Source organism: Streptomyces sp. A5-4 (assembly GCF_051131715.1).
In the GTDB taxonomy this organism is placed as follows: Bacteria; Actinomycetota; Actinomycetes; order Streptomycetales; family Streptomycetaceae; genus Streptomyces.
The window spans coordinates 337,934-564,391 of the sequence record NZ_CP178591.1 but is presented as its reverse complement, the minus strand read 5'-3'; the positions used below and the strand labels follow the sequence as shown (position 1 = coordinate 564,391).

Below are 226,458 nucleotides of genomic sequence, written 5' to 3'. Positions count from 1 at the left end.
GCGCTGCGGCGAACGCCTCATGGACGTCTACACGCACGCCCTCGCCACCACCCCTTCCACCAGGAGATGACGCTCATGACCGAGAAGCCCGAACAGCGGCCCGCAGACCACGGACGCATCAGTCGGCTCGTCGCGAAGATCACCCCGCTGCCCGTCTGGTGGCCCCTCCCGGCCTGCGCGCTCCTCGGCACCCTGTGCGCGGGCTCGTACGCCATGCTCACGGCGCCCGAGTACACCGCCACCAGCTACGTCGTCGCCGCCCCCGTCAAGGACGGCGACCCGGGCGCCGCTCTCGGCTACGCCCAGGCCTACGGCCGGATCGCCACCAGTGACTCCACCCTCGCGTACGCGCGCGTGGCCGCCGGAATCCCGACGCAGACCCTGCGCACCCACGTCAAGACGGAGACCTCCCCCGACTCACCGATGATCGCGATCACCGGCACCTCCACCAGGCCGAGCCAGGCGGCGGACATCGCCAATGCCGTCGCCGACGCCGTCTTCGTGAGCAGCAACGGGGTGTCGAAGAACACCGGCGTCAAGCTCCTGCACTTCTCCCAGGCCATCACACCGACCCAGCAGGTCTCGCCGTCCGTCCCGATCAGCGTGGCCGTGGGTGCCTGCGCGGGGGGTCTCATCGGCGGTCTTGTGCTCCTCGTGCGCCCCCGGCGTCATCAGTGGACCCCGTCGACCTCGGTGCCGGCCCCTGCCCACGCGGCCGGGTCCGCCACCGCAGAGCGGGAGCGGGTGTGATGGGCGGGGAGCAGCGGGGCCTCGCCGTCACGCTGTGCCGCGACCCGCGCCGGTTCGCCGAGCTGCGCGAGGAGTGGGACGGACTCCACCGCCGCTGCGCCGCCTCCACCCCCTTCCAGAGCCACGCCTGGCTCCACTCGTGGTGGCTGTCGTACGGCGGGAACAGGCGCCTCCGGGTCGTGCTGGCCCGCCGTGACGGGCGTCTGATCGGCGCGGCGCCCCTGATGCTCGCGCACCGCCCGATGCCGCTGCTGGTGCCCATGGGAGGCGGGATCTCCGACTTCTTCGACGTCCTTGTCGACGACGAGGACGCGAAGAACGCCGTCGTCGCACTGGAACGTGGACTTGACCGCGCCGCCCGGCACGCGGTGATCGACCTGCGGGAAGTACGCCCCGGGGCGGCCGTCGAGCAGCTGTACGACATGTGGGCCGGGCCCCGGTGCCGGCTCACCGACTCGACCTGCATGGAGCTTCCCGCCGAGCCCATCGAAGACCTCGTCAAGCGCATGTCGACGAGCCGGGCCCAGCGCGTGCGGGCCAAGCTGCGCAAGATCGACGCGCTGAAGATCGAGGACCGCGTGGTCGCCGAGCACGAAGTGCCGGACGCGGTCGGGCGTCTGCTGCGACTGCACGAGCTGCAGTGGCAGGGCCGCGGCGTCAACGTCGAGCACCTCAAGCCGCGCTTCGCGCAGCACCTGGTGCGTGCCACCCGGCGCATGGTGCGCGACGGCGAGGCCGCGGTCACGGAGTTCCGGCTGGACGGCGAGGTGGTGGCCGCGAAGATGACCCTCCACTCGGGGCATTTGACCGGCGGCTACCTGTACGGTGCCCATCCGGCTCTGCGGGACAAGAAGGTGGACGTGGCGACGATGCTGCTGCGCCACGACGCGCACCTGGCCACCAGCACGGGCCGCAGCGTTCTGAGTCTGCTGCGGGGCTCGGAGTCGTACAAGAGCCACTGGCGCCCGGAGACGGTCACCAACCAACGGTTGTTGCTGTCCCGGCGCGATCTGGAGCCGCTGCTGCGTCTGCGTGAGTCGCAGGTGACGGCCCGGGACTGGGCCGCCGCGACCGTGAACGGCCGCTTTCCCGTCGTGCGTGAGTGGCGTGAACGGCTGAACAGCCTGCGGGCGGACGGTACGAGGCGCTGACACACACGCCCCGGACCGCCCGCCGGAACTCTAGAACTGCCAGCTCTTCGGCCAGCGGTACTTCGTGCAGATCTTGGTGTCCGCCACCCACTGGTTGACCCAGTCACCCAGGTCCATGGGCACGCACCACTCGTCGGAGTTGGGTACGGGAGTCGGCTCGGTCGGTTTCGGCGTCGGGACCGGTGGTGTGGGAACCGCCGGTGTGGGAACGGCCGGAGTCGGGACCGGTACGGGCTCGACGGGCGCCGGTTGCGCGAACAGCTTCGAGCGGAACACCTGGGACGACTTCGGGTTCTCGTCGCACTGCCAGACACCGTGCGGACAGTAGTCCGTGATGGTCTGGTAGAGCGGCTTGTGCTGGGCGATCCAGTCGAGCATGCGGCGCATGTACTCGGGATTGTCGCCGTTCCTGAAGAGGCCCCACTCCGGATACGAGATCGCCTTGTTGTGGGCGGCCGCGAAGTCGACCTGCTTCTGCAGGCCGTACTCGGCGTTCACCTGGTCGTCGAACGTCCCGCCGGGAGGCTGGTCGTACGAGTCCATTCCGACGATGTCGACGACATCGTCACCGGGATAGCACTCCGTCCACGGGACCGCGTCCCGGCCGCGGTTCGGGGCGAAGTCGAAGCGGAATTTCTGACCGGGAACGGAACGCATCGTGGTGACGATGCGCTTCCAGTACGTTTTCCAGGATTCCGGATCGGGACCGCAGCGGTGCGTATACGTGGTGCCGTTCATCTCCCAGCCGAGGACGACCACCGTGTCCGACGCACCGGCATCGACCAGGTTCGCGGCCAGCTTCCGGAAGTGGTGGTCGAACGCGCCCTGCGCACCGGACCGCAGCATACGGCGGACCTCGGCGTCGGAGACATGGTCCTCGTTCCGCTCCAGCATGGGCACATTGAGCACGAGCATCCGGTCGTCCGCGCCACGTCGCCAGTTCGCCCAGGGACGCAGGAACTCCGGCCGGCCCTCGATGTTCACCCAGAGGTCGCCCGGCAGGTAGGTATGACCGACCTTCAGTTCCGTACCGCCCAGCCAGCGCGACAGCTCGGTCATTCGCTGCACGCCGGCGGACCCGTAGTGCAGATAGGCGCCGACGGCGACGGAGGACTTCGCGGGTGGAATCGTCGCCGGCGGAGTCGGCGCGGCGGGGGTCGGGACTGCGGGGCTCGGAACGGCCGGAGTTGGAGTGTCCGTCCCCGTCGGCGTGGGACCTGACGTCTCGTCTCCGGAAGCACTGCTGCCACCGGCGACGAGGAGACCGGCGACGACTGTCCCGATGCAGGTGCCGGTGATAAGGCGCCGTAGGGGCATGGGACCCTCCTTGTCTGTTGTTCGTACCGACGATTCCGACAGTAGGTGGAAAGTCCTATTAAGGGGCTGCCTGAGTGCTCGTCAGTAGGCCATTGGCGACGCGGCGGGGCTCAATCAGGGCCACCCGGGTGACAGATGGAATTCAAATACCGGATGAGGAGAGCGTGACGAAGTGCCGCCATGATCGTTAACCTTGTTGTCGCATGGGAGTGAGCCTTCCCAACGGTGCAGCCCGATGCCAGCCAGGTGTCGGGCTGCGTCGTTTCGCGGACCTCGGCGACATGGTGCAGACACCTGCCCGCCCCCCCCGGACGAGAACCGTTTCCTTGTCGCCTCGTTGTCAATATCGAGACACGAACGTGTCGGGAGAGCGGACCAACGGGAGGGACGTACGTCATGGGCCGGATCACCAGAACCAGCGCCACACTCGCGCGAGGGGGCCGGTTGACTCGCCGCGTCGTGCTGCGCGCGGCCTTCGCCGTGGGTGTGATCGCGGGTACCGCCGGGGTGCTGGCGCCGATCCTCAGCAGGGGCCCCCGGCCGGGCGCACCGGCGAACAGCGGCCCTGAGGGGCAGTCGGAGCGCTCCACCGAGATGTACCGCGGCAGGCACATCCAGTGGACCGACAGAAGTGCGGTCGCGGGAAAGAACGCGGTGGCCACAAGAACCTCCGGCAGGGCCCAAGGCTCCGGACGGCCCGGTGAGGCCATGACCGCCGTGGCCGACCCGGCCGTCGAAGTGCTCATCGACGGCCGGCCGCTGCACCTCATGAGGCGCGCGGACGGCAGCTATCTGAGCCTGGTGAACCACTACGAGTCGTTTCCGACGCTGCTGGACGTGGCCCGCGCCGCAGTCGACGAGCTGGGGTCCGCCCAGCTGTCGAAGTCTCCTCCGCACAGAATCTGAGCCAGGAGGGCCAGCACCGGTGTACACGCGAAAGAATCAGCGCAACCTGACCAGTACGGAGAAGAAGCGCCTGGTCAACGCGTTCCTGGAAGTCAAGCGCTCAGGGCGGTACGACGACTTCGTCTCCATGCACGGTCAGTACTACGTCTCCGACGGCGAGGACGGGCCGAGGGTTGGGCACATGACCCCCTCCTTCTTCCCGTGGCACCGCAGGTTCCTCCTGGAGTTCGAGCGGGCCCTGCGGGCCGTCGACTCGTCGGTGTCGGTTCCCTACTGGGACTGGACGACGGACAACACTCCCGCCGCGTCGCTGTGGGCGAAGGACTTCCTCGGGGGCAACGGCAGGTCCGGCGACCGGCAGGTGATGACAGGGCCGTTCGCCTACGCCCGCGGGCAGTGGAAAATCAACTCACGGGTCACCGACGGAAAATTCCTCACCCGAAACTTCGGCAGGCCCGCCAACCCGGTCAAGCTGCCCACGAAGAGGGACGTGGCCAAGGCGCTGAGCGATCCCGTCTATGACGCGGCCCCGTGGGACAGCACCGTGGCCAGGGGGTTCCGCAACAAGATCGAGGGGTGGGGAGCCGGGGGAGCCGACAAATGGCTCAACCACAACCGGGTCCACCGCTGGGTCGGAGGCCAGATGTTGGGCGCCACCTCGCCCAACGATCCGGTCTTCTGGTTCCACCACTCCTTCATGGACCTGCTCTGGACGCGCTGGCAGAAGGCGCACCCACGCGCCGGATATCTGCCGCGCAAGAAGCTGCCGGATTCCGACGAGCAGCAGGGGAGAGTCTTCAGCCTCCAGGAACCGATGCCGCCGTGGGACGTGACCCCCGCGCAACTGCTCGACCACAGGAGGTACTACCGGTACGTCTAGCGATGGTACGGCTTGCCGCTCCGGACCCGCGGCACCGCACAGCACTGCGGCCCCCCCCGGGCGTGTGAGGGAGGCCGCAGTACTTGTGCGGTGGGAGGATCAGCCGCCGTAGCCGTCGTGGTGCTTGTCGTAGTGCTTGTCGTGGCTCGAGCTGTTCACACAGGTGTTGCCGAACGCGGGGTTGAGCAGGCCGATCACGTTGACGGTGTTGCCACAGACGTTGACCGGGATGTGGATGGGCACCTGGACGAGGTTGCCCGAAAGGACACCGGGTGAGTGTGCGGCAACACCCTGCGCTTCGGCGTCAGCGGTAGCCATACCGGCTCCACCGGCCATGATGGCACCAGTGCCGGCGATGACGACGGCTGCCTTCGCGATACGCGACATCAGTTCTCCTTATACGATGAAAAGTCGGCCGCAGAGCTTGCGGCCTTCACGGTCCTTCAACGCGGAAACGGACTCGCGGTAACGGATCTCCGGCAAAGTCGTCGATCTGGGCGTATCCGACCGGCTCCGGCCCCGCTCGGCCGCCACGAATGCGCTAGAGCCGCGCGGACAATCCGACGAGCGTTCAGTCGTGGAATCGCCGTATCGCCTCAGAGGTCCTGCAGCGCGGCGCCGATGGTGGCGATGCCATCGGCGATGTCGGTCGGGGCGCTCGCGGCGTAACCCAGGACGAGCCCGGGAGCGTACGGGCGACGGCAGTGCCACGACAGCGGTTGCACCTTGACGCCGCGCCCGAGCACGGCCGTCGCGAGGTCGGTGTCGGCGAACGTCGCGTCAAAGGTGATCGTCAGATGCAGGCCCGCCGCGGCGCCCCGCACAGCCGCGCCGGGCAGGTGCTCCTCGATCGCCTTCATCATCACGTCGCGGCGCATGCGGTGGCGTCTGCGCATGTGACGCAGCCTGCGTTCCATCTCGCCCGATTCCATCAGCCGTGCCAGGGCCAGTTGCGGCAGCACGGCGTTGCCGAGGTCGGTGAACCTCTTGGCCTCGACGAGAGCCCGGTGATACCTCGGGGGAGCGACCACCCAACCCACCCTGAGGGCAGGGGCGAGGAGCTTGGAGATGCTCCCGGCGTAGCAGACTCGCTCGGCGAGCAGCGAGCGCAGGGCGGCGACCGGCGGCCGGTCGTAGCGGTGCTCGGCGTCGTAGTCGTCCTCGATGACGAGCCCGCCCCCGGCGGCCCAGCGCATCAGCTCCCTGCGCCTCTCGCCGTCGAGCACCACGCCGGTGGGGAACTGGTGGGCGGGCGTCACCAGGACGGCCGGGGCGCCGCACGCATGCAGCTCATCGACGCTGATCCCCCGGGAGTCGACCGCGACGGGAGGGGTCCGCAGCTGCCAGTGCTGGAGGTGCTGGCGGGCACCCAGCGACCCGGGATCCTCGACCGCCACCTCCGAGATGCCCTCCTGCCGGAGCACCTGGGCGAGCAGGCCCAACGTCTGCGCGGTGCCGGCGACGACGAGTACCTGATCCGGGTGCACCATGACGCCGCGGTTGCGGGCCAGCCAGTTCGCGACGGCCAGTCGCAGCGCGGGCGCCCCGCGGGGGTCTCCGTAGCCCAACTCGGGCGCCGACGCGCTGCTGAGGACGGAGCGTTCCGCGCGCAGCCATGCGGCGCGCGGGAACGAGGCCAGGTCGGGGACGCCGGGGCTCAGATCGATCCTGGCCGGCGCCGCCCGCACGGCGTCGAAGACGTCCGATCCCGGCTCTCGGGTGAACGGCGTGGCCTGCGGTGACCCGGGTGCGTGAGGTGCGCGTGACGGGCGCGGTGTCGGCGTCGTTACGGGCGCGGCGACGACGGTCGTCCCTGCCCGGCCGCGCCCGGTGATGTGGCCGTCCTCGGTCAGGCGCCGGTACGCCTCGGTGACCACGCCGCGTGACACCCGCAGCTCCGCCGCGAGCGTGCGGGTGGCGGGGAGGCTGCTTCCCACCGGAAGGCGGCCGTCGGAGATGGCGAGCCGCAGGCGGCGGGCCAGCCAGGCGGACAGCTCGCCCGCCGGAGCGTCGTCAACGGTCAGTTGGAGAAAGTCCGTTCCCGGGGCCGGTGTTATGGACCGGTCGATAGTAGATTCTTTGGACCTGTACATCGGACCATTGTGGCGCCATGGTGGAGGCATGGACAGAGCGACAAGATCACCCGCCGACGGCCGCCAAGCGGTGCACGACCTCGCCCCGGACACAGACGACGCTTTCCCGGCCCCGGTCGTCGGCGGGTACGTACATGGGTACTCGGCCCACGAGGCGCGACGGTTGGGCGACCAGGCATCCACGCTGGCGGCGCTGTTGCACGCCGGCACCGCGTACCCCGCCGGAAGCCGGGTGCTTGAGGTGGGCTGCGGGGTGGGGGCCCAGACTTCGCACCTCGTCGAGTCCAGTCCCGGGGCCCACATCACCGCGATCGATGCCTCCGCGGTGTCCCTCGCCGAGGCACGCGCCCGCTTCCGTGACCACCCGCGCCGGGAGCAAGTGACGTGGCGGCAGGCCGACTTGCTCCAACTGCCCTACGCCGATGGGTCCTTCGACCACCTGTTCATCTGCTTCGTGCTGGAGCACCTGCCCGACCCCCGGCGCGCGTTGATCTCGCTGCGGCGCGTGCTGAGGCCGGGGGGCACCGTCACCGTGATCGAGGGAGATCACGGGTCGGCGTTCTTCCACCCCGACAGCGCCGACGCGCGGGCCGTGATCGGTCACCAGATAGCGCTCCAGGCGGCAGCCGGTGGCAACGCGCTGGTCGGGCGGCAGCTGCATCCGCTGCTGACCGCCGCCGGCTACGACGACGTCGCCGTCCGGGCCCGTACTGTCTACGCCGACTCGACCCGGCCGGCCCTGGTCGAGGGCTTCACCCGCAACACCTTCATCGCGATGATCGAAGCCGTCCGGGACGACGCACTGGCCGCGGGATTCACCGACGTGGCGGGCTGGGACCGGGGCGTCGCCGACCTGCGCCGGAGCGCGCAGGACGGCGGCACGTTCCACTACACGTTCGCCAAGGGCCACGCCGTGAACCCCGGCCCCGCCCCGCGGGAGCCCTAGCTAGGGGGCGTCCGTCGGGGGCTGGTGCAGGCCGAAGGCGGAGCCCTGGTCGTCGTGGCAGAGCTGGAAGCGGCCGAACCGGGCGACCGACGCCTCGTCGCCGCCCAGGTCGATGTCGACCGTCCCGCCGAGCTCGCGGACCCGTTCGACCGCGGTCCTCATGTCGTCGACCTTGAAGAACAGGTACGGGTTCGCCCCCGCGTCCCCGCCGTGCAGGCCGCCGGGGACCGTGGGGGTCCGGATCGCGAACCCGCCGCCGTCGGACGGGCCCGGATCGAAGGCCCAGCCGAACAGGCCCGCGTAGAATGTGCGGGCCTGTTCGGCGTCGCCGACGCCCAGTTCGAAGAAGGAGATCTCGCCGGCCATCACTGGCTCCCGCCATCCGTACGGAGGCTGTGCTGTCCCTCCACCGTAAGACCGGCCGCGCCCCGCCGCATTGAGGGCGCACTCGGCCAAGTTGGTCTAGACGATTGACATGCTACGCTCACCGCGCAACTCTGAGAGCGCTCTCAAGGGAGCTCTGGAGTACCTCCCCCCGCCCCACGCGACCACCGAACGCGACTGGCTCGCGTGCGGCGCCGGTACTTCGCACTCTGCTCCAACGGGAATTGCCTCGAGGAGGAAGAACGTGCTTGCCAGATGGAAAACACTGAGATCGTTCGTGGCGGCTGTGCTCTTTGCCGCAGGGTTCACGGCTGTCGCCGCCGCGGCCCCCGCCCAAGCTGTCCCCGCGACCGTCCCGCTCCAGATCACCAACAACTCCGGCCGCAGTGACCCGATCTACATCTACAACCTGGGGACGCAGCTTTCCACGGGCCGGCAGGGCTGGGCCGACGCGAACGGAACGTTCCACCCCTGGCCCGCCGGTGGCAATCCGCCCACGCCGGCGCCCGACGCCTCGATCGCCGGACCGGCCAACGGCCAGACCAGGACGATCCAGATGCCGAAATTCTCCGGCCGGGTCTACTTCTCGTACGGTCAGAAGCTGGTGTTCAAGGTGACCACCGGCGGCCTCGTGCAGCCGGCGGTGCAGAACCCGTCCGACCCGAACAGGAACATCCTGTTCAACTGGTCGGAGTACACCCTCAATGACTCCGGGCTGTGGCTGAACAGCACACAGGTCGACATGTTCTCCGCGCCGTACTCGGTCGGTGTCAGGCCGGTCGGTGGAGCCGTGAAGACCACGGGGCGCCTCAAGCCGGGCGGCTACAACGCGTTCTTCTCCGCCCTCAGGGGTCAGCCGGGCGGCTGGGGCGGTCTGATTCAGACGCGCCCCGACGGCACTGTGCTGCGCGCGCTCGCCCCCGGTCACGGCATCGAGTCCGGCGCCCTGCCCACCTCGGTCATGGACGACTACATCAACCGCGTGTGGAGCAGGTACAGCTCCTCGACCCTGACCGTGACGCCCTTCGCGAACCAGCCGAACACCAAGTACTTCGGCAGGGTCTCAGGGAACGTCATGAACTTCACCAACGGCTCCGGAGCGGTCGTCACCTCGTTCCAGCGGCCCGACGCGGACAGCATCTTCGGCTGCTACAAGCGGCTGGACGCGCCCAACGACCTGGTGCGCGGCCCCATTTCACGCACTCTGTGCGCGGGATTCAACCGCTCCACGCTTCTGACCAACCCCAACCAGCCCGACGCGAGCAGCGCCAACTTCTACCAGGACGTGGTGACCAACCATTACGCCCGGAAGATTCACCAGCAGATGGTCGACGGCAAGGCGTACGGCTTCGCCTTCGACGACGTCGGCGCGCACGAGTCACTGGTGCACGACGGCAATCCGCAGCAGGCACTCATCTCGCTCGACCCGTTCAACTAGGGGTGTCCGGCCGATCTCCCCGGCAGCGGCCCCCCTGCTGCCGGGGAGTTGCCCTGTCGGCGGGGAGGTTCCTCACGCGGGACGGGCTTGGCGGTCCTCCGGCCGGCGCCGCACCCACACCAGCAGGACGACGGAGGACACCGCGGCCACCGCGCACCAGGTGGAGACGAACTCCAGCCGCCACAGCAGCGCGCACACCACCGCCCCGGCCGCGGTCAGCGCGCCGAGCAGCCGCAGCAGCGGATCGCCGGCGAGCAACAGGGAGCCCACGGTGGCGAGGAGGTAGCCCGCGATGAGCAGGGGAGCGTTCGGCAGATCGAGGACGTAGCCCATGGTGTGGCCCCGCACTTCCGCCGAGACCGGCCGGCCGATGAGGCAGTACGTGAGCACTGCCCCGGTGACCAGCCCGACCGCCGCCGGGGCCGGCAGACGGCGCCGGCGGCGCGCGGGCGCGGCCGTCAGGACGCCCAGCGGCACCCACCACGCCAGCAGCGGCAGGGCGATGACGGCCCAGGCCGTGGTCGCGGGGCCCGCGCCGCCGCCGGAGCGCCAGACGACGGCCTCGACCAGCTGGTGGACGCCGAGGAGCAGCGGCAGCGCGGCCAGCGGAAGGTCGCGCACCCGACGCAGCCGCGCCACACAGGCCACCCCTACCCCGGCGATGCCCGCGCCCGCCACGAGGTCGGCCGTCGCGCTCCAGCACATCACTTCACCCGAGTTCCGGAATCATGCTAAGGCGTAGCATTACGGTGCTTACCGTACGACTTCGTGATCGCCTGCGGCGGTGACACCGGCGCTCCGCACCGAACGAAGCCCCGGCTCGACTGAGGTACGGTGCCTGACATGGGAACGACGTACGAGAACCACCGCGCAGGGGAGCTCCGCCACAGCGGTCCCCGCGGTGAGTGCGCCCCCCGCGGTCACAGCTTCCTGCGCCGCCGCGGCCGGGTGGGATCCCCGCCGCTCCGTTCCTGTCGCTGAGCACCGCCGCCCCGCACCAACGCCGGGCCCCGCTGCCTCTTCGACGTCGTAACTCTTCGCCTTCTTCGCGCGCCCCCGCACATCTGCCGTCGGCCCGCTTTCCAGAGGAGACCCATGACCATCACGTCCGCAGCATCCGCCATTTCTGTCTCCGCCCCCGTCGCCCTGCGGGACCACCGCATCCCCGCCGACGGTCTCTACGAAGGTCCGCGTGAGCTGCGCCGCCTCCCGGAGGGGGCGCAGGACCGTCCCTACGAACTCTTCGAGGTGGTCCCGCAGGGACGCACCATCGGCGCCGAGATCCGGGGCCTGGACCTGTCGGAGCCGCAGCCCGCCGCCGTGCGCGAGGAGATCAATCGCGCCCTGCTGGAGTGGAAGGTGCTGTTCTTCCGGGGGCAGCACCTGTCCTCCGACGCGCAGCGCGCCTTCGCCGGCAACTGGGGCGAGCTGGAGACCAATCCGCTGCTCGCCTCCGGTGACTCCCCGGACGTGGTCCGCTTCGACCGCACCGCGGTGCCCACCTTCGAGAACGTCTGGCACACCGACGTGACGTTCCGCGAGCGTCCCGCGATGGGCGCTGTGCTTCAGCTGCGTGAGGTGCCGCCGGTGGGTGGCGACACGATGTGGGCCGACATGGCGGCGGCGTACGACAATCTGCCGCAGGAGGTGAAGGACCGCATCGACGGCGCCCGCGCCGTCCACGATTTCCTCCCGGGCTTCGCCCGCTTCTTGCCGACCGCTCAACTCGCCACGTTCCAGGACCTGTTCCCGCCGGTCGAGCATCCCGTGGTGCGACGCCACCCGGAGACGGGGCGTCGGATGTTGTTCGTCAACGCCTCCTTCACCACCCGGATCGTCGGGTTCGAGCAGGCGGAGAGCGACCGGGTGCTCCGGCTGCTGTTCCAGCAGGCCCATGTGCCCGAGTTCCAGGTGCGGTTCCACTGGCAGGCGGGCGACATCGCCTTCTGGGACAACCGCGCCACCCAGCACTACGCGGTCAACGACTACGGTCCGCACCGCCGGGTCGCCGAGCGCGTCGCCATCTCCGGCGACCGGCCGTTCTGACCGAGGGGCGATGCGGCCGGGAGCCGGGTCACGCCGCCGGACGGCGGCCGATGCCAGGGCCGGGGTTGTGCCGGAGCAGGGACTCCACCAGGCCCGAGCGGGTGTTGGGGAAGTCCATCGGCACCACTCCGAGCCCCGTCCATCCCGCGGCCTCCGACCCGTCGATGAAGCTGTGCACCCTGGGGTTGAGCCGGTCGGAGTTCCAGCGGGGCGGCAACAGCGCCGATGTACTCGCGTAGTTGAGGAACAGCTTCCCGGGCTGCTGGGCGGCCCGGCGGAACTGTGTCTCGATCTTGGGGTACTTGGCGCCGGGCTCGGCCATGTAGTCGTCCTGGACGTCGAAGAGGGCCGAGTCGCCGTACCGGACACCGGGCAGCCCGCCGTTGTCGGCGAGCAGAACGACCTTCCCCCTGGCCTGACTCAGTGTCGGCAGGCCGGAGTCGATCCGGAACAGCGGTCGCCAGCCCTTCTGGTCGAGGTAGAGGTCGAAGACCCGGCGGAACTCCGCGTCGGCCACCTCCGAGTACTCCTGCTTGACGCGCATCAGGACCGTCTCCGAAGGGCGGGCCCGCAGGAAGTCCTGGCAGGCGATGAGGACATCGCCGAACATCAGGTTCTGATAGTACGCGCCGTGGTGGATGGCGAAGGAGTCGCCGGTGGCCCGGCAGCGTACATCCAGGAAGCGGACACCGCTGTTCAACTGCTCGGCCACGGACGTGTTCTGACAGGCCACCCAGGGGCCTCCGACGCGCGCGCCCGAGTCGTGGGTACCGGGGATCGTCAGTCGCTGCAAGGGGGTGGCGTCACCGATGCCCGCCATCCAGTCCCGCACGGAGAGGAGCCGTGGCGCCGCGAGCGCGCCCGGTGCTCCGAGCAGTGCGGTCGCGGAAAGGGCCATGGCACCCGCACCCACGAGAAAGCTCCGGCGGTCCATGCTCATGTACGTGTCCCCTCGGTCGGTCATCGGCCCCCGGAGTATGACGTGGACAGATCACTCCCGGTAGGGCCCTGCCTGCGCGGACCGGTCTCGACAGGGCCGGCCGGAACTGTTGGAACGGGCAATGAATCCAGGACACTTGGGCGCATGACTGTCAGAAACTCACGCGTGACGCAGCCACTCGCCGTCGCCGCCACCGCGCTCGTCGCCACGGTCGCGCTCTACATGGCGCTCGTCGCCTTCGGCAACATCACCGACTTCGGTACCAACCAGGAGTTCGTACGGCACGTCCTGGCCATGGACACCACGTTCAAGGACGAGGACCTGATGTGGCGGTCCATCGAATCGACCATGGTGCAGGACATCGCGTACATCGCCGTCATCGTGTGGGAGACGGTCACCGCACTCGTGCTGATCGTGGCGGCCGGCCACTGGGTGGGGGCCCTGCGCGGGGGCGACCCGGGGCGCGCCAGGCGGCTGGGGACGTACGGCCTGCTCATGGTCCTGCTGCTGTTCGGCGCGGGGTTCATCGCCATCGGCGGCGAGTGGTTCGCCATGTGGCAGTCGGAGACGTGGAACGGACTCGACGCCGCCGCCCGAAACTTCGTAGTCGCGGGTGTGGCCCTGGTGGTCGTGCTGCTGCCGGGCGACGACAGGCAATCGCGCTGAGAACCGGGGGAGCGCTACAACTGGGCGAAGCGCAGTACGAAGCGGCGCTGCCAGGGGGTCTCGACGGCGCGTGTGTCGTAGTTGAGGCGTACGAAGTCGACCGCATGGTCGGCCGGTACGCCGTCGAGCACCGCGACGCAGGCAAGGGCCGTGCCGGTGCGTCCACGGCCACCGCCGCAGGCGATCTCGACGCGTGCGGACCCGGAGCGCTCCCATGCCTCACCGAGTACGGCGCGGGCCTCGGTGTGGCTGCTGGGCAGTCGGAAGTCGGGCCAGCGCAACCACCGCGTCTCCCAGGGGACTTCCGGGGGACGCTTGCCCAGCAGATGGACGGCGAACCCGGGCGTCGGTCCGGGCGGCAGTGGCCGGCGGAGTGCGCGTCCCCTGACCAGGCGGCCGGAGGGAAGCTGTAGGACGCCGGTGGCGGTGGGCTCCCAGGTGTCGGTCATGGGCCCACCGTAGAGGAGCGCCGGGCGGAGACGGGAAGGGGCGGGCCTCGCGCCGTGCCGCCGTCGGACGCGTGGTCGCGGCCGACGGCGGTTGTGCGTGAGCGTTGGTTAATCGCAGAACTCGGCCTCGACCACCGCTCCGGAGTCACCGGACCAGTCGCCGTTGAAGTTGAAGGCGAGGGAGTGGTCGGCGTCCCGGGTGACGAGCGCCTCCGACGACGAGCCATGGATGCCACCGCCGTGACCCCACACCTCCTTGCCGCACTTCAGCTTGAGCTGCATCAGCCCCAGCCCGTACCCGCCCTCGGGCATCTCGTCACCGAGGGCCACCGTGGTCATCATCTCCTTGAGCTGGCGCTCGGGAAGGAGCCTGCCCTTGAGCAGCGCACGGTAGAAGCGCTGCAGGTCGGAGGAGTTGGAGATCATCTCGCCGGCCGCCCCGGCGGCGGACGGGTTCAGTTCGGTGACGTCGTGGACCTTGGCGTTCGGGTCGATGGACAGTGTCGAATAGGCCCGCCCGCTCGGTCCGGGCATCCGCGCGTCGGTACCGGGGACGGTGGTCGCCCGCAGCCCGAGCGGCTTGATGATGCGCCGCTCGATCTCCTTCCCGTACGAGCGGCCCGTCACCTCCTTGATGACCATTCCGGCGACGGTGAAGTTGGTGTTGGAGTATTTCCAGCTCGTGCCGGGGGCGAAGTCGGGCTTGTGCCGCATCGCCGTCCGCACCAGTTGCCGAGGTGTCCAAGTGTCGTAGCGGTGCTCGAAGAAGCCGTCGCCGAAGACGCTCTTCACGAAGTCGGGGTCCTCGGTGTAGCTGTATATCCCGCTGGTGTGGTTGAGGAGTTGACGGACGGTGATCCGGCGGCCGTCGTTGCCGTTGCCGCGTATGACGCCGGGCAGCCACCGGTCCACGGTGTCGTCTAGGTCGAGTCTGCCCTCGGCCTGGAGCTGCAACAGGACGGTGGCGACGAAGGTCTTGGTGATCGAACCGACGCGGTAGCGGTCCGGTGCCTCCCGCTCCCGCCCGGTGTTCAGGTTCGCCACTCCGGCGGTCCCGGTCCAACTGCCGTCCTCGTCCCGGGCCTGGGCCACCACCCCGGGCACTCCGGCCTTCACCGCGGCCTCGATCGCTTCCTGGGTGCGGTCGTGTCCCGTGTTCTCCCGGGCCGCGGCGGGCGTCACGAAAGCGGTGGCGACGACCGCTGCCGCCACCACCGCTCCGGTCAGCCCGGTCCGGATTCTGCGTACCGACATGTGAACTCCCCTGTGTCCGGATGGTGTTGCCGGGCAGGACACAGGGGGGAACGACCGAGTTGCTCGGGGTGCGCGAGGTTGAGCGTAAATGAGCCCTTTCGGCACTGCCCGCTCGCGGGGCCGGTGCACAGGGGCTGAGCTGGCCCTCTTCGCGCCGGGGGGGCGCCGGGAGGGGAGCGCGTTTGGTGATCCGGCGGAGACGCCCACAGGAATGACCGGAAGTGGCGCCTGCGCCTTCCGGGCTCTTGCTTTCCGGGCCCGCCCACAGGCGAGGGCCCGGTGCGGTGCGGCTCCAAGGCCGCCGCACCGGGCCCTCGGCCCGCGCGTGGTCAGGAAGGGGGCGTGGGCGGCTTGTCCTGGTCCGGGTTGGTGCCGAACTGATCCTTGAGCTTGTCCTGGGCGGTGTCGACCTGGCCGCTGTACTTGCCCTGGGTTCGCCCGTCGGCGAAGTCACCGGCCTTGTCGATGCCCTGCCCGGCCTTGTCCTCGTGGCCCTTCAGCATTCCCTTGAGCTTGTCCATCATGGACATGGGTGTTCCTCCTCGCCGCTTCGCCCCCGCATCTACAGGGTCCGCGCACCTCGCGGGTTCCGCATCCGGGCGGCGCCCGGCGCGGCGCTATCGGGCCCGCTGTCCAGCCTCCATCAGGGTGATCATTCGCTGGAGCCGCGCGGTCCTGGCGCCCGGAGTCCGTGCCGTCAGCAGGCGCAGGATCACCGTGTACTTCTCCGTCTTGCCGAGCCGCTCGAAGGTGTCCCGGGCCGCCTGGTTCCCCTCCAGCGCGGCCGCGAGATCGGGGGGAGTGGTGGAGTCGCGCTGCGACTCGTACGCGGTGTCCCAGCGGCCGTCCGCCTTGGCGGCGAGGATCTCGGCGAAGCCGGGCTCCCGCATACGGCCGGCGGCCACCAGCCCCTCGGCCTTGCGGACGTTCACCTGCGACCAGAGGCTCCTCGCACGCCGGGGCGTGAATTTCTGCAGGTAGTACGTCTCGTCGCAGGCCTTGCGCTGACCATCGATCCAGCCGTGGCACAGGGCGATGTCCAGTGCCTCGGGACAGGTCACCGAGGTGACACCCGAATTCTTTTTGGCGATCTTCACCCAGATGCCGCACCGCACCCCGTAGTGGCCGGCCAGCCAGGCCTCCAGCGCGGCGGCGTCCTCGAAACGGATGATCTGGGGAGTCGGCCGGTCGGACATGGCTGCCGCCTTCGGGTGAGAACCTCAGTGGAGTGACCACGCTAGATCCCCAGTAGGTCGGATCAGGGCCTAGTTCTCCCCGGATCCCGGAGCTCCGGATCACGCGTCCCAGTCGTCCAGCCAGCCCCGTGCGCGCAGCCGCGCGACGAACCGCCCGTACGACTCGTCCAGCGCCGCCCGTTCCCCTTCCACCGGGTCGACCACGCGTCCTGGGCTCGTCATCGCGGCAGCGCTCGCGGACAGGTCGGCGTGCAGGGTGCCGGCCGCTGCCAGCAGGGCCGCGCCGAACGCCGTCTCGGCCCGTTCGGCGACGCGCAGCTGCCGGCCGAGGACGGTGGCGCGGATACGGGTCCACAGGGCGCTGCGGCTGCCGCCACCCGCCGCGTGCAGGGGGCCCGTCACTTCGACGCCGAGCGCCTGTACGCGCTCCAGCGCCAGGCGCTCCAGGAAGGCCACGCCCTCCAGCGCGGCCCGGTGCTCGTCGGCCTCGTCCCGCGGTGCGCCGACGACGAAGCCGCGCGCGTCACCACGGACGAAGGGGAACCGCTCGCCCTCGCGACGCAGCGGGTAGTTCAGGTACGAGGCCGGACCGCGCGCGTCGGCCGCCGCGTCCAGGCCGGGCAGACGCGCCGGATCGATGTCGGCGAGCGCCTCGCCGCCGGTGTTGGACGCGCCGCCCGGCAGCCACCAGCCGTCGGGGTGGCGATGGCTGTAGAGGGCGCCGGCCGGGTCGGTGACCAGCTCGCGGGTGACGCCCTTGAGGACGTACGTCGTGCCCAGCACGCCGACGAACTGGCCCGGCCGCACCGCCCCGGTCGCGATCTGGCCCGCGCACCCGTCCGTCATGCCGAGACGGACCCGGCAGCCGACGGGCAGACCGGTCTCGGCCGAGGCCGCCGCCGACACCGTGCCGACCTTCGTCCCGGGCGCCTGCACGGCGGGGAGCAGGCGCCCGGGGACATCGAAGGCGTCGAAGACCTCGGTGGCCCACTCACCCGCGAGCGGGTCGTAGCCGGTCTTCAGCGCGTGGCTCCAGTCGGTGGCGACCGGGTGTCCGGTGAGCCGCAGGCCGAGCAGATCCGGGGTGTGCAGGACGAGCCGACCGGGCAGAGCACGGGACGCGCACAGGACGAGCTTGCCCAGCGCGGCGGTCGGCCCGACCGTCAGGCCCAGCGCCCGCCACCGCCGCGCGCCGAGCTCCTGCGCCTTGGCGTTGAGGTCGGCGGCCCGCCGGTCGTCGTACATCAGCGCCGGCCCCACGGGCTCACCGTCCGTGTCCGTCACCACCAGGGTGCCGGAGGTGGCGGAGACGGCGACCGCCACCACCTCCCGGCCGCCGCCCGGCAGTTCCGCGGTGGCCTGGCGCAGCGCCGTGGCGGCGGCGGGCCACCAGGCACGGGCGTCCTGCTCGCTGTGGCCACCGGCGCCGCGCACCGGCTGGGGGAGCGGCGCCCGGCCCTGAGCGAGAACCCGCCCGCGGGCGTCGGCGCACACCACTCTCACCGCGGCGGTGGCCACATCGATGCCGGCCACGACGGGGACGGGGGAGCGGGGTACGTCGGCGGTGGTGCTCATGCGCGGGACGGGTCCTTTCGCGTACGGATGGTTCCGGGGCGGTCAGGTGGTGCGGACGGTGAGCGGTTCGGCAGCCTCGTGGAGCGACTTGCCCTGCTCGATGGCTTCCTCCGACGCCCGTGGCAGCTTCAGGAAGAGCGTGAGCACGGCGGCGAGGACATACAGACCGGCGAAGATGATGACGACGCCGTCCCGGCCCAGCGGGCCGAGGAAGACGGACACGATGGCGGGCCCGACGAAGGCCGCGCCGCCCGCGCCCAGGTTGAGCAGCGCCATCGCGCCGCCCTTGTTCTCGGGGGCCAGCGACGGCATCAGCGCGGAGATCGGGACGAACCCCGCGAGCGTGGCGCCGTAGATCATGCCGACGCCGACAGCCACCCAGTAGTTGTCGGTCATCAGCTTGGGCACGAAGTACAGGGCGAGCACGCTCACCGCGCAGCCGACCGCACCGAACCAGCCGATGGTCGTCCGCCAGCCGATCCGGTCGCTGACCACACCGAAGAGCAGGTTGAAGAAGATATTGGTCGCGAACATGATCGACAGCAGCCGCAGCCAGTCGCCGTCGGTGAAGCCCATCTCGTCGGTGAAGAAGGCCGGGAGGATCACCCACAGGCCGAACTGCGGGGCGGTATTGATGATCCGTACGACGCAGCCGATCGCGACCTTCGGGTTGGTCCAGGCGATGGACAGGCTGCGGGTCAGGGACTGGACCGGCTTGACGCCGGGCGGTGCGAGCCGTGCGTACCCGGTGCGTTCACGCACGCCCAGCAGACAGAAGGCGCCGCCGATCGCGATCAGGGCCAGGGCGACCCAGAGCGTGCCGAACTTGCCGAACAGCGGGTTCGTGACGGAGGCGGTGAGGGAGCCGAGGGTGGGCAGCCCCCCGGTGAAGGCGAAGTAGAACCAGCCGACCGCCGCACCGAGCCTGGCCACCGGTGCGGTCGCGGTGACCCATACGAGGAAGGAAAAGGCGAAGAGGGGGTAGCCGAAGCCGCGCAGGCCGTAGAAGAGCAGCATGAGGGTGTAGTTGTCCTGGGCGGCGCCCAGGGTGAGGAACAGGATGTCGAAGACGATCCAGACGGCGAGGCCGATCTGCATCACCCGACGCGGTCCCCACAGTTCGGACAGCGCGCCCGACAGCCAGGACGCGATCATGACCGTGACGCCGTACGCCGTGATCACATAGCTCGCTCGGACCTCGCTCCCGGCGCCGTTGCCCTCGATGAACGGCGCGATGAAGCCGGACTCGACCCCGTCGCCGATCATGAAGATCAGGACGCCGATGAAACCGAAGAGGAGCGGTCGGGGAATGCCCAGACGGTCCCAGACCGTCCCCGTTCCCGTCCCTATCCCCATTCCCGTGCGCGCGGCGGGTGCGGCGGTGCTGCTCATTGCTCGTGCCTCCACAGTGAGGTGCCATGGGCCCGCGGACGTACAGCCGCGACGAGAACGCATCATGGTCTCTGTGGAATTAACACGCCAGAGTTTAAGAAATCTTGTTGTCAGCCGGTGGCCGCCACTCGGACATCCGTGCGCTCCTTGAGTGCCGCGAGCAGTTCCCCGCCCACCCGGTCGTCCACCACCAGGTGGTCGAAGTCCTCGACCGGGCCGAGCCGGTGGAGCGCCGTCCTGGCCGTCTTGGTGCGGTCCATCAGCAGCACCTTGCGGGTGCCGGACGCCAGCATCGCCCGTTTGACCAGCACCACGTCCTGCTCCTGGTGATACGTCATGCGGGCGTCCATCGCCGAGGTCGAGACCAGCACCATGTCCACCGAGAGGGCCTCGATGGCCTCCAGACAGGGGACGCCGAGGAAGGAGTCGTGGGGCTGCGAGTACTCGCCGCCCAGCGAGATGAGCCGGATGCCGTCCCGGCCGACGAACAGGTCCATGACCCGTCGAGCATTGGTCACCACCGTCAGCGGCGCCTGGTCGACCAGCAGCCGGGCCAGCGCGAGCGCGGTCGTGGAGTCGTCCAGCATCACCGACATGCCCGGCTCGACCAGGTCGGCCGCGGCCTTCGCGATCGCCTCCTTCTCGACGGTGTTGACCCCCAGCCGGTAGTCGAGATTGGACTCGAAGACGGTCGACGGCAGGGCGGAGACCCCGCCCCGGAAGCGGCGCAGCACCCCCCGCCTGGCCAGTTCGTCCAGGTCCCGGTGCACCGTCATCAGGCTCACCCCGGTGAGCTCCGCGAGCTCGGCGCCGGTCGCCGTCCCGTGCTCCAGGACATGCTCGGTGATGATCTGCCTGCGGGCCTGCGCGCCGTTCGTCGTCATGCGCCCAAGTTTCGCGCACCACCCTGGGCGGACGCCCAGGTGGGGACGTTGAGGGAGCGCAGGGCGGTGTGGTCGCCGGCCACCTCGATCTCGGTCACGGCCACGTTGTCCAGCCGGGGGAACACCAGCCGGTAGCGGCCCACGGGAATGCCGAGCAGCGCGCACAGCGCGATGCGCAGCAGGGTGTTGTGCGCCACCACCAGGACCGTGGCACCCGGGTGAACCTCCGCCAGACCGCGCAGCGCCGCCGAAGCGCGGGCCGCCGCGGCGGACGGCGGCTCCGAACCGGGGAAGGCGCCGCTCTCCGCGTCCGTGCGAAAGCGCCGTACGGCCTCGGGGTCCTCGGCGGACATCTCCGCGACGGTACGGCCCTCACCCCAGCCGAAGTCGACCTCGCGCAGCGCCTCCAGGACCTCGGGCTCCATGCCCAGGGCGCGGGCCGCGGGCGCGGCGGTGAGCCGGGCCCGGCTCACCGGGGAGCAGGCCACCGCGTCCACGCCACGCTGCTCCGCCCAGGCCGCGAGCCCGTCGGCCTGCCGGAGCCCCTTCACGGTCAGCGGCACGTCGGAGACGCCCGCGTACCGGTTCTCCGCGTGCCATTGGGTCTCGCCGTGCCGGACCAGCAGCAGCCGGGATGCCATCAAAACTCTCTCCGCCCGATCGACTCTCATTGATTCTTCAAAACAATGATGTTAAATCTATCAGCGCCAGTGATAGTGGTGCTGCGGTGACGCCCCCGCGCAGTGCCGTGCGACCCGAAGAAGGGCCCCGCTCCATGCGCATCCTCGCCGCCGGCGATCACTTCGTCCGCCCCGATCTCCTGCGCGCAGCCGTGCGCGAGGAGCTCGGCACCGCCCCCGAGATCACCGAACTCACCCTGCCCTGGCCGCACGAGCCATTCGGTCCGGTCGGCGACGTCCACGAGGCGAGCGGTACGCAGGACGAGATCATCGCGGCGCTGGACGGCGCCGAGATCTGCGTGACCCAGATGGCGCCCTTCACCGAGAAGGTCTTCGCTGCCTGCCCGGACCTGCGCATGGTCGCCGTCTCCCGGGGCGGCCCGGTCAATGTCGACCTCGCCGCCGCCACCCGGCACGGCGTCGCCGTCTCCTTCGCGCCGGGCCGCAACGCCCCGGCCGCCGCCGAGTTCGCCATCGGCCTCATGCTCACCGGGATGCGGCGCATCACCACCGCCGACGCCGAGCTCAAGCGCGGCAAGTGGCGCGGTGACTTCTACGCCTACGAGGAGGGCGGCATCGAACTCGACGGCGCCACCGTAGGGCTCGTCGGCTACGGGGCCATCGGCCGCATCGTCGCCCGCGTACTGCGCGCCTTCGGCTCCCACGTCCTGGTCGCCGACCCCTACACCGACGCCGAGGCCGCCCGCGCCGACGGGGTGGAGCCGGTCGCTCTCGACGAACTCCTGCGCCGCAGCAGCGTGGTGAGTCTGCACGCCCGCCTCACCCCCGAGACCCACCACCTCATCGACGCGGAGAAACTGGCGCTGCTCCCCAAGGGCGCGGTGCTGGTCAACTCCGCCCGCGGCGGCCTCCTCGACTACGCCCCGCTGCCCGAACTGCTGCGCAGCGGCCGTCTCGGAGCGCTCGCCCTCGACGTGTACGACATCGAACCGCCGCCCGCCGACTGGCCGTTGCACCAGGCCCCGAACGTGGTCACCGCACCGCACCTGGCCGGCGCCACCCAGCAGACCGCGCACCGCGCCGCCGCCATCACCGCCGCGGAGGCGGGCCGCTTCGTACGCGGAGAGAAGCTCGCACACCCCGCCAACCCCGAGGTCCAGGAGGCCTCACGGCCATGAGCGTGATCATCGGCGTCGACATCGGCACCTCCGTAACCAAGGCCGTCGCCTTCGACAGCGAAGGGACCCCGCTCGCCTCGGCCGCCCGCCGTAGCCGGCTGGACCGGCTGTCCGGCAGCCGCGTCGAGCAGGACATCGACGACGTCGTCCGCACGGTCGCGGAGGTCGTACGGGAGACCACGGCCGCACTGTCCGAACCACCCGTCGCGCTGGCCCTGACCGGCCAGGGCGACGGCCTGTGGCTGCGCGACGCGGACGGCCGCGCGGTCCGCCCCGCCATCTCCTGGATGGACGGCCGGGCCTCCGACCGTGTAGCGGACTGGCTGCGCGACGGCACCATCCAGCAGGTGTACGGGCACACCGGCTCCGGCATGTTCCCCGGCTGCCACGCGCCGCTCCTCGCCCACCTCCAGGAACACGAACCACAGACTCTGCGGCGCGCGGTCACCGCGGGCTACTGCGTGGACGCGGTCGCGCAGCGCCTCACCGGCCGGGTCAGTGTGGACGCCTCCGACGCGACCCTGCCCTTCCTCGACCCGGTGAGCCGTACGTACTCGCGCGAGGCACTCGCCGCCTGCGGGATCGAGGACCTCGCCCATCTGCTGCCGGCCCCCGCCGAGCCCGGCGCCCTGCTGCCGCTCGACGCCATCGGCGCGGGACTCCTCGGCCTGCCCGAAGGGCTCCCGCTCACCGCCGGCCCCTACGACCTGCCGGCCTGCGCCGTGGGCAGCGGCGTACGCGAGGTGGGCGACGGGCTGCTGATCGTCGGCACCACCCTGGCCTGCCAGGTCCTCACCGACGAGGTACGCGGCGACCCCTCCGCCGAACCGGCCGGGATGTGGCTGTGCACCCCCGATCCCGGCCGTTGGCTGCGCTCCATGCCCGCCATGGTCGGCACCGCCGCCCTCGAATGGGTGCTGACCCTCACCGGTACGACCACGGCTGACCTCGATCAACTGCTCGCCGACAGCCCGCCGGGCGCGCACGGCGTCACCGCGCTGCCCTTCCTGTCCGACGCGGGGGAGCGCGCGCCCTTCGTCGACCCGGCGGCCCGGGGCCGCCTCGACGGACTCAACCTGGCCCACACTCGCGCCGACGCGGTACGCGCGATGTGCGAGGCCATCGGCTACGCCGCCCGCCACTGTCTGGAGACCGCCGGTCTCACCGGGACCCTGGCGGCCTGCGGCGGCGGGACCCGGTCGGGGCCGTGGGCCCAGCTGTTCGCCGACATCCTGGGCCGCCCGGTGCGCATCCCGCAGGAGAGCGAGGTGGGGGCGCTCGGCGCGGTGCGGGTGGCGCGTCGCTTCCTCGGTGAACCGCCGGAGACGAAGGCGCAGTTGTTCCACACGGTGGAGCCGCGCGAGGCGTCGCGCGCCGTGTACGAGGCCGGTTGCGCGGCGTACCGCTCGGCGCTCGACGGGGCGCGGGCGCAGTGGGGCGACGCGACTTCCCGATAGCGCGCAGTCCTCGATCGCCGGGCCGGCCTGGAAACAGCCGGCCCGGCGATCGTCGTGTGCGGCCGGTCCACGCAAGCCGCTTGCGGCATTTGCGGTGCGTTTGCAATGTCGCTCGCAAGCCTTGTAGGTACCGCAGCTCGGGGCACGGGTGGCACCGGAACCGAGCCTTCCCGAAGCGTGAAGCGCTGTCGAATCTGTAGACGCATTGGCAAAACTCTGCAACTCTCCTACCGCAAAACGCAAAAGACTCCGTTCTGCCGTGCAGAAACGCTTATTCGCTGAGCACTCACACAGAGCCGCGCCTCGCTGCCTCGTGCGCCGGGCCGAAGATCGGGGACCAATGAGAAGCCAACGCTGGAGAAGCCGCGCACTGGCGGCGCTCGTCACCACAAGCCTGTTACTGATCGGCTGGCCGTCGACGACCGCTACGGCGGCCGGCGGTCCCAACCTCGCCGCGGGCAGGACAGCGGCATCGAGCAGCGCCGACACGGGATACGGCGCACCCAACCTGACCGACGGCAGCCAGGGGACGTACTGGCAGAGCGCCGGCAGCAGCCTTCCGCAATGGGCCCAGGCCGACCTCGGCGCCGCCACCCGCGTCGACGAGGTCGTCCTGAAACTCCCCGCGGCGTGGGAGAGCCGCCGCCAGACCCTGTCCGTACAGGGCAGCGCCGACGGCACCAGCTTCACGACGCTGGTCACCTCCGCCGCGTACACCTTCAGTCCGGGCGAGGGCAACGTCGTGACCATCGCCTTCCCGGCCGCCCAGGCCCGCTTCGTGCGGGTGAACATCACGGCCAACACGGGCTGGTCGGCAGCCCAGTTGTCCGAACTGGAAGTGCGCGCGCCGGGCGAGAGCTCCGACAACCTCGCCCAGGGCAAGCAGCTGACGGCGAGCAGCCACACCGAGGTGTACGCCGCGGACCGGGCCAACGACGGTAACCGGTCCAGCTACTGGGAGAGCAGGAACAACGCTCTGCCGCAGTGGATCCAGGCCGACCTCGGGGCCTCCGTCCGGGTCGACCGTGTGGTGCTGCGGCTACCGGACGGCTGGAGCACCCGGACCCAGACCCTGAAGCTCCAGGGCAGCGCCAACGGCTCGGACTTCACGGATCTGACGGCGTCCAAGGGGTACGAGTTCAGCGCGGCCAACAGCCGGTCGGCGACGATCACCTTCGACCCGGCGACGACCCGCCATGTGCGGGTGCTGATCACGGCCAACACCGGCCAGCCCGCGGGGCAACTCTCCGAGCTGGAGATCTACGGTCCGACGACCGGTGACAGCCAGGCGCCCAGCACCCCCCAGGACCTGGCGCTCACCGAACCGGCCACCGGCCAAATCAAGCTGACCTGGAAGGCGTCGACGGACAACACCGCCGTCACCGGCTACGACGTCTACGCCAACAACGCCCTGCTCACCAGCGTCGCGGGCAATGTCACGACGCTCACGGACACCCAGCCGGTGAATGCCACGGTGTCGTACTTCGTGCGGGCCAAGGACGCGGCGGGCAACCAGTCCGGCAACAGCGACACCGTCACCCGCAAGGGAGACACGGGCGACACCCAGGCACCCACCGCCCCCGCCAACCTGACCCTCAGCGAGCCGGCCGCCGGTCAGCTGAAACTCAACTGGCAGGCCTCGTCGGACAACACCGGCGTGAGCGGCTACGACGTGTACGCCAACAACGCGCTGCGCAAGAGCGTGGCGGGTGACGTGACGACGTTCACGGACACCCAGCCGGTGAATGCCACGGTGTCGTACTTCGTGCGGGCCAAGGACGCGGCGGGCAACCAGTCCGGCAACAGCAACACCGTCACCCGCAACGGGTCCGGTGAGGAGGGCTCCAACCTCGCCGTCAACAAGCCGATCAGCGCGTCGTCCGTGATCCACACCTTCGTCGCGGAGAACGCCAACGACAACAAGCCGACCACCTACTGGGAGGGGGCCGCGGACAGCTATCCGAACACCCTGACGGTCAAGCTCGGCGCCAACGCCGACGTCGGCTCGGTGGTGCTCAGAATCAACCCCGACAGCGGCTGGTCCACCAGGACCCAGCGCATCGAGGTGCTCGGCCGTGAGCAGAGCGCGACCTCCTTCACCAGCCTGGCGGCGGCGAAGGACTACACGTTCGACCCGGCGTCCGGCAACGCGGTCACCGTCCCGGTCACCGGGCGGGTCGCCGACGTCCAGCTGAAGTTCACCGCGAACTCCGGCGCCACGGCAGGGCAGATCGCGGAGTTCCAGGTGCTGGGTGTCCCGGCGCCCAACCCGGATCTGGAGATCACCGGCCTGACCGCGTCCCCGGCCTCCCCAGTGGAGTCGGACGACGTCAAGCTGACCGCCACTGTCCGCAACAGCGGACCGGCCGCCGCACCGGCGACCGGCGTCAACTTCAAGCTCGGCGGCTCCAAGGTGGGTACGGCCGCCGTGCCGGCCCTGGCCGCCGGCGCCTCGACGAGCGTGACAGCCGCCATCGGACCGCGGGACGCGGGTACGTACCCGCTCAGCGCGGTCGTCGACGAGGCGAACACGGTCATCGAGCAGAACGACAGCAACAACACCTACACGAGCGGCAGCCCGCTGGTCGTGAAGCCCGTCGCCAGCTCCGACCTGGTCGCCTCCCCGGTGAGCTGGTCGCCCAGCGCCCCGGGGGACGGGGACAACGTCACCTTCTCCGTGGCGATCAAGAACCTGGGCACCCAGGCGTCCGCGGCCGGCAGCCACGGTGTGACGCTCACGCTCGTCGACTCCAAGGGGGCCGCTGTACGCACGTTCACCGGAGCCCACAGCGGAGTCGTCGCGCCCGGCGCCACCACGGCGCCGGTGGGTCTCGGCAGTTGGACGGCCGCCAACGGCACGTACACCGTCAAGGTGGTGATCGCGGACGACGCCAACGAACTGCCGGTCAAGCGGGAGAACAACAGCAGCACCCAGCCGTTCTTCATCGGCCGCGGCGCCAACATGCCGTTCGACATGTACGAGGCCGAGGAGGGCAACGCCGGTGGCGGTGCCCAGGTCGTTGGGCCCAACCGGACCGTGGGCGACATCGCGGGTGAGGCGTCGGGCCGCAAGGCCGTCACCCTCAACGACACCGGGAACTACGTGGAGTTCACCACCAAGGCGAGCACGAACACCCTGGTGACCCGGTTCTCCATCCCGGACTCGGCGGGCGGCGGAGGCACCGATGCCACGCTCAACGTCTACGTCAACGGCACCTTCCGCAAGGCGATCGACCTCACGTCCAAGTACGCCTGGCTGTATGGCGCGGAGGCGGGCCCCGGCAATGCGCCGGGAGCCGGCTCGCCGCGCCACATCTACGACGAGGCGAACATCACGCTGGGCGAGACCGTCCCGGCGGGCAGCAAGATCAAGCTGCAGAAGGACTCGGCCAACACCTCCAAGTACGCGATCGACTTCGTGAACCTGGAGCAGGTCGGTCAGGTCGCCAACCCGGACCCGGCGACCTACACGGTGCCGGCCGGCTTCACCCAACAGGACGTGCAGAACGCCCTGGACAAGGTGCGGATGGACACCACCGGGAAGCTGGTCGGCGTATACCTGCCGGCTGGTGACTACCAGACGGCCAGCAAGTTCCAGGTCTACGGCAAGGCCGTCAAGGTGGTGGGCGCCGGGCCCTGGTACACCCGGTTCCACGCGCCGACGACGCAGGACAACACCGACATCGGCTTCCGGGCCGAGAACACGGCCAAGGGTTCCTCGTTCGCGAACTTCGCGTATTTCGGCAACTACACCTCGCGCATCGACGGCCCGGGGAAGGTGTTCGACTTCTCGAATGTCTCCGACATCGTGATCGACAACGTCTGGAACGAGCACATGGTGTGCCTCTACTGGGGCGCCAACACCGACAACGTGACCATCAAGAACTCGCGCATCCGCAATATGTTCGCCGACGGCATCAACATGACCAACGGCAGCACGGACAACCTCGTGACCAACAACGAGGCGCGGGCCACGGGTGACGACAGCTTCGCGCTGTTCTCGGCGATCGACGCCGGCGGCGCGGACATGAAGAACAACGTCTACGAGAATCTGACCTCGATCCTGACCTGGCGTGCCGCCGGTGTCGCCGTCTACGGCGGGTACAACAACACCTTCCGCAACATCCACATCGCGGACACGCTGGTGTACGCCGGGATCACGATCAGCTCGCTGGACTTCGGCTATCCGATGAACGGCTTCGGCACCGATCCGACCAGGTTCGAGAACATCTCGATCGTGCGGGCCGGCGGGCACTTCTGGGGCGGGCAGACCTTCCCGGGCATCTGGGTGTTCTCGGCGTCGAAGGTGTTCCAGGGCATCCGGGTCAGCGACGTCGACATCGTCGATCCGACGTACAGCGGCGTCATGTTCCAGACGAACTACGTGGGAGGACAGCCACAGTTCCCGATCAAGGACACGGTCTTCACCGACGTCTCGATCTCCGGAGCCCGCAAGAGCGGGGACGCCTATGACGCCAAGTCCGGCTTCGGACTGTGGGCGAACGAGATGCCGGAGACGGGCCAGGGGCCTGCGGTGGGTGAGGTGACCTTCAACAACCTGAGGCTCAGCGACAACGCCCAGGACATCAGGAACACCACCTCCACCTTCAAGATCAACATCAACCCGTAGGCGCGTAACCGCGGTCGTTCACCGAAGATCACAGGGAGGCGCTCAGGGGGGAGGGGAGTGTCGCGCGGTGTCGTCCGGAGGCTCTGGCTCCGGGCGGCACCGCGTGCGGCCGAATTTGCGCGGATCAGTAAGCCACTTGCGGTGCTTGCGTTAGTCTTGCGTCCATGACGCGACGACTTGCTCAGGTTGCCAAGAAGGTAGGGGTCAGCGAGGCCACGGTCAGCCGGGTGCTGAACGGTAAACCGGGGGTCTCCGAGACCACCCGGCGGTCGGTGCTGACGGCCCTGGACGTGCTCGGCTACGAGAGGCCGACGCAGCTGCGCGGCGAGCGCGCACGGCTGGTCGGCCTCGTCCTGCCGGAGCTGCAGAACCCGATCTTCCCGGCCTTCGCCGAGGTGATCGGCGGCGCACTGGCGCAGCAGGGGCTGACGCCCGTCCTGTGCACCCAGACCAAGGGCGGGGTGTCCGAGGCCGACTACGTCGAGCTGCTCCTCCAGCAGCAGGTCTCCGGAGTGGTCTTCGCCGGCGGACTGTTCGCGCAGGCGGACGCGCCGCACGAGCACTACAGGCAGCTGTCCGACCGCAAGGTCCCCGTCGTGCTCATCAACGCCTCCATCGACCGCCTCGACTTCCCCTGCGTCTCCTGTGACGACGCCGTCGCGGTCGAGCAGGCCTGGCGCCACCTGAAGTCCCTGGGGCACGAGCGGATCGGCCTGGTGCTCGGCCCGCCCGACCACATTCCCTCCCGCCGCAAGCTGGCCGCCGCTCATGTCGCGGCGCGGGCGGCGGGCGCCACGCTGCCCGAAGAGCACATCGAGCGCACTCTGTTCTCCCTGGAGGGCGGCCACGCCGCCGCCTCCCGGCTGCTGGAGCGCGGAGTCACCGGCATCATCTGCGCGAGCGACCCGCTGGCCCTCGGCGCGGTACGGGCCGCCCGCCGGCGCGGACTGGACGTGCCCGGCGACGTGTCGGTCGTCGGCTACGACGACTCCGCCTTCATGAACTGCACCGAGCCGCCGCTGACCACCGTGCGCCAGCCCATCGAGGCCATGGGGCGGGCCGCGGTCGAGCTGCTGTCCGCGCAGATCCAGGGCGGCGCGGTGCAGCCGGGCGAGCTGCTGTTCGAGCCCGAGCTGGTGGTGCGGGGCTCCACGGCCCAGGCGCCGCGTTAGGCGTCCGCCGGCCTGCAATCGTCTGTCAATCATTTACGAAATCAGCGCGACATATTGCGGTCGTCTGTTCTCGGTGGTTGAGTGTGCCGCGCCCCCGCTGTGTGTCAGCCGGGGGACTTCCACGCTCATGCCCGAAGGGGACCACCGATGAGAAGCACTTGGTTCCGCCCTGCCTCCCGCACCCGCCGAACCGCGGCCGCGATCGTCTCCGCGCTCACGCTGACCGCTCTCGCGGCCTGTGGCACCAGTAGCAGCGACACCGACAACGACGGTGGTGGGGGCGGCGGATCGGCGGATCCGGCCGCGCCGCTCGACCCGAAGACCAAGGTCACGCTCACCATGGACTGCATGCCGCCGGCGGCGAAGGCCGCGGAGCTGAGGCAGTGGAAAGAGGACGTCAAGACGTTCAACAAGAAGTATCCGAACGTCAAGATCGACGGCAAGTCGACCCCCGGCCAGTGCGAGGAGCCCGCGCGCTTCACCGCGGCCCTCAAGGGCAAGTCGCAACCGGACGTCTTCTACACCTACTTCACCGACCTGCAGCAGGTGCTGGACAACGACGGCGCCGCGGACATCACGGCCTACGTGAACGAGAAGACCGTGCCCGCGCTGGGCACCATCGACCCCGACGTGCTGAACGTCCTGAAGAAGGACGGCAAGCTCTACGGTCTGCCCACCAGCAACTACACCATGGGTCTGCTGATCAACCGCAAGCTCTTCAAGGAGGCCGGACTCGACCCGAACGCGCCGCCCACCACCTGGGAAGAGGTCCGCACGGCCGCCAAGGCCATCGCGAAGCTCGGCGGCGGCACCGCGGGCTACGGCGAGTACAGCGCCGGCAACACCGGCGGCTGGCACTTCACCGCCACCATGTACGGCCTCGGCGGCGACATCGTCACCCCGGACGGCAAGGTCGCGTTCAACAGCGACCTCGGCAGGGAGATCGCGCGGAACCTGCACGACATGCGCTGGGAAGACGACAGCATGGGCAAGACCCAGCTGCTCAAGTGGGGCGACCTGCAGAAGCAGATAGCCACCGACAAGCTCGGCATGTTCCTCGCGGCCCCGGACGACCTGACGTACATGGTCCAGCAACTCGGCGCCAAGTACGAGGACTTCGGCATGGGGCCGATCCCCGGCGGCAAGGCCACGCTGTTCGGCGGCAACGACTACATGTTCAAGAAGGGCAACTCGCCCGACGAGCTCAAGGCCGCCATCGCCTGGGTGAACTTCAAGACGCTCACCCCGGGCAAGGGCCAGTTCGACTGGGCCCGCTCCAAGGGGGACGAGCTGCCCGTGGGACTGCCGCAGCCGAACTTCTGGACCGGCGAGACCAAGACCAAGGACGCCGCGCAGCGGGCTTCGAACGCGACCATGCCGGTCGAGAACTTCAAGCCCTTCATGGACCAGCCGGTGCCGGGCAAGGCGGAGCCGGGCAAGGCGCAGGAGATCTACAAGGTCCTGGACAACGTGATGTCCGGTGTCCTCACCAACAAGAACGCGGACATCGACAAGCTCCTGTCCAGCGCCGAGACCCAGGTCAACCAGGTGCTGGCGAAGCGGTAGCAGGCGAGCGGGGGCCGGGACCAGCCTCCCGGACCCGGCCCCCGCGCCGTCCGCGCGTCCGCAACGCCGTGCGCCGTCCATAACGACGTACACCTCGAAGACCCCGCGCCTCCGGCACCAAGGAGAGACGATGTCGGCCCCCACCCTGGCCAAGAACAAGACGGCCGAGCCCCGCCCCAAGAGCCCCGGCGACCAAGGTGCGCCGCGCACCCGCGAGGATTTCGTGCGCTCGCTGCGGCGCAACGTGTCCGCGCACGGCTTCCTGATCGGCGCGGTTCTGTGCTTCTCGTTCTTCTCCTGGTACCCGATGGTCCGGGAATTCCTGCTGGCCTTCCAGAAGACCGAGGGCGGACGGACCACCTGGGCCGGCTGGTCGAACCTGACGTACATCTTCAACGACCCGGCGTTCTGGCAGGCCTGGCGCAACACCCTGCAGTTCACCGGCCTCGCGCTGGTGCTGGGCTTCGCCGTGCCGTTCCTCATCGCCGTCCTGCTCAATGAATTCCGGCACGGACAGGGCTTCTTGAGGCTGCTGGTGTATCTCCCGGTCATGCTACCGCCGGTCGCCTCGGTGCTGCTCTTCAAGTACTTCTACGATCCCGGGTACGGCCTGTTCAACCGCATCCTGGAACTGCTCCACCTGCCTCCACAGGACTGGCTCCAGTCCACCGACACCGCCATGTTCTCCGTGGTGATCGCGGCCACCTGGATGAACATGGGCGGCGCGACCCTGATCTACCTGGCCGCACTCCAGGGAATACCCGGCGAGCTGTACGAGGCGGCCGAGCTGGACGGCGCCGGCATCCTGCGCAAAATCTGGCATGTGACGATCCCTCAGACCCGGCTGATCCTCTCGCTGATGTTCCTGATGCAGATCATCGCGACCATGCAGGTCTTCACCGAGCCGTTCCTGCTCACCAACGGCGCCGGCCCCGAGGGCTCCACGACGACCGTGGTCTATCTGATCTACCAGTACGCCTTCAACTTCAACAACTACGGCAGCGCGGCGGCGCTAGGCCTGGTCCTGCTCGTACTGCTGGCCGTCTTCTCCGCGGCGTACGTACGACTGAGCCGCGACAGCGACGACTAGGGAGTCCGACGATGGCAGCGAGCACTCTCACATCCCGCCGGAAGGCGACCCGTAACCCTCCCCGGTCCAAGGCGCCCGTCGAACGCACCCGGACCCTCATCTCCCCGGCGCAACTCGGCCGAACCCGCGGGCAGGTCGTCTACTGGGCCGTTCTCGCGCTGGTGGTGCTGGTCTTCGTGCTGGTCTTCCTCGGCCCGCTGTACTGGATGGTCAGCGGCGGTCTGAAGACGACGCAGGAGTTCGCGCAGAGCCCGCCCACACTGATCCCCGAGTCGGTCCACCCGGAGAACTACTCCAGCGCCTGGAACGTGATGGAGCTGGCGCGGCTGCTGTTCAACACGCTGTACTACGCGTTCGGCGCGCTCGCCTTCCAGTTGGTGTTCGACGTCGCCGCCGCGTACTCGCTGTCCAAGCTCAGGCCGCTCTTCGGCAAGGCCATCCTCGGGATGATGCTGGCCACTTTGATGATCCCGGCGACGGTACTCGTCGTACCGCAGTACCTCACAGTGCTCGACGTGCCGTTCTTCGAACGCAATCTGCTCAACTCGCCCTGGGTGATCTGGCTTCCGTCCGTCACCAACGCCTTCAACATCTTCCTGCTGAAGCGGTTCTTCGACTCGATCCCGCGCGAACTGCTCGACGCCGCGTCGATCGACGGAGCCTCACCGGTACGCACCCTGCGCTCCGTGGTCCTGCCGATCTCGCGGCCGATCCTGGGCGTCGTGTCGATCTTCGCGGTGGTCGGGGTCTGGAAGGACTTCCTCTGGCCGATGCTCACCCTCCCCGACCCGGCCATGCAGACACTCAATGTCGGGATCTACTCACTCGCCCAGGGCGTCCCCGAGAACTGGCTGATCGCCGCGCTCGCCATCGCCTCCGCCCCGACGCTGCTCATCTTCCTGATCTTCCAGCGGAACATCATGGGCGGTCTCACGGCGGGCGGCCTGAAGGGCTGACCGAAGCCGCCGTCCCGCTCCCTCAAGCACTCCGCCGTCGGCCCCTTCATAGTGGCGCCCCGCTGTCCGGGGCCGGCGGCGGAGTCCCACCTGCCCGAAAGGACCGTCACGTGGCAGCCATCCTCCCGTCCGAGGCCACCGCCGACTGGTGGCGCTCCGCCGCCATCTATCAGGTGTACGTACGCAGCTTTGCCGACGGCGACGGAGATGGCACCGGCGATCTCGCGGGCGTCCGCGGCAAGCTGGGCTACCTCGCCGAACTGGGCGTCGAGGCACTCTGGTTCACCCCCTGGTATCTCTCACCGCTCGCCGACGGCGGCTACGACGTCGCCGACTACCGCACCATCGATCCCGCCTTCGGCAGTCTCGTCGAGGCGGAGAAGCTGATCGCGGAAGCCCTCGGTCTGGGCATCCGCACCATCGTCGACATCGTGCCCAACCATGTCTCGGACCAGCACGCCTGGTTCAAGGCTGCACTGGCCGCCGAGCCCGGCAGCCCGGAGCGCGAGCTGTTCCACTTCCGGTCGGGACGCGGTGAGCACGGTGAACTGCCGCCCAACGACTGGCCGTCGCAGTTCGCCGGCACCACCTGGACCCGGGTGCCCGACGGCGAGTGGTACCTGCATCTCTTCGCCCCCGAACAGCCCGACCTCAACTGGGCGCACCCCGCGGTGCGTCAGGAACACGAGGACGTCCTGCGGTTCTGGTTCGAACGGGGCGTCGCGGGAGTCCGTATCGACTCGGCCGCGCTGCTCGCCAAGGCGCCCGGGCTGCCCGACTTCGTCGAGGGCCAGGACCCGCATCCCTACATCGACCTCGACGAACTCCACGACATCTACCGGTCCTGGCGGTCGATCGCCGACGAGTTCGGCGGAATCTTCGTCGGCGAGGTGTGGCTGCCCGACTCCGAACGCTTCGCCCGCTACCTGCGCCCCGATGAGCTGCACACGGCCTTCAACTTCAACTTCCTGTCCTGCCCGTGGGACGCCGCCCTGCTACGTACGTCGATCGAGGAAACACTCGCCGAGCACGCGCCCGTCGGGGCGCCCGCGACCTGGGTGCTGTGCAACCACGACGTGACGCGGACCGTCACCCGGTACGGGCGGGAGGCCACCGGATTCGACTTCGCGGCCAAGGCCTTCGGCACCCCCACCGACCTCGGACTCGGCACCAGGCGGGCACGCGCCGCAGCCCTTCTCTCGCTGGCGCTGCCAGGGGCCGTCTACCTCTACCAGGGCGAGGAGCTGGGCCTGCCCGAGGCGGAGATCCCGCTGGAGCGCATCCAGGACCCCATGCACTTCCGCTCCGACGGCAGCGACCCGGGGCGCGACGGCTGTCGGGTCCCGCTGCCCTGGACCGCGCACGCCCCGCACTATGGATTCGGCTCCGCGCGACTGCCCTGGCTGCCTCAGCCCGAGGGCTGGGAGGCGTACGCCGCGGACCGCCAGGAGGGCGACCCGGCCTCGATGCTCAGCCTGTATCGGACGGCACTGCGTCTGCGCCGCACCGAATCCGGCTTCGGCGACGGCCCGCTCCGCTGGCTGCCCGCCCCGGAGGGCGCTCTGGCGTTCGCCCGCGACGGCGGCCTGATGTGCGTGGTCAACCTCGCCGCAGACAGCGCCGAACTCCCCGGCCACACCGGCATTCTGCTCGTGAGCGGCCCTCTGGACGAGGCCGGCCGGCTCCCGCAGGACACGGCGGTGTGGCTGCGGGCCTAGCGAGTGTGTGGCGGATTCGGCCGGGTCCGCGACGCCCGACACGGCACCCTGCGATGCACCGCACCTGACGCCGCGGCCTGTCCGACCCTGATCCGCCGGACAGGCCCTGGCTTCCCCACTCTGCTCGACCTCCTCGCCCCCGATCCCCACGGAAAGGTATGAGTGTCATGAGCGCAACAAGCGCTGCCCCCGAGGTCCCGCCCCGCCGTACCCCGCTTCCACCCGCCCCGCGCTCCCGCGCCGGACGGCTGACCGCTGTGGTCGCCGCACTTGCCTGCACCATCGGGCTCGGCGTGGCCGCCACCGTTTCCTCCTCGCCCGCCGCCGCGGCCCAGCCCGCCGAACTGTCCGCCCTCGCCGTCGAGGGGCGGGGCGCGCAGGTGCCCTTCACGGAACTGGAGGCCGAGACCGCGACGACCAACGGCACGGCCATCGGCCCCGACCGCACGTACACGACCCTGCCCGCCGAGGCGTCGGGCCGCCGCGCCGTCAGACTTGACGCGCCGGGGAAGTACGTCGAGTTCACCCTCACCGCACCCGCCAACGCCATGACCGTGCGATACGCCGTACCGGACAGCGCGGCCGGTACGGGCCGCACCGCGCCCGTGGACCTCAGCCTGGACGGCGTAAAGCTCAAGGAGCTGTCGTTCACCTCGAAGTACAGCTGGTTCTACGGGAGTTACCCGTTCACCAACACCCCGGGCAGCGACCCGCACCACTTCTACGACGAGACCCGCACGATGTTCGGCCGGACCCTGCCCGCCGGAGCCAAGGTGCGCGTCACCCTGCCGTCGACCACCGAGACCCCCTGGGCGGTGGTCGACCTCGCCGACTTCGAGCAGGTCGCCGCACCCGTCACCCGCCCCGCCGGTTCCCTGTCCGTGACGGACTATGGCGCCGACGCGAGCGGCGGGGGCGACTCGACCGGCGCGTTCCAGCGGGCGGTCGACGCCGGAAAGGCGCAGGGCAAGGAGGTCTGGATCCCGCAGGGCACTTTCAACCTCTACGACCATGTGGTGGCCGACCAGGTGACCCTGCGGGGCGCGGGGCCCTGGTACAGCGTACTGACGGGGCGTCACCCCACTGAGCGCAACCGGGCCGTCGGCATCTACGGCAAGTACGTCGCGGGCGGCGGCTACACCGGCCAGGTCCGGCCCCACGAGGCGGGCGGCCCCAGCAGGAACGTCACGCTCAAGGACTTCGCGATCATCGGTGAGGTCGCCGAACGGGTCGACGACGACCAGGTCAACGCGATCGGCGGCGCCATGAGCGACTCGGTCGTCGACAACGTGTGGATGCAGCACACCAAGGTCGGGGCCTGGATGGACGGCCCCATGGACAACTTCCACATCCGCGACAGCCGGATCCTCGACCAGACCGCCGACGGCGTCAACTTCCACTGGGGCGTCACCAACTCCTCGGTGGACAACACCTTCGTGCGCAACTCCGGGGACGACGGCCTCGCGATGTGGGCCGACACCAAGAACAACGTCGGCAACGCGTTCACCGACAACACCGTGGTGCTGCCCATCCTCGCGAACAGCATCGCGATCTACGGCGGCAAGGACATCTCCGTCACCGGCAACGTGGTCGCCGACTCACTGACCAACGGCGGCGGCCTGCACGTGGGCAACCGTTACCCGGGCGTCACCCCCGGCCAGGGCACCGATGTGTCGGGCACCTTCACCCTGGCCCGCAACACCACCATCAGGGCCGGCAACGGCGACTACGGCTGGCCGTTCCCGATCGGCGCGATCTGGTTCGACTCCCGCAACAGCACGATGGACAAAGCGACGATCAACGTCACCGACACCGACATACTCGACAGCTCGTACGCCGCGATCCACTTCGTCTCCGGCACCACGAAGGGCGTCCACTTCAACCGCGTCAACATCGACGGCACCGGCACATTCGCCCTGCAGTTCAACGACCCCGCCGTCACCACGTTCAGCAATGTCACGGCGAAGAACATCGGATTCACCGACCCCGTCTACAGCTGCCTGGGCAGCCAGCTCGGCCTCACCCAGGGCGCGGGCAACTCCGGCTGGAACGAGAAGCTGCCCGCCACCTACTGCGGCCCCTGGCCGGAGCCGGACCACGACGGTGGCCCGGGGCCGGGCCCCGACCCGACGCCCACGCCGACCCCCACCCCCACGCCTCCCGACCCGGACCGCAACCTCGCCAAGGCCCGTCCCGCCACCGCGTCCGGCCAGGTGGACGGCTACCCCGCCGGCAAGGCCGTCGACGGTGACGCCGGCTCGTACTGGGAGAGCGCCAATCACGCCTTCCCACAGTCGCTGTCCGTCGACCTCGGAGCCTCGCAGGCCGTCGGCCGCGTGGTGCTGAAGCTGCCGCCGTCCGCCGCCTGGGCCGCCAGGACCCAGACCCTGACCGTCCTGGGCAGCGCGGACGGATCCGCGTTCAGCACGATCGCCGCGGCGAAGGGCTACCGCTTCGACCCGGCGACGGGCAACACCGTCACCCTCACGCTGCCGGCCGGCACCGAGACGCGGCACCTGCGCCTGACGGGCACGGCCAACACGGGCTGGCCCGCGGTCCAGCTCAGTGAAGTGGAGGCCTACCGGTCCTGAGCCCGCCCCGAAGGCCGCCCGCCCGCTCGAGGCAATGGCCCGAGCGGGCGGGCGCGCCCGTGCCTGCCACCTGGCGGTTGACAGGTGGGGACAATGCCGGCGATGGGGGAAGGCTCGTAGGGACGGCGCACCGGACCCGCGCACCCACGGAAACCCAGGGAAGGACACCGGGATGGACCGCCCCACCGGCAGCGACACGGACGGCACCAACATGGACGGCACCAGCACGAGCAGCGAAGACACCAACGGCAGTACGGACAGCAAGGGCGCCGAGGGCCACGGAAAGAAGCCCTTCAAGCGCTCCAAGAGCCACTTCGCGGACCGCATCACGGTCGACGGCCGGGACGGCTGGCCGGTAGCGGCCGACCGCTACCGGCTGGTGGCCAGCCGCGCCTGCCCATGGGCGAGCCGCGCCCTCGTCTCGCGGCGCCTCCTCGGCCTGGAGGACGCGCTCTCGCTGGCCGTGACCGACCCCATCCAGGACGACCGCAGCTGGCGCTTCAACCTCGACCCCGACGACCGCGACCCCGTACTGGGCATCCGCTACCTCGCCGAGGCCTACGAGGCCCGGGAGAAGGACTACACCGGCGGCGTCAGTGTGCCCGCGATCGTGGACGTACCCAGCGGCAGGCTGGTCAGCAACGACTTCCAGCAGATGACCCTGGACCTCGCGACCGAGTGGACGGACCTGCACAGGGCGGGTGCGCCCGACCTCTACCCCGAGCCGCTGCGCGAGGAGATCGACGAGGTCATGGAGGGCGTCTACCGCGACGTCAACAACGGCGTGTACCGGGCCGGTTTCGCGACGGGCCAGAGCGAGTACGAACAGGCCTGGCACGATGTGTTCCGGCGGCTCGACCTGGTGTCCGAGCGGCTCGCCGACCGGCGGTACCTGGTGGGGGAGACCATCACCGAGGCCGACATCCGACTGTTCACCACGCTGGTGCGCTTCGACCCCGTCTACCACGGCCACTTCAAGTGCAACCGGTCGAAGCTCGCGGAGGACCCGGTGCTGTGGGCGTACGCCAGGGATCTCTACCAGACCCCCGGCTTCGGCGACACCGTCGACTTCGATCACATCAAGCGGCACTACTACCAGGTGCACTCCGGCATCAACCCGACCGGGATCGTGCCGCTGGGCCCCGACCTGGCCAACTGGCTGAGCCCGCACCACCGCGAGCAGTTGGGCGGGCGGCCGTTCGGCGACGGTACGCCTCCCGGCCCGGTGCCCGCGGCCGAGGAAGTGCCCCCGGCCGGGCGGCCCTGACCGGACACGGCCGGTCAGGCGGCGGCGCGGGACTCCCGGATCGGTGCCCCGGCGTGATGGAGACTGGCCAGCGCCTGCTTGTACGAGGTGAGCAGGCTGGTCTCCAGGTAGCTGATGCCCAGCTCCTCACAGTGCCGCCGCACGATGACCTGCGCCTTGCGCAGATGCACACTGGGCATGCTGGGGAACAGGTGATGCTCGATCTGGTAGTTCAGCCCGCCTAGCGCGACGTCGATGAACCAGCCGCCGCGCACATTGCGCGAGGTGAGCACCTGGCGGCGCAGGAAGTCCGGGCGGTCCTTGCCGGTCAGGATCGGCATGCCCTTGTGGTTCGGGGCGAAGATGGAGCCGAGATATACCCCGAAGAGGCACTGGTGGACGGCCAGGAAGGCGATCGCCATGCCGGGCGGCAGCACCAGGAACAGCGCGGCCAGGTACACCGCGAAATGACCGAAGAGCAGCGTGCCTTCGATCCTGCGGTTCTTCAGGGCCGGGTTGGCGAGTCCGCGCACGCCCGCCACATGCAGGCTGAAGCCCTCCAACGTGAGCAGGGGGAAGAAGAGGAAGGCCTGCGAGCGGCCGAGCAGCCTGGGCAGGCCCTTGGCGGCGCGGGCCTGGTCCTGGGACCAGACCAGCACGTCGGGGAGGACGTCCGGGTCCAGATCCTCGTGGTTCGGGTTGGCGTGGTGGCGGGTGTGCTTGTCCTGCCACCAGCCGTAGCCCATCCCGATGCCGGCGTTGCCGGCGATCCACCCCGACCGCTCGCTGGCTTTGCGCAGCCGGAAGACCTGGCGGTGGGCCATGTCATGGGTGAGCAGCGCGACCTGGCCGAAGACCACGGCGAGGAATCCGGCGACCGCCAGAGTCCACCAGCTGTCGCCGACGAGGACGAAGGCTGCCCAGCCACCGACGTAGAGCGTGGCGACCGCGGCGATGCGGGCCGTGTAGTAGCCGGGACGGCGGCTCATCAGTCCGGCCGCGATGACCTTCTTCGAAAGCCGCGCGAAGTCGCTGCCGGTCTGACTCGGCGGCGGGGGCGGAGGGCGGACGGAAGTCTGCACGGTCATGAGGTTGGACCCTTCTCTGGTGGGCACAGGAGGCGTCGTGACAACGTGCCGTGGTGGGGCAGGGCGCAGCGGCGGGGCCGCGTGGACGGGGATGGGGCGCGGGCGGGCGTGCCCGGTCTACAGCGCGATGTACTCGCGGATCTTGCCCCGCACCATGGGTCTGGGGGCACCGATGTTCAGCGGAAAGGCGGGGAATCGTGCGGCCAGGGCGTCGGGGCTGAGCGGTCGGCCGAGTGGCAGCGCGACCTTGCCCTCCGGATTCTCCTGCCAGGCGCCGCCCTCGATCTCACGGACCCGGGTGACTCTGCCGTCGGCCACATAGGCGACGGCACGCAGGAGCGGGCGTTTGCCCTTGGCCACGGTAAACCACATACGGTCGGCATCCCGCTGGGCCGGGCTGTCCTCGCCCTGCCCGGTCTCGCCGTAAGGCCGCCCGTCCGCATCGATCTTCGCGGTGTGCGTTCCGCGATAGACCACCATGACCATACCCGCCGCGCGCTCACGGGCCCGGACCGTTTTGGGGTCAAGACCCAGCAGAGAGGCGGCCTGACTGACCCCGCCGGCTTTCGCCACTATCGCGCGGATCACCGCCGCCTGCTCCTCGCGAAGCTCCTTCTGTCGGGTTTCGATGGTGCGGAGTCGATCAAGGAGATCGCGGATGCCGGTCCTTCGTCGCATGAGCCGGAGGCCCTTACCTTTCATTTGTCCCCTGTTTGCCCGCCGATGTCAATGAAGGGGAATGGCACGGAGGCCTTTATGAATCACTTATCCGCCCCGGAATGTCGGCCTCGCGAACTTCTGCCGGGTGGTGGAATTCGATGATCTACTGCCTGGGGAGGACGGCGTCCTCGCCGGAGAACCGCTGCAGGAAGGGGGCGTACCGTGCTGATTGATCTCATCGGTAAGAACGCTCTGGTCACCGGATCGACCCAGGGCATCGGAGCGGCCATCGCGACCGGGCTGGCACGGTCAGGGGCCCGGGTCACCATCAACGGACGTACGGAGAAATCCGTCGACGCGGCGCTGGAGCGGCTGCGCGGCGAGATGCCCGGGGCCCAGTTCCTGGCCGCGCCGGGCGACATCTCCACCGAGGACGGCTCCCGGCAGGTCCTCGAAGCGGTCCCGGAGGCCGACATCCTCGTCAACAACCTCGGCATCTTCGGTGCCGAGCCCGCCCTCGACATCAGCGACCAGGAGTGGCGGCGCTACTTCGACGTGAACGTACTGACAGCCGTGCGGATGACCCGCGGGTACCTGCCCGGCATGACGGCGAGGTCCTGGGGACGCATCCTGAACATCGCCAGCGACTCCGCGGTCGTCATCCCCGCCGAAATGATCCACTACGGCATGTCTGAGACCGCGCTTCTCGCGGTCTCCCGGGGCTTCGCGAAGGAAGCGGCCGGCACCGGGGGGCACCGTCAACCCGGTGATCGCGGGCATCACGCACACCGGCGGAGTCGAGGGCTTCGTGTACGAACTGGTGGACAGCGCGCTCCCCTGGGACGAGGCGCAGCGCGAGTTCATGCGGTCGCACCGCCCCCAGTCGTTGATTCAGCGCCTGATCGAGCCCGAGGAGATCGCCAACGTGGTGGTCTACCTCAGCTCGACGCTCGCTTCGGCCACCACCGGCGGCGCCGTCCGCGTGGACGGCGGATACGTCGACTCGATCCTTCCCTGACCCTCACACCCCGCACGACATGTTTCCTCCCCGGGCGCCGGCGCACCGCCGCCCGGGGAGTCCGGTGCGCCACGGCGGAACCGGGGCCGCCCGGCTGGCCGTACACTCCACTTATGGGTCGCACATGTGGAGTAAGGGAGTGCCTGCCGCAGGTCCCTCATGCCCTGTGCCCGATCGCGCCCGGCGCGACGGCCCAAGGCCCGGCGAATGAGCCGCAGTGCGGCTGCCGGGCCCTGCACGGCCACGGCTAGCGATCCTCGCCCGCTCCTCAGAGGCCCCCGGCGGTTCCCGCCCCGTTCGTGACACCCTTTTCCGCACGGTCCGCTCCTCTTCCCGGGGCGCCGTAGTCCGTCCGTAACACGTCTGCCTCCGGGCCGGTCCGCTGTCGCGGCCCCCGTACGCACGAGCGCGTCGCACCCCCCGCACGACCTTCTTCGGCGCCCCCCCCGGCGCCGCCCTTGACGACCGCCGGACGGCCGGCTGTCGTCCGTTCCCTCCGAGAGGACCCCTGTGAAGTTGAGCGAGTTGCTGGCCGGCCACGACCACGAGGTGCTCCAGGGCGATCCGGAGACGATGATCACCGCGGGAACCTGTTTCGACGCCCACCGGGTGTCGCCGGGGTCCCTGTTCGTCGCCGTTCCCGGACACCGCGAGGGCGGCCCGGAGGCTGTTGGGCCCGCTCTCGCGCGTGGAGCGGCGGCCGTACTCGTCGAAGGCGCGTCGGACCACCCCGCGCCGTCGTGGGCGTCGGACACCGGCGTCTGTGTCGTCCGGGTGCCGGACACCAGGACAGCGGCCGCGGCCGTCGCCTCCCGCTACTACGGCGAGCCAGGACGGCAGTTGGACATGGTGGCCGTGACCGGCACCAACGGGAAGACCTCCGTCTCGTACATGGTCGAGTCGGTCCTGCGGATCGCCGAGTCCGCCGTGGTCGGCGTCATCGGCACGGCAGGCAGCCGGATCGGGGACGACGTGATCCCGATGCCCAGGTCGGTGCTGAGCACCCCCGAATCACCCGACTTCCAGTACCTGCTGGGGCACATGCGCGACCGCAGGGCGAGCACCGTCGTGCTCGAAGCCACGTCGATGGGCCTGCTGAACCACCGCATCGACCACTCGTTCATCGACGTGGGCATCTTCACCAACCTGACCCAGGACCACCTGGACGACCACGGCACCATGGAGAACTACCGGGACGCCAAACTGCGCCTGTTCGACGGCCTTTGTGAGCGTGCCGTGGTCAACGCGGACGACGAGGTGGGCGCCGGGATCGCCGCGATGATGCCCGGTCGGGTGACCACCTACGGCCTCGACTCGCCCGCCGACTACCGCGCGACCGACCTCGACATGGACGGGTTCGGCACGCGCTTCACCCTCCACCACGACGGCCGCAAGTACCCGGCGGCGATTCCGGTCCCGGGCCGCTTCTCGGTCGCCAACGCGCTGGCCACCGTGGCGGCCTGTCATCTCCTGGGACACGACCTCCCCGGGCTCGTCGCCGCGCTCGACCGGATGCCGCCGGTCCCCGGGCGCCTGGAGCGCTACGAGACCCCGGCGGGCACCTCGGTGATCGTGGACTACGCGCACTCCCCGGACTCCCTGGAGAAGGTCCTGACCGCCATCCGCGGCTTCGCCAAGGGCCGGGTCGTCACGGTCTTCGGCTGCGGCGGGGACCGGGACGTCACCAAGCGCGCCCAGATGGGCGAGATCGCCGGGACCCACTCCGACCTGTGCGTGCTCACCTCGGACAACCCCCGCGACGAGGACCCCGAGGCGATCCTGGACCAGATCGTCCCGGGCCTCACGGTGACCGGCACCCGCTTCGAACGGTTCGCCGACCGCCGCGAGGCGATCGCGTTCGCACTGTCCGCGGCCGGGCCCGAGGACACCGTGCTGATCGCGGGCAAGGGCAGCGAGCCGTACCAGATCGTCGGGGAGCAGCTGATCCCGTTCAGCGACATGGCGACGGCACGCGAACTCTCCGGTTCGTAAAGGCCGTTACCGGTCCTCCCCGGTTTTCAGGTGAACCACGTTGGACTGCTTTCCGTAGGTGATCGCGCGGACCCGATAGGAAGCGTTCTTTTCGTTCGGCAGTGTGATCAGCCCGAACGAATCGATGTCGGGGTCCAGGACGGCGGTCGGCCGGAATGTCCGGCTGCCCGCCGGTCTGGTCTCCAACAGATAGCCCGCTTCGTCGTCGGCGTGGTCGGTCCAGGTGAACCTGATGCCGCTGGCGTGCTCGACGGTCGCTTTGAGACCGTCCGGTGCGGAGCCCGCGCTCCGCACCGGACGCGCGCGCACGTTCTCGCCCCGGACCGTGTGCGGAGGCGCCCACTCGTGGTCGTCCTGCTGGTCCATCTCCGTCAGTTCCCCCCGGGGGCAGTGCGACTTCGACCGGGCGCGAGGCCGGGCCAGAGTAGGGACGAAGCCGGTAGTAGAACAGGGTCAGGGGCATGAGATCGGGATGCCGGTAGGTCCGGCTCCCCGGCGGCAGGTACTCCAGAATCGTGTACGGGCCCGCCGGATCCGTCGCGAACTCGACGATGCGGCCGGTCGCGCCCCGGTCCTCGCCCGTCCACTTCAGGGTGATGTCGACGGGCGGGACGAGCTCGGCCGTGAGCCGGGCGCCGGTGCCCGCGACGTCGGCCGACGTCGGCCGGCCGGCCGCCCCCTCGTTCGAAGCCGCCGAAGCCGCCGAAGCCGCCGAAGGCTTCGAAGTCGTCGTATTCCGCGACTCGTTCGGCGAGGGTGTGCAGCCGGCCAGCCCGATGACGAGCGCCGCCGTCACCGCGGCGCGCAGTCGGTTCCTCATGCGGCCACCGGCTATTTGCGCCAGAACTTCACGTCGCTCCACACCACGGTGGCCGGACCGTTGCCACTGCCGGTGCGGTAGGCGCCGAACTTGTCGTAGAAGCTGCCGCGGGGACTGCTGTAGGTGTGCTTCAAGGACCCGTTGATGTAGGTGCGGTGCTCATTGCCCACCTGGTGCACGGTGTTCACGCGAACATTCGCCCCGACCGTGCCCGCGCCGGAGAGGGTGGCGCCGCCGTGTACCGCGTACAGCCGTCCGCCGCGTTCGGCGGCCAGCATGAAGAACGGTCCCGCGGCCGATTCGTTGAAGGTCTGCTTCAGGCTGATCCGGGTTCCGCCCATGCTGCTTATCCTGAAGTACCCCTCGAACTGGCGGGTTCCCCCGGTGTACGTCGCGTAGCGCCGCTCGGCCCGCTGGTCGCCGCTCGCAGTGGAACAGGTCAGTCGGAACGTCAGGTTGTCGACCTGACCGCAGCCCCTTTCCTGCACGTTGAAGGTGGGGGCGACCGAGGTCCAGCTGCCGGGCTCGACCTCCGCGTGGGCGGTGGGCGCCAGGAGCAGTCCGCAGGCCGCGGTCAGTCCGGCGGTGGCAAGGACCTTGATACCCATGGCTCACTACCCTTTGATCGAGTCGAGTTGTTCGGCTGCGGGCCGCAGTGCCCAGAGGTCGCCGCCCGGTGGTGTCCCGACATGCGGTACGGCCGCCCGCGCGCGGGCGTCGGCCGCCGCGTGCACGATGTCGCTCGCCGCGTACGCGCGGAAATCGAGCTCGGGGTGGGGCCAGGGGACGGCCGAGGTGGCTGTGGGGATGAGCTGGTGCACGGCCTTGAACAGGCTTCCGCCACCGGGCCCCTGATAGCTCCACAGGTTGACGCCGACGTGCTTGCCGATGTCCGCGAGGCGGGTCAGCGCGACCAGGTTGAAGGTCGAGTAGTGCCAGCTGCGGGTGCGGCTGATCTCACCGGGCTGGCTGCCGTCGGCCGCGATCTGGGTGTCGATGCGCTTCTTTCGCGCGTCGAGGACCGTCCTGCGCGCGAGCTTGTCGTCGCCGACCGCGACGGCCAGCGCGGCGACCTGCATGTCGTGGAAGTTGCCGTGGTTGTTCGCGGCGGCGGCCTCCTCCTTGCCGAACGGGCTTTTCGCCAGCCAGTCCAGGAAGCCCCGGTACCAGGTACGCTTACCGGCCCGGTCGGCCGTTTTCCAGCCGGGCGCCCCGGTGTCCAGGATCGCGGTGGCGTCGAGCACACCGGTGAAGGCCTGCGAGAAGTCGATGATGCCGATCGCCCGGCCGTCGTACTTGCAGGGGATGAACTGCGCGTGGTTCAGGTTCGGGTTCATCCGGGTGTCCTGATCGGTGAACCAGGTGCGCAGGATCTCGCCGGCGTGCTCGGCGTACTGCTTCCGTCCGGTGTAGTACCAGGCGAGGCTCAGGGTGTACGCGGAGTCGAGCACTTTGGCCCGGTCGGGATGGTCCGTGCCGGTGTCGACCTCCGGGTTGCGCTCACCGTCGCGCTGGACGTACGGGCAGCCCCAGGGGTTCTCGTTGGTCGCGGGCTTCGGTCACCAGTAGGGGGCCTGGCTGAGGTAGTCGTGCGGGTCCCCGCTCGGGGCGGGCTTCGGCTTGTCGACGACGGTCCACGGCCCCTGGCCGAGCCAGCCGTCGGCCCGTACGACAAGGTCCTTCAGGGCCTCGCGCAGAGCGGGATCGCCCCGGTCGAGGCGGGCGGTACGAGGACTGAGGCGAAGGCGGCCGCGGCGACGATCAGGGTTGCCAGACGGCGCGGTGGGCGTCCGTTCATTCAACGCTTCCACCATATATGTGAACGCCGTCCATGAGTAGGACCGTATGAGCGTGGAACTACCCATGGCTGCGGGGCAATGGTGGGAGCGAAATTCGCGGACAGGAACTGCGTACGGTCCCTCGAAAGCCCGCGCAAGTCTCCTGAAAGGCTCCTGAATCCGGAATTCGGCGGCTAGTTGTTCCGGATGAACTGCTTCGCCAGCGCCTCGCCGCGCGCGATCGCGGCGCTGCCGCTCTCGATGGGGGAGACCTTCGAGTTCTTGAAGAGGATGTACGTGACCCCCGACGCGGTGCCGCCGTTCGCCGGGTGGGGGTCGATGCCCAGGGACCGCGCCGCCGCGTACGACGCCTCACCGATGATGCGGCTGGGGCCGGTGTCGCCGACGACGGCGTACCGCACCCGGCCGCGGTAGACGACGGCGGCGACCGCGCCGCCGCGGATTCCCGAGGCCCGGTGATTCCAGATGCCGCTCACTCCCGGCACGACGACGAACGGCAGCTTCTCCGAGTTCAGCGGCTTGCCGTCGGACTGCTGGAAGGCGGTCGTGTCCTGGAACCAGCGGTCGGTCTTCTTGTTGCACCGCGCGGTGACCTGACCGTCGCAGTCGATGTCCATGTCGGCCTTGAAGAACACCGCGCCGTTCTTGCCGCACACGGGAACATCGGCCTTGGCCCCCTCGTCGGACCGGTATCTGCCCTTCGAGATCTGCGAGCAGCTCCTGACCTTGGCGAGCAACGCGTCCGCACCGACGGATCTCGCCTCGGCGGGCCGGGTGGCGGACGGCAGCGCGGTGGCGGGCAGTGCGGCGGTCGCGAGCAATGTGGTGCCGAGGACAGCGAGGAGCTGTGTTCGGGGGGGCACTCAAGATTCCTTTCAGCCGTGGTTCATGGGACCGGTGGTGAGGACGGTGGGGGAGGGCTGTCCCGTAGGTGGGCGTCGAGCCGGTCGAGGAACACGCGCTGGCCGGTCACGAGCAGGCCCTGGGCGCTTCGCGTTGTGCACCACGCGACCCGGTCGAGCTCCGGGAACTCACGCAGCACCCCCGAGCCCCGCGGCCACTCCATGCTGAACGTCCCGAAGACGGCCCGGCCGGTGTCGAGATCAGCCTCCAGCGCCCAGGCGGTGACGGTCTTGCCGCCCGACTGACGGGACTCGCCGAGCGCGATCGGCTCCCCGTCGGGCACCGGCAGACCGAGCTCCTCCGTGAACTCCCGGCGGGCAGCCGCCTCGGCCTCCTCCTCGGGCCCGTACTCACCTTTGGGGATCGACCAGGCACCGGCGTCGCGGCCGGCCCAGAACGGACCGCCCATGTGACCGATGAGCACCTCGGTATCCCCCTCCGAGATCCGGAAGAGGAGGAGCCCCGCGCTTCGTTTGCCCGACATGCCGTCAAGTCTGTGCGCGGGAACAGCTCGTCGCCATCGCAGGGAGCCGGGCAGCGAGGGGCCCCGGCACTGCGATCTGCCGTGCTGTCAGGGGCCCGGACCGACCGCCCCGGAAACTGCGGCTCATTGCGCCGACCGGGTTCCGCGACCGGAGGGGTGAACAGGAAGAGGCGAACATGCGCGGCCTCGACGACCGGATCCAGCTCGTCCGTTCATAACCCGCAGCAGCCGCGCCCGGGGAGCCGCCCACGAGGCGTCGGATGTCTCGGCATCGGTGGCGACCGCGGCGGCGGAGAACACGGCGAAGGCTTACCTGCCCGAGCAGTGAGGCCGAGGCCGGTACCGGCCCCGGCCTCACCTGACGTCAGGCCAGGGAATTTCGTGCGCGCAAACGGTGAACACAACTCTGGCACCGCCCGTACCAGGGGGCGGACGCGTCCCCCCGGTTTCCGTCGGCAACCGGGCGCCATATCCCCGTAGGAGGCGACGAGTTGAGTCACAGGCGAATACCCAAGCGAAAGGCCATTCTCGCAGGAGCCGGGGCGGTGGGCATCGCTGCGGCGGCCATCCTGCTGCCCAACGCCAACGCCTCGCAGACCGAGGACGACGCGACGTCGGCGCCGGCCCCCAGGACGATGAGCGCCACCTCGGTGGCGGACCTCATCGAGAAGTTGGCCCCGCAACTCGGCGAGGCATACGGCGGTGCGTACTACGACGCCGAGAAGCAGCAGGTCATCGTCAACGTCGTGGGCAACGACAACGACGTGAACGTCGACGTCAAGAAGGCCGGAGCGGTCGCGCGGAGCGTGCAGAACAGCACCAGCCGCCTGACGTCCGCCACCCGCACCCTGACCAGCAGGGCCACCATCCCGGGGACGGCATGGGCCGTCGACCCCAGGACCAACCAGGTCCTGGTCACGGCGGACCGTACGGTCACCGGCGAACGCTGGAACAGACTGGAGACGGCCGTCGAGTCACTGGGCGCGGGCACGGCCCGCATCCAGAAGTCCACGGGGGAGTTCAAGCCCTTCCTTGAGGGCGGGGACGCCATTTTCGGCGGCGGCGCGCGCTGCTCCCTCGGATTCAACGTCACCACGCAGGACGGTCAGCCCGGCTTCCTGACCGCGGGACACTGCGGTGTCGCCGCCGACCAGTGGTCGGATGCCCAGGACGGCGCGCCGATCGGTACGGTCCAGGCCGCCACCTTCCCGGGCGACGGCGACTTTGCGCTCGTGACGTACGACGACCCGGCTGTCGAAGCGCCGAGCACGGTCGACGTGGGCGGCGGACAGACCGTGGAGATCACCCAGGCGGCGGAGGCCGCGGTCGGCCAGCAGGTGTCCCGCATGGGCAGCACCACGGGGCTGAACGACGGCGCGGTCACCGGGCTGAACGCCACGGTGAACTACCCCGAAGGCACCGTCACCGGCCTGGTCCAGACCGATGTCTGCGCCGAACCGGGCGACAGCGGCGGTGCGCTCTTCACCCAGGACGGCAGCGCCATCGGCCTCACCTCGGGTGGCAGCGGTGACTGCACCGCCGGCGGCGAGACGTTCTTCCAGCCCGTGACAACGGCGCTGGCCGCGGTCGGCGCCGAGATCGGCGCGGGCGCGGGCGGCAACGGGGACGCCGGGGATGTCGGCGCCGCGAACGCGGGTGCCGGTGACGAGGGTGCCGCGAACGCCGGTGCGGGTGACGAGGGTGCCGGAAACGCGGGTGCCGGTGACGCCGGTAATGGCGATGCGGGTGACGCCGGCGCCGCCAATGCCGGGGCAGAGGGTGCCGGGGACGCCGATGACGCGGGGGCGGGCATCGCGGGCGTCGGAATCCCCGGAGGCGGAGAGATCGGCGTCGGCCGGAACGGCTGACGCGCACCAGCCCCCGGGCATCGGCGGGTGTCCGGGGGCTCGATGGTCCTGAGGACCCTCACGAGGACGGCCCCCGCCCGATGCGGCCCGTCGCGTCACTGGCCGGAGGGGCCGGGCAGGACGTAATGCGCTCCGGCCCCGGTGGAGTCGACATGCACGATGTGACGGCCCACCCGCACGGACTGCGACCGCACGGACTGCGACCGCACGGACTGCGACCGCACGGACCGGGCCTGTACGGGTGGGGCCTGCACGGACCGGGACCGCGCGGGCGGCGCTTCCCCCGCACACCAGGACCCGTCCTGCCCGTCGCTCCCGGGCAGAGGGGTCCAGACTTCGAGGAATGTGCTGCCGTCGGTGTTGGTCCCCGTCTCGATCAGCCCCTCGCCCTCGGCGCGCAGTACCCCGACGTCATCGCCCGGCGCGCCGACATCGTGATGGAAGCGGACCTGCCCGTCCTCGTACGAGGTGGTACCGGCGAAGCCGCGGCTGTCCGCGTAGTAGTCGCCGCTCTGCAGCCACACCACGTGCTCGGTCTCCACGACAGGCCCGCCGTCACGACTGATTCCGGCGCGCAACCAGGCGCCGCGAGTAGGTGCGTTCATGGGGCCAGCGTGCCAGAGGCGCCCGGGGAGCTCGTCGTTCCGGCCACGGTGGCCGCGCCCCGGTCGGGCAACGCCGAACCAGGTCGATGGCGGCGGAGGGAGGGCGCCGTCAGCAGGCCCGGGCAGTTCCCGCAGGTACGGGGAAGGTCCATCCCGGCGCGTGAACCCGGTGTGTGGCAAAGGGCGTTGCGGCGCCTGCAACATGATCGGGACAGGAGGGCGGGTGCCACCGGGAGGCAATGGCATGTCGGCCGGGGAGGCGCAAGCTCGACGCGCGCACCCGGCCGAACGGGCCGGGCCGGATCACGCGCCCTCGTAGGCGTACCCGGCGATCCAGGTGATGTCGAGCTGCGCCGAGGAACCGGGCTCGGCAGGCGGACCGTACAGCGCGCTCTCGTTCTGCAGGATCCAGGACAGTGGCTCCGAGGGGAGGCCGCGGGTGCTGGAGCCGACGAGTTCACCGTCGAGGTAGTACCTGACCTCCTCTGGCGTCCACTCCACGGATGTGGTGTGCCAGTCCGTCCACCGGGCGTCGGTGGTGAACACATCCTGTTGTCCGCCGTCGCAGGGGTGGGTGAACGCGAGGATCTCGTCGGTCCAGTTCTGCTCGGGGAAGTCCATCTCGCAGCCGTTGCCGTACCAGAGGTGCGCCGACTTGTAGCCGGGCGCGGCGTCGACCACCCGGAACCGCTCGCTGAACTTTCCGTACGTCTGCTCCATGAGCTTCTTCGGTACGACGGCCGCGGCATGCACCGGTCCGCCGTCCTCGGGCCGCCACATGCGGATGTTCATCCGGCCGTCGCCGTTGGCGGCGGGACCCACGCTGATGGTGTCCTCGGGGTGGTAGGCGCCGCCGACCGACCGGACGGAGTTGCCGTCGGCCCCGGACGTGGCGGTGTCGTGCCAGGCCGCCGGGTACGCCCACCAGTCCTGCCGGTACTTGCCTGCCAGGCCCGCGCAGTACGCGTCGGGGGTGTCGGCGTGGTGGTCGCAGTCGCTGAACGAACCGAGCGGAACCGTGTCCCCGTTGAAGTTCTCGGCGAAGATCTGCCGGAAGGGCCCGCAGTCGCCGATCGGCATGCTGTCCCCGGTGGCGCGGCAGGCGTCCTGGAAGACGACGGAGGCGCCCGATGTAGGGGTGAGCCAGGCGAGGAGGAAGGACACCGAGGCGAGAGCCAGCGTGGCCGGCAGGAGGTGGCGGCGGGGGCGACGGTGCGTCAGGTGCCGCCGGGGACGCCGGTGCTTGTGGGCGGTCATCCGGTGCGTATCGGCGGTCATGGTGCCCGCTCCTCCACTGGGTCGACGGTCCCACCGGGGCCGCGGGGCCCCAGTGGCGCGTGCCTGTCCTGGACGGTGCGCCACATACCGTACGCGGCGTGGCGCGGTCGCGTACGCGGGACGGGAGGACTCGTGCTCCGAGGCGGCTAGGAGTTGTCCGGAGAGGCTTCCTCCAGGGCGTCGACGCTGCCGGACATGATGGTGCGCATGTGCCGCGTGAGGTGCTCCGCGGGCCAGTCCCACCAGGCGACGGCCAGCAGGCGGGCGACGTCGGCCTCCTCGTGGCGGATACGGATCAGTCTGGCCGGATTGCCGCCCACGATGCCGTAGTCGGGCACGTCGTCGACCACCACGGAACCGGAGGCGATGATCGCGCCGTGCCCGATACGGACACCGGGCATCACCATGGTGCTGTGGCCGAACCAGACGTCGTTGCCGACGACGGTGTCGCCGCGACCTGGCAGTCCCGTGATCAGATCGAAGTGCTCGGCCCAGGAGCCTCCCATGATGGGGAACGGGAACGTCGAAGGGCCGTCCATCCGGTGGTTGGCGCCGTTCATGATGAAACGCACCCCGGTGCCCAGCGCACAGAACTTCCCGATGACGAGCCTCTCCGGGCCGTAGTGGTAGAGCACATTGCGGGTCTCGAACGCGGTCGGATCGTCCGGGTCGTCGTAGTACGAGAACTCCCCGACGTCGATCAGCGGGGACTTCACCAGGGGTTTCAGCAGCACCACCCGCGGCTGGTCCGGCATGGGGTGGAGCGCCGTGGGGTCGGCGGAGCCAGACGACATCGTGAAACCACTTCCGGTCGATCGGGGAACACACGTGCCGAACATCGTGCCCCATGTACGCCATTCGAGCGGCCCGGCCCCCGCGCCGGTATGCGAACCGGACCAGGTGGTACGTGCACGGCATGAGCACCCTGAGCAGTGAGCCGGTCGTCCACTCGGCCGCCGGCGCGTTCCCCGCCGTCCTGTGGGCCCTGGTCGGCATCGTGATTGTCGCGCTGCTCCTCGGCGCCTTCTGGTGGGGCAGCAGGCGCACCGCCGAACGGCCGATGCCCCCGCAGGAGCCGCAGCCCCGGTCCGACTCCTGGCAGAGCCCGGACGAGTCGCTCCACGGGGACGACGGATCCCAGGGCCCCGGGAACGAAGGCCGGGGCCGCGAAGATCGACCGGACATCCCCTGAACCAGCGGGTACGCCGTGCCCCAGCCCCACTCCCGGCGTCCCCAGGCCCGGCCCTGCTCCCCGTTGGCGTCGCCACCGCCCCAACAGGGCCCGCAGCGCTGCGGGGTCGGCGTTTTGTATCGGTTCGTACACCAGAGCACCGGTCACGGTGCCTGCTGTTCGCCGCGAGGTTGCCCCCACCCCCTGGTGAGTGGGTAGGAACGCGGAGACGCTGTCCGACGACAGCGCTCTGCGCGTCCAACCAGCGTTCCCCCAGGAGGACTTGTGGACCTTGGTCGAGTGGGCCGGCCCGTCGTACTGTTCGCGACGGTGACCGCCCTGACGCTGGGAGGCGGGTCACCGGCCGTCAGCGATTCCACTCCCGATCCCCGCCCCCGGAACTCCGCCGAGATCCTCAGACCGGTCGCACCACCACCGGCCCGCTCCGCCCCCGGCACCCCCAGGTCCGTCGCCGACGGCGACGGCATCGAGACCGCGCGCAGCGCCCGCCCGGTGGCCCCGGGCGTCCGCCTCGACTCCTACGACCGGCTTGAATCCGACAAGTGGCTGCGGGTCGACGCGCTCTCCGTGGACCTCGACGACCGCGGTGTACGCACCGACTATCTGCACTCCGGCAAGGTCGCCGACCGCCGTACGGTCTCCGAGCTCGCCGCGGCCCACCGGCCGGGCGCCGGCCGCCGTACCGTCGCCGCTGTCAACGCCGACTTCTTCGACATCAACCAGACCGGCGCCCCGCAGGGCCCCGGCATCAGGGACGGCAAGGTCGTCCACTCGCCTTCGGTGGGCGCCAACCGCGCCGTGGGCATCGGCCCGGGGGCCGCCGGGCGTGTTCTGCAGCTGTACTTCGACGGCACGCTCACCGTCCCGACCGGCACCCACCCGTTGGCCGCCTACAACGCGGCGAATGTTCCGAGCGGGGGAGTGGGGGCGTACACCTCGGGCTGGGGCGAGGCCGATCGGGCGCTGACCGTGGACGACGCGACTCCGGTCGCCGAGGCCGCCGTACGAGGGGGCAAGGTCGTCTCGGTGACGGACCGGCCCGGCGCCGGGCCCATCTCCAAGGGCACCACCGTGCTCGTGGGCCGCGAGTCCGGGGCGGCGGTGCTCCGGGCGCTCAGGCCAGGCGACCCGGTGACCATGGAATACCGGCCGCGCGCCGACAGTGGACCGGTGCCGCGCACCGCGGTCGGCGGACGCGAACTGCTCGTCGTCGACGGCGTCGCGCAGAACCACGACGGCCAGGGCAACAACACCGCCGCGCCCCGCACCGCAGTCGGCTTCTCGAAGGACGGCCGCGACATGCACGTGATGACGGTGGACGGCCGGCAGGCCGACAGCGGCGGTGTCACCCTCACCGAACTGGGCCTCATGATGAAGCGCGCCGGGGCGCACAGCGCATTGAATCTTGACGGCGGCGGCTCCTCGACCCTCGTCGCCCGTGAGCCGGGCAACGACACGCTCCAGTTGGAGAACAGCCCCTCCGACGGCAGCGAACGCACCGTCCCCAACGGCCTGGCCCTGACCGCCCCCGACGGCAGTGGCCGGCTGCGCGGCTTCTGGGTCGAGACCCGTACGCCCGCCGGTTCCGCGCCGACCGTGGACCCCGTCAAGGGCGGCCACCCCGAGCGGGTCTTCCCCGGTCTGACCCGGCAGTTGACCGCGGCGGGCCACGACGAGACCTACGGTCCGGCCGCCGGGGTACCGCACTGGCAGTCCACACGCACCGAGGTCGGCCGGGTCGACAACCGCGGGCTGTTCACCGCGCGCCGCGGCGGCACCACGGACGTACGCGCGCTGCGCGGCGCCGCCCGTGGCAACGTCCGGCTGACCGTGCTCGACGACCTCGCCCGGATCGAACCGACCACCCGGCGCGTCGGCCTCGCGGACGCGGCGGCGAGCGGCGCCTTCGGCCTCGTGGGGCTTGACGCCCACGGCAACAGCGCGCCCGTCGAGCCACGCGATGTGACGCTCGACTACGACCGCGCGCTCTTTGACATCCGGGACGACGGCCGGGGCTCCTTCACCGTCACATCGCGCACCGGCAGCGGCGCCGGACGCATCGTGGCCACGGCCGGCGGGGTCACCACCGCGCTGGCCGTCAGCGTCGGCCTCGCCGAACAGGCCGTCTCCGCCTTCGATGACGCGGCCACCTGGACCTTCAGCCAGGCCCGCGCGAGCGGCTCGGTCACCGCGACACCCGAAGGACACACCGGCACCGGGCTGAAGCTCGGCTACGACTTCACCCGGTCGACCGCGACGCGCGCCGCCTACGCCAACCCGCCCCGGCCGGTCGCCGTGGAGGGCCAGCCGCAGTCCTTCACCATGTGGATCAAGGGTGACGGCAAGGGCGCCTGGCCGACCCTGCACCTCAAGGACGCCGCGGGCTCCGACCAGTTGCTGCGCGGACCGTTCATCACCTGGACCGACTGGCGCCGGGTGACCTTCTCGGTCCCGCCGGGAGCGGCGATGCCGCTGAAGGTGCACCGCTTCTACCTGGCGGAGACCGCCGCCACCCAGCAGTACACCGGCGCGATCGTCATCGACGACCTGACCGCGCAGGTGCCGCCCACCGTCGAACTCCCGAAGCAGCCGGCGCCCCGCGACCCACTGATCGACACCGCGGCGCGAACCGGGGCCAGAGACTGGCAGTTCGCGGTGATGTCCGACGCCCAGTTCGTCGCCCGCGACCCGGACAGCGCCATCGTCGCGCAGGCACGCCGAACCCTGCGCGAGATCAAGGCCGCGAAACCCGACTTCCTCGTCATCAACGGCGACCTCGTCGACGAGGGATCCCCCGCGGACCTCGCCTTCGCCCGCCGCATCCTGACCGAGGAACTGGGGGACGCCCTGCCCTGGTACTACGTGCCGGGCAACCACGAGGTGATGGGCGGCCGGATCGACAACTTCGTCACTCAATTCGGCCCGGCTCAGCGCACGTTCGACCACCAGGGCACCCGCTTCATCACCCTCGACACCTCCAGCCTGAGCCTGCGCGGCGGAGGCTTCGCGCAGATCCGACAGCTGCGCGCCCAACTGGAAGCGGCGGCCGACGACCGCACCATCGGCTCGGTCATGCTCATCGAGCACGTCCCGCCGCGCGACCCGACCGCCCAGAAGGGCAGTCAGCTGGGCGACCGCAAGGAGGCCGCGCTGATCGAGCAGTGGCTCAGCGGATTCCGCCGTACGACGGGCAAGGGGGCGGGCTTCATCGGCAGCCACGTCGGGGTCTTCCACGCCGCCCAGGTGGACGGGGTGCCGTACCTGATCAACGGAAACTCCGGCAAGTCACCGGCGGGCCCGGCGGACGAGGGCGGCTTCACCGGCTGGTCCCTGGTCGGCGTCGACGCGGTCTCACGCACCCAGCAGACCGCGGCGCGGCTGCGGCCGTGGGCGGGTGGCCCCGACTGGGTGTCCGTACAGACCCACGCACATGTGGACGCCCTGACGCTCGATGCCCCGGCGGAGCTCGCCCCCGGACGCAGCGCGCCCGTGGCGGCGACCGTCACGCAGGGCGCCGGCCGACTGATCCCGGTCGCCTTCCCGCTGAGCGCGGACTGGACCGGATCGCCGAACCTGCACATCGGCGCCCCGGACGACGCAGGCCGCCGCCATGCGGCGACCTACGACCCGGCCACCGGCAGGCTCACCGCACTGCGCCCCGGCTCCGTCACGCTCGCGGTGACGGTCAACGGCACGACACAGCGGTCGGAGATCCGGATCGCGGCGGCGGGCACGGCCATGCGGGAGCGGGCGGCTTGACGGCAGTGGCCCCGCGTCCTCGGCGGACACGGGGCCACTTTCGCACCAAGGCGGCGAGCGGTCACACCTTGCGGTACTCGTACGCCTCCATGGCCGCCGCCTCCACGGCGTCCAGATCCGCTCCGGTCGACGCCGTGACCACCGCGGCCACCGCGCCCTCCACGAACGGCGCGTCCACCAGCCTGGTCCCGTCCGGCAGTTCGTCGCCCTCGGCCAGCAGTGCCTTCACCGTGAGCACCGCGCTGCCCAGATCGACGAGCACCGCGACCCCCGCGCCGCCGTCCACCGACCTGGCCGCCTCGGCGATCAGCTCCGAGCTGGTGCCGAGACCGCCGTCCGGCGTACCGCCCGCGGCAGCAACCGGCGCGAGCACCCCGTCGCCCGCCAGCCCCTGCGCCAGCTCGGCGACCGCCCCGGCGACCGACGCACTGTGCGAGACGAGCACGATCCCGACCTGCTTGTCCCCGCTCACGCGGCGTCCTCGGCCACATCGGCGAGGGTGTCGATCAGCAGGGCGGCCGACGTCGCCCCGGGGTCCTGGTGCCCGATGCTCCGCTCACCGAGATAGCTCGCCCTGCCCTTGCGCGCCTGCAGCGGTACGGTCGCCAGCGCGCCCTCGTCCGCCGCGGTCCGCGCGGCCTCGAAGGACTCGCCGAGCGCGTCGGCGGCGGGGACCAGCGCGTCGAGCATCGTCTTGTCCCCGGGCTTCGCCCCGCCCAGCTGCGCCACAGCGTCCACACCCGCGCGCAGCGCCTGGGCGAGCTCCTCCGGCGTGACCTGCTCCCCTTCGCCGAGCGCCTTGCCCGTGCGCCGCAGCAGCGTCCCGTACAACGGTCCCGAGGCCCCGCCCACGGTCGAGATCAACTGCCGCCCCGACAGGGCGAGTACGGCGCCGGGCGTGAGCGGCGGCTCCTTCTCCAGCGCGGCGGCCACGGCCCGGAAGCCCCGTTGGAGATTGCTGCCGTGGTCGGCGTCACCGATGGCCGAGTCGAGGTCGGTGAGGCGCGCGGCCTCACGTTCCACGGCGGCCGCCATGGCGGTCATCCAGTCGCGGAAGAATTGGGCGTCGAGCACAGAATCTCCTTCGCACGCTCCGTACGGCCGGTCCGTACGGCTCAGCGGCCCCAGCGGAGCGCGGCGGTCTCGACCGGCGCGTCCCACAGGCGCAGCAGTTCCTCGTCGATCTGGCACAGCGTCACCGAGCAGCCCGCCATGTCGAGCGAGGTGACGTAGTTCCCGACGAGCGTACGGGCCACGGAGACACCCCGCTCGGACAGCACGCGCTGCACCTCCGCATTGAAGCCGTACAGCTCCAGGAGCGGCGTGGCGCCCATTCCGTTGACGAGCGCGATCACGGGCCCGGTGGGCCGAAGGTCCTCCAGGACGGCGCCGACCGCGAAGTCGGCGATCTCACGCGACGTCATCATCGCCCGCCGCTCGCGTCCCGGCTCCCCATGGATGCCGATACCCAACTCCAGCTCGCCCGGCGGCAGATCGAAGGTCGGCGAGCCCTTGGCCGGCGTGGTGACGGCGCTGAGAGCCACCCCGAAGCTCCGTGACGAGTCGTTCACCTGCCGCGCGACGGCCTCCACCCGCTCCAGCGAGGCCCCCTCCTCGGCCGCGGCGCCCGCCAGCTTCTCGACGAAGAGCGTCGCACCCGTGCCACGCCGCCCCGCCGTGAACAGGCTGTCGGTCACCGCCACGTCGTCGTTGACGAGCACCTTGGCGACCTGGATGCCCTCGTCCTCGGCGAGCTCGGCGGCCATCTCGAAATTGAGTACGTCGCCCGTGTAATTCTTGACGACGAACAGCACCCCCTTGCCGCTGTCGACCGCGGCGGCGGCCCGGACCATCTGGTCGGGTACGGGCGAGGTGAACACCTCACCGGGACAGGCGGCGGACAGCATGCCGGGCCCGACGAACCCGCCGTGCAGCGGCTCGTGCCCACTGCCACCGCCGGAGACGAGGCCGACGTTTCCGTTTACGGGCGCGTCACGCCGTACGATCACCCGGTTCGCCACGTCGACCTTGAGCGCGGGATGGGCGGCGGCCATGCCGCGCAGGGCGTCGTCGACGACGGTCTCCGGCACATTGATGAGCATCCTCAACGGTTCCTCCTGGGAAGCATGGTAACCAGGCTCCTGAACTGGGTTTTGCCTGGTCAGCGGTAGTATGCGAGTGCTCGGCTCCTAGCGGCCCATGGCGGCCTCGGGCGGTCTCCGGCGGTACTGATACTGACTTGCTGCCGAGTATCCTGACGGCCCGTCAGGGATGCTTCGAGCTGGCCGTCGGTCGCTTGGACGACGCTCAGTATCGAGGAGGCAGGAGGCTACCGGAAGTGACGCGCCGAAGACGGGGCGCCCGTCCGCTGGCCGATCGGCTGCCCCTACCCGCCTGCTCGGCGTGGCGGAAGCCGGCGGATCACCTGCCGGCCTGATGCCTGTAAGCACGCGGATGGGCCGCATAAATTCGAGAGCTCTTCTTGCTCCAGCCTGTGCCGTCGGCCGCATGGCGGGAGGCACACCGACAGGCACACCGACACTGACCAGGGAGTGCCGTAGCACCTGATCGTCTATGTTGTAGGACCAGTAGATTCTTCGTCTGCTGGTGGTACAGGCGGCACGGGGCGGCCATCCGGTCCGTTGCCTGCGGCGGTGGTCGACCACGTGTCCGTCGTCATGGCCGAGTCGCTGGTTGCTCACTCGCCGGCGTCGGATGGGGCCGGGCCGGCGCTGGATGCGGCGCGTGGCGCTTACGCCGCGCTCGTCGCGGACCGGAACATCCTGCGTTTCCACGGCGCCGTCCAGGCGGCCACGGGTCACGGCTGCCATCCGCAGTGCGTCGGCGACGCGGTTGGTGTGCATGTGGCCGGCGATGGTGAGGACCGTCTGCCCGGGACATCGTTGCAGAGCGGGCCCGGCGGGCCTGTTCGAAGTGGCAGGTAGCTGTCGCTCTTTTCCGTGATGGGGCGCTTGGACCACGAGCTGGACGTGCCGATTCATAGGGTGGGGAGACGATGGACGAGGGGCCAGATGCCGGAGGGCGAGGTTGTGCTCGCGTGGGCGCACCGAGTTCTGGCCGAACATGACTCCTTGGCCAGGAACGGTCGCCGCGAGCGCTCGATGCAGGCACCGATCGCCGCACTGGCCGACCGGTTGTGCATCGTTGCGGATAGGCGGCGTGTCGCGTCGATCGGGTCGGCCGTGCCGGTGCCCCTCAGCCCGCTGCGCCGTGTCATCGCTCTGACCGTCTGGTACGGGCCGGGGCGGTTCTTCGGTGAGTCGGGCTCAGCACGAATTCACGGTCACCGGGCGAGGCGGTTCCGTGCCAGTCCAGGATGAGAACAGTGGCGTCGTCCTTCAGGTTGCCCCGGCAGGCGTCCAGTACGGCTGTCGTCAGATGGCGAACGGCTTCCCTGGGATGGGAGGCACGGGTGTCGCGTATGAGAGAGGCCAGATCGACACCTGCGGCACCGCGGTCCTGCATGCCGTCGGTGAGCAGTACCAGGCGGTCGCCGGGGCGAAGCTGAAGCTCCTGGAGTTGGTACGAGGTGGGCGCCGTCACGCCGAAGGGCAGGTCTACGGCGAGCTCGACCTCCTCGACCTCGGCAGCGCCTTCCCGTAGGCGCAGAGGCCAGGGATGCCCCGCATTGACCAGTTCGCAGGTGCCCGTCTCAAGTCGGACGCAGAGCAGTTGTCCGGTGGCCAGCGCACGACTGTGGGTCAGCAGGGCCTCGTGGGCACGTTGGGCCTGACGGAGGGCATCGCAACCAGTGCGGCGGGCGCCGCGCAACGCACTCGTGACCAATGTGGCCAGCAGGGCGGATTCGGTGTCGTGGCCCATGGCATCGGTGATGGACAGGTGCAGCGTGTCCCGGTCGAGTGTGTAGTCGTAGGTGTCGCCACCGATGTCGTCGGCCGGGACCAGCCCGGCGGCGAGGGTGAACTGGGGGGCCTCGCAACAGGAGGCCGAAGGGAGCAGCTGGTGCTGGATCTCGGCGGCCAGGCTGGTGGGGGTGGTGCGTCGGCCCGCGTGGTACAGGTCGGTGAAGCGGCGGTCCGTGACGATGATGTAGGCCAGAGCGTGGGCCGCGTCGCTGATCTGTCCGAGCACGATGTCGTTGGCGTACTGCAAGGTCACCTCCAGCACACCGATGCAGTCGCCGCGATTCGTCACAGGCGAGATCACGCGCCGTCCGCCCTGGCCGTCCTGTGCCACATGTTGGCGCTGGCTGCGCAGAACCGTGTCGTAAACGCTGCCCTGCAAATCGATGCACTCCTCGGCGTCTGCGCTCCCTCCCTCGGCGGGCGAGCTCAGGCGCAGCAACCGCTGCCCCAGGAGGTCGACGAACAGGAACGACACACGCTCCGCCCCGAAGCGCTTGCGCAGGTCGTGCGCGATGACGCCGACGGACTCCCCGGGCGGCGCGGACTCCGCAGCGGCCAGAAGCTCGCCCAGTTCCAGATCCCTACCATCCATAACAACCTCCCATCATCTGGTCGCCACTCCTTCCCCAGGAATCGCCGACCTCACCCGGTACGTCCATCCCGCCCGGTCACAGCGCTGTTCCTTGCGGACGGTTCCTCGGTGTGCCCCGAATGAAGTGCTTGAAATAGGCAGCGCTGGGCTTCGGCGCTGAATGACGCTCCCCGAGGCAACCTCGGCCGACTCCGGCAGCCCGGTCCCGAATCCGACCCGGATCTCTTCCTCACCACATCCTCGGTTTCCTGTCCACAGACCACGGTGGCGATCGGTGACACACTCGTCGTGGCGGACGTGTCCGGCAGGTCACGGACCCGGATCACCCCGTTGAAGGTATGGGCTCAAGACACCCCGAACGATGAGTCCCTTTGCATGACGCGCCCGATAAAGACAACGCAAGACCGGCAGACACCGCGTTGCGCTGGTCTACCTCGACCTGCTGGACAACGTCGGCGCGCGGCTCCTGAAGCCCGGTGGACCGGGCCGCCCGCGCACGTTCGGCTGATCCACTCAGTAGAGCCGGACCGACTGCCCAGGCGCCCCGACTCCAACGCGGGCAGCGAAACACTGGTGCGCGTTACAGCCCCTGACCTGCTTGCGCCTCAGCTCAACGGGGAGCGGGGCGCAGGCGCCCGCGTTGCAGTGGTCGGCCTCCGGTCTGGCCGGCCTGCGGTGGCGGCGCGGGTCCGGTTGCTGTCAGCGGGGCAGTCGGGCGTGGATGGTTTTGCCGCCGCTGGGGCTGGGGCTGGGGGTGATGGTCAGGTGGTGGGTGAGGCGGCGGATCATGTGCCAGCCGAAGCCGCCGCTGCCGCCGTTGAGGTCGGGGGTGCGCTCGCGAGGGTGTGCCGGGTTCGGGTCGCTGACCGCGGCGGTGACCGTGTCGGGGCCGGCGGACAGTTCCAGGGTGTACCGGCCGCCGCCGTGGCGCAGGGCGTTGGTGACGAGCTCGGAGACCACCAGGACGAGGGTGTCCGCCATGTCCGGGCCGGGCGCCGGATTGAGGCCGTCGGTGAAGGCGCGGGCGGCCTCGCGGGCCTGGTGGATGCCGGCCGCGCTGTCGCCCCGGACCACGGTCGGTACGGGGGGCGTCGAGGTAATGCTGATCGTCGTGCTGTTCATACGCGTACACCCCACCTGTGATCGGTTGTACCGCTTGTGCCGTGACACCCCACCTGCCCGATCCGACGCCCCCTCACACCCCCGGAAAGTGTGCTCCGTTGCAATTTCCAAGCACTGCGGACCGCAGGGCTTCACTGTCAGTCCTCACAGAAAACCTGTCACGGCGGAAGTAGACATCCGCGTGTTGCTGTGGTTAAGGTTTCTCTCGTAGCCCAGAGAGACCGCAGGGCCTGGCAGAGAGAACTGCCGGGCAGCAGTACCCGCAGTACAAGCAGTTGCCTTACGCAGGACGGTGCGGTGGTGGAGTTTCGAAGCCAGAGCGGTTGCAGGACGGCGACGGGACTGACGACCGGACCGGGCGGCTCGCAGTGATCAGGGGCCGCCGTGAGCATTACCGCAGTTGACGCAGTGGCATTACCCGCAAGTGCAGTCCGCGGTACCCAGCAGCGAAGTCAAGCGAGCAGCACCTCGGTGAAGGCGTCAGGCTGCGGACGCGCGCACCGGGAGGTTCGGCAGTGGGGTTCTAAGCCAGAGTAGATGCACGGTGGGCGACGGGGCTGGCTGCCGGAGAGAGGGTGGCGCTGTTCAGGGTCACCGGCAGGAAGAGCGGTATCAGCAGTTCGCAGTACCCGCACAGAGTTGATGCAGAGGGAAGAACGGAGGAGTTGGGTCGCCATCAGGATCGCCCGGGCGAAGGCTTGAGTCCGGGTGCCGCAGGACATCGATAGGCAGGTGGTCTCCGGTCACGCATTTTGCGATCCCCGTATCTCCCCCCCGCTTCTTGGGGCGTAGTACGGACATAGTAGGCCGGTGCTGGACTGAGGCCGGCAGATGGTGTAGCAGTTCCTTCGGGGCCCCGGTGCCATGCGGCGTCGGGGCCCCTCCCACGTGTTCCGCGAACGAGGTGAGATGACAGCAGACGATTCCTTCAACCGCCTTAACAACGACGACTACCCCGCCTACACCATGGGACGGGCCGCCGAGATGCTCGGCACCACGCCCGCCTTCCTCCGTACCATCGGCGAAGCGCGCGTCATCGTCCCGCTGCGCTCCGAGGGCGGACACCGCCGATACTCCCGCTACCAGCTGAAGATCGCTGGGCGTGTCCGTGAACTCGTCGATGAGGGGACCACGGTGGACGCCGCCTGTCGCATCGTCATCCTCGAAGACCAGCTCGGTGAAGCACTGCGCATCAACGAGGAGCTAGGCGGCTCGTTCTCCGCGTTCCGGCGCAAAGCCGACGTCTGACAGGGCGAGTCCACATTCCGCGGCTATGCCCAGTTGGCTCTTTCGATGGGGGCGGCGCGCTGCGCGTCGGCCACCTGGGACAGAGGAATCCATACCTGAGGGACTGTCCGAAGGCGAGAGGCGACTTCAGCACCGGGCGTCCGGTGGCTCCATTGGTGCGGTTCGCTGTCCAGCTGTGGGGGAGGTTTCGGTGAGGTCGGCGCCGTGGTCGGCGTCGCGTCGGGTGGAGTCGGTGCCGTACCAGTCCAGGCACATCACGGTGGCGTCGTCGTGCAGGAGCCCGTCATGGGCCTTGACGACGTGTTCGATCAGGACACGGGCGGCCTCGCGGGGGTGCAGGTCCCCAGTGTCCTTGATCAGGGCGGCCAGGTCGAGGTCTGCGGCGCTGCGCTCGAGCATGCCGTCGGTGAGCATGATCAGCCGGTCTCCGGCCTGCAGGTCCAGGTGCTGGACGGTGTAGGTGTGGGGGTTTATGAAGCCGAAGGGCATGTCGATGCTCGGCGCGATCTGCTCGACTTTTCCCTTGCGCAGGCGCAGGGGCCAGGGGTGGCCGGCGTTGATGAACTCGGTCCGGCCGTCGTGCAGGCTGATACGCAGTAGTTGTCCGGTGACGTAGCGGCCGCCGCTGTGCTCGACCATGGCCTGGTCGGCCAACTGTGCTTGTTCGGCGAGGTCGGCTCCCTGTCTGCGGGCGCGGCGCAGGGCGCCGACGAGGAGGGTGGCGAGGAGTGCGGCGTCCACGTCGTGGCCCATGGCGTCGGTGACGGACAGTTGGACGTGGTCGCGGTCTATGACGTAGTCGAAAGTGTCGCCGCCGACGAACTCGGCGGGCTCCAGCGCGCCGGCGACCGCGAACTGGGCGGCTTCGCAGGCCAGGGACGTGGGCAGCAGCCGGTGCTGGATCTCGGCGGCCAGGCTGAGTGGGCTGGAGCGCCGGCCCCACTGGTACAGGTCGGTGAAGGGCCGGTTCGCGATGATGATGTAGGCAAGGGCGTGGGCGCTCCGGCTGATCTGCAGCAGGGTGTTCGGGCCGGGTTGGTGGGGCAGATAGAGCTCCAGCAGCCCGAGCGCGTCCCCGCGATTGGTCACCGGTGCGATCACCCGGGTCCAGCCATCGTCCCCTATGCGCTCGACCTGCGGTCGTTGGGTCCGGATCACTTGCTCGTACCGGGTGCCGGAGACGGCGATCGGATCCGCGGGGCGCTCCAGGTCGATGTCGTCCGCGGCGCCCAGCCGGACGACGGAGGCGCCGGTGAAGTCGGTGATCAGGAACGACACCGACCGGGCCCCGAGCTGTCTTCGCAGCGTTGCGGCGATGACGTCGACGGATTCCACCGGCGGTGCGGCCTCCGCCGCGGCCAGTGCCTCACCCAGTCCGTCGATTCCGCTGTCCCGCATGGGGCGCCCTTCTCGATGTCGTGCCCGCCCCAGTACGTACCCGGTGACACGACTTTCCGGGAGAGCACGGAAAGGCAAGTTACCCCACTGCGGGACCGGGTTCGCCATTCGGGTATGCGGAGTGCCGACGCGGGTCCGCCTGTTCTCGCCGCGGCCGTCGTACGGCCGGTGCGGTGGCGTTTGCCGACGGCCCAGGCGAGGGGCACCACCGGGCACCAGCCCTGGTTGACAGTTGGGCTGGGATCGGCTCGCGTACCTACCGGACACTGGCGAATCCGGTAGGACGGGGAAGAGGTGGCGCTGTCGAACCGGATGGGGCGGAGCCCTGCCGCTGCCGGCGTCCAGCGCCCCCTGCGCATGGAGCGCGCCCGACCCGATGATTGGAACGCGGTGGCCCGGCTCGCCCAACCCGTCACCCAGCGTGTCGCCTGTGGCTGTACGGCACCGACTTCGCGACGGCTGCGCACCGCACTTTGCCCTGCACCGTAGTGCCTCCAGCCCTGTGTCGTCCGCGTTCGCCGGGACGATGACGGGGCGTCAGGCTCTAGGAGCGAATGCGCTGGAGCGCCGCGACACGTGGCGCCTGTCGGGCCTGGTCCGGGGCCTGCGCGCGGGCTAGGGCCTGCGTACCCAGGGCCGGGTGGTGCTGGCTGTCACCTGAGGGGGCGACCGAACTCTCGGAAGGCAGTCGGCCGCCAACCGCCCCGTCGGGCCGGCCGGCGCACAGGGACGACGAGGGGTGGCGTAATCGGGTCCGGGCCCTGCGAGGCACGGTACTGGTGGGCTGGTGCTGCCCCGTGGGCACTGACCGGCGGGAGAGAGCGTGGCGGAGAAGGTTGCGCCTCCCCGCAGGAAGCGCGCGGTCGGTACGGCAAACGGCTTGTTGCGCGTCAGAGGCGGGCAGCGGAGGCGTCCTGTCGCAGGCGAGTGCTGAGGGCGGCGGCGAACTCCTCGGCTCGGGACAGCTGAACGCGGAGCTTGGCGACCTGCTCGTTGGCCGCCTGCTCGAACGCGCGCACGCGTTCGAGCAGTGCGTCGTGCTCGGCGGCGTCGGAGGCGGTGTCGCTGTCAAGTTGGTCAGTGGCGTCGAGGAGGTCGCGCATCTGGTCGAGGGTGAAGCCCAGCGGCTTCATGCGGCGGATGACCATGAGTCTCTGCACGTCGGCCTCGGTGTAAAGCCGGAAGCCGCCCTGCGAACGGGCCGAGGGGGTGACCAGTCCCGTCTCCTCGTAGTGCCGGATGGTGCGAAGGGACAGCTCGGTTCGCGCGGCGACCTCTCCGATTTGCATGTGTTCGCTGTCCACGTCTGCGCCCCTGACCCTTTTCGTCCTTGTGCGGTCCTGCACACGTGCCACCCGCACCTTCTCTACCCTAACGTTAGGGTAGAGTTCTCGATGTTGAAGGTCGGCGGATGCCGTCCTCAATCCGCTTCCGTGCGGGGGCCGGTACTGCCCGCGAAGATCCCGAGCGTCGCAGGAGAAAGGCGTGCCCGAGTCCATGATGCCTGGCGCCGCCGCCGGTCCGCCGTGATGCTTCGTCCCTGACGTTTAGCGGTTTGTGTCCCGCTGCCTCGTCGCCCCCGGACTGCCGACCCGCCCGTACGGGGCGTTTCGCGGGGTGCCGACCTGGCCTCCCGTGTCTTCCCGCACGCCCTGCCCGGGTGTGCCCGAGCGCGACAGGTTCTTACTCCCTTGTCTTCTTTCGTGCTGTCCTCTGCCGCGCTGCGCGGTCTGCGCCCGGACTGGTTGGGCAACCCGAAGGTCTGGCGTACCGAGGTGCTGGCCGGCCTGGTGGTCGCGCTCGCGCTGATTCCCGAGGCGATCTCGTTCTCGATCATCGCGGGGGTTGACCCTGCGGTCGGCTTGTTCGCCTCGTTCACGATGGCCGTGGTCATCTCGATCGTCGGTGGCCGCCGCGCGATGATCTCCGCCGCGACCGGCGCCGTCGCCCTCGTGATCGCTCCGCTGAATCGTGAGCACGGCTTGGGTTACCTGGTCGCCGCCGTTATCCTCGCCGGCGTCATCCAGGTCGTCCTGGGCGCGCTGGGCGTGGCGAAGCTGATGCGGTTCGTGCCGCGCTCGGTGATGGTCGGGTTCGTCAACGCCCTCGCCATCCTGATCTTCATGGCCCAGGTCCCCGAGATGCACGACGTGCCGTGGGCGGTCTATCCGCTGATCATCGGCGGTCTCGCTCTGATGGTGTTCTTCCCGAAGATCACTTCCGTTATTCCCGCGCCGCTTGTCTCCATCCTCATCCTCACCGCGATCACCCTCGCCGCGGGGATCGCGGTCCCGACGGTCGGCGACAAGGGCGAGCTGCCGTCCTCCCTGCCGGTACCGGGTCTGCCGGATGTGCCGTTCACCGTGGACACCCTGACGACGATCGCGCCGTACGCGTTCGCGATGGCACTGGTCGGGCTGATGGAGTCCCTGATGACGGCGAAGCTCGTCGACGAGATCACCGACACCCGTTCCTCCAAGACTCGCGAGTCCATCGGTCAGGGCATCGCCAACATCGTTACCGGCTTCTTCGGCGGCATGGGCGGCTGCGCCATGATCGGCCAGACGATGATCAACGTGAAGGTCTCCGGCGCCCGCACCCGCCTGTCCACGTTCCTCGCCGGCGTGTTCCTGATGGTTCTGTGCGTCGTCTTCGGCACGGTCGTCTCCGACATCCCCATGGCCGCCCTGGTCGCCGTCATGGTCATGGTGTCGTTCGCGACCTTCGACTGGCACTCCATCGCGCCCAAGACGCTCAAGCGGATGCCGGCCGGCGAGATCGCCGTCATGGTCGTCACCGTGATCTGCGTGGTCGCCACCGACAACCTCGCCATCGGCGTTGTCGTCGGCTCGGTCACCGCCATGGTCATCTTCGCCAAACGCGTCGCCCACCTCGCCAATGTCACCGCGGTCACCGACCCCGAAGGCACCACGGTGGTCTACTCCGTGACCGGCGAGCTGTTCTTCGCCTCCTCCAACGACCTCGTCAGCCAGTTCAACTACGCCACCGACCCCGACAAGGTCGTCATCGACCTCACCGCCGCCCACATCTGGGACGCCTCCTCCGTCGCTGCCCTCGACGCCATCGAGACCAAGTACGCCCAGCGCGGCAAGACCGTGCAGATCATCGGCCTGAATGACCCCAGTGCCGACCTGCACACCAAGCTCACCGGCGAACTCACCAGCCACTGATCCCAGCGGGCATGAGCACGGCACGAGACCCTGGCGCCCGCCGGGGGCTTCGCTTGTTCCCCGAGGGAGTGTCATGAATCAGGTGTGGGTCTCCCCGAAGGAGTGAGCCTGATGAGTACGACGACTGATCACCTGATCGAGGGCGTCGACGGCGTGTCACTTGCCGAGGTCGGCGATGGCGCTCAGGGTGCCGACGTGAAGTCGATGCCGGTATCGCACAACGGTCTGTCCAGCGAGCTGCTGGAGGAGCTGGCCGCGCTCGCGGCCGAGAAGGTCCGCGGCGGGGGACTGCGGCTGATGGGCGAGGGCGGCCTGTTGCCGGAGCTGGCCCAGCACCTGATGCAGTCCGCTCTGGAAGCCGAGATGGACGAGCATCTGGCCGTGGAGGCCGGCCGGGTCGGTGGACGCGGGTCGCGCTCGGGTGGCAACACCCGTAACGGGTACCGGGCCAAGAAGGTGATGACGGAGGTCGGTGCTGTCACGGTGCAGGTCCCCAGAGACCGGCTGGGTACCTTCCAGCCCCGGATGCTGCCCAAGTACGCCCGCCGCACCGGCGCGTTGGACGACCTGGTGCTCTCGCTGACCGCGAAGGGACTGACCTCCGGTGAAATCGTCTCCCATCTCGCCCAGACGTACGGGATGACGACGACAAAGGAGACCATCTCCACGATCACCGACAAGGCCCTGGAATCGATGGCAGAGTGGCGCACGAGGCCGCTGGACTCGGTCTACCCGGTCATCTTCATCGACGCCGTGCACGTGAAGATCCGGGACGGCTCTGTCGCCAACCGGCCCATCTACGTGGCCGTCGCGGTCACCGCCGACGGCTATCGCGAGATCCTCGGGCTGTGGGCCGGGGACGGCGGCGAGGGCGCCAAATACTGGCAGACGGTGCTGACCGAGATCAAGAACAGAGGCGTCCGTGACGTGCTGATGCTGGTCTGCGACGGGCTCAGCGCCCTGCCTGACGCAGTGAACGCAGTCTGGCCCCAGACCGTGGTCCAGACCTGCGTGGTGCACCTCCTGCGTGCCAGCCTGCGTTATGCCTCGCGCCGCGACTGGGCCGAAGTCGCCCGCGACCTCAAGCCCGTCTACACCGCCGTCAACGAGGACGAGGCCCGGACACGGCTGACGGACTTCGACGACAAGTGGGGCAAGCGCTACCCCTCGATCGCCGGGACCTGGGAGCGGGCCTGGAGCGAGTTCGTGCCCTTCCTCGGCCTTCCCGACGCCATCCGGCAGGTCGTCTACACCACCAACGCGATCGAGTCCCTCAACGCCCGCTACCGGCGCGCGGCCCAGGCCTGCGGACACTTCCCCAACGAGACCGCCGCCCTCAAGCGCCTCTACCTCGCCACCCTCGCCCTGGACCCCACCGGCCGCGGCCGCCAGCGCTGGAACAACCGCTGGAAGTCGGCGTTGAACGAGTTCGACGTCCTCTTCGACGGCCGCCTCACCGCCGGACGGGTGTAGACCGAACAGCCCACCGAAAAACCTGTAGGCCAAACAGACGAACCACACCTGAATCCTGATAGACCCTTCCCCGATGGACAGGGCCAGACCGGGCGTGATGGTGGCAAGTGCTCCTATGGCGTCTTCACTCAAGAATGCTCCGCGGGCCCGAACTGGACGCGCTGCAGCCTGAGCGACCTCCGGCGGAGGTTTTGCAAGTCACCCGTGACTCTTTGGCCACTGCGGTGACGAAGACGGCGGGCGCGGAGATGAGGGCCAGCACTCCGAAGAGGGAGGAGTAGCCGCCGAGGAGGGCGGCGAGGGCCGCACCGGTGAAGGGGGCGAGCGCGGATGCGGCGGCGTTGGGGGCACCGAGGAATCCGGACAGGCGGCCGTAGAAGGTGGTGCCCCATCGGTCGGTGACGGCGGTGGCCTGGAGCAGGGTGAGGTTGCCCCGGACCATTCCGGCTGCGATGGACAGAACGACCAGGAGCGCGTACGGGCCCGGGACGAGCGCGAGCGTCGCCGTGGTCAGTGAGCTGAGCGCGATCAGCGCGACGGTTCGTGTCGTCACTCCGGTGCGGCGGGCGAGCGTTGCGTACAGGGTGCGGCCGAGGGTCTGTCCGGCGCCGCCGAGCCCCAGTGCCCAGGCCGCTTCGGTGGTGCTGTAGTTGCGTTCGAGCAGGAGCGGGACGAGGGCGATGACGGCCGCCGAGACGGCGAAGGCGGAGAGCGTCAGGGCTGCGGCCAGCATCCAGAACGGTCGGCTGCGGATGATCTGGTCGGCGCTGTCGTCCGGGTGAGTGGAGGCCGGTGGTGCCTTCGGCCACGGGGCGTTCAGAGCGAAGGCATGGACGGGGATGGTCACGGCGGCCAGCACCGGGGCCAGTACGGCGTACGTCGCGCGCCAGGACAGGTGGTTGGCGAGTGTGGCGGCGAGGGGTGCGCCGGAGAACGCGGCCGTGGTCGCCCCGGTCGGCCACCCGGTGGCGGCGGTGATCTGCGGGTTCAGCACGGGGAAGGCGTAATAGACGATGCCCCAACTGGTGATCTGTGTGGCACACAGTGCCGGCAGCGCGGCGCGGGGCCGCGACCGGTCCCCTGCTCCGGTCGCGGCCCCGCGCTCAAGGGCGCTCGTGTCGGTCACGAGCCGCAGCAGCCGCCCGCCGGTGCCTTCTGGGCGGGAGCCGGTACGGTGGCCGCCGCGCCGAGCGGGACCAGCTGGGGCGCCGGGGCGCCGCAGCCGCTTTCGTCGGTCTGGTCGGCTTCGAGGGTGTCGAAGAGTCCGGCGCCGCCGCACACTCCGGTTTCGGGGAGGGTGAGTTCGACGCGGTCGGCGGCGTCGAGGTCACCGGCGAGGGCAGCGGCGACGGAGCGAACCTGCTCGTAGCCGGTCATGGCCAGGAAGGTCGGGGCGCGTCCATAGGACTTCATGCCGACCAGGTAGACGCTCTGTTCCGGGTGGGAGAGCTCGCGGTGGCCGTGGGGGTAGACGGTGCCGCAGGAGTGCTGGTTGGGGTCGATCAGCGGGGCCAGCTCGACCGGGGCCTGCAGGCGCTCGTCCAGACCGAGGCGAAGCTCGGAGAGGAAGGACAGGTCGGGGCGGAAGCCGGTCAGCACGATGACCTCGTCCACCGAGTCCAGGTGGCGTCCGTCCTCACTGACCAGCACCAGGCGCCCGTTGTCGTCCTGTTCGACGGCGCCGGTGCGGAAACCGGTGACGGCGTCCGCGTGCCCCTCGTCGACGGCGGCCTTGGCGGCGAGGCCGAGGGCGCCGCGGGCGGGCAGCTCGTCCGCTTCTCCGCCACCGAAGGTGGAGCCGGAGATGCCGCGACGCAGGACCCACACCGCCTTCGTAGCCGCCCCGTCGTCTGCCTTGGCCAGGTCGGCCAGGGAGGCGAGTGCGGTGAAGGCGGAGGCGCCGGAGCCGATGACGGCTGTGCGCTTGCCCGCGTACCGGGTGCGGACGGCCGGGTCCTTCAGGTCGGGCACTTGGTAGGTGACGCGGTCGGATGCCGCCTCTTCACCGAGGGCGGGCAGGCCGCTGCCGCCGGCGGGGCCGGGGGTGGCCCAGGTGCCGGAGGCGTCGATGACGGCGCGGGCGAACAGCCGCTCCTCACGGCCGTCGGCAGTGGTGACGTGAATGACGAAGGGCTGACTCTCGCGGTCGGCGTCGACGATCCGGTCCCGGCCGGCGCGGGAGACGCCGGTGACACGGGTGCCGGTACGGACCTTGTCGCCGAGGGCGTCGGCCAGAGGCTTCAGGTACTGCTCTACCCAGTCGCCGCCGGAGGGGTATGTCGCCGGGTCGGGTTGCGTCCAGCCGGTGGGGGCGAGGAGCTTCTCGGCGGCCGGGTCGACGACTTCGCCCCAACGGGAGAACAGCCGGACGTGCGCCCACTCCCGCACTGCCGCACCGGCGGCTTCTCCGGCTTCCAGGACCAGGGGTGCGATACCGCGGTCGACGAGATGGGCGGCGGCGGCCAAGCCGACGGGTCCAGCTCCGATAACGACGACGGGCAGTTCGGTGGTGGCGGGCGCGTTCACGGCGACTCCTTGCGTATTTCGACATCTGTCGATGGCTTGCGCCGCCCAGCATGGCACCTGTATTGATAAGCGTCAACATAGATAAACGTCGAAGTTGAGGGGTTCGTTCGTGGAGCGCATCGACGTCGCCGTGATCGGCGGCGGTCAATCCGGCCTCGCCACCGCGCAGGCCCTGTTGCACCAGGGCCTGCGGCCAGTCGTGCTGGAAGCATCCGGCCGGGCGACAGGATCCTGGCCGCACTACTACGACAGCCTCACCCTCTTCTCTCCCGCTCGGTACAGCTCCCTGCCCGGCATGTCATTCCCGGGCGCCGATCCGAACCGCTACCCGTACCGGGAACGAGGTCGCCGCCTACCTGACCGCCTATGCCGCCCGCCTGGACGCGGACATCCGCAACGACAGCAGAGTTACCGGCGTCCGGCGCAGCACCGGCGGTTTCGAGGTGGAGATGGTGGCCGGTGGCCGGCAATACGGCGCGGGCCGTGGTCGCGGCGTCCGGCACCTTCGGCCGCCCGTACCGCCCCGCCTTTTCTGGCCTGGAGGGGTTCACCGGCACGCTGCACGCTGCCGACTACCGCCGTCCCGGACCGTTCGCCGGTCAGCGGATCGTGGTGATGGGCGCCGGGAACTCCGCAGTGCAGATCACCGCCGAACTCGCGCGAGTCGCCCGGGTTACGCTCGCGAGCCGCGCGCCGGTGAAGTTCGCCCGCCAGAAGATCGCCGGCCGGGACCTCCACTTCTGGCTGAAGTGCACCGGCCTCGACAGTGCCCCGCTCGGCGGCCTGCTGCGCGAGCCCCGTACCCAGCTCGTCATCGACGACGGCCGCTACCGTGCCGCCCTCGCCCAGACTGCGCCGGACCGGCGACCGGTGTTCACCGGAATCGACGGTGCGAGGGTGGTGTGGGCGGATGGGATCAGGGAGGAAGTCGATGTGATCGTGCTCGTTACCGGCTACCGCCCCGACCCGTCCTACCTCGCCGGCCTCGACGGCGCCCTGGACGCAGCGGGGAAACCCCGGCGCCGCGGTGGCGTCGCGCTCACGGTGCCAGATCAGTGTTCGTAGGGCTGGAGTGGCAGCGCTCCCTGTCGTTCAACTCGCTGCGTGGAGTCGGCAGGGACGCGGCCCGTGCCGCCCGTCATCTGGCCGGCATCTTCGGTGCCGATGATCCTCGCCCACTTGGTTCGACATGTGTCAACATAGACGCATGTCGAATACGAAGGCGCTGTCGTTGCTCGAAGCCGACGGGATTGTTGTGCCGTGCTGTCCGCCGCTGACCGAACGTCCGATGACAGCCGAGGAGGCCGAGACGGCCGCGCGGATGTTCAAGGCGCTCGGCGACCCGGTGCGGCTGCGGCTGTTCTCCGCCGTCGCCTCGCACGAGGGCGGCGAGGCGTGCGTATGCGACATCTCCGACGTCGGTGTCTCTCAGCCGACGGTCTCCCACCACCTGAAGAAGCTCAAGGAAGCTGGTCTGCTCACCTCCGAGCGGCGCGGCACCTGGGTGTATTACCGCGTCGAGCCGTCCGTCCTGGCAGCAATGGGCGCTCTGCTGACGCTGCCGACCGCGGCCTGACCAGGAACGGAGGAGGGGGGAGATGCCGAGCAGCAGCGCCGTGGTGGCCCCGTTGACGGCGGAGCACGCCGAGCAGGTCCTGGCGATCTACCAAGCCGGGATCGACGAAGGGAACGCCACCTTCGAAACCACTGCGCCTTCCTGGGAGGCGTTCGACGCGGCGAGGCTGCCCGGCCACCGCTTCGTCGTCCTCGACGAGACCGGGGCGGTGCTGGGCTGGGTCGCGGCCAGCGCCGTCTCGGACCGGTGCGCGTATGCGGGCGTGGTCGAGCACTCCGTCTACGTCCGCCCAAACGCCCGGGGCCGCGGTGTCGCCGGCGCGCTGCTGAAGGCACTTGTCGACTCGACCGAGGCGGCCGGGATCTGGACGATCCAGTCGGGGATCTTCCCGGAGAACACCGCGAGCCTCGCCCTGCACGAGCGGGCCGGCTTCCGTGTCATCGGCACCCGCGAACGCATCGGCCGCGACCACGGCGCCTGGCGTGACGTCGTCCTTCTGGAGCGCCGCAGCCCGGCGGTCGACTGAACCGGTGGCCGGCAGGAGGCGGGGATGGCGCGGACGTAAATGACCATCCCGACGACTTCGACCAGGGCTTGGGTGACCACGGCGGCGGCGGCCACGGCCAGCTCGTCCGGCAGAGCCAGCGCGAGCGGCAGGACGACCAGGGAGTTGCGGGTGGCCCAGTCCTGGGTGAGCCAGGCCAGCGCGAGCGGGATCACGATCAGGAAGGCGAACGTCTGCAGGAGGGGACCGCCTCCACCACGTCGCCGAGGTCCGGGCCCGTGAACAGCCACAGCAGCGGGGGCAGGAGCAGCATCTGGGTGAGCAGCAGCAGCGGGGTGGCGGCAGAGTCCGCTGGCTGCTGCCGCCGGCCAGGCCGCTGAAGACGATCACGTAGTCTCGCGCACGCGCGAGCAGCACCAGCAGCGTCCCGATCCGCAGTGCCTGGTCGTTCGGCAGCAAGGAGAACAGGCACGCGACGACAGCCGGCACAGTAGCGAGGGTCTAAAAGTTCGCCCATGCGACCTACCCGCTGCGCGGTTCCATGCTCACGGCACGTCCCTGCGTGCTGCTTCGGCCCGGGCCGCCAGTGCTTCGAGGACCTGCTCGTGTGCCGGGTCCGCCTCCACGTCAAGCGTCACGGTGCCCGTGTTCGTGGTGACGGTGAAGGCGAAGAACGAGCAGCAGTCGCTCTCGCGCCCGGCGAGGTTCCGCACACGGTCCTCCATCCCGGGACAGTCGGCCATCTCCAGCCGCACGAGCTGCGGACTCGTACGCGCAACCTGCCGCAGCCGCCCGGCGAACAACGTGTCCCACTCTCCGACCCGCAGCGGCCGCTCCGCGGTGGGCAGTGTGCAGGACTGCGGCACCCAGTCCAGTCCGGCCATGGCTCTCACTCCCGTCGTCACACCCAGGCGCTCCGGGGAAATCTCCGACGGTAAACCTGTACCTGGGTACCGGATACAAGTCCGTTCTCGTGGTCGGGCACGTCAGGTGTCCCTTCATCCGGGCCCGTGTGGGGCTCGTCGTGCGCGGGCCTGGGCGAGCGCGGCCGTGTGGGGGCGTCAGGCCAGCAGGTCGCGGATCTGGCGGGCGGCCTCGCGGGCCGGACGGCCGACGCCGATCAGTGTGGCCGATGCCGGACCGGTCCAGTCGCCGTAGCCGAGCAGGTGCAGCCGCGGTTCACCGATGGCTCGGGTACCGTCGCTGGCGATCTGTCCGCGCGGGTCCCGCAGTGAAAGCGGGGCGAGGTGGGCGAGGGCGGGGCGGAAGCCGGTCGCCCAGATCACCGCGTCCGCCAGGGCCGTGGTCCCGTCCGCCCAGCCGATGCCGTGCCCGGTGAGGCGGGCGAACATCGGCTCCGCTTTGAGCAGACCTGCGTCCCGGGCGGCGCGGACCGGCGCGACGGCGACGATGTCGCCGAGCGAGGCGACACCCCGGTATCGGCGGTGCCCGCGTCCAGGGCGCGGCGCCGTGCGGTGGCGGCGTCGAACAGGGCGTGGCCGTCGATGTCGTCGGCCAAAAACTGGGGCGGGCGTTGAGTGACCCAGGTCAGGGAGACGTCCCCGGACAGGGCGAGGTCGGCGGCGATCTGTGCGCCGGAGTTCCCGCCGCCGACCACGACGACCCGCTGCCCGGCGAACGCCTTCGGGCTGCGGTAGCCGGTGGTGTGCAGCTGGCGGCCGTCGAAGACGTCGCGGCCTGGGACGGCAGGGATGAAGGGTCGCCACCAAGTGCCGGTGGCCGAGACGACCGCCCGCGCCGACCAGGTGCCCGCGTCCGTCTCCACGCGCAGCCGGTCCCCGTCGCGCCGTACGGATTCGGTGGCGACGGGGCGGTGGACAGGCAGACCGTAGCGCTGTTCGTAGTCGGCCAGGTACTCCACGACGTGGGCGGCGTCCGGGTATTCCGCTCCCGCTTGAGCGGGCATGAGCCGGCCGGGCAGGGAGGAGAACGCGGCCGGGGAGAACAGGTGCAGCGACTCCCAGGTGTGCCGCCACGCCCCACCCGGCGCCGTCTGGGCGTCGAGGATGACGAAACCCAGTTTCTGGCGGCGCAGGTGATAGCCGGCGGCGAGTCCCGCCTGCCCGCCGCCGATCACCACTACATCCACGGTGTGTGTCACGGAGCCGTCGTCACCGCGTCGACACCGAACTTCTTGCGCCAGGCGAGCGCGACGTAGACCAGACCGATCAGCACCGGGACCTCGATGAGCGGCCCGACGACCCCGGAGAGGGCCTGGCCGGAGGTGACGCCGAAAGTGGCGATGGCGACAGCGATGGCCAGCTCGAAGTTGTTGCCCGCCGCGGTGAATGCCAGCGTGGCGGTGCGGTCGTAGGCCAGGCCCAGGCCCTTGCCCAGGAGGAAGGTGCCAAAGAACATGATCGCGAAGTAGACCAGCAGCGGAGCTGCGATCCGGACGACGTCCAGCGGCTGCGAAGTGATCGTCTTGCCCTGCAGGGCGAACAGGATCACGATCGTGAACAGCAGCCCGTACAGCGCCCACGGGCCGATCCTCGGGAGGAACCTGTTCTCGTACGCCTCGCGGCCCATCTTCTGCTCGCCGACGCGGCGGGTGAGGAACCCGGCCAGCAGCGGCACGCCCAGGAAGATGATGACGTTCAGTGCGATGTGCCAAATGGACACGTCCAGGCCCTGGCCGTCTCCGAGGTTCATCCAGCGGGGCAGGAGGTCGAGATAGAACCAGCCCAGCAGGCCGAACGCGAAGACCTGGAAAACGGAGTTGAGTGCGACCAGGACGGCCGCGGCCTCGCGGTCTCCGCACGCGAGGTCATTCCAGATGATGACCATGGCGATGCAGCGGGCCAGCCCGACGATGATCAGGCCGGTGCGGTACTCGGGCAGGTCCGGCAGGAAGATCCACGCGAGGGCGAACATCACCGCCGGGCCGATGATCCAGTTGATGACCAGCGAGGAGACCATCAGCTTCTTGTCGCCGGTGACGCGCTCCAGCTTGTCGTAACGCACCTTGGCGAGGACCGGATACATCATCACCAGCAGACCGAGCGCGATCGGCAGCGAGATCCCGCCGACCTCGATCTTCGCGAGTGCGTCGTTCATGCCGGGGACGAGACGACCCAGGCCCAGGCCAACGGCCATGGCGAGCAGGATCCACACCGCGAGGTAGCGGTCCAGGGTGGAGAGCTTCTTGACGACCGAATCGTTTTCGGCCGGGCCGGCGCCGTCTGCGGGCTTCTGCGTGGTGGGCTCGATGGAGGTCACGGGCAGGCCCTCTTGTTCTCGGAAGCGGTACGGGCGGAGGCGGCGAGCTCGGCGAACTGGCCAGCCAGGGAGTCCAGGACCTCGGGGCGCAACTTGTAGTACGTGAAGCGGCCGCACGGCTCGGTCTGCACCACTCCTGCCTCGCGCAGCACCTTCATGTGGTTGGACAGATTCGTCTGCTTGGCCCCGGTCTCCTCCACCAGGTGCGTCGTGCAGAGCGTCTCCCGAGCCAGCAGGGTCACGATCTTCAGGCGGAGCGGATCGCCCAGCACCCGGATTAGGTCAGGATCGACTGAAGTCAGCATGCGCTGATACTGTCACATCACCACTCGCTGATACCAGCGGGGGCTGAAGTCATGGGCGGCAGGGTTCCGCCCCGCCCCGCGACGAAAGAGAACGATCACCATGGCCGACTCCTCCGGCAAGCCGTCCGTCCTGTTCGTCTGCGTCCACAACGCCGGCCGCTCGCAGATGGCCGCCGCCTGGCTCACCGACCTCGCCGACGGCCGCGTCGAGGTCCGCTCCGCCGGCTCCAACCCGGGCGAGGCCGTCAACCCGGCCGCCGTCGAAGCGATGGCCGAAGTCGGCATCGACATCTCCGCCGAAACCCCGAAGATCCTCACCGTCGACGCGGTCAAGGAATCGGACGTCTGCATCACCATGGGCTGCGGCGACACCTGCCCCGTCTTCCCCGGCAAGCGCTACCTCGACTGGAAACTGCAGGACCCCGCAGGCCAGGGGGTGGAGGCCGTCCGCCCGATCCGCGACGAGATCAAGACCCTGGTGGAGAACCTGATCGCCGAGATCGCTCCTGCGAAGCCGGGGGCCCAGGCGTGAGGGGATACGCGACGCCGTCATCATCGGCTCCGGCCCCGACGGGTACACCGCCGCCCTTTACGCCGCCCGTGCCCAGCTGAACCCCTTGGGCCGGTAAGACATCAGCTTCCCGGCCTGCGCAGCATTCCTGACCTGGTCGAGGCAGCGGTACGGCTCGGCCGGCCGGCCGACGCCCACGAGCCGCTCGCACGGCTCATGGACTGGGCACACCCTGCATCGCAGCCGTGGATAGACGCGCACGTCCAACGCTGCCGCGCACTACTCGCGCCGGAAGCGGACGCTTCGGGCCTGTACCGGGCCGCATTGCTGCTGCACCCCGACGACCGGCAGTTCGAACGCGCGCGAACCGCTCTGCTCTACGGCGAATGGCTGCGCCGTATGCGCCGCAAGTCCGAGGCCAGGGCCCAACTCCGCGACGCGTTCGAGACCTTCCGGAGGCTCGGCGCCACGCCTTGGGCGGAGCGAGCCCGCGCCGAGCTCGATGAGACCGGGGAGGTGGTACCGAAGCCCGAGGCGGCGGGGGGAGCACTGGCAGGTCTCACCTCCCAAGAACGGAAGATCATCCGGCTGGCCGCCCGTGGCCTCTCCAATCGGGACATCGGCGCGCAGCTGTTCCTCAGCCCGCGCACTATCGGGTATCACCTCTACAAAGCGTGCCCCAGACTCGGCGTCACCGCGCGAACCGAACTCGCGGCTCTCGAACTCACCGATGTCACACCATGACCCCACGTCGGTGACCCCGCCCAGGGCCCGTGTCGGGCCAGTCGGGTCATGGCCGGTTGCCGCCGGCCATGAGGCGGACCGACCATCACGGTGCCGACTCAGTTCGCTCTACTTCGGAGGCCTGTCGGCACGCCACCTGGCGTACGCGGGCCTCATCACTCCAGACTCCGACGACGTGATCGGGCAACTGGCCCGGATGTTCCGTATCGACCCCGAACCGCACAACTCCTTCGGCTTCCAGAGCGTCACTCGGCCACTCAGAACGCGGTCAGTCCGGTGATCGACCAGAGGGCCATTGCACCGTCGGTGGGTCAGCCGGAACTCCGCCCGTAGCGAGCTGTGCACACGCCGAGAAGTTCTGCCCGCTCCACCGTCCGGGCCGTGTCTGCCGTCCGGGCCGTGCCCGGTAGAACCGGGGTGGTCCGGACGGGGCGCGGCGCACCGACCTGCTCTCCGTTCTGGCCGCCTGAATGGCGTGGCGGCAGCTGCCGGCCTTGGGCATTCCAACGCGCAGACCCAGCAGACGAACGCGTACGGGGTGGCAGGTCGGCCTGGTGGGGCTACTCGAGCCCGAGTTCCTTGCACTGGGCCTGGATCTTGGGGACGCAGATCTGCTGTGCCGTGTAGAGGCCATCGGTGATGACGGTGTCGTTGATGTTGTTCCTGGTGAGCGCGATGACGGGGATGCGGACGGTGGGGACGGATTTTTCGGTGGGGGTGTCGATGTCGGTGTGCGCGGCGGCGCCGAGCGACATGTTCCTGGCCAGCAGGATGGCCATCTCCGCAGCGGCTTCCGCCTGCGATGCGTACTGCTTGTAGACGGTCATGTGCTGGTCTCCGGCAACGATGCGCTGGACGGCGGCGAGTTCGGCGTCCTGGCCGGTGACCGGTGGGAGGTCGGTGAGGCCGGCGGCTTTGAGCGCGGTGATGATGCCGCCGGCCATGCCGTCGTTGGCGGAGTAGACGCCGGTGATGGTCTCTTTGCCGAGGTAGCCGATCGCGGCGGTCATGTTGGCCTGGGCGTTTTCCGGTTTCCAGTCCTTGGTGTCGTACTCGAGGCCGATCTCGACTTTGCCGTCGAGTTCGGTGTGGGCGCCCTTTTTGAACAGGGCCGCGTTCGGGTCGGTGAGGGCGCCGTTCATCATCACGATCTTGCCCGGCGCGGATCCGGTCCCCGAACCGGACCCGGCTTTGCCCTCCGCCTTGAGGGATTCCAGGAGGGACTTGCCCTGGATGTGGCCGACTTGCTCGTTGTCGAAGGAGACGTATCCGTCGATGGGGCCCTCGGCGAGGCGGTCGAAGGCGATGACCGGGATGCCGGCATCGTCTGCTTCCTGTATGGCGCCGGCTATCGCCTTGGAGTCGACCGCGTCCACGATCAGCACGTCGACGTTGTCCTTGATCATGGATTGGAGCTGTTGCGTCTGCCGAGCGGCGTCGTTGTTCGCGTTGGCGTACCGGACCTGGCCCTTAGTGTTGGTGAGCCGCGCGATGCGCTTCTCGATGACTGGCTTATCGAACTGCTCGTAGCGGGCGGCCTGGTTCTCCGGGAGCAGCAGGCCCACAACGATGTCGTCACTCAGCCTCACACCCGGTTCCTCGGTCGTCGCGCAACCGGCGAGCGAGAGGGTCATCGCGGGGACGGCGGCTGCGAGCGCAGCGCGACGAAGAAGTGCGTTCATGGGTTGAATCCAAGCTCCCTGGCTGGCCGCATCAATTGCGGCCAAGGTGGCCGAAAGCCAACTCGGTGGTGGAGAGAGCGTCAAGATGTGTCGAGTTAACGTGACCGCAACGTGATTGTGCGTAATCAAGTGTTGAGGCATCTGTGATCGGCGGGGCCGGGAGCGGAGTGCGGTGACGGTGCGAAAGGCCGACCAAGCCCGGTCGGGTGTGCCGACTGCACTGTCTTGTGTGTTTGCGCAGCTCGGCGGGGGTCCGTTGGGTTTCTGATGGGGGACAAGTCAAGCTGCCGGAGTGGGGCTTGAAGCATGGTGAGCGCCGGTCGGCGCCCAGGTTCAGAGTTCGTCGATGCCGATCACGTTGCCGAACGGATCGGTGAGCTGGGCGATGCGGCGGCCCGGCGCAGTCGGCGACTTCCAGCGGGCCGAGGTGGTGGGTGCACCCTGCGTCGAGCAGGCTTTGGCGAGCGGCGTCGAGGTCATCGACGGCCCAGTACGGCACGGGACTACCTCCGCGCCGGTTGGGTCTTTCATCCAGCGGGTCGGCCTCACCGATGCTTCAGGCGTTCAGCGTCGTGGACGGCGGATGGCCGTAGCGGTTGCGACGCTTGGCCGCAAACCAACCCAGGTTGGCAAATCCCCCGGAATGTGCGACATCGGACACGGTGGCCGAGCCCTCTTGGGCGGCAGCCCGCAGGTACTGATGGGCTCGCTCCAGGCGTACCGAGCATCCTCAACGGTTCCTCCTGGGAAGATTGCCAGGCAGCCCCCTGAGTAGGGTCTTACCTGGTCACGGGGTCTGTAGGGGCCTTGGCCCTCTGCGGTCGGTGGCACCTCGGGCGCTGTCCGGCGGGACTGATGCTGACTCAATGCAGACTTCTCCGACGTGCCGTCAGGATCGTTGAGCGTTCCGCCGTTCTTGAGCTGCAGGCGTCCAGTACCGAAGGGGTGTGACCGGAACGGGAAGCGGCGCGTCGAAGGCTGAGCATGGATCCGCTGATCCCGGGCCGCTGTTGAAGAAGGCGGCGTCTGCTCCGGCCCGTACCCGCCCAACATCGTCTTGAGGTTGCCCAGCTGGGCGCCGTCCTCGAAGCGGAAGCCGTGGGCTCAGGCCAGGGCAGCGACCAGCAGGGCGAAGGCGGCGATGATGACGGCGACGCGGACGTAGTGGAATCGGTCCCAGCGGTTCATCTGCTGCTTCCAGTCGGCGGGCAGGCCGTCCGCGGTCCATGTCTTGACCCGGTTGTTGATCGGGACGAGCAGCAGGATCGACATGACCACGCTGATGATCAGCAGCGCGGCGGCGGTGACGACGAGGCCGGCGGCGGGGTGGTGCCATTCGGCGACGGCCCAGACTGCGCTGAGGACCAGTGAGCCGATGTACCAGAACGGCATCACGGCGCCGAGCAGCCGGGCCCCGTGGGTACGGCCGCGCAGGCCGTTGTCGCCGGGGAGGCCGTTGAGGATCGGGTTGACGAAGAAGGCGACGGAGAACTCCACCCCCACCATCACGCCGACGGCCAAGGTGGTGAAGATCTCGAGTGCGTTGAGCATGATGACCCCTCCTGGAATCTAGCGGCGCTAGATTGTGACGCAAGGCTAGTACTGCTGCCGCTCGATTGTCTAGCGATGCTAGGATCAAATCATGTCGGTACAGGATCGCAAGGAGCGCGAACGGGCGGGCCGCGAACGTCTCATCGTGGCGACGGCCCGTGAACTCGCCGAGCAGCAGGGCTGGGACGCGGTCACCACCCGCCTGCTCGCCGAGCGCATCGAGTACAGTCAGCCCGTCCTCTACAGCCACTTCCGCGGCAAGCGCGAGATCATCGGCGCCGTCGCCCTTGAGGGCGCGGCCGAGATGGCCGCGGCGCTGCGGGCCGCGGCCTCCACCGCGGACAGCCCGCGCGCCCGGGTCGCCACCCTCGCGGGCGCATACCTCGACTTCGCCGAACGCAATCCGGCGGTCTACGACGCCATGTTCCGGCTCGACGGCGGTCTGGTGTTCGCGAACAAGGACACCCCGGAGCCTTTGCAGGACGCCTTCGCCGCCCTGCTGGAGAGCCTCGGCGAGGTCGCCGGGGGCGGGGTCCACCCGGCGCTGTTCACCGAGGTGTTCTGGGCGGCCCTGCACGGGCTGGCGACCCTGACCCGGGCGGGACGGCTGCCGTCGGGGGACGCCGAGCGGAGGGTGGAGCTGCTGGTGGACCGGCTCGCCATGGTCTGACGCGCCGTCCGGTCGGGCAGCCGCGGCCCTCCGGTCCGGCTGCCCGCCTACGGCATCGCTTCTGGTCACTCGCGCCCACGCGGTGGAGCCGTGGCGGGCCGCGGTGTTTCTGCACCGGGGGACGGGCCGGTGTCTGCCAAGGTGGCCGGGTGCGCGTCGACCCCGGTGTCACCGGCAACAGTCCCCCTCCTCCGCTCCGGACCCGTCGGGCCGTGCTGCGTGCTGGTGCGTCGGCGCTGGGGGCGTCGGCCGCCACGGCATCCGGGGGCCGGGCGCAGGGCGCCGCGCGGCCGTGGCCGGGGCGGTTGATCCTGGCCTGCGACCAGGCGTCCCGGTCCGTACTCCTCCTGGACGGCGTATCCACATACTGGAGCGCCCGTGGCGGGGCGCGCCCAGCGTCCCCGTCGCCCCTGTGGACGTGGAGCGCCGAGACCGACCCGCAGGTTGCCGACCTGAACCCGAAGCGGTTCTGGCGCAATGTCAGTGAGGCGAAAACCGCCTCCGCGGGGGGCGCGTCGCTGGTGCTGACCTGCGCGTCGGAGGGCCTCGCGGCCGTCCTGCGGGTGGGGACGGGCCGGGTGGCCTGGGCGCTCTCGCTGCCGCTGGCGAACCTGCACAGCATGGAGCTGCTGCCCGACGGAAACATCGCCCTGGCCGCGAGCACGGCCGGTTTCGTCCGCGTGTACGCCGCCTCCCGGGGCCCGCGCGCCGACACGCACAGCGAGGTCCCGCTTCCCGGCGCCCACGGACTGCACTGGGACGCCACCGGTGGGCTGCTGTGGGCGCTGGGCACCAGGGTGCTGATGGCACTGGCGGTGGAGGGTTCCGCGCGCCACCCCCGGCTCACGCCGATGCTGACGCTCCCGCTGCCGGAGCCCGGCGGCCACGACCTCGCCCCGGTGCCCGGCGCACCGGGGCGGATGTGGCTGTCGACCCGTACCCGGGTGCACCAGTTCTCCGTACGCCGCCGGGAGTTCACTTTGGGCCCGTGGTGGCCGCGCCTCGACCGGCCGTCGGTCAAGAGCGTCAGCCAGAACCGGCTGACCGGCAGAATCCTCACCGTCAGCCCCGACCCGGCGTCGCCCTGCACCTGGTGCACCTCACGCATTCAGTTCCACCGTCCGCACGCCACGGCGGAATTCGCCGGGTCGAGCCTCTACAAGGCTCGCTGGTGGGACCTGGCGGACGTGCCGGCTCCCGCTTCGGCCGGTGCCCCGCGGGGCACCGGCCGCGCGATCAGCCGCCCGACACCGTGAGGTTGTTCGTCCGGAAGTCCAGGCCGCCGGGCGAGCCGCTGATCTCGTAACCGAACTGCACGTCACCGATGGTCTCGTCGCCCATCCAGCGCTTGGTGTCCTTGAGCCACTTCAGGATCGGCAGGATGTTCACACTGCCCGCGCTGGAGTCCGAGGTGCGCAGGAAGGAGAAGACCTCGTTGGCGCCGTTGTCGCCCTTGCACACGGCCCAGGTGTGACCGCCGAGGGTGGCGTTGCCCTGGGGCGTGCCGAGTGCCCCGACATTCCCGTTCCGGTTGACCCAGAGCATGATCTCGTAGTCGTGGTCGGTGTCCCAGATTTCGTACGACGTGTTGTAGTCGCCCGAGGAAGGGACGGTGACGTTGCAACTGCTGGTGAGCGAGGAGAGAGAAGTGATCGATTTGCCGATCACCTTCTTGGAATTGGGGTAGGACTTGATGCCGCTGGTGGCCGGGTGGCCGGGTGGTCGGCGTTGACGCCCCAGTTGGTGCCGGAGTTCGCCCAGACGCGCTGGCGGCCTGCGCCGGATCCCCAGATGTTGTTGTAGAGCGTGTAGCCGTTCAGGCCGGTGTTGCCCCATTGGTCGCAGGTGTTCCAGACGGCGGCCTGGGCGGGGGCCGAGGCGAGGCCGATCAGCCCACCAGAGCGAGAGCGGGTGCGGCTAGGGTGCGTGCGAGAGTTCGGCGTGCCATGGGTGTTCCCTCCATTGTGATTCGCGGTGGGGTGCGTGGGGATCCTGGGGGCGCGAGCGGGTCACGACCGGAACACTCGCACTCCGTAACGCTCCAGCTCCACCCGGCCGCTCACCTCGATGCCGGTGAGCAGGCCGTGCCGCCGATCACCGCGGATCTCCGTACTGGATGCCACGGCCGTTGGTGGAAAGATAGACGCGGCCGTGGACGCGCGAGTCACCAATGATCGTCTCGCCGGTCCAGCCCCACTGGTGGGCGCCGTCGTTGATACGGGTCCAGCTTCTCGCCGCGTCGTCGGAACGGAGCACCGCCGTGACGCTGTCCACCGAACCGACCTGGAAGATCACCGGATGGGTGGCGCCCGGGGCGGCCTTTCCGAACCCGAGACTGTGCGAGGCCCGGCAGCTGGTGATGCTGCTGAACGTGGCGCCACCGTCCTTCGAGCGGTGCAGACCGCCCTCCTTCGCCGAGAGCCAGAGCTCACCATTGCGGCCGGGCGTCGCCACGATCCTGAACTGGGCGTCGCCCGAAGGCAGTCCGGTCGCCCGCGCGGTGAAGGAGACACCGCCGTCGGTACTGGCGTACACCGTCCCCCCGTCGGTGTCGTACGCGTAGAAGCGGCCCGGCGCGAGGGGATCGGCGACCGGGGCGGCGCCCCGGGGGAAGGAGGACACCTCGCTCCAGGTCGCGCCGTTGTCGGTGGAGCGGTGCGCGGCGTACCTGGTCCCGTCCCAGTGGACGAAGGACCACAGCAGCGTGCTCCCGTCCGCGCTCACGGCGATCGGCCCCGGTGCGCTGGTGGCGATGGGCGGCTGGGCGGAACGCCACCCAGGTTCGTCCGCCGTCGTTGGAGTACGCGCCGTTGCCGTGGTCACCCCAGCCCGTGCGCGCGACGTACGAGGGCCGGACCGCGGCCTGGGCGAGCCCGGTGGACGAACCCATGACGGGGTTGGACGCCATGCCCCGCGAGGGGGAGCCCGTGAGCCGCTCGTGGTGCAGCACGCCGATGTCCCCGAGGCCGTTGAGTAGATGGGCCTCACCGGCCGACGGCGAGATCAGCTGGCGGACGGCGCTCACCTCCAGGCCCCGGACTGGACCTGCGGCGCCCAGCGCAGCAGATCACGGGTGCCGTAGAGCGTCGCGCCCGTCGTGAAACCGATGTCATCGGATCGAGAACCCGGGCACGCCACAGGGGGTGCGCATGTGAAGGGAAAATGCGCACCCCCTGCGACCTCTGTGCTTTTCAGCGCACGGTGACGAAGACGGTCGGCGAGATCGCGCCGCCACCGACCATCCGCAGTGAGTTGCGACCCTTGAGGCCGAGCTTGACCCGCAAGTTGTAGGCGGCCTTGTTGTTGGTACGCATCGACACGGGCAGCGCCACCCATCGCTTGCCCTGCTTCTGCTGCAGGGTCACCCGGGTTCCCGTCTTCAGGTGCCGGCTGGCGCCGTAGATACGGAACTGCTGCCAGACCCGCACGCGGTTCGCGGTGGCCTTCGCCGTCAGCGTGGGCCGCACGGCCGTGGTCGTGGCCGACTGCGGGGTCGCGGTGGCGCCCGCCACCGGGCCCGCCAGCAGGGCGGCTGCGGTCAGGCCGACGACCGACACGTACTTGAAGCGGTTGATGGACACTTCCTCAACTCCAGCTCTGGGTTTTCTCGCGCCTCGATGAGACCGCCAGCCTAGGCAAATAGTGATGAAATATCATGTATCGACTCACCGGCGGTGCGGACCGGCGATTACGCTGTGCCCGGTGTTCACCTCCCAGGGACCCACCTTCCGCGAACTGACCGCCCAGGCCCTCTCCTCCATCGAGCGCGGCTACGACCTGCTGGCCCCGAAGTTCGACCACACCCCCTTCCGCACCCCGGACCGCTTGCTGGACGAGGTCGCGCGCACCCTGCGCCCGCTCGGGCCCTTCGACGCGGGCCTCGACGTCTGCTGTGGGACCGGCGCCGGCGTCCGTGCGCTGGCCCCGCTGTGCCGGGAGCGGGTCACCGGGGTCGACTTCAGCGCCGGGATGCTGGCCACCGCACGCGAGAGTGTGGGGGACGGGGGCCCGGACCGGCCCGCGCTGGAGTGGGTACGCGCCGACGCCCGCGCCCTGCCGTTCACCGGGGCGTTCGACCTCGCGGTGAGCTTCGGGGCGTTCGGCCACTTCCTGCCCGCCGAGCGCCCGGGACTGTTCGCCGAGGTGCACCGGGCGCTGCGGCCCGGCGGCGTGTTCGCCTTTCCCATCGGCGCGCCCCCACCGCTGGACACCCCGCTGTACTGGACGCTGCTCGGCTTCGACGCCGTGATGCGGGTGCGCAATCTGCTGTGGCGGCCGAAGTTCGTCATGTTCTACCGGACCTTCCCGCTGCGGGGCGTGCGGGACGACCTCGTGCGGGCCGGTTTCACGGTGGAGCTGCTGCCTCTGGAGGAGTTCGGCCGTCGCCCGGACGGCAGCCCCAAGTGCCGACTGGTGGTGGCCCGGCGGGGCTGACCGCCGTCCCGCCGCCCCCTTTCCGCCGTCACATTCCCGCCGTACGGCCGCAACGCCCGTGCAATACCGGGCGCGCATTAGGCTGTTCACGATGCGGGCAAACTGTCCACGATGCGGCAGCGGTTTGGTCGGGTTCCGCCGTTCCGGCTACGTTGCGCGCCATGTGGCGATCCGCACACCTGACGACACGAGGTCATGTAGGTCATGTCGACCTCAAGCCTGGTGGTCGTCGAGCCCGGCGTGTGCCGGTTGCCGGGGGTGCCTGGCCGAGCTGCGCGCGGAAGTCGCCCGGCGCTGCGGGGTGTGCGCGGACCCGGAACGGGCCGTGGTGCCGAGCAGCTTCCCCGGCGCGGTGCTGGCCACTGCCGGTGGCGCGGGGGCGCTGGGCGTTCTGCACGCGGACCCGTTGAGCTCATGACACGTACACCCGTGGTGCGCCGGGGCCCGGGAACGCCCACCCCGGCGGGGGCGGGCGTTCGTCCGGCCGGCGTCAGGAGCTCGTGAGAACGACGAGCTGCCGGGTCGCCCGGGTCATCGCCACATAGCGGTCGACCGCGCCTTCGATGCCCTCGCCGAACGCCTGCGGGTCGACGAGGACGACCAGGTCGAACTCGAGCCCCTTCGACAGCCCGGGGGTCAGCGACCGGACACGGGACGTCGCCCGGAAGGTGGGATCGCCGATGACACAGGCGATCCCCTCGGCGTGTGCGGCGAGCCAGCTGTCCAGGACCGGGCCCAGATCCGCAGCGGATCCATGGACGACGGGGATGCCACTGCTGCGGATGGACGTCGGTACGTTGGCGTCCGGGAGCACGGCCCGGATGACCGGCTCCGCTTCCACCATGACCTCTTCCGGCGTCCGGTAGTTGACGTTCAGGGAGGCCACCTCGATCCGGTCGAGCCCGACCCGCTCCAGCCGCTCCTGCCACGACTCCATGAACCCGTGCCTCGCCTGGGCGCGGTCCCCGACGATGGTGAAGCTCCGGGACGGGCACCGGAGGATCAGCATCTGCCACTCCGCGTCGGTCAGTTCCTGGGCCTCGTCCACGATGACGTGGGCGAACGGGCCGGCCAGCAGGTCCGGTTCGGCGCAGGGCAGTGCGCTCTCGTCGATCAGGGTGTCCTGCAGGTCCCGTCCGTGCAACATCCCCAACGCGCCTTCGCTCTCGTCGATCTCGACGTTCTGTAGCAGGCTGTCCATGACGTCGGCCCGGCTCGCGCGTTCGGCTGCGACGGCGGCCTCGTGCCGGCGCTTGCGCCCGGACGCCTCCGCGTCGCCGAGCCGCTGTCGCGCCGCGTCCAGGAGCGGCAGGTCGGACACCGTCCAGGCCTGGGCGTCCGGGCGCTGGAGCTTGCGTACGTCGTCCGGGCCGAGCCGGGGAGCGCACTTGCGCAAGTAGGTGGGCACCGACCACAGGTCGCCGACGAGGTCCGTGGCCGCCAGCATCGGCCAGGCGCGGTTGAGGGTCCCGATCAGCTCCCGGTTCTGCAGCAGCGACCGTCTGAGCAGCTCGGGCGTGACCCCGTCGCCGTCGGCGTACTCCTCCATGTGCTTGTCACTCAGGATCGTGACCAGTTCCTCGCGGATCTGATCGCGCGCCTCGTTGTGCGCGGTGCCCGGTTCCACGGCTTCGAACGCCGCGGTCCAGTCGTCGGCGCCGAGCCAGATGTCCGACCAGTGGGTCGAGACCGTCATCCCCTTGGCGGGCGGCTCCTCATAGATGGCGACGGCCGGTTCGATCGCCTTCACCAGGTCCGCGGACGCCTTCAGCCGGGCTACGTCCGGGTCGGTCTCGACCGCCGCCCCGGCTCCCTCGGTGACGAGGTCCCGCACGACGCAGGTCTGCACGCCCTCCTCGCCGAGGCTGGGGAGAACGTCGGCGACGTAGTCCAGGTAGGGCCGGTGCGGACCGACGAACAGCACGCCGCCCCGACGGTGACCGAGGCGGGGATCGGCGTAGAGCAGGTAGGCGGAGCGGTGGAGGGCGACGACGGTCTTGCCCGTACCCGGTCCGCCGTCGACGACCAGAGCGCCGCGGGACCCCGCGCGGATGATGGCGTCCTGGTCGGACTGGATGGTGGAGAGCACATCGCGCATCCGGGCCGACCGGTTGCCGCCCAGGCTGGCGACGAACGCGGACTGGTCGTCGAGTGCGGCGCGCCCCTCAAGGCCGTCGGTGGTGAACACCTCGTCCCAGTAGTCGCTGATCCGGCCGCGGGTCCAGCGGTACCTGCGGCGGCTCGCCAAACCCATCGGGGTGGCGTGGGTCGCCGCGAAGAACGGCTCGGCCGCGGGGGAGCGCCAGTCGACGAGCAACCGGTTGCCCGTGCTGTCGGTGAGGCCGAGGCGCCCGATGTACACGGGCTCGGAGCCGTCCTCGTGGACGAAGTGCCCGAGGCACAGGTCCAGGCCGAAGCGGCGCAGGGTACGCAGACGACCGGTCAGGCGGTGGATCTCGATGTCCCGGTCCATCGCTTCGCGGCCGATGCCGCCGGGGGCCCTGCGGGTGGCTTCGAGCCGGTCGGAGAGCTCGGCGATCGTCTGATCGAGGCTCTCCGCGATGGCCGCGAAGTGCTGCTCGTCGCCGGCGATCAGCTTCGGATCGGCCTTGGGGGAGAGGCGATCGGCCAGGTCGAACGCGCTGGTGGTCAGGGAATTCACGTGATCAGCTCCGATCTGCTGCCGCGCGCGGCCATGGCACGCGGCAATGCGTCGGGCCCGGCCTGACGGTTCAGGGCGCCGGGGTTGACAGGTTCTCGTTCTCCGGATTCCGGCACGGCCGACCGCGGCCGCACCGACGGTCCGACCGGCACCAGCGGTTCGGCGTCCCCGCGCGACCCGTACGTCGACAACACCACACGCATTCCGCGAATCTCACTTCCCATGGTTTCTGGTTCAGGCCGACGATTCTGCGGTACACCCGGGGCCTTGCCGCAAGCCCCCCGGTGCGCTATAAGTTGTAAGTGGCAAGGAGTGGGTGACAGTGACCTCCTTGCCTTCGTCATTTCCCGCCCGCCCTCCGCAGGGCTCGGCGTCCCGTCCCCGGCGCCCGACCGTGCCCGAGGCCGACGCCCGATCGTGGCTACTTAATTCAGATCGTTGCATTGTTGACCGGGCCGCGGCCGGAAAGCGATGATGGATTCATGACCAGCCAGCAGCGGATTATTCAGTACGTGCCCGGAGTGGCACGGCGCTGCCGCGCGGCTCTCCCGGTGCGTGTTGCCGCCCGGCGCTCCTGTTGTCGCCCCCGTCCGGGCCCGCGATAACCGGCGGATTTTTCTGCCCCACCGGCTTTCCGCCCCGTTTCGCCCTTCGTTCCTGAAGCCTCTTCGCAGTTGGTGTCCGACTGCCGCTTCGTCCTGCCTTTTCTGCTCCTACATCGTCCCGGCCGACGACCACCGCATCGTCGTGGCCCGGGTCGAGGACGCCTGGCTCGACGAAGGACGCATGCCCCCGGGGGCTCCGCCGCCGGGCACCACATCGGCGATAACCGTCCGCACCGCGAAATTGCAGCTGGCCGCCTCCGGTCTCGACAAGGAATTGCAATTCACGGTCTCGCAGTGGCCCAATCTGCTGGCCGGACCCGACATCATCCAGGGGTTCCGCGCCAAATCCATCGACCTGGCGAGCAACGCCGGGATTCCGCCGATCCAGGCCCAGACCATCGGCGTGGGCGCGAAGATCGTCGCGGTCCAGGTGCGGAACCATCCCTCCTTCGTCTTCGCGACCGCGCCCGGCTCCTCGGTCACCAGGGTCGAGGACTTCCGGGGGAAGAAGATCGGCTTCTCCCAGGGGCAGGCGGAGGGGGTGGTGGTCCTGCGGGCCCTCAAGGAGGCCGGCCTGCGCAACAGCGACGTCGAGCTTGTCGCCCTGCCCAGCACCCAGTTCCTCACCGCGCTGCAGTCCAAGCAGGTGGACGTGGCCCCGCTCGGTGAGCCGACGCTGACCAAGTAGCTGAGCCAGTACGCCAAGGACGGCGCCCTCGGCGTGAGGACCGGTGTGGTGGACCTGCCTGACGGTTCTGTGGGCGCCGGACGAGGTGCTGGCGGACCCGGCGAAGGCCGCGGCCGTACGGAACTTCGTCCCGCTGTGGGCCCGCGGCCAGGTGTGGGCCTGGGAGCACACCGACCAGCGACGCCCGGTTCCAGGAGTACCGCGACCTGCTGCTCACCGTGCTCGGCGTGAGCCCGCCGCAGCAGCCACCGACGACCACGAGGAGAAGCCGAATGTCCCGCACGCCTGACCGTAAGCAGCTGCACCTCAACGCGTTCCTGATGTCCGCCGGTCACCACGAGGCCGCGTGGTGACCGGCGGAGAGTCCCGAACAGGGCGGTACCGACGTCGAGCACTACAAGGATCTGGCCCGGATCGCCGAACGCGGCAAGCTGGACTCGGTGTTCCTCGCCGACAGCCCGGTCCTCATGGGGGATCCCGGACGCAGACCCGCGACCAAGCTGGAACCCACCGTGCTGCTCGCGGCGCTGGCCGGGGCCACCAGCCGTATCGGGCTCATCGCCACCGCGTCCACCAGCTACAACGAGCCGTACAACCTCGCCCGCCGGTTCGCCTCGCTGGACCATGTGTAGGCCGGCCGGGCCGGGTGGAACATCGTCACCACGGCGGGCGCCGACGCGGCCCGCAACTTCGGCCTGGACGACACCCCCCTGCACCGGGACCGCTACCGGCGGGCCGCCGAGTTCGTCGAGGTGTCCACCAGGCTGTGGGACAGCTGGGCGGACGACGCGGTCGTCGCGGACAGGGAGCTCGGCGTACACGCACGGTCGGAGCGCGTACGCGCCATCGACCACGTCGATGAGTTCTTCCGGGTGGAAGGGCCCCTGAACGTACAACGCCCCCCGCAGGGCCATCCGTTGCTGGTGCAGGCCGGATCGAGCGAGGACGGCAAGGACTTCGCGGCCCGTTACGCGGAGGCGGCGTTCACCGCCCAGCAGACCCTGGAGGACGGCGTCGCCTTCTACAAGGACCTCAAGGGGCGCGCGCAGGCCCTCGGCCGTGACCCGGACACCCTCAAGATCCTCCCCGGCATCGTGCCCGTCATCGGGGACACCGAGGCGTTGGCGCTGGAACGCCTCGGTGTCCCGGAGTACGCCAGACGGCAGCTGGCCAGGCAGCTGAAGATCGACCCGGAGGCTCTGCACCTCGACGAGGAACTGCCCCAGGACATTCCCACCGAGGACGAGATCCAGGGGGCGAAAAGCCGCTACACCCTGATCGTCGAGCTGGCCAGACGCGAGCGGCTGACCGTACGGCGGCTCATCGGCCGGCTCGGTGGCGATCGTGGCCACGCACCTTCGCCGGTACGGCGGAGCAGGTGGCCGACACCATCGAGTACTGGTACGACAATGGGGCCGCGGACGGTTTCAACATCATGCCCGCGGTGCTTCCCTCGGGGCTGGAGCTCTTCGTGGACCGGGTCGTTCCGATCCTCCAGAGGCGCGGCCTGTTCCGCACCGAGTACACCGGCGCCACCCTGCACGAGCACTACGGACTGCCGCGCCCCGCGAACCGTCTGTTCGACACGGTGGGCGCCCGGTGACGGACGGTAGCCGTTCGACGTGCAGGGACGGCGAAGCCCTGGTTCGCTGAGGGGGCCCGCTCTCCCCAGCGTCCGAGGAGTGACCATGAGCGTCGCAGACGAACCCCGTGGCCGAGCGCAGCAGATGCGCGAGAAGGCGAAGCAGCTGAGTGAAGCCGCGGAGCGTGCCAGCGATCCGCAGGACCGTCAGAGGCTTCAGGACAAGGCCAGGCGGTTGCAGGACCAGAGTATGCAGGAGGGTTCGGCGAGTGGGCCGGACCAGTACTTCCCCGAGTGACGCACCTGCCTGTTTACGACCGTATGCCTCCCGTCCGCCGAGCGGACCGGGAGGCATACGGTCGTGATGGCGCAGCAACTCGCGTACTGCGCAGGCGCGTTGAGTCGCATCGGCCTGCGAAAGCGGTCCTGGTGTTGTCGAGGGCCGTCCGGCCGGCCGTGGAACGCGGCGCGGTCCCACCCGTGACGCGGTCGGCGCCGGTGGCCGGCGCTGTCCGACCGGAAAGTTCAGCTTCTCGCACGCCGGGGGCGTGGTCTCGGGCGACACCGCCGTGCGGATCGTGAAGCAATCCGGTCTGTAGGGGAGTTGGGCGTGCGCGACGCTCAGAGGGGTGAAGCGGTGGAGTCGCGCGCGGGGTGGCGGGGGCCGAGGAAGACCGCCAGGCTTCCGCCGCCGGGCGCCGGGTGTGTCGCCTGGTGCCAGCCCAGCCGCCGGTAAAAACGCAAGGTCGCCCCGGCCCGCGCGGAAGTCAGCAGCCAGCACCTTCCGTCGTCGGCCTCCCGGGTCACCGCGTCCAGCAGCGCCGCGCCCAGTCCGCCGCGGTGCGCCCGGGGGCGCACCGCGAGTTCGTCGACCTCCAGGCCGCCGCAGAGCCACGCACCGGCGCGCTCGGCGCCGAGCGCGGCGGTGACGCAGGCGTACGAGCGGTCGACCGGCAGCGGGGTCGCGGAGGTGAAGGCCGTCGCGAAGCCCAGCACGTCCCGGTCGGCGCCGAGGGCGAGCGCGCCGGTGAACCCGGGGCGTGCGGTGTCGGCGGCCAGCCGGTCCTGGTAGTGGCGCGCCTCGGCGTCGCCCTCGTGCCAGGGCGGTCCGGCGAAGGCCTCGGCGTACACGGCGCGTATGCCGGGGGAGTGCGCGAGCATCGCCGCGCCCGACGCCCGGCGGACCGTCGTGCCCATCACGCGGCCCTGGCGCCCGGGTGCAGCGCCGCGAACCTCAGTGGCGCCGACGGATCGACGGAGACGTCCAGCGGCGCCGGCTCGGCGCCCGCCCGCAGCAACAGGTCACCCACCGCCGCGATCATCGCGCCATTGTCGGTGCACAGCCCCAGCGGCGGGACCCGCAGCGTGATCCCCGCGGCCAGGCAGCGCTCCTCCGCGAGCGCTACCCGGGTGTTCGCGGCGACCCCACCGACGACGACCAGGGTGCCCACGCCGAATTCGGCGCAGGCCGCCACCGCCTTGCGGGTCAGTACATCGGCGATCGCCTCCTGGAGGGAGGCGGCCCCGTCGGCCACCGGCAGACGCGTGCCCGGGTGCCGCTCGGCCCATCGCGCCGCAGCCGTCTTGAGGCCGGAGAAGGAGAACGCGTACGGAGCGTCCCTCGATCCGGTCAGCGGGCGGGGGAACGCCACCCCGCCCGGGTCGCCCCCGCGCGCGGCCCTGTCGATGGCCGGTCCGCCCGGATAGGGCAGCCCGAAGACCCGGGCGACCTTGTCGAAGCACTCACCGGCGGCGTCGTCGAGGGTGTCGCCGAGATGAGTGATCGGGTCGCACGCCAGGTCCCGTACGAGCAGCAGTGAGGTGTGCCCGCCCGAGACGATCAGGACCACGCACGGATCCGGCAGTGGCCCGTGCTCCAGGGTGTCGGCCGCGACATGGCCCGCGAGGTGGTGCACGCCGTACAGCGGCACATCCGGTGCGTACGCAAGGCTCTTCGCGCCCGCGAGGCCGACCTGGAGCGCGCCCGAGAGGCCGGGGCCGGTTGTCACCGCGACGGCCCCGATGTCGGACATACGCAGTCCCGCGTCGTCCAGCGCCCGCCGCACCACGGGGCGCAGGGACTGGAGGTGGGCGCGGGACGCGATCTCCGGCACCACCCCGCCGAAGCGGGCGTGTTCGGCCATGCTCGACGCGAGCGCGTGCCCGAGCAGCCTGCCGTCGCGCACCAGCCCGGTGCCTGTCTCGTCGCAGGACGACTCGATTCCGAGCACGACCGCAGAGCCCACGGAGTCCACCGGGTGACCCTTTCTGCTTGATATCGGTAGTTGCACATCATGGGCAATAAGGAATCCGGGGCGGTGTCGGTGCGGTCGGCCCCGTGCCGGTGCCTGCGGACCGGGGCCGACGGGAAGCTTGGCGAACTTGGCAGATCGCGCCGGGAAGATGCGCAGGAGTTGGCGATCCGCCACGCCTTGATGGCGTCCGGTGTCACTGCCAGAGTCGGAGGGCGACCCGCCGGAAGCTCACCACCGCACCGGCAACCGGGGCCGATTCGGCCCTGATGTCGGTGATCCCGGCACATCCGGACGGACCCTCCCGTCGACGCGTCTCACTCGTGGGCGGATAGCCATGGCGGGTCGCACACCAGTGGCGGAACCCCCGGATGTCCTTCGCATCCTCGGGATCGGGAACGGGCCGGTGGCATTCGTACGGCCGAAGCTGAGGGGCTCCGGCGGGAGGCGGAGGTGGCGCCGGGCGGTGCGGGATCGGTCCATACCACCTCCCGCGTGAGCCGCGGATCACTGGGCACAGGCCTGTGACCCCGCCCTGCGCGTCGCCGACCAGCGGCCCGAGCGGCCGCGGCAGGAGCAGCACGCCGATCACCGTCGTGACGGCCCCGCGGAGTGGCCTACCGGCGCGCCGACCGTCAGCCCGAGCAGCCCCGCGACACCGAAGGACTCTCAGCGGCGCCCGTCGACGGGCCCTGCGGGTATCCGGGCCGATCCCGGGTACGCGACGCGTCCGCGTTGCGGGGCGGCCCGGGGCGCGGCAGGGTCGAGGAAGCGAGCTCTAGGAGGACACCCCCATGCCCATCGCCACAGTGAATCCCGCGAACGGCGAGACACTCAAGACGTTCGAAGCACTGGGGGCCGAGGAGATCGAGCGCCGCCTCGCGGTCGCCGCGGCGACGTTCCAGCAGTACCGCACCACCGACTTCGCCGAGCGGGCCGGGCTGCTCGGCCGCGCCGCCGATCTGCTGGAGCAGGAACAGCAGGACATCGCCCGCACCATGACCACCGAAATGGGCAAGCCAGTGGTGGCCGCCCGCGCCGAGGCGGCGAAGTGCGCGAAGGCGATGCGCTGGTACGCCGCGAACGCCGAGGAACTGCTCGCCGACGAGCACCCGTCGGACGACGAGGTCAAGGACGCCGGTGCCTCCCGGGCGAGCGTCCACTACCGCCCCATCGGCGTGGTCCTGGCCGTGATGCCGTGGAACTTCCCGCTCTGGCAGGTCGTACGCTTCGCCGCGCCCGCCCTCATGGCGGGCAACGTAGGTCTCCTCAAGCACGCGTCGAACGTGCCGCAGACCGCCCTCTACCTGGCGGACCTGTTCAAGCGGGCCGGCTTCCCCGAGGGCTGCTTCCAGACGCTCCTCGTCGGCTCCGACGCGATCGAAGGCATCCTGCGCGACCGCAGGGTCGCCGCCGCGACACTCACCGGCAGCGAACCGGCCGGTCGCTCGGTCGCGTCCATCGCGGGCGACGAGGTCAAGAAGACCGTCCTGGAACTGGGCGGCAGCGACCCGTACGTGGTGATGGCGTCCGCGGACGTCGAGCGGGCCGCGAAGACCGCCGTCACCGCCCGGGTGCAGAACAACGGGCAGTCGTGCATCGCGGCCAAGCGGTTCATCGTCCACACGGACGTCTACGACGCCTTCGTCGAGCGCTTCACCGCGGGCATGGCGGCCCTCACCGTGGGCGACCCCATGGAGGAGTCCACCGACGTCGGCCCACTGGCCAGCGAACAGGGCCGGGCCGACCTGGAGGAGCTCGTCGACGACGCCGTGCACCGGGGCGCGCGGGCCCTGTGCGGCGGCGGACGGCCCAAGGAGCTGGACGCCGGCTGGTACTACACCCCGACGGTCCTGGCCGGAGTCACCTCCGACATGCGCATCCACCACGAGGAGGCGTTCGGTCCCGTCGCGACCGTCTACCGGGTCGCGGACCTGGACGAAGCCGTGGCGCTGGCCAACGACACCCCGTTCGGGCTCAGCTCGAACGTCTGGACCCGCAGTGACGAGGACATCAAGCGGTTCGTACGGGACATCGAAGCGGGCGGTGTCTTCTTCAACGGCATGACGGCGTCGCACCCGGCGCTGCCCTTCGGCGGCGTCAAACGGTCCGGCTACGGGCGGGAACTCGCCGGCCACGGCATCCGCGAGTTCTGCAACATCACCACCGTGTGGCACGCCGCCGAACCGGGCGAGTGACGCCCCCTCCGCCATCGGACGGCACCCACGGCACCCCCACCGGAGAGGCGCGAGCACCGTGCAGCACACCAGCCCGCAGAGGGCGACCGAGGACGCGACCCGCTCCCCGGTCACCCTGCACGTCAACGGCACCGCACACACCGTCGACCTCGATCACCGCACGACCGTCCTCGACGCGCTCCGTGAGCACCTGGACCTCACCGGCGCCAAGAAGGGCTGCGACCACGGCCAGTGCGGGGCCTGCACGGCCATCGTCGACGGGCGGCGCCAGAACAGCTGCCTGCTGCTGGCCGTCGCGCACGACGGCGCCACGGTCACCACCGTCGAGGGCCTGGCCGACGGCGAACGGCTGCATCCGCTCCAGGAGGCGTTCCTCGCGCGCGACGCCCTGCAGTGCGGCTACTGCACCCCCGGCCAGATCTGTTCGGCGGTCGGCGCGCTGGCCGAGGCCGCCGAAGGGCACCCCTCGCACGTCACCGCGCCGGACCAGGCGCCCGACCGGCCGGTGGAGCTCACCCCGGTGGAGATCAAGGAACGTATGAGCGGCAACCTGTGCCGCTGTGGGGCCTACCCCCATATCGTCGAAGCGATCGAGGACGTGGCACGGTGAAACCGTTCGGCTACCTGCGCGCACGAAGCACCGCCGAGGCGGTCGACGCCTTCGCCGCGCACCCCGCGGCCCGCTACCTCGGCGGCGGCACCAATCTCGTCGACCTGATGAAGCTCGGCGTCGAAACGCCGGGCACACTCATCGACGTCAGCAGGCTGCCGCTCGGCGAGGTGCGGGACACCGACGACGGGGGCCTGCGCATCGGCGCGACCGTACGCAACAGCGACCTCGCCGCACACCCCGCCGTACGCACCCGCTACCCCGTCCTGTCGCAGGCCCTCCTGGCCGGCGCCTCCGGGCAGCTGCGCAACACCGCGACCACCGGCGGGAATCTCCTCCAGCGCACCCGCTGCCCCTACTTCCAGGACACGTCCAAACCCTGCAACAAACGCGAGCCGGGCACCGGCTGCCCGGCCCGCGAGGGCGCCAACCGCGACCACGCGGTCCTCGGCCACTCCGCGCACTGCGTGGCCACCCACCCGTCGGACATGGCGGTGGCCCTGGTGGCGCTCGACGCCACCGTCCGGTTGGTCGGCGCCGACGGTGAACGCGGCGTGCCACTCACCGACTTCCACCGGCTGCCCGGCGACCGGCCCGACCAGGACACCGTGATCCGCCCCGGCGAACTCATCACCGCCGTGGACCTGCCCAAGCCCCCCGCGGGCGCGCACTCCACATACCGCAAGGCCCGCGACCGGGCTTCCTACGCCTTCGCCCTGGTCTCCGTGGCCGCGCTCCTGGAGGTACGCGGCGGCACCGTGCAGCACGCCGCGCTCGCCTTCGGCGGCCTCGCCCACCGGCCCTGGCGCGCCCGCGCCGCCGAGGACGTCCTGCGTGGCGCACCCGCCACCGAGGACACCTTCGCCCGCGCCGCCGAGGCCGAGCTGGCCGCCGCCGAGCCGCTGAGCGAGAACGCGTTCAAGGTGGCGCTGGCCCGCAATCTGGCCACCGCCGTCCTGACCGAACTCGCCGCCAGCACCTGAGGACACCTCATGAACCCCGAGACATCACCCCTGGGCGCCCCCGCGGTCCGCCGCGAAGGCCGCGAGAAGGTCACCGGCGTCGCCCGTTACGCGGCCGAACAGACCCCGCCGGGCTGCGCGTACGCCTGGCCGGTGCCCGCCACCGTCGCCAGTGGCCGCATCAACGCGGTACACACCGAGGAGGCGCTCGCACTGCCCGGCGTGCTCGCCGTCCTCACCCACGACAACGCGCCCCGCGTCGAGAAGCCCGACGACGCGATCCTCGCCGTCCTGCAGAACGACCAGGTGCCGCACCGCGGTTGGTACGTCGCCCTGGCCGTCGCCGACACCATCGAAGGGGCCCGCGCCGCCGCGGCGGCCGTCCGCGTCACCTACGAGAGCGCCCCGCACGACGTACTCCTCACCGCGGACCACCCCGGCCTCTTCACCCCGGACGAGGCCACCGGAGACACCGAGGCCGACCGGCACCGCGGCGACTTCGGCGCCGCCTTCGCCTCGGCGCCCGTCCAGGTCGACGTCACGTACACCACGCCGGCGCTGCACAACCACCCGATGGAACCGCACGCCTCGACCGCGCGCTGGGACGACGGGCACCTCACCGTGCACGACTCCAGCCAGGGTTCCACGCCGGTGCGCGACGCCCTCGCCGCGCTGTTCGCCCTCGACCCGAACCAGGTCACCGTCATCTCCGAGCACGTTGGTGGCGGTTTCGGCTCCAAGGGCACGCCCCGCCCGCAGGTCGTCCTGGCCGCCATGGCGTCCCGGCACACCGGCCGGCCCGTCAAACTCTCCCTGCCACGCAAGCACCTCGCCTCGGTCGTCGGCCACCGCGCGCCCACCATCCAGCGGGTCCGGCTCGGCGCGGACGCGGGCGGCGCCCTCACCGCCGTCGGCCACGACGCGATCACCCAGACGTCCAAGGTCAAGGAGTTCGTCGAGACGGCGGCCCTCGTCTCCCGCGTCATGTACGCGACCCCGAACAGCAGCACTACCCACCGCCTCACCGCCCTGGACGTGCCCAGCCCCTCCTGGATGCGGGGCCCCGGCGAGGCGTCCGGGATGTACGCCCTGGAGTCGGCCATCGACGAACTGGCCGTCGCCACCGGCCTGGACCCCATCGCACTCCGGCTGCGCAACGAGCCGTCGACCGAGCCCGACACCGGCCTGCCCTTCAGCAGCAGGCACCTGACCGAATGCCTGGCGGACGGCGCGCGGCGCTTCGGCTGGCACGAGCGGGACCCGCGTCCGGGCATCCGCCGCGAGGGCGCGCTGCTGCTCGGCACCGGGGTCGCCGCGGCCACCTACCCGGCGCTCGCCTCGCCCTCCAGTGCCTCGGCGCACGCCGCCGCCGACGGCACGTATCGCATCCAGGTCAACGCGACGGACATCGGCACGGGCGCCCGTACGGTGCTGGCGCAGATCGCCGCCGATGTGCTGGGCGCGCGACTGGACGCCGTACACGTCGACATCGGCAACAGCGACCTGCCGAAGGCGCCGCTGGCGGGCGGCTCATCGGGCACCGCGTCCTGGGGCTGGGCCGTGCACAAGGCGTGCACCGCCCTCACCGGCCGCCTGGGCGAGCACCGGGGCGCCCTGCCGTCCGAGGGCGTCACCGTGTCCGTCGGCACCGAGCAGGAGACGCAGGCGGAATCCCCCTTCGCCCGACACGCGTTCGGCGCGCACTTCGCCGAGGTCCAGGTCGACACGGTCACCGGCGAGGTCCGGGTACGCCGACTGCTCGGTGTGTACGCGGCGGGCCGCATCCTCAACTCCCGCACCGCGCGCTCCCAGTTCATCGGGAGCATGGTCATGGGCCTGGGAATGGCGCTCACCGAGGGCAGCACCATGGACGAGACGTTCGGGGACTACACCGAGAGCGACCTCGCCGCGTACCACGTGCCGGCGCACGCCGACGTCCCGAGGATCGAGGCGTACTGGGTCGACGAGGAGGACGTCCACATCAACCCGATGGGCAGCAAGGGCATCGGTGAGATCGGCATCGTCGGCACGCCGGCGGCGATCGGCAACGCCGTCCACCACGCCACCGGCGTCAGGTTCCGCGACCTTCCCCTCACCCCGGACAGGATCCTGTCCGGGCTCGCTCCCCGCTGACCCGCGCCGCCCGCGACCGGGCGCCGCGGGCCGGACCGGCGGCCGTCGTCACACCAGCAGGGGCAGGGACTCCAGCCCCCGCATCAACCGTGTGTGACGCCAACGGAGTTCCTCGGCGGGGACCGCCGGGCGGACCTTCGGGAAGCGCGTGATGAGCGCCCGGAGCGCGATCTCTGCCTCGGCCCGCGCCAGGGGCGCGCCCACGCAGCGGTGGATGCCGTGGCCGAAGGCGAGGTGAGCCCTGCTGTCCCGGTCCAGGTCGAGCCGGTCGGGCTCGGTGAAGCGGGCGGGATCACGATTGGCGGCGCCGGGTGCGATGAGCACCGGGACGCCCGCGGGGATCTCGGTGCCGCCGAGCGTCAGCGCCTCGGTGCTGTAGCGGAATGTGGCGATGCCCACGGGTGAGTCGAAGCGCAGCAACTCGTCGATGGCGCCGTCGAGCAACTGCGGCTCGTCGCGCAACTGCCCCAGCGAGTCCGGGTGTTGTACGAGGGCCAGCGCCGCGTTGCCGATGAAGTTGGTGGTGGTCTCGTGACCGGCCACCAGGAGGAGCACGGCGAGCGAGACGAGCTCCGCCTCGGACAGCCGGTCGTCGCCGTCCCGTACGGCGATGAGGTCGTCGATCAGCCCGTCCCCGGGCGTGCCGCGCTTGGCCGCGATCAGGTCGGTCATATAGCCGGCGATGGCGTGCGATGCGGCGTCGGCCCGCTGCGGTTCCCCGGCGGCGAAGAGTTCACCCGACCACGCGCGGACGCTCCCCCGGTCCGCCTCCGGGACCCCGAGCAGCTGGCAGATGACGGTGACCGGCAGCGGCACCGCGAGGCTCGCCACGAGATCGACGGGTCCCCCGTTCCGCGGCCAGTCGTCGAGGATCGTGTCGACCAGGCCGGTGATGTACGGGCGGAGCCGCGCGGCGGCCCCCGTGGTGAACGCCTTCGTCACCAGGCCCCGCAGCCGTGCGTGCTCCGGCGGATCGGTCGCCAGCATGCTCTGGGAGACGGCCGGATGGATGTCGCGCCGCGACGGCTGACCGGCGAAGAACCGTGCGGTGTTCTTCGACAGCCGCGGGTCGGCGAAGGCCTCGCGGGCCTCCGCGTGGCCGGTGACCAGATAGCTGTAGCGCCCCCCGGAGCCGGTGGGGACCTTTCGCACCGGGGCCGCGCCGCGCAGCTGCGCGTAGGTCGGGTAGGGGTCGGTGAAGAACCGCGGATCCTGCAACGGGTCGCTCATGCCTGCGATCCCGCTTCCGCGGAGGCCGGCGCGCCGTCGGCGTCCCGCACGATGTCGCTCTGCGCGTACGCGTGGGCCACGAGCAGCAGCCACTCGGTCTCGGCCCGCAGGTTGCCCTCCCGGGACTCGGTGCCGGGCGCCTGCGGGGCGGCCTCCCCGGGCAGGCCCGCGCCCGCCGCCTTCGCGCGCACGGCGGCCGAAAGGACGGCGGCCTCCACGATCGCGTCACCCTGTGCGGTGTCCGCGAGACCGCGTGAGGCGACGGCCCGCGCGGCGCTCTCCTGGACCGTCACCGAGCGGTGGGGGCGCAGCGCGAGCCCACCGTCGTTGATCTCTATGACCCGGCGGTGCAGGAAGAAGTCCGAGTCGTCCGCGTGGTCCTCCTCGTGGGCGTCGGCGGGGTCGAGGACGACCTCGGGGGTCGCGCCGGTGATGTCCTTCCAGAGCGGTCCGAGCGCCGCGAAGGACCGCGACTCCCACCGCCGCCGCAGGAACTGGCTGATCGGCCAGGCCACCGCAGGAAGCGTGAGGCCGAGGGTGATGAGCAGCACGGCCAGGGCCGGCGAGGTGACACTGAACAGGCAGCGCACGGGGACGAGCGGCGACGAGCACCGGGAATGGTCCGCGATGAGGTCGAGCCCGAGTCCCAGCGAGATCATGACGAACACCTTGTACGCCGAGTACAGCAGCGCGAAGAGGCAGCCGACGGCCGTCATGCGCAGCCCGACGCGCTGGCTGGTGCGCCGGGAGCGCTTGGACTGTTTCCAGGTCTGCACGAGGAAGTCCTTCGCGGTGACACCCAGATACGAGATGTAGATCAGGACGTAGAGCGCGTAGATCCTCGGCGAGCGGTCGTTCATCTCCTCGGCGGCGAACAGGACGGTCATGCCGGTGACGGCGATGCCGAGGAAGAGCACGCGCAGCCGGATGCTCCGGCGGGCGGCTTCGGGCTCCAGATTGAGCTGGAGCATGAAGGCCAGTACCGAGGTCGCCGCGGCCAGCGTGAAGGAGTTGCTGAGCAGCCGGCCGACGTGCGGGACCAGGCTCTCCGCCGCGTTCTCCACGACCGGTGTGTACGACGCGAAGGCGAGGGCGAAGGAGACGAGCAGCGCGGCCATGGCCCACGTGCCGGTCGGCCGGTGGCCGCCCCGTCCGCGAACCCAGTAGACGGCTGCGAGGAGCAGCACGAGGGCCACTCCGGAGAAGAGCAGGCTGATCATGGGCGGCGGCGGCCCTTCCTGGGTGGTTTGGCGAACAGGGCTTCCCAGCTCTCGGCGCCCTTGGCGGGCCGGCTGGGCGGGAGTTCACGCCCGCGGTAGATGCGCTGGCGGATGACGGTGGCCATCATCTCGGCCTCACGCTCGTCGTCGGTGGAGTAGCTGGTCCGTCCCGACATGCGCTGGACGAGAGTGGGGTTGAAACCGATCGCGTGGAACGCCTCGGCGTCCAGCTCCAGGCTGCCCGGATGGTCACAGAGGATGTGGCTCACCTCGTGCGCCAGGATGTGATTCTGGTGCAGCGACGACGTCGCCTCCTCGTAGAACAGGAGGTCGGCCTCCGGCGTCTCCAGTCGGATTCCGCACGGTGCGTCGATCGCGCCGAGGGTGCTCAGCGGCCTGAGGATGATCGGGCGGCCACGCAACTCCGCCACGGCGTCGCACAGATGCCGGGTGTTGAAGCGGTGGGGCAGCCGAAGGGCTCCCACGCGCTCCTCGCACTCCGTGCGGAGCCGCTCAAGGTCCATGATCGTCCTGACGTCGCTCGGGTCTGGACCCATGTGGGCGCAACCCGGCTGCGGCCGGGGGATGATCCGGAAGAGCTTGCTCCAAATCGCTCGAAAGCTTAGGCGATTGCTCCGACCGATTCAAAAAAATCTGCCCTTCCCGGCGAAACGCCGGGCAAGGAAGACTGCTAGTCGTCGAGTTTGAGGTTGTTCGTCGGTGTATCTCCCGACAGGCCCTCCAGCCGACGTGCCTGCTCGATCACCGCGGACAGCATCTGAAGGCTCTCCGTACTCAGGCCGTTGGCCCGCAGCGCCACCGTCCGGACCCCCTGGTCCCGCATGGCGGCCAGGACGGCGATCTCCGCTCGCGCGCGCTCGGCGGTCTCCTCGTCGAAGAAGTAGCCCGCGGGCACACCGAAGAAGCCGGCGAGCGCCTTGATGGTGTGCCGCGTCGGGTTCTTCTTGGCGCCGGTGCGCAGTTGCTGGATCGCGCTCGCGGTGAGCCCCTTGCCCTCGCCCCCCGAGGCCTCCTGGATCCCCTCGGCGACCTCGGTGTACGTGTACGGCCCGCGGGCCGGCGGATGAACCTCCCTGAACAGGTGGTCCAGCAGCTGCGCGAAGGTGTGCCCCGCTTCGTCTGTCACGTCCAGTACGTCCTTCTCGCCATGATCGCCGCGCTGTCCACTCTGGTGTGCGATGGGCCCGGTATGTGCTGGCCCTACCCAACTGTAGTTGACGCAGGCCCGCAACTGGGGTGTACGTTTCTGTCAGTGCCGGTCACACCAGAGTGTTGCTCTGCTGATCAGGTGCCACATGCCGCCCTGGCCACACAGCCGAGGCCACTGGCGTGGCGGCCGGGTTCCACGGGGGTGGGCCCGGCCGCCACAATGGAAGTCCGCCCCGTATTCGAACTCGTCCCGTTGCCCGCCGGGGTTTCACGCCCACGGCCCGGCGCATGGCTGCGGGCCGCCCCGTGCCGGGAGCGGCCCACAGTCTCACTGCACCTGTCTCACCCCACCGGAGTGCCTCAGCACTCGCGCAGGCCCGGCGCCGGGTCCACCGCGGTCCTGAGGTCGACGGCGGGCATGTTGCCCCACTGGCCGTTGTCCAACTTGGTCCAGTACCAGACGTTGTTGCCGCCCCCGTGGCTGTCGCCGCGGCCCCAGCAGGCGAACCAGCTGAACGTCGAGTTCATCCGGCCGCGCACGTCCGAGCCGTACGACCGGTGCGCGTACCCCTTGGCGCCCCCTCGGTTGCCGCAGTAGAGCTTGCCGTCCGAGCGGACCCCGCACTCGGCAGCGGGCCCGGCGGGCGCGGCGGTGGCGGGCGCGGTGACGGTGACCAGGCCGGCCGTCAGGGCGAAGGCGGCGAGAGCGGTGGCGAACTTCTTGCGTGCGTTCATCAGGTCTCCTTGAGCGAGGTGCGGGTGGCGCGGCAGAAGCACCGGACGGGCCAGGCTGCTGCCGCGGACAGCCGAACGCTTCCAAAACGCCCGGTTCGGCCCGCCACTCGAAGCCTGGTCCGCGCGGCACGGGCTGTCGAGGACCCCGCTGTCTCCCGAGGCGACAGGAAACGGGAAACACCCCGGGAAACGCCCCTCAGCGGGCGGCGCATCCCGGCCTGTGGGGCCGGTCCGGGATCAGCCGCGCCCAGAACTCGCGGTCCACCGCACCGATCAAGTCGCAGATGTGCGTACCGCGTCGCCGCACGTCGACGCTCCACAGGCGCACCGTGCCGTCATTGCTGCTGCTCACCCATGCGCGTGTACGCGGATCGAAGGCCACGCCCCAGACCGCGCCGGTGTGCCCCGACAGAGTGGCGGTGAGCCGGCGGCGCGCGGTGTCCCAGAGCCGCACCGTGCCGTCGCTGCCACTGCTCGCCAATGTCCGCCCGCCCGGATCGAAGGCGACCGCGCGCACCGCGCCGCTGTGCCCGGTGAGCGTCGCGACGGGCCGGCGTCCCGCGGTGCTCCAGAGGCGGACGGCGCCGTCGTTGCCGCTGCTCGCGAGCACTCGGCCGTCGGGACGGTACGCCAGACCGCGCACGGACCCCGTGTGGCCCCGCAGGACGGACCGCACCCGGCGGTCCCGCACGTCCCACAGCCGCACGGACAGATCGTCACCGCCGGAGGCCAGCGTCCGGCCGTCGGGGCTGAACGCGACGGTGTTCGCGAAGTCCTGATGTCCCGTGAGGGTGCTGAGGAGGGTGTGGCGGCGGGGATCCCAGATCTTGACGGTGCGGTCGGCGCTCGCGGAGGCGAGGAGCCGTCCGTCGGGGGAGAAGGCCACGCCGAAGACCGAACCGCTGTGACCGGTGAGAGTGGCCAGGAGGGTACGGCGGCGGGCGTCCCACACCTTGACGGTGCGGTCGGCGCTCGCGGAGGCGAGGAGCCGTCCGTCGGGGGAGAAGGCCACGCCGAAGACCGAACTGCCGTGGCCGGTAAGGGTGGTGAGCAGCGTACGGCGACGTACGTCCCACACCTTGACCGTACGGTCCACACTCGCCGAGGCCAGCAGCCGCCCGTCCGGCGAGAGGGCCGACTGCCAGGCCTCGGCGAACGGGTGCGCCGTCAGGGTCGCTCTGCCCAGGTCCCACAGGACCACGGACCGGTCGAAGCTCGCCGTGGCCACCACACTCCCGCTGACCGCGGCCCCGAGCACATAGTCGGTGTGCCCCGCCAGCGTGGCCGTCACCCGGTGGCTCGCGGTGTCCCACACCTTCGCCGTGCCGTCGCCGCTGGTGCTGACGACGGTGGCCCCGCCCTCGCCGTACGCCACCGCGTTGACGTCGTCGCTGTGCCCGGTGAGTGTGGCCCTGACCCGGTGGCGCACCAGATCCCACACCCGCACCGTACGGTCGGCGCTCCCCGAGGCCACGCTCCGGCCGTCGGGGCTGAACGCCACCCCCAGCACACCGTCGCCGTGCCCCCTGAGCGTCGCCCGCAGTTCGCGGCGCGCCACACCCCAGATCCGCACGGTACGGTCGGCGCCGCCCGAGGCGACACTCCGGCCGTCGCGGGCGAACGACACGCCCATCACGCTGTCGCCGTGTCCTCTCAGCGTCGCCCGCAGCCGACGGCCCGGCACGTCCCAGATCCGCACCGTGCGGTCCGCGCCGCCCGACACCAGGCTCCGCCCGCCGGGACCGAAGGACACCGACCGCACCACGCCGACGTGGCCGACCAGCGTTCCGGCGGGCTGACGGTCCGCCACCCGCCACAGCCGCACCGTCCCGTCGTAGCCCGCCGACGCCAGCAGCCGCCCGTCCGGGCTGAACGCCACGGCGACCACCGCATCGCTGTGCCCCGTCAGGGTGTCCACCGGACGACGGTGCCCGGCCCCGCCCCACAGACGCACCGTGCCGTCCGAACTCGCCGAGGCCAAAAGCCCCCGCCGGGACTGAACGCCACCGCGTTGACCGGCCCCGTGTGTGCGCCGAGCCGGCCCGCGAAGTACTGGGCCTGCGTGCTCAGGAGCGCGCCGCGCGCCTCGGTGGTCGGCGCGGTGCGGTAGGCCTCGGCGGCCAGCAGTATGGATGCCTCCGGCTGCCCCGACGCCAGCGCGCCGGACCGTACCGCCATCGCCTGGGACATCGCGGTGCGGCGCTCGTCGAATGCCCGGGACCGCTGCTGGAACGCCAGGGCGCTCGTGGCGACCGCGAGGACCAGCAGCGCCGCCAGCGTGACCAGCAGCCGTCGGCGGGTGCGGACCTGCCGGCGCTCGGCCCGCCGCCGGCCGGCCTCCTCCGCCCGGCCCTCGTCGAGGAACCGGGCCTCGGCCGGCCCCAGTGCCGCCCTGCCGTCGCTCTGCTGGGCCCATTCCCCGGCCGCGGCCAGCCGCGTTCCCCGGTAGAGGAGCCCTGGGTCGCACCGCTCGCGCAGCCACTCGGCGGCGGCCTCGGCGAGTTGCTGGTGGATCAGCAGCCCGGCCCTGCCGGTCTCGGTCCAGCCGCGCAGCCGGGGCCAGGCACGCAGCAGCGCCTCATGGGTGATCTGCACCGCGTCGCGGTCGACGGTCACGAGCCGCGCCCGTACGAACGCGTCGAGCGCCGCCTCCACCCCGCGCCGATCGGGCAGTTGGTCGAGAAGCAGCTCGCGGCTGGCCCTGCGCCGGGTCGCCGTGCCGCTCTCGCCGTCACCGATCTGGACCAGTCTGATGAGAACCCGCCTGGCCATCTCCCGCTCGGGCGGGTGGAGGCGGGTGAACACGTCCTCGGCAGTCCTCGCGACGGCCCCGTGGATGCCGCCCGTCCGCTCGTACCCCGCCACGGTCAGCGTGCGGCCGGAGCGCTGCTGCCAGGTGACCAGCATCGCGTGCGCGAGCAGCGGCAGGGCTCCTGGCGAGGCGGGAGCGAGGTCGTCCGGACGGCAGTGGCCCGCGCCGCCGACCCCCACGTCCCGCAGTAGCAGCCCGATCAGCCCGGCCTCCAGGACGAGCCCGGCGCGTTCGGCGGGCAGCGTGATGGATTCGCGCAGTTCGGCGCCGGTCATCGGGCCCAGCGCGAACAGGCCGTGCGAGAAGACGGCAGCCAGCTCGGGGTGGTCCAGGCACCGGCCGCTGAAGTCGGCCCGTACGCCCAGGACCACCGCGGCGGGCGCGTCCGCCTGCCCGTCCGCGGTGGCCAGCGCGCCGAGCACCGCGACGAAGGCGCGTCGCTCCTCCTCGTCGGCGCACAGCGTGAAGGTCTCCTCGAACTGGTCGACCAGCAGCACCAATCGGGCCTCCGCCAGGAGGGGCCGTACGGTGTCGGCGAGCAGCCGGGGCTGCCCGCACAGCGCCTCCGCGCTCACACCGAGCCCGCGCCCCAGGGCGTCGGACACACACCGCAGCAGTTCCTTGAGCGGATGCGCGGTGGGCGTGCACACCACCATCGGCCAGTTGCCCGAGCCGGCGCCCGGCAGCGCCCCGCGCCGCAACGCGGGCACCAGGCCGGCGCGCAGCAGCGAGGACTTGCCCGCCCCGGACGAGGCGACCACCGCGAGCGGCCCGTGCCCCACCCGCTCCGCGAGCCGCGCCACCAGCTCGGCGGTGGCGCGATCCCGGCCGAAGAACCACTGCGCGTCGGCCGGGCCGAAGGCCGCGAGACCCCGGTAGGGGCACACCGAATCCACCGGATCCGACGGCGCTGCCTGACGCGCCGCCGGTACGTCGGGCACCAGCCGCAGCAGGGCCCCGCCCGCGTCGAGGACCTCGTCGCAGCGCCTGGCCACGTCGGGCGTCGGCGGCTTGCCACCGTTCTCGATCTTGCTGAGGTAGCCCTTGCTGTAGTGGATCGAACGGGCCAGCGCGGTCAGTGAGATGCCGCGCTCACCGCGCAGCCGCCGCAGTTCTTCCCCGAAGGAACATGTGCCCCGTACCCCGTCCATGCGGGGCACCGTACAGGTCGGTAACGGTCAATTTCCTTATGTACCAACCCGTTTGCCTGAATTCCAGTGAGTGTGGCGTATGCGTACCGGTCTCGCGGTAAGGAGGGCGCCCCGAGTCAGGCGGGTGACGGCCGGACGACCGTCAGGGCGAGCAGCGCCCCGGCCCCGCACAGCGCGCCGACACCGATCCACAGCGGGTCGTACGAGCCGAACGCGTCCCGCGCCGCACCGCCCGCGAAGGCCGCGATGCCCGCGCCCAGTTGGTGCGCCGCGCCCACCCAGCCGAAGACGATCGCACTGTCACCGCCGTACAGCTCCCGGCAGAGTGCGAGTGTCGGCGGCACGGTCGCGACGTCGAGCAGCCCGAAGAGCACCACGAAGGTGACCATCGGCGGCCCGGCCGTCGCGGTCATCAGCAGGGGCAGCGTGAGCAGGGTGAGGCCGCGCAGCGCGAAGTACGCGGCGAGCAGGCGCCGCGGATCGTAGCGGTCGGTCAGCCGGCCCGAGGCCACGGCTCCCAGCACGTTGAAGACGCCGATCATCGCGAGGAGCGAGGAGGCGACGGTGACGGGCATGCCGTGGTCGTGGGCGGCGGGCGTGAAATGGGTCCACATCACGCCGTTGGTCGACGCGCCGCAGATCGCGAAGGTCGCGGCCAGCAGCCAGAAGGGCCCGGTGCGCGCGGACCGTACGAGCACCCGCAGGGTGCGCCGGGCGGCCCCCTGCGTGGGGGCCGGGCGCGCGGTGAACCGGCTCGCGCCGTAGGCCCGTACGCCCACGTCCGCCGGATGGTCGCGCAGCAGCAGGATGACCAGCGGGAGCACGACCACCGCCGCCACCACGAGCGCCAGGGCGGCGGCGCGCCACGCGAAGCGCTCGACGACCCAGGACAGCAGCGGCAGGAACGCGAACTGCCCGAAGACACCGGCGGCGGTGAGAATGCCGGTGACCAGACCGCGCCGCCGTACGAACCAGCGCTGGGTGACGGTCGCGGCGAAGGCCATCGCCATCGAGCCGCAGCCGGCCCCGACGAGAACGCCCCAGGCGAGCACGGACTGCCAGGGCGCCGTCATGACGGTGGTCCACAGCGCGCCGACGGCGACCACGGCCAGCGCGGTCCCGACGACCCGGCGCATCCCGAAGCGGTCCATCAGGGCGGCGGCGAAGGGGGCGGTGAGTCCGTACAGCACCATGTTCACGGACGGGGCGAGACCGATCGTGGAGCGGGACCAGCCGAACTCCCGGTTCAGCGGGCCCACGAGCAGGCCCGCCAGGGTGGTGAAGGCCCCCGCGGTGATCACCGCGAGTGCCGCGACCCCTGCCACCAGCCAGGCCCGGTGCAGCCGGGCGCGTGCGGGCGTGCCCCGCGCGGGGGAGTGCTTCTGGCGACTTCGGAGACTCTGTGTCATGCACTCGACCCTGGTCCGGAACCCGGGGCCGAACCAGTGGCCGGATAGTCATGGTGTGAAAGAATCTCGCCATGACCGCATTCCGGAGCCCAGGAAGCCCAGCCGAGCGCGGCAACCAGCCGGAGCCCGGAGAGCCGGGAAGGCCGACGGGCCCGCACCGGGTCGCCGTTCTCGTACGCGCGGGTCTGCTCACCATGGAACTCGGCATCGTGCACCGCCTGTTCCGGCAGGCCGTGTCACCTGCGGGGGAGCCCCTGTACGAGGTGCTGACCTGCACCGTGACACCCGGCGAGATCCGCACGGACGCCGATGTCAGCATCAATGTCGTGCACGGCACGGAAATCCTGGCCGAGGCCGACACCGTGATCGTCCCGGCCTCCGACGAGGACTACACGCCCGGCGCCGCCCCGCACCTGCCGGCCGAACTCGCCGACGCGCTCACCCGCATCCGCCCCGGCGTCCGCACCGCGTCCATCTGCACCGGCGCGTTCGTACTCGCGGCTGCGGGGCTGCTCGACGGCAGGCGGGCCACCACGCACTGGCGTTCGGCCGGCGATCTGCAACGGCTCCACCCGGCGGTGCGCGTGGACCCCGACGTGCTCTACACCGACGACGGTGACGTACTCACCGCCGCCGGTGTCGCCTCCGGCATCGATCTGTGCCTGCACATGATCCGCCGCGACCACGGCGCGCGGGTGGCCAACGAGGTGGCCCGCGGCACGGTCGTCCCGCCGCACCGCGACGGCGGCCAGGCCCAGTACGTCCGGCGCCCCGTCCCCACGCCCCGCCACTCCTCCACCGGGCCCGCCCGCGACTGGGCCCTGGATCACCTGGAGCACCCCGTCACCCTGGCGGAACTCGCGGCGCGCGCCTCGATGAGCACCCGCACCTTCTCCCGCCGCTTCTGCGACGAGGTCGGGCTGACCCCGGTCCAGTGGCTGACCGCACGGCGGGTCGACCGGGCCCGCGAGTTGCTGGAGGAGTCGGACCTGCCCGTCGACCGGGTGGCGGCGGCGGTCGGCTTCTCCACCGCGGTGTCACTGCGCCAGCATCTGCACACCGCGCTGGGGGTCTCACCGAGCGCGTACCGCTCGACCTTCAGGGGCGCCACGGCGACGGATGCCGAGCCGGGCGGTCCGGCTTAGCCTGGGAAGGCCCGTTCGAGAGAGCAGAGCAGCAGAAGGAGCAGCCGTGAAGCCGGACGCCAGCATCTCCTACCAGCAGGTGGTCTTCCGGGACCGGACCGCGGGGTTCGCGTTCCTCACCCGTTCGACGGCCACCAGCGAGCACACCATCGAATGGGACGACGGCAATACGTACCCCGTCGTCGACGTCGAGATCTCCTCGGAGAGCCACCCCTTCTACACGGGGAAGGCCAGGACGCTGGACGCGGAGGGCAGGGTCGCGCAGTTCGAGCGCCGCTACGGGCAGGACGGGCAGGGCGGCGAGCCCCCGGTGGCCGGATAGCCCGACCGCCGGCCGGTGCTGACGCGGCCGGATCGTCCCGCGGCCGGGCCCGCCGCGGTCAGATCTCGTTCAGGTCCTCGATCGGTTCCTCGGTCAGCGCGTCCTCCGGGCCCTCGTCCCGGTCCTCGTTCGGCGCGTCCGGGTCCTCTTCCTCGTCGCCGGTGGCCTGTTCGACATCCGGCTCCTCCTCGGCGAGCAGCTGATCCAGCGATTCGCCGCGCCGTGCCTCCTCGGCCGTCGTACCGAAGGACTCGGCGGGCGACCAGTGCTCGGCCGGGGTGATGCCCGCGTCGAGCGGGTCGGAGTCCAGGTCGTCGCTCATCAGAGTGTCCGCCGCGTCCAGAACGCCGTCGTCCTCGGGAAGCTCCGTGTTGTCTTCGCTCATCAGTCCCACTCCGTGCTCGGTTACGGCCTGGCTGGGCCCCCCACGCTGCCGCAGGCGGACGCCCTTCGCATCCGGAACATACGACAGCGGCGGACGTGAGGGGAGTGGGCGAAGTGAAAGTCGAGCGGCCACCCGATGTTCACCGGATGCGGGCCGGGTAGGGGCCAACCAGAATGCCGACTGATCGATGAAACAAGGAGGCGGTAATGAGCGAGGAATCCGTTTCGAAGCGAGACCCGTCGGTAGTGACCCCCGACAGCTTGCTGCACACCGGCGCCGGCGACGACGTCACCCCCGAGGATCTGGTGCTCGCCTCGGGGCGCGACGTGACTCCGGAAACCCTGGAGTGGGCGCGGCGCCGCTTGGAGAAGGAGGGTCGCGCGGCCATCGAGACTCAGCTTCCATAGCGTGTACGGGTTCGGCCCGGCACAGCGGCGGACGCTGTGCCGGGCCGAACCCGTACACGGAGGGGCCGCGGCGGGTCAGCCCGTCGCGTAGACACGGCTGACGAAGTCGGCGAGCTGCTCGGCGGGCAGGCTCCGGGCCAGGTCCGCCTCGGTGACCACACCGGCCGGCCTGCCGTTGTCCAGGACCAGCAGCCTGCGGATGCGTGCCTCACCCATCACCCGTACGGCGTCGGACGCGTCGGCGGCCACGTCGACGGACACCGGGGCGCCCTCCGCGAGGTCCCCGGCGGTCACCTTCGCCGGGTCGTGGCCCGCGGCGACACACTTCAGGATGATGTCGCGGTCGGTGACGATGCCGATGAGCTCGTTGTCGCCGTTCTGCACGGGCAGCGCGCCGATGCGGTGGTCCCGCATCAGCTGGGCCGCGCGGTCGAGTGTCTCGGTCGCCGGAATGCAGCGGACGTCAGGGGTCATCAGGTCGCGGACAGTGGTCACGGAAATCCTCCGGGGTCGACGGATGCGCCACCGCCATGCTGGACGCACCCGGGAGGGTCGGCGACCGGACGGGCTCTTACGGGTGACTCGGGGGTTCACCGGTGTGGGTGAACCGTGGAGACGCCGGTCCGCGCCGAAGCCGCCCGGCCCGGGGGAGCCGACTTGGGCCGGACGGCTTCGGCGTGACGCCCCAGGAGCCCGGTCCGTGGTGACGCCTCTGCGCGGTCGGCCCGCAGCCCGTGGGCGCGTGACGTCCTCCACGCCCGCGCATCGGCCGGGCCGGGGCGTCCGCGTCGGAGACGACACGGACGCCCCGGGAGTCGTGAGCCGACCGCCGTCCTTGTGGTGGCAATCTTCGTCGCAGTCGCTCCACGGCGGCAACTCGCGTCGTTCGTGCGTCGTATCGTCCGGAGATGGACATCGAAAGCGGGACATCGCCCGAGGCCGGAATGACAACTGGGGCCGTGGCGCTGCGACTTGGGGTCGCGCCGACGACGCTGAGGTCCTGGGACCACCGGTACGGTCTCGGCCCCGCCGCGCGCGAGGGCGGCAGGCACCGGCGCTGGTCGCCCGATGACGTGGCCCTGCTGGAGCGCATGTGCTGTCTCACGGCCCACGGCATCGCCCCTGCCGAGGCCGCCCGGCTGGCCCGCAGGCCCGAGGGGCCGCAGCACCCTCCGGCGCCGCAGGGCCACGTCACCCGCTCCGGTCGCGTCGTCCTGATTCCCGCTCCCCGCACCGCCGCGCGGGCCGGCCGTGGGCTGGGCCGGGCCGCCGTACGCCTGGACTCTCCCCGCCTCGACACCCTGCTGGCCGCGTCCGTCACCGAGCACGGACTCGCCGGCGCGTGGGAGGAGGTGATGTCGCCGACGCTGCGCGCCATCGGCCGCACCTGGGCGGCGTCCGGTGACGCGGCGGGCGAACGGTACGTCGAGGCCGAGCACTTGCTGTCCTGGCACGTCTCCACCGCCCTGCGCCGTGGCTGTCGGCCGAAGGGCCCGGAGGGCGACGAACCCCCGGTGTTGCTGGCCTGCGTGCCGGGCGAGATGCACACCCTGGCGATGGAGGCGCTCGCGGCCTCTCTGGGTGAACGAGGCCTGCCGGTAAGGATGTTCGGCGCCGCTGTCCCCGTCGGGGCCCTGTCCGAGGCGGTGCGCAGGACAGGACCGCGCGCCGTGGTGCTGTGGTCCCAGACCCGGCTCACGGCCGACCGCGTCCTGGCGAACCTGGTGCGTGCCACGGCCTGGGGCATCAGGGGCGCGCGGTCCCGGCCCACCGTGCTGATCGCCGGTCCCGGCTGGGCGAGGGTGCGCGAGACGGCCGGGATGCGCCGGCCCAGGAGTCTGGCGCAGGCGCTGGACCTCATCGAGGCGGCGAACGAGGCCTGAGGCGGCGGCGCCCGGCGCCGCGTCCGGACTCCCGAAGGCGCGGTTGGGGGAAGCCCTTCCAGATTCTTGGAACACGTTCTAGTCTGTGCGCCGCCATAGGGAACGCGATACTCCTGGAGGGGCCGTGCACCTCGAATACACGCCTGAGCAGCAGCAGTTGCGCGCCGAGCTGCGCGCGTACTTCGCCGAGCTGGTGCCGGACAACGTATATGCGCGGTACGCCGACCCGGCGGCCCAGAAGCGCTTCTACCGTGAGACCGTCCGCCGCCTGGGCGCCGACGGCTGGCTCGGTGTGGGCTGGCCCGAGGAGTACGGCGGGCGGGGACTCTCGCCGATGGAGCAGTTCATCTTCTTCGACGAGGCCGCGCAGGCCGGCGTGCCGCTGCCGCTGATGGCGCTCAACACCGTCGGCCCGACGATCATGCAGTTCGGTACGGACGAGCAGAAGACGTACTTCCTGCCCAAGGTGCTGGCCGGTGAGATCGACTTCGCGATCGGCTACAGCGAACCCGACGCGGGCACCGACCTCGCCGCCCTCAAGACCCGCGCCGTACGCGACGGCGACGAGTATGTCGTCAACGGCCAGAAGATCTGGACCACCAACGGCGACACCGCCGACTGGGTGTGGCTCGCCGTCCGCACGGATCCGGACGCGCCGCCGCACAAGGGCATCACCATGCTGCTCGTGCCGACCGGCGACCCGGGCTACTCCTGCACCCTGATCAACACCCTGGCCTCGCACGACACCACCGCCAGCTACTACGAGAACATCCACGTCCCCGTCTCCCGCCGCGTCGGAGACGAGAACAAGGGCTGGCGGCTCATCACCAACCAGCTCAACCATGAGCGTGTCACCCTCGCCGCCCACGGCACCATGGCCATCCGCGCCCTCCACAACGTCCAGCGCTGGGCCGCGGACACCAAGCTCGCCGACGGCCGCCGGGTCATCGACCTCGGCTGGGTACGCGGACGCCTCGCGAAGACCCACACCAAGCTCGACGCGATGAAGCTCCTGAACTGGCAGATGGTGTACGCCCTGCAGAGCGGCTCGCTCACCCCGCAGGACGCGTCGGCGGTGAAGGTGTACGGCTCCGAGGCACGCCGTGACGCGTACGCCTGGCTGATGGAGATCGTCGCCGCGGCCGGCCCGATGAAGGAGGGCTCGGCGGGCGCGGTCCTGCACGGCGAACTCGAACGCGGTTACCGCTCCGCCGTCATCTTCACCTTCGGTGGCGGCAACAACGAGATCCAGCGGGAGATCATCTCCTGGATCGGTCTGGGGATGCCGCGAGTGCGCCGCTGACGGGCAGCGCCACCGGACGGCGCGCGTGGGCGCCGGGTGGGCGCGGAACACCGGCGAGCCCGCCGACCTCCCGTCACGGCTCGCCCCGGGGCCGGCTCAAAGGCGGCCGGAGGGGGCCTCGGCGCACCAGGCGACCGCCTCCTGCCGGGAGACGAAGCTCCGCCAGCCGGGCCCGGCCGCGGCGCTCCCCAGCCGGCCCACGACGGCCACCGGGTGCCCCTGGGCGCACAGGTCCGTGAGGGCGGCCCGCACCATCGCCGTGGCACAGGCGTCGACGTTCATCACGTCCGCGAGATCGAGGACCACCCCGCCTCCGGTCTCCAGGGCGACCGGGGACAGTTCGTGCAGCAGCCGCTCCGCGGCGGTGAAGTCGATGGCTCCTTGCGCGGCCACCAGGGTCACCCGCTCTTCCTGCCGGCTGCTGAGGGAGACCGTGGGGGCGCTGCGGGCCGGATTGTGCATCAGGTGCAGTCCGAACCGCTCGGAGAGCTCTCGCATCGCCGCCGCGCCGCGCACCGGCGTGCCGGCCGGATCCAGCGGCGGGCTGAAGGCGGCGACGCCGAATCGTGCCGGGCTCGCGGCGACCAGCCCGCCCGCGACCCCGCTCTTCGCCGGCAGCCCGACCCTCAGCAGCCACTTGCCCGAGGCGTCGTACATGCCGCACGAGGCCATCACCGCGAGCACCTGCACCGCCACCGGCTCCGGCACGACCGCCTTGCCGGTCACCGGGTTGGTGCCGCCGTTGGCCAGGGTCGCCACCATGACGGCGAGGTCGACGGCGGTCACCCGCACCGCGCACTGGCGGAAGTAGGTGTCCACTGCTTCGGACGGGTCGCCGGGCAGCGACCCGGTGCTGCTCATCAGGTAGGCGAGCGCGCGATTGCGGTTCCCGGAGGCCGACTCCGAGGCGTACACGCTCTCGTCGACATCGAGGGCGCGCCCCGCGAAGCGGCTCAGGATTCCCAGGATGCGATCGAAGCGCCGCGCCCCGGTGGGGCCGGGGACCAGGGCCGTGCAGGCGATGGCCCCGGCGTTGATCATCGCGTTCGCCGGGCGCCCGGTCCCCGGTTCGAGGCTGATCGCGTTGAACGCCTCGCCGCTCGGCTCCGCGTCCACCCACCGCGTCACCTCCGCCGGGCCCAGCTCGGCCAGGACCAGGGCGTAGACGAAGGGCTTGGACACCGACTGGACGGTGAACGGCGTCTGCGCGCGGCCCGCCCGGTACTGATGGCCCTCCATGCTCACCAGGGCGAGACCGAAGGCGTCCGGGTCTGCCAGGGCGAGCTGCGGGATGTAGTCGGCGAGCCTGCCGTCGCGCAGGCCCGCCAGCCGGGCGTGGACCTGCGTGAGGGCGTCGGTCACCGGCTCGTGCATCACCATTTGGTTATGGTATGCAGCGATTCGTTCCTGTGGCGGTCTGGTCCCGTGGGCGGAGAGCTGATAAAGCAGGCAGTACGGGGGCCGACGCTGGGGAGGCCGGACATGCGCGACGCCGATCCGGGGCTGTTCGGGCCCGAATCCGTCACCTGGCAGATGCACGGCGACCCGATGATGTGGGTCGCGGGCATCCGGGCCCTCTATCTCCAGGCCCTGCACCCGCGCGCCGTGCGCGGAGTCATGCAGAACAGCGACTTCCGCAACGACGCCTGGGGCCGGCTGATGCGCACCGCCGGCTTCGTCGGCACCCTCACCTACGGCACGACGGACGCGGCCGAACGGGCGGGCACCCGGGTCCGCAAGATCCACAGCATGCTGGGCGCCACCGACCCCACGACGGGCGAGCGCTACGGCGTCGACGAGCCCGAGCTGCTGCGGTGGGTGCACTGCGCCGAGGTCGACTCCTATCTGCAGGTCCTGCGCCGCTCCGGCTTCCGCCTCGACGCGGCGCAGGCCGACCGCTACATCGACGAACACCGTGAGAGTGCCCGGCTGGTCGGCCTCGACCCCGCGACCGTCCCCGCGTCCACGGCCGGGCTCGCCGCGTACTTCGAAAAAGTGCGCCCCGAACTCGCGGTGGGGCCCGAAGCGCGCGCCGTCGACGATTTCCTCCGCAAACCGCCCGTTCCCCCGCTGCTCGTACCGGCGCGTGCGCTGGTATGGCGGCGCGTCGCCGGGCTCGCGTACGCCTCCCTGCCGCCCTACGCCCATGAGCTGTACGGACGTCCCGCGCCCTCGGCGCGCACCGTCACCCGCCGCCTCGTCGCAACCGGAACCGCCCTGCGGGCCGTCCCCGCCCGTGTGCGCTGGCAACTTCCACCGGGTCACATCCTCAAAGCGATGGCCCGACTCGGGCCCGACGCGCGACCGGCACCGTACAAACTCACCCGTCGGGCGGCCATACTGGACGAGCCGGGGAGGGCGCAGCAAAACGACGGGGGCGACAGCACGAGATGGCGGACACCAGGCTGATCCAGGGCCGGTACCGGCTGCTCGATCTGATCGGGCGCGGGGGCATGGGCGAGGTGTGGCGTGCTCGCGACGAGTCGCTGGGCCGAAGGGTCGCCGTGAAATGCCTCAAGCCGATGGGCCCCCAGCACGATCAGTCCTTCACGAAAGTCCTTCGCGAACGCTTCCGCCGGGAGGCGCGCGTCGCCGCCGCCCTCCAGCACCGGGGCGTCACCGTCGTGCACGACTTCGGGGAGCACGAGGGAGTCCTCTATCTGGTCATGGAGCTGCTGGAGGGGCGCAACCTCAGCCAGCTCCTGGAGGACAACAAGGACCACCCGCTGGCCGTAGCCGATGTCGTCGACATCGCCGAACAGGTCGCCTGGGCCCTTGCCTACACGCATGAACAGGGCATCGTCCACCGTGACTTGAAGCCCGCCAACATCATGCGGCTCACCGACGGCACGGTGAAGATCTGCGACTTCGGCATAGCGCGCCTGGGCCACGACATCGGCGTCACCTCCCGGCTCACCGGCACGGGCATCGCCATGGGCACCCCCCACTACATGTCGCCCGAGCAGATCGGCGGCGTCCACGTCGATCACCGCAGCGACCTCTACTCGCTCGGCTGCGTGCTGTACGAGATCGCCACCGGAGTGCCGCCGTTCGACCTGGACGACGCCTGGGCGGTCCTCGTCGGCCATCGCGACACCCAGCCCGAGCCGCCGCGCACCCACCGCGACGAACTCCCCGAGTTCTTCGACCGGATCGTCCTCGACCTGCTCGCCAAGGCCCCCGAGGAGCGGCCTGCCGACGCCAGGGACCTCGCGCGCCGCCTCACCGCGGGGCGTGCGTCGGGCGCCGGGCACGCCCTGCCGGTCGTGCCCTCGTCCGTACCGCGACCGCCCGGCCCCCGCCCCGAGCAGCCGCCCTCGCTCCCGTCCTGGACCCGGGGGATGACCACCGGGCACAAGGCGGGCGGAACCTGGCCGTCGCCCGCCGCCGCGTACGACCACTCCGCCGGGCTGACGGGGGGGTGGACCACCGGCGTCGGCCTGCGGGACGGGGTCACCGTGCAGCCCCCACAGCGCCAGGAGCGGCCCACGCCGCCGCCCGAGGTGCTCACCGTCCTCAACAGCAGGCACAACGCGGGCCTCAGCCTCGGGCGGCTGGGCCGCTGGACGGAGGCCGGCGAGGTGCACCGCGCGGTCGCCGTCGAGCGCGAGCACACGCTGGGCCCGGACCACCCCGACACCCTCGCCAGCCACTACGAGGTCGGCTTCACCCTCAGCAGGACCGGCCGGGCGGCGGACGCGCTGCGCGAGTTCGGCCGGGTGGCGGACGGCCGCGAGCGCACCATGGGCCCGGACCACCCCGAAACCCTCGCCGCCCGCCAGGAGATGGCGTACGTCATGGGACAGCTCGGCCGGCACTTCGAGGCCCATCAGGTGTACGCGGCGGTGCTCGCGTCGCGCGAGCGCACCATCGGACCCGAGCACCCCGACACCCTGCGCTGCCGGCACAACCTGGCGTTCAACCTGAGCAGGCTCGGCCGTCTGGAGGACTCCTACCGCATGGCGCACGAGGTCGCCGCGGCCCGCACGCGGGTGCTCGGCGCGACCCACCCCGACACTCTCGTCACCCAGTACGAGGTGGCCTACGCACTCGGCCAGCTGGGCCGCTGGTCGGAGGCGCTGCAGACCTACCGCGAGGTCGCGGCGGCCCGGACCCAGGCACTCGGCGCCGATCACCCCGACACGCTCTCCGCCCGCTACGAGGTCGGCATAAGCCTCGGCCGCCTGGGTCGCAGCGCGGAGGCACTGGAGCTCTACCGCTCCCTCGTGGACGACCGTACCCGCGTGCACGGCCCCGCCGATCCCGAGACGCTGCGCGCCCGGCACGGCCTCGGCGTCAACCTCGGGCGGCTCTCCCGCTGGGAGGAGGCGCTCGCCGAGGCGCGCGACGTGTGCGCGATACGTGAGCGCGTGCTGGGGCCGGACCACCCCGACACGCTCGTCAGCCGGCGGGAGGTCGCCGTCGGCCTTGGCTGGCTGGGCCGCTGGGCCGATGCCCTCGCGGTGTACGGGCAGGTCGCCGAGGCCCGCCGGCGTGTGCTGGGCGCCGACCACCCCGACGCCCTGGCCAGCCGCAACGACGAGGCGCACTGCCTGGAGCAGCTCGGTCGCGGCGCGGAGGCCGTGGAGCTGTACCGGCAGGTCGCGGCGCTGCGCCAGCAGCGCGGAGCCCAGAGCCTCTGACACCACTGACGCCTCCGGGGCCACACCGGACAGCGTGCCCCGGAGCCCGCGAGTGGCAGTACCCGAGACAGGAGCGTGTGAGGCCATGCCCGAACAGGACGCCCAGGAAGCCCGCCGGACGAGCCGGGAGCGCGACTCCCACGGTGACGCCTACGACATCGTGATCGTGGGCGGGGGACACAACGGGCTGGTCGCCGCCGCCTATCTGGCGCGGTCCGGGCGCTCGGTCCTCGTCCTGGAGCGGCTCGGCCACACCGGTGGCGCCGCCGTCTCCACCCGCCCCTTCGCCGGGCTCGATGCCCGGCTGTCGCGCTACTCGTACCTGGTCAGCCTGTTGCCGGACAAGATCGTGCGCGATCTCGGGCTGCGCTTCGCCGTCCGGGAACGCACCATCTCCTCATACACCCCCACCGAGCGGAACGGCGTCGCGACCGGCCTGCTGGTCGGCGGCGGCGAAGAGCGCACGCGTGGCTCGTTCCGGGCGCTCACGGGAGCCGACCGGGACTTCGAGTCCTGGCAGCGGTTCTACTCCATGACCCGCCGGGTCGCGGAGCGGGTCTTCCCCACACTCACCGAGCCGCTCCCCACCCGGAAGGCCCTGCGCGAGCGGATCGGCGACGCCGACGCCTGGCGGATGCTCTTCGACGAGCCGCTCGGCGTCGCGATCGAGGACACCTTCGACGACGACCTCGTGCGGGGCGTCGTACTGACCGACGCGTTGATCGGCACCTTCGCCGACGCGCACGACCCGTCCCTGGCGCAGAACCGCTGCTTCCTCTACCACGTGATCGGCGGCGGCACCGGCGACTGGAACGTCCCGGTGGGCGGCATGGGAGCCCTCACCGACGCCCTCGCCACCGCCGCCCGGTCGGCGGGCGCGCGGATCGTCACCGGGCGCGAGGTGACCCGCATCGAGACCGACGGGACCCGGGCCGAGGTCTCCTGGCGCACGGACGAGGAGGCGGGCATCGTCTCGGCCGGACAGGTCCTGGTGAACGCCTCGCCGCAGGCGCTCGCGGCCCTGCTCGGCGACGCGCCTCCGGCGCCGTCCGAAGGTGCCCAGCTCAAGGTCAACATGTTGCTGCGCCGCCTCCCCGAACTGCGCGACCGGGCTGTTTCGCCGAGTGACGCCTTCGCCGGGACGTTCCATGTGGCCGAGGGGTACGAGCAGTTGGCGGTGGCGCACCGGGAAGCGGCGGCGGGCGGGCTGCCGACCGCGCCGCCGTCCGAGATCTACTGCCACTCGCTGACGGACCCGTCGATCCTCGGCCCCGAGCTGGCCGAGCGGGGCTACCAGACCCTGACGCTCTTCGGACTGCACACCCCCGCGGGGCTCTTCGCGCACGACAACGACGGGGCACGGGAGAGCCTGCTCAAGGCCACCCTCGGCCGGCTCGACGCCCACCTCGCCGAGCCGATCACCGACTGCCTCGCGCTCGACGAGGAGGGCCGCCCCTGCATCGAGGCGAAGACCCCGCTCGACCTAGAAGCCGAATTGCGGCTGCCCGGCGGCAACATCTTCCACCGCCCGCTCGCCTTCCCGTACGCCGACGAGTCCGCCGGGACCGGGAGGTGGGGCGTGGAGACGGCGCACGCGAACGTGCTGCTGTGCGGGGCGGGCGCCGTGCGGGGCGGCGGAGTCAGCGGCATCCCGGGCCACAACGCGGCGATGGCGGCGCTCGGCCACTGAGGGATGCCCGTGCGCGGCGGCGCGGCGGCGCGGGGTGCGCACGGCGCCGGAACCGGCGCGCGGTCCCAGGTACCTACGGCGCCGGACGCCTACGGCACCGGCAGCGGCACGGCGGTCAACAGCGCCGATACGAGTACCACGGCGCCCAGCGCCACCAGCTCGACGCGGGCCGCCCGAAAGGCACTCGGCCCGCGTCGAGCCCGGTGCAGTCGCCGCCGGGCCGGCAGGGCGAGCAGCCCCGCCACGGCGACCAGGAGCAGTTTGGCCAGCAGCGTACGGCCGTAGGCACTGCTCAGGATCTGATCGAGCGGCAGCCGGCGCAACGTGCTGGCGGTGCCGGTGACCGTGAGCGCGGTGAACAGTCAGGCCGCCAGACGGGCGTAGCGGCCGAGCAGCGCACGGGCGGCGTCCGTGGCGCCGCGCCACTCGAACATCGTGCGCAGTGCGTGCAGCAGCCCGCCGCACCACAGCGTGGCGGCCGTCAGGTGTACCGCCGTCAGCGCGATCCCGACGGCGGGACTGTCGACCTCGGGGTGGGTGCGTACCGCCTTGGCGAGGACCACGAGAGCGAGCGGCGCCACGGCCCACGCGGGGCGGCTCCTGCTCGCCAGGTACGCGGCGGCCAGGAAGGCGTTGGCCTGGAGGAGCGCCAACTGGCCGGGCAGGGTCCCGTAGATCTCCAGGAGAGCGCCGGGGTCGGCCGGGCCCGTGCGAGGCGACCCCGGACCGGCCAGCTTGACGATCTGCGCGACGGCAGCGGCGGCGCCGAGCAGCGAGGCGGCCACGGCCCAGCTGCGGGGCCGCGAGGCCGGGGCGCCCGGGACGGTGCGGGCCGTCCGGGTCACGGCCAGCCCACCGGCGTGCAGCGCGAGCGTGGTGACGAGCACCGCACGCAGGAGGGCGGTGGTTCCCACGCCGGGGATGCGGATCTCGCCCGTGCCGCGCGTCACGAGGCCCGCGCCGATCAGGCACAGGGCGACGAGCGCGACCACGACCGCCGCCCCCTGAACGGCCGGTGCGACGGTCGGCCGGGCACGCCACGGGCGCACCTCGGCCGCCTGGACCGACGGCGCCACTTCCAGAACGGCGTCATTCGTCGCATCAGGGAGAGAACGGTCAGGAAACGTCACAGAGTGATCGTCTCCGGAGTAATGCGTTCCCTGCAAGGCGGGTTCGGGCCCTGTGCGGTCGCTGGAGCCCGGGTGCGACGCTGCGGACCTCCACCGGAGACCCGTAACGTGGTCCCATGTCGAAATCGCGTTTGTCGCTCTGGTCGTCGGACTCGGTGTTGTCGATCGGTTCTGTGGGGTCGGTGCTTTCCGTCGGGTCGATCGGTTCCGCGCTCAGTCTTGGCTCGATCGGCAGCTCGCTGTCGATCGGATCGATCGGTTCCGCCCTGTCGCTCATCTCGATCGGCTCGGCGTTGAGCACCGGGTCGGCCCTCTCCGTGCAGTCCAAGTGGTCCGTGCTGTCCCTCCAGTCCCGGCGCGGCGTCCTGTCCGCAGGGACCGCGGTGGGACTGGCCGGCGCCGCCCTGCTGCTGATGCGGCGCCGGGACCGGTAGCGAGGCCGCGCCCAAGGGCGCCGGTCAGTCCTCGGAGGCCGTCCAGCCGACGGCCCCGATGCGGGCCGTGTCCCGCGGCGTGGACTCGTCGAAGACGGTGCGGCGCCCGTCCTCGACCCGCAGAGCGTCGACGTACACACCACGCCCGACGTACAGCGCGTCGGTCGTGTACCGCCAGCGCAGTATCAGGTCCGTGCCGGCCCAGGCCGCCAGGTCCGCGGTCAGTCGGTGCCAGGCCCGCCCTGACCAGCCGGTGGCGGAGCCGTCCGGGTGCGACTCGGTCTCATGGGCCTTTCCCTCGCGCGCGGTTCGTACGGTGCTGAACGGCACCGGCTGCCAGGCCGCGCCCCCATCCGTCGAGGCTTCGAGGAAGAGACGGTCCGAGCCCGGCTCGGTGTCCCACCACAGCGAACAGCGCAGCCGGGGGCGGTCCTTGGGGAGGCGCAGGGCGGGCAGCGTGAGCGTGGCGCTGGTGGCGACGGCCATGCCGGAGAACCAGGCGGTGCGGCCGTGGGCCGGGCGTACGGCGACGGCGCGCGCCAGATGGTTGGCGGCGGCGACCCGAGGCGCGCTTCCGGTGCGCCAACTGCGCACGGGGTGGACCGAGTTGCCCAGGACCACGAGGAACGAGTCGGTCGACGGGTCGAGGACCAGGCTGGTGCCGGTGAAGCCGGTGTGGCCGGCGGTGCGGGGTGTGGCCATCGCGCCCATGTACCAGTGCTGGTAGAGCTCGAAGCCCAGGCCGTGCTCGTCGCCGGGGAACGCGGTGTTGAAGTCGGTGAACATCAGCTCGACCGACTCCGGCTCCAGGACGCGCCGACGGCCGTACGCGCCGCCGTTGAGCAGCGTACGGGCGAGGATCGCGAGGTCCCAGGCGTCGGAGAAGACCCCGGCGTGGCCGGCGACGCCGCCGAGGCCGAAGGCGTTCTCGTCGTGCACCTCGCCCCAGACCAGGCCGCGTTCGAGACCCGACCAGGGCAGTCGGGCGTCCTCGGTGGCCGCGATCTTCGGTTTCCAGGAGGCGGGCGGGTTGAAGCGAGTGCGGTGCATCCCGAGCGGAGCGGTGATCTCGTCGTGGAGCAGCGCATCCAGAGTGCGGCCGGTGATCTCCTCCAGGACCAGCTGCAGCGAGATCAGATTGAGGTCCGAGTAGAGGTACTTGGTGCCAGGGGCGTGGGCCGGCACCTCGTTCCACAGCAGCCTCAGCTTCCCCTCCCGCGTCGGCTCTTTGTAGAGCGGGATCCAGGAACGGAACCCCGAGGTATGGGTGAGGAGTTGACGTACCGTGATGTCCTGCTTTCCGCCGCCCCCGAACTCCGGGAGATACGCGGTGACCTTCTCCGCCAGCTCCAGCGCGCCGCGCTCGATCTGCTGCACTGCGAGAATGGACGTGAAGAGCTTGGAGACCGAGGCCAGGTCGAAGACGGTGTCCTCGGCCATCGCGATCCGCTGCCCCGCCGGGAACTCGACCCCGGAGTCCGTCTTCTCGTCGTACGCCGAATAGCGCACCGCGGAGCCGATCGGCCGGTGCAGCGCCACGGTGCCGCCCCGGCCGGCGAGCAGCACGGCCCCCGCGTACCAGGGGTGCGCGGGGGAGGGGGCGAGGAAGCGCTCCGCGTCCGTGACGAGCTGCTTCAGGGGGCCCGGGAGCAGCCCGGCCCGCTCGGGCGAACCGCGCCGCAGCGTGGTCCGGCCGCCGGAGGGCGGCGGCGTCGCCGCTGCCGCCGACGCGGGCAGTCGCGCGAGCGCCAGGGCGCTCCCCAGCGCCATGAGGCCACCGCCCAGCCCGCGCCTGCTGATCCCGCTGTCCGCCGCACCTTCGGTCACGAGCCACCCCTTGTGAAAGTAACTTCCGCCGCACGCTCAACTCCTGAAACTTTCTTGCAGGCGAAGGGCGCTGTCAACTGCCCAAAATATCTGACGCAGCATCAGAAAATCTCTTCCCTCGTCCGCCCCGCTGCGGCATCCTGCGGCCCATGGAGACGGAGCTGAGCAAGAAACTGGGAGTCGAGCACGCGATCTTCGGCTTCACCCCCTTCCCCGCCGTGGCCGCCGCCATCACCAGGGCGGGCGGACTCGGCGTACTCGGCGCGGTCCGCTACACCGCACCCGACGATCTCGCGCGCGACCTCGACTGGATGCAGGAGCACACCGACGGCAAGCCCTACGGACTCGATGTCGTCATGCCCGCGAAGAAGGTGTCGGGGGTGACCGAGGCCGAGGTCGAGGCCATGATCCCCGAAGGGCACCGCGAGTTCGTCACCCAGACCCTCGCCAAGCACGGCGTACCCGAACTCGACCGGGGCGAAGCCTCGGGCTGGCGCATCACGGGGTGGATGGAAGAGGTCGCCCGCAATCAGCTCGACGTCGCCTTCGACTACCCGATCAAGCTGCTCGCCAACGCCCTGGGATCGCCGCCCGCCGACGTCATCGCGCGCGCCCACGACCACGACGTCCTGGTCGCCGCACTCGCCGGCAGCGCCAAGCACGCCCGGCGGCACGCCGAGGCGGGCATCGACATCGTCGTCGCGCAGGGCTACGAGGCGGGCGGCCACACCGGTGAGATCGCCACCATGGTCCTGGTCCCCGAGGTCGTCGAAGCCGTGCACCCGCTGCCCGTACTCGCCGCCGGAGGCATCGGCGGCGGCGAGCAGATCGCCGCGGGCCTCGCACTCGGCGCGCAGGGCGCCTGGCTCGGCTCGATCTGGCTCACCACGGAGGAGGCCGACCTTCACTCGCGCGCCCTCACCGCCAAGCTCATCTCGGCGGGCTCCGGCGACACTGTCCGCTCCCGGGCGCTGACCGGCAAGCCCGCCCGCCAGCTGCGCACCGAATGGACCGACGCCTGGGACGACCCGAGTGGTCCGGGCACCCTGCCCATGCCGCTCCAGGGCCTCCTGGTGGCCGAGGCTGTCTCCCGTATCCAGAAGTACGAAGTCGGCCCGCTGCTCGGCACCCCGGTCGGCCAGATCGTCGGCCGGATGAACTCCGAACGCGGCGTCCAAGCCGTCTTCGACGACCTCACCCGCGGCTTCGAGCGGGCCGTGGACCGCATCAACCGCATCGCAGGACGGAGCCAGTCATGAGCGAGCCGCCAGGCGGTTTCTGGGCGCAGGCGACCACGGACCCCGACCGCGTCATGCTGGTCGCCCCGGACAGCGAGGAATGGACGGCGGGCCGGCTGCACGCCGCAGTCAACCAGCTCGTGCACGGGCTGCGCGCGGCCGGACTCGAAAGCGGCGACTCCTTCGCCGTGCTCCTCCCCAACGGCGTGGAGTTCTTCACGGCGTATCTGGCCGCCTCCCAGGCCGGGCTCTATCTCGTCCCGGTCAACCACCACCTCGTCGGCCCCGAGATCGCCTGGATCGTCGCCGACTCCGGCGCGAAGGTGCTCATCGCGCACGAGCGCTTCGCCCACGCGGCCACCTCGGCCGCCGACGAGGCGGAGCTGCCGACCTCCCACCGTTACGCCGTCGGAGCCCTCGACGGCTTCCGTCCGTACGCCGAACTCCTCGACGGGCAGAGCGAGTCGCCGCCCGCCGACCGCACCCTCGGCTGGGTCATGAACTACACCTCGGGCACCACAGGACGCCCCCGCGGCATCCGCCGCCCGCTGTCCGGCCGGCTTCCCGAGGAGTCCCACCTCGGTGGCTTCCTCGGCATCTTCGGCATCAAGGCCTTCGACGACAACGTCCATCTCGTCTGCTCACCGCTCTACCACACCGCCGTACTGCAGTTCGCGGGCGCCGCGCTGCACATCGGCCATCCGCTCGTCCTCATGGACAAGTGGACGCCCGAGGACATGCTGAGCCTCATCGACCGGCACGCCTGCACCCACACCCACATGGTCCCGACCCAGTTCCACCGGCTGCTGGCCCTGCCCGACGACGTACGCACCGCGTACGACGTGTCGTCGATGCGGCACGCCATCCACGGGGCGGCACCCTGCCCCGACCACGTGAAACGGGCGATGATCGACTGGTGGGGGCACTGCGTCGAGGAGTACTACGCGGCGAGCGAGGGCGGCGGCGCCTTCGCGACCGCCGGGGACTGGCTGAAGAAGCCGGGGACCGTCGGCCGCGCCTGGCCCATCAGCGAACTCGCCGTCTTCGACGACGACGGCAACCGGCTGCCGCCCGGCGAGCTGGGCACCGTCTACATGAAGATGAGCACGGGCGGCTTCAGCTACCACAAGGACGAGGGCAAGACGAAGAAGAACCGCATCGGTGACTTCTTCACCGTCGGCGACCTGGGCGTCCTGGACGAGGACGGCTACCTCTTCCTCCGCGACCGCAAGATCGACATGATCATCTCGGGTGGCGTCAACATTTACCCGGCCGAGATCGAGGCCGCCCTCCTCACCCACCCCGCGGTCGCGGACGCCGCCGCCTTCGGCATCCCGCATCCGGAGTGGGGCGAGGAGGTCAAGGCCGTCGTCGAGGTGGCCGACGGGCACAGCCCCGACGACGCGCTGGCCGTGGACATCCTGGCGGTCTGCGAACAGCGGCTCGCCCGCTACAAGCGCCCCAGGACCGTCGACTTCATCGAGACGATGCCCCGCGACCCGAACGGCAAGCTCTACAAGCGCCGGCTGCGCGAGCCCTACTGGGAGGGCCGGGAGAGCGCGCTGTGAGGCGGCGGCGCCCGACGCCGGGTGAGCGCTGAGCAGGAGTCAGGCCGCGTCAGGCAGCGTCGGGCCGGGCGGCGGCGTTTTCGGCACCATCCGTCCCGGCGCCGCCGTCGGCCTTCGCCTCCGCGGCGTCCTTGGCCGTGTCCGCCTTGGCCTCGGCCGCGTCGGCCTTCGCTTCGGCGACATCCTTGGCGGCGTCGGCCCTGGCCTCGGCGGCGTCCTTGGCGGCCTCCGCCTTGGCTTCCGCCGCGTCCTTCAGGGCCTCTTCCTTGTCGCCCGCGGCGTCATCGTCATCGGCGGCCGTGTGCACGGCCGCGCCGTGGACACCGACCTGGTCCCGCGCCATCGGGTCCGGTCCGCCGTCGCCCGCGGCGTGCGCGCCGGCCGCAGCGGCCCCCGGCGCCAGCGCGGCCATGAGGGCGAAGGCCAAGGCGGCCGAAGCGAGAGAACCTCTGCGAATGCTGCGATGCATGCGTATGCCTTCCGTGATCCCGGGGGTGGGAGATTCCACCGGTTCCATGGCATCGCGCCCGGCAGGAACGGGCGACCTGCGAAGGCCAAGTGGGTGCGGACCCGCCCGTCCGAGGCGTGCCCGGCGGCGGCGCGCCGAAAAGACGACTCGGCCGAGTGGACGCGCGCACGGTGCGGGTGTGACCCAGGCCACTTATTGTGAATCCGGAGCTCGTCGCAGACCGTACGCACCACTCCTCCTCCCGTGCGAGCCCGGAGGGACGCCATGCCGGAGCTGTTCATCGGTGGCCAATGGACCGCTGCCGTCGAGGGTGGGACACGCGAGATCCGCTGTCCGGCCGACGGAACACTCGTCGCGACCGTCGACGAGGCAGGACCCAAGGACGCCGCCGCCGCGGTCGGCGCCGCCCGCGAGGCCTTCGACCGCGGGCCGTGGCCGCACACGCCGGCCGCCGAGCGCGGGCGACTGCTGCTGCGCGTCGCCGACCTGCTCGACCGCGACACGGACGCGTTCGCCCGAGCCGAATCCCTGGACACCGGGAAGCGGCTCGTGGAGAGCGAGTACGACATGGCGGACATCGCGAACTGCTTTCGCTACTTCGGCAACCTGGGCGCGTCCGGCGGTACCGACCGGGTCGTCGACGCGGGAAACCCCGAGACGGACAGCAGGGTGGTGCACGAGCCGGTCGGCGTCTGCTCGCTGATCACACCGTGGAACTACCCGCTGCTGCAGACGGCCTGGAAGGTCGCCCCCGCGCTCGCGGCGGGCAACACCTTCGTCCTCAAACCCAGCGAGCTCACGCCGCACACCGCCATCCTCCTGATGAAGGCACTCACCGAGGCCGGACTGCCGCCCGGCGCCGCCAACCTGGTCCTGGGCGCCGGCGCCACCGCGGGCGCGCCGCTGAGCACCGACGAGCGCGTGGACCTGGTCTCCTTCACCGGAGGCCTGATCACCGGGCGGCGGATCATGGCCGCGGCGGCGCCCACCGTGAAGAAGATCGCCCTCGAACTGGGCGGCAAGAACCCCAACATCGTCTTCGCCGACGCCGACTTCGACACGGCGGTCGACTACGCGCTCATGGCGGTCTTCCTGCACTCCGGCCAGGTCTGTTCGGCCGGCGCGCGGCTGCTCGTCCAGGACGAACTGCACGACGCGTTCGTCGACGAGGTGGTGCGCCGGGCCCGGGAGATCCCGCTCGGCGGCCCCTTCGACGAACACGCCCGCACCGGACCGCTGATCTCCGCCGCGCACCGCGACAAGGTCGAGGCGTACGTCGCCGCAGGCCTCGCCGAGGGCGCCGTGCTGCGCTGCGGCGGCGCGCGCCCCGACGACCCCGCCCTGCAGAACGGGTTCTACTACCCGCCGACCGTCCTCGACGAGTGCACCCCGGGCATGTCGGTCGTACGTGATGAATCGTTCGGCCCCGTCCTGACCGTCGAACGGTTCCGCGACGAGGCCGAGGCGCTCGCCCTGGCCAATGACACCGTCTACGGCCTGGCCGGAGCCGTCTGGACGCAGGACAGCGAGCGCGCCCACCGGGTCGCCGCCGGGCTGCGGGCCGGCACCGTATGGATCAACGACTTCCATCCCTATGTGCCACAGGCGGAGTGGGGCGGGATGAAACAGTCCGGCGTCGGCCGTGAGCTGGGCCCCGCCGGTCTCGCGGAGTACCAGGAGGCCAAGCACATCTGGCGCAACACCGCGCCCAGGCCGCAGAGGTGGTTCGAGTGAGCACGACCGGACCGGAACGTCCCGGAACACGACCCGACGGCACCCACGACGACGACTCGCTCGACGAGCTCGGCTACAAGCCCGAACTCAAGCGCACCCTCGGCAACTTCCACACCTTCGCCGCGGGCATCAGCTACATCTCGATCCTGACCGGCACCTTCCAGCTCTTCTACTTCGGTGTGAGCTTCGGCGGACCGGCCTATTGGTGGTCCTGGCCGATGGTCTTCGCCGGCCAGCTGATGGTCGCCCTGTGCTTCTGCGAGCTTGCGGCCCGCTACCCCGTCGCCGGCTCCGTCTACAACTGGGCCAAGGCCATGGGCGGCCCGCACGTCGGCTGGCTCGGCGGCTGGATGATGATGACGGCCACCATGGTGACGCTGTCGGCCGTGGCGCTCGCCTACCAGCTCACGCTGCCGCAGATCGACTCCTTCTTCCAGTTCATCGGAGACGGCAGCGGCAAGACGGACGCGGCGGCCAACGCCGTGCTCCTCGGCTCGGTGCTCATCCTCTTCTCCACCGCGGTCAACGCCTTCGGCGTCAAACTCATGGCCCGGATCAACTCGGCGGGCGTCTTCATCGAGCTGATCGCCGCCGTCGCCCTGATCATCTTCCTCGCGGCGCACATCACCCGCGGCCCCAGCAGCGTCCTGACCGAGACCAACGGGCTCGGCAGCGGCGAGACCCTCGGCTACTTCGGCGCGTTCCTCACCGCGTCGCTGGCCTCCGCCTATGTGATGTACGGCTTCGACACGGCATCGTCGCTGGGCGAGGAGTCGCACAACCCGGGCCGCAACGCGCCCCGCGCCATCCTGAGGGCCCTCATCGCATCCTTCCTCATCGGTGGGCTCATCCTGCTGTTCGCGCTGCTGGCCGTGCCGGACCTGGGCGCGAAGGAGCTGTCGACGGGCGGCCTTCAGTACGTCGTCCTGGAGACGCTCGGCTCGACCGTCGGCGAGATCTTCCTGTGGTGCGTGGTCATCGCGATCACCGTCTGTGTGCTGGCCGTTCAGGCCGCGGGCATCCGCCTGATGTTCGCGATGGCCCGGGACAACAACCTGCCGGCGGGCTCCGTGCTCGCCAAGGTCAGCCCCCGCTTCCAGACCCCGGTGGTGCCCGCCGTCGTGATCGGTGTGGTCGGCGTCGTCATCCTGCTGATCAACGTCAACCAACCGCAGATCTTCTCGGTGATCACCAGCATCGCGATCATCATGATCTACGTGGCCTATCTGCTGGTCACCGTGCCCATGCTGATCAAGCGGCTGCGCGGCGACTGGACGCCCGCCGCAGGGAAGTTCTCGCTCGGCCGGTTGGGACTGCCGATCAACATCGTCGCCGTGGTGTGGGGCGCCGTCATGTCGCTCAACCTCGCCTGGCCGCGCGCCGAGGTGTACAACGCCACGGGGCCGCAGCACTGGTACCTGCGCTGGGGCGCGTTCCTCTTCATCGGCGTCGTCGCCCTGGGCGGCTTCGCCTACTACTGGTTTGTGCAGCGCAAGAAGACCGGCGTCCTCGAAAGCCACCGCGCCGAGGTCCGCGGCGACCCGACGGCGCCCTGACCCCGCGACAGGCGCGAGCGGGTCAGCCGCTTCCCGTACCCACGTTTCCTTCCCCCACGTTCTGGAGAGAAGATGCCGGCCGACAGCCACCCGCAGGAGCAGTTCGACTACGTGGTCGTCGGCGGTGGTACAGCCGGAGCGGTGGTCGCCGCCCGGCTGACCGAGGACCCGGCCGTCACCGTGTGCGTACTGGAGGCCGGTCCCTCCGACGTCGGCGACGACAACGTCCTGCGGCTCGACCAGTGGATGGGGCTGCTGGAGTCCGGCTACGACTGGGACTACCCCGTGGAGCCCCAGGACAACGGCAACAGCTTCATGCGGCACGCCCGCGCCAAGGTCCTCGGCGGCTGCTCGTCGCACAACTCGTGCATCGCCTTCTGGGCGCCCGCCGAGGACCTCGACGAGTGGGCCGCGCTGGGCTGCGAGGGCTGGAGCGCAGCCGACTGCTTCCCGCTGTACAAGCGGCTGGAGACCAACGACGCCCCCGGTGACCACCACGGTCGCGGCGGCCCCGTCACCATCCGCACGGTCCCTCCCAACGACCCCTGTGGCACAGCTCTGTTGGAGGCCTGCGCCGCCGCCTCCATCCCCACCACGCCGTTCAACACCGGCACCACGGTCAAGCGCGGCGCCCACTGGTTCCAGATCAACGCCCGCCCCGACGGCACCCGTTCGTCGGCCTCGGTCTCCTATCTGCATCCCGTGATGGGCAAGCGGCCCAACCTGGAGGTGCGTACCGGGCTGCAGGCCAAGCGGCTGGTCCTTGACGCCGACCGGCGCTGCACCGGCGTGGAATACCTGGCGCCCGACCTCATCCACACCAGGACCGTCGGCGCGCGCCGCGAGGTGATCGTCGCCTGCGGCTCGATCGACACCCCGAAGCTGCTGATGCTCTCGGGCATCGGCCCGGCCGAGCACCTGCGCGAGAACGGGGTGGAGGTCCTCGTCGACTCCCCGGCGGTCGGCTCCAACCTCCAGGACCATCCGGAGGGCGTGATCATGTGGGAGGCGAAGCGACCCATGGTCACGTCGTCCACCCAGTGGTGGGAGATCGGAATCTTCGCCGACACCGAACCGGGCCTGGACCGGCCCGACCTGATGTTCCACTACGGTTCGGTGCCTTTCGACATGAATACCTACCGGCGCGGCTACCCGACCGCCGAGAACGCCTTCTGCCTCACCCCCAACGTCACCCGTGCCCGCTCCATGGGTACCGTGCGGCTGCGCACCCGCGACTTCCGCGACAAGCCGCGCGTCGACCCGCGCTACTTCACCGACGAACACGACGTGCGGGTGATGACCGCCGGTCTGCGACTCGCCCGGGAGATCGTCTCGCAGTCGCCGATGGCCGACTGGGCCGGGCAGGAGCTGGCGCCCGGCCCCGGCGCACAGTCCGACGAGGACCTCCTCGACTACATCCGCAAGACCCACAACACCGTCTACCACCCGGCGTGCACCGTACGGATGGGCGCCGCCGGTGACCCCGGGGCCGCGCTCGACCCGCAGCTGCGGGTCAAGGGTGTGCGGGGCCTGCGGGTCGCCGACGGGTCGGTGATGCCGTTCCTGCCCGCCGTCAATCCGTGCATCACGACGATGATGATCGGCGAGAAATGCGCCGACCTGCTCAAGGCCGACCAGGCCTGACACCGGGTACGACGGTCCGGGCCCGCCGCACCGGCGGGCCCGGACCGTCATGCACGCCCTCGTCAGCGCTCGCGCGCCCACACCACCCGCAGCTTCGGCGAGGCAAGGATGTCCTTCTCGCAGAACCGCGACGTCACCCAGCGCTCACCCGAGTACAGCTGCGTCTGGTCGCTGAAATGCGGTGAGTCGGCGTTCGAGGACTGTGCGTACGTCAGCAGCGTGCGCGCCTGCGGGCACCTGCCGCCGTCCCAGCCGACGGCCTGGATGTAGCTGGAGCCCGTCGTCACCTCGGTATAGCCACCGCCCGCCGGATTCCACACCGGCTCCACCTTGTTCCAGATGCCCAGCGACTCCGTGCCGCCGTGGATCGGGATGCGCTTTCCATTGCGCACGACGAACTGGTGCTTGCCCAGGGGCGCGTCGAGCGCGATGCCCGCCGCCCGCAGTTCGGCGACCGCGCCGGTGAGCGAGGTGGCGAAGCCGGGCGCCGCCGTATTGAGCGTGTTCGGGGTACGCACCGGATCCGCGGCGGAGAAGGGTACCTTCCACAGCTCCGCCCGTGGCACGGCCACGAGCAGCTTGCGCCAGAACCGGTCGAAGAGCAGCGCGCCCCTGCTGTCCGTGTTCACCGTGCGGTCCCAGCGCCTCAGCACATCGCAGGCCTCCTTGAGGTCGGCGGACAGCGTGGTGCACGCCTTCGCGGCATCGGCCGCGGCCAGGTCACCCACGGGCGCCCGGTTCGCGAACTGCTGGCGCTGGAGGTCCGACACCTTCAGCCGGCCCTTGTCCGCCATGGCCGACACATCCTCGATCGCACCGCGGGTGCGCGGCGAGCGGGGCGTGTCGATCGAACCGAAGACCCGCTCGTAGCCGGTCAGCGGCCGGTCCGCGTTGGTCAGCCAGGCACTGTCGTTGGAGTTCTCGACGTACGGCGCGTCCTTGAGCGTCGGCATTTTCGACGGGCCGAAAATGCCCGGCTGCACCGCGTCCTTGTCCGAGCCGAGCGCGCAGGCGGCGCGCGAGCCGTCCAGCACCGCGACCCCGGACGTCGGATACGTCACTTGGCCCAGCGGGGTCGAGCAGCGCTGCGCCAGGTCGTCGGTGATCCTCGGCAGGACCTGCGACTGGCTGAAGAAGGAGTGCCCGGTGGAGTCGGCGGCGACCGTGTTCACCCAGGGCAGGCCCTGGACGCGGCGCAGCGTGTCCTGGATGTCGCGGGTGGAGCGGGCCTTGGCGAAGCCCAGCGCGGTGTCGGAGCCCCGCAGGTTCGCGGCGTTCGGATCATTGAGGGCGTACGCCGTCGTGGCCGACCAGGGGAGTGGCAGTGAGTCACCGAGCGCGGTGACCACCGGCCCGTAGCGCGTCCACCACTGGGTGCGCGTCACCGGTGTGCCGTCCTTGACCGGTACCGAGACCGTCCGCTTGGTCATCCGTTCCCGCTCGCCGTCGACCAGGTATGTCGTCGGGTCGGCCGGATCCAGGGTCAGCTGGTGCAGATTGAGCGTGACGCCCGTCGCGACGGTGTGGCTCCACGCCACTTTGTCGGTGAATCCGATGTTGACGACGGTCGTGCCGAGCAACGAGCCGCCGGAGACGTTCAGTTCACCCGGGATGGTCTGCTGGGACTGCCAGAAGCGCCGCCCACCCTGCCAGGGGTAGTGCGGGTTGCCGAGCAGCAGCCCGCGTCCGTTGGCTGTGGTCTTCCCGCTGAACGCGACGGCGTTGGAACCCATGTCGGCGTTGCCCGCGTCGAACAGCGCGCGCGCCGCGTCCGCCGCCCGCCGGGGATCCACTTCGGCGACCGGCGCGGCGCCCGGCGGCGCGGCGGCGGTGATGCCGTTGATGCCGCGCCCCTGGCCGCCCAGGACGGACACCGCGAAGCCGCGCCTGGCGACGTCCAGCGGCGTCACCGGGCGCACCCAGGCCGCGTTGCGACAGGCCGGGTCGTTGATGTGGTTCTGCTTCAGCCAGGCGTTGTACCCGGCCGCCCAGCCGCGCATCGATTCCTTGATCTGCCGGCTGGGCCCGGCCGGAGCCGGCGTGGCCAGCAGCTTCTCGACCGTCCCCGCTTCCCGCACCCCGGCGAAGTACAGGTCGCTGGAGAGGTTCTTGGTGGCGGAGGACAGCGAACTGTCGGGCGCCGCGTCCGGTCCGAAGTGCCGGGAACGCTCTCCGCGTACGGTCAAGAAGCCGTCGGCGAGCGTGCACACCTGGTCGGCGGCCTGGGCCCAGCCGGTGCCGAAGCCGAGGTTCGCGTAGTCCTTGGCCACGATGTGCGGCACGCCGTACTCCGTGTAGCGGATGACGGCGGACAACTTGCCGGAGGAGGGGCGCCGTTCGTGGGAATCGGCGCCGACGGCTGCCGCCGACGGCAGCGAGGCCGTGACGGTGGCCAGGGCGATCGAGGCGAGCGCCAGGTGTCTCAGGCGGGTTCGGAAGTGCAACGTGCCTCCCAACAGGACGGTGGTGCAGGGTGGTTGGTCCATGCACCCAGCCGGGCGGACGCATGTCAACATCCCGTTCGGTATTGGACGTCGGCCCGCTTGACCCGGGGGGCGCCGCCCCGCAGGATCACGCCATGAGAGCCGTACGCAACAGCACAGTCGACGGTGTCCTGCGGCGCAGCGCCCGGCGCACCCCCGACCGCACCGCCCTGAGGTACGCGGACCGGACCTGGACGTACGCGGAGCTGGACGAAGCGGTCTCCACCGCGGCGGCCGTGCTGACCGGGCAGGGACTGGAGGGCGGCGACCGGGTGGCGACGTACGGCCACAACTCGGACGTGTACCTGATCGCCTTCCTCGCCTGCGCGCGGGCGGGCCTGGTCCATGTGCCGGTGAATCAGAACCTGTCCGGTGAGGATCTGACGTACATCCTGGAGGACTCGGGCAGTGCGCTGGTCCTCGCCGACCCGGATCTCGCCGGGCGGGTGCCGGCGGGATTCGCCGTACGCGCGCTGCGCGACGCACCGGGCTCACTGCTCGCGGCGCTGGGCAGCCCGCAGCCGTACGAGATCGACCGGGAGGGCCGGGACGTCGTGCAGTTCCTCTACACCTCGGGGACGACCGCCTCGCCCAAGGGCGCGATGATGACCCACCGGGCGCTCGTCCACGAGTACGTCAGCGCCATCACCGCGCTGGACCTCAAGGACAGCGACCGGCCCGTCCACTCGCTGCCGCTCTACCACTCGGCGCAGATGCACGTCTTCCTGCTGCCCTACCTCGCTGTCGGCGCGACGAACATCATCATCGACGGGCCCGATCCGGCGAAGATCTTCGACCTGGTGGAGGCGGGCGAAGCGGACAGTCTCTTCGCGCCGCCCACGGTCTGGATCGGCCTGGCCAACCACCCCGAATTCGCCACCCGGGAGCTCGGTGGGCTCCGCAAGGCGTACTACGGGGCGTCGATCATGCCCGTGCCGGTTCTCGAACGGCTCCGGGAGCGGCTTCCCTCGCTCGCCTTCTACAACTGCTTCGGCCAGAGCGAGATCGGCCCGCTCGCCACCGTCCTGGGCCCCGACGAGCACGAGGGCCGGATGGACTCCTGTGGCCGGCCCGTGCTTTTCGTCGAGGCCATGGTCGTCGACGAGCACGGCGACGAGGTCCCCGACGGGACGGCCGGCGAGGTCGTGTACCGCTCACCGCAGCTGTGCGAGGGCTACTGGCACAAGGCGGCGGAGACGAAGGAGGCCTTCCGCGACGGCTGGTTCCGCTCCGGGGACCTCGCGGTGCGTGACCGCGAGGGGTACTTCACGATCGTCGACCGGGTGAAGGACGTCATCAACTCCGGTGGTGTGCTGATCGCTTCACGCCAGGTCGAGGACGCGCTCTACACCCACCCGGGCGTCGCCGAGGCAGCGGTGGTCGGGCTGTCGGACGTGCGGTGGATCGAGGCCGTCACCGCCTTCGTCGTGCCGCGCGGCGAGGTCACCGAGGCCGAACTGATGGCCCACGCACGTGAGAAGCTCGCCCACTTCAAGGCCCCGAAGAAGGTCCTGTTCGTGGACGAGCTGCCGCGCAACGCCAGCGGGAAGATTCTCAAGCGCGAACTGCGGGACCGCTTCAGTGCGGACGACGGTCCACGATCCGTTTGAACTTGCCCACCGACCGCTCCAGCGTCTCGGGGTCGAGGACATCGACCTTGACCGACACCCCGATGCCGTCCTTCACGGCCGTCGCGAGCGCCAGCGCGGCGGCCACCCGCTCGTCGGCGGTGGCATCCGCCCTGGCCTCGGCCAGCACGGTGAGCTGATCCATCCGGCCGTCGCGGGTCAGCAGGAGCTGAAAGTGCGGGGCGAGCGCGGGCGTGCGCAGGACGATCTCCTCGACCTGGGTGGGGAAGAGATTGACCCCGCGCACGATCACCAGGTCGTCGCTGCGGCCGGTGACCTTCTCCATCCGCCGGAAGACCCTGGCCGTCCCCGGCAGCAGTCGTGTCAGGTCCCTCGTCCGGTAGCGGATCATCGGCATGGCCTGTTTGGTGAGTGAGGTGAAGACCAGCTCGCCCTTCTCACCGTCGGGGAGCACCTCGCCCGTGAGGGGGTCGACGATCTCCGGGTAGAAGTGGTCCTCCCAGATGTGCAGCCCGTCCTTCGTCTCCACGCACTCCTGCGCGACGCCGGGGCCGATCACCTCGGACAGCCCGTATATGTCGACCGCGTCGATCGCGAACCGCTCCTCGATCTCCGTGCGCATCGCCTCCGTCCACGGCTCGGCGCCGAAGATGCCGACCTGCAGCGAGGTGGAGCGCGGATCGACGCCCTGGCGTTCGAACTCGTCGAGCAGGGTGAGCATGTACGACGGCGTCACCATGATGACCTCGGGGCGGAAGTCCTGGATCAGCTGTACCTGGCGCGCGGTCATGCCGCCGGAGGCCGGGATGACGGTGCAGCCGAGCCGCTCGGCCCCGTAGTGCGCGCCGAGGCCACCGGTGAACAGCCCGTATCCGTACGCCACATGGACCTTGTGGCCGGGGCGTCCGCCGGCCGCGCGGATCGAGCGCGCGACCATGTCGGCCCACATGTCCAGATCGCCCTCGGTGTAGCCGACGACGGTCGGGCGGCCCGTGGTGCCGCTGGAGGCGTGGATGCGGCGGACCTCGGACTGGGGGACGGCGAACATGCCGAAGGGGTAGTTGTCACGCAGATCGGCCTTGGTGGTGAGGGGGAAGCGGGCCAGGTCGGCGAGCGAGGCGCAATCCTCGGGACGCAGCCCCGCCCGGTCGAACGACTGCCGGTAGAACGGCACATGGTCGTACGCGTGGCGCAGAGTCCTCCGCAGCCGCTCAAGTTGCAGCGCTTCGAGCTCCCCGCGGCCGAGCTGTTCCGCCGCGTCCAGCAGCACCGTCATGGGTGACTCTCCCATCCAAACCGGACGACCGATCATTCGGTCGATCTTCTGGGAGATCAGTAATTCAGGAGCCCGCCCGGTCGTCAAGGCATGCGACCGGCCCGGCTTCCGGGTGACCTGAGAGGATCTTCGGCATGGGGATATTCGGCACGCGCGACGGTATGGAACTCGGCCACCGCCTGGTGGGGGAGGGGGAGCCGCTGATCTGCCTGCCGGACGGCGCCGCGAGTGGGCCGGAGCGCATCGGGGACCTCGGCGGGCTGGGCGCGCACCGGCAGCTCGTCCTCCTCGCTCGGCGCGGCGCAGCCGAGTCCGCGCCCCCGTCGACGTACCCCGTCCCGACCATCGACGACATCGACGCGCTGCGTGAGCACCTCGGCCTGGAGCGGGTGGACGTGCTGGCGCACGCGTCGGGGGCCGGGCTCGCTCTGCGGTACGCCTCCGAGCACCCCGGGCGGCTGCGCTCCCTGGTCCTGGTCGATCCTGAGCCGGTGACCACCTTCGATGCGGAGCCGGCCGGGGTGAAAGCGCCGGTCCTGCTCCTGGCGGGGGAGGGGGCCGGGGTCCGGCGCGGGCGCGCCGCCGAGCTGGCGGGCGTGCTGCCCGACGCCGAGCTTGTCGTCCTGCCCGGCACCGGCCTCCCGTGGGCCGGTGGCCGGGGCGGATTCCTCCGGACCGTGCTGTCCTTCCTCGATCCGGACGTGCTCACCGTGCGGGCGAACGGCCTGCGGATGGCGTACCGCACTTGGGGCGACCCGGCCGCGCCGCCCGTCGTGCTGCTGCACGGCAGGTCGGCCAACAGCGCCCGCTGGGCGCACATCGCCCAGGAGCTGGCGGCGACCCGCCGGGTGTACGCCCTCGACCTGCGCGGCCACGGGATGAGCGACTGGCCGGGCAGCTACGGATATGCCCAAATGCGGGACGACGTACGGGCTTTCCTCGACGCCGCCGGCCTGGACCGGGTCGACCTCGTGGGACATTCGATGGGCGGCGCGGTCGCCGCACTGGTCGCCCAGACGTACCCGGAGCGCGTCGGACGGCTCGTCATGGAGGAGCCCCCGCCGTTCCCCGCCGACCCGAGGCGTCCGGATCCGGTGCGCACGGACGAGGTGCTCGACTACGACTGGGGCGTGGTCGTCGAGACCGACGCGCAGTACAACGACCCCGACCCCGCGTGGGTCGAAGACCTCACCAAGATCACGGCGCCCGCCCTGCTGATCGCCGGTGGCGCCACCAGCTTCATGCCGCAGGGCCGTCTGGCGCGGATGGCGGACCGGATCCCGGGCTGTCGCTTCGTGACGATCGACGCGGGACACCTGATTCACCAACGGGCGCCCGCCGCGTACCTGGCGGAGCTCAGGGCGTTCGGCTGCCACTGACGCGGTTGCCCCATCAACTACTGAGACAGCCGCCGACGCAGCTACTGACACGACGTCTAGCAATGCGGTCTACTGGCAGGTACTAATCGTGCTGCCGTCCGCCGCCCCAGTTCCGACCGCCCTGGAGGCCCCAGTTGCCCGCCACCGAACGCTCCGCACAACTGCTTGTCGCTCTCCTCGCCGGGGCGGCCGCGGCCCACGCCGTGGCGCCGAAGCTGTTCGACGCCACCGTCCCCGAGGCCCTGCCCGGCACCGCCCGCGCCTGGACCCGGGGCAGCGGGGTCGTGGAGCTGCTGCTCGCGGCGGGTGTGGCGGTGCCGCAGACCCGGCGGGTGAGCGCGCTCGCCACCGCGGCCTTCTTCGCGGCCGTCTTCCCCGCCAATGTGAAGATGGCGTACGACTGGCGGCACCGGAAGGCCCCGCTGAAGGCCCTCGCCTACGCACGGCTCCCGCTGCAGGCGCCGCTGGTCCTGTGGGCGGCGAAGGTTGGCAGGGACGCGGCCCGCTGAGTCAGCGCGACCTGCGGGTGCGGGTCGTCTTGCGCCACCCGAAGGGACCCGGCAGGTCCATCGAGGTGGTGCGGCGGCCCGTGCTGCTCGTCGTGCGGCGCGGACCGTTCCGGCCGCCGGTGGTGATCGACCACGAGCGTTTGTTGATGTTCAGCCGCACGCCGGGGAGGATCCGGAAGCTCTTGCGGAAGGTGATCGGCATGGTCTGCGTCCTCGCGTCGGGGGCGTGATGCCCTACGTGTTACCGGCGTTGGCGTGAAGCATGCGCCGCGGGCCGATGAACTCCAGCAGCACCAACACGGCGAACACCGCCGGTCGCAGCCGTGCGAGGGCCTCGCCCGGCTCCAACTCGCGGACAGTCAGGCCCGGTTCGGTCGAGCCGAAGCTGGACGTTCCATCAGATGCGGACGACGATCTTGCCGTGCGGGTGGCCCTCCCTGAGGTGCCGCACCGCGGACGGGACCTCGGCCAGCGGGTACGTCCGGTCGATGACGGGTGTCACCGAACCGGCCTCGATGAGCTCCGTGAGTGACGCCAGGTCGCTGTGGCGCTGGGTGGCGACGAGCCCGCGCAGCCGGTGGCCCACGAACGGTGACAGCAGGAGCGCCCCCAGCTCCCGGTTGGTGCCGCCGAACCACCTGCCGCCGCCCTCCCCGCCGACGATGACCAGAGTTCCGTGCGGGATGAGGGCCCGGCGCAGCCGCGCGAGGGAGCGGTTGCCGCCGGTGTCGACGACGAGGTCGTAGCGGCGGGCGCCGTCGGTGGGGTCCTCCCGCGTGTAGTCGATGACCTCGTCGGCGCCGATGGAGCGGACCAGGTCGGTGTGGGCCGTGCGGCAGACGCCGGTGACATGGGCGTCGAAGGTCTTGGCCAGCTGCACGGCGAACGTGCCCACGCCGCCCGACGCGCCGATGACGAGGACCCGCCGGCCGGACTTCAGCCGTCCACCGTCGCGCAGGGCCTGGAGGGCGGTGCACGCGGAGACCGGGACCGCCGCCGCCTGCTCGAAATCGAGGTTCGTGGGCTTGAGCGCCAGGCTGCCCTCCTTGGCGCACGCGTATTCGGCGAACGCCCCCTGGCAGGTGCCGTACACCTCGTCGCCCGGCCGGAAACGGGTGACGTCCGGGCCGACCGCCTCCACCCGCCCCGCGGCGTCCGTGCCCCGGACGCGGGTCTTGGGGGCCCGCAGGCCGAAGCCCACCGCCCTCAGTAGGTATGGGCGGCCCGTCGTGAGATGCCAGACGCCCGGGTCGACGGACGCGGCATGGACCTTGACGAGGACCTCGCCCCGGCCCGCGACCGGTCGTGCGACCTCTTCGAGGCGAAGTAGGTCGGGCGGTCCGTAACTGTCGTGAACGATGGCTTTCATGAGCCCCCCATGTACAGAACACCTGACGCTCGGGAGTGTTAAGCACCCCGGACATGGTGTCAAGTGTTCTTTACTTACGGTGGGGGAGGTCGGCGGCCCGCTACAACTCCGGCTCTCGCTCGGACAGGACCGGCCCCGACGCCAGTACCGTCTCGACGGTGTCCGCCTCGGCCGCCGCCTTGTCCTCCCGGTACCGGACGACCCGCGCGAATCGGAGTGTGACGCCCTCCGGATAGCGTGTGGACCGCTGGATCCCGTCGTACGCGATCTCCACGACAAGCTCCGGGCGTACGGTCACCACATAGCCCTTCTCGGACGTCGCCAGCTCCTGCAAACGCTCCGTCTGCCAGGCCAGCATCACATCGGTGAGCCCCTTGAACGTCTTGCCGAGCATCGCGAACGTCCCGTCGGGCCGACGCGCGCCCAGATGCAGATTGGACAGCTTCCCGGTCCGCCGGCCGTGGCCCCATTCGGCGGCCAGCACCACCAGGTCCAAGGTGTGGACCGGCTTCACCTTGAGCCACGAGGCACCGCGCCGTCCCGCCTGATAGGGCGCGTCCAGTGCCTTGAGCACCACTCCTTCGTGGCCGCGCTCAAGCGTCCGCGCCCAGAACTCGTCCGCCGCGGCCCGGCCGTCGGCGCCCGTCACCACCGTCCGGCGTACCCGCATCGGCTCGGGAACGAGCCCGGTCAGCCGCTCGTGGCGCTCCCGGTACGGCAGGTCGAGCAGGACCTCCCCGTCGAGAGCCAGTACGTCGAAGAACACGGGGGACAGGGGCAGCGCCGCACGGGCCGCCGTCACATCGAGGCGCGAGCCGACCCGGCCCGCGATGTCCTGGAAGGGAAGCGGACGGCCACCGGCGCCGAACGCGATGACCTCGCCGTCGAGAATGAAGGAATCGGCGCTCAACTCCAGGGCCACCGAGGTGAGTTCGGGCACCCGGCCGGTGATGTCGTCCAGGGTGCGGGTGAAGACCCGGACCTCCTCGCCGTCGCGGTGCACCTGGACCCGGATGCCGTCCAGCTTCTCTTCCATGGCGCACAGGCCGAGCTTGTCGACCGCCGCCGCCACACCCGCCGCGGGGCTCGCCAGCATCGGCGGCACACCTCGCCCGACCCGCAGGCTGAATTCGGTGAGCGCCGCCGGGCCCCGGGCGAGCAGCGCCCGGCCGACCTCGACCAGCGAGCCGCCCAGCATCACCGCCCGGCGCACGGCCGCCGCGGGCGCCCCGGCGGCGGCGGCCAGCCCCTCCGCGGCCAGCGCGTCCAGGGCGCCCTGCCGTACCTCGCCGGTGAGCAGCCCCGTCAGGAAACGCTGCTCCTCGTCGGTCGCCGAGGCCATCAACTCCCCTACCAGTCGGCCGCGTTCCGTCTGGGCACCGCGCCCGGCGACCGCCGCGAACGCGGTCAGCGCCGCGTCCACCTCGCGCAGGGTGAGCGAAGGCTCGGCGGCCGGGGCGACGGGCTCGCTCAGCAGGCTCCAGCCGATCCCGATCCGGCCCTGGGGCAGCCGGCCCGCCAGATAGGCGATCGCGACCGGTACGTCGTCGGGTTCGGCGGCCCGGAAGAGCTCCGCCAGCAGCGCGGTCTTCCCCGAGCGCGCCGAGGTCGAGGTGATCTCCCGGGAGACCCGGGCGAGGGTGGCCAGCAGCATGCACCCATCGTGCAACGGCATCTGTCATCCCGCAGGCCTAAGCTCGCGCTGTGGCCCTCTTCCGCATCGAACGACGCACCCACCTGCCGGCCGACGAGGCCTGGCGCCGCCTGACCGCGTGGGAACGCCACGGCGCCCAGGTTCCCCTCACCCGTGTCACGGTCACCACGCAGTCGCCGACCGGCCCGGGGACGGTCTTCGTTGCCCGCACGGGTCCCGGCCCGCTCGGGTTCGACGACCCGATGGAGGTGGTGCTCTGGGAGCCGCCCCGGGCGGGCGGCCCGGGGCGCTGCCGCCTGGAGAAGCGCGGCTCCGTCGTGCTGGGGTGGGCCGAGTTCGACGTACGGCCGGTGCCCGGCGGCGCCTGCGTCGTCTGGACGGAGGACCTGCGCGTTCGTGGGCTCCCCAGGGTGTTCGACGGGGCCATCGTGCGGGCGGGGCGGCTGCTCTTCGGCCGCGAGCTGAAGAGCCTGCTGGGCGGCCGGTAGAGGCCGCGGACGACCCGCCGCCGCGCGTAGGGCTCAGCCGATGTCGATATGGACGTTGTAGGTGATCCCCCGGACGGTGACGAACAGGTTCCCCTGTTTGCCACGGCGCGCCAACGTCGCACCTACACCGCCCTTGCCCTTCTCGTTCTCCGCGTACAGCACGCCCTTGCCCGGATTCTTCGGCACGGCCCCTCCGATTCGCGCCGGTGACTGCCCGATGGCCCGCAGCGTCTCACCGTGGGCGGTGGCGGTCACCGGGGGCGGCAGGGGGAGCCCTACCGGCCGCCGGTGCCCGCCGCGACGGTCCGGGCCCACCGGTAGTCGGCCTTGCCGCTGGGTGAGCGCTGGATCTGCGGCGCTATCACCAGCTGCCGGGGGATCTTGTACCCCGCGAGCCGTGTCCGGCAGTGCGCCTGGATGTCGTCGAGGCTCGGCTCGCCGGCCCCCTCGCGCAGCTGTACCACGGCCGCCACATGATTGCCCCACTTCTCGTCGGGGACCCCGGCCACCAGCGCGTCGTACACATCGGGATGGGACTTGAGCGCCTGTTCGACCTCTTCCGGATAGACCTTCTCGCCACCGGTGTTGATGCACTGCGAGCCGCGGCCCAGCACGGTGACGATGCCCTCGCTGTCGACGGTCGCCATGTCACCGAGCAGCACCCAGCGCTCGCCGTCCGCCTGGAAGAAGGTCTCGGCGGTCTTCTTCGGGTCGTTGTAATAGCCGAGCGGAACGTGTCCGCGCTGGGCGATACGGCCCACCTCGCCGACCGCGACCGGCGCGTATGTCGCCGGATCGACCACCGCCGTACGAGAGTTGACGCGCAGCCTGAACCCCTTCTCGGGCCCGGAGTCGTCGGTCGCCGTGCCGTTGAAGCCGGACTCCGAGGACCCGAAGTTGTTCAGCAGCGTCACGGTTGGCACCAGCGCCTGGAACTGCGCGCGCACCGTCTCCGACATGATCGCGCCCGAGGACGAGACGCTGAACATCGACGTACAGTCGGTGCCCCTCATCGGCCCGTTCAGCGCGTCGATCAGTGGCCGCAGCATCGCGTCACCGACCAGCGAAACGCTGGTGACCTTCTCCTTCTCGATCGTACGGAGCACCTCTTCGGGTGCGAACTTGCGGTGTATGACGATCCGTTGGCCGAAGAAGAAGCCGATGAACGCGGTGAGGGTCGAGGTGCCGTGCATCAGTGGGGGAGTGGGGAAGAAGGTGATCCCGTCGCCACCGGCCGCCACTCGTTCGGCCAGTTCCTGGGGGGACTTCACCGGGTCGCCGGTCGGCGCGCCGCCGCCGAGCCCGGAGAAGAACAGGTCCTCCTGGCGCCACATGACCCCCTTGGGCATCCCCGTGGTGCCGCCCGTGTAGATGATGAACTGGTCGTCGGCCGACCGCGGACCGAAGCCCCGGGCATCGGACGCCGCCGTCTCGGCATCGGCGAAGGGCATGGGGAGCACGGCGGGTTCGGGCACGCCGGGCGGGGGAGTGCCGACGCGCACCAGGTGCCGGAGCTTGTGGGTCCGCGGCAGGGCGGCCGCGACCCGCTCGGTGAACTCGGCGTCGAAAACGAGCGCCGCCAGGTCGGCGTCGCGGTAGAGGTAGATCAACTCCTCTTCGACGTAACGGTAGTTCACGTTGACCGGTACGACCCGCGCCTTGAGGCAGCCCAGCACGGTCTGCAGGTACTCGATGCCGTTGTACATGTGCAGGCCCAGATGCTCGCCCGGCTTGATGCCGGCTTCGATCAGGTGGTGCGCGACACGGTTGGCGGCCGCGTCCAGCTCGGCGTACGTGAGCCGGCGCTCCGCGCCCGTGCCGGGATGGTCGATGTACACAAGCGCCTCGCGGTCCGGGACCACGTCGACGACCGACTCGAACAGGTCGGCAAGGTTGTACTCCACCGTTCCTCCTGACTGACCCGGGGTGCGGAACTGGCACGACTGGCTCGACGGTCATCAGAGCAAAGCCCGCCTCAAGTGGGAAGGGCCTGCACCGAAGAAATCTGACTGACTGTCAGAAAACTATTGAACTGGACCCCGCCCTCCTGCAACCTGTTCCACGTCCGACGACGGGAGGATGGCAATGGGTGGTACGGAACACCTCGGTACGGAACACCTCACTGCGCGGCGCGAAGGCGCCACTCTGGTGCTCACCCTGAACAGGCCCGAGGCGAAGAACGCCCTCTCGCTGCCGATGCTGGTCGGTCTGTACGACGGCTGGCTGGCGGCCGACGAGGACGACACGGTCCGCTCGATCGTACTGACCGGTGCGGGAGGGGACTTCTGCGCCGGCATGGACCTGAAGGCGCTCGCGGGCGACTCGATGGGCGGCGAGCAGTACCGCGACCGCATGAAGGCCGACCCAGACCTGCACTGGAAGGCGATGCTGCGCCACCACCGCCCGCGCAAACCGGTGATCGCCGCCGTCGAGGGCTACTGCGTGGCGGGCGGCACGGAGATCCTTCAGGGCACCGACATCCGGGTCGCCGGCGAGAGCGCCACCTTCGGTCTCCTCGAGGTCAGACGCGGCCTCTTCCCGATCGGCGGCTCGACCGTGCGCCTGCCCCGCCAGATCCCGCGCACCCACGCCCTGGAAATGCTGTTGACCGCCCGCCCGTACAGCGCGGAGGAGGCCAGGGGCATCGGGCTCGTCGGTCATGTCGTGACGGACGGGGCCGCCCTGGAGAAGGCGCTGGCCATCGCCGAGCAGGTCAACGCCTGCGGCCCGCTCGCCGTGGAGGCGGTGAAGGCGTCGGTGTACGAGACGGCGGAGATGACCGAGACCGACGGCCTCGCCGCCGAACTCGAACGCGGCTGGCCGATCTTCGCCACCGCCGACGCCAAGGAGGGCTCCCGCGCCTTCGCCGAGAAGCGTCCCCCCGTCTACCGGCGCGCCTGACGGTCGCAGGCCCGCGGGGCCTGCGACCGACCCGACCCAAGGAGTGACCGTGCCCGAAGTCCTCAGTGCCCCCCTCGTCGTCGAGTTCCCCTTCACCCGCTCGCTCGGTCCCGTCCAGAGCGCCTTCCTCACCGGCCTGCGCGAACGCACCGTGCTGGGCGTGCGCAGCGCCGACGGCAAGGTGCTCGTACCGCCCGTCGAATACGACCCGGTGACCGCCGAGGAGATCCGCGACCTGGTCGAGGTCGCCCCCACCGGCACCGTCACCACCTGGGCCTGGAACCCGGCCCCGCGCCGCGACCAGCCGCTGCGCACGCCCTTCGCCTGGGTCATGGTGAAGCTCGACGGGGCCGACACCGCCCTCCTGCACGTCCTCGACGCGCCACGGGCGGACGCCGTGAGCACCGGCATGCGCGTCCGGATCCGCTGGGCGGGCGAACGCGTCGGCGCCATCACCGACATCGCCTGCTTCGAGCCGTACGAAGGCGGGGCGGCCACCGGGGCCGCCCCGCACGACGGGCACTTCGAGAACCTGGTCACCGGCATCACCACCCCCGCCCGCCTCGACTACACCTACAGCCCCGGCCGCGCCCCCACCGACTACATCAACGCGCTCGCCGAGCATCGCACCGTCGGCGAGCGCTGCCCCTCCTGCCGCAAGGTGTACGTCCCGCCCCGCGGCGCCTGCCCCACCTGCGGCATCGCCACCGAGGAACGGGTCGAGGTCGGCCCGCGCGGCACCGTCACCACCTTCTGCATCGTCAACATCAAGGCCGGGCATACGGCGAATCTCGACATCGAAGTGCCGTACGTCTACGGCCACATCGCTCTCGACGGAGCCGACCTCGCCCTGCACGGCCGGATCGGCGGCATCCCCTACGACCAGGTCCGGATGGGTCTGCGCGTCGAACCGGTATGGACCGAGGGCGGCCGCCATCCCGACCACTACCGACCCAGCGGCGAACCCGACGCCGACTACGACGTCTACAAGGAGCTGATCTGATGCGCGAGGTGGCCATCGTCGCCTTCGGACAGACCGACCACAGGCGGCGCAGCGACGAGCTCTCGGAAGTCGAGATGCTCATGCCCGTACTGCACGACGTACTCGGGCGCACCGGACTGAAAACCAGTGACATCGACTTCACCTGCTCCGGATCGAGCGACTATCTCGCGGGCCGCGCCTTCTCCTTCACCATGGCCCTCGACGGCGTCGGTGCCTGGCCGCCGATCTCCGAGTCCCACGTCGAGATGGACGGCGCCTGGGCGCTGTACGAGGCCTGGGTCAAGCTCCTGACCGGGGACGCCGACACCGCGCTGGTCTACGCGTACGGGAAGTCCTCGCCCGGCGAGCTGCGCGACGTACTGACACGCCAGCTCGACCCGTACTACGTCGCGCCCCTGTGGCCCGACTCGGTGTCGCTCGCGGCGCTTCAGGCGCAGGCACTCATCGACGCGGGGGACACCGACGAGAAGGCACTGGCAGGCATCGGCGCGCGCAGCCGCGCCGCGGCCGAGGCCAATCCGCACGCCCAGCTCAGCGGCTCGGTCCCGGCGGGCGACTACCTCGTCCACCCACTGCGCACCGGCGACTGCCCGCCCATCGGCGACGGCGCCGCCGCCGTGATCCTCGCGGCCGGCGACACCGCGCGCAGGCTCTGCGAACGCCCGGCCTGGATCCGGGGCATGGACCACCGCATCGAAGCGCACAGCCTCGGTGTGCGCGACCTCACCGACTCGCCGTCGACCCGGCTCGCCGCCGAACGGGCGGGGGCCTTCGAACGGCCCGTCGACACAGCCGAGTTGCATGCGCCCTTCACCTCGCAGGAGGTCGTGCTGCGCAAGGCCCTACGCCTCGACGACAGCGTCGACGTCAACCCGTCGGGCGGCGCGCTCGCAGCCAACCCCGTGATGGCGGCCGGACTCATCCGCCTCGGCGAGGCCGCGGCCCGCATCCACCGCGGCGCCTCCGACCGTGCCATCGCGCACGCCACATCGGGCCCGTGCCTGCAACAGAACCTGGTCGCCGTCCTGGAGGGGGAGTCATGAAGGAGCCCGTGGCCGTCGTGGGCATCGGCCAGACCAAGCACGTCGCGGCCCGCCGCGACGTCTCCATCGCGGGCCTGGTCCGCGAGGCAGCCAAGGCGGCTCTGCAGGACGCCCAGCTGACCTGGGCGGACATCGACGCGGTCGTCATCGGCAAGGCCCCGGACTTCTTCGAGGGCCTGATGATGCCCGAGCTCTATCTCGCCGACGCCCTCGGCGCCGTGGGCAAGCCGATGCTGCGGGTGCACACCGCGGGCTCGGTCGGCGGCTCCACCGCACTCGTCGCCGCGAACCTGATCGCCGCCCGCGTCCACGGCACGGTCCTCACGCTCGCCTTCGAGAAGCAGTCCGAGTCCAACGCCATGTGGGGCCTGTCACTGCCCGTCCCGTTCCAGCAGCCGCTGCTCGCCGGGGCCGGGGGCTTCTTCGCCCCGCACATCCGGGCGTACATGCGGCGCAGCGGCGCACCGGACACGGTGGGCTCCCTCGTCGCGTACAAGGACCGCCGCAACGCCCTGAAGAACCCGTACGCGCACCTGCACGAGCACGACATCACCCTGGAGAAAGTCCAGGCGTCGCCGATGCTCTGGGACCCCGTCCGCTACTCCGAGACCTGCCCGTCCTCCGACGGCGCGTGCGCCATGATCCTCACCGACCGTACGGGCGCCGCCCGTTCACCGCACCCGCCCGCGTGGGTGCACGGCGGGGCGATGCGCAGCGAGCCGACCATGTTCGCCGGCAAGGACTTCGTCTCGCCGCAGGCGGGCAAGGACTGCGCGGCCGACGTCTACCGGCAGGCCGGCATCACCGACCCGCGCCGGGAGATCGACGCCGTCGAGATGTACGTGCCGTTCTCCTGGTACGAGCCGATGTGGCTGGAGAACCTGGGATTCGCCGCCGAGGGCGAGGGCTGGAAGCTCACCGAGTCCGGCGCCACCGAACTCGACGGCGACCTGCCCGTGAACCCGTCGGGCGGCGTCCTGTCCACCAACCCCATCGGCGCCTCCGGCATGATCCGCTTCGCCGAGGCCGCGCTCCAGGTCCGGGGCCGGGCGGGGGAGCATCAGGTGGACGGCGCCCGCAAGGCACTTGGCCACGCCTACGGAGGGGGCGCCCAGTTCTTCGCGATGTGGCTGGTCGGGGCCGACTCGCCGGGCGGCTGAGCGTCCCGCGGCACCGGGCGGGCCGCGGTACTCCTGCCGTGGCCTGTCCCGGACCGGTGGCGATCGCTAGTCTGACCCACGGACGACGAACCGGGAGGAGCAGACGTGGCCGAGAGCACCACTCAGCAGCGGCGTGCGGGCTGGGACAAGCCGGAGCTGGATCTGAGCAAAGCGGACTGGCAGTCGAGCAGTCAGGGGGCCGGCGATGTCCAGATCGCCTTCGTCGAGGGATTCATCGCGATGCGCAACGCCACCAAACCCGGCAGCCCCTCGCTGATCTTCAACCCGGCCGAGTGGCGTGCCTTCGTACTCAACGCGCGCGACGGCGCCTTCGACCTCACCTGAAGCGCTCACCCGAGGCGCTCAACCCGGGTCGCTCACCCGAGGCGAGCACCTGTGGCGACCTCGGGTCCGGTCGCGTCGGCCGTAGCCTGGCGATCATGAGCGGCGAACGCGAACTGAAGAAATTGCTGAGCGGCATGCGGCCCGAACTGAACCCGGGCCGGTATGTCTTCACCACCGTCGCGGGCGGCGTCCCGCCGGGCCTGACGCCGGTCGTCACCGTGACGGAGCCGGAGGGCCTGACCCTCGTCGTGCGCAAGGAGGACGCCGACGCGGCGAACCTGCCGTACGGCTACGAGGCGGGCTGGATCACCCTGCGCGTGCACTCCGCACTGGAGGCCGTCGGCCTCACCGCCGCCGTCTCTCGTGAGCTGGCCGGAGCGGGTGTGAGCTGCAATGTCGTCGCCGGCTTCCACCACGACCACCTGTTCGTGCCGCACGAGCTGGCCGCCGGGGCCGTCGCGCTCTTGGAGGGGCTGGCGGAGCGCTCCGCCTAGCGCCCGGCGGGGCCCCCGGCGGGCCGCGGCGCCGTCCACGGGCTGGGACGCCCCGGCTCCTGCGGGCCGCTCCGGCCACGTACCATGGCTCCATGTCCTTCCTCCGCCGCCGCCCCGCCGCCACACCTGCCGGCCCGGACTTCGACGTCCTGGCCATGGACCCGGGGGACTGGCCGGGCAACCTCGGAGCGGGCCTGTTGCCCGCCCCCGACGGAAGCTGCCAGGGCGTCTTTTTGCGCTACGACCTGTTCGGCGGCCGCGGCCCAGCGATGGTCATCGGGAACCTGCCCGAGGGTTCCTCCGCCCGCGACCTCGTCGACGGACAGGTGCCGTTCGAGGTGGCGCAGCTGCTCGCGGCGCTGGAGAACGACGAGCCCGTCGAGGTGGTGAGCACCGAGGACATGCCGGTCATGCAGGGCGACAACCTGCTGATCGTGCGCCGCCTCAAGCTCTCCGAAAGCCGCATCTCCTGCGTGCAGTTCGACCGCAGCGACAATGTCCTCGTCACCATCGCCAGCTGGGACCGGCCGATCACCGACGACCTGTACACGCTGCTCAAGCCGCTGCCGGCGGAGATGTTCCAGCAGGGCTGACCCGCCGCCCGCGCGCCGCACGCACCGCACTCCCACCCACTTTCGTCCAAGGACCGGCCCTGTTTGGTCAAGGGCCGGTCCTTCGCGCATCTTGTCCTGCCAGTCATTGGACCTTTAGCGTCGCAGCATGACTAAGCGGATCCGTCGAAGAACTACGATGAAGACCGCACTCGGGGCAACAAGTGCTCTGACACTCGGAGGTGCACTCTCCATGGGTGAAGCGGTCGCAGCGGACACCTCCGATGAATGGACGCTCTGGTACACCTCTCCGGCCGCCTCCTGGGAGCACGAAGCCCTGCCGATCGGCAACGGCGCCCTCGGCGCCTGCGTATTCGGCGACCTCACCTCCGAACGGCTCCAGTTCAACGAGAAGTCGCTGTGGACCGGTGGCCCCGGCTCGACGCGGGGCTACGACTCCGGCAACTGGACCACCCCACGGCCCGGCAGGCTCGCCGCCGTACAGCAGCGCCTCGCCGAGCAGGGCGCACTCGACCCGGAGAGCGCCGCCACCGAACTCGGCCAGCCGCGCCGCGGCTACGGCGCCTACCAGACCTTCGGCGACATGCGCCTCGACGTGCCCGGCGCACCGGCGACGCCCGACGCCTCCTACCGGCGCGCCCTCGACACCCGTACCGGCGTCGCCACCGTCGCGTACACCCACCAGGAAGTGCGCCACCAGCGGGAGTTCTTCGCCTCCTTCCCCGGCCACGTCATCGCCGGACGGCTCAGCGCCGACCGGCCGGGGCAGGTCGCCTTCACCCTGCGCCACACCTCACCGCGCACCGACTTCACCGCCACCGCCGCCGGGGACCGCATCACCGTGCGCGGTGCGCTGCAGGACAACGGGCTGCGCTTCGAGGCCCAGATCCGCCTCCGCACCCAGGGCGGCGCCGTCACCGCCGGCACCGACGGCAGCCTCACCGTGACCGGCGCCGACAGCGCCTGGTTCGTGCTCGCCGCGGGCACCGACTACGCCGACACCCACCCGCACTACCGAGGCGACGACCCGCACGCCTCCGTCACCCGCACCGTCGACGCGGCCGTCGGCCTCGGCCACCAGAAGCTGCTCGCCCGGCACATCGACGACCACCGCAGCCTCTTCGACCGGGTCGCCATCGACGTCGGCCAGAGCATGCCCGACCTGCCCACCGACCGGCTGCTCGCCCAGTACACGGGTGGACCGAGCGCCGCCGACCGGGCGCTGGAGGCGCTCTTCTTCCAGTACGGGCGTTACCTGCTCATCGCCTCGTCGCGTCCCGGATCGCTCCCCGCCAACCTGCAGGGCGTGTGGAGCGACGGCGTCGCCCCGCCCTGGTCGGCGGACTACCACACCAACATCAACCTCCAGATGAACTACTGGCTCGCCGAGGCCACCAACCTCGCCGAGACCACCGCCCCCTACGACCGTTTCGTCGAGGCCCTGCGCGCGCCCGGCCGCATCACGGCGAAGGAGATGTTCGGCACCGGCGGCTGGGTCGTGCACAACGAGACCAATCCGTACGGCTTCACCGGCGTCCACGACTGGGCGACCTCCTTCTGGTTCCCGGAGGCCGCGGCCTGGCTCACCCAGCAGATGTACGAGCACTACCGCTTCAGCGGGTCCACCGACTATCTGCGCTCCACCGCCTACCCGGCGATGAAGGAGGCCGCCGTCTTCTGCCTGGAGCACCTGCGCACCGATCCACGCGACGGCAAGCTCGTCGTCACCCCCAGTTACTCGCCGGAGCACGGGGACTTCACGGTCGGCGCCGCCATGTCGCAGCAGATCGTCCATGACCTGTTCACCAGCACGCTCGAAGCCGCCCGCACGCTCGGCGACGATCATGCCTTCAGAACCCGCGTCGAAACCGCCGTCGCCGCGCTCGACCCGGGTCTGCGCATCGGCTCCTGGGGCCAGCTCCAGGAGTGGAAGACCGACCGGGACGGCCCGGCCGACGACCACCGCCATGTCTCGCACCTCTTCGCCCTGCACCCCGGCCGCCAGATCGAGCCGGGCAGCCGGTGGGCCGAGGCGGCGAAGGTCTCCCTGACCGCACGCGGTGACGGCGGCACGGGCTGGAGCAAGGCCTGGAAGATCAACTTCTGGGCGCGGCTGCACGACGGCGACCACGCCCACAAGATGCTCTCCGAACAGCTCAAGACCTCCACCCTGGCGAACCTGTGGGACACCCACCCGCCGTTCCAGATCGACGGGAACTTCGGGGCGGCCTCGGGTATCACCGAGATGCTCCTGCAGAGCCAGCACGGGCCGATCGAGATCCTTCCCGCGCTGCCCGCCTCCTGGCCCGACGGCGAGGTGAGCGGGCTGCGGGCCCGTGGCGGTGTCACCGTCGACATCAGCTGGCGAGGAGGCCGGGCCCGCCGCATCGCGCTCACCGCTCACCGCACCGGTGAACTGACCGTACGCAGCGGCCTGTTCACCGGCGGCGAGAGGAAGATCCGGGCCCGCGGCGGACAGCGCTACATCTTCACCGCGGCCGGCTGACCCAGCAACGACCCGACGCGGGCCGCCGAAGTGCCCAGCCCCGTGGGACCGCTCAGGCGCCACGGGGCGCCCCCGGCGCCCGACCGCAGGTCCTCGTCGCGGTAACGCACGCAGTGCCGGTGCCAGTTGAGGATTCCGGCCAGCCAGTCCTTGAGCTCGCGCACATAGCCGTCAAGGATCTCGCGGGCATCCCCGTCCAGCGCGAAGTCGTCGTAAAGCAAAGGCAGTTCGAGCTCGATGACATGCTCGAACTGTCGCAGGCGCCCCTTCATCAGATCGTGCACCATGGCCACGGCGGTCGGGTAGTCGACGTCGAAGAAGTTCTGCACGACCAGGACACCGTTGTGCACCTCCCCCTCGTACTCGATCTCCTTCTGGTACGAGAAGAGGTCGTTGAGCAGCGCGGCGTAGTCGACCGCGGCGTTCTCCAGCGAGCGGATCGGTCCGCTGCGGTAGATCTCCGGCGGCACCCGGTCCCCGTGCGAGAGCCGGCACAACCGCATCGTCAGGTCGGCGCCGAAGGTGAAACGCCGCATCTCGACGTAGTCCACCGGGTCAGGGATGCGGTTCTGCGTTTGGTTGGCCAGCTCCCACAGCCAGCTCTCCAGCATGTCCTCGACCGCTTTGCGGAACGTGATGCGCGAGGCCTCGTTCATCGGCCCCGACGTGCGCTCCCACAGATCGGCGAGCCCGCGCTCCATCGCGTCGCCCGGCTCCGGCGTCGGCGCGCCGTCCAGCGGAAGCAAGAGCAGCAGCCGCTCATGGGCCGCTCGTGCCCCGGCCAGATCGCGGGTGCGCCCGTAGATGACCGGGTAGAGGTCGTCGCCGTACGTGCCCCAGGTCAGCCAGTTCGACGACAGGTCCAACTCCTGTGGTGTCGCGTCCGGTTGTAGGCCGGCCGCGCACAGCGGCACATCGATGTTGCGGGCCCGCCGCTCGTCCCAGACGTGCGAGTCGGGCCGCCCCGGCTGGGGCTGGAGAAGCCCCATTCGGTGCGCCCAGTCGATGTTGCGTTCCCGTGCGCCCGACAGGTGCGGGCTGAGAGTGACGTCGTAGGGAAGATCGAAAGCGGGCAGCAGGGACGGGCCGACGTGCTGGTAGGGCACATGGGTGTGGCTGCGCCGACGGGCCGTTTCGGCGCGGGGGGTGAAGTTGATCGAGGCGGCGGCCATGGCCCAGCCGGACTGGGCGGCCCCGGCCGCGGCCCCACCGTCGTTCATGTAGCGACTGGAGCGCATGTGCCACTCGTGGCCGCCGGACTGCCAGTCCTGCAGACCCTTGGTGTAGGCGAGGACGGAGGCGGTCTCGGTGGGTGTGAGGCCCGTCGAGGCGCACAGCGGCCCCAGCTCGGTCAGCACGGTGTTCTCGAACTGCTGGAGCCGAGAGGTCAGCAGGTCATTGACGGACTCGGCCGCCTCCTGTGTCGTGCAGCCCAGGAACGTCTCAAGGACCAGCACACCATTGCTGTTCTCGCCCTCGTTCTCCACCTCGCGCTGGTAGGAGAACAAGTCGTTGCGCAGGTGCACCGCGTCGGAGAACGCGTCGCGCAGCACGCACAGCGGACGGGAGGCGGCGACCGACGCCGGGACCTCCGCCTCCGCCGTGAACTCCACCAGACCCGCGGACCAGGGCGCCCCGCCGACCTTGCGGCGCATCTCGATGTACTCGACGGGGTTGGCGATCCGCCCCTCGTCCATGTTGGAGAGCTCCCACAGGGACTCGTTCAGCAAATGCTCGGTCGCCTCGGCGAACCGCACCCGCCACGCCGCGGACATGCTCGGCACGGTCCGCGCCCAGAGGTCCGCGAGCCCGGCCTCGACCGGATTCTCCGGCTCGGGGGTACCGTCCGTCAGATCCATCGGCATGAAGGCCGGCAACCGGTCCAGGTACCGCTTCCCGCCCTCCCGGTCCAGGGACCGCTTGAAGGTCTCCAGGAAGTGGTCGTCGAAGAAGAAGACCCAGACATACCAGTCGGTGACCAGCGCCAGCACATCGGCCGAGCAGTCGGGGTGGGTGTACGCGCACAGGAGCGCGTAGTCGTGGGCGTCGAGGTCGTGTTCATCCCAGATGCCCGACCCCTCCAGCATCTCCATGCGGCGTGCCCAGTCCTTGGTGTGTATGCGGGCCTCCTCCACGTGCGCGTTGAGCCGCGCCGGATACGGAACATAGAATTCCGGCAGTGTGAAGGGCTGCTGAGCCATGTGCGTTCGGCCTTTCCAGTGGCGTCCGCGCGACACCCGTGCCGCGGACCGGTCGATTCCGGTGCAGCCCTACCCGTCGCCCGAACGGCCCACGCACCGCTCTGATTTATCACTCGCAAGGGGGGCCATCGACTCGAACATTCGATGGCCCCCCTTGAGGACGCGGAGGTCTCCGCTACTTCACCACGCGCACGTCCGACGCCTTGACATAGGCGACGCGGTGCCCGAACTGGATCTCGTAGTAGGTCTCCTCGCCCCGCACCACCCGATGTCCGGCGGTTTCGAAAGTCGGCGCGAAGTAGTACTCCCCACGGGACCGTTCACCCGCCACGTACTTCTGCCCCGCGAGCAGCTTGTACGGCAATGGCGTGACCGGCTGCACCGGGACGGACGCGGGGTACGCCGCGGCCTCCGGGTACGCGCGGCCGTACACCGGTACGTCCGCGGCGCCGTTCCTGGGCGTCAGCAGCAGCCCCTTGGCGTTCACCGCGGTCGGCTGCTTGCGCGGATTGTGGAACCAGGCCTTCTGCCCCAAGTACCAGATCGCGGTCCAGTCGCCCTGCCGCCCGGCGACCGCGTACTGCTGCCCGGTCGAGGCACGGGCCCCGGTGTCGTTGACGCCGGTGGTCGAGTCCTGGCCACCGGGCCGCAGCCCGATGTCCTTCACCAGCGGGGAGTCCGCGGTAGGCGCGGTGTGCAGCCGGACGGCGCCCGAGCCGTGCGCGACGCACGCCTCACCGGCCTTCACACAGCCCGTGTACGTCGGCCGGTGCTTCCGGAAGTCGGGCCTGATGGTCACCACGCCGCCGGGACCCGCCGCCGGAGTGAACGGCTTCCCGAGCAGCTGGAAGTAGTGCGCCCAGTCCCAGTACGGGCCCGGATCGGTGTGCATCCCGGCGATGGTCGTGGCCGAGGTCCCCGGGACGTTGTCGTGGCCCAGGACGTGCCGGCGGTCCAGCGGGATGTCGTAGCGCTTCGCCAGGTACTTCACCAGCCGCGCCGATGTGCGGTACATCGCCTCGGTGTACCAGGCGTCCGGAGCCACCAGGAAGCCCTCGTGCTCCAGGCCCACCGACTTGGAGTTGATGTACCAGTTGCCCGCGTGCCAGGCCACGTCCTTGAGGGGCACATGCTGGGCGATGTGTCCGTCCGACGAGCGCAGCGAGTACTGCCAGGACACGTAATCCGGCTTCTGGACGAGCTTGAGCGTGGTGTCCCAAGTGGCCTCGGTGTCGTGGACGACGATGTAGTCGATCCCCTGGCTCTTGGGACGGTCGGCCTTGTCGTGGTTGCCGTAGTCGCCGTCCCCGAACTCCTTGTACGGCGCGGGGATCCACTCGCACGCCACGGTGCGCGGGCACTCGGTGCGCCCGGCGTCGGCGGTGCGCAGCCCCAGCCGCCCGAGGTCGGTGCCGCCGGGCGCGAGCCCGGGGGCGGCGGGCAGGGCGACCTGCTGGCCGTCGTCGGTGACGCGCCGCTGACCGGTCCGCATCACGTCGTAGACGTCATTGGCGTACGTCGTCGCGGTGGCGGTGTCGTCGGCCCCGGAGAAACGCGCGACCGCTCCGTACCAGTCGGCGGCGTCGCCGCCCGCCGGTCGACCCAGCTCCTTCTGCGCGGCGGCCAGCAGCGCGGCGCCACCCTCGATGTTCGCCGCCGCGCTCTGCCGCAGCCGGTCGGCGGGGAGTCCGGTCAGAGCGGCTGCCCGGTCCAGTGTCCGCAGCCTGGCGGGCAGTTCGGACGCCTCGGGCAGCTCGGCCTCCGCGGCCTTCCTGGCCGCCCGCGCGGTGTCGCCGCGCGCGTCCTCCGTGCCGTGGCTGTGGTGCGGCGCCTCGGCGAGCGCCGTCCTCGCGTCGGTGAGGTGCATCGGACCGTAGCCGCCGGTGACACTCGGCGCGCCGCCGTGCGTGTCCCAGCGGGACTGCAGGTACGCGACGCCGAGCAGGACACTCTGCGGCACTTGGTGGCGCGCGGCCGCCGCGGCGAAATCCCGCTGCAGCGAGCCGGACGCGGGCTGCTCGGCGGTGACGGACGGAGTGGCCGAGACCAGGGGCAACAGCAGGGCGGCGGCCGCCACGAAGCCCCCCGTCCGCCCGGCGCGTCTGCGGGTGACTCCTGGTCGTACGGGCGAGGGGGCGGGGGCGGATCCTAGCAATGCAGCCTCCAGGAACGGGTGGTGCGCGACGGGGCCTGCGGGGCCGGACTGGACTACAGGGGTATCGGCTCGCCGACGATCCGTCAATGAGGCTCAGCCATCAGGAGTTCGCACGTCAGCGCGGGTTCCGCGGAGTTTCGCACCGATGACGTCCGGGCCTGCGGCGCGTCAGTGGAGTGGACCAATGGCCGCACGGCGAAACGCCTTCAGGTGGATACGGTCGGCCGGTGCCCGCGCGTCGCGCGGAACGCAGACGTGCACTGGCCCACCCGGGTGACCAGACCCGGGTGGGCCAGTGCACTCCCCCCAGTCACGCGGTCAGCGCGTGCCGACCGCCGCGCGCACGGCCCGCCGTGCCAGCGCGCAGTCGTCGTGCAGTCGCCGCAACAGCAGCCGCTGCTCCTCACCGGTCGGCAGCGCCCCGGCCGGCGGCTGCCCCGCCGCGCCGTTCACCGGCCCGGCAGCCGTCTCGTGCATGGTGCGCTGCACAGCCGTTTCGTATGTGCGGATCTCCCGTGTCAGCACGAGCATCAGGTTGACCAGGAACGCGTCCCGCGCCGCGGGCCCCGAGGCCTGCGCCAGCTGGCTGATCTGTCGCCGCGCCACCGGTGCGTCGCCCAGCACCGCCCACAGCGTCGCCAGGTCGTACCCGGGCAGATACCAGCCCGCGTGCTCCCAGTCGACCAGCACGGGCCCGGCCGGCGACAGCAGGATGTTGGAGAGCAGCGCGTCACCGTGACAGAACTGCCCCATGCCCTGCCGGCCGATGCCGTGCAGCAGCTTCTGCAGATCGCCCAGATCCCGGTCGGTGAACAGACCCAGCGCGTGATAGCGGGCGAGCCGCGGAGCGTAGTCGAGCGGCGCGTCGAACATCCCGGCCGGCGGCCGCCACGCGTTGACACGGGCGATCGCACCGAGAGCGGCACGCACATCGGCGCGCGGCGGAGCCTCGGCAGGATGCCGGGTGAGTGAGGCGACCCGGCCGGGCATCCGCTCGATGACGAGGGTGCAGTTGTCGGGGTCCGCGGCGATGAGCCGGGGGACCCGCACGGGCGGACGGTGCCGGACGAAGGCGCGGTATGCCGCTATTTCGTGACGGAACCGCTCGACCCACACGGGGGAGTGGTCGAGTAGACACTTGGCGACCGCGCTGGTGCGGCCTGTGGTGCCGACGAGCAGTACGGAGCGGCCGCTGCGGCGCAGCACCTGTACCGGATGGAACTCCGGACAGATTCGGTGGACCGAGGCGATCGCCATGCGCAGCTGCGCGCCCTGGGGGCCGGACAAGTCGAGTCTCCCGCTGAGCGGTTGGGAACCCAGCCCTGGAGCGCGCCGGGCCCGACCGGCGCCGAGCGCCCCCGCTGCGGCGTGGTTGGGGTCGAGATACGGTCCGCTGCCCGTCGCCATGGGACGGTACGGCCGAGGCGGGGCGGACACGGAGGACGATGCTGTGTACATGGGCGGTACAGATCCCTTCGCGCGCCGACGAATTACGTGCGCCGCCCGGTCCGGCAACCGACCAACACCCTGGGGAATGCCGTCCGGTTGCCGGGCCGGGGTGGCGCGTTCCTAACTGACACCCGGCTGCGGGTGGCACACCATCTGGCGAACCCTGGCGAACCCTGGCGAATATCCCCGACGCATCTGACACGGGGTTACTGTCGAATCAGCCGAGAACCTGGGGGCTTGACGTGACCGGAGAATCCAACACCCGCCTGTCAGATCTGTTCGGTCTGGCCGGCTGGTCCAAGGGCGAACTCGCGAGACTGGTGAACCGGCAGGCGGCGGCCATGGGTCATCCGCAACTGGCCACCGACACCTCGCGGGTCCGACGCTGGATCGACATGGGGGAGACCCCACGGGATCCAGTGCCCAAGGTGCTGGCGGCTCTGTTCACCGAGCGACTCGGTCGTGTCGTGACCATTGAGGACCTCGGGTTCGGCCGGCACGGGCGCGCGGGTAGTCGGCGGGACGTCAAGAACTCAGACAATCCCGACGGCCTGCCGTGGGCGCCCGAACGGACGGCAGCGGTCCTCACCGAATTCACGGGAATGGACCTCATGCTCAACCGACGCGGCTTGGTGGGCGCGGGCGCCGCGCTCGCCGCAGGCTCCGCACTCAGCAGCGCCATGCACGACTGGCTGCACAGCGACCCCGTCCTGTCGGCCGACGCTCCACGTATAGACGATCCCCTGCACGCCGACCCCGCTGGGTTCGACCGCTACGAGGCCGCCCCCATCGGGTCGCAGGAGATCGACGCACTGGAGCGCTCGGTCGAAGTGTTCCGCGCCTGGGACGCCGCCCGTGGCGGCGGCCTCCAGCGCAAGGCGGTGGTCGGGCAACTCAACGAGGTGGGCGGCATGCTCGCCTACCATCACCCCGTTCATCTCCAGCGCCGCCTGTGGGGCGTCGCTGCCAACCTGGCGGTCCTGGCCGGCTGGATGTCGCACGACGTCGGTCTGGAACCCACCGCCCAGAAGTACTTCGTCATCGCCGCCCACGCGGCCCGTGAGGGCGGCGACCGCCCCCGCGCAGGGGAGGCACTCTCCCGGGCCGCCCGCCAGATGGTGCACCTCGGAAAACCCGACGACGCCCTGGATCTGATGAAGCTCGCCAAGTCGGGCTCGGGCGACCAGATGCTGCCCCGCACCCGCGCCATGCTGCACACCATCGAGGCCTGGGCACAGGCCGCCCTGGGGCGCGGTCAGGCCATGCGGCGCACGCTGGGGGAGGCGGAGGATCTCTTCGTGTCGGACAAGGGGGACGTTCCGCCGCCGAGTTGGATGCAGATGTTCGACGAGGCGGACATGCACGGAATGCAGGCCCTGGCCTATCGGACGCTCGCCGAGCACGAGCCCGCCGCCGCCGCCGCGGCGCAGCGGCACGCCAAGGAAGCCCTCGATCTCAGGGTCAACGGCCGACAGCGGTCGAAGATCTTCGACTACATCTCGATGGCCTCCGCCCTGTTCATCTCGGACGACCCGGAACAGGCCGACCGGTACGCACGCCTGGCGCTGGTGTCGATGGGGGAGACCTCCTCGCACCGCACCTGGGACCGGCTGCGCCACATGTACCGGCTCACCGGCCAGTACGCGGACTACCCCAGGATCGACGACCTGCGGACCGAGATCCAGCTGGTGATGCCGAAGAAAACGAACAGGAGCAGTGAGATCTGAGCGTCAGATCTGGCGGGCATTCGGATCTGGAAAGCGATGAATGGTCGGGGCGGCAGGTTACGCGCCGACCCTGGCGACCAGCACGCAGGCGTCGTTCTCGCGCTCCGCCTCGCCGAACTCCTCCACGGCCAGACGCACGCACTCCTGTGCGCCGCGGGCCACGGCGAAGCGCGGCGCGAGTTCCAGGAGCCGGCCGGTGCCCGCATCACCGGCCGGGCCACGGTGTGAGATTCCGTCGGTGTGGAGCATCAGCAGGTCGTCGGCCCGTAGCTGTACCTCGGCCTGCTCGTAGGCGGCCCCGGATGTCGCCCCGAGCAGCACACCCTCGGGTGGTGTCAGAGCGCGCCCCGTCCCGTCGCGGAACAGCATCGGGGCGGGGTGTCCTGCCTGGGCCCAGGTCAGGAGCCTGGTGGCCGGGTCGTAGCGGCAGCAGATCGCGCTGCCCAGAGCGGGCTGGGTGGAGGCTTCGAGCAGCTGATTGAGATGCCCGAGGAGCGCCCCGGGCCGGATGCCGGCCACCGCCATTCCGCGCAGCGCGCCCAGCAGCATGGCCATGGTGGACGTGGCCGACACTCCATGACCGGTCAAATCGCCGACGGTCAATAACATGTGCCCGTCGGGCAGTTCCAGCGCGTCGTACCAGTCCCCGCCGATCAGGGCGCTCGTCGCGGACGGCAGGTAGTGGGCGGCGAGATCGAGAGCGCCGGCTCCGGGGCGCGGGGGGCGCAGGGAGCCGCGCCCCGGCGGCAGCACAGCCTCCTGCAGCTCGACCGCGACCCGGCGCTCGGTCTGCGCGATGTGCCGCTGGCGCTGCAGCGAGTCGCGGGTCTCGCGCTCCGCGTGCTGGCTTCGGCGCAGTTCGCTGACGTCGCGCAGAACCGCCCACATGGAGGCGGTGCAGCCGTCGGTGTCGAGTACCGGCTCGCCCATCATGTGCAGGGTGTGGACGGACTGGTCGGGGCGGACGATGCGGAACTCCCCGTCGATCGCCTTCCCGTCCACCAGGCAGTCGGTCATCATCGTGGCCAGGAACGCGTGGTCCTCGGCGAAGACCACGGAGGGCAGCTCGTCGAGCGAGAGCGGCCCGGATTCGGGCGCACGGCCGAAGATCTCGTACAGCTCGCCGGACCAGTTCACCTCGTCGGTCAGCAGATTCCACTCCGCGCTGCCGACCCTGCTGAGCAGCGACCCGCCCGCCGGGCGGGCGGGGGCGTGTCCGGGGAACTCCTCCCGCGCCTCGGTCGGCAGGCCCGTCTTCAGCTGCCCCAAGTGGGCGCCCAGATCGTCGAGTTGATGGACGGCCAGGTCGCACAGGGCGAGCTGCCAGCGACCGCGCGGGTCCTCCTCGTCCACGGAGGTGTCCTGCCGTACGGCGTCCACGTCACCCCGCAGGCGGCGGGTCCGCGTGATCAGAGCGTCGACCATGCCCCCCTCGGGGGGCTGTTGCGCAGGATGATCCGCGAACGTGGGGGACGGCATCTGGCACTCCGATACAGGCGCGGCGCGGCCCTGTCTGGATGGATGGACCGATTACGACTGTGGCACAGGCGGGTATGGCCCGTAAGGCATTTGGCAACACTCGATACGGTGGTGCTTGAGGCATATGCCTTCGGCCTCAACGGCGCCGACCGGGTCGCGCTGCCGCCCGCCGCGCCCCGGTGGCCGACAGACCCGCCGCGACCTGCGGGCTGTCCACCCCGGCGAAGGGCGGGAAGCCGTCGTACGGCCCGCACGGAGCGGGTCGACCCCGTTCAGGCCCGAGCGCGGCCGAGCCGGCGGCGGCCCCATGCCGACCGGACGGTCCGGCGACCTGACCCCGCGGTCCGCTCCGACGGCCCGACGTGGGGGGTCGGTGTCGGGAACGCGGGCTCAGGAGATATCTTGATGTCGAGACGTGTCGACGTGAAGCGGAGTACCGGTGACTGACTCAACCATCATCTATACGCACACCGACGAGGCCCCGGCCCTGGCAACGTATTCGTTCCTGCCAGTGATCCAGGCGTACGCCTCGACGGCGGGCGTCAGCGTGGAGACGCGTGACATCTCCCTGGCCGGGCGGATCATCGCGAGCTTCCCGGAGCGTCTGGCGGAGGGGCAGCGCGTCGAGGACGCTCTCGCCGAGCTCGGCGCGCTCGCCAAGACCCCCGGGGTCAACATCATTAAGCTGCCGAACATCTCGGCCTCGATCCCGCAGCTCAAGGCGGCGGTCGCCGAGCTTCAGCAGCAGGGCTACGCGCTGCCGGACTACCCGGACGACCCGAAGTCCGACGAGGACCGCGACGTCCGCGCGCGCTACGACAAGACCAAGGGCAGCGCCGTCAACCCGGTCCTGCGCGAGGGCAACTCCGACCGGCGCGCCCCCGCGTCGGTCAAGAACTACGCCAAGGCGCACCCGCACCGCATGGGCGCGTGGACGGCCGACTCGAAGACGAACGTCGTCTCCATGGCGGCCGACGACTTCCGCTCCACCGAGAAGTCCGCGGTCATCGCCGCCGACGACTCGCTGCGCATCGAGCTGGTCGGCGACGACGGCGCCACCACGGTCCTGCGCGAGTCGGTTCCCGTGCTCGCCGGTGAGGTCGTGGACGCGTCCGTCATGCACGTCGCGGCTCTGCGCGCGTTCTTCACCGCCCAGGTCGCCCGCGCCAAGGCCGAGGGTGTGCTGTTCTCCGTGCACCTCAAGGCCACGATGATGAAGGTCTCCGACCCGATCATCTTCGGCCACGTGGTGCGCGCCTTCTTCCCGAAGACGTTCGCCCAGTACGGCGAGGCGCTCGCCGCCACGGGTCTGTCGCCCAATGACGGGCTCGGCGGCATCCTCAAGGGCCTGGATTCGGTGCCGGACGTCGGCGCCGAGATCAAGGCGTCCTTCGAGGCCGAGCTCGCCGAGGGCCCCGCCCTCGCGATGGTCGACTCCGACCGCGGCATCACCAACCTGCACGTCCCCAGCGACGTCATCGTCGACGCCTCGATGCCGGCCATGATCCGCACCTCGGGCCACATGTGGGGCCCGGACGGCGGCGAGGCCGACACGCTGGCTGTCATCCCCGACAGCAGCTACGCCGGTGTCTACCAGGTCGTCATCGACGACTGCCGCGCGAACGGTGCCTACGACCCGGCGACCATGGGCTCGGTGCCCAACGTCGGCCTGATGGCTCAGGCGGCCGAGGAGTACGGCAGCCACGACAAGACCTTCGAGATCCCCGCCGTCGGCACGGTCCGTGTCGTGAACAACGCGGGTGACGTCGTACTTGAGCAGCGCGTGGCCACCGGCGACGTGTTCCGCATGTGCCAGACCAAGGACGTGCCGATCCGCGACTGGGTCAAGCTCGCCGTCAACCGTGCCCGCGCCACCGGCAACCCCACGGTGTTCTGGCTCGACGAGGACCGGGCGCACGACGCCAACCTGATCGCCAAGGTCAAGGCGTACCTGCCCGAGCACGACACCGACGGGCTGCAGATCGAGATCATGACGCCGGAGGCGGCGACGGCGTTCTCGCTGGAGCGCATCCGCCGCGGCGAGGACACCATCTCGGTCACCGGCAACGTGCTGCGTGACTACCTGACGGACCTGTTCCCGATCCTGGAGCTCGGTACGAGCGCCAAGATGCTCTCCGTCGTCCCGCTGATCAACGGCGGCGGCCTGTTCGAGACGGGCGCCGGCGGTTCCGCGCCGAAGCACGTCCAGCAGCTCGTCAAGGAGAACTACCTGCGCTGGGACAGCCTGGGTGAGTTCCTCGCGCTGGCCGTCAGCTTCGAGCACCTCGCGCAGACCACGGACAACGCGCGCGCCCAGATCCTCGCCGACACGCTGGACCGGGCGACCGGCACCTTCCTCAACGAGGACAAGTCGCCGAGCCGCAAGCTCGGCGGCATCGACAATCGCGGCAGCCACTTCTACCTCGCGCTGTACTGGGCGCAGGAGCTGGCCAAGCAGACCGAGGACGCGCCGCTGGCGGAGGCCTTCGCGGCTCTCGCCGGCTCGCTGTCCGAGCAGGAGCAGGCGATCGTCGCCGAACTCATCGCGGTTCAGGGCTCGCCGACCGACATCGGTGGTTACTTCCGTCCCGACCCGGCCAAGGCCGCGGCCGTGATGCGCCCGTCGAAGACCTTCAACGAGGCCATCTCGACCCTCGGCTGACCGTTGCGGGCAGTAGGCAGTAGGCAGTAACGCGAAGGGTCCTGCGGACCGTCCCGGTGACGGTCCGCAGGACCTTTTCGGCTTACGGCAGCCCGGGCTCAGCCCAAGTTGTTCGCGTGGGTCAGCGTCTCTCAGGCCACGAAGAGGTTGTTGCTCCCGGCCGGGCGCCGGCTCTCGGTGAGGGTCTGGGTGTTGGTCATGGTGTGGCCGAGGCGGTTGTGCAGCGCGTTGTAGCCGACCTCGGTGACCGGGCCGAGCCCGCGGTGGAGCGTGCCGCCGCACAGCCGGCTCGGCGGCGCCTCGCCCAGCTGGCTCGGCGGCGCCTCGCCCAGCTCGTACTTGGCCTGGAAGCCCAGGGCGTGTCGCAGGCGCTCACCGACCTCGGGGTAGAGGTCCTGGCCCTGGATGCGGCTGGTCTCGGCGATGTGGGAGATCGCGGACAGTCCGTAACCGGTGTGGGTGAAGTCGCGGCAGGTCTCCTGGGTGAGGCCGTCGACGAAGGTGGACTGGTTCTGCCAGTACTTGACGATCTTGGCGCGGGTGTCGAGACCACTGCCGGGCGCGGCCTTTGGCCGGCTGCCGTCGCTGCTCAGATAGATGAACGCGGGTACACGTCCGCGAAACATGGTGACGGTCTTGTCGTAGGAGGCCTTGTCCTCCAGGAAGACCGAGATGCCGATGGCCGCCTCCATCATCGACAGCTCCCAGTTGCCGTTGGAGTGCGCCAGATCTGGCCGGGGCCGTGAGGATGCCCCGGCGGCCTGACCATGGCCGCCGCCCGCGGCGGGCGGCATTGGCCGTCTCCGGTTGAATTGATCTCATGACCGTGTCCGAGAAAGACCTTCGAATGATCGACGGGCCGACCTTGGAGGCGCTGCTTCCGGTGGACGCCGCGATCGACGCCGTCCGCGCGGCCCTCCTCGGCGGCCTCGACCCGTCGGCCGGCCCGGCCCGGACCCACGTACCGGTTTCCGCCGGGCAGCTCCTCCTGATGCCGGCCGAGCACGGCGACTACGCGGGTGTGAAGATCGCGGGCGTGGCGCCGGGCAACGCGCAGCTCGGCCTGGACCGCGTCACCGGCGCGTATCTGCTGCTTGACGCCGCGACGCTGATCCCGCTCGCCGTGCTCGACGGCGCCGTCCTGACGCTGCGGCGCACCTCGGCGGTCTCGGCCCTGGCGGTCGACTGCCTCGCCACGCCCGACGCGAGCCGGCTTCTGCTCTACGGCACCGGGCCCCAGGCGCTGGCCCACGCCGAGGCCGTACAGCGGGTCCGGCCCCTGAGCCGTGTCGACGTCGCCGGAACCCGGCCGCAGCGCGTGGACGCCTTCGTGGAGCAGTGCCGGTCCATCGGGCTGCCGGCCTCCGCTGCCGCCCCGGACGCGGTGCGCTCCGCCGACATCGTCGTGTGCTGCACCTCGTCCGCCGCCCCGCTCTTCGACGGCGAGCATCTCGCCGAGCACGCCACCGTGGTGGCCATGGGCTCGCACAGCCCCGCCGCCCGGGAGACCGACACGGCCACGGCCACCCGCGCCACCGTTGTCGTGGAGGATACCGCCACCGCGCTGCGGGAGGCGGGAGACGTGATCGTCCCGGTGGCCGACGGTGACCTCGACGCGTCCGCTCTCGTACCGCTGGCCGAGATCGTTCGCGGCGGGCAACTGCCCGCCGCCGGACGCCCACGGCTGTTCAAATCCACCGGAATGGCCTGGCAGGACCTGGTTGTCGCGGCCCGCGCGTACCGGGGCCAGTGAACGTGGCGTGAAGGGCCTGAGGAGTGCCCCCTGGGCGATCAAACGATTGTTCTACAAATTCGTGCGGGTGAATGATGTGGTCTGTTCGCATTTAGACCACGGACATCTGCGTTCACCTTGAGCGTTCCTGTGGCTGCTTGGCGTCCGGACGTGTAACTTCGTGATCAGCTGTCGTGGTTCCGAAGTACCGTCGCCCGTGAGCGCGTTCGCGGGCGATTTTGCTGTTCAGCACATCTCCGGACCAGGGCGATCACCTCCGCCTCCCGCATGGTGCGGGAGGTGACTTGAGCCTTTGAAGGAGACAGATATGGCCAGCGGCACTGTGAAGTGGTTCAACTCGGAGAAGGGTTTTGGCTTCATTGAGCAGGACGGTGGAGGCCCCGACGTCTTCGCCCACTACTCGAACATCGCCACCCAGGGCTTCCGCGAGCTCCAGGAGGGCCAGAAGGTCACCTTCGACGTCACCCAGGGCCAGAAGGGCCCCCAGGCGGAGAACATCGTCCCCGCCTGAGGCTGAACCAAGCGTGACGCCCGTACGCCTCCAGGGTGCGGGCGTCACGCCGTTCACCCCGCGGACCGGTCCACGGACCGCCGATTACCCCGACGGCGGGTCGCCGCCTTCCAGCGCCCGCGCGAGCGCGGCCTTCGGGCTGCCCGCCGCGCCCCGGCCAAGCGCCTGTGCGTACGCCAGGTCGCCGATCGCCGCGCGAGATCTGGCCTCGCATTCCTCGCGCACCGCACGCAGTTCCGGGGTGCCGCGCTGTGGATGACCCACATTGCGCCAGTACGCCTGGCCCGTCCCGTAGACCATCGCGGCGCGCTCGCCGTCGCCCTGCGCCGCGACTGCGGCCGCCAGCAGATCCAGGCCGAGAGCGATACCGAAACTGTCACCCAGCTGCTGCTTCTCGGCCAGCATGGCGCGCGCATGGACCGCCGCTTCGTCCGGCCGGTCCTGGAACAGCGCGATCAGCGAGAGCTGGTAGTCGGTGTAGGAGCGGGTCCACCATTCGTCGAGCCGCAGGCAGCCCGCACGCAGTTCCAGCGCCTGCGACCGCGCTTCGGACAGCTTGCCGAGGGCGGTGAGGGCGAACACCTGAACGAGGTGGCAGCGCAGCCGGGAAGCGGAGGCGAAGGGCGAGTCCGGGGCGGCATCGAGCACATGCTCCGCCAGCGTGTACGCGGCCAGCGGGCGGCCCTCCATCAGATGGGTGAGGCCGACCAGATAGGCCGCCGCGAACGTCGCCTCTGGGTCGCCGCCGTGCCGCGCGGCCAGCGTGCACTGCTGACCCAACTCGGACGCCGCCCGGTGCTCGCCCTGCAGCAGGAGCGCGATACCGAGCGCCCACAGCGCCCTGGTCCGGGCGGGGCCGGGCTCCTGGGGCAGGGCGAGCGCGCGTTCCAGATAGGAGCGGGCCTCGTGCAGATGACCGCAGCAGCTCCAGTAGAAGCCGGTCAGCCCGGCCAGTTCGAGGGCGCGCGCCGGATCGGTGACGAGCAGGTGTTCCAAGGCCGCGCACAGGTCGATGTGCACGTCGGCGACCCGCTGGTACCAGGCCACTTGGGCGGGCCCCAGCCAGCCCGCGTCCGCCCGGTGGGCGAGGGTGAGGAAATGGGCGGCGTGCCGGGCAGCCACCGACGGGCCCTCGCCGAGCTCTTCCAGCCACATCCGCCCGTAATCCTGGATGGCGCCCAGCATGCGATAGCGCGTCCCCTCCCGCTTGACCACCGACTTGGCCACCAGACCGGCCAGCGCCCTGCGCACCCCGTCCCCGTCGAGGGGGCCGCCCGCGCAGACATCGCGGGCGGACGGCTCGTCGAAGGCGGCCCGGAAGGTGGACAGCCGTGCCCACAGGAGGCGTTCCAGCGGCTCGCACAGCTCGTGGCTCCAGCCGATGGCGGTACGCAGCGTCCGGTGGCGCGGGGTCGCCGCCCACTCGGCGGGCGAGAGCGACTCGAAGTGGGCGTCGAGGAGCCCGGCCAACTGCTCGACGGAGGTGTGCTTGAGCTGGGCGTCGGCCAGCTCGAGTGCCAGCGGGATCCCGTCCAGCCGGCGGCAGATGCCGGTGGCCGCTGCGGCGAGGCGGGGATCGGCCAGGGTGAAGCCGGGAACCGCCACGGCGGCTCGCTCGACGAACAGGGCCAGTGCGTCGCTGTCGCCCTCGACGGCCAGCGGTTCGACCTCGACGAGCTGCTCGCAGTCGGCCCCCAGCGGCTGCCTGCTGGTGACCAGGACGGTGAGGCCGGGCGCCGCCGTCAGAAGGTCGCCGACGAGGCCCCGGCAGGCGTCCACGAGATGCTCGCAGGAGTCCAGGACCAGCAGCAGACGCTTGTCGGCGAGCCACTCGCACAGCGCGGCCACCTGCATCCGGGGCGTGTGGTCGGCGAAGTCGACGGCGTCGGAGACGGTGGCGAGCAGCAGCCCTTCGTCGCGCAGCGGTGCGAGGTCCACCCACCACACCCCGTCCGGATACCGCGGGGCGGCCTGCCGCGCGGCTCTCAGCGCGAGTCTCGACTTGCCGACGCCGCCGACCCCGGTCAGGGAGACCAGCCGGTGCCGCGCGAGCGCCTCCCGCACATGGCGCAGCTCGCCCTCACGTCGGACAAGAGTGGTCATCTCTTCGGGAATGTTCCCCATCACGGCCCCAGTCTGACCCAGCGGGGAGCCTGCCGTCTGCCGCTGTCGCCATGCCGCCCCCTGGCGTTTTCGCGAACGTCCGTGTCCGCGCCGGGAAATGAACCCGCAGCTCCATGGGCGGCAGGGACGTGCGCGGCCGGCCGAGGGACCGCCGGGCCGACGCGCGGCGGCCGGGGCGTTTCGTATGCGGGCTTTCGACGGATGACCGCCAGAGGTCTTGACAACCCGGTTGGTCTGGACCATTTTTACGCCAGCGGTGGCCACCGTCGTCCGATGTACCTCCCCCCCCGTCATCCCCATCCGGAGGCAGTAGTGGACCGCACCACAGGCTCGCGAAGATGGTTCGGCAGAGCATTGGCGGTTGTCGCCACAACCGCACTCACCGTCGCCGGACTGACCGTGACCGCCCAGGCCGCAGACGTCAATGTCGTCAAGAACGGCGGTTTCGAGTCGGGCCTCGCCAACTGGAGCTGTACCGCCGGCAGTGGAGCCGCCGTCTCCAGCCCCGTGCACGGCGGCACGGCGGCCCTCAGGGCGACCCCGTCCGGGCAGGACAACGCCAAATGCTCGCAGACCGTCGCCGTCAAGCCCAACTCGACGTACACACTGAGCACTTGGGTGCAGGGCTCGTACGCCTACCTCGGCGCGAGCGGCACCGGCACGAGTGATGTGTCGACCTGGACGCCGGGCTCCACCGGCTGGCAGCAGCTGAGCACCAGCTTCAGGACCGGGGCCACTACGACCTCCGTCACGGTCTACACGCACGGCTGGTACGGCCAGGCGGCCTACCAGGCCGACGACCTGACCGTCGTGGGACCCGACGGCGGTGGGGGCACCGACCCCGAGCCGGGCATACCCGCCACGCCCGGCGGCCTCGCGGTCGGAGCGACCACGGCCTCGTCCGTCGCGCTGTCCTGGAACGGGGTGTCCGGTGCGACCGGCTACAACGTCTACCGCAACGGCGCCAAGGTCCAGACGGAGAACGGGACTTCGGCGACCGTGAGCGGGCTGAGCGCCGCCACCTCCTACCAGTTCCAGGTGGCCGCGGCCAACGCGGCCGGCGAGTCGGCGAAGTCGGCGGCCGTCACCGGAACGACCAAGGCCGGCGGCGGCGACCCGGGCAACCCCAACGTGCCCAAGCACGCGGTGACCGGCTACTGGCAGAACTTCAACAACGGCGCGACCGTGCAGAAGCTCAGCGATGTGCAGTCGCAGTACGACATCATCGCGGTGTCCTTCGCCGACGCGACGCCCACGCAGGGCGCGGTCACCTTCAACCTCGACTCGGCCGGGCTCGGCGGTTACACCGTCGCCCAGTTCAAGGCCGACGTCGCGGCCAAGAAGGCGGCCGGCAAGTCAGTGGTCATCTCGATCGGCGGCGAGAAGGGCACGATCTCCGTCAACAGCGCCGCCTCCGCGACGAACTTCGCGAACTCCGTGTACGCGCTGATGCAGGAGTACGGCTTCAACGGCGTCGACATCGACCTGGAGAACGGCCTCAACTCCACCTACATGACGCAGGCGCTGCGTTCGCTGTCGCAGAAGGCCGGCTCCGGCATGGTCCTGACCATGGCGCCGCAGACCATCGACATGCAGTCGACATCGGGTGAGTACTTCAAGACGGCGCTGGCGGTGAAGGACATCCTGACCGTCGTCAACATGCAGTACTACAACAGCGGTTCGATGCTGGGCTGCGACGGCAAGGTCTACTCGCAGGGCTCGGTGGACTTCCTCACCGCACTCGCCTGCATCCAGCTGGAGGGCGGCCTCGCCCCGTCCCAGGTCGGCCTCGGTGTGCCTGCCTCGACGAGAGGTGCGGGCAGTGGTTACGTATCGCCCACGATCGTGAACAACGCCCTTGACTGCCTGACCCGTGGCACCAGCTGCGGCTCGTTCAAGCCGTCCAAGACCTACCCGGGCCTGCGTGGCGCGATGACCTGGTCGACGAACTGGGACGCGACGGCGGGCAACGCCTGGTCGAACGCGGTCGGCCCGCACGTCCACAACCTCCCGTAGGCCGCCCCGAATCCGGCCCGGCATCGCCGCCGTCACCCCTCCGGCGGCGCTGCCGGGCGTACGAATACCTGCCGTGCATGAGCGGTCCGTCCCCGCTGTGGGCCGGACCCTCACTTCGCGTCGGGTGGCGGCGGCGCCGGGGCCCCCGCGGGCGGTGCGATCCGGGCGTAGCCGCCCGAGCCGCCCGCCTCGGCCCCCGCGTCGGCCGCGGGAGCGGTCGCCGCCGCCCTCGGCATCAGCGCGTCACGCCGGGCGCCGGGGTCCCAGCCGGTCTCCACGACCTTCTTCTGCACCACGATCGCCCCGCCCAGAATCACCGCGCCGGTCAGCAGCATCAAGGCGACGCCGCCCACCTCACCCGCTTTGGCGGCATTGCCGATGAGGGAGCCGAACCAGCCGAAGTCGGCGTCGCCGAAGGTGGTGTTCTCGTTGCCGAACGCGCCGAGCACCTTCAGCAGCAGCGCGGGCAGGAAGGTGATCAGCACGCCGTTGAGGAACGCCCCGGCGATCGCACCGCGCCTGCCGCCCGTCGCGTTGCCGTACACGCCCGCCGCGCCGCCCGTGAAGAAGTGCGGCACCAGTCCCGGCAGGACAAGTGCGAGACCGAACGCCGGGTTGAAGATCCAGGTGAGCAGGCCGAGGCTGATCAGCCCGCCGACGAAGCTGGAGATGAAGCCGATGAGCACCGCGTTCTGCGCGTACGGGAAGACGATCGGCGCGTCCAGCGAGGGGACCGCGCCCGGTACCAGCTTCGACGCGATGCCCTGGAAGGCGGGGACGAGCTCACCGAGGATGGTGCGGACACCGAAGAGGATGACGGCCACCGCGATGCCGAACTGCAGCCCCTGCATGACCGACTGCATCAGGTAGTTGCCGACGTCGGTGGCCGGGGCTCCGCCGCCGACCGCGAACGCCTTGAAGGCCGCCGCCTCGCCCGCCTTGACCAGGAAGAGCACCGCCATGATCAGGTAGATCAGCAGCATGGACAGCGCGGTGGCGACCATCGAGTCGCGCAGAAAGCGCAGCCCCTCCGGCAGGTCCATGCCCTCGGTGCTGCGGCTGCGCTTGCCGACGACCTGCCCTGTGGCGCCCGCGAGGATGTACCCGGCAGTGCCGAAGTGGCCGATGGCGACGTTGTTGCTGCCCGTGACACGTTTCGTCCACGGGTGGGCGAAGGCCGGCATGGCGACGAGCATGATGCCCAGCAGTACGCCGCCCACCAGCACCACGGCCCACGACGACTGCCCGGCGGTCGCCAGGACCATCGTCAGCAGGGTGGCCATGAACAGCATGTGGTGGCCGGTCAGGAAGACGTAACGCAGCGGTGTGAAGCGGGCCAGCAGCAGGCTGATGGTGAAACCGAGGATCATCAGCCAGGCGACCCGGGCACCGTACTGCTCCTGGGCGATGCCGACGATCGCCTCATTGGGAGGAACAGGCTGGTGCCCACGCCGTTGCCGCACACGGTGAGGATCTTGTGGGGGCCGGACCCGGCCGCCCGGGCCTGGTCGCCCGCCGTGCCCCCTCCTGACCTTCCTGGACCTTCGGCCCCTCCTGCTCCTGTGCGGCGAGCACGGCGTGGAGTGCCTCGGGGGTCGGCGCCTCGTGCAGAGCCCTGGACGTGTCGGAGTCCGCCAGTATTCTCGCCAGGCTCGCCATGGCGGCGGTGTGCGCGCCCGAGTCCTTCGCCGCGAGCGCGACGACCAGGTCCACGGGGTCGTTCGACTCATGTCCGAACTCCACCGGCTGTCCGAGTCTCACCCATGACATGCCGGTCCTGAGAACGGCGGGCCAGGGCCGGGCGTGGGCGAACGCGAAGCCGGGCGCGATGACGATGTACGGCCCGTTCTCCTCCACGTTCCGGATCATTTCCGCGGTGTAGTCGCCGGTGCTGGTCCCTGTCGTGACCAGCAACTCACCCGCTGTCCGGATCGCTTCTCGCCAGTCCGCCGCCCGCACGTCCAGCCGCACGGCCTCGACGGGAATCAGCTCACTCAGTGCCACCATGTGACTGATCGTTACACGATTCCCCAGGGGCCGCCCCACTCCCCCCGGCCCTCGTGCGGACGCTTCGGCCGACGCGCGGCCCCGTTGGCCGGGCGGTGCGTAAGGCCGTGCCCGGACATCGCGTCCGCACAAAGGGCAGACATGCCCCTCAGCTGTCGATCCGGTAGCCGAGAGCACCCTCGTTGTCACTGAGAGCCATGCCGCGCGGCTGTCCGGACGTGGTCATCGGTAGAGGTGGCACGTGCGCGGGGTGATGAGCGTCATGGCGGCGGGCGCTTCGCAGGATGGCGGCCCCAACTCTGCTGCTGTGTTGCCGAGATGGTGGTCGGGCATCCAATCCGGCCATCCGTCTCGGGCGCGGCAGCGACAGCCGGGCGCGCGATCAGGTCGCTGACCGGGGGAGACCGGGCTAGAGTAATCGAACGAACGTGCGATACGCGTATCGGGCAATTGGCTGAAACGGGGTAGAGTGATGGAGGTGCGGCATGGAGGGCTTCGCCCACCTGCACGTCGCGTCCGGCTACTCGGCCCGCTACGGCGCCGCCCACCCCGAGCAGCTGGTGCGGAGGGCGGCCGAGCGCGGCATGACGACGCTCGCGCTCACTGACCGGGACACGGTCACCGGGGTCGTGCGGTTCGCGCGGGCCTGCGCCGGGAGCGGCGTCCGGCCGCTCTTCGGCATCGATCTGGCCGTGGAGGCCATCGCACCTCCTCCTCCGGCACAACGGCGCCGCACTCCGGTGCGGGGTGGCGCACACGTCGTCGAGCCACCCCTGCGGTTCGTGCTGCTTGCACAGAACCGGGCCGGATGGGCGCGGCTGTGCCGCATCACATCGGCCGCGCACGCCGGGACCGCGGCCGGCGCGGCGCCGGTGATGGTGCCGTGGGAGGCGCTGCGCGAGTACGGCGGTGAGGGCCTGACCGTACTGCTCGGACCGCTCTCGGAGCCCGTGCGGGCGCTGGCGGCAGGCCGGGAGGACGTCGCGGCGAAGCTGCTGGTGCCATGGCGGGAGATCTTCGGGGACGGGGTCCGGCTGGAGACGGTCTGGCACGACCGGCCCGGCACCGGGCCGGGCTCGCTGCGGCTTGCCGCCCGCACCCTGGCGCTCGCCGACCGTACGCACACCACCGCCGTGCTCTCCAACGCCGTCCGCTACGCCGACCCTGACCAGCACCGGCTGGCCGACGTCCTGGACGCCGCACGGCTGCTGCGGCCCATCGACCGGCGCCGTCTGGACGGTGGGCAGCGTTGGCTCAAGGACGAGAAGTCGATGGCGGACATCGCGCGGCGTATCGCGGAGTGCGCCGGTGCGGATGCCGCTCGGGCCGACCGCCTGCTGGCGGACACCGCGGCCACCGCGATGGTGTGCGCCGTCGATCCCGCGGCGGACCTCGGCCTGGGCACGCCGCACTTTCCGGAGCCGGCCGTGCTCGGGGCCGAGCCAGGCGCGGAAGGCGCGGCACGCTCGCTGCGCCGACAGTGCGAGGCCGGCCTGGTCCGGCGCGGTCTGGACGGCGACCGTGCCACACGCGACCGGCTGGACGAAGAACTCGCTGTGATTTCCCAGCTGAGGTACGACCCGTACTTCCTCGCCGTCGGACAGGTCGTGGCCGACATCCGGGAACTGGGCATCCGGGTCGCGGCCCGCGGTTCGGGCGCCGGGTCGATGGTCTGCCATGCGCTGGGAATCGCCACGGCCAACCCTCTCGAACACCACTTGCTGTTCGAACGCTTCCTGAGCGTGCGACGGAGATCCCTTCCCGACATCGATATCGACGTGGAGTCCGCCAGGAGGCTGGAGTGCTACGACGCGATCTTCGACCGGTTCGGCAAGGAGCGGGTCGCGGTCACCGCGATGCCCGAGACCTACCGGGCCCGCCGGGCTCTGCGGGACACCGGCCTTGCGCTGGGGATCGCGCCCGCGGACGTCGACCGGATCGCCAAGAGCTTCCCGCACCTTCGGGCGTCGGACATCACCGGCGCGCTCGCCGAGCTGCCCGAGCTGCGGTCCCTGGCGGCCGAAGCGGAGCGGTACGGGCCGCTGTGGGAGCTGGCGGAAGGCCTCGACGCACTGGTCCACGGCATGGCCATGCACCCCTGCGGACTGATCATCAGCGACGCGACCCTCCTGGACCGGCTGCCGGTCCAGCCCACACCGCAGGGCGACTATCCGATGGCGATGGCGGCAAAGGAGGAGATCGAGGCGCTGGGCAACATCAAACTGGACGTCCTGGGCGTACGGATGCAGTCCGCGATGGCCCACGCCGTCACGGAGATCGAGCGGGTGACCGGCAACCGCATCGACCTGGACAACCCGCAGGAGGTGCCACTCGACGACGTCTTCGCCTTCAAGCTCATCCAGGAGAGCCAGACGCTGGGTCTGTTCCAACTGGAGTCGCCCGGCCAGCAGGACCTGCTGTCCCGGCTTCAGCCCCGCGACCCACAGGACGTCATCGCCGACATCAGCCTCTTCCGCCCCGGCCCGGTCGCCGGCGGAATGCCCGAGCGGTACATCGCAGCCCGCCACGGCGGCACGCCCTCCTACGCCCACCCGGACCTCGAACCCGTGCTCGCCGACACCTACGGCGTGACCATCTGGCACGAACAGATCATCGACACACTGTCGGTGCTGACCGGCTGCGACCGCGCTCTGGCCGAGATCGCCCGGCGGGCACTCGGCAACAAGGAGCGGCTGCCCAGGATCAAGGACTGGTTCCACCGTGAAGCACGCGCCCGTGGCTACACCGCGGAGGTCCTCGACGAAGTGTGGAAGACCATCGAGGCCTTCGGCGCCTACGGCTTCTGCCGGGCCCACGCGGTCGCCTTCGCCGTGCCGGCCCTGCAAAGCGCCTGGCTCAAGGCGCACTACCCGGCCCATCTGCTGGCCGGTCTCCTCGAACACGACCCCGGTATGTGGCCCAAGCGTGTCCTCGTCTCCGACGCCCGCCGACGCGACGTCCCCGTCCTGCCCGCCGACGTCAACCACTCCAGGGCGGAGCACACCGTGGAGCGGGCCGACGGAGAACGCTGGGGCGTGCGGCTCGCGCTGTCCGCGGTGCGCGGCATCAGCGACGAGGAGTGCGCCCGGATCGAGGAGGGCCAGCCGTACGGATCGCTGTCGGACTTCTGGCAGCGGGCCCGCCCCAGCAGGCCGGTCGCCGAATGCCTCGCCGAGATCGGCGCCCTGAGCCCCCTCCACGACGCGCGTCTCACACGGCGCGACCTGCTCCTGCAGATCGCCGAACTCCACAAGCAGTCCCGCGGTCGGTCCGCGAGCGAGGGGCAGCTGCCCATCGATACGAACGCCGTCGGAGGGGCGGAGCCGAGCGGCCTGCCGGAGATGACCGGACGCGAAGCCCTGAACGCGGAGCTGAACACTCTGGGCATCGACATCTCCAAGCACCTGATGGAGCATCACCACCGGCTGCTGCGGGAGATCGGCGCAACCGACGCGGTACACCTGGCCGGAGCCCGCGCAGGCCGGCAGGTCCTCGTCGCCGGCGTGCGGGCCTCCACCCAGACCCCGCCGATCGCCAGCGGCAAGCGCATCATCTTCGTCACCCTGGAGGACGGCTCCGGCCTGGTCGACCTGGCCTTCTTCGAAGACTCCCACCCGGCCTGCGCGCACACCGTCTTCCACAGCGGACTGCTGCTGGTCCGCGGCACGGTACAGGTGCGCGGCACCCGCCGCACCATCGTCGGCAGCATGGCCTGGGACCTGGACGAGATCGCCGCCGCACGCCGCGACCAGGGCCCCGAAGCCGCCCTTGCCCTGCTCGGTGCCAGTCATCCGCACCCGACCCCCGCGCAGCCGCAGCGGACTCTGGCCAACAGCACGACAGGGGCCCGACTGCATCCCTACGCCGACCTGCAAACGGCCGGCAGCCGCTCGGCCGACCTGCGGAAGCTGGGCCACACCAGCCCGGGGAGCGCGGGATGACCACGAACCGACGGCACATCGCCCACCTGCACCTGCACGCTGTGCCGGACGAGGAGTGGCACGCGGATGCGATCGACCTGCTGACCGGCCTCACCCCCCATGTCCAGGCGGTCTCGCCCGAAGCCGTCCAGCTCGATCTCACCTCCGCGCTCAGGTACTTCGATCTGTCTCCCTACGACCTGGTCCAGCTGGCGCAGCTACGACTGATGGGTCTGTACGGCATCGAGAGCAGCGCGGGGCTCGCGGCCAACCGCATGCTGGCCACCATGGCGGCCGACGCGTCCGCGCCGGGACACGCCACCTGGGTCCCCGCCGAAGAGGCCGTCGCCTGGCTGCGCCCCCGGCCGGTCACCGCGCTGCCCGGGATCGGCCGCGTCACGGCAACCACGCTCGGCAGATTCGGCCTGCACGCCATTGGCCAGGTCGCCGACGTACCCGCGGCGACGCTGCAACGTTTCCTCGGCGTCGGCCCCGCTCGGCTGCTGGCCGAACGCGCCCAAGGCCGCGACCCCCGACCCGTCACCCCGCTGGAACCGGCAGCGCACCTGGTCGCCAACCTCGTACTGGACCAGGACTGCCTCGCCCCGGCGCGGCACCACCGGGCCGTCCTGGGTCTCGCCGACCAGATCGGCCAACGCCTGCGTGGTGAAGGCCGGACCGCCGGCCGACTCACTCTCACGGTGCGGTACGCCGACCGCAGTTCCACTACGCGTATGCGTCCCCTGCCGGAACCCACCAGCCACTCGCCCACCCTGGCCACCACGGCCTTGGGTCTGCTGAATGCCCTCGGGCTGCAGCGCGCAAGGGTTCGGGCGTTCGTGGTCCGTGCCGACCAGCTGCTGTCGGCGGACGACGCCCACCGTCAACTCTCCCTGGACCCCCGTGACGACCGTGCCCGCACCGCCGAAGCGGCTACGGATCGAGCCCGCCGCCGCTTCGGGCCAGGAGCCGTATATCCCGCCGTTCTGGCCAACGACCACCTCAGGAACGGCCCTTGAGCCTGAGCCGGCCTTCTGGTCCTCGACCACGGGCATGACGCTGATCGTGGTCCTGTCCCGCGGTGTCTCCTCGCAGGAGGCCTCCGCGAACATGCCGCGGGGCCGGCCGGAGTCTCCTCCGGCCGGCCCCGCGACGTAACCGCGCTCGAGTCAGAGCCGCGGGTTGCCGTAGTAGCCGCCGACCTGCTGGTGGTAGCCCGGGTCACCGGCGTGCTTGTCCTTGTCGAACTCGGGAGCGTCCTTGATCTCCGCCTTGGTGCGGGAGACATGGATGGTCTTCTCTTCGGTGTCGATGCTGCTGACCGTGCCCGCAGGCAGCAGTACATGCTTACCGAAGATCCACACACCGGTGTCGACCACGATGTAGGAGGAGCCGACATCCTCGGAGTGCTTGTCGACCTTGCCGATGCTGCCATCGGTCGCCTCGACCTTGAACCCGGTCAGATCCGTACCGGGGGTGTGCTTCGTGGTCGGCTGGTAGCCCCAGATGTCACTCACAAATAACTCCTTCATCGGATACGGTTGAGGATCTTTCTCGATCAGTCGAGTGCCCAATAAGCAGGGCCTCACACAGATCATTGAAAAAACTCGGAGAATGACTGAGGCGGTCGGGCGACCTGTCGGGCACCCCCGCCATCACCGCTGGTCATGCTTCTCCACCAGCGGTATCAGCGATGCCGGCAGCTCAAGAATCAGGCGAACCGCTGTTATCGATCTCCGCCGAGAAAGGTGCCCCGACGAAAAGCGGCCATGCGTTCAAGATTCCATTGTTTCGTAATTGGTTTCGTGGGAACCCGATACGAATTTTGCGGCAGTGCGCGAAATTCCGGAGCGACAGGTGCGCGAGGAGCCGCCGGGGCGAAAGCCTCGCGAGGGCCTGCCCGGGGCGTCCCGCAGGCGCCATGGGGGTGCCATGAGGTGCGCGCGAGACACCGGAGTGCCGGGTGGGGTGTGGCGACCCACGGGCTGGGCAAGCGATCTTCTGATTGCCGAGAGGGATACTGGTATGAAACGGTGGATACTCGGCTGAAACCAGCGCTGAGAGGACGTTCGCTCCCGTTCTGTAGCAAAAAATCCGATATGCGCACCGCCTGGACTATCCCTATTGCGCAAGTTAGACCAACTATGGGCTGGTGGTGGCGACCTGTTCACCGGTCAGTATGCCCAGCTATGGCTGGGAAGCTCTCGTCCCGTTCGAAGATGCGCCGATTCGTCCGATACAGTCGCTCGGCGACAGGTCAGCAGCCCCATATTTCACCCGCGCAGACCACGGAAAATCGTAAAAATACGGCCGAAATTGGACGGAACAAATCGGGAGCGAACGTCCTCTGAGAAGGGAGACGGCATGGCATCGAAGCGACGCCGCAAGAAGAAGGCTCGTCGTAAGAACGGAGCCAACCACGGTCGACGGCCCCAGTCCTGAGGGCAGGGCCCGACGGGGCCCGTCCGAGGGTCCCTGGCTCGCGCGGCGCCGAATCAGCGCCGCGCGAGCAGCCCGTACAGCAGGGGAATGCGCGGCGAGGCGTTGGGCAGCTGCCACCAGCCACCCGGGGTGCGGACCATGTCCGGCCACCTCGGCCAGGGGAGTTCGTGGCTCTCCCGCAGTCCGGTGATCCGCAGCCCGGCCCGCAGCAGGGCGTTGATCACCTCGTCCAGGCCGTGCATCCACTCGAAGCACTCGGTGGCGCCCCGCACGGCCGGCCCGTCGGTGTAGGTGTACGTCGCATCCCGGCGCATCGCGCCCCGGCCACCGAGGTAATCGTGGCGCAGCAGCAGTTCCGGCCCTTCGCCCGGCCCCGGTGAGGGGCCGAGAGCGTAGAACAGCGGATGGAACTCGGCGAGATAGAACAGCCCGTCCGGCCGCAGCAGCGCGGTGATCGTCTCGGCCCAGCGGTTCAGGTCGGGCAGATAGCACAGGGCGCCCTTGCCGGTATAGACGACATCGAACTGCCGCCCCTCCAGCGCCGACGCGGCGTCATAGACGTTGGCCCGGACGTACTCGACCTCCAGGCCCGCACCGGTCGCGAGCTCCCGGGCCGCCTCGACCGACGCACCTGAGAGGTCCAGCCCGACCGTGCGGGCGCCGCGAGCGGCGAACGCCATGGTCTCCGTGCCCAGATGGCACTGCAGGTGCAGCACGTCACGCCCGGAGAGGGCGCCGAGGTCCGCCCATTCGTAGTCGGCGAACCAACGCGCCGGATCGGCGTTCCTGTCGTCCACGCCGTAGAACCGGCTGGCGAGATGGACCGGGGTGCGAGCATCCCAGTTCTCCTCGTTGGTCCGCATCATCGCCCGCACAGTGGGATCGAAGCGTTCGGCCGCGTCACTCATCGGTCTCCCTCCGCAGGCACCGCTCCCAACGACCCTATCCACGTGGTCGGCCCGGGGCCGGGGAATCATCCGAACGACCCACGCGACCGCGCCCGAACGGAGAGCCTGGGCCTTCACCCTTGATCGTGGACACCGGTTGTTATGCGGCGGAGGCCAGCGTAGTTGATCGCTGTTCGTAGTTGATCGGGCTCTGCTGGCCGAGGGCTGAGTGCCGTCGCCAGGTGTTGTAGCGGGTGACCCAGCGGAAGACCGCGAGGCGGGCGGCGCGGGCTCCGGGCCAGCGTTTCGCGCCCTTGAGGGTCTCCCTTTTCATGCTGGCGTTGAACGACTCCGCGGCGGCGTTGTCCGCGCTGGTGCCGACGGCCCCGCGTGATCGGATCACGCCGAGGTCCTTGCAGACCTGGGCGAACTCCTTGGAGGCGTATTGGGCTCCGTTGTCGCTGTGGAAGATCGCTCCGCGCAGGTTCCCTCCCCGCGCGCCGGCTGCGGCCTTGAGGGCGTCGGTGACCAGTTCGGTCCGCATGTGGTCGGCGATCGACCAGCCCACCAGACGCTTGGAGTACAGGTCCAACACCGTTGCCAGATAAAGGAATTGGCCGTCGCCGACCGGGAGATAGGTTATGTCGCCGACGTACTTCTTGTTTGGCGCGGAGGCGGTGAAGTCCCGCTGGATCAGGTCCGGCACCGGGACGGCGTCGGCCGCGGGGACTGTGGTACGGACCTTCTTGCGCAGGTGCAGCCCGACGATGTCGAACTTCCGCATGACGCGTTCCACCCGCTTGTGATCGACCCGCAGCCCGGCGCCCTGGAGCTCGGCGGTGACGCGCGGAGCCCCGTAGGTGCCGTCGGACTCGGTGTGGACCGACGTGATCCGCTCGGCAAGCTCGGCGTCCGCACGTGCCCGCCCGGCCCGCGCATCCGAACCGGCCAGGTGCCGGTAAAACCCGGAACGGGAGAGCCCCAGGATCCGGCACAGCCGCTTCACGCCGAAGGCGTCATTGTGGTCGGCAACGAACTGGAAACGGCTCACCAGCTGGTCTCGCCCGCAAAATACTTCGCGGCCCTCCGCAGGATCTCGCGTTCCAGCTCGAGCTCCTTCACCTGGGCCCGCAGCCGCTTGTTCTCCTTCTCCAACGCGCTGGCCTCCACCGCGCCGGGCACGGCGGCCTGCTCAGCATCCCGCACCCAGGTGCGGAGCGTCTCGTGGTTCACCCCGAGATCCTTGGCCACCGACGCGTACGTCCGCCCCGGGCTGGAGCGGTACAACGCGACGGCATCGGCCCGGAACTCAGACGAGTACTTCGACGTCCCCAACGGGAACTCCTGTCCTTCGGATCTTCACGATCCAATGATCAGGGTGTCCACGATCAAGGGGTAACACCCCCCGGCCCCGACACCGAGGCCGACGCTGCCCGAAACAGTAGACGCAGTCGCTCAACTCGACGAGCCCACGATTTCCTTCCGTGCGGTGTCGCACGGCGCTGTACGGGGCATTGCTGAGGCAGTGACCGACCGGGTGGGGGCCAGTTGATCAGCATCGGAGCGGGTGCGCTGTCCGTGTTCTGTTTTCTCGAAGCCGTCGCGGTGCTCGCCATCCTGGATGTCATCGATGACGTGTGGCCTGTGGCCCTGCTCGGCAGCCTCGTCGCATTCGGCATCGGCATGTTCTACCCGGCGACGCGGTCAGCCGCTGATCGGCGCATGGATCCGTAGCGGACGACCAACCGCCAGGTCGCCGGATTTGTCTCCAATGTCGTCGAGCGAGATAGGTGCTGAGCAGCAGAAACAAGATCTGGACCCCCTTCCGCTTCTGATCGCCACCGAGGAGCCTTTTCCACGGAGACCGGTGACAGTCGCGCGAGAGGTGAAGCACATGATGAGTTCTGCGAACGCTGCCCGCCCCGAATCGACCGAGGACAGCAACTGGTATGTGGACGACCGCTGTACGAACTGCGACGTCGCCCGGCAACTGGCGCCGGACCTGATCGGCGAGGTCGAGGGCCGCTCCGAGATCCTGCGTCAGCCCCGCGGCGCGGCAGAGGAACTGCAGCTGTACGCCGCCTTATTCGCCTGCCCCACCCGCTCCATTCGCTCCTCCCGCCGGTCAGACGTGGCGCTGGATCCCTTCCCCCTGCGCCTGGATGACGCCGTCCACCTGTGCGGACACAATTCCCAACAGAACGCCGGAGCCAACTCCTACCTCGTGCGACGCCCTTCCGGGACCCAGCTGATGGTGGACACCCCGCGCTGGAGCGAATCGCTTGCCGCCCGGTACGAGAAGCTCGGTTCGGTCACCGACGTCCTCCTCACCCACCGGGACCACGCGGCGCACGGCCGCCGCTACGCCGATCGCTTCGGGGCCCGGCTGTGGATCCACGAGGGCGACCTGGACGCGGCGCCCGACGCCGACTGCGTCCTGCGCGGCACCGAGCCCGTGGAGATCGCCCAGGGGGTCGTCGCGCACCCGCTTCCGGGCCACACCGAGGGGAGCGTGCTGTACCTCGTCGACCAGCGGTACTGCTTCAGCGGGGACAGCTTCTACTGGTCACGTTCGACGGACGACATCGAGGTGGCGGAGAGCGTCACTTGGTACTCCGTCGAGGAGCTGGCAGTATCCCTGGCCCGCACGGTCGGCCGGCTCGACTTCGAGTGGCTGTTGCCCGGACACGGCGACCGCAAGCACTTGCCGGCCGAGCAAATGGCCCGGAGGATGCGGCAGTTGACGGAGCGTGCCGGCGGGATGCGGCCGCAGCCGATCGACTTCACCGCGCTGCGGTGGTGAGGGCCCACGACGGTGCCGGGCAGTCGCTGCCGGGGGTGAACCTCACCGGGTACAAGACGTTCAAGGACACCAAGTTCGGGGCGAGCTTCGAGGGGCAGACCCAGATCGGCCTGGGCGTTCGCGCCAGGCTCCCGTTCAGGGTGCTCCAGTCCGGCGACAAGCTGACCGTGGACGTCGCGCACACCTGGTGACCGACCGGACACCACGCCAAAAGCCGATGGGCCGCACCCAGGTGCGGCCCATCGGCCCGGCGCTGTCGAGCGGCTACTTCCCCGCCGCGTCGAGGAGAATCCCGGCCAGTTCGCGCGGCCGGGAGAACATCGGCCAGTGACCGGTGTCCATTTGGACCAGGTCCCACCGTGAACCGGCCAGCAGCTCGGTCACGTCGTCGCTCGGCTCGGCCCCGTCGAGCAGGCACTTGACGTACGTCGCCGGAAGCTCGCCCAGCGGCCGCTTCAGCACCGCGGGCTCGGTCAGCGAAGCCCCCGGGTGCGCTGTCGCGCCTGCCACGATCCGGGCGATCTGCTCGTCGGTGAGGTCCTGGCCGTCGCAGTCGGCCGCGGCCAGTGGAGCCCAGAAGCCGTCGTTCGCGACGATCGATGCCTGGAGCTTCGCCGGGCCCTCCCACCAGGCGGACGCGAACGACTGCCCCTCGGCCGGCACATTGGAGTCGACGAAGACCACCCGGGCCAGCCGGTCACCGATTCGCTCGGCGGCCTGGCCGACCGGGATGCCCGAGTAGCTGTGCCTGACGAGAACGACATCGCGCAGATCCAGCCGCTCGACCTCGTCGACGATGTCCTGGACGTGCGTCTGCTGCCCGGCGGACACGCCCTGCCTGTCCGCGACGCCGGACAGCGTCACCGGATGCGTGCCGTGGCCGGCCGCACGCAGCTGCGCCGCCACCTCGTCCCACGCCCACGACCCCAGCCATGCGCCTGCCACCAGTACGTATTGCGTCATGGCGCCAACATAGCGGTGGGGTCCGACAATCGGTCCGCAAGCCTGTGGACGCCGCCCCGAGGCATCACTGGTGACGGTCGTCGCGCCGGTCCAGGCCCAACGTCGCGGAAGTGTTGGCGAGCGTGTCGGCATCGGTGACCGGGCCGGGCCCCGTGACGGCTGAGGTCCGCCGGGCGGTCCACTGGGCGAGGTCGGTCGAGCCGGTCGCGAGGGCCTGCTGCACACCCGGGCCGTCCTGCCCGGGTTCCGCGGCATGCGCCGATGCCGCGCCGCTCAGGATCAGGAGGTTCAGAGCCGCCGCCGTGGCGGCCGATCGGAGCTTCATGGGATTCGCCTTCGCATGCCGGGAGTGTTTCCCGACGATCAACGATGTGCCCGGGGGAGCGTTACGGAGTGACCGCCATCCCGGTCGGGAGTGTCGGTGCGCAGCCGTCGACCGCCCCGCTCCGGTCCCGGATCGGCCCCGGAAGACGACGACACGGTGCGGCCGACGGGCGAGGAAGGTGAACCGGCGGCGTAAACTTGGCAAACCTGCTGGTCAACTGGCCCGCGACAGGGCCATGATGAGCACCTTCCGTGTTGTACGACGAGAGGACACCGCTCATGGCTCTCCCCGCACTGACTCCCGCACAGCGCGCCGAGGCGCTGAAGAAGGCATCCGTTGTCCGAAAGGAGCGCGCCGCGGTTCTCTCGGAGCTCAAGGAGGGCAAGGTCTCGCTCCATGAAGTGCTGGACCGCAAGGACGCCGTCGTCGGCAAGACGTCCGCGCGCCGGCTGCTGGAATCACTGCCCGGCATCGGCAAGGTCCGCGCGGGCCAGCTCATCACCGACCTCGGCATCTCCGAGCGTCGTCGTGTCCAGGGGCTGGGGTCCCGCCAGAAGGAGCGTCTGCTTGAGCTCTTCCCGCCGCAGGGCTGAAGTCGGCGGAAGCGTCGCCGGCGTGTGCTGTCGCCGCCAGTGCTCCTGGGGGAATCCGGTTCATGCCTTCCTTGATTGTTCCTGTGATGTCCGATGGTGACCTTGCCGCGTCCGACCAGCCCGCTCTGCCGGTCGGGGACGATGCGCTGCCGCGTCCCTGGCTGCGCACGGATGCCGGCGCCGTGATGGAGGCGTACCAGGATCCGGCGATCCAGCGTTGGTATGTGCGCAGGGCTGATTCCGTGCAGGAGGCGGGGGAGTGGATCGGACAATGGCAGCGGAGCTGGAGCGAGGAAACGGGCGCCCACCGGGCGCTGGTCCACGCGGGCAGCGGCACCCTGCTGGGGCGCGTCGCTCTGAAGTCGCTGTCCCTGGCGGATGGTAAGGCCGAAGTGGCCTACTGGACGGTGCCGGCGGCACGCGGTGGCGGGTTGTGCTCCCGTGCGGTCCAGGCGCTCACGTGCTGGGCGCTGGGTCGGGGTGGGTTCCATCGGATCGAGCTTGAGCATTCGACCGCCAATGAGGCGTCCTGCCGGGTGGCGGTCAAGGCCGGGTTCGAGGAGGAGGGCGTCCGCCGCAGCGCGTGGCTGCACGCGGACGGCCGGCACGATGTGCACCTGCACGCACGGCTCCGGCAGAGCTGACCCCAGCAGGATTCCCCGCGGCGCCGCCGAGACGCGGGGCCGGGCCCCACCGCAGTCGCAGCCGACCGGCTCGCCGGGCGTCGGCTCCGCAGGGGCGGGCCGCCGCCTCGCGCATGTCGACGCTCGGCCGGTGAGGCGCGTCGGCCCCGCCGTTCGATCCGCACCGCGCGCGGCGTGGTGGCCGCACCGGACTCGGGCGGTTCGGGCAGGCGGTTGGCGCCGCTTCAGGCCCCGGTGATTCCGGCGCGTTCCAGGGCCGGCAGGAACTGGTCGTAGAAGGCCACCTTCTGCTGAAGGGCCTGCTCCTCCATTTCCCTGAAGCAGTCGGCCGAGCCCTCACGGGCGAGGAGTTCGCGCAACCGTGTCGCCAGCCGATCGGAGTGGGTGGTGGAGAGCAGGGACGCGGTGGCCAGCGAATGCGCCTTGGCATCGTGGACGTAGTGCGGATAGTAGAACCGTGAACGGTTCTCGCCGTCCTTGGTCAGCGAAGGCCCCATCCGTTCCCACAGCCGTCCGTACTCGACGGAGACCAGGACCTCGCCCCAGAAGCGCAGCACCGTCAACAGCCGCAGATCCGCGTGGGCATGGGCCCCGGCGTCGGCGATCAGGTCAAAGATGTCGTTGATCGCTCTCTTCGTCTCCGTCGTCGGCCTCGTCTCCACGAAGGCCCTTCTGGAGATACCCAGTTGAAGGATGTCGTCCTTCATGTCCTCGCGGTGCGAGGGCGTGTGCCCGCCCGCGTCGGGATACTCCTCGCGCAGGATGACGCGTGCCGTCCGGACCCCGACCTCGTCGCGCAGCAGGTCGATCGCGAGGTCGTAGGACGGAGTGAACGCGAGCGACAGAAACCGGCGCTGCAGAAGCACCGCGGCGAAGTCGTCGTCCGACAGGAGCGCCACGTTCGCCAGAACCGGATGCTCCCTGTACCGCTCGATCAGTTCGTCCTCGAACCTGTCCAGCTCTTGCATGACCGCAACCTCTCTCGCCCGGATCACAGATTGATAGTGGCGACCGACCCGCGCCAGTCGCCGAGGTCCACATCGCGGCCGATCATCCACAAGGTGTCCATCTCGTGCTGGACCTCTCTGCCCATCACGGTGTTGCACCCGTCGATCTCGACCTGGGTGGATTCGACGGCGAGTCGGCCATGCAGGAACGAGCTGACCAGGTAGCGCTCGTCGGCCTTGTACACGGCGACCGACGGCAGGGAGTTGTACACCCGCACCTGCAGCCGCGACCTGGCCGCAGTCGAGGCGCCCCGGTGCAGGGATTCGAGGATCGACAGGCACCGCTCGACGCTCGCTCTCACGTCGTCGTCGAGCGCGGGGTCCCGCACGGTGCGCAACGCCTCGTCGCGCAGCCGGGCCACGGGCGACGACGGGTGCAGCAGGAGGACGCGCACCCGCACCTGCCGGTCGATCAGCGCCTTCTTCAACTCGCTGTCGAAACGGTGCAGGTTGGGGATCCAGGTCTGCAGGATGGTCACCTCCCGAGTGGCGGCCTCCACGTACCCGGTGAATCTCTCATCGGGAAACCGTCGGTGCACCTGAACCGCGCCACCGTAGTGCTCCTGCTTGAGCTCGCGCGCCAGGGCGTCGATGTCGAGCTTGGAAAGCTGGGTGTTGACGTTGTCGAGCACCTTCAGGCGGTCGACCTCCAGCAGCAGGAACAGTGTGACCGTACTCAGGATGAGCAAGGTGATTTTCGGCAGCGCACCCCCGGGGGCCAGCTTGTCGAGCCAGCCGAGTAAGTCGGCGAGCAGGACCGCGATGCCCGCCGCGGCCATCAGGGCAAGCGCGATCCGCTCGGCCCGGTAACGAATACTGCTCCCCATCCCCACTCCACCCTCTGAGTCACCGTCGTCGGCGACCGTACACAGATTTGCCCGACAGCGTGGTCATATCACCGGGTCACGGTGCGCGGGCCCGTCGGTGTAACTGACGTACCGGCAGCGGAAGTCGTACGAACACGATCGGCCACCTGCCCGGGACGCCAGGTGCGACAGCCGGGCGGCCCGGTCCCGCTAGGGTGATCGACGTGCGAGTACTGCTGGTCGAGGACGACGCGGATCTGCGTTTCGGGGTGGCCGCCGCGCTGCGTGCCGCCGGGCTCGCCGTCGATGAGACCGCCGACCTTCCGCAGGCCGACGAGGCGCTCTTCGTCACCACCTACGACTGTGCCGTCTTCGACCGGATGCTCCCCTCCGGGGACGCGGCCGACTATGTGCAGAAGATGCGGCGTACGGGCCACGCCGTGCCGGTGCTCTTCCTCACCGCCCGGGATTCGGTCGCCGACCGGGTGGGAGGCTTCGCCAGCGGTGGTGACGACTACCTGGTCAAACCGTTCGCCGTGCCGGAACTCGTCGCCCGGGTACGCAGCCTGTGCCGCCGGGCCGCGGTCCTGCGCCCACCCGTCCATCGCATCGCCGACATCGAGATCGACACCGCCCGGCGGCACGTCCGCCGCGCCGGGGTGCTGCTCACGCTCACCGGCCGGGAGTTCGCCGTCCTGGAGGTGCTGGCCGCGCGCGCCGACCAGGCGGTGTCCCGCGCCGAGCTGATCGAGAGCTGCTGGGACGAGATGACCGAGCCGCAGTCCAACGTCCTGGAGGTGCTCGTCTCCCAGCTCCGCCGCAAGCTGGGGAACCCGCAGCTGATGCTCGACGCCCGGCGCGCGCTCGACGCGGTGTCGATGGCGATGTACACGCCGGAGGCACAGTGGGAAGACCTCTCGGCGGCGCTGAGCGATGCGGACCGCGGGGACGGCACGACACTGGCCGGCCTCGACGGGGCCGACGAGCGGGACACCGGGTCCGAGGACGCCGACGCCGCCGCGTCCGCGGAGCCCTCCGAAAGCGCCGAAGCGTCGGAGGAATCGGCCGAGGAGCCGCCCGCCGACAACGAGGACACGGCGCTCCTGGCCGTGAGCTGCGTCGACACTCCGCATCCCCACGGCGCGAAGCCGTACTGGGACGCACTCCCCGGCGCGGCCAGGGCCGCAGGTGTGTACGGACCTTCTAGCGTGATCGACGCGCTCGCCTGCAAGGACTGGCCGGCAGGTACGCAGAAGCCGCACACGGTCCGCGCCGAGGGTGTTCCGCCGGTCCTGGTCGTGGGCACCACCGGGGACCCGGCCACCCCGTACGAGGAGGCCGAAAGCCTGGCGGCACAGTTTCCCGGCGGCATGCTGCTCACCTACGAGGGCCTGGGCCACACCGCGTACGGGCGCGGCAACGCCTGTGTCACGGACGCCGTCGACGACTACCTCATCGGCCTGAAGCCGGTCCGTACCGGCACCACCTGCTGAAGCCGGGCGGAGCGTGGGGCGAGCCGCCGGCCCCCTGATCGGCAGGGGGCCGGCGGCTCGCGGTTGGTGGGGCGCCAGCGGTCGTTGTCACGGCCCGCGGGGGCGCCGCCGCGTCCGCCGCCCAGGGCGGTGCGGCGCTCGGATCAGCTGTAGACGTACCAGGTCACGGCCACCGAGGCCGACTCGGCGGCGGAATCGGTCACCGTGACGCGGCTGTTGTGGATGCCCCAGGCCGAGGGTGTTCCGGAGACCGCGCCGGAAGCGCGGTCGATGGTCAGGCCGCGGGGAAGCCCGGTGGCGGTGAAGGTACGGCTGCCGGCGCCTCCCGATGCCTTGAGCGTTACGGCCACGGGCTTGCCGGTGTAGACGGTCTGGCTGCCCGGGTTCTGGAGGGCGAGGTCACCGCCGCCGGTGTCGCCGACGGTCCAGGTCCAGCTCGTGGAGCCGGACTTGGCGGCCTGGTCGGTCGCGGTGACCGTGACCTGGCCGGTGCCCGCGGTGGTCGTGGCGCCGCTGATGGTGCCGGTCGACTTGTCGATGGTGAGCCCGGCGGGCAGACCCGACGCGCTCCAGGTGTACGGGGCGGTGCCGCCCTGCGCGGTGTTCTTGACGCTGACCTGCTGGCCGACCGTGCTGCGCTGGTCGGTGACGGCCGTGACGGTCACCGCGCCGGGCTGCGGGGCGCCGGTGGCCAGGGACAGGCCCCACTTCTGCATCGCCTCGTTCACCGGCTGGAAGATGGTGAACGTCTCTCCGCCGCTGCCACAGGTGTTGCTGCCACCGCCCGAGTGCAGGCCGACGGCCTTGCCCCCGGTGGCGGTCACATAGGCACCGCCGGAGTCACCTCCGGCCGAGCAGGCGTCGGAGTAGGAAAGACCGTCGATGACGACACTGCCGTAGTCGACGGACTGGTCGACCTTGGTGATCTCGCCGCAGTGCCAGCGGCTGGTCTGCCCCGAGCGGCACAGGGCCTGCCCGACGATGCCGTCGGCCGAACCGGTGACGGTCACATCGCCGCTCCCGTAGCCGGAGACCGTCGGCAGCAGGTTCCAGCCGCTCTGGTCGACGTCGACGAGGCCGAAGTCGCCCTCGCGGGCGTTGATGCTGCGGCTGCCGTTCTTGTTGGAGGTGCCGACGCGGGTGCCGTCCTTCCCATACGCGGGCTGGTTGGCGTCGTTGGTGCAGTGGCCGGCGGTGAGGAAGGCCTTCGCGCCACCCGCCCCGGTGACGGAGAAGCCGATGGAGCACGGGCTCTCGCTGCCCGGTGTCCACTTCTCGCCCCCGACCACGTCACCCTGCTGCTGACGCGGCGCGTCCGTGGTCTCGACGACGCGGACCCGGTCGCCGAGGGCCCGTATCCGGGTGAGGAAGGCCGCGGTGGCCGCGGTGTGTTCCGTGCGGTGCACCCGGACCTCCACCCGGCTGCGGCGCTCGTCGATGCCCCACCCGAGTACACCCACGACCCCGGCGCCGACCTGCCGGGCGACGGCGCGTGAAGTGGCGTCCAGGTCCGCCCTGTCGTACGGCACCAGATGGGTGACGGCTCCGGCGGCCCGTGCCCGCCGGGCGTCGGCGCGGTCGGCGAGGGCGACATGGAGGCGACCGGAGGAAGCGTCGAACCACAGGCCACTCGGGCGGTCGGCGACGCTGCCTCGCACGTCGGCGGCGGTACGGCCGGCGGCAGCCTCCTGGGCGAGGCGTTGTACGGCCTGGTCCTCCGTCAGTCCCAGGTCGCGCCGCATGGCGTCGAGGAGTTGAGGAGAGGTCGCCGGGGGCGGCGGCTCACCGGCCGCGCCGGCCGGCTGTGCGGAGAGTCCGGTCAGTATCAGCGCGGCGGCGACGCCGGTCCACACCGGTCGAAGACGGAGACGAGTCACGTCGGTCAGTCCTTTCGTGGGGTGCGCCGGTGAACTCCTGTGGCGCAGGGCACAGCGTGTCCCCACCGCGTGGACCGGGCATCGGGGAAATCCCTCGTCCGTGAAGGGTTGCCCGCGGGGGTGCGGGCCGATCGGTCGGAGCCCGGCCGCGCCGTCGCCCCCAACCGGACGCGCCGACCCGCATCAGGGAAAACCCTTGTCCCGTGCGGCGCTTGCGCAAGGGTTGAGCACACCGCGGGGCGGTCGTACGGTCGGGGCTGTGACCCGTAATCGAGCCCTGGCTCTCCTCCCGGCCCCGGCGGCCGGACCCGTGCAGCTGCCCTGGAGCACAGTTCGGGAGCAGCTGTCCCTGGGCGGGGAGACGCTGCGTGAGCGCGGACGGGTGGTGATCCTCGGCCCGTGGGGCAGCGGCAGGACAACCCTGCTGCAAGCTCTCGCCGAGCAGGTCCGGGCGGACGGCGCGGTCGCCAGGACGCTGTGGGTCACGCCTCGGTCCGGTGACCGCGCCCTCCCCTTCAGCGCGGTCACCCAACTCCTGGCCGCGCTGCCCCCGCAGGAGACCGCCGCACTGGCCGGTGGTCAACGCGCCGCTGTGGAGGGCCTGTTGCGCCGCACCGGGAGGCCGCTCCCGTGCCCGGACCCGATAGCGGTGCGGCTGGCGCTCACGGCACTCCTGCGTGTGGAGCGGGCGGGCCCGGTGCTGCTCGCCGTGGACGGTTGCCAGTGGCTGGACGAGGCGAGCGCGGACACGTTCGGCCACGTCCTGCAGGCGCTGCCGCCGCACCTGCTGAAGGCAGTGGTGACCGAACGCTCCGCCGGCACCGGCACCGGCCCCGCCGCGCGGACGCTGTGCGGCGATCATGTCGCGAGGCTGCGGATGGCGCCCCTGACCGTCGAGGACGTGGCCGGGCTTCTCGTACGCCACGGGCTCTCCGGGCGCTGGGCCGCGCACGTCCACCGGCACTGCGGCGGCCACCCCCTGCTCGTACAGGCAATGGCCGACGCCATCGTGGAACACCCGCCCCGCTCCCAGCCCCCGCTGCCACCACCCGGCCGGGTCCAGGAGCTGGCAGCCATGTGGCTGGCGACGCTTCCGGCGGACAGCAGGCGCACGCTGGCCACCATGGCGCTCGCCGAGGCCCCGACCGCGCGGCTGCTGCGCCGTTCCGGCTGCCCCGAAGTGGACGCGCACCTCGAAGAGGCCTGCGAGGCGGGGATCGTCACCAACGGGCCGCGCGGCGAGGTCGCCTTCGTGGCCGGCGCCCTGCGGGATGCCGCGCACCGCGCCGGGAACCGGAGCACGCGGCTGGCGGCCCACCGGGCGCTCGCGGCCTCCGCCGAGGACCCCGTCCACGCGGTGCGCCACGAACTCCTGGCCCTGGACGCGCCCGACGCGGAGCCGGCGCGGCGCGGACAGGAGGCGGCTCAGTGGGCGCGGGACGGCGGGGCGCGCGCACTGGCCGCCGAACTTCTGCTGCTCGCGGTCGAAAGCACCCCGGTGGAACTGCGCGAGGAGCGGCTGCGCAGGCTCACCACCAGCGCCGGCGACGCCGCCGCGGCGGGCCGCGGAGACCTGGCTCTGCGCGCCGCCGACGCGCTCGCCGCGGCCCGCGCGGATGCGAAGGACCAGGTCACCGCGTTGCTCGCGGTGGTGGACGCGGGCGGCCAGGCCATGGTGGAGATGGACGAGGTCCTCGCCAGGGCGCGTGACCTGGCGGGCCAGGACCCGGCCCTGCTGGGCGCGGTGGAGCTACGGATCGCCATCCGGCACAACGTCTGTCACGGTCGGCCCCACCTCGCGCGGCTCGCCGCGCAACGCGCCGCCCTGCTCGCCCGCCGCGGCGCCGATCCGCACCTGGAAGCCGTGGCGCTCACCATGCGCGCACGGATGGAGCGGATCACCGGGCACCCCGCGGCGAGCCGTACCCTCGCCCGCGCGCTGGCCTCCGGCGTCGCGGCCGAAAGCGTCGGGATCCGGCACAGCCCGCAGTACCTGGCCGTCCGGCATGCCGTCTTCGACGACCGGCTGGACCGGGCACGTACGGACCTCATGCACCTCTTGCCGGTGGCCGAGCGCACCGGCGACGCCGAGGACCTGGAAGAGGTGCTGCGCAGCCTGGCCGAGGTGGACGCGCGGGCGGGGGACTGCGGACGGGCGCTGGGGTGGGGTGCCCGAGCCATGGAGGTGTGCGTCCGGGCCGGGCTGTCACTGGGGCCCGCCTGGTACACGACCGCTCTCACCGAGGCGGCGGGGGGCGGCTTCCACAGGGCCGCCGAGCAGGCCCGGCTGGGAGCCCTTGTCTCCCGCGAGGAGCACGACCTGGTCTTCACCTCACGCAATCTGCTGGTGCTGGGAACCGTGCAGCTGGTGACCGGAGACGTCGCCCGCGCCGTGGAAACCCTGACGGAGGTCGCCCGCCTGGAGGGCGACCAGGAAGTGCACGACCTGACGATGCTGCGCTGGCAGCCGGAGGTCATCGAAGCCCTGGCGTCGGCGGCCCGCCCGGACGAGGCGCGACACCTGTTGGAGCGGCTGCGCGCCGCCGCCGACGACCGCGTGCTGGCGACGGGCCTGGGCGGCGCCGTCGCACGCTCGGAAGCCGTCTGCCGCGCCGCGCTCGGCGCGACGGACGAGGCGGTGGAACTCCTCGAAGGCGCGGCGGCGCACTTCCGCGCACTGAACCTGCCCGTCGAAGAGGGCAGAACGTACCTGACCCAGGGCCGCGTCGAGCGGGGACGGCGCCGCCACGCGGCGGCCCGCACGCTCTGGCAGCGCGCCACCCTCGTGTTCGAGTCCGCCGGGGCGCACCCCTGGACGGCCATGACCACCGAACTGCTGCAACGGCTGGAGGGCACCTGCGCCAGGACCGACACCCCGGCCGGACTCACGGAAGCCGAACACCATGTGGCGGCGATGGTGGCCGCGGGGGCGTCGAACCAGGATGTCGCCCGCCGGCTGTTCCTGTCGGTGAAGACCGTCGAGGCGACGCTCAGCCGCGTGTACCGCAAACTCGACATCCGCTCCCGCACCCAGCTCACCACCGCCCTGCAGCCGATGGTGTGAGCGGGTGCGTCTTCTGGTGTCCGGAGTGTGCTGTGGCGGAACCGAGGTGTCATGAACCGGTGGCTGAAGCCGTTGTGCTGGTACGCGCTGCTCTGGGTGGGGCTGCTGCTGTACGGCTTCTGGCAGACCGACGCGTGGGGCCCCTCGCTCGTGGTGGCCACGGTGTGCGTTCCGTTCGTCGCGCTGTTCTCGTGGCTCCGCGACCGGCTGAGGAACCGTGCTCAGGGGACGGGGTCGCGGATACGCCGTCGCCTGCGGGGCCGGCGGGAGTAGGGGAGCGCCCGGCGCGTCCGGAGGGCGGTCTCGCCTCCGTGTTCCGTCAATGTCGCGGAGCGCCCCCTGGGGCGCGCTTCAGGACACGTACTGAGTGGTTACTCAGGGTGACGCCGTCCCGCCCATCGGGCTGACGGCGGGGGATTCGGGGTAACCGGCGGGTCGAGGTCGCGCGCCGCTGCCGACGCCTGCCAAAATTCGGCATTGGCAGCACGAGGCGGAGCGGGGCCAGTATGGAGAGAGCGGTCGATGCCGCCCTCGCCGACGCTCCAGGGAACAGGAAGCCATGGATACGACCCCCACAGGGCCCACAGCCACGGGCGCGATGCTGAGCCAGGAGATCTTCGGCGCACCCTGCTGGATCACCTTGATGGCGCGCGACCTGCGCGCCTCCCAGTCCTTCTACGGCGCGGTTCTCGGCTGGCGGTTCCAGCGGGCCAGGCTCGGCGACGAGTTCAGTGTCGCCCTCCTGGAGGGCACCCCCGTCGCGGGCATCGGCGCTCTCGCCCCCGCGCTGCGCGTACCGGTCGCCTGGACGCCGTATTTCGCCGTCACCGACGTGGACGAGACCGCGGCACGGATCCGGGAGCGCAGCGCCACCGTCGCTGTGGGGCCGCTCCGCTTCCCCGTGGGGCGCGGCGCGCTCGCCGCAGACCGTGACGGCGCCGTTTTCGGCATCTGGGAGGGCCAGCTCGTCTCCGACTGGCAGTCCTGGCGCAAGAACGCGCCCGCCTGGCTGCGCCTGCGGGCGCGGGACGCCTTCGAAGCCGCGATCTTCTACGGCGAGGTCCTCGACTGGGCCTGTGGCCGGCCGGGTTGCTGCGAGGTCGCCTACGAGGCGGGTGACGTCGTACTGCGTCAGGGCGGGGACGTCGTCGCCCATCTCGGTTCGGGAGCGAGCGGTGCGGCGCCCGAGGCCTTGATGCACCCCCGATGGCATGTCTACTTCCCTGTAAGTGACGTCGGCAGCACTGTCCAGGCAGCACTCCGCAACGGCGGTTCCGTCCTCGGGACGGAATCGGACTCCAGCGGCGCCGAGGCGACGTTGTGCGACCCGGACGGGGCCATGTTCACCGTCACCCGCGGGTGACCGGCACGGCCGGTTGCACCTGAAGCATCCGCAAGGCCGTCGGCCCGCGCCCCGGCCTTGTTCCCCGAAGCAGAATTGACCCACGAATTCGTCCCTTGAATGCACCCTGGCAGGGGTCTATTGACTGCCTAGAGTCGTAGTCACAAGGCCGCGGGCGATGCTCACGGCCGCCGACCCCGACCAGGGAGTACGACCATGAACGCCACCGCCCTCAAGCCCGTTCTGACGCGCGCCACCGACGCCGAGACCACCAGCGACCCGAGCAGTGTCATGACCCTGCTCGCCGACTGCGGCACTGACGGCAGCTCGCTCACCAGCTACCGCTCGCAGTTCGCGGAGGGAGCCGTGGGCGCCCCTGCGCACTTCCACACCCGGGCCTCCGAGCTCTTCTTCGTCATCGGCGGCTCCCTGCAGGTGCTCGTCGACGACGAGGTGAAGATCCTTGATGAGGGGGACTTCCTGCTCGTACCGCCGCACACCCCGCACGCCTTCGCGGCGGCTCCCGGCGCCGAAGCCGATGTGCTGTTCGTTTTCACGCCCGGCATGCCGCGCTTCGACTACCTGCGGCTCCTCGGTCGCGTCATGCGGGGCGAGGCGAGCCCGCAGGAGATCAAGGATTCCTCCGAGCGTTTCGACAACCACTACGTCGACAGCCCGGTGTGGCGCGCCGCCCTGGAAGCCGCGTAGCCCGCGGCCACAGTCCGTGCGGGCGCCGCCGTCGACCGAGGGACGGTCGGACGGCGGCGGCGCGGAACAACAGAGGGACGGGAAGCGTCAGCGGGTGTGCGTGCCGCTCGCTCCGTCACCTACCAGTGCCTTCCGCAGCACCTCCGCGAACAGCTCGGTCTGCCCGAGGAAGCCGCCGTGGTCGCCGGGGAACTCCACGGGCGGTGCGCCGAGCAGCTCCGCCAGCGCGGTGGAGGTCAGATACGTGTCCAGGGCGCCCGAATCGGCTCCGATGCCGACGACGACACGGGACGGGCCACCCGTCAGCGCGGGGATGTCCGGCAGGTATCGGGTGGTGCCCCGCAGCTCATGCGCGAAGAAGCGGGCGCCATTGGCGACATCCCGCAGCGACGGCTCCTGGGGCGGCGGAGCGGGGGACCCGTCGTCGCCCGCGTCGAACCCGGCACTGGCCATGAACTTCATCCAGGCCGCCCCCTGCCCCTCCTTGTGGAAGGTCTCGATCATGTCGTCGACCACGGCGCGGCGCTCGGCGGCGTCGGGGAGCAGCTCCAGCAACGGAGGCTCGTGCGCCACGAGTGTCCGCACCCGCCCGGGATGCCGCGCGACCAGCGCGAGGCCCGTCACCGCGCCGCCGCTGCTGCCGAACACATCGGCGGAATCCGCCCCGAGGGCGTCCAGGATGGCCGCGACGTCGTCCGCCCGCAGCTCGGGGGTGGAGTCCTGCTCGGGGTCGTCGAGGATGCTGCCCGAGATACCCCGAGGGTCCTGGGTGACGACGGTGCGGTCGGCGGCGAGCGCGTCGGCCAGCGGGGCGAAGGCCGAGGCGTCCATCGGCGCTCCCAGAATCAGCAGCAACGGGCCCGCGCCGCGGACCTCGTAGTGCAGGTGCGCGCCCGGGGTCTCAAGGGTGTGGGTGGCAGTCATGGCCGGACATCCTCACGTTGATGGTCGCCCGCGATCGCGGTGACAGCAGTAGGACTCCGGCCGTTCGCGAAACTCATCGCCCGCTGCGAACACCAGGCCCCAAGGCTTACTCGCTCGCTCGCACGCCCCGACGCGTTTCGGCCTTCGGCCGGCTGCGGTTCGGCGGCGTCCGCGCCGGGTTGGCCCCGCTGGCTCCACCAGAGCACCCACTTGATGGGCGCCAGTGACAGCCAGCTCCACATCGCCGCCGCGGGGGAGACGAAGGCGATGGGCATCGTGGCGCCGAAGACCACCACGTTCGACACCAGGTCCGTGACGATCTTCCGCCCGACGTGCCGGGGAACGGGGTGCGCCATCCGCGGGCGGCGCCACACCGAGAGGAAGATCGCCAGCAGCAGCGGATCGATCACGACGATGATGCTCGCGTAGCTGACGACGGCCAGGGGTTGCGACGCGTACTCGGACAACATCGTCGTGGGAAAGGGGGGCAGCGCGATGGTTCCCAGACAGACCAGGGAGAGCCGCAGGGTCAGCGCGTCCACCCGCCGGGCACCTGGTGGATCCGGCGGTGGTCCCGCCACAGGGCGGCGAGGATGGTGAAGCTCAACGCGTAGGCGCCGATCTTGGGCAGCGGATCGTGCGGCATCTGACGGAAGTCGGCCGTGTCCAGATCGGTGGTCACGCGAATGTCGAGCACCAGCAGCGTCATGGCAGTGGCGGAGATCCCGTCGGACAGCGCGATCAGCCTGTCCGGATTTTCCTGGTCCGCTCCACTGTCGTTCACGGGGGCACCGTATTGGTGAATGAAGACGCGGCATTTCGCCGGGGCTGTGGCGTGGAACAGGCGCTGCGGGCGGGCTCCTTCCGCTGGGAGCTGCCCGCAGCCCAGCCAAAATTGCTCAGTCATGCTATTTTTAGCTTGTGCAAGCAAACAAGAGTGAGATGGAGCGGCTCTCCGGCATCGGCGCGCTGCGCAGACGCCAGATCATCGATGCCGCCGTCGTCGTTCTGGCCCGGGACGGGTTGTCGAACGCCTCCCTGAGCCGCATCGCCGCCGAGGCCGGGCTCTCCAGTACGGGCCTGATCACGTATCACTTCGACAGCAAGGACGAACTGTTCCGATCGCTGTGCGACGACCTGCTGGCGGTGTGCGGGCAGCGGATCCGGGAGGCCGTGCGGCCGGCGCCGGACGCTCCGGCCGCGCTGGACGCCTACATCGACGCGGTGGTCCGCTTCCAGGACGAGCACCGCGACGGGGTGCGCGCGCTGTGGCGTCTCGCATCGGGCTGGAAGGCGCCGGGCGAGAGCCGGGCCTTCGACTCCAGCCTGCTCGGTGGCACGGTCGAGGAGATCCTCGACCGCGGCCGGGCCTCGGGTGACTTCCGGCCTCTGCACACCGCCTGGGTCGCGCAGAGCATCCAGCGTGCGGTGGAGGGCTTCCATGAGCTGTCCTGCGCCGAACCGGACATCGACACCGGTGCGTTCATTCTTGAGCTGCAGACCATGTACCGACTGGCGACCCGCCGGGACGGCCGTACCGACACGGCGTGACAGTACGCCGGCCGCTGAGGACGGAGGGCAAACCTCATGAACAACAGCTCGGGCCGCCGTGGCCCCCTCGGCCCGCGTGAACCGCGGGCCAGGCGAGAACTGTCGTTCCTGGAACAGGCCGGAGGCCTGACCGGGCTGGTTCAGTCCTCGCTGCCCTCGACCGTTTTCGTGCTCGTCAACTCGCTCTTCGGTCTGACCGTCGCGATCTTCGGCGCGGGGGGCACGGTACTGGCGTTCACCATCTGGCGATGGCGTCACGACCAGCCGCTGAAGCCCGCTCTCGCCGGGTCCATCGGAGTGGTGATCTCCTCGTTCCTCGCTCACCGGAGCGGCTCGGCCCGAGACTTCTTCCTGCTCGACATCTGGTACAGCCTGGCCGTCGCCGGCGTGCTGGTCGTGTCCATCCTGGTCCGCCGCCCCCTCGTGGGGGTCATCTGGAGCCGGATCAACCGCCGGCCGCAGGAGTGGCGCAACAGGCGCAGAGCCAGGTTCGGTTACGACGTGGCCACGGCGACGGTGGCCGCGGTGTTCGCTGCCCGCTTCGTCGTCCAGCACTGGCTGTACGAACAGAACAGCGTGGGCCCGCTGGCGTTCGCCAAGATCGCGATGAACTACCCGCTCTGGGGGCTGGCCCTGGTGGTCGTGGTGTGGGCGGTCCGCCGCGCCGACCGAGAGCGGGCGAAGGCGGAGGAGCACCGTGCCGAGCCGCGGCGACGACCGGGCGGATCGTGCTGGTCCATCGCGATGGGGCGCTAGGAGGAAGGCGTTCCGTCCGCCGCGGGCCGAGGCGGGTGCGGCCGGCCCGCCACGCGGCGGAGCCCCCGGTCACAGGAGCCGGCGATTTCCCCGGGTCACAGGAACCGGCGGATGGGGACGACGGCCGCCTCGCGGGCGCGCTGCACCAGTGAGCGCTTCTTCCAGCGCCCCGGCCGGATGAGCTCACTCGCCGCCCTGTCCTCCTCGAAATGTCCGTCGAGCGTCGCGGTGAACGCCACGTCCAGGACGGCGAGCATGACCTCCTCGTCGTGGTCGAGGGAGCGGCGGTTGAAGTTGGTCGAACCGACCAGCGCGGCGACATGGTCGACGGTGATGACCTTGGCGTGCATCATCGTCGGCTGGTACTGGAAGATCTTCACCCCGCAGGCGGTGAGTTCCTCGTAGAAGTTCTGGCCGGCCAACTGGCAGACCCGCTTGTCGGTGTGCGGGCCGGGCAGCAGGATCTCCACCTCGACCCCGCGCCGCGCGGCGGCGCAGAGGAGCTCGATGAAATAGGCGTCCGGCGCGAAGTAGGCCGTGGTCAGCCGGAATCGTTCCTCGGCCGACTCCAGCATCACCCGGATCAGTGTCTGCATGTCCTGCCAGCCGAAGCTGGCCGAGCCGCGTACCACCTGCACGACCGCACCGCCCTGCGGGCTGTGCGCGAGGAACCGGTCGCGGTCGTCGAAGAGTTCGTCGTGGCACTCGGCCCAGTTCTGGGCGAACGCGGCGGCGATTCCGTCAACAGCGGGGCCTCGGACCTCGACGTGGGTGTCACGCCACTCGTTCTCGTTGCGCGCGTTGCCGCACCACTCCTCGGCGATCCCCACACCGCCGGTGAACGCCACGTCCTCGTCCACGACGAGGACCTTGCGGTGGCAGCGGTGGTTCTGCTTGAACGGGGAGAGGTGCATCGGCTTACGGAACCAGGCCACCTGCACTCCCGCCTGGTCCATCGCTTTGAGCTGATCCGCGACTCTGCTGCCCAATTCGTTCAGGCGGAGAGTCGGTAGTTGAGTCGTTCGAGTCGGCTGTGGCGGGTGCGGTCGAGGGGGCCGGTGGTCCAGTGGGCGTCGAGTCGGATCACGTTGAGCGCGGTGGCGGAGAAGGCGTGTTGGAGGCGGACTTTCGGGAGGCCGCGGTAGCGGGCCCGGCGGATGCCTGTGACGTCGAGGGCTTGATTGATGGTGCCCTCGACGCCGGCCCGGAGGGCGTATTTGTTCTTCCAGGTGTCGGTCTTCTGCTCGGCGCGGGCTCTGGCGAGGTTCTCGTGGAGTTCCTCGGGCCGCAGGGTGAGCATGCGGCGCCCGGTCTGCGAGGTGGTGCACTGCTTCTGGAAGGGGCATTCCCGGCAGGTCAGGACGCTGAAGGTGATCACGATGGCGTCGGTGCCATGCTGTTTCACCGGGTTCCAGTGGGAGCTGGTCTTGCCGGCGGGGCAGCGGACCTGACGGGTCTTCCAGTTGATGGTGAAGGCGTTCTTGTCGAAGCCCTCGGCGGCCTTGGCCTGCGCGGAGCGGTCCAGGAGGACCGGAGTGACCATGCGGATACCCTGGCCCAGGGCCTTGGTGATCAGGTCCGCGGAGGGGTAGCCGGAGTCGAGGTAGTGCTCGGTCGGCTTCACCCCGTGCGCGGCGAGCTTGCGCTGGATCGGGGCAGTCGCCTTCACATCGGGCACGGTCGCGTCGGTGGTGTGCACATCGGTGATCAGATTCGGCATCACCCCAGCCGCTGCCTCCGCCCCAGCTACGGCGTCGGCGTCGGCGTCGGCGTCGGCGTCGGCGTCGGCGTCGGCGTCGGGGAGAGTGGAGCAGGTTTCCGTGAGGTGGATCTTGTAGCCCATCCAGAACAGGTCATCGCCCTTGGCTGCCCAGCGTGCGTCCGCGTCGTAGGGGGAGGCCAGGCGGAGTTGACCGGGCGGGACGCCGTCGTCGGCGTCCCGCTTCTTGATCACCTGCCGTCCCCGGCTGTCGCTGCGGATGATGTAGGTCTGAACGAGGACCTGCCGCAGCAGGTGCACGGCCTCGATCTGACGGATCCATACCGGGGCGTCATCGGCCCAGGCGGCCCGGCACAGGGCGAGGGCGTCCTGGCCGAAGACCTGGGCGAGGCGGTCGCGTTTCGTTTGCGAGGGCGGCATGCGCCAGCCGTCGACCCGCGGCCCGTACCGCTCGGCGAACTCCGTCACGTCGATCTGCCCGGCCAGCCAGAGGGGGGCCGCGACCGCGAGGGCCTCCAGGGCAGCGCGCACGCTCTCGCCGGCCAGCTCCAGGCGGTTCAAGTCCCGCACCGCGCTGATCACATGGGTGGAGTCGGTGCGCTGCTTGCCCCCGGCCGCCACCAGACCGGCGTCCTTGCAGTGCTCAAGGAGCCGGTCGAAGACCACCCGCTCCATGCCGTTGTCCGCGAGCCGGGCCCTGAACTTGCTGAGCACACTGGCATCGAAGCCGGTGTCGGTGAGCTCCGCCCCGAGCGCGTACTTCCAGTCGATGGCCCGCACCGCCATCGCCGCGGCCTGCCGATCGGTGAGGTCCTCGGCGAACTGCAACACCGTCACCAGCGACAACACCCCAGGCGACAGGCCCGGCGCCCCGCGCACCCCGAACGCCTCGACGAACGGCTCATCGGCGAAGACCTCCGCCAACTGGTCCCGCACCCGTATCGCCAGACTCCCCTTCGGGAACGCCGCCCGCGCCACCACCACGGTCTGCTCCGGGATCCCCGGGAGTCCCACCGGCCGCATCGACATCCGTACCGCCTCCACGGCCGCACGACGGAGAAGCGACCTCAGGAACGATCATCGCGGACCCGCCCTCACCCCCGCAGTGAATTGGGCAGCAGAGTCATCCGCCTCGATCAGCCGGCTGCCGAAGCCGTCGAGCAGCAGCCGCACCCGCACGCCCCTGAGCGCGCACTCGGCCAGCGCCTGGGCGAACTGGTGGGCGATGTCGCCCTTCCAGTAGACGAAGGTCATCATGTCCACCGTGTGTTCGGCGGAGCGGATGGCGTCGAGCATGGCCGCGAAGATCTCATCCCCGTTGCGCAGCGGAACGACGAGGTTGCCCTCGGTCGCGGCGATGCCTATCAGCCGCTCCAGGCGACGCCGTATCCGCGCGGCACGGTACTCAAGCAGGGCCGACGTGCCCGCCGCGGCGGCGGGCACGGACAGTTCCGGCGGATTCTGTGTACTGGTCATGACGTCACCCGGCCGGCATTCGGATAGAGGAAGAAGGTGCCACGGTTCCCGTCCGGCACGGGCTGACGCGGCCAGCAGACTCTACCCCCCGGTTCCGGAGCGCCCGCGGCGGCTCGGGACAGGCTGCCGACGGGTCCGTCACGGACGATGCGCAGGGAGCCCGTGAAGCGTTCGGGTCGCCGACGACCTGGCCGTGGCCGGCCGCCTCCCGGGCCCGCCGCGGCCTTCGCCCGCCTGCCCCTCAGGCTCTGGGCAGGTTCAGCCCGGAGGCGACTGCGCTGATACGGGTGTAGAGCGCGGTCGGGTATTCGGTCGTGCAGTATTTATTGCCGGTGGACACGATGCCGATCACTTTGCCGCCGACGATCAGCGGACCGCCCGAGTCGCCCTTGCGGATGCTGTCCTGGGTGCCGGAGGCGGGAATCGTGCACAGCTTGTCGACCGGGGAGTCGTGGGGCTGGGTGTACGGCTCGCAGCCCTTCAGGGGCGCCAGGGTGAGGCGGGCCGACTTGAGCCGGGTGCCGGGTGCCGGGTGCCGGGTGCCGGGTGCCGGGTGCCGGGTGCCGGGGGGGCGTCGGTCGAGGTGTAACCCCAGCCCAGAGCGGTCGCGCGCCTGCCGGAGGTGTAGAGCGCGTTGTCTTTCGGGCCCGCCACGGGGGTTGCCTTGTAGGGCATCGGCTTGGAGAGGGTCAGGACGGCCGCGTCATGGGTGAAGGTGCGCGCGTCGTACTCCGGGTGGATCGTGATCGAGGCGATGGCGCGGACCGTGCCCTTGCTGGTCCCCAGGTCGGTACGGCCGCCGATGACCAGCTAGTCGAGTGGGGCCCCGCCCTCGTCGTCCACACAGTGGGCGGCGGTGAGGACCTTGGTGGGAGCCACGAGAGACCCGCCGCAGACATGCTGCCCGTCGGAGGTTTCGATGGTCGTCATGAACGGGTTGGCGGCGGTGGTGGTGTTCTTCCCTCCCTGTACCGCGGTGGCCGGTGTGACGGTGGCCGCGAGGCCGGCCGCGGTGAGAACCGTGGCAGCGACTACGGCGGCCGTGGAGCGCCTGCTGGGTGTGAGCACAAGATTCCCCGTGAAAGTTCGCGCACGGCCTGCGGGCAGTGCGTCAACGCTGCTGATCACGACGCGCGGCGGCGGATCGCGGTTCCCGTCGATCGGCGCGGGGAAGGCCATGTGGCGGATACCGGGGACGACCGGCCAGCGCTGGTCAAAGCCCCCACGGGAAAGGCGACTTGGGGCGCCTTCCGCCCCGGGTTCGAGTGGCGCTGGTGTTGCGCCGGTCGTACACCGGTGGTGGGTTTACCGCATGGGAGTCCTGCTGCGGGGTCAGGTAATCCGGTACAGGTACACGCCGCTGCCCGGGCTTGAGCCGATGCACCGGATATATGCGGATGTGCATGCGGAGGCCACCGGTGGCGGGGAGCGAAGGGAGGATCCGTGGTGAGTGAGCGGTGCGAGGGCTTGGTGCAGTACTTCAATCGCGAGCAGGGCTACGGCTTCATCGTCCCGTTCGGCCGACGCGACCCCGTCTACGTCCGGCGGGAGGACATCGAGGGCGAGTGCCGCAGCCTTTCGGAGGAGCAGCATGTCTCCTTCACCCTGCAGCTGGCCGACGGCCGCTTCGAAGCCCGTCAGGTTCGCCCCTGAGGCCCCTGCTGGCCGCCCCCGATCGCGTCCGCGCGTTCCGGCGGCGCCCTGCCCGTAAGCCATGCCCGGACAGGGCGCGGCGGGGCCGCGCGGGGGAGTCTCCTGCCCCAGGTCAGGCCGTCGTGACGACCTCGGTGTCGTAGAAGCAGAAGTGGTCCTTGATCGCGGCGACTTCGTCCTTCGGCTCGGGGTACGCCCAGACCAGATCGGCCGCCCCGGCCACCGACCAGTACGAGGCGTCCCCCTTGAAGGGGCAGTGGGTGCGGGTGTCGGAGGCGGTGAGCAGCTCCGTGCGTACGTCCTCGGGCGGCAGGTAGTAGCGCGCCGGACAGCCCGTCTCGCGGAGCACCAGCGGGCTGCGGCTCTCCGCCAGAACCTGGCCGTCGCGCACGACACGTACCGGGGTGGTGCCTTCTTCGATGGTGATGCGGTGTCCATTCGTCATACCCAGTGCAGCGCTCGGAGGCGGCTGGTTCTTCCGGGCGGCCGGGAAACGTGGCCGCGCGGAGGAGAAAGCCGGTTGTGGGGGCTTTCCCTCGACGCGGGGCATGCGCAGCTCCATCGCCCGCCGTGGCCGCTCTCGCGCTGCGGGTCCGGGGCCGCCTGCACGCTCTGGTGACCCTTGAGGTCCAAGGCCACGTGCGACCGGTGTCCCACGCCCCGGCCGCCCTCTGCCGCACCGGAATACTCGATCTCGTCCGGTCTCCCTGCCGGTCTGACGATCGGGCCCTGTGCCGGCGCGTGGCCGGACGGCTCCGTCCCTTACTACCCGGCGGGGCGGGGCCTGGCCCGGTGCTTCTGCACGGCCAGGGCGACGAACATGGTCAGCGCGAAGAGCAGCGTGGGGATGGGCATGAGCCACAGGAGCGCCCACCAGACGCTCTTCGTCACCAGCCATGCGCTGTACGCCGAGAAGCCCAGCAGCCCGCCTCCGGCATTGATCATGACTTCGGTCGACACCCCGGAGTACCACTGCCCGAGCAGTGCGTAGGCGCCAGCGACCGTCCACATGGCCAAGGCGAAGGCGTAGAGGAACACGGAGTCCGGCAGGATCCACCCGTAGCCGAAGAGGCCGGCCAGGTATCCCACCCGGATCAGGTACCAGCCGTCGCCCAGGGGCGGCTTCTGTCTGCGGACCGGTGCGGTGCGGACGGCCTTGCGTTGCTTGGCCGCGAGGGACTGCCCGTAGTCGCAGGTCTGATTCACGACGAGGCGCCCGCAGGTGTGACGGCCCTGGTGCGCCAGTGGTTCGGTGGACATGCTGCGCTGTCCCTTCCTGTGCGATGCGCGCCTGCTGCCCGTCCGCCTCCTGCGGCAGGGACCGGCCGCGAGGTGTCAAACTGCCGCAGCGGACGGCGAGTTGGATGCTCCGGAAGACGGTGCCCGGCATCGCTCACACCTCGGTCACTCGCCGTTCACTTCGAAGCGTCCGGAGCCCTGCCCGTCCCGACGCGCGCCGGGACGGGCAGGGCTCCGAGTGTGCACACAACTGCTCCATTGTGTTCACCTCACTCGAACAGTGCGATGACAGGCTCCGGTTGACCACATCGACCGATGCCTCTGTGCCCGGCCAACACCCTTGGCCGACGCCAGTCGCATGCTGAAGCGGAGGACCCCCACATGCCGCGTTCACCTCAGCCTGTCCGCCGCCCGCTGCTGGCTGCCCTCGCCGCAGCCGTGGTGTTGGTGTCGACGGCCGCCACGGCCCCCGCCGCCACGCCCGCTCCCCACGCGCCCACGCTCACCACGGTGCAGCGGACGGCGGATGCCGATGACGACGCGTACTACCAGGCGGCCGAGGGCAAGACCGGGCCCGCGCTGAAGGCGGCGCTGCACACGATCATCGGCGAACAGTCGAAGCTCACCTACGACCAGGTGTGGGACGCGCTGAAAGCCACGGACGAGGACCCGGCCAACACGGCCAACGTGATCCTGCTCTACACCGGCCGCTCGCAGAGCAAGACCAGCAACGGCGGGGGAGCGGAGCAGTGGAACCGGGAGCATGTGTGGGCCAAGTCCCACGGTGACTTCGGCACCGCCACCGGTCCGGGCACCGACATCCACCACCTGCGCCCCGAAGACGTGTCGGTCAACTCCACCCGCGGCAACAAGGACTTCGACAACGGTGGCAGCGAGGTCGGCGAGGCCCCCGGCAACCGTACCGATGCCGATTCGTTCGAGCCCCGGGACGCGGTCAAAGGGGATGTGGCACGAATGATCCTCTATATGGCGGTACGTTACGACACGGGTGACGGGTTCGCCGACCTGGAGCCCAACGACCAGGTGAACAACGGCTCGAAGCCGTTCATCGGCCGTCTGAGCGTGCTCAAGCAGTGGAACCTGCAGGACCCGCCTGACGCCTTCGAGCAACGGCGCAATGAGCTGATATTCGACCGGTACCAGCACAACCGCAACCCGTTCATCGACCACCCCGAGTGGGCCGAAGCCATCTGGTGACGGGCCGCGGCCGGCTCTCGGTTCGGCCGGGCGGGACCAATATGAACGCAATTACGCGAGGGATCCGGATGCCATGCACCCGTGCATAGCATCTGACCCTCCGCGCGAAGCTCGCGCTTGGAGGTTGAAGGAGCGCAGCTCATGGGCGGATCACCGCACACCCGGCTCACGTTCGGCCGGCGCCGGTACGTCGCGGTGGCGGGCGGCCTGGCGGTGGTCCTCGCCGCGACCGTGACCGGTCCGGCGCAGGCGGCCGGCGCCGGACCCGCCGCCTGCCCGGAGAGTCTGACGGCCAAGGCGACGTGCTACTCGGGCCAGGACGCCAACGGCGCGTACTACAGCATCGCGATCCCCAAGGGCTGGTGACAGCGATGATGTCGTCCAGGTTGCGCTGCTGCGACGCGGTGCATTCCGGAGCGAACGCTGGAATCACATCTGCGGTTCGCGACCTTCACCTTCCGGGACATCGTCGACACCCGGCTCGGTGGCCGAAACCCCTTCAGCAACACGGGAGTTCGGTACGCGGGATCGCGCGACGACGCGGCGCTCAACGCGGGCGTGGCACGGTTCTCGGCGGACCCCTCGGTGGCCCGGGACCTGTCCTTCGACAGCGACCTCACCGGCAAGGTCTCCATCCCCGTCCTCACCCTGCACGCGATCGATGACCCGACCGCCTTCATCGAACATGAAGCCGCCTACGCCGATAGCCTGCGAGGCGCGGGCCGTGACCGGCACCTGGTGCGGACCTGTACCCGGGAGACCGAGCACAGTGGGCTGAGCGCCGCGGAGTACGCCAACTCCATCACCGCGCTGGACAAGTGGGCCCGTAGCGGGAAGAGGCCCACGTCGGCGGCGGTCGCGAACGGCTGCCCGCGCTTCGACGCCGAGTACGGGAGCGGCTGTTACTACGCGCCGGCCTACCGGTCCGCCCCCTATGCCTCCCGGGTCGAGCCGCGCCCCGGCGGACTCACCTGGCCGGCCATGACGGCCGGCGAGGAAAGGCAGTGGAGCCGCATTCCAGGGGTGGGCATCGCACTCTGACGGGGCACGCCGGGCGGGTCGGGCCTGAGGGGTCAGGCCCGCTTCGTCCCGGCGCGGTCGGTGACCGGTACGTCGAGGGGACGGGCGAGCCCCACCACGCCTTCGTCGAGACGCTGCAGATGCCGCAGTACGCGGAAGGTCACCGTGCCCGACGGCAACACACCGGACGCGTCGGCCTGCAGCGTCGAGGCGATGCTCGCACCGGACTCGACCTCACCCGCGGCGCTCTCGTCCTTGACGTGCGCGGCGAGCGCCTCGATATTGTGGGCGATGCGCCGCCCGGCCCGCTCCAGACGGGGGTCGGCCGCGACCGTCTTGCTGTGCGGCACGAGCTCGGCGGTCGCCGCCAGCGAACGCGCGTGATACGCGCACGTCTCCAGCAGCGCCACCAGATAGCGCACGGTCTGCCGACGGCCGCGCAGCGGAGAGATCGGGTGGGTCAACGGCTTGGTGGAGGCGCGTAGCTCGTCCAGCGCCGTGTCCAGATCCCGCGCCCGGCTCAGCAGATCGGACGCGGGCCCGCCACTGAGTTGCTCCACCGCCGCCGACGCGACGCCACCCAGCCGGTCCAGGACCGTGCCCAGCAGCTCGTCGGTGCGGCGATCGGTGTGCACCGGCAGCACCAGCACGGCAGCGATGATCCCGCACGCGGCGCCGAGCGCCGTCTCCTCGATGCGCAACACCAGCACGTCGAAGCTGTAGGAGTTCAGCAGGGTATACAGCAGGCCCAGCATCGCCGTGACGAAGAAGGACATGAGCGCGTACGACAGCGGAGCGGTGAAGAACATCCCGAAGATGAAGACCAGGACCAGTGTGAACGCGACCCAGGTGTGGTCACCGACGAGGCCCGCCAGCGCGACACCGGCGACCACGCCGAGGACCGTACCCAGGAGCCGGCGGTAGCCCTTGACCAGGATCTCGCCGGTGGAGGCCGTGTTGAGGAAGACCACCCAGCAGGTCAGGACCGCCCAGTACCAGCGCTGGGTGGAGAGCAGCTCACCGCCGATGATGGCCAGGACCGAGCCCACCGACACCTGGAACGCCGCCCTCGTGGTGAGGCGTTGCAGCCCGGTACGGTCCGCGTCCTCGGGCTCCTCCGGGGTGGCGAGCGCGATGTCCTCCGCGTCGAACTCCTCACGGGACCGGGTGGTCGCCGGTGAGTCGTCGGACTCGTCCTGGGGTCCGTCCAGCGCGAGCCGCAGGCCCAGGACGGAACGGGCCGCCTCACCGATACCGCGGAAGACGTCCTGGACGGCGCCGGACGCGGGCGGCAGCCCGTCCTCGTCCCGGTAGCCGAGCAGCCGGTTGCGCACATGGGCAACGGCCGTGCCCCTGTCGTCCGAGGAGGGGCGGACCACCAGCAGGTGCAGGGCCTTCAGATCGCGGCGCAGCGTGATGGTCGCGTCGTTCTCGGCAGGCCTCCAGTCGCCGGTGACGGGCACGGGCGCGTGCGGCAGGTGCAGCGTGAGGGTGTCCGCACGCTCGGCGCTGCGGGCGTTCAGCAGGAGCATGCCGAGCCGCTCCGTGGCGATCTCGGCGTCCGCGACCCGGCGCTGCAACAGGGCTGCCGTGGCCGCGTCGCGGGTGCCGTCCTCCAGGCGGCTCTGGATCATCAGAGCCGCCTCGTGCAGCCGGGCGGTCTGCCGTCGTACGTCGTCGAGCACCTTGTCCAACTGCTCGGGGCCGGCGTCGAGCAGTTGGATCTGGCCGGCCACCAGCTGGGCGACTCGCGCCCGGAAGGCGTCGCGCAGTCGCGTCAGGACGCGCTGGGGGGTCTCCGGTACGACGGCGAACCGCACCACGGCACTGGAGGCGAAGGCCACGGCCAGGGTCAGGTACAGCACGGGCAGGGCAGCGGTGGTGGCGCCGACGAAGAGGGAGAGGAAGTAGATCTGGAAACCGATCAGGCCCAGTGCGGTACCCCGGTCGCCGAACCGCCGGCTGTAGACGGCGCCGAAGATGAGGGCGACGAAGAAGATGTCACCGGCGACGACGCGGGTGTTGAGCAGCGCGCCCAGGGACATCGCGACGAGGGCGACCGGCAGGCCGAGCGCGAGCGTGATGGCCTGGCCGCGTACCTGCTTCTCCTTGATCGCGAAGGTGGAGACCATCGCGGTCATCGCACCGGCGACCATATGAGTGATGCCGGTGTCGAGTACGGCGAGGACAACCAGGGTCAGGGCGATCGCCGCGACCGTCCGCAGCCCCGCCATCAGCCGCAGCAGCCCCGGATCGGACGCCGCGAACCGATCCCACATTCGGGTCCCGCCCCGCCGTCCCACTGCCCTCACGCTGCTGTTTCTCCCGATCCCCGCTGTGATCCGCGTACGTCTCAGCATTGCACGGCAGGCAATTGGGCGACGACAGGCGGTCGGTGCCGGTCGCCTGCGCGCGTTCTCGCGTGGTCGCGGTCGGCTGTGCGTGACCACCATCGCCCGGTGTCGGCGTCGCGGGGGGCTCCGGTGTTGGCCCGCGCGTCCCGCTGCTGCGTCCGGTCCGAAGAGGGTGCGTGCCCGTCGCGAACCCGGGCATGCGCGGAGCATGGCAATTCTGAGGACAGTCGCCCGCCCCCTGCTCGCCTCCGTCTTTCTCTCCGGCGGACTGCGCACCCTGCGTGATCCGCACTCCGTGGTGTCCGAGGCCGCCCCGGTGGCCCTGCCCCTGGCGGAACACGTCCCGCAGTTGCCGGACGAGACCGTGCAGCTCGTACGGATCAACAGCGCCGTGCAGCTCGGCGCCGGCGCGCTGCTCGCGGTTGGCCGTTTCCCACGCGCGTCCGCGCTCGCACTGGCAGCCTCGCTCGTGCCGACAACCCTTGCGGGACATGCCTGGTGGAAGACGAAGGACCCCGAGGAGCGGGCCCGTCAGCGGGTGGAGTTCACCAAGAACCTGGCCCTGTTCGGCGGCTTGCTGATCGCCGCGGCGGACACCCACGGCAAGCCTTCGCTGGCCTACCGCTCACGCGCCGCGGCCACCGCCGGTCGGCGAAACGCGAGGAAGGCCGGGCACACGGTCGGCGCCACCGTCTCCGACAAGGCTCACGGCGTACGGTCAGCGGTCGACGCCGTACGCGATCGCCTCCCGGAGTAGGGTCCGGCCATGTCCGTCAACATACATATGTCGCTGCACATCGAGAACCTTTCGTCCCTCGACGAGGCGAACGCGGTGGAAACCGCCGTGGAGAAGGTCCTGCGGGATCACTCGATCGAGCACGAGGTACGGATTTTCGTGTTCCTGGACCCTCTGTGGGTCAAGGTCGCGACCGACGAGTGGCCGGTGAGCGTGCGCGGGTTCGGGGCGTGGAGCGCCATGTTCGAACACGACGTCACACACGCCGTGCGTGCCGTCGCACCCGCGGCGGCCTTCGATCTGGAGTGGGGCTACCCGGACAACGACTAGGCACTGCGCGACGCACGCGCGGCCGCGCTCCGTGCGCCGCCGCGCGTCACATGTGCGCGCTCCTCAGCGTCCGGGTGAGACCTGGGTGATGGTGCCGTCCGGGGCGAAGTGCACCCGCACCTCGTACATGCCCACCACACCGCTGATGAAGTCCGGCTGCCCGTAATGCCGCACCTGCAGGCCGATCCGCTCGAAGTACGACTGGGCCATGGACCTCATGGTCTCCGAGCGGGTCTCCTGCTCGACGAGACCTTGGAGCCAACTGGCGCCTCCCTGGATGTCCGCCGCCGCCGAGTCGAGGTCGATGACCTCTCCGGGGGCGACGCGTTCGTCGGTGACGGCCCAGAAGTCGTTGCCGATGGAGGTGAAGGCATGGCCGGCCACGGACGCGGCGGTCCGGGCCAGTGTCACCGCGACTGCCTCCCTCCGTGCGTACGGGGTCAGATCGAGCCGGTCACCGGCCGGTGTCAGCAGGGCCGCGGCGTCGGGAGTCGGCCCGGCGGCCTCCTGGAGCCGGTCGCGGATGTCCTGTGTTCCGGGCGACCAGCGGAACCACCCTTCCTCCGCGTCGAAGGATCCGAGGTGACGAGCTTTCAGGCCGCCGCCGGGGAAGAGGAGTTCACGCGTCTCCTGCTCCCGGCGTGGTGGCCGCCCGGCGCACTCCAGGTGTTCGTCGACGTACTCAGCCACGGCCCGCGTCCGCAGGACCGAGAATGCGATCTCCCGCGCGGCCACCGCCAGCAGCGAGCTGGGGAAGGTGCGGTGCGGTGCGTCCGGGGAGAGTCGCGCCCCTGTCAGCTCCTGCTCCGGAGCGGTGTCGGACGCGGGCGCGCCACCGTCCGCGCCACTGATCTCGACCCCGGAGACCTCCTCGCCGTCCAGCGTCACCAGCACATGGTCACCGTTCTGCAGCACCCCCTCCACCCGGCCGGGACCGTAGGACGGTTCGACGCCGTGCCGGGTGAACCAGCCCTGAACGGGCTTCAGGGCCGGGCCGGGAAGCAGCGCGGCGCCGTTGCGCAGCGCCGTGGTGAGGCGGGCGGTCCTGGGCTCAGCGCGCGGTACGGCCGGGTCGTCGACGGCCATGAACAGGCGGCCTCGCTCGTTGATGGCGCAGATCACGCCACCTCGGGCGTCGAGCAGCCCCATGCACGTCAACAGCAGGTGGTCGGCGGCCAGCCGGGGGTCGGGGAAGTGATTGAGGTCCGGCATGGGCTCGGTCAGCTCCGGCACTCCGGCCCGCTCGCCCAGCTCGCGCAGCTCCAGGGAACGTGCCCCCGCGGCGGTGTCCCGGTATCCCTCGTTGGCCCACGCCCACATCCATGTGCCGTCCACGGCGTAGGTGCCCAGGACGTGAGCGCGCAGAGTGATCCCCGAGCGGGTCACGGACGGCTCGTCCAGTTTGAAGGAGACCACACCGCCGGGGACCAGTGCGTCGAAGAGGCTGATCTGCTCGCAGGCCCAGGCGAGGTCCGGTCGGGCGAGCGTGACGAACTGGCTGCTGAAGGTGGTCATGAGAGGCTTTCCGGTCATCGGGACGCTCCACGCGTACGCGGAGCGGGCATGCGTACGCTCTCATGACTGCGCCCGGCCACCTCGCGGTGTTCCCGCCCCGGCGGCCGACCCGGCCCGCAGCCCGCAGCGAATCACCCACCAGCGGCCCCCGGAGGGAGCCGGTCAGCCCAGGCGGCGTACGGGCGCGCCGGACAGGAACGCCTCGATGTTCTCCACGGCCGGACCGTAGTACGTCCGGTGGTTCTCCCGGGACACGTAGCCGAGGTGCGGGGTGGCCAGCAGCCTGGCTGCGGGGCCCCGCCGCGGGCGCGCCGCCACCTTGAGGGAGGCGCGTCGCCACCTGGACGCGGCCCGCGCCTGCCTGGACGGTGTCGCGCTCGATCCGTGCGCGGCGCGGGACCTCCGGGCGCTGTTCACCTTCCTGCTCCACCGCACGGTGTGAGCTCCCGCTCGGCCGCGCCGTGGAGCAGGGCGCCGCGCCTCAGGGGCGCGGTGTCGTCCACTCCTGTGAGAGGGGCGGCGGCGCCGGACCGGAGGTAGTGCGGCAGTGGGTGCGTCCGGAGGGTGAGCGGTACGTACGTCGTCCGGAAGGCCGACATCGCCTCCGCCGCTCGGCGGGTGATGTCGGCGCGGTGTCACCCTGGAGGCCCCCCGGCTTTCGGTCGCCGGACCGATGGAGCGAGCCCTGCGGAGCGCGAAACTGATCCGTATGAGCGATCGAGCAACACCCGCGACGGCCAACTCCGTCTCCGATGCGCCACGTTGGGCCGTCCGGGCCGCTCATGCGACCGCGCTGGTCGTCCTGCCCAGCGGGCTGTGGCGGATCACCATGGTCCTCGGACATTCCGCCGGATACACCGATGAGGGCTTCGTGTCCCTGGAGACTCCCGGCGCGAAGCTCTGGATGCTGGCGCTGAGCGTGGTCACCGAGCTGCTGGCACTCTTGACCATCGGCCTGGTGCGGCCGTGGGGCACGGTGCTGCCGGGCTGGATTCCGCTGTTCGGCGGGCGAGCCCCGCGCCCGATGGCCGTTGTTGTGCCGGCCGCGCTCGGCGCCCTGGTTCTGACGCTGTTGTGGACCCCGTTCCTGTGGTGGTGGTCGTTCCCCCACAGCGACCTGACGGGGACCGGATACCTGGTTGTCGGCCTCATCTACCAACCGCTTGTCCTCTGGGGCCCCCTGCTCGCGGCGGTCACCGTCTCCTACTACCGCCGCCATGTGGCGCACGGCCGCGCGGCCTCGTACGCCCCGTAGTCGTATAGCCGAGAACCCCAAGCTGCGAGACGCTGAGACATGTAAGTGAGACGGAAGGCTATTCTCCGGCTCGTTCGATCTCTCTAGAGTGAAAACACCAAGCAGGACACCAGGCCGGACATCAGCCGGCCGCACCTTAGGGAGATCCACCGTGCGCGCAATGATCCAGAAGTCCTTCGGCGGCCCCGAGGTCCTTGAACTCGTGAACAGTGAACGGCCGAAGCCGCTGGCCGGCGAGGTCCTCGTCAAGGTCCGTGCCAGTGCGATCAATCCAGTGGACGTGGCCGTCAGGTCGGGCGCCTTCCCGCTGCTCGGCGAGCCGCCGTTCGGCGTGGGATGGGACATCTCCGGGGTGGTCGAAGAGGTCGGCCCCGGCGCCGGGTTCGCGGTGGGTGACGAGGTCTACGGAATGCCGTTCTTCCCCCGCGCCGCCACCGGATACGCCGAGTACGTCGCCGCCCCGTCGAGCCAACTGGCGCGCAAGCCCGCTTCACTCGACCACGTGCACGCTGCCGCCGTCCCCCTCGCGGCGCTCACGGCCTGGCAGGGACTGGTCGGGGCGGCAGACGTCAAGGAGGGCGACCGGGTGCTGATCCAGCGGGCGGCCGGTGGCGTCGGCCACTTCGCGGTCCAGATCGCGAAGGCGCGTGGCGCCCATGTGATCGCCATTGCCAGTGAGGCCCGGCGCGACTTCGTCACCGGCCTCGGCGCCGACGAGATCATCGACTACCGGACCACCGACTTCACCGAGGCCGTCAAGGGCGTCGACGTGGTCCTCGACTCCACGGCGCAGGGCGATCTCTCGCTCGGCGTGCTGCGCCCCGGCGGCGTACTCATCACCATCCTGGAGCACGGCGACGAAGAGCTCGCAGCCCGCGTCGAGGCGGCCGGCCGGCGCTTCGCCGGTATCTTGGTCGAGCCGGACCAGCGCGCACTCGAAGCCATCGCCGAGCTGATCGACGCGGGCCGGATCCGCCCGTACGTCGAGCGGACCTTCCCGCTGGAGGAAGTCGGCAAGGCCCACGACCTGGTCGGTGCGGGACACGTACAGGGCAAGATTGTCCTGACGGTCTGAACGGTCCGACCGTGACCGATCACTCCAGGGAGGGCGAGGCCCGATGGACATCCTGACCGAGGCGCTGGCTTCCATGCGCACCGGGCACCCCGCGTCCGTACGGACCAACGGCCGCGCCCCCTGGGGGCTGCGGCTGCCCCCGGTCGCGGGCGCCGGATTCCACGTGGTGCTGTACGGCACCTGCTGGCTGGTCCCGCTGCGCGATTCCACGGATCCCACCCCGCCGCTGAAGCCGATCCCGCTCAGCCCAGGCGATGTCGTCTTCCTGCGCGACGGGCGGGGTCACATCCTCGCCGACCACCCCTCCACCCCGACGGAGGAGCCCAAGAGGGAACAGTTTCAAGGTGGTTCACCGATCGGTTCGCTCACCATCGGCGGTGACGGCCCCGAGACCAGCCTGCTGTGCGGCAATTACCATCTGGACCAGGGGCGGCCCCACCCCTTGGTACGCCAGCTCCCCGAAGTGATCCACCTGTCGACGCGGCACGGTCGCCATCCCGAGCTGAGCGCCGCCGTCCAACTCCTCGGCTCCGAGCTGGAGAACCCGCGCATCGGCTCGGACGGCATCGTGCCCACCCTGATCGACTCGCTGCTCCTCTACATCCTGCGGGCCTGGCTGGACGACCAGCCCCCGGCCGCCGCCCAGGGATGGGCGGCGGCCCTGGGGGACTCGGCGGTGGCGCCCGCGCTGTCGGCCATCCACGATGCCCCGGCCGCCCAGTGGACGGTCGAATCCCTGGCCGAGCGGGCCGGGCTCTCCCGCGCCGCCTTCGCCCGGCGGTTCGCCGCGCTGGTCGGCGAACCGCCGATGGCCTATCTGACCCGCTGGCGCATGACCACCGCCGCCCGACTGCTGCGCGAGACCGACGCGCCGCTGACGACAGTCGCCGCGCGCACGGGGTACGGCTCGGAGTTCGCCTTCGCCAAAGCATTCAAGCGGGAGTACGGTCTGGCGCCCGGGGGCTACCGGCGCCAGACCGGAGCGGCCTAGCGAGAGTCCGACTGCCCGGTCCGATCCCGCAGCAGGCCGACCGGCTCCGTATGCGTGGGGGGCGGTGGCTCGCGGGGCTCCTCGTGTCCGTCTCGCCATGATCTTCCGCTTCCGCCGCCCCGCCCCTTCATGTGGTTACGGTTGTACGTAGGTGTTACGGGCTATCACCACCGGAGCCCAGGTCGAGGCGGACGTCCCGACCGCGACCAAGATGCTCCGCGAGGGCCTCAAAGGATGGCTGGGCGACCTGAAGGCCACCGCCGAAGCCCGCGCCGGCCACCTGCGGCACTGAACCACGCACCAGGCCCGGGATCCAGCTCCACCAGGCCACTGGAAACGTCCGGCAGCCGCAGCAAGTCCGCTGTCAGCGCGTCGATGTTCGGTTCCGCCGACGTCCGCTTCATGTTCACAGCCGCACTCTGGCGGCGGCCCGGTCACCGATGCGGCTGCCGGGCCTCGCATGCGTGGATGGATCAACCGCTCTTCGAAGAGAGCCGGTGCGGGCGGCGGTTGGCGTATCGGCGCCGCAACCACTCGCAGGCCTCACCCAGAGCCACGAAGAACGCGGCCGACGCGGCGCAGCCCAGCAGACTCGCGGTCCGGTCACCGGCATGGCCCAGTCCGAACAGTGCGGCTGTGACCAGCGCCCACCACGCCACCACGGACCGGGTTTCCGACCACCATCGAGTCGCGTTCACCGCGCCAGCGTACGGCTGTCGACGACGCCCTGGGGAACCGATCAGAAGTTGTACGGCTTGGCCGTGTTCCAGTTCAATACGTCGGCGTTGGACCAGGTGAACTCCGAGGGCGCTCCCGTGGCGCCGAAGGCGTCCTGCTCGGTGCCCGGACCGGTGTCGCCGGTCCGGTCGCGCATCGCGAGCGACAGAGCCACCGATGTGTGGGACTTCGCGCTGTCGGTGAAGAGGTTCACTGCGGAGTAGACCCTGCCGCCGGGCCTGATCGTGGTGCGTGTGCTGCCGCCCGGGGCGTCCTTGGCCGAGTGGTGCACGACGTCCGAGGTGTCCCCGAGGATGACCGACGGATACGAAGTGACCCAGCAGGGCTTGCTGTCGTCGTTGCGCGCGGTGATCAGCAGATGCTCGCCCTGCTGCCGAACGAAGCGGTGCAGCACGGTGTACGACATCTCGTCGCCGTTGCACGGACGGACACCTGTCGAACCGACGGTGGAGTCCCCGCCGGAACTGGTGACGGTGCCCCTGGCCGAGCCGGTCTTGGGCGTGCCCTTCTCGACGGACGGCAGGGGAGGCTCCGCCGCCGTTTCGGCGCCCGCCCGCACCGTCGTCTCCGAGCCCCTTGAACTGTTGGCGTTCCCAACGCCGTTGCTCACTCCGTCCCTCGCGCCGCTGCTTTCGTCGGCCGCGCCGTCGGACCCGCCGCACGCGGTCAGGGTCAGGGTCAGCGCGGCAGTGGTGGCGGCCAGGGCGGCGGTGCGCATTCGGGACGTAGGCATGGCTGAGTTTCCCCCGTGGGGTGGTGCGTGGAGCGCGGGCGTGGCCCCGCGGTGGACACCAGCTTGGCCGGACCCGCTGGCGTCTCGCTCACGCGCCGCTGATGTCGCGCTGACGTCACGGTCCGCGCCGGTCCGGTCACGTCTCGGCGGTGAGCCGCACCATCGCCGTGTCGTACCGTGCCCGCAGCGCCACATCCGCCGACACCCGCAACAGAGCGCCCAGTGCCCGCACCACACCCGAGTCGTAGCCGAGCGACTCCGCCTCGCGCGCCGCGCCTTCCAACCGCCGGATGCCCTCGGCCTCGTCGCCCATCCCCAGCAGCGCCTCGCCGCACGTCGTCAGCAACAGCACCCGCGACGCCGTCGGGGCGTCCGATGAGCTGTCGAGCGCGAGTGCGGCGATGGCCGTGTCGAGGGCGGGCTGCCACTGCCTGGTGGCCAGCCGGTGACGGGCGAGGTGGTGCAGGGCCAGCCGCTCGGTGTGCCGGTCGCCGGCGCCACGGGCCAGTTGAGCCGCCTGTACGCACCCTTCGGCCGCCTCCTCCTGGCCACCGAGTGCCGCTTGGGCCAGCGAGAGGTTGATCAGCGCCGTCGCCTCGCCGCGCGGATCGCCCGCTCTGGCGGCGAGCGCGGGGGCGGCCTCCAGATGGACCAGCGCCTCACGGGTGTGGCCCTCCTCGGTCAGTACCCATCCGAGCAGGGCCAGGACCCGAGACTCGGCGCGGGTATCGCCATCGGCCCGCGCCGCCTCAAGTGCCGTCTGCAGCAGGGGAGTCCAACCGTCGAGGACCCGCCACACCATCTGCGGCCACAGCGCCAGGATGATCCGCCAGGTTCTGCTGTGCAGCCCGGCGGTGTGGGCCGCGGCCGCTGCCAGCGTCAGGTCGTCGCGTTCGGCCGCGTACCAGGCCATGGCCTGGGCGCGGTCCGAGAATGTCCTGATCGCCCGGGGCGGACGGAAGTCGGCGGGAAGCTCGAAGCACGACTCGTCGCCGGGCTCGACCGCGTCGACCGCGGCCAGGGCGGTGGCCACCGTGTGGTCGAGTACCCGGACGAAGGCGTCGGGTTCGGCGTTCAGGCCACGCGCGTACAGCCGTACGAGATCGTGCAGCGTCCAGCGGCCCGCCGTGGTCCGGTTGACGAGGTGGGCAGCGGTCAGCCTTTCCAGTGCGGCCTCGGCGGTGGCGGGGTCGGTGCCGGCCAGGGCCGCCGCCGTATACCGGTCGACGTGCGTGCCGGGGTGGCGGCCGAGATGCGCGAAGTGGTGTGCGGCGTCCTCGGGCAGTCGGCGCACAGTGAGCCCAAGGGCTGCGCGTACACCGGTGTCCTCCACGTCCAGGAGGCTCAAACGGCGTGATTCGTCGGACAGTTCGGCGCTCATGGCGCTCAGCGGCCAGTCCGGCTGATCCGCCAGCCTGGCGGCGGCCACCCGTAGCGCGAGGGGCAGTCCGCCGCACAGCTCGGCCAGCCGACGGGCGGCCACCGCCTCCGCGAGCACCCGCTCCTTGCCGAGCACCGCGGCGAGCAGGGCGGTGCCGTCCTCCGGTTCGAGTACGTCCACGGGGACGGGACGGGCGGCGTCGGAGGCGATCAGGCCGCCCAGCCGGTACCGGCTGGTGACCACGGTGACGCACCGGACGCCGCCCGGCAGGAGTTCTCTGACCTGCTCGGAGCCCCGCACGTTGTCGAGTACGACAAGGAGCTGACGGTCGGCGGCCAGGGACCGGAACAACGCGGACGCGCCGTTCGCCGACTCCGGGATCCGGCGCGGCGCGACACCCAGCGCGAGCAGGAACTCCCGCAGCACCTCGACGAGGGTCGGCTCTCCCGTATCACTGAAGCCCCGCAGGTCGGCGTAGAGCAGACCGCCGGGAAATCCGGCGCGATTGCGGTGTGCCCAGTGCACCACCAGGGCGGTCTTGCCCACTCCCGCAGGCCCGGTGACCAGGCAGACGGGCGCTTCGCCGGCGGCGGCGCGGGACAGCGCGGTGAGTTCGCTGACGCGGCCGTGGAAGCCGCGCGGGATACGCGGCAGCAGGTCGACCGTGCCGGGGAAGGGAGAGCTCGGCGGCCCGTGCACCGGTACGGGCACGAGCCCCGGGGCCGATACCCGGGTCTCCTGAGCTTCATCACCCTCCCCGCGCAGCGCCACGGCGTAGGCGTCGGCCAGCTCCCGGCCCGGGTCGACGCCCAGTTCGTCGGCGAGCAGCCGCCGGGTGCGATGGAACCAGCCGAGTGCCTCCGAACGGCGTCCCGCCCGCTGAAGCGCCGTGATGAGAGCGGCGGACAGCGACTCGCGCAGCGGCTGGACATCGGCCTCCGCGCGCAGCACGGCAGCGGCGCGGGCGTGCTCACCCAGCCGCGCGTAGCCCGCGGCCAGCGATTCGACGGAGGCCAGCCGCAGCTCCTCCAGCGCGTGCGCGGCGGCCTGCAGTGGCGGACTCGGATATACGCCGGTCAGCGCGGGCCCCTGCCACAGAGACAGCGCCTCCTGATACATCGCCACGGCGTCGGCCGGCGCACGCTGACCGCGGGCCAGCGTCACCCACTCCTCGAAACGGTGCGCGTCCAGCAGGCTCTCGGGCATCCGCAGGACGTATGCCGTGCCCTGGGTGGCCAGTTCGACTCCGTGCATCTCGGCGTCCGCTTCGGCGAGCAGGCCCCTCAGTCGCGAGACATGTCCCTGAATGACGCCGCGGGCCCGCGGCGGCGGCTCGTGATCCCACAGGGTGGCCATCAGCTGACCGACGGGGACGGGGCGATTGGGCCTCAGCAGCAGAGCGGCGAGCAGGCTGCGCCGCTTGGCGGGACCGAGTGGCAGTTCGCCGGCTCGGGTGGCGACGGAAACGGCTCCGAGCAGCCGGAACTCCACTGACGCAACTCCTTCTGGGGAAAGAGCCAGATTATCGGAGGTGCGGGTGAAACAAACGCGGGAAGGTCGGCTGCCGCCGTGCCTGCCGTACTGCCTGCCGTGTCTTGTTCGCCGGACAGCGTGACGCAGTGACGCAACCAAGGATATTTCTGTGCATTCTTCGATGCGGTGCCTTGACGCACCACCAGGTGACGAATGCTCCGTTTCGTCCCTGGGGAGGCGAGAAATGATGGGGTAGTCCGCCTCGCGGCAAGGCCAGAGAGAATGCTTGAGCGAGCTCATCATGCGTGGCATTGGCAAGAAGATCATGGCAGGGATCGCGACATCGACTGCGGCGATCGGCTGCGTCATCGCCACGGGGCCGCCTGCGGCGCCTGCGGGTAAGTGGTGCAACAACTATGTATGTATCGAGACTCACGACAACGGCACGTACCTCGGCAGGGTCGAGGTGTCGGTCGCCCATATCAATCAGGCGAACCGCATCAGCGCCCGCGCGTGGACGACCAATGGCTGGAGTGCCAACACCAAGGTCGAGGACGTCGCCGCGTCCAGGACGTACCGGGACCGGCCTATCCCCAGCTCCTTCCCGGCCGGCACCCGGCTCTGCGCGGAGGGCTTCCGCGGTGGCCAGAGTGTGGGCCTCCCCTGCGTCACACTGACCAGCTGAGCTGAGCGGCCCGGCCGGATTCCCGGGCCGACACGATCGGCCCCGGTGGTGATCTCCCTGGTCAGTTGCTGAGCTCGCTCACCTCGGACCGGTAGTCGGGCAGGGGGATACTGCTGACCTTCCGGCTTTCCTTGAGGATCCAGTTCATGAGGGGACGCTTGCTCAGCAGGGTGTTGCGGAAGCCGAGGCCGAACGCGCTGGCGGGGGCGATGAGCTTCCCGGAGCTGTCGCCACCCTTCTGGCAGCTGAGGGCGTAGCCGCGCATCCTGTTCTCGTACCGGGCGAAGCCCGCACGGTGATCGTCGCCCGCCAGCGCGAGTTCGCCTGCCAGAATGTAGGCGCCGACGATGGCGGTTCCGGAGCCCATGCCGCCGAGGGCCGCGCCGCAGGCGGCGTCCCCGACGAGCCCGATCCGCCCGGTGGACCAGGCGTCGACGTCCGCCCGGTCGATCGAGTCGAAGAACACCGAGGGGGCCTGCCGGAGCGATTCGAGAAGCCGCGGCACCTCCCAGCCGAGCCCGGCGTAGGCTTTGGCGATGAGGGCCTTCTTCTGCTCCTGGTCATGGCGGTCGTACGCGAGTTGCGGGGCGGCGAAGATGAAGAAGGTGTTCGCCTTCGAGCTGTCCCGGTGGTCGCGGCCGACAGCGGCGAGCAGGCCCGGCCTGTTGTACCCGACCGAGTCCGGTCCGAGCCCCAGGTAGTTGGGCAGCTGCCAGATGGCGGCGTAGTAACCGAGATGGCGGACGTACTTCTCCTCGGGGCCGAAGGCGAGTCGGCGCACGTTGGAGTGGAGGCCGTCCGCGCCGATCACGAGGTCGAACTCCCGCGGCGCGCTGTTGCGGAAGTCGACCTGTACACCCTCGGCGGTCTCGGTGAGGCTGGTGATCGAGTCGCCGAAGATGTACTCCGTGTGCGGGAGGCTGTGTTCGTGGAGCACCGTCGCAAGGTCTCCGCGGAGTATCTCCAGTTCACCACCGGCGAGTTCGGCGGGGAAGCGCAGCAGGTGACGGCCGTGCTCGTCGACGAAACGAATCGGGCTGCCGCCGGTCTGCTGCTGACGGATCTTCGCGAGTACGCCCATGTGGTCAAGGGCGGTGAGGTGGGTCTCGCCGCGGAAGTCGACGGGCTGGCCGCCGCCTCGCAGGGTCGGGGCCAACTCGACCACCGTGCGGTGGAATCCGTAGCGGCCGAGCCAGTAGGCCAGTGCCGGACCCGCGATGCTGGCCCCGGATATAAGGACGTTCTTGGTCATGGAACTGCTCCCCGTAAAACCGTGTCCGGTGGACACCAATTATTAGTGTGTACGGTAGACACAGTTGTGGCGCCGTGCAAGACCGGGAGACGAGAGGCACGAGATGGGCAGCGAGCAAAGCGAAGTGGTACGGCTGCTCTGGGGCCCCCATCCCAAGCCTGCGCGAGGGCCCAGGCCGACGCTCAGCCTGGACGGGATCGCGCGGGCCGGAATCGAGATCGCCGATGGCGGGGAGGGGTTGGCCTCCGTGTCCATGCAGCGGGTCGCCGGGCTGCTCGACGTCACCAAGATGGCGCTCTACCGGTACGTCCCCGGCAAGGCCGAGTTGGTCGCGTTGATGGTGGAGGGGGCCATCGGCGAGGATCCGCTGCCGGACCGGCCGACCCTCGGCTGGCGCGATCAACTCGATGGTTGGGCACGACAGTTGGCTGCTGTCTTCCACCGGCACCCGTGGCTGCTTGACGCCACCGTCGGCCCGAGGATTCGAGGGCCCCGGGAGCTTGCCTGGATGGAGCAGGCCCTTGTCGCGCTCGACGGCACGGGCCTCACGGGGGCCGAGCGGATGGACGCGGTGGTCCTGTTGACCGGTCACGTGCGTGAGGTCGTCCAACAGGCCCGCGCGGCGGGCCCGGCGGGCACCCCCGAGGCGCAGCTCATCGTCACGCTCGTCGAGCTGATGCGGGAGCACGGTGAGCGCTACCCGACCCTCACCGCCGCACTGGCCTCGGCAACCCCACACAACGGGGATGACCAGGCACTCGATTTCGGCCTGCACCGCATCCTTGACGGCTTGGGACTGCTCATCGCCCACCGCTCGAACTAGCGCCTGTTACGCGCGGTGCCGCCCGCCCCGTGGGACGGCCTTCGCCAGGAAGCCCCCTCCGCACCCTCGGTCGCGCATCCGTCGGCGAGATCCTTGATCCCCTGCACGACGGACCGAAGGCACCACGCGGTACGTGCCACGTGGTGCCTTCGATGTGCTCGCGGGGCACGTGGAGCCGATGACCGAGGTCAGGCCCGCACGGTGTACCAGGCGCCCAGGCCGCCGCATCCGGTCGCGTTGTAGGTGGTGCTGCGGTAGCCCGCCGGGATGGGGGAGTAGGGGCAGGTCCAGATGCCGTTGCGGACAAGCTGGTGGTACCAGGAACCGATGCCGCTGCAACCGTTGCTGATGTAGTTGGTCGTGACGTACCCGCTCACGACCGGCGATCCCGCACAGGTCCATATGCCGTCACGGGCGAGATTGTGGAGCCAGGACCCGACGCCGCTGCAACCGGTGCTGATGTAGCTGGTGGTGACGTACCCGGTCACGATCGGAGAGCCCGCGCAGGTCCATATGCCGTCACGGGCTGGTTCCTGCAGCCAGGATCCCGAGCCGTTGCAACCGCTGCGATTGAACGCGGTGATGACGTACCCGGCCGGAACGGGTGTCCCGGGGCAGGTCCACCCGCCTGCCGACGCCCCCGCGGGTCCCGCTTCGGTGGCGCCGGCCGTACCGGTGGCCGTGCCGGTGAAGACGGCTGCGAACATGGCGATCGCTCCGAGTATCGCGGCGAACCTGCTGCGGAGGGCCGGCCTCGTCGTACGACTCTGCGATCGACGGAATTGACTGTTCAATGCACACCTGTTCCGTGGGTCTGCTCGGGTTTTATCTCTCGATGGCCGAGAGCGTCCGGCAGTGGATCAGAGGGACCCTACTCCGACCCCATGGCGAAGAATGCGACCGGTGGAAATCAGTAACTACCTTGTCCTGAATATGACATGAGAGGCCGTCAGCTGAGGTCCCAGCCGTCATGCCCGTCCATCGCCGCCGGGTTCAGGCGCACCAGGTGGTGCCAAGCGCCGCCGTCGCGAAACCGGGACCGAAGGCGGCGGCCAGGCCGAGGGCGCCGTCGGTGGGTGGTGTGTTGTGGGTGCGGTCCAGGCCGTGCAGAAGGCTGACCCCGCCGAGGTTGCCCTCTTCCTTGAGGGTGTCCATGGAGTGCCGGGCATCGTGGTCGTCCAGGCCCAGTCCGTCGACGACGGCCGCGATGATGCCCCGTGACCCGGGGTGGATCAGCGCACAGTCGAGGACTTGGGGGCCGGCCCAGTCGAGCAGGGTGCGGCAGCACCTCGCCGGGCGCCGTCAAGGCGGCCTTGGTGGAGGTGAAGTGGATGCCGGTGGGATCGAGGTGCCCGGAGTGCGGTCGCCGCTGTGGGGGAGAAGGTAGTCCCAGGTGTCGGTGATACGTATACCGGCCTGCAGGGGGTTGCTCGTGACCAGGCAGGCGCCGGCGCTGTCGCCGAACAGGGACTTGTAGACCATCGATTCGATGCCGGTGTCCGCGTGGTTGTAGAGCGCGCTGATCACTTCGGAGACTACGACCAGCACCGTGCTGCCGGGTTTGGCAGTCACGAGGTTGGTGGCCTGGATGAGGGCCTGGGGCGCCGCCCGCGCAGGCGAGGGTGGTGAGTCCGAGGCGGCCGACGGTGGGGCGCAGGCCGAGGGACTCGGACAGCACGATCTCCAGGCCAGGGGCTCCGAAGGACGTCGAGTGGCTGGTGATGACGGCATCCACGTCCGCGGGCGCCACCTGGGCGGCGGCCAGGGCGCGTCGGGCCGCGTCCTCGGCCATCGCCTGCCCGTCCGCGCGGGCGACACGGATCCGCTCCTGAAGCGGCGCGGACCCGGAGACGGCGTCCGTCTCCGGAGGGCGGGTGGGTGTCGACGCCACACCCGGAGACGACCCGCAGGATCGCGGACAGCCTCGGGTGATCGGGGTGGTGGGCACGGACGTCGTCGAGAACCTGCCCGGTGGTCACCTTGCGGGCGGGGAAATGGATCTGGGGGCGTGTGACGTGGGCGGACACGGCGGTTCTCCCACAAACTCGGGGTCAGGGACGCGGGGGGTCGCACCAACCCACGCCGACTGGATCGCGGCCATCCTCCTGCCGAGAAACAGACAGGAGGGAACGGGCCGGCGGGAGCGGCGGACCGGCCCACAGCTGCGCGGACGGTGAGACGGCGCCGGGCGCGGTCGCACGGGAATCGATCGTCGCGGACGAACTCGCTCCGATTGCCCCTGCCGCCAGGGCGAGCTCCTTCGCCGGGCGCTGCGGGCTCGGTGGGCCCGCACTCCCCCTCCAGCACGCTCAGGACGGTGGTGATGATTCCCGGCGGCTGCGCGACCGTCACGAGTGTCCGCTGCGGTTCGGGCACGCCCGAACCGACCGCTCCAAGTGGC

General features: G+C 70.5%; 192 protein-coding genes and 17 pseudogenes (1 of these 209 running past the window's edge). 103 read left to right on the top strand and 106 right to left on the bottom strand.

Features of this window, described 5'->3' with window-relative positions; all coding sequences use genetic code 11:
• The 3 genes in view from ACLLJJ_RS02695 to ACLLJJ_RS02685 are tightly spaced (at most 5 nt apart) and all read left to right on the top strand, a layout consistent with a single transcriptional unit that may run on beyond the window.
• A protein-coding gene (locus ACLLJJ_RS02695; protein ID WP_434587634.1) for a glycosyltransferase crosses the window boundary here: on the top strand, window positions 1-70 show its 3' end. The gene continues 1,067 nt to the left of window position 1, outside the view; 70 of the gene's 1,137 nt are visible here — the last part of the coding sequence; the start codon falls outside the window, past its left edge; its stop codon occupies window positions 68-70.
• A 5-nt stretch (window positions 71-75) separates the two neighbouring features.
• Window positions 76-750 carry a YveK family protein gene (locus ACLLJJ_RS02690; protein WP_434587633.1) on the top strand — a complete coding sequence of 225 codons (675 nt, stop codon included), beginning with the start codon at window positions 76-78 and terminating at the stop codon, window positions 748-750.
• Window positions 750-1,901, top strand: coding sequence for a GNAT family N-acetyltransferase (locus ACLLJJ_RS02685; protein WP_434587632.1), 1,152 nt, complete (start codon window positions 750-752; stop codon window positions 1,899-1,901). Before ACLLJJ_RS02690 ends, ACLLJJ_RS02685 begins: the two co-directional genes overlap by 1 nt.
• A gap of 30 nt (window positions 1,902-1,931) precedes the next feature.
• Here ACLLJJ_RS02685 and ACLLJJ_RS02680 read toward each other — a convergent pair whose 3' ends face one another.
• Window positions 1,932-3,218: a glycoside hydrolase family 26 protein gene (locus tag ACLLJJ_RS02680; protein ID WP_434587631.1), complete on the bottom strand. Its 1,287-nt coding sequence runs from the start codon at window positions 3,216-3,218 to the stop codon at window positions 1,932-1,934.
• 444 nt (window positions 3,219-3,662) lie between these two features.
• Between ACLLJJ_RS02680 and ACLLJJ_RS02675 the strand changes: the two genes are divergently transcribed.
• Together ACLLJJ_RS02675 and ACLLJJ_RS02670 are read left to right on the top strand one after the other, a co-directional pair.
• A complete protein-coding gene (locus ACLLJJ_RS02675; RefSeq protein ID WP_434587630.1) occupies window positions 3,663-4,124 on the top strand; it encodes a tyrosinase family oxidase copper chaperone in 462 nt (153 codons plus the stop codon).
• 19 nt (window positions 4,125-4,143) lie between these two features.
• A complete protein-coding gene (locus ACLLJJ_RS02670; protein ID WP_434587629.1) occupies window positions 4,144-5,004 on the top strand; it encodes a tyrosinase family protein in 861 nt (286 codons plus the stop codon).
• A 99-nt stretch (window positions 5,005-5,103) separates the two neighbouring features.
• Here the strand turns inward: ACLLJJ_RS02670 and ACLLJJ_RS02665 are convergent, their stop codons facing one another.
• Both ACLLJJ_RS02665 and ACLLJJ_RS02660 read right to left on the bottom strand, forming a co-directional pair.
• Window positions 5,104-5,391: a chaplin gene (locus ACLLJJ_RS02665; protein WP_434587628.1), complete on the bottom strand. Its 288-nt coding sequence runs from the start codon at window positions 5,389-5,391 to the stop codon at window positions 5,104-5,106.
• 209 nt (window positions 5,392-5,600) lie between these two features.
• Window positions 5,601-7,097 carry a PLP-dependent aminotransferase family protein gene (locus tag ACLLJJ_RS02660; protein WP_434587627.1) on the bottom strand — a complete coding sequence of 499 codons (1,497 nt, stop codon included), beginning with the start codon at window positions 7,095-7,097 and terminating at the stop codon, window positions 5,601-5,603.
• Between the two features lie 28 nt (window positions 7,098-7,125).
• On the opposite strand from ACLLJJ_RS02660, the gene ACLLJJ_RS02655 reads away from it, so the two are divergent.
• Window positions 7,126-8,043, top strand: coding sequence for a methyltransferase domain-containing protein (locus ACLLJJ_RS02655; RefSeq protein ID WP_434587626.1), 918 nt, complete (start codon window positions 7,126-7,128; stop codon window positions 8,041-8,043).
• On the opposite strand, the gene ACLLJJ_RS02650 is transcribed toward ACLLJJ_RS02655, so the two are convergent.
• Complete coding sequence (locus ACLLJJ_RS02650; protein ID WP_434587625.1) at window positions 8,044-8,409, bottom strand: VOC family protein; 366 nt, start codon at window positions 8,407-8,409, stop codon at window positions 8,044-8,046.
• 262 nt (window positions 8,410-8,671) lie between these two features.
• On the opposite strand from ACLLJJ_RS02650, the gene ACLLJJ_RS02645 reads away from it, so the two are divergent.
• Complete coding sequence (locus ACLLJJ_RS02645) at window positions 8,672-9,865, top strand: glycoside hydrolase family 64 protein (RefSeq protein WP_434587624.1); 1,194 nt, start codon at window positions 8,672-8,674, stop codon at window positions 9,863-9,865.
• Between the two features lie 72 nt (window positions 9,866-9,937).
• Here ACLLJJ_RS02645 and ACLLJJ_RS02640 read toward each other — a convergent pair whose 3' ends face one another.
• Window positions 9,938-10,570 carry a DUF6629 family protein gene (locus tag ACLLJJ_RS02640; protein WP_434587623.1) on the bottom strand — a complete coding sequence of 211 codons (633 nt, stop codon included), beginning with the start codon at window positions 10,568-10,570 and terminating at the stop codon, window positions 9,938-9,940.
• A 390-nt stretch (window positions 10,571-10,960) separates the two neighbouring features.
• Here ACLLJJ_RS02640 and ACLLJJ_RS02635 point away from each other — a divergent pair, with 390 nt between their 5' ends.
• Window positions 10,961-11,911, top strand: coding sequence for a TauD/TfdA dioxygenase family protein (locus ACLLJJ_RS02635; protein ID WP_434587622.1), 951 nt, complete (start codon window positions 10,961-10,963; stop codon window positions 11,909-11,911).
• 28 nt (window positions 11,912-11,939) lie between these two features.
• On the opposite strand, the gene ACLLJJ_RS02630 is transcribed toward ACLLJJ_RS02635, so the two are convergent.
• Window positions 11,940-12,851 (bottom strand): phosphatidylinositol-specific phospholipase C, encoded by a 912-nt coding sequence (locus ACLLJJ_RS02630; protein ID WP_434587621.1) that lies wholly within the window; start codon window positions 12,849-12,851, stop codon window positions 11,940-11,942.
• A 144-nt stretch (window positions 12,852-12,995) separates the two neighbouring features.
• Between ACLLJJ_RS02630 and ACLLJJ_RS02625 the strand changes: the two genes are divergently transcribed.
• Window positions 12,996-13,517 (top strand): DUF2165 domain-containing protein, encoded by a 522-nt coding sequence (locus ACLLJJ_RS02625; RefSeq protein WP_434587620.1) that lies wholly within the window; start codon window positions 12,996-12,998, stop codon window positions 13,515-13,517.
• Window positions 13,518-13,531: 14 nt separating this feature from the next.
• Here the strand turns inward: ACLLJJ_RS02625 and ACLLJJ_RS02620 are convergent, their stop codons facing one another.
• From ACLLJJ_RS02620 to ACLLJJ_RS02585, 8 genes are all read right to left on the bottom strand, one after another.
• Window positions 13,532-13,966, bottom strand: a complete 435-nt coding sequence (locus tag ACLLJJ_RS02620; protein ID WP_434587619.1) for a phosphatase domain-containing protein — start codon at window positions 13,964-13,966, stop codon at window positions 13,532-13,534.
• Between the two features lie 108 nt (window positions 13,967-14,074).
• Entirely contained in the window at window positions 14,075-15,220 is a 1,146-nt protein-coding gene (locus ACLLJJ_RS02615) for a serine hydrolase domain-containing protein (RefSeq protein ID WP_434587618.1), read from the bottom strand.
• A gap of 329 nt (window positions 15,221-15,549) precedes the next feature.
• Window positions 15,550-15,750: an antitoxin gene (locus ACLLJJ_RS02610; RefSeq protein ID WP_434587617.1), complete on the bottom strand. Its 201-nt coding sequence runs from the start codon at window positions 15,748-15,750 to the stop codon at window positions 15,550-15,552.
• 87 nt (window positions 15,751-15,837) lie between these two features.
• The gene (locus ACLLJJ_RS02605) at window positions 15,838-16,416 is read right to left on the bottom strand and encodes a YdeI/OmpD-associated family protein (protein WP_434587616.1); all 579 of its coding nucleotides are present in this window, start codon (window positions 16,414-16,416) and stop codon (window positions 15,838-15,840) included.
• 99 nt (window positions 16,417-16,515) lie between these two features.
• Window positions 16,516-17,991 carry an FGGY-family carbohydrate kinase gene (locus ACLLJJ_RS02600; RefSeq protein ID WP_434587615.1) on the bottom strand — a complete coding sequence of 492 codons (1,476 nt, stop codon included), beginning with the start codon at window positions 17,989-17,991 and terminating at the stop codon, window positions 16,516-16,518.
• A 42-nt stretch (window positions 17,992-18,033) separates the two neighbouring features.
• On the bottom strand, window positions 18,034-19,347 hold the full coding sequence (locus tag ACLLJJ_RS02595) for an MFS transporter (protein WP_434600278.1): 1,314 nt from the start codon (window positions 19,345-19,347) through the stop codon (window positions 18,034-18,036).
• 146 nt (window positions 19,348-19,493) lie between these two features.
• Window positions 19,494-20,267, bottom strand: coding sequence for a DeoR/GlpR family DNA-binding transcription regulator (locus tag ACLLJJ_RS02590; RefSeq protein ID WP_434587614.1), 774 nt, complete (start codon window positions 20,265-20,267; stop codon window positions 19,494-19,496).
• Window positions 20,264-20,908 (bottom strand): histidine phosphatase family protein, encoded by a 645-nt coding sequence (locus tag ACLLJJ_RS02585; protein ID WP_434587613.1) that lies wholly within the window; start codon window positions 20,906-20,908, stop codon window positions 20,264-20,266. Before ACLLJJ_RS02585 ends, ACLLJJ_RS02590 begins: the two co-directional genes overlap by 4 nt.
• Window positions 20,909-21,042: 134 nt before the next feature.
• On the opposite strand from ACLLJJ_RS02585, the gene ACLLJJ_RS02580 reads away from it, so the two are divergent.
• From ACLLJJ_RS02580 to ACLLJJ_RS02535, 10 genes are all read left to right on the top strand, one after another.
• Window positions 21,043-22,086: a 2-hydroxyacid dehydrogenase gene (locus tag ACLLJJ_RS02580; protein WP_434587612.1), complete on the top strand. Its 1,044-nt coding sequence runs from the start codon at window positions 21,043-21,045 to the stop codon at window positions 22,084-22,086.
• Window positions 22,083-23,543: an FGGY family carbohydrate kinase gene (locus ACLLJJ_RS02575; RefSeq protein WP_434587611.1), complete on the top strand. Its 1,461-nt coding sequence runs from the start codon at window positions 22,083-22,085 to the stop codon at window positions 23,541-23,543. The genes ACLLJJ_RS02580 and ACLLJJ_RS02575 overlap by 4 nt, the downstream gene beginning before the upstream one ends.
• Window positions 23,544-23,883: 340 nt before the next feature.
• Complete coding sequence (locus tag ACLLJJ_RS02570) at window positions 23,884-28,173, top strand: discoidin domain-containing protein (RefSeq protein ID WP_434587610.1); 4,290 nt, start codon at window positions 23,884-23,886, stop codon at window positions 28,171-28,173.
• 164 nt (window positions 28,174-28,337) lie between these two features.
• On the top strand, window positions 28,338-29,345 hold the full coding sequence (locus ACLLJJ_RS02565) for a LacI family DNA-binding transcriptional regulator (RefSeq protein WP_434587609.1): 1,008 nt from the start codon (window positions 28,338-28,340) through the stop codon (window positions 29,343-29,345).
• Window positions 29,346-29,492: 147 nt separating this feature from the next.
• The gene (locus ACLLJJ_RS02560; protein ID WP_434587608.1) at window positions 29,493-30,911 is read left to right on the top strand and encodes an ABC transporter substrate-binding protein; all 1,419 of its coding nucleotides are present in this window, start codon (window positions 29,493-29,495) and stop codon (window positions 30,909-30,911) included.
• A gap of 130 nt (window positions 30,912-31,041) precedes the next feature.
• Window positions 31,042-32,001 carry a carbohydrate ABC transporter permease gene (locus tag ACLLJJ_RS02555; protein WP_434587607.1) on the top strand — a complete coding sequence of 320 codons (960 nt, stop codon included), beginning with the start codon at window positions 31,042-31,044 and terminating at the stop codon, window positions 31,999-32,001.
• An 11-nt stretch (window positions 32,002-32,012) separates the two neighbouring features.
• Window positions 32,013-32,957, top strand: a complete 945-nt coding sequence (locus tag ACLLJJ_RS02550; RefSeq protein ID WP_434587606.1) for a carbohydrate ABC transporter permease — start codon at window positions 32,013-32,015, stop codon at window positions 32,955-32,957.
• Between the two features lie 110 nt (window positions 32,958-33,067).
• Window positions 33,068-34,675: a glycoside hydrolase family 13 protein gene (locus ACLLJJ_RS02545; RefSeq protein WP_434587605.1), complete on the top strand. Its 1,608-nt coding sequence runs from the start codon at window positions 33,068-33,070 to the stop codon at window positions 34,673-34,675.
• 167 nt (window positions 34,676-34,842) lie between these two features.
• On the top strand, window positions 34,843-37,266 hold the full coding sequence (locus tag ACLLJJ_RS02540; RefSeq protein ID WP_434587604.1) for a discoidin domain-containing protein: 2,424 nt from the start codon (window positions 34,843-34,845) through the stop codon (window positions 37,264-37,266).
• A gap of 211 nt (window positions 37,267-37,477) precedes the next feature.
• The gene (locus ACLLJJ_RS02535; protein ID WP_434600277.1) at window positions 37,478-38,533 is read left to right on the top strand and encodes a glutathione S-transferase family protein; all 1,056 of its coding nucleotides are present in this window, start codon (window positions 37,478-37,480) and stop codon (window positions 38,531-38,533) included.
• Between the two features lie 14 nt (window positions 38,534-38,547).
• Here the strand turns inward: ACLLJJ_RS02535 and ACLLJJ_RS02530 are convergent, their stop codons facing one another.
• Window positions 38,548-39,600, bottom strand: coding sequence for a fatty acid desaturase family protein (locus tag ACLLJJ_RS02530; protein WP_434587603.1), 1,053 nt, complete (start codon window positions 39,598-39,600; stop codon window positions 38,548-38,550).
• Between the two features lie 117 nt (window positions 39,601-39,717).
• Window positions 39,718-40,278, bottom strand: a complete 561-nt coding sequence (locus tag ACLLJJ_RS02525) for a hypothetical protein (protein WP_434587602.1) — start codon at window positions 40,276-40,278, stop codon at window positions 39,718-39,720.
• A 204-nt stretch (window positions 40,279-40,482) separates the two neighbouring features.
• On the opposite strand from ACLLJJ_RS02525, the pseudogene ACLLJJ_RS02520 reads away from it, so the two are divergent.
• Window positions 40,483-41,278, top strand: a pseudogene (locus tag ACLLJJ_RS02520) (SDR family NAD(P)-dependent oxidoreductase).
• Window positions 41,279-41,788: 510 nt separating this feature from the next.
• Window positions 41,789-43,270, top strand: coding sequence for a UDP-N-acetylmuramoyl-L-alanyl-D-glutamate--2,6-diaminopimelate ligase (locus ACLLJJ_RS02515; RefSeq protein ID WP_434587601.1), 1,482 nt, complete (start codon window positions 41,789-41,791; stop codon window positions 43,268-43,270).
• Between the two features lie 6 nt (window positions 43,271-43,276).
• Here ACLLJJ_RS02515 and ACLLJJ_RS02510 read toward each other — a convergent pair whose 3' ends face one another.
• From ACLLJJ_RS02510 to ACLLJJ_RS02490, 5 genes and pseudogenes are all read right to left on the bottom strand, one after another.
• Window positions 43,277-43,636: a hypothetical protein gene (locus tag ACLLJJ_RS02510; RefSeq protein ID WP_434587600.1), complete on the bottom strand. Its 360-nt coding sequence runs from the start codon at window positions 43,634-43,636 to the stop codon at window positions 43,277-43,279.
• Window positions 43,637-44,101: 465 nt separating this feature from the next.
• Window positions 44,102-44,698 (bottom strand): hypothetical protein, encoded by a 597-nt coding sequence (locus tag ACLLJJ_RS02505; RefSeq protein WP_434587599.1) that lies wholly within the window; start codon window positions 44,696-44,698, stop codon window positions 44,102-44,104.
• 6 nt (window positions 44,699-44,704) lie between these two features.
• Window positions 44,705-45,904: pseudogene (locus tag ACLLJJ_RS02500) on the bottom strand (alginate lyase family protein).
• Window positions 45,905-46,062: 158 nt separating this feature from the next.
• Window positions 46,063-46,752, bottom strand: a complete 690-nt coding sequence (locus ACLLJJ_RS02495; protein ID WP_434587598.1) for a glycoside hydrolase family 75 protein — start codon at window positions 46,750-46,752, stop codon at window positions 46,063-46,065.
• A 23-nt stretch (window positions 46,753-46,775) separates the two neighbouring features.
• Window positions 46,776-47,276: an NUDIX domain-containing protein gene (locus ACLLJJ_RS02490; protein WP_434587597.1), complete on the bottom strand. Its 501-nt coding sequence runs from the start codon at window positions 47,274-47,276 to the stop codon at window positions 46,776-46,778.
• A gap of 491 nt (window positions 47,277-47,767) precedes the next feature.
• On the opposite strand from ACLLJJ_RS02490, the gene ACLLJJ_RS02485 reads away from it, so the two are divergent.
• Window positions 47,768-49,144, top strand: a complete 1,377-nt coding sequence (locus ACLLJJ_RS02485; RefSeq protein WP_434587596.1) for a S1 family peptidase — start codon at window positions 47,768-47,770, stop codon at window positions 49,142-49,144.
• A 95-nt stretch (window positions 49,145-49,239) separates the two neighbouring features.
• Here the strand turns inward: ACLLJJ_RS02485 and ACLLJJ_RS02480 are convergent, their stop codons facing one another.
• The 3 genes from ACLLJJ_RS02480 to ACLLJJ_RS02470 form a co-directional block, all read right to left on the bottom strand.
• Window positions 49,240-49,749 (bottom strand): hypothetical protein, encoded by a 510-nt coding sequence (locus ACLLJJ_RS02480; protein WP_434587595.1) that lies wholly within the window; start codon window positions 49,747-49,749, stop codon window positions 49,240-49,242.
• A gap of 303 nt (window positions 49,750-50,052) precedes the next feature.
• On the bottom strand, window positions 50,053-51,027 hold the full coding sequence (locus ACLLJJ_RS02475; RefSeq protein ID WP_434587594.1) for a glycoside hydrolase family 16 protein: 975 nt from the start codon (window positions 51,025-51,027) through the stop codon (window positions 50,053-50,055).
• A 146-nt stretch (window positions 51,028-51,173) separates the two neighbouring features.
• Window positions 51,174-51,821: a CatB-related O-acetyltransferase gene (locus ACLLJJ_RS02470; RefSeq protein WP_434587593.1), complete on the bottom strand. Its 648-nt coding sequence runs from the start codon at window positions 51,819-51,821 to the stop codon at window positions 51,174-51,176.
• Between the two features lie 122 nt (window positions 51,822-51,943).
• Between ACLLJJ_RS02470 and ACLLJJ_RS02465 the strand changes: the two genes are divergently transcribed.
• Complete coding sequence (locus ACLLJJ_RS02465; protein ID WP_434587592.1) at window positions 51,944-52,219, top strand: DUF6479 family protein; 276 nt, start codon at window positions 51,944-51,946, stop codon at window positions 52,217-52,219.
• A gap of 264 nt (window positions 52,220-52,483) precedes the next feature.
• Complete coding sequence (locus tag ACLLJJ_RS02460; protein WP_434587591.1) at window positions 52,484-55,978, top strand: phosphodiester glycosidase family protein; 3,495 nt, start codon at window positions 52,484-52,486, stop codon at window positions 55,976-55,978.
• 61 nt (window positions 55,979-56,039) lie between these two features.
• Here the strand turns inward: ACLLJJ_RS02460 and ACLLJJ_RS02455 are convergent, their stop codons facing one another.
• The 5 genes from ACLLJJ_RS02455 to ACLLJJ_RS02435 form a co-directional block, all read right to left on the bottom strand.
• The gene (locus tag ACLLJJ_RS02455) at window positions 56,040-56,450 is read right to left on the bottom strand and encodes a PTS-dependent dihydroxyacetone kinase phosphotransferase subunit DhaM (RefSeq protein ID WP_434587590.1); all 411 of its coding nucleotides are present in this window, start codon (window positions 56,448-56,450) and stop codon (window positions 56,040-56,042) included.
• Window positions 56,447-57,052 carry a dihydroxyacetone kinase subunit DhaL gene (gene dhaL, locus ACLLJJ_RS02450; protein ID WP_434587589.1) on the bottom strand — a complete coding sequence of 202 codons (606 nt, stop codon included), beginning with the start codon at window positions 57,050-57,052 and terminating at the stop codon, window positions 56,447-56,449. The genes ACLLJJ_RS02455 and dhaL overlap by 4 nt, the downstream gene beginning before the upstream one ends.
• Before the next feature lie 41 nt (window positions 57,053-57,093).
• Window positions 57,094-58,086: a dihydroxyacetone kinase subunit DhaK gene (gene dhaK, locus ACLLJJ_RS02445; protein WP_434587588.1), complete on the bottom strand. Its 993-nt coding sequence runs from the start codon at window positions 58,084-58,086 to the stop codon at window positions 57,094-57,096.
• A gap of 1,126 nt (window positions 58,087-59,212) precedes the next feature.
• Entirely contained in the window at window positions 59,213-60,457 is a 1,245-nt protein-coding gene (locus tag ACLLJJ_RS02440) for a PP2C family protein-serine/threonine phosphatase (protein ID WP_434587587.1), read from the bottom strand.
• Between the two features lie 699 nt (window positions 60,458-61,156).
• Entirely contained in the window at window positions 61,157-61,579 is a 423-nt protein-coding gene (locus ACLLJJ_RS02435) for an ATP-binding protein (RefSeq protein ID WP_434587586.1), read from the bottom strand.
• Between the two features lie 909 nt (window positions 61,580-62,488).
• Here ACLLJJ_RS02435 and ACLLJJ_RS02430 point away from each other — a divergent pair.
• The gene (locus ACLLJJ_RS02430; RefSeq protein WP_434587585.1) at window positions 62,489-62,827 is read left to right on the top strand and encodes a MerR family transcriptional regulator; all 339 of its coding nucleotides are present in this window, start codon (window positions 62,489-62,491) and stop codon (window positions 62,825-62,827) included.
• Window positions 62,828-62,953: 126 nt separating this feature from the next.
• Here the strand turns inward: ACLLJJ_RS02430 and ACLLJJ_RS02425 are convergent, their stop codons facing one another.
• Both ACLLJJ_RS02425 and ACLLJJ_RS02420 read right to left on the bottom strand, forming a co-directional pair.
• Complete coding sequence (locus tag ACLLJJ_RS02425) at window positions 62,954-64,225, bottom strand: PP2C family protein-serine/threonine phosphatase (RefSeq protein ID WP_434587584.1); 1,272 nt, start codon at window positions 64,223-64,225, stop codon at window positions 62,954-62,956.
• 890 nt (window positions 64,226-65,115) lie between these two features.
• The gene (locus ACLLJJ_RS02420; protein WP_434587583.1) at window positions 65,116-65,514 is read right to left on the bottom strand and encodes a MerR family transcriptional regulator; all 399 of its coding nucleotides are present in this window, start codon (window positions 65,512-65,514) and stop codon (window positions 65,116-65,118) included.
• A gap of 402 nt (window positions 65,515-65,916) precedes the next feature.
• Between ACLLJJ_RS02420 and ACLLJJ_RS02415 the strand changes: the two genes are divergently transcribed.
• Complete coding sequence (locus ACLLJJ_RS02415; protein ID WP_434587582.1) at window positions 65,917-67,416, top strand: SulP family inorganic anion transporter; 1,500 nt, start codon at window positions 65,917-65,919, stop codon at window positions 67,414-67,416.
• 204 nt (window positions 67,417-67,620) lie between these two features.
• Window positions 67,621-68,889 (top strand): IS256 family transposase, encoded by a 1,269-nt coding sequence (locus tag ACLLJJ_RS02410; RefSeq protein ID WP_434600248.1) that lies wholly within the window; start codon window positions 67,621-67,623, stop codon window positions 68,887-68,889.
• Window positions 68,890-69,013: 124 nt separating this feature from the next.
• On the opposite strand, the gene ACLLJJ_RS02405 is transcribed toward ACLLJJ_RS02410, so the two are convergent.
• Both ACLLJJ_RS02405 and ACLLJJ_RS02400 read right to left on the bottom strand, forming a co-directional pair.
• Window positions 69,014-70,015 carry an MFS transporter gene (locus ACLLJJ_RS02405; protein ID WP_434587581.1) on the bottom strand — a complete coding sequence of 334 codons (1,002 nt, stop codon included), beginning with the start codon at window positions 70,013-70,015 and terminating at the stop codon, window positions 69,014-69,016.
• Complete coding sequence (locus tag ACLLJJ_RS02400; RefSeq protein ID WP_434587580.1) at window positions 70,012-71,415, bottom strand: NAD(P)-binding domain-containing protein; 1,404 nt, start codon at window positions 71,413-71,415, stop codon at window positions 70,012-70,014. The genes ACLLJJ_RS02405 and ACLLJJ_RS02400 overlap by 4 nt, the downstream gene beginning before the upstream one ends.
• 109 nt (window positions 71,416-71,524) lie before the next feature.
• Between ACLLJJ_RS02400 and ACLLJJ_RS02395 the strand changes: the two are divergent.
• From ACLLJJ_RS02395 to ACLLJJ_RS02380, 4 genes and pseudogenes are all read left to right on the top strand, one after another.
• Window positions 71,525-71,605, top strand: a pseudogene (locus tag ACLLJJ_RS02395) (hypothetical protein); the annotation flags it as partial.
• 269 nt (window positions 71,606-71,874) lie between these two features.
• Window positions 71,875-72,480, top strand: a complete 606-nt coding sequence (locus ACLLJJ_RS02390; protein ID WP_434587579.1) for an NAD(P)-binding domain-containing protein — start codon at window positions 71,875-71,877, stop codon at window positions 72,478-72,480.
• Window positions 72,481-72,622: 142 nt separating this feature from the next.
• Window positions 72,623-72,991, top strand: coding sequence for an ArsR/SmtB family transcription factor (locus ACLLJJ_RS02385; protein WP_434587578.1), 369 nt, complete (start codon window positions 72,623-72,625; stop codon window positions 72,989-72,991).
• A gap of 22 nt (window positions 72,992-73,013) precedes the next feature.
• Window positions 73,014-73,517, top strand: coding sequence for a GNAT family N-acetyltransferase (locus ACLLJJ_RS02380; RefSeq protein WP_434587577.1), 504 nt, complete (start codon window positions 73,014-73,016; stop codon window positions 73,515-73,517).
• A gap of 20 nt (window positions 73,518-73,537) precedes the next feature.
• Here the strand turns inward: ACLLJJ_RS02380 and ACLLJJ_RS02375 are convergent.
• The 5 genes and pseudogenes from ACLLJJ_RS02375 to ACLLJJ_RS02355 all read right to left on the bottom strand — a co-directional run.
• Window positions 73,538-73,985, bottom strand: a pseudogene (locus ACLLJJ_RS02375) (arsenic resistance protein); the annotation flags it as partial.
• A 56-nt stretch (window positions 73,986-74,041) separates the two neighbouring features.
• The gene (locus ACLLJJ_RS02370; RefSeq protein WP_434587576.1) at window positions 74,042-74,380 is read right to left on the bottom strand and encodes a hypothetical protein; all 339 of its coding nucleotides are present in this window, start codon (window positions 74,378-74,380) and stop codon (window positions 74,042-74,044) included.
• Between the two features lie 177 nt (window positions 74,381-74,557).
• Window positions 74,558-75,618, bottom strand: a pseudogene (locus ACLLJJ_RS02365) (ArsO family NAD(P)H-dependent flavin-containing monooxygenase).
• Complete coding sequence (gene arsB / locus ACLLJJ_RS02360; protein WP_434587575.1) at window positions 75,615-76,736, bottom strand: ACR3 family arsenite efflux transporter; 1,122 nt, start codon at window positions 76,734-76,736, stop codon at window positions 75,615-75,617. The pseudogene ACLLJJ_RS02365 and the gene arsB overlap by 4 nt, the downstream one beginning before the upstream one ends.
• Window positions 76,733-77,041, bottom strand: a complete 309-nt coding sequence (locus ACLLJJ_RS02355; RefSeq protein ID WP_434587574.1) for an ArsR/SmtB family transcription factor — start codon at window positions 77,039-77,041, stop codon at window positions 76,733-76,735. Before ACLLJJ_RS02355 ends, arsB begins: the two co-directional genes overlap by 4 nt.
• Before the next feature lie 100 nt (window positions 77,042-77,141).
• Here ACLLJJ_RS02355 and ACLLJJ_RS02350 point away from each other — a divergent pair, with 100 nt between their 5' ends.
• Both ACLLJJ_RS02350 and ACLLJJ_RS02345 read left to right on the top strand, forming a co-directional pair.
• Window positions 77,142-77,573, top strand: coding sequence for an arsenate reductase ArsC (locus ACLLJJ_RS02350; RefSeq protein ID WP_434587573.1), 432 nt, complete (start codon window positions 77,142-77,144; stop codon window positions 77,571-77,573).
• Window positions 77,574-77,768: 195 nt separating this feature from the next.
• Window positions 77,769-78,296, top strand: coding sequence for a helix-turn-helix transcriptional regulator (locus ACLLJJ_RS02345; protein WP_434587572.1), 528 nt, complete (start codon window positions 77,769-77,771; stop codon window positions 78,294-78,296).
• A gap of 560 nt (window positions 78,297-78,856) precedes the next feature.
• On the opposite strand, the gene ACLLJJ_RS02340 is transcribed toward ACLLJJ_RS02345, so the two are convergent.
• The 3 genes from ACLLJJ_RS02340 to ACLLJJ_RS02330 form a co-directional block, all read right to left on the bottom strand.
• On the bottom strand, window positions 78,857-79,978 hold the full coding sequence (locus tag ACLLJJ_RS02340) for a sugar ABC transporter substrate-binding protein (protein ID WP_434587571.1): 1,122 nt from the start codon (window positions 79,976-79,978) through the stop codon (window positions 78,857-78,859).
• 333 nt (window positions 79,979-80,311) lie between these two features.
• Entirely contained in the window at window positions 80,312-80,458 is a 147-nt protein-coding gene (locus ACLLJJ_RS02335) for a hypothetical protein (protein ID WP_434587570.1), read from the bottom strand.
• 624 nt (window positions 80,459-81,082) lie between these two features.
• On the bottom strand, window positions 81,083-81,529 hold the full coding sequence (locus ACLLJJ_RS02330; protein WP_434587569.1) for an anthrone oxygenase family protein: 447 nt from the start codon (window positions 81,527-81,529) through the stop codon (window positions 81,083-81,085).
• 91 nt (window positions 81,530-81,620) lie between these two features.
• Here ACLLJJ_RS02330 and ACLLJJ_RS02325 point away from each other — a divergent pair, with 91 nt between their 5' ends.
• Together ACLLJJ_RS02325 and ACLLJJ_RS02320 are read left to right on the top strand one after the other, a co-directional pair.
• Window positions 81,621-82,199, top strand: coding sequence for a TetR/AcrR family transcriptional regulator (locus ACLLJJ_RS02325; protein WP_434587568.1), 579 nt, complete (start codon window positions 81,621-81,623; stop codon window positions 82,197-82,199).
• Window positions 82,200-82,348: 149 nt separating this feature from the next.
• Entirely contained in the window at window positions 82,349-83,455 is a 1,107-nt protein-coding gene (locus ACLLJJ_RS02320) for a DUF6528 family protein (protein WP_434587567.1), read from the top strand.
• Here ACLLJJ_RS02320 and ACLLJJ_RS02315 read toward each other — a convergent pair.
• From ACLLJJ_RS02315 to ACLLJJ_RS02305, 3 genes and pseudogenes are all read right to left on the bottom strand, one after another.
• Window positions 83,436-84,147: pseudogene (locus tag ACLLJJ_RS02315) on the bottom strand (GH12 family glycosyl hydrolase domain-containing protein). The gene ACLLJJ_RS02320 and the pseudogene ACLLJJ_RS02315 overlap by 20 nt on opposite strands.
• A gap of 146 nt (window positions 84,148-84,293) precedes the next feature.
• Window positions 84,294-85,298: pseudogene (locus ACLLJJ_RS02310) on the bottom strand (WD40/YVTN/BNR-like repeat-containing protein); the annotation flags it as partial.
• Window positions 85,299-85,390: 92 nt separating this feature from the next.
• Window positions 85,391-85,780, bottom strand: a complete 390-nt coding sequence (locus ACLLJJ_RS02305; RefSeq protein WP_434587566.1) for a hypothetical protein — start codon at window positions 85,778-85,780, stop codon at window positions 85,391-85,393.
• Window positions 85,781-85,901: 121 nt separating this feature from the next.
• On the opposite strand from ACLLJJ_RS02305, the gene ACLLJJ_RS02300 reads away from it, so the two are divergent.
• Window positions 85,902-86,633 (top strand): class I SAM-dependent methyltransferase, encoded by a 732-nt coding sequence (locus tag ACLLJJ_RS02300; RefSeq protein WP_434587565.1) that lies wholly within the window; start codon window positions 85,902-85,904, stop codon window positions 86,631-86,633.
• A gap of 490 nt (window positions 86,634-87,123) precedes the next feature.
• Here ACLLJJ_RS02300 and helR read toward each other — a convergent pair whose 3' ends face one another.
• Complete coding sequence (gene helR, locus ACLLJJ_RS02295) at window positions 87,124-89,295, bottom strand: RNA polymerase recycling motor ATPase HelR (protein WP_434587564.1); 2,172 nt, start codon at window positions 89,293-89,295, stop codon at window positions 87,124-87,126.
• A 747-nt stretch (window positions 89,296-90,042) separates the two neighbouring features.
• Between helR and ACLLJJ_RS02290 the strand changes: the two genes are divergently transcribed.
• The 4 genes and pseudogenes from ACLLJJ_RS02290 (at window position 90,043) to ACLLJJ_RS02275 (ending at window position 92,468) form a co-directional block, all read left to right on the top strand.
• Window positions 90,043-90,588: an ABC transporter substrate-binding protein gene (locus tag ACLLJJ_RS02290; RefSeq protein WP_434587563.1), complete on the top strand. Its 546-nt coding sequence runs from the start codon at window positions 90,043-90,045 to the stop codon at window positions 90,586-90,588.
• A 43-nt stretch (window positions 90,589-90,631) separates the two neighbouring features.
• Window positions 90,632-90,877, top strand: a complete 246-nt coding sequence (locus ACLLJJ_RS02285; protein ID WP_434587562.1) for a hypothetical protein — start codon at window positions 90,632-90,634, stop codon at window positions 90,875-90,877.
• A pseudogene (locus ACLLJJ_RS02280) lies at window positions 90,861-92,191 on the top strand (LLM class flavin-dependent oxidoreductase). Before ACLLJJ_RS02285 ends, ACLLJJ_RS02280 begins: the two are co-directional and overlap by 17 nt.
• A gap of 85 nt (window positions 92,192-92,276) precedes the next feature.
• Window positions 92,277-92,468, top strand: a complete 192-nt coding sequence (locus tag ACLLJJ_RS02275; RefSeq protein WP_434587561.1) for a DUF6381 family protein — start codon at window positions 92,277-92,279, stop codon at window positions 92,466-92,468.
• 323 nt (window positions 92,469-92,791) lie between these two features.
• On the opposite strand, the gene ACLLJJ_RS02270 is transcribed toward ACLLJJ_RS02275, so the two are convergent.
• The gene (locus ACLLJJ_RS02270) at window positions 92,792-93,367 is read right to left on the bottom strand and encodes a GNAT family N-acetyltransferase (protein WP_434587560.1); all 576 of its coding nucleotides are present in this window, start codon (window positions 93,365-93,367) and stop codon (window positions 92,792-92,794) included.
• Window positions 93,367-94,416, bottom strand: a complete 1,050-nt coding sequence (tsaD, locus tag ACLLJJ_RS02265) for a tRNA (adenosine(37)-N6)-threonylcarbamoyltransferase complex transferase subunit TsaD (RefSeq protein ID WP_434600276.1) — start codon at window positions 94,414-94,416, stop codon at window positions 93,367-93,369. The genes ACLLJJ_RS02270 and tsaD overlap by 1 nt, the downstream gene beginning before the upstream one ends.
• An 800-nt stretch (window positions 94,417-95,216) precedes the next feature.
• Between tsaD and ACLLJJ_RS02260 the strand changes: the two genes are divergently transcribed.
• The 4 genes from ACLLJJ_RS02260 to ACLLJJ_RS02245 are packed head-to-tail and all read left to right on the top strand — an operon-like array spanning window position 95,217 to window position 100,325.
• Complete coding sequence (locus ACLLJJ_RS02260; RefSeq protein WP_434587559.1) at window positions 95,217-96,620, top strand: NADP-dependent succinic semialdehyde dehydrogenase; 1,404 nt, start codon at window positions 95,217-95,219, stop codon at window positions 96,618-96,620.
• Window positions 96,621-96,678: 58 nt separating this feature from the next.
• A complete protein-coding gene (locus ACLLJJ_RS02255; RefSeq protein WP_434587558.1) occupies window positions 96,679-97,230 on the top strand; it encodes a 2Fe-2S iron-sulfur cluster-binding protein in 552 nt (183 codons plus the stop codon).
• Window positions 97,227-98,213 (top strand): FAD binding domain-containing protein, encoded by a 987-nt coding sequence (locus ACLLJJ_RS02250; protein WP_434587557.1) that lies wholly within the window; start codon window positions 97,227-97,229, stop codon window positions 98,211-98,213. The genes ACLLJJ_RS02255 and ACLLJJ_RS02250 overlap by 4 nt, the downstream gene beginning before the upstream one ends.
• Window positions 98,214-98,222: 9 nt before the next feature.
• The gene (locus tag ACLLJJ_RS02245; RefSeq protein WP_434587556.1) at window positions 98,223-100,325 is read left to right on the top strand and encodes a xanthine dehydrogenase family protein molybdopterin-binding subunit; all 2,103 of its coding nucleotides are present in this window, start codon (window positions 98,223-98,225) and stop codon (window positions 100,323-100,325) included.
• A gap of 48 nt (window positions 100,326-100,373) precedes the next feature.
• Here ACLLJJ_RS02245 and ACLLJJ_RS02240 read toward each other — a convergent pair whose 3' ends face one another.
• The 8 genes from ACLLJJ_RS02240 to ACLLJJ_RS02205 all read right to left on the bottom strand — a co-directional run bounded on the left by ACLLJJ_RS02240 (window position 100,374) and on the right by ACLLJJ_RS02205 (window position 110,052).
• Window positions 100,374-101,555, bottom strand: coding sequence for a cytochrome P450 family protein (locus ACLLJJ_RS02240; RefSeq protein ID WP_434587555.1), 1,182 nt, complete (start codon window positions 101,553-101,555; stop codon window positions 100,374-100,376).
• The gene (locus ACLLJJ_RS02235) at window positions 101,552-102,775 is read right to left on the bottom strand and encodes an MAB_1171c family putative transporter (RefSeq protein WP_434587554.1); all 1,224 of its coding nucleotides are present in this window, start codon (window positions 102,773-102,775) and stop codon (window positions 101,552-101,554) included. The genes ACLLJJ_RS02240 and ACLLJJ_RS02235 overlap by 4 nt, the downstream gene beginning before the upstream one ends.
• Window positions 102,772-103,332 carry a regulator component gene (locus tag ACLLJJ_RS02230; protein WP_283515088.1) on the bottom strand — a complete coding sequence of 187 codons (561 nt, stop codon included), beginning with the start codon at window positions 103,330-103,332 and terminating at the stop codon, window positions 102,772-102,774. Before ACLLJJ_RS02230 ends, ACLLJJ_RS02235 begins: the two co-directional genes overlap by 4 nt.
• 134 nt (window positions 103,333-103,466) lie before the next feature.
• Window positions 103,467-103,922: a Secondary metabolite protein gene (locus ACLLJJ_RS02225; protein ID WP_434587553.1), complete on the bottom strand. Its 456-nt coding sequence runs from the start codon at window positions 103,920-103,922 to the stop codon at window positions 103,467-103,469.
• 383 nt (window positions 103,923-104,305) lie between these two features.
• Window positions 104,306-104,680 carry a hypothetical protein gene (locus tag ACLLJJ_RS02220; RefSeq protein WP_434587552.1) on the bottom strand — a complete coding sequence of 125 codons (375 nt, stop codon included), beginning with the start codon at window positions 104,678-104,680 and terminating at the stop codon, window positions 104,306-104,308.
• 196 nt (window positions 104,681-104,876) lie between these two features.
• Entirely contained in the window at window positions 104,877-106,598 is a 1,722-nt protein-coding gene (locus ACLLJJ_RS02215; protein WP_434587551.1) for a hypothetical protein, read from the bottom strand.
• Complete coding sequence (locus ACLLJJ_RS02210) at window positions 106,586-108,643, bottom strand: nSTAND1 domain-containing NTPase (RefSeq protein WP_434587550.1); 2,058 nt, start codon at window positions 108,641-108,643, stop codon at window positions 106,586-106,588. The genes ACLLJJ_RS02215 and ACLLJJ_RS02210 overlap by 13 nt, the downstream gene beginning before the upstream one ends.
• 116 nt (window positions 108,644-108,759) lie before the next feature.
• The gene (locus tag ACLLJJ_RS02205; RefSeq protein WP_434587548.1) at window positions 108,760-110,052 is read right to left on the bottom strand and encodes an MFS transporter; all 1,293 of its coding nucleotides are present in this window, start codon (window positions 110,050-110,052) and stop codon (window positions 108,760-108,762) included.
• A 71-nt stretch (window positions 110,053-110,123) separates the two neighbouring features.
• Here ACLLJJ_RS02205 and ACLLJJ_RS02200 point away from each other — a divergent pair, with 71 nt between their 5' ends.
• Both ACLLJJ_RS02200 and ACLLJJ_RS02195 read left to right on the top strand, forming a co-directional pair.
• Window positions 110,124-111,197 (top strand): GlxA family transcriptional regulator, encoded by a 1,074-nt coding sequence (locus tag ACLLJJ_RS02200; RefSeq protein ID WP_434587547.1) that lies wholly within the window; start codon window positions 110,124-110,126, stop codon window positions 111,195-111,197.
• A 46-nt stretch (window positions 111,198-111,243) separates the two neighbouring features.
• Window positions 111,244-111,519 (top strand): type B 50S ribosomal protein L31, encoded by a 276-nt coding sequence (locus ACLLJJ_RS02195; RefSeq protein ID WP_434587546.1) that lies wholly within the window; start codon window positions 111,244-111,246, stop codon window positions 111,517-111,519.
• Window positions 111,520-111,577: 58 nt separating this feature from the next.
• Here ACLLJJ_RS02195 and ACLLJJ_RS02190 read toward each other — a convergent pair whose 3' ends face one another.
• Entirely contained in the window at window positions 111,578-111,904 is a 327-nt protein-coding gene (locus ACLLJJ_RS02190) for a hypothetical protein (RefSeq protein ID WP_434587545.1), read from the bottom strand.
• Between the two features lie 206 nt (window positions 111,905-112,110).
• Here ACLLJJ_RS02190 and ACLLJJ_RS02185 point away from each other — a divergent pair, with 206 nt between their 5' ends.
• Entirely contained in the window at window positions 112,111-112,311 is a 201-nt protein-coding gene (locus ACLLJJ_RS02185; protein WP_434587544.1) for a hypothetical protein, read from the top strand.
• Window positions 112,312-112,386: 75 nt separating this feature from the next.
• Here the strand turns inward: ACLLJJ_RS02185 and ACLLJJ_RS02180 are convergent, their stop codons facing one another.
• Window positions 112,387-112,806 carry a CBS domain-containing protein gene (locus ACLLJJ_RS02180; RefSeq protein ID WP_434587543.1) on the bottom strand — a complete coding sequence of 140 codons (420 nt, stop codon included), beginning with the start codon at window positions 112,804-112,806 and terminating at the stop codon, window positions 112,387-112,389.
• 413 nt (window positions 112,807-113,219) lie between these two features.
• Between ACLLJJ_RS02180 and ACLLJJ_RS02175 the strand changes: the two genes are divergently transcribed.
• Together ACLLJJ_RS02175 and ACLLJJ_RS02170 are read left to right on the top strand one after the other, a co-directional pair.
• The gene (locus ACLLJJ_RS02175) at window positions 113,220-114,194 is read left to right on the top strand and encodes a MerR family transcriptional regulator (protein ID WP_434587542.1); all 975 of its coding nucleotides are present in this window, start codon (window positions 113,220-113,222) and stop codon (window positions 114,192-114,194) included.
• Window positions 114,195-114,318: 124 nt separating this feature from the next.
• Window positions 114,319-115,497 (top strand): acyl-CoA dehydrogenase family protein, encoded by a 1,179-nt coding sequence (locus tag ACLLJJ_RS02170; protein ID WP_434587541.1) that lies wholly within the window; start codon window positions 114,319-114,321, stop codon window positions 115,495-115,497.
• 96 nt (window positions 115,498-115,593) lie between these two features.
• Here ACLLJJ_RS02170 and glsA read toward each other — a convergent pair whose 3' ends face one another.
• Window positions 115,594-116,877, bottom strand: a complete 1,284-nt coding sequence (gene glsA, locus ACLLJJ_RS02165) for a glutaminase A (RefSeq protein ID WP_434587540.1) — start codon at window positions 116,875-116,877, stop codon at window positions 115,594-115,596.
• A 102-nt stretch (window positions 116,878-116,979) separates the two neighbouring features.
• On the opposite strand from glsA, the gene ACLLJJ_RS02160 reads away from it, so the two are divergent.
• The 3 genes from ACLLJJ_RS02160 (at window position 116,980) to ACLLJJ_RS02150 (ending at window position 121,830) form a co-directional block, all read left to right on the top strand.
• A complete protein-coding gene (locus ACLLJJ_RS02160; protein ID WP_434587539.1) occupies window positions 116,980-117,906 on the top strand; it encodes an oxygenase MpaB family protein in 927 nt (308 codons plus the stop codon).
• Window positions 117,888-120,140: a tetratricopeptide repeat protein gene (locus tag ACLLJJ_RS02155; RefSeq protein WP_434587538.1), complete on the top strand. Its 2,253-nt coding sequence runs from the start codon at window positions 117,888-117,890 to the stop codon at window positions 120,138-120,140. Before ACLLJJ_RS02160 ends, ACLLJJ_RS02155 begins: the two co-directional genes overlap by 19 nt.
• 85 nt (window positions 120,141-120,225) lie before the next feature.
• A complete protein-coding gene (locus ACLLJJ_RS02150) occupies window positions 120,226-121,830 on the top strand; it encodes a phytoene desaturase family protein (RefSeq protein ID WP_434587537.1) in 1,605 nt (534 codons plus the stop codon).
• An 89-nt stretch (window positions 121,831-121,919) separates the two neighbouring features.
• On the opposite strand, the gene ACLLJJ_RS02145 is transcribed toward ACLLJJ_RS02150, so the two are convergent.
• On the bottom strand, window positions 121,920-122,192 hold the full coding sequence (locus tag ACLLJJ_RS02145) for a CopD family protein (protein ID WP_434600275.1): 273 nt from the start codon (window positions 122,190-122,192) through the stop codon (window positions 121,920-121,922).
• On the bottom strand, window positions 122,193-122,960 hold the full coding sequence (locus ACLLJJ_RS02140; RefSeq protein WP_434587536.1) for a hypothetical protein: 768 nt from the start codon (window positions 122,958-122,960) through the stop codon (window positions 122,193-122,195).
• A gap of 116 nt (window positions 122,961-123,076) precedes the next feature.
• Between ACLLJJ_RS02140 and ACLLJJ_RS02135 the strand changes: the two genes are divergently transcribed.
• Window positions 123,077-123,394 carry a hypothetical protein gene (locus ACLLJJ_RS02135; RefSeq protein WP_434587535.1) on the top strand — a complete coding sequence of 106 codons (318 nt, stop codon included), beginning with the start codon at window positions 123,077-123,079 and terminating at the stop codon, window positions 123,392-123,394.
• Window positions 123,395-123,418: 24 nt separating this feature from the next.
• Here ACLLJJ_RS02135 and ACLLJJ_RS02130 read toward each other — a convergent pair whose 3' ends face one another.
• Entirely contained in the window at window positions 123,419-125,164 is a 1,746-nt protein-coding gene (locus ACLLJJ_RS02130; protein ID WP_434600274.1) for a serine hydrolase, read from the bottom strand.
• 206 nt (window positions 125,165-125,370) lie between these two features.
• Here ACLLJJ_RS02130 and ACLLJJ_RS02125 point away from each other — a divergent pair, with 206 nt between their 5' ends.
• Together ACLLJJ_RS02125 and ACLLJJ_RS02120 are read left to right on the top strand one after the other, a co-directional pair.
• On the top strand, window positions 125,371-126,480 hold the full coding sequence (locus tag ACLLJJ_RS02125; RefSeq protein ID WP_434587534.1) for an NAD(P)H-dependent flavin oxidoreductase: 1,110 nt from the start codon (window positions 125,371-125,373) through the stop codon (window positions 126,478-126,480).
• Window positions 126,477-128,027, top strand: a complete 1,551-nt coding sequence (locus ACLLJJ_RS02120) for an acyl-CoA synthetase (protein WP_434587533.1) — start codon at window positions 126,477-126,479, stop codon at window positions 128,025-128,027. Before ACLLJJ_RS02125 ends, ACLLJJ_RS02120 begins: the two co-directional genes overlap by 4 nt.
• A 49-nt stretch (window positions 128,028-128,076) precedes the next feature.
• Here the strand turns inward: ACLLJJ_RS02120 and ACLLJJ_RS02115 are convergent, their stop codons facing one another.
• Complete coding sequence (locus tag ACLLJJ_RS02115) at window positions 128,077-128,496, bottom strand: hypothetical protein (RefSeq protein ID WP_434587532.1); 420 nt, start codon at window positions 128,494-128,496, stop codon at window positions 128,077-128,079.
• A 264-nt stretch (window positions 128,497-128,760) separates the two neighbouring features.
• Between ACLLJJ_RS02115 and ACLLJJ_RS02110 the strand changes: the two genes are divergently transcribed.
• From ACLLJJ_RS02110 to ACLLJJ_RS02100, 3 genes are all read left to right on the top strand, one after another.
• Window positions 128,761-130,230, top strand: a complete 1,470-nt coding sequence (locus ACLLJJ_RS02110; RefSeq protein ID WP_434587531.1) for an aldehyde dehydrogenase family protein — start codon at window positions 128,761-128,763, stop codon at window positions 130,228-130,230.
• Window positions 130,218-131,786 (top strand): APC family permease, encoded by a 1,569-nt coding sequence (locus ACLLJJ_RS02105; RefSeq protein ID WP_434587530.1) that lies wholly within the window; start codon window positions 130,218-130,220, stop codon window positions 131,784-131,786. Before ACLLJJ_RS02110 ends, ACLLJJ_RS02105 begins: the two co-directional genes overlap by 13 nt.
• Window positions 131,787-131,858: 72 nt before the next feature.
• On the top strand, window positions 131,859-133,430 hold the full coding sequence (locus ACLLJJ_RS02100) for a GMC family oxidoreductase (RefSeq protein WP_434587529.1): 1,572 nt from the start codon (window positions 131,859-131,861) through the stop codon (window positions 133,428-133,430).
• 62 nt (window positions 133,431-133,492) lie between these two features.
• Here the strand turns inward: ACLLJJ_RS02100 and ACLLJJ_RS02095 are convergent, their stop codons facing one another.
• Window positions 133,493-135,874, bottom strand: coding sequence for a penicillin acylase family protein (locus tag ACLLJJ_RS02095; RefSeq protein WP_434587528.1), 2,382 nt, complete (start codon window positions 135,872-135,874; stop codon window positions 133,493-133,495).
• Window positions 135,875-136,008: 134 nt separating this feature from the next.
• Between ACLLJJ_RS02095 and ACLLJJ_RS02090 the strand changes: the two genes are divergently transcribed.
• Entirely contained in the window at window positions 136,009-137,523 is a 1,515-nt protein-coding gene (locus ACLLJJ_RS02090) for an acyl-CoA synthetase (protein WP_434587527.1), read from the top strand.
• Here ACLLJJ_RS02090 and paaK read toward each other — a convergent pair.
• Entirely contained in the window at window positions 137,492-138,778 is a 1,287-nt protein-coding gene (paaK, locus tag ACLLJJ_RS02085; RefSeq protein WP_434587526.1) for a phenylacetate--CoA ligase PaaK, read from the bottom strand. The genes ACLLJJ_RS02090 and paaK overlap by 32 nt on opposite strands.
• Before the next feature lie 134 nt (window positions 138,779-138,912).
• Between paaK and ACLLJJ_RS02080 the strand changes: the two genes are divergently transcribed.
• Together ACLLJJ_RS02080 and ACLLJJ_RS02075 are read left to right on the top strand one after the other, a co-directional pair.
• Window positions 138,913-140,157, top strand: a complete 1,245-nt coding sequence (locus tag ACLLJJ_RS02080) for an alpha/beta fold hydrolase (protein ID WP_434587524.1) — start codon at window positions 138,913-138,915, stop codon at window positions 140,155-140,157.
• A 134-nt stretch (window positions 140,158-140,291) separates the two neighbouring features.
• Window positions 140,292-140,666 carry a DoxX family protein gene (locus tag ACLLJJ_RS02075; protein ID WP_434587523.1) on the top strand — a complete coding sequence of 125 codons (375 nt, stop codon included), beginning with the start codon at window positions 140,292-140,294 and terminating at the stop codon, window positions 140,664-140,666.
• Between the two features lies 1 nt (window position 140,667).
• On the opposite strand, the gene ACLLJJ_RS02070 is transcribed toward ACLLJJ_RS02075, so the two are convergent.
• The 3 genes from ACLLJJ_RS02070 to ACLLJJ_RS02060 all read right to left on the bottom strand — a co-directional run bounded on the left by ACLLJJ_RS02070 (window position 140,668) and on the right by ACLLJJ_RS02060 (window position 143,689).
• Entirely contained in the window at window positions 140,668-140,868 is a 201-nt protein-coding gene (locus ACLLJJ_RS02070) for a DUF4236 domain-containing protein (RefSeq protein WP_434587521.1), read from the bottom strand.
• A gap of 195 nt (window positions 140,869-141,063) precedes the next feature.
• On the bottom strand, window positions 141,064-142,035 hold the full coding sequence (locus ACLLJJ_RS02065; RefSeq protein ID WP_434587520.1) for an NAD(P)-dependent alcohol dehydrogenase: 972 nt from the start codon (window positions 142,033-142,035) through the stop codon (window positions 141,064-141,066).
• Window positions 142,036-142,135: 100 nt separating this feature from the next.
• A complete protein-coding gene (locus ACLLJJ_RS02060) occupies window positions 142,136-143,689 on the bottom strand; it encodes an ATP-dependent DNA ligase (RefSeq protein WP_434587519.1) in 1,554 nt (517 codons plus the stop codon).
• Between the two features lie 50 nt (window positions 143,690-143,739).
• Between ACLLJJ_RS02060 and ACLLJJ_RS02055 the strand changes: the two genes are divergently transcribed.
• Window positions 143,740-144,177: an SRPBCC family protein gene (locus ACLLJJ_RS02055; RefSeq protein ID WP_434587518.1), complete on the top strand. Its 438-nt coding sequence runs from the start codon at window positions 143,740-143,742 to the stop codon at window positions 144,175-144,177.
• Window positions 144,178-144,210: 33 nt separating this feature from the next.
• On the opposite strand, the gene ACLLJJ_RS02050 is transcribed toward ACLLJJ_RS02055, so the two are convergent.
• Both ACLLJJ_RS02050 and ACLLJJ_RS02045 read right to left on the bottom strand, forming a co-directional pair.
• The gene (locus tag ACLLJJ_RS02050) at window positions 144,211-144,363 is read right to left on the bottom strand and encodes a hypothetical protein (protein WP_434587517.1); all 153 of its coding nucleotides are present in this window, start codon (window positions 144,361-144,363) and stop codon (window positions 144,211-144,213) included.
• Between the two features lie 89 nt (window positions 144,364-144,452).
• Window positions 144,453-146,081, bottom strand: coding sequence for an acyl-CoA synthetase (locus ACLLJJ_RS02045; RefSeq protein ID WP_434587516.1), 1,629 nt, complete (start codon window positions 146,079-146,081; stop codon window positions 144,453-144,455).
• 181 nt (window positions 146,082-146,262) lie between these two features.
• Here ACLLJJ_RS02045 and ACLLJJ_RS02040 point away from each other — a divergent pair, with 181 nt between their 5' ends.
• The 8 genes from ACLLJJ_RS02040 to ACLLJJ_RS02005 all read left to right on the top strand — a co-directional run bounded on the left by ACLLJJ_RS02040 (window position 146,263) and on the right by ACLLJJ_RS02005 (window position 154,201).
• Window positions 146,263-147,078, top strand: coding sequence for a crotonase/enoyl-CoA hydratase family protein (locus tag ACLLJJ_RS02040; RefSeq protein WP_434587515.1), 816 nt, complete (start codon window positions 146,263-146,265; stop codon window positions 147,076-147,078).
• A 49-nt stretch (window positions 147,079-147,127) separates the two neighbouring features.
• A complete protein-coding gene (locus ACLLJJ_RS02035) occupies window positions 147,128-148,081 on the top strand; it encodes a Zn-ribbon domain-containing OB-fold protein (RefSeq protein WP_434587514.1) in 954 nt (317 codons plus the stop codon).
• Window positions 148,081-149,124 carry a thiolase domain-containing protein gene (locus ACLLJJ_RS02030; protein ID WP_434587513.1) on the top strand — a complete coding sequence of 348 codons (1,044 nt, stop codon included), beginning with the start codon at window positions 148,081-148,083 and terminating at the stop codon, window positions 149,122-149,124. The genes ACLLJJ_RS02035 and ACLLJJ_RS02030 overlap by 1 nt, the downstream gene beginning before the upstream one ends.
• Window positions 149,121-150,284: a thiolase domain-containing protein gene (locus tag ACLLJJ_RS02025; protein ID WP_434587512.1), complete on the top strand. Its 1,164-nt coding sequence runs from the start codon at window positions 149,121-149,123 to the stop codon at window positions 150,282-150,284. Before ACLLJJ_RS02030 ends, ACLLJJ_RS02025 begins: the two co-directional genes overlap by 4 nt.
• Before the next feature lie 105 nt (window positions 150,285-150,389).
• On the top strand, window positions 150,390-150,629 hold the full coding sequence (locus ACLLJJ_RS02020; protein WP_283515042.1) for a DUF397 domain-containing protein: 240 nt from the start codon (window positions 150,390-150,392) through the stop codon (window positions 150,627-150,629).
• 95 nt (window positions 150,630-150,724) lie between these two features.
• Window positions 150,725-151,123: an ACT domain-containing protein gene (locus ACLLJJ_RS02015; RefSeq protein ID WP_434587511.1), complete on the top strand. Its 399-nt coding sequence runs from the start codon at window positions 150,725-150,727 to the stop codon at window positions 151,121-151,123.
• A gap of 92 nt (window positions 151,124-151,215) precedes the next feature.
• Window positions 151,216-151,716, top strand: a complete 501-nt coding sequence (locus ACLLJJ_RS02010; RefSeq protein ID WP_283515040.1) for a hypothetical protein — start codon at window positions 151,216-151,218, stop codon at window positions 151,714-151,716.
• 211 nt (window positions 151,717-151,927) lie between these two features.
• Window positions 151,928-154,201, top strand: a complete 2,274-nt coding sequence (locus ACLLJJ_RS02005) for a glycoside hydrolase family 95 protein (RefSeq protein WP_434587510.1) — start codon at window positions 151,928-151,930, stop codon at window positions 154,199-154,201.
• On the opposite strand, the gene ACLLJJ_RS02000 is transcribed toward ACLLJJ_RS02005, so the two are convergent.
• The 3 genes from ACLLJJ_RS02000 to ACLLJJ_RS01990 all read right to left on the bottom strand — a co-directional run bounded on the left by ACLLJJ_RS02000 (window position 154,177) and on the right by ACLLJJ_RS01990 (window position 160,015).
• A complete protein-coding gene (locus tag ACLLJJ_RS02000) occupies window positions 154,177-156,402 on the bottom strand; it encodes a terpene synthase family protein (protein WP_434587509.1) in 2,226 nt (741 codons plus the stop codon). The genes ACLLJJ_RS02005 and ACLLJJ_RS02000 overlap by 25 nt on opposite strands.
• A gap of 175 nt (window positions 156,403-156,577) precedes the next feature.
• Window positions 156,578-158,557, bottom strand: coding sequence for an N-acetylmuramoyl-L-alanine amidase (locus ACLLJJ_RS01995; protein ID WP_434587508.1), 1,980 nt, complete (start codon window positions 158,555-158,557; stop codon window positions 156,578-156,580).
• A 318-nt stretch (window positions 158,558-158,875) separates the two neighbouring features.
• A complete protein-coding gene (locus ACLLJJ_RS01990; protein WP_434587507.1) occupies window positions 158,876-160,015 on the bottom strand; it encodes an aminoglycoside phosphotransferase family protein in 1,140 nt (379 codons plus the stop codon).
• 233 nt (window positions 160,016-160,248) lie between these two features.
• Here ACLLJJ_RS01990 and ACLLJJ_RS01985 point away from each other — a divergent pair, with 233 nt between their 5' ends.
• Complete coding sequence (locus tag ACLLJJ_RS01985; protein WP_434587506.1) at window positions 160,249-161,733, top strand: DNA-binding protein NsdB; 1,485 nt, start codon at window positions 160,249-160,251, stop codon at window positions 161,731-161,733.
• 57 nt (window positions 161,734-161,790) lie between these two features.
• Here ACLLJJ_RS01985 and ACLLJJ_RS01980 read toward each other — a convergent pair whose 3' ends face one another.
• Complete coding sequence (locus tag ACLLJJ_RS01980) at window positions 161,791-163,212, bottom strand: PP2C family protein-serine/threonine phosphatase (protein WP_434587505.1); 1,422 nt, start codon at window positions 163,210-163,212, stop codon at window positions 161,791-161,793.
• Window positions 163,213-163,651: 439 nt separating this feature from the next.
• Here ACLLJJ_RS01980 and ACLLJJ_RS01975 point away from each other — a divergent pair, with 439 nt between their 5' ends.
• Entirely contained in the window at window positions 163,652-165,874 is a 2,223-nt protein-coding gene (locus ACLLJJ_RS01975) for an NADP-dependent isocitrate dehydrogenase (protein WP_434587504.1), read from the top strand.
• 131 nt (window positions 165,875-166,005) lie between these two features.
• On the opposite strand, the pseudogene ACLLJJ_RS01970 reads toward ACLLJJ_RS01975, so the two are convergent.
• Window positions 166,006-166,599, bottom strand: a pseudogene (locus ACLLJJ_RS01970) (alginate lyase family protein); the annotation flags it as partial.
• Between the two features lie 95 nt (window positions 166,600-166,694).
• On the opposite strand from ACLLJJ_RS01970, the gene ACLLJJ_RS01965 reads away from it, so the two are divergent.
• Together ACLLJJ_RS01965 and ACLLJJ_RS01960 are read left to right on the top strand one after the other, a co-directional pair.
• Complete coding sequence (locus ACLLJJ_RS01965; protein WP_434587503.1) at window positions 166,695-167,627, top strand: ornithine cyclodeaminase family protein; 933 nt, start codon at window positions 166,695-166,697, stop codon at window positions 167,625-167,627.
• A 307-nt stretch (window positions 167,628-167,934) separates the two neighbouring features.
• On the top strand, window positions 167,935-168,138 hold the full coding sequence (locus tag ACLLJJ_RS01960) for a cold-shock protein (RefSeq protein ID WP_107014974.1): 204 nt from the start codon (window positions 167,935-167,937) through the stop codon (window positions 168,136-168,138).
• Window positions 168,139-168,222: 84 nt separating this feature from the next.
• Here ACLLJJ_RS01960 and ACLLJJ_RS01955 read toward each other — a convergent pair whose 3' ends face one another.
• Window positions 168,223-170,241, bottom strand: a complete 2,019-nt coding sequence (locus ACLLJJ_RS01955; protein ID WP_434587502.1) for an ATP-binding protein — start codon at window positions 170,239-170,241, stop codon at window positions 168,223-168,225.
• 294 nt (window positions 170,242-170,535) lie between these two features.
• Here ACLLJJ_RS01955 and ACLLJJ_RS01950 point away from each other — a divergent pair, with 294 nt between their 5' ends.
• Window positions 170,536-172,278, top strand: a complete 1,743-nt coding sequence (locus ACLLJJ_RS01950) for a chitinase (protein WP_434587501.1) — start codon at window positions 170,536-170,538, stop codon at window positions 172,276-172,278.
• Window positions 172,279-172,388: 110 nt separating this feature from the next.
• On the opposite strand, the gene ACLLJJ_RS01945 is transcribed toward ACLLJJ_RS01950, so the two are convergent.
• Both ACLLJJ_RS01945 and ACLLJJ_RS01940 read right to left on the bottom strand, forming a co-directional pair.
• Window positions 172,389-173,741 carry a PTS ascorbate transporter subunit IIC gene (locus tag ACLLJJ_RS01945; RefSeq protein WP_434587500.1) on the bottom strand — a complete coding sequence of 451 codons (1,353 nt, stop codon included), beginning with the start codon at window positions 173,739-173,741 and terminating at the stop codon, window positions 172,389-172,391.
• Window positions 173,701-174,285: a PTS sugar transporter subunit IIA gene (locus tag ACLLJJ_RS01940; RefSeq protein ID WP_434587499.1), complete on the bottom strand. Its 585-nt coding sequence runs from the start codon at window positions 174,283-174,285 to the stop codon at window positions 173,701-173,703. The genes ACLLJJ_RS01945 and ACLLJJ_RS01940 overlap by 41 nt, the downstream gene beginning before the upstream one ends.
• Before the next feature lie 485 nt (window positions 174,286-174,770).
• Here ACLLJJ_RS01940 and ACLLJJ_RS01935 point away from each other — a divergent pair, with 485 nt between their 5' ends.
• Together ACLLJJ_RS01935 and ACLLJJ_RS01930 are read left to right on the top strand one after the other, a co-directional pair.
• Window positions 174,771-178,226 carry a DNA polymerase III subunit alpha gene (locus ACLLJJ_RS01935; RefSeq protein WP_434587498.1) on the top strand — a complete coding sequence of 1,152 codons (3,456 nt, stop codon included), beginning with the start codon at window positions 174,771-174,773 and terminating at the stop codon, window positions 178,224-178,226.
• Window positions 178,223-179,224 (top strand): DNA polymerase Y family protein, encoded by a 1,002-nt coding sequence (locus ACLLJJ_RS01930; protein ID WP_434587497.1) that lies wholly within the window; start codon window positions 178,223-178,225, stop codon window positions 179,222-179,224. Before ACLLJJ_RS01935 ends, ACLLJJ_RS01930 begins: the two co-directional genes overlap by 4 nt.
• 150 nt (window positions 179,225-179,374) lie before the next feature.
• Here the strand turns inward: ACLLJJ_RS01930 and ACLLJJ_RS01925 are convergent, their stop codons facing one another.
• Window positions 179,375-179,737 (bottom strand): PRC-barrel domain-containing protein, encoded by a 363-nt coding sequence (locus ACLLJJ_RS01925; protein ID WP_434587496.1) that lies wholly within the window; start codon window positions 179,735-179,737, stop codon window positions 179,375-179,377.
• 832 nt (window positions 179,738-180,569) lie between these two features.
• Here ACLLJJ_RS01925 and ACLLJJ_RS01920 point away from each other — a divergent pair.
• The gene (locus tag ACLLJJ_RS01920; RefSeq protein ID WP_434600273.1) at window positions 180,570-180,647 is read left to right on the top strand and encodes a 50S ribosomal protein bL37; all 78 of its coding nucleotides are present in this window, start codon (window positions 180,570-180,572) and stop codon (window positions 180,645-180,647) included.
• Window positions 180,648-180,700: 53 nt separating this feature from the next.
• On the opposite strand, the gene ACLLJJ_RS01915 is transcribed toward ACLLJJ_RS01920, so the two are convergent.
• A complete protein-coding gene (locus tag ACLLJJ_RS01915; protein ID WP_434587495.1) occupies window positions 180,701-181,555 on the bottom strand; it encodes a class I SAM-dependent methyltransferase in 855 nt (284 codons plus the stop codon).
• 139 nt (window positions 181,556-181,694) lie between these two features.
• A protein-coding gene (locus ACLLJJ_RS01910; protein ID WP_434587336.1) for an IS3 family transposase occupies window positions 181,695-182,869 on the bottom strand; the annotation gives its coding sequence in 2 pieces (ribosomal slippage) (window positions 181,695-182,602 and window positions 182,602-182,869; 1,176 coding nt in all).
• Window positions 182,870-183,082: 213 nt separating this feature from the next.
• On the opposite strand from ACLLJJ_RS01910, the gene ACLLJJ_RS01905 reads away from it, so the two are divergent.
• From ACLLJJ_RS01905 to ACLLJJ_RS01895, 3 genes and pseudogenes are all read left to right on the top strand, one after another.
• Entirely contained in the window at window positions 183,083-183,268 is a 186-nt protein-coding gene (locus ACLLJJ_RS01905) for a hypothetical protein (protein ID WP_434587494.1), read from the top strand.
• Between the two features lie 163 nt (window positions 183,269-183,431).
• Window positions 183,432-184,337, top strand: a complete 906-nt coding sequence (locus ACLLJJ_RS01900; protein WP_434587493.1) for an MBL fold metallo-hydrolase — start codon at window positions 183,432-183,434, stop codon at window positions 184,335-184,337.
• Between the two features lie 14 nt (window positions 184,338-184,351).
• Window positions 184,352-184,528, top strand: a pseudogene (locus ACLLJJ_RS01895) (AMIN-like domain-containing (lipo)protein); the annotation flags it as partial.
• A 73-nt stretch (window positions 184,529-184,601) separates the two neighbouring features.
• Here ACLLJJ_RS01895 and ACLLJJ_RS01890 read toward each other — a convergent pair.
• Together ACLLJJ_RS01890 and ACLLJJ_RS01885 are read right to left on the bottom strand one after the other, a co-directional pair.
• Window positions 184,602-185,300, bottom strand: a complete 699-nt coding sequence (locus ACLLJJ_RS01890) for an alpha/beta fold hydrolase (RefSeq protein ID WP_434587492.1) — start codon at window positions 185,298-185,300, stop codon at window positions 184,602-184,604.
• 64 nt (window positions 185,301-185,364) lie between these two features.
• Window positions 185,365-185,625: a hypothetical protein gene (locus ACLLJJ_RS01885; RefSeq protein ID WP_434587491.1), complete on the bottom strand. Its 261-nt coding sequence runs from the start codon at window positions 185,623-185,625 to the stop codon at window positions 185,365-185,367.
• Between the two features lie 278 nt (window positions 185,626-185,903).
• Between ACLLJJ_RS01885 and mihF the strand changes: the two genes are divergently transcribed.
• Both mihF and ACLLJJ_RS01875 read left to right on the top strand, forming a co-directional pair.
• Entirely contained in the window at window positions 185,904-186,218 is a 315-nt protein-coding gene (mihF, locus tag ACLLJJ_RS01880; RefSeq protein ID WP_434587490.1) for an integration host factor, actinobacterial type, read from the top strand.
• A gap of 86 nt (window positions 186,219-186,304) precedes the next feature.
• Window positions 186,305-186,862, top strand: a complete 558-nt coding sequence (locus ACLLJJ_RS01875; RefSeq protein ID WP_434587489.1) for a GNAT family N-acetyltransferase — start codon at window positions 186,305-186,307, stop codon at window positions 186,860-186,862.
• 224 nt (window positions 186,863-187,086) lie between these two features.
• On the opposite strand, the gene ACLLJJ_RS01870 is transcribed toward ACLLJJ_RS01875, so the two are convergent.
• Both ACLLJJ_RS01870 and ACLLJJ_RS01865 read right to left on the bottom strand, forming a co-directional pair.
• A complete protein-coding gene (locus tag ACLLJJ_RS01870; protein ID WP_434587488.1) occupies window positions 187,087-187,830 on the bottom strand; it encodes a hypothetical protein in 744 nt (247 codons plus the stop codon).
• A 23-nt stretch (window positions 187,831-187,853) separates the two neighbouring features.
• A complete protein-coding gene (locus ACLLJJ_RS01865) occupies window positions 187,854-188,696 on the bottom strand; it encodes a hypothetical protein (RefSeq protein ID WP_434587487.1) in 843 nt (280 codons plus the stop codon).
• Between the two features lie 203 nt (window positions 188,697-188,899).
• Between ACLLJJ_RS01865 and ACLLJJ_RS01860 the strand changes: the two are divergent.
• Window positions 188,900-189,532, top strand: a pseudogene (locus ACLLJJ_RS01860) (response regulator transcription factor); the annotation flags it as partial.
• The gene (locus ACLLJJ_RS01855; protein WP_434600272.1) at window positions 189,518-190,168 is read left to right on the top strand and encodes an alpha/beta hydrolase; all 651 of its coding nucleotides are present in this window, start codon (window positions 189,518-189,520) and stop codon (window positions 190,166-190,168) included. The pseudogene ACLLJJ_RS01860 and the gene ACLLJJ_RS01855, both read left to right, overlap by 15 nt.
• A gap of 143 nt (window positions 190,169-190,311) precedes the next feature.
• On the opposite strand, the gene ACLLJJ_RS01850 is transcribed toward ACLLJJ_RS01855, so the two are convergent.
• Window positions 190,312-192,045 (bottom strand): putative Ig domain-containing protein, encoded by a 1,734-nt coding sequence (locus ACLLJJ_RS01850; protein ID WP_434587486.1) that lies wholly within the window; start codon window positions 192,043-192,045, stop codon window positions 190,312-190,314.
• A 259-nt stretch (window positions 192,046-192,304) separates the two neighbouring features.
• Here ACLLJJ_RS01850 and ACLLJJ_RS01845 point away from each other — a divergent pair, with 259 nt between their 5' ends.
• The 4 genes from ACLLJJ_RS01845 (at window position 192,305) to ACLLJJ_RS01830 (ending at window position 197,159) form a co-directional block, all read left to right on the top strand.
• Window positions 192,305-195,109, top strand: coding sequence for a LuxR C-terminal-related transcriptional regulator (locus ACLLJJ_RS01845; RefSeq protein ID WP_434587485.1), 2,805 nt, complete (start codon window positions 192,305-192,307; stop codon window positions 195,107-195,109).
• A 51-nt stretch (window positions 195,110-195,160) separates the two neighbouring features.
• Entirely contained in the window at window positions 195,161-195,382 is a 222-nt protein-coding gene (locus ACLLJJ_RS01840) for a hypothetical protein (protein WP_434587484.1), read from the top strand.
• Between the two features lie 286 nt (window positions 195,383-195,668).
• A complete protein-coding gene (locus tag ACLLJJ_RS01835; RefSeq protein ID WP_434587483.1) occupies window positions 195,669-196,472 on the top strand; it encodes a VOC family protein in 804 nt (267 codons plus the stop codon).
• Between the two features lie 195 nt (window positions 196,473-196,667).
• The gene (locus tag ACLLJJ_RS01830; protein ID WP_434587482.1) at window positions 196,668-197,159 is read left to right on the top strand and encodes a cupin domain-containing protein; all 492 of its coding nucleotides are present in this window, start codon (window positions 196,668-196,670) and stop codon (window positions 197,157-197,159) included.
• Between the two features lie 87 nt (window positions 197,160-197,246).
• Here the strand turns inward: ACLLJJ_RS01830 and ACLLJJ_RS01825 are convergent, their stop codons facing one another.
• Genes ACLLJJ_RS01825 through ACLLJJ_RS01815 form a run of 3 tightly spaced genes read right to left on the bottom strand, consistent with a single transcriptional unit; the run spans window position 197,247 to window position 198,867 of the window.
• On the bottom strand, window positions 197,247-198,083 hold the full coding sequence (locus ACLLJJ_RS01825) for an alpha/beta fold hydrolase (protein ID WP_434587481.1): 837 nt from the start codon (window positions 198,081-198,083) through the stop codon (window positions 197,247-197,249).
• Window positions 198,080-198,625 (bottom strand): hypothetical protein, encoded by a 546-nt coding sequence (locus ACLLJJ_RS01820; protein ID WP_434587480.1) that lies wholly within the window; start codon window positions 198,623-198,625, stop codon window positions 198,080-198,082. The genes ACLLJJ_RS01825 and ACLLJJ_RS01820 overlap by 4 nt, the downstream gene beginning before the upstream one ends.
• The gene (locus tag ACLLJJ_RS01815; protein WP_434587479.1) at window positions 198,613-198,867 is read right to left on the bottom strand and encodes a TMEM175 family protein; all 255 of its coding nucleotides are present in this window, start codon (window positions 198,865-198,867) and stop codon (window positions 198,613-198,615) included. Before ACLLJJ_RS01815 ends, ACLLJJ_RS01820 begins: the two co-directional genes overlap by 13 nt.
• Window positions 198,868-199,004: 137 nt before the next feature.
• On the opposite strand from ACLLJJ_RS01815, the gene ACLLJJ_RS01810 reads away from it, so the two are divergent.
• Both ACLLJJ_RS01810 and ACLLJJ_RS01805 read left to right on the top strand, forming a co-directional pair.
• Complete coding sequence (locus tag ACLLJJ_RS01810; protein WP_434587478.1) at window positions 199,005-199,634, top strand: TetR/AcrR family transcriptional regulator; 630 nt, start codon at window positions 199,005-199,007, stop codon at window positions 199,632-199,634.
• 36 nt (window positions 199,635-199,670) lie between these two features.
• The gene (locus ACLLJJ_RS01805; protein WP_434587477.1) at window positions 199,671-200,390 is read left to right on the top strand and encodes a DUF3159 domain-containing protein; all 720 of its coding nucleotides are present in this window, start codon (window positions 199,671-199,673) and stop codon (window positions 200,388-200,390) included.
• 95 nt (window positions 200,391-200,485) lie between these two features.
• On the opposite strand, the pseudogene ACLLJJ_RS01800 reads toward ACLLJJ_RS01805, so the two are convergent.
• The 5 genes and pseudogenes from ACLLJJ_RS01800 to ACLLJJ_RS01780 form a co-directional block, all read right to left on the bottom strand.
• Window positions 200,486-201,394, bottom strand: a pseudogene (locus tag ACLLJJ_RS01800) (phospholipase D-like domain-containing protein); the annotation flags it as partial.
• Entirely contained in the window at window positions 201,385-203,139 is a 1,755-nt protein-coding gene (locus ACLLJJ_RS01795) for an IS1182 family transposase (protein WP_434587476.1), read from the bottom strand. The gene ACLLJJ_RS01795 and the pseudogene ACLLJJ_RS01800, both read right to left, overlap by 10 nt.
• Before the next feature lie 66 nt (window positions 203,140-203,205).
• A pseudogene (locus tag ACLLJJ_RS01790) lies at window positions 203,206-203,586 on the bottom strand (cardiolipin synthase B); the annotation flags it as partial.
• Between the two features lie 241 nt (window positions 203,587-203,827).
• Window positions 203,828-204,070, bottom strand: coding sequence for a trypsin-like serine protease (locus ACLLJJ_RS01785; protein ID WP_434600271.1), 243 nt, complete (start codon window positions 204,068-204,070; stop codon window positions 203,828-203,830).
• Window positions 204,067-204,765: pseudogene (locus ACLLJJ_RS01780) on the bottom strand (S1 family peptidase). Before ACLLJJ_RS01780 ends, ACLLJJ_RS01785 begins: the two are co-directional and overlap by 4 nt.
• Before the next feature lie 267 nt (window positions 204,766-205,032).
• Between ACLLJJ_RS01780 and ACLLJJ_RS01775 the strand changes: the two are divergent.
• Window positions 205,033-205,239, top strand: coding sequence for a cold shock domain-containing protein (locus ACLLJJ_RS01775; RefSeq protein ID WP_434587475.1), 207 nt, complete (start codon window positions 205,033-205,035; stop codon window positions 205,237-205,239).
• A 112-nt stretch (window positions 205,240-205,351) separates the two neighbouring features.
• On the opposite strand, the gene ACLLJJ_RS01770 is transcribed toward ACLLJJ_RS01775, so the two are convergent.
• Window positions 205,352-205,684 carry a DUF427 domain-containing protein gene (locus ACLLJJ_RS01770; protein WP_434587474.1) on the bottom strand — a complete coding sequence of 111 codons (333 nt, stop codon included), beginning with the start codon at window positions 205,682-205,684 and terminating at the stop codon, window positions 205,352-205,354.
• 320 nt (window positions 205,685-206,004) lie between these two features.
• Window positions 206,005-206,499: a hypothetical protein gene (locus ACLLJJ_RS01765; RefSeq protein ID WP_434587473.1), complete on the bottom strand. Its 495-nt coding sequence runs from the start codon at window positions 206,497-206,499 to the stop codon at window positions 206,005-206,007.
• A 360-nt stretch (window positions 206,500-206,859) separates the two neighbouring features.
• Between ACLLJJ_RS01765 and ACLLJJ_RS01760 the strand changes: the two genes are divergently transcribed.
• The 3 genes and pseudogenes from ACLLJJ_RS01760 to ACLLJJ_RS01750 all read left to right on the top strand — a co-directional run.
• Window positions 206,860-207,696, top strand: coding sequence for an endonuclease I family protein (locus ACLLJJ_RS01760; protein ID WP_434587472.1), 837 nt, complete (start codon window positions 206,860-206,862; stop codon window positions 207,694-207,696).
• A gap of 141 nt (window positions 207,697-207,837) precedes the next feature.
• Complete coding sequence (locus ACLLJJ_RS01755; RefSeq protein ID WP_434587471.1) at window positions 207,838-208,062, top strand: hypothetical protein; 225 nt, start codon at window positions 207,838-207,840, stop codon at window positions 208,060-208,062.
• 42 nt (window positions 208,063-208,104) lie between these two features.
• Window positions 208,105-208,737: pseudogene (locus tag ACLLJJ_RS01750) on the top strand (hypothetical protein); the annotation flags it as partial.
• A 32-nt stretch (window positions 208,738-208,769) separates the two neighbouring features.
• Here the strand turns inward: ACLLJJ_RS01750 and ACLLJJ_RS01745 are convergent.
• Window positions 208,770-210,995, bottom strand: coding sequence for an FUSC family protein (locus ACLLJJ_RS01745; RefSeq protein ID WP_434587470.1), 2,226 nt, complete (start codon window positions 210,993-210,995; stop codon window positions 208,770-208,772).
• Window positions 210,996-211,278: 283 nt separating this feature from the next.
• Between ACLLJJ_RS01745 and ACLLJJ_RS01740 the strand changes: the two genes are divergently transcribed.
• Together ACLLJJ_RS01740 and ACLLJJ_RS01735 are read left to right on the top strand one after the other, a co-directional pair.
• A complete protein-coding gene (locus ACLLJJ_RS01740; RefSeq protein WP_434587469.1) occupies window positions 211,279-211,827 on the top strand; it encodes a DoxX family protein in 549 nt (182 codons plus the stop codon).
• Between the two features lie 9 nt (window positions 211,828-211,836).
• Window positions 211,837-212,136 carry a hypothetical protein gene (locus tag ACLLJJ_RS01735; protein ID WP_434587468.1) on the top strand — a complete coding sequence of 100 codons (300 nt, stop codon included), beginning with the start codon at window positions 211,837-211,839 and terminating at the stop codon, window positions 212,134-212,136.
• A 63-nt stretch (window positions 212,137-212,199) separates the two neighbouring features.
• Here ACLLJJ_RS01735 and ACLLJJ_RS01730 read toward each other — a convergent pair whose 3' ends face one another.
• The gene (locus ACLLJJ_RS01730; protein WP_434587467.1) at window positions 212,200-213,669 is read right to left on the bottom strand and encodes a DUF6882 domain-containing protein; all 1,470 of its coding nucleotides are present in this window, start codon (window positions 213,667-213,669) and stop codon (window positions 212,200-212,202) included.
• A 144-nt stretch (window positions 213,670-213,813) separates the two neighbouring features.
• Window positions 213,814-213,945 (bottom strand): annotated as a pseudogene (locus ACLLJJ_RS01725) (D-2-hydroxyacid dehydrogenase family protein); the annotation flags it as partial.
• A 415-nt stretch (window positions 213,946-214,360) separates the two neighbouring features.
• Here ACLLJJ_RS01725 and ACLLJJ_RS01720 point away from each other — a divergent pair.
• The 4 genes from ACLLJJ_RS01720 (at window position 214,361) to ACLLJJ_RS01705 (ending at window position 217,264) form a co-directional block, all read left to right on the top strand.
• Entirely contained in the window at window positions 214,361-214,906 is a 546-nt protein-coding gene (locus tag ACLLJJ_RS01720) for a hypothetical protein (protein WP_434587466.1), read from the top strand.
• Window positions 214,907-215,057: 151 nt separating this feature from the next.
• The gene (locus ACLLJJ_RS01715) at window positions 215,058-215,981 is read left to right on the top strand and encodes an NADP-dependent oxidoreductase (protein WP_434587465.1); all 924 of its coding nucleotides are present in this window, start codon (window positions 215,058-215,060) and stop codon (window positions 215,979-215,981) included.
• 43 nt (window positions 215,982-216,024) lie between these two features.
• The gene (locus ACLLJJ_RS01710; RefSeq protein ID WP_434587464.1) at window positions 216,025-216,972 is read left to right on the top strand and encodes an AraC family transcriptional regulator; all 948 of its coding nucleotides are present in this window, start codon (window positions 216,025-216,027) and stop codon (window positions 216,970-216,972) included.
• 151 nt (window positions 216,973-217,123) lie between these two features.
• Window positions 217,124-217,264 (top strand): hypothetical protein, encoded by a 141-nt coding sequence (locus ACLLJJ_RS01705; protein ID WP_434587463.1) that lies wholly within the window; start codon window positions 217,124-217,126, stop codon window positions 217,262-217,264.
• Between the two features lie 181 nt (window positions 217,265-217,445).
• Here ACLLJJ_RS01705 and ACLLJJ_RS01700 read toward each other — a convergent pair whose 3' ends face one another.
• The 3 genes from ACLLJJ_RS01700 to ACLLJJ_RS01690 all read right to left on the bottom strand — a co-directional run bounded on the left by ACLLJJ_RS01700 (window position 217,446) and on the right by ACLLJJ_RS01690 (window position 221,315).
• Entirely contained in the window at window positions 217,446-217,670 is a 225-nt protein-coding gene (locus ACLLJJ_RS01700; protein ID WP_434587462.1) for a hypothetical protein, read from the bottom strand.
• A gap of 41 nt (window positions 217,671-217,711) precedes the next feature.
• Window positions 217,712-218,443, bottom strand: a complete 732-nt coding sequence (locus ACLLJJ_RS01695) for a DUF4232 domain-containing protein (RefSeq protein WP_434587461.1) — start codon at window positions 218,441-218,443, stop codon at window positions 217,712-217,714.
• 136 nt (window positions 218,444-218,579) lie between these two features.
• A complete protein-coding gene (locus ACLLJJ_RS01690; RefSeq protein WP_434587460.1) occupies window positions 218,580-221,315 on the bottom strand; it encodes a BTAD domain-containing putative transcriptional regulator in 2,736 nt (911 codons plus the stop codon).
• A 268-nt stretch (window positions 221,316-221,583) separates the two neighbouring features.
• On the opposite strand from ACLLJJ_RS01690, the gene ACLLJJ_RS01685 reads away from it, so the two are divergent.
• Complete coding sequence (locus tag ACLLJJ_RS01685) at window positions 221,584-221,982, top strand: hypothetical protein (RefSeq protein ID WP_434587459.1); 399 nt, start codon at window positions 221,584-221,586, stop codon at window positions 221,980-221,982.
• Between the two features lie 61 nt (window positions 221,983-222,043).
• Here the strand turns inward: ACLLJJ_RS01685 and ACLLJJ_RS01680 are convergent, their stop codons facing one another.
• Window positions 222,044-223,234 carry an FAD-dependent monooxygenase gene (locus ACLLJJ_RS01680; protein ID WP_434587458.1) on the bottom strand — a complete coding sequence of 397 codons (1,191 nt, stop codon included), beginning with the start codon at window positions 223,232-223,234 and terminating at the stop codon, window positions 222,044-222,046.
• A 103-nt stretch (window positions 223,235-223,337) separates the two neighbouring features.
• On the opposite strand from ACLLJJ_RS01680, the gene ACLLJJ_RS01675 reads away from it, so the two are divergent.
• Window positions 223,338-224,057: a TetR/AcrR family transcriptional regulator C-terminal domain-containing protein gene (locus ACLLJJ_RS01675; protein ID WP_434587457.1), complete on the top strand. Its 720-nt coding sequence runs from the start codon at window positions 223,338-223,340 to the stop codon at window positions 224,055-224,057.
• Window positions 224,058-224,245: 188 nt separating this feature from the next.
• Here the strand turns inward: ACLLJJ_RS01675 and ACLLJJ_RS01670 are convergent, their stop codons facing one another.
• The 4 genes and pseudogenes from ACLLJJ_RS01670 to ACLLJJ_RS01655 all read right to left on the bottom strand — a co-directional run.
• Entirely contained in the window at window positions 224,246-224,764 is a 519-nt protein-coding gene (locus ACLLJJ_RS01670) for a hypothetical protein (protein ID WP_434587456.1), read from the bottom strand.
• A gap of 286 nt (window positions 224,765-225,050) precedes the next feature.
• A complete protein-coding gene (locus tag ACLLJJ_RS01665; RefSeq protein ID WP_434600270.1) occupies window positions 225,051-225,266 on the bottom strand; it encodes a hypothetical protein in 216 nt (71 codons plus the stop codon).
• Between the two features lie 93 nt (window positions 225,267-225,359).
• Entirely contained in the window at window positions 225,360-225,629 is a 270-nt protein-coding gene (locus tag ACLLJJ_RS01660) for a hypothetical protein (RefSeq protein WP_434587455.1), read from the bottom strand.
• Window positions 225,630-225,717: 88 nt separating this feature from the next.
• Window positions 225,718-225,849 (bottom strand): annotated as a pseudogene (locus ACLLJJ_RS01655) (PhlD); the annotation flags it as partial.
• Window positions 225,850-226,458: the final 609 nt, after the last annotated feature.

Bases quoted from the DNA above. Each gene is read 5' to 3' on its own strand.
- ACLLJJ_RS02690 (WP_434587633.1), top strand. From the start codon at position 76: ATGACCGAGAAGCCCGAACAGCGGCCCGCAGACCACGGACGCATCAGT.
- ACLLJJ_RS02685 (WP_434587632.1), top strand. From the start codon at position 750: ATGGGCGGGGAGCAGCGGGGCCTCGCCGTCACGCTGTGCCGCGACCCG.
- ACLLJJ_RS02680 (WP_434587631.1), bottom strand. From the start codon at position 3,218: ATGCCCCTACGGCGCCTTATCACCGGCACCTGCATCGGGACAGTCGTC.
- ACLLJJ_RS02665 (WP_434587628.1), bottom strand. From the start codon at position 5,391: ATGTCGCGTATCGCGAAGGCAGCCGTCGTCATCGCCGGCACTGGTGCC.
- ACLLJJ_RS02660 (WP_434587627.1), bottom strand. From the start codon at position 7,097: ATGTACAGGTCCAAAGAATCTACTATCGACCGGTCCATAACACCGGCC.
- ACLLJJ_RS02655 (WP_434587626.1), top strand. From the start codon at position 7,126: ATGGACAGAGCGACAAGATCACCCGCCGACGGCCGCCAAGCGGTGCAC.
- ACLLJJ_RS02650 (WP_434587625.1), bottom strand. From the start codon at position 8,409: ATGGCCGGCGAGATCTCCTTCTTCGAACTGGGCGTCGGCGACGCCGAA.
- ACLLJJ_RS02640 (WP_434587623.1), bottom strand. From the start codon at position 10,570: ATGTGCTGGAGCGCGACGGCCGACCTCGTGGCGGGCGCGGGCATCGCC.
- ACLLJJ_RS02635 (WP_434587622.1), top strand. From the start codon at position 10,961: ATGACCATCACGTCCGCAGCATCCGCCATTTCTGTCTCCGCCCCCGTC.
- ACLLJJ_RS02630 (WP_434587621.1), bottom strand. From the start codon at position 12,851: ATGAGCATGGACCGCCGGAGCTTTCTCGTGGGTGCGGGTGCCATGGCC.
- ACLLJJ_RS02625 (WP_434587620.1), top strand. From the start codon at position 12,996: ATGACTGTCAGAAACTCACGCGTGACGCAGCCACTCGCCGTCGCCGCC.
- ACLLJJ_RS02620 (WP_434587619.1), bottom strand. From the start codon at position 13,966: ATGACCGACACCTGGGAGCCCACCGCCACCGGCGTCCTACAGCTTCCC.
- ACLLJJ_RS02615 (WP_434587618.1), bottom strand. From the start codon at position 15,220: ATGTCGGTACGCAGAATCCGGACCGGGCTGACCGGAGCGGTGGTGGCG.
- ACLLJJ_RS02610 (WP_434587617.1), bottom strand. From the start codon at position 15,750: ATGTCCATGATGGACAAGCTCAAGGGAATGCTGAAGGGCCACGAGGAC.
- ACLLJJ_RS02605 (WP_434587616.1), bottom strand. From the start codon at position 16,416: ATGTCCGACCGGCCGACTCCCCAGATCATCCGTTTCGAGGACGCCGCC.
- ACLLJJ_RS02600 (WP_434587615.1), bottom strand. From the start codon at position 17,991: ATGAGCACCACCGCCGACGTACCCCGCTCCCCCGTCCCCGTCGTGGCC.
- ACLLJJ_RS02595 (WP_434600278.1), bottom strand. From the start codon at position 19,347: ATGGGGATAGGGACGGGAACGGGGACGGTCTGGGACCGTCTGGGCATT.
- ACLLJJ_RS02590 (WP_434587614.1), bottom strand. From the start codon at position 20,267: ATGACGACGAACGGCGCGCAGGCCCGCAGGCAGATCATCACCGAGCAT.
- ACLLJJ_RS02585 (WP_434587613.1), bottom strand. From the start codon at position 20,908: ATGGCATCCCGGCTGCTGCTGGTCCGGCACGGCGAGACCCAATGGCAC.
- ACLLJJ_RS02580 (WP_434587612.1), top strand. From the start codon at position 21,043: ATGCGCATCCTCGCCGCCGGCGATCACTTCGTCCGCCCCGATCTCCTG.
- ACLLJJ_RS02575 (WP_434587611.1), top strand. From the start codon at position 22,083: ATGAGCGTGATCATCGGCGTCGACATCGGCACCTCCGTAACCAAGGCC.
- ACLLJJ_RS02570 (WP_434587610.1), top strand. From the start codon at position 23,884: ATGAGAAGCCAACGCTGGAGAAGCCGCGCACTGGCGGCGCTCGTCACC.
- ACLLJJ_RS02565 (WP_434587609.1), top strand. From the start codon at position 28,338: ATGACGCGACGACTTGCTCAGGTTGCCAAGAAGGTAGGGGTCAGCGAG.
- ACLLJJ_RS02560 (WP_434587608.1), top strand. From the start codon at position 29,493: ATGAGAAGCACTTGGTTCCGCCCTGCCTCCCGCACCCGCCGAACCGCG.
- ACLLJJ_RS02555 (WP_434587607.1), top strand. From the start codon at position 31,042: ATGTCGGCCCCCACCCTGGCCAAGAACAAGACGGCCGAGCCCCGCCCC.
- ACLLJJ_RS02550 (WP_434587606.1), top strand. From the start codon at position 32,013: ATGGCAGCGAGCACTCTCACATCCCGCCGGAAGGCGACCCGTAACCCT.
- ACLLJJ_RS02540 (WP_434587604.1), top strand. From the start codon at position 34,843: ATGAGCGCAACAAGCGCTGCCCCCGAGGTCCCGCCCCGCCGTACCCCG.
- ACLLJJ_RS02535 (WP_434600277.1), top strand. From the start codon at position 37,478: ATGGACGGCACCAGCACGAGCAGCGAAGACACCAACGGCAGTACGGAC.
- ACLLJJ_RS02530 (WP_434587603.1), bottom strand. From the start codon at position 39,600: ATGACCGTGCAGACTTCCGTCCGCCCTCCGCCCCCGCCGCCGAGTCAG.
- ACLLJJ_RS02525 (WP_434587602.1), bottom strand. From the start codon at position 40,278: ATGCGACGAAGGACCGGCATCCGCGATCTCCTTGATCGACTCCGCACC.
- ACLLJJ_RS02510 (WP_434587600.1), bottom strand. From the start codon at position 43,636: ATGGACCAGCAGGACGACCACGAGTGGGCGCCTCCGCACACGGTCCGG.
- ACLLJJ_RS02505 (WP_434587599.1), bottom strand. From the start codon at position 44,698: ATGGGTATCAAGGTCCTTGCCACCGCCGGACTGACCGCGGCCTGCGGA.
- ACLLJJ_RS02490 (WP_434587597.1), bottom strand. From the start codon at position 47,276: ATGTCGGGCAAACGAAGCGCGGGGCTCCTCCTCTTCCGGATCTCGGAG.
- ACLLJJ_RS02480 (WP_434587595.1), bottom strand. From the start codon at position 49,749: ATGAACGCACCTACTCGCGGCGCCTGGTTGCGCGCCGGAATCAGTCGT.
- ACLLJJ_RS02475 (WP_434587594.1), bottom strand. From the start codon at position 51,027: ATGACCGCCGATACGCACCGGATGACCGCCCACAAGCACCGGCGTCCC.
- ACLLJJ_RS02470 (WP_434587593.1), bottom strand. From the start codon at position 51,821: ATGTCGTCTGGCTCCGCCGACCCCACGGCGCTCCACCCCATGCCGGAC.
- ACLLJJ_RS02465 (WP_434587592.1), top strand. From the start codon at position 51,944: ATGAGCACCCTGAGCAGTGAGCCGGTCGTCCACTCGGCCGCCGGCGCG.
- ACLLJJ_RS02440 (WP_434587587.1), bottom strand. From the start codon at position 60,457: ATGGATGGTAGGGATCTGGAACTGGGCGAGCTTCTGGCCGCTGCGGAG.
- ACLLJJ_RS02435 (WP_434587586.1), bottom strand. From the start codon at position 61,579: ATGAACAGCACGACGATCAGCATTACCTCGACGCCCCCCGTACCGACC.
- ACLLJJ_RS02430 (WP_434587585.1), top strand. From the start codon at position 62,489: ATGACAGCAGACGATTCCTTCAACCGCCTTAACAACGACGACTACCCC.
- ACLLJJ_RS02425 (WP_434587584.1), bottom strand. From the start codon at position 64,225: ATGCGGGACAGCGGAATCGACGGACTGGGTGAGGCACTGGCCGCGGCG.
- ACLLJJ_RS02420 (WP_434587583.1), bottom strand. From the start codon at position 65,514: ATGCAAATCGGAGAGGTCGCCGCGCGAACCGAGCTGTCCCTTCGCACC.
- ACLLJJ_RS02410 (WP_434600248.1), top strand. From the start codon at position 67,621: ATGCCGGTATCGCACAACGGTCTGTCCAGCGAGCTGCTGGAGGAGCTG.
- ACLLJJ_RS02385 (WP_434587578.1), top strand. From the start codon at position 72,623: ATGTCGAATACGAAGGCGCTGTCGTTGCTCGAAGCCGACGGGATTGTT.
- ACLLJJ_RS02380 (WP_434587577.1), top strand. From the start codon at position 73,014: ATGCCGAGCAGCAGCGCCGTGGTGGCCCCGTTGACGGCGGAGCACGCC.
- ACLLJJ_RS02370 (WP_434587576.1), bottom strand. From the start codon at position 74,380: ATGGCCGGACTGGACTGGGTGCCGCAGTCCTGCACACTGCCCACCGCG.
- ACLLJJ_RS02355 (WP_434587574.1), bottom strand. From the start codon at position 77,041: ATGCTGACTTCAGTCGATCCTGACCTAATCCGGGTGCTGGGCGATCCG.
- ACLLJJ_RS02350 (WP_434587573.1), top strand. From the start codon at position 77,142: ATGGCCGACTCCTCCGGCAAGCCGTCCGTCCTGTTCGTCTGCGTCCAC.
- ACLLJJ_RS02345 (WP_434587572.1), top strand. From the start codon at position 77,769: ATGGACTGGGCACACCCTGCATCGCAGCCGTGGATAGACGCGCACGTC.
- ACLLJJ_RS02340 (WP_434587571.1), bottom strand. From the start codon at position 79,978: ATGAACGCACTTCTTCGTCGCGCTGCGCTCGCAGCCGCCGTCCCCGCG.
- ACLLJJ_RS02335 (WP_434587570.1), bottom strand. From the start codon at position 80,458: ATGACCTCGACGCCGCTCGCCAAAGCCTGCTCGACGCAGGGTGCACCC.
- ACLLJJ_RS02330 (WP_434587569.1), bottom strand. From the start codon at position 81,529: ATGCTCAACGCACTCGAGATCTTCACCACCTTGGCCGTCGGCGTGATG.
- ACLLJJ_RS02325 (WP_434587568.1), top strand. From the start codon at position 81,621: ATGTCGGTACAGGATCGCAAGGAGCGCGAACGGGCGGGCCGCGAACGT.
- ACLLJJ_RS02275 (WP_434587561.1), top strand. From the start codon at position 92,277: ATGAGCGTCGCAGACGAACCCCGTGGCCGAGCGCAGCAGATGCGCGAG.
- ACLLJJ_RS02270 (WP_434587560.1), bottom strand. From the start codon at position 93,367: ATGGGCACGACGGTCCGCCGGGCGTCGGGCGCGGCGATGCTCGCGCAC.
- ACLLJJ_RS02260 (WP_434587559.1), top strand. From the start codon at position 95,217: ATGCCCATCGCCACAGTGAATCCCGCGAACGGCGAGACACTCAAGACG.
- ACLLJJ_RS02245 (WP_434587556.1), top strand. From the start codon at position 98,223: ATGAACCCCGAGACATCACCCCTGGGCGCCCCCGCGGTCCGCCGCGAA.
- ACLLJJ_RS02240 (WP_434587555.1), bottom strand. From the start codon at position 101,555: ATGAGCGACCCGTTGCAGGATCCGCGGTTCTTCACCGACCCCTACCCG.
- ACLLJJ_RS02235 (WP_434587554.1), bottom strand. From the start codon at position 102,775: ATGATCAGCCTGCTCTTCTCCGGAGTGGCCCTCGTGCTGCTCCTCGCA.
- ACLLJJ_RS02230 (WP_283515088.1), bottom strand. From the start codon at position 103,332: ATGGGTCCAGACCCGAGCGACGTCAGGACGATCATGGACCTTGAGCGG.
- ACLLJJ_RS02220 (WP_434587552.1), bottom strand. From the start codon at position 104,680: ATGAACGCACGCAAGAAGTTCGCCACCGCTCTCGCCGCCTTCGCCCTG.
- ACLLJJ_RS02210 (WP_434587550.1), bottom strand. From the start codon at position 108,643: ATGGACGGGGTACGGGGCACATGTTCCTTCGGGGAAGAACTGCGGCGG.
- ACLLJJ_RS02205 (WP_434587548.1), bottom strand. From the start codon at position 110,052: ATGACACAGAGTCTCCGAAGTCGCCAGAAGCACTCCCCCGCGCGGGGC.
- ACLLJJ_RS02200 (WP_434587547.1), top strand. From the start codon at position 110,124: ATGACCGCATTCCGGAGCCCAGGAAGCCCAGCCGAGCGCGGCAACCAG.
- ACLLJJ_RS02190 (WP_434587545.1), bottom strand. From the start codon at position 111,904: ATGAGCGAAGACAACACGGAGCTTCCCGAGGACGACGGCGTTCTGGAC.
- ACLLJJ_RS02185 (WP_434587544.1), top strand. From the start codon at position 112,111: ATGAGCGAGGAATCCGTTTCGAAGCGAGACCCGTCGGTAGTGACCCCC.
- ACLLJJ_RS02175 (WP_434587542.1), top strand. From the start codon at position 113,220: ATGGACATCGAAAGCGGGACATCGCCCGAGGCCGGAATGACAACTGGG.
- glsA (WP_434587540.1), bottom strand. From the start codon at position 116,877: ATGGTGATGCACGAGCCGGTGACCGACGCCCTCACGCAGGTCCACGCC.
- ACLLJJ_RS02160 (WP_434587539.1), top strand. From the start codon at position 116,980: ATGCGCGACGCCGATCCGGGGCTGTTCGGGCCCGAATCCGTCACCTGG.
- ACLLJJ_RS02155 (WP_434587538.1), top strand. From the start codon at position 117,888: ATGGCGGACACCAGGCTGATCCAGGGCCGGTACCGGCTGCTCGATCTG.
- ACLLJJ_RS02150 (WP_434587537.1), top strand. From the start codon at position 120,226: ATGCCCGAACAGGACGCCCAGGAAGCCCGCCGGACGAGCCGGGAGCGC.
- ACLLJJ_RS02135 (WP_434587535.1), top strand. From the start codon at position 123,077: ATGTCGAAATCGCGTTTGTCGCTCTGGTCGTCGGACTCGGTGTTGTCG.
- ACLLJJ_RS02130 (WP_434600274.1), bottom strand. From the start codon at position 125,164: ATGGCGCTGGGGAGCGCCCTGGCGCTCGCGCGACTGCCCGCGTCGGCG.
- ACLLJJ_RS02125 (WP_434587534.1), top strand. From the start codon at position 125,371: ATGGAGACGGAGCTGAGCAAGAAACTGGGAGTCGAGCACGCGATCTTC.
- ACLLJJ_RS02120 (WP_434587533.1), top strand. From the start codon at position 126,477: ATGAGCGAGCCGCCAGGCGGTTTCTGGGCGCAGGCGACCACGGACCCC.
- ACLLJJ_RS02115 (WP_434587532.1), bottom strand. From the start codon at position 128,496: ATGCATCGCAGCATTCGCAGAGGTTCTCTCGCTTCGGCCGCCTTGGCC.
- ACLLJJ_RS02110 (WP_434587531.1), top strand. From the start codon at position 128,761: ATGCCGGAGCTGTTCATCGGTGGCCAATGGACCGCTGCCGTCGAGGGT.
- ACLLJJ_RS02100 (WP_434587529.1), top strand. From the start codon at position 131,859: ATGCCGGCCGACAGCCACCCGCAGGAGCAGTTCGACTACGTGGTCGTC.
- ACLLJJ_RS02090 (WP_434587527.1), top strand. From the start codon at position 136,009: ATGAGAGCCGTACGCAACAGCACAGTCGACGGTGTCCTGCGGCGCAGC.
- paaK (WP_434587526.1), bottom strand. From the start codon at position 138,778: ATGACGGTGCTGCTGGACGCGGCGGAACAGCTCGGCCGCGGGGAGCTC.
- ACLLJJ_RS02080 (WP_434587524.1), top strand. From the start codon at position 138,913: ATGGGGATATTCGGCACGCGCGACGGTATGGAACTCGGCCACCGCCTG.
- ACLLJJ_RS02070 (WP_434587521.1), bottom strand. From the start codon at position 140,868: ATGCCGATCACCTTCCGCAAGAGCTTCCGGATCCTCCCCGGCGTGCGG.
- ACLLJJ_RS02065 (WP_434587520.1), bottom strand. From the start codon at position 142,035: ATGAAAGCCATCGTTCACGACAGTTACGGACCGCCCGACCTACTTCGC.
- ACLLJJ_RS02060 (WP_434587519.1), bottom strand. From the start codon at position 143,689: ATGCTGCTGGCCACCCTCGCCCGGGTCTCCCGGGAGATCACCTCGACC.
- ACLLJJ_RS02040 (WP_434587515.1), top strand. From the start codon at position 146,263: ATGGGTGGTACGGAACACCTCGGTACGGAACACCTCACTGCGCGGCGC.
- ACLLJJ_RS02030 (WP_434587513.1), top strand. From the start codon at position 148,081: ATGCGCGAGGTGGCCATCGTCGCCTTCGGACAGACCGACCACAGGCGG.
- ACLLJJ_RS02025 (WP_434587512.1), top strand. From the start codon at position 149,121: ATGAAGGAGCCCGTGGCCGTCGTGGGCATCGGCCAGACCAAGCACGTC.
- ACLLJJ_RS02015 (WP_434587511.1), top strand. From the start codon at position 150,725: ATGAGCGGCGAACGCGAACTGAAGAAATTGCTGAGCGGCATGCGGCCC.
- ACLLJJ_RS02010 (WP_283515040.1), top strand. From the start codon at position 151,216: ATGTCCTTCCTCCGCCGCCGCCCCGCCGCCACACCTGCCGGCCCGGAC.
- ACLLJJ_RS02005 (WP_434587510.1), top strand. From the start codon at position 151,928: ATGGGTGAAGCGGTCGCAGCGGACACCTCCGATGAATGGACGCTCTGG.
- ACLLJJ_RS02000 (WP_434587509.1), bottom strand. From the start codon at position 156,402: ATGGCTCAGCAGCCCTTCACACTGCCGGAATTCTATGTTCCGTATCCG.
- ACLLJJ_RS01990 (WP_434587507.1), bottom strand. From the start codon at position 160,015: ATGTACACAGCATCGTCCTCCGTGTCCGCCCCGCCTCGGCCGTACCGT.
- ACLLJJ_RS01980 (WP_434587505.1), bottom strand. From the start codon at position 163,212: ATGCCGTCCCCCACGTTCGCGGATCATCCTGCGCAACAGCCCCCCGAG.
- ACLLJJ_RS01965 (WP_434587503.1), top strand. From the start codon at position 166,695: ATGACCGTGTCCGAGAAAGACCTTCGAATGATCGACGGGCCGACCTTG.
- ACLLJJ_RS01960 (WP_107014974.1), top strand. From the start codon at position 167,935: ATGGCCAGCGGCACTGTGAAGTGGTTCAACTCGGAGAAGGGTTTTGGC.
- ACLLJJ_RS01955 (WP_434587502.1), bottom strand. From the start codon at position 170,241: ATGACCACTCTTGTCCGACGTGAGGGCGAGCTGCGCCATGTGCGGGAG.
- ACLLJJ_RS01950 (WP_434587501.1), top strand. From the start codon at position 170,536: ATGTACCTCCCCCCCCGTCATCCCCATCCGGAGGCAGTAGTGGACCGC.
- ACLLJJ_RS01940 (WP_434587499.1), bottom strand. From the start codon at position 174,285: ATGGTGGCACTGAGTGAGCTGATTCCCGTCGAGGCCGTGCGGCTGGAC.
- ACLLJJ_RS01935 (WP_434587498.1), top strand. From the start codon at position 174,771: ATGGAGGGCTTCGCCCACCTGCACGTCGCGTCCGGCTACTCGGCCCGC.
- ACLLJJ_RS01930 (WP_434587497.1), top strand. From the start codon at position 178,223: ATGACCACGAACCGACGGCACATCGCCCACCTGCACCTGCACGCTGTG.
- ACLLJJ_RS01925 (WP_434587496.1), bottom strand. From the start codon at position 179,737: ATGAAGGAGTTATTTGTGAGTGACATCTGGGGCTACCAGCCGACCACG.
- ACLLJJ_RS01920 (WP_434600273.1), top strand. From the start codon at position 180,570: ATGGCATCGAAGCGACGCCGCAAGAAGAAGGCTCGTCGTAAGAACGGA.
- ACLLJJ_RS01915 (WP_434587495.1), bottom strand. From the start codon at position 181,555: ATGAGTGACGCGGCCGAACGCTTCGATCCCACTGTGCGGGCGATGATG.
- ACLLJJ_RS01900 (WP_434587493.1), top strand. From the start codon at position 183,432: ATGAGTTCTGCGAACGCTGCCCGCCCCGAATCGACCGAGGACAGCAAC.
- ACLLJJ_RS01890 (WP_434587492.1), bottom strand. From the start codon at position 185,300: ATGACGCAATACGTACTGGTGGCAGGCGCATGGCTGGGGTCGTGGGCG.
- ACLLJJ_RS01885 (WP_434587491.1), bottom strand. From the start codon at position 185,625: ATGAAGCTCCGATCGGCCGCCACGGCGGCGGCTCTGAACCTCCTGATC.
- mihF (WP_434587490.1), top strand. From the start codon at position 185,904: ATGGCTCTCCCCGCACTGACTCCCGCACAGCGCGCCGAGGCGCTGAAG.
- ACLLJJ_RS01875 (WP_434587489.1), top strand. From the start codon at position 186,305: ATGTCCGATGGTGACCTTGCCGCGTCCGACCAGCCCGCTCTGCCGGTC.
- ACLLJJ_RS01870 (WP_434587488.1), bottom strand. From the start codon at position 187,830: ATGCAAGAGCTGGACAGGTTCGAGGACGAACTGATCGAGCGGTACAGG.
- ACLLJJ_RS01865 (WP_434587487.1), bottom strand. From the start codon at position 188,696: ATGGGGAGCAGTATTCGTTACCGGGCCGAGCGGATCGCGCTTGCCCTG.
- ACLLJJ_RS01855 (WP_434600272.1), top strand. From the start codon at position 189,518: ATGCTCGACGCCCGGCGCGCGCTCGACGCGGTGTCGATGGCGATGTAC.
- ACLLJJ_RS01840 (WP_434587484.1), top strand. From the start codon at position 195,161: ATGAACCGGTGGCTGAAGCCGTTGTGCTGGTACGCGCTGCTCTGGGTG.
- ACLLJJ_RS01835 (WP_434587483.1), top strand. From the start codon at position 195,669: ATGGATACGACCCCCACAGGGCCCACAGCCACGGGCGCGATGCTGAGC.
- ACLLJJ_RS01830 (WP_434587482.1), top strand. From the start codon at position 196,668: ATGAACGCCACCGCCCTCAAGCCCGTTCTGACGCGCGCCACCGACGCC.
- ACLLJJ_RS01825 (WP_434587481.1), bottom strand. From the start codon at position 198,083: ATGACTGCCACCCACACCCTTGAGACCCCGGGCGCGCACCTGCACTAC.
- ACLLJJ_RS01805 (WP_434587477.1), top strand. From the start codon at position 199,671: ATGAACAACAGCTCGGGCCGCCGTGGCCCCCTCGGCCCGCGTGAACCG.
- ACLLJJ_RS01795 (WP_434587476.1), bottom strand. From the start codon at position 203,139: ATGTCGATGCGGCCGGTGGGACTCCCGGGGATCCCGGAGCAGACCGTG.
- ACLLJJ_RS01770 (WP_434587474.1), bottom strand. From the start codon at position 205,684: ATGACGAATGGACACCGCATCACCATCGAAGAAGGCACCACCCCGGTA.
- ACLLJJ_RS01765 (WP_434587473.1), bottom strand. From the start codon at position 206,499: ATGTCCACCGAACCACTGGCGCACCAGGGCCGTCACACCTGCGGGCGC.
- ACLLJJ_RS01760 (WP_434587472.1), top strand. From the start codon at position 206,860: ATGCCGCGTTCACCTCAGCCTGTCCGCCGCCCGCTGCTGGCTGCCCTC.
- ACLLJJ_RS01755 (WP_434587471.1), top strand. From the start codon at position 207,838: ATGGGCGGATCACCGCACACCCGGCTCACGTTCGGCCGGCGCCGGTAC.
- ACLLJJ_RS01745 (WP_434587470.1), bottom strand. From the start codon at position 210,995: ATGTGGGATCGGTTCGCGGCGTCCGATCCGGGGCTGCTGCGGCTGATG.
- ACLLJJ_RS01740 (WP_434587469.1), top strand. From the start codon at position 211,279: ATGGCAATTCTGAGGACAGTCGCCCGCCCCCTGCTCGCCTCCGTCTTT.
- ACLLJJ_RS01735 (WP_434587468.1), top strand. From the start codon at position 211,837: ATGTCCGTCAACATACATATGTCGCTGCACATCGAGAACCTTTCGTCC.
- ACLLJJ_RS01730 (WP_434587467.1), bottom strand. From the start codon at position 213,669: ATGACCGGAAAGCCTCTCATGACCACCTTCAGCAGCCAGTTCGTCACG.
- ACLLJJ_RS01720 (WP_434587466.1), top strand. From the start codon at position 214,361: ATGAGCGATCGAGCAACACCCGCGACGGCCAACTCCGTCTCCGATGCG.
- ACLLJJ_RS01710 (WP_434587464.1), top strand. From the start codon at position 216,025: ATGGACATCCTGACCGAGGCGCTGGCTTCCATGCGCACCGGGCACCCC.
- ACLLJJ_RS01695 (WP_434587461.1), bottom strand. From the start codon at position 218,443: ATGCCTACGTCCCGAATGCGCACCGCCGCCCTGGCCGCCACCACTGCC.
- ACLLJJ_RS01680 (WP_434587458.1), bottom strand. From the start codon at position 223,234: ATGACCAAGAACGTCCTTATATCCGGGGCCAGCATCGCGGGTCCGGCA.
- ACLLJJ_RS01675 (WP_434587457.1), top strand. From the start codon at position 223,338: ATGGGCAGCGAGCAAAGCGAAGTGGTACGGCTGCTCTGGGGCCCCCAT.
- ACLLJJ_RS01670 (WP_434587456.1), bottom strand. From the start codon at position 224,764: ATGTTCGCAGCCGTCTTCACCGGCACGGCCACCGGTACGGCCGGCGCC.